The 230,686-nt window shown below is 61.3% G+C and carries 194 protein-coding genes and 2 tRNA genes (1 of these 196 cut by a window edge); 113 read left to right on the top strand and 83 right to left on the bottom strand.

Annotated elements, in window-relative coordinates; genetic code table 11:
• The first annotated feature begins 73 nt into the window (after window positions 1-73).
• A protein-coding gene (locus tag H5P28_RS06485; RefSeq protein WP_185674894.1) for an IS5 family transposase occupies window positions 74-831 on the top strand; the annotation gives its coding sequence in 2 pieces (ribosomal slippage) (window positions 74-401 and window positions 401-831; 759 coding nt in all).
• Between the two features lie 13 nt (window positions 832-844).
• On the opposite strand, the gene H5P28_RS06490 is transcribed toward H5P28_RS06485, so the two are convergent.
• Window positions 845-1,747, bottom strand: a complete 903-nt coding sequence (locus H5P28_RS06490) for a LysR family transcriptional regulator (RefSeq protein ID WP_185674895.1) — start codon at window positions 1,745-1,747, stop codon at window positions 845-847.
• A gap of 71 nt (window positions 1,748-1,818) precedes the next feature.
• Between H5P28_RS06490 and H5P28_RS06495 the strand changes: the two genes are divergently transcribed.
• The 8 genes from H5P28_RS06495 (at window position 1,819) to H5P28_RS06530 (ending at window position 8,071) form a co-directional block, all read left to right on the top strand.
• Entirely contained in the window at window positions 1,819-2,517 is a 699-nt protein-coding gene (locus H5P28_RS06495; RefSeq protein ID WP_185674896.1) for a YggS family pyridoxal phosphate-dependent enzyme, read from the top strand.
• A 174-nt stretch (window positions 2,518-2,691) separates the two neighbouring features.
• Window positions 2,692-3,549, top strand: a complete 858-nt coding sequence (locus H5P28_RS06500; RefSeq protein ID WP_185674897.1) for a SirB1 family protein — start codon at window positions 2,692-2,694, stop codon at window positions 3,547-3,549.
• Window positions 3,527-4,468: a shikimate dehydrogenase family protein gene (locus H5P28_RS06505; protein ID WP_185674898.1), complete on the top strand. Its 942-nt coding sequence runs from the start codon at window positions 3,527-3,529 to the stop codon at window positions 4,466-4,468. The genes H5P28_RS06500 and H5P28_RS06505 overlap by 23 nt, the downstream gene beginning before the upstream one ends.
• Window positions 4,461-5,582, top strand: a complete 1,122-nt coding sequence (locus tag H5P28_RS06510; protein ID WP_185674899.1) for a prepilin peptidase — start codon at window positions 4,461-4,463, stop codon at window positions 5,580-5,582. The genes H5P28_RS06505 and H5P28_RS06510 overlap by 8 nt, the downstream gene beginning before the upstream one ends.
• A gap of 180 nt (window positions 5,583-5,762) precedes the next feature.
• Window positions 5,763-6,449, top strand: coding sequence for a SanA/YdcF family protein (locus H5P28_RS06515; protein ID WP_185674900.1), 687 nt, complete (start codon window positions 5,763-5,765; stop codon window positions 6,447-6,449).
• A 57-nt stretch (window positions 6,450-6,506) separates the two neighbouring features.
• Window positions 6,507-6,857: a DMT family protein gene (locus tag H5P28_RS06520; protein WP_185674901.1), complete on the top strand. Its 351-nt coding sequence runs from the start codon at window positions 6,507-6,509 to the stop codon at window positions 6,855-6,857.
• A 115-nt stretch (window positions 6,858-6,972) separates the two neighbouring features.
• Window positions 6,973-7,674 carry a glycosyltransferase family 2 protein gene (locus H5P28_RS06525; protein ID WP_185674902.1) on the top strand — a complete coding sequence of 234 codons (702 nt, stop codon included), beginning with the start codon at window positions 6,973-6,975 and terminating at the stop codon, window positions 7,672-7,674.
• Between the two features lie 64 nt (window positions 7,675-7,738).
• A complete protein-coding gene (locus H5P28_RS06530) occupies window positions 7,739-8,071 on the top strand; it encodes a lipid-A-disaccharide synthase N-terminal domain-containing protein (RefSeq protein WP_185675253.1) in 333 nt (110 codons plus the stop codon).
• A gap of 84 nt (window positions 8,072-8,155) precedes the next feature.
• Here the strand turns inward: H5P28_RS06530 and H5P28_RS06535 are convergent, their stop codons facing one another.
• The 3 genes from H5P28_RS06535 to H5P28_RS06545 form a co-directional block, all read right to left on the bottom strand.
• Complete coding sequence (locus H5P28_RS06535; protein WP_185674903.1) at window positions 8,156-9,103, bottom strand: AEC family transporter; 948 nt, start codon at window positions 9,101-9,103, stop codon at window positions 8,156-8,158.
• Window positions 9,104-9,348: 245 nt separating this feature from the next.
• Window positions 9,349-10,449, bottom strand: coding sequence for an ATP-binding protein (locus tag H5P28_RS06540; RefSeq protein WP_185674904.1), 1,101 nt, complete (start codon window positions 10,447-10,449; stop codon window positions 9,349-9,351).
• A gap of 179 nt (window positions 10,450-10,628) precedes the next feature.
• Complete coding sequence (locus H5P28_RS06545; RefSeq protein WP_185674905.1) at window positions 10,629-12,044, bottom strand: CCA tRNA nucleotidyltransferase; 1,416 nt, start codon at window positions 12,042-12,044, stop codon at window positions 10,629-10,631.
• 77 nt (window positions 12,045-12,121) lie between these two features.
• Here H5P28_RS06545 and H5P28_RS06550 point away from each other — a divergent pair, with 77 nt between their 5' ends.
• The gene (locus tag H5P28_RS06550; RefSeq protein WP_246455909.1) at window positions 12,122-12,850 is read left to right on the top strand and encodes a phosphoadenylyl-sulfate reductase; all 729 of its coding nucleotides are present in this window, start codon (window positions 12,122-12,124) and stop codon (window positions 12,848-12,850) included.
• A gap of 249 nt (window positions 12,851-13,099) precedes the next feature.
• Here H5P28_RS06550 and H5P28_RS06555 read toward each other — a convergent pair whose 3' ends face one another.
• From H5P28_RS06555 to H5P28_RS06570, 4 genes are all read right to left on the bottom strand, one after another.
• On the bottom strand, window positions 13,100-14,134 hold the full coding sequence (locus tag H5P28_RS06555; protein ID WP_185674906.1) for a 3-deoxy-D-arabino-heptulosonate 7-phosphate synthase: 1,035 nt from the start codon (window positions 14,132-14,134) through the stop codon (window positions 13,100-13,102).
• A gap of 84 nt (window positions 14,135-14,218) precedes the next feature.
• On the bottom strand, window positions 14,219-15,064 hold the full coding sequence (locus tag H5P28_RS06560; protein ID WP_185674907.1) for an RluA family pseudouridine synthase: 846 nt from the start codon (window positions 15,062-15,064) through the stop codon (window positions 14,219-14,221).
• A 67-nt stretch (window positions 15,065-15,131) separates the two neighbouring features.
• Complete coding sequence (locus tag H5P28_RS06565) at window positions 15,132-16,361, bottom strand: hypothetical protein (protein ID WP_185674908.1); 1,230 nt, start codon at window positions 16,359-16,361, stop codon at window positions 15,132-15,134.
• Complete coding sequence (locus tag H5P28_RS06570) at window positions 16,358-16,942, bottom strand: Maf family protein (RefSeq protein ID WP_185674909.1); 585 nt, start codon at window positions 16,940-16,942, stop codon at window positions 16,358-16,360. The genes H5P28_RS06565 and H5P28_RS06570 overlap by 4 nt, the downstream gene beginning before the upstream one ends.
• A 153-nt stretch (window positions 16,943-17,095) precedes the next feature.
• Between H5P28_RS06570 and H5P28_RS06575 the strand changes: the two genes are divergently transcribed.
• Entirely contained in the window at window positions 17,096-18,736 is a 1,641-nt protein-coding gene (locus tag H5P28_RS06575) for an NAD+ synthase (RefSeq protein WP_185674910.1), read from the top strand.
• A complete protein-coding gene (hemL, locus tag H5P28_RS06580) occupies window positions 18,726-20,039 on the top strand; it encodes a glutamate-1-semialdehyde 2,1-aminomutase (protein ID WP_185674911.1) in 1,314 nt (437 codons plus the stop codon). The genes H5P28_RS06575 and hemL overlap by 11 nt, the downstream gene beginning before the upstream one ends.
• An 18-nt stretch (window positions 20,040-20,057) precedes the next feature.
• Here hemL and H5P28_RS19870 read toward each other — a convergent pair whose 3' ends face one another.
• Window positions 20,058-20,180: a hypothetical protein gene (locus tag H5P28_RS19870; protein WP_281398129.1), complete on the bottom strand. Its 123-nt coding sequence runs from the start codon at window positions 20,178-20,180 to the stop codon at window positions 20,058-20,060.
• 280 nt (window positions 20,181-20,460) lie between these two features.
• Here H5P28_RS19870 and H5P28_RS06585 point away from each other — a divergent pair, with 280 nt between their 5' ends.
• Window positions 20,461-20,841, top strand: a complete 381-nt coding sequence (locus tag H5P28_RS06585) for a thiol-disulfide oxidoreductase DCC family protein (protein ID WP_185674912.1) — start codon at window positions 20,461-20,463, stop codon at window positions 20,839-20,841.
• Between the two features lie 191 nt (window positions 20,842-21,032).
• Window positions 21,033-21,494: an MgtC/SapB family protein gene (locus H5P28_RS06590; RefSeq protein ID WP_185674913.1), complete on the top strand. Its 462-nt coding sequence runs from the start codon at window positions 21,033-21,035 to the stop codon at window positions 21,492-21,494.
• Window positions 21,495-21,530: 36 nt separating this feature from the next.
• Here H5P28_RS06590 and H5P28_RS06595 read toward each other — a convergent pair whose 3' ends face one another.
• On the bottom strand, window positions 21,531-23,321 hold the full coding sequence (locus H5P28_RS06595) for an ATP-binding cassette domain-containing protein (protein WP_246455910.1): 1,791 nt from the start codon (window positions 23,319-23,321) through the stop codon (window positions 21,531-21,533).
• Window positions 23,322-23,551: 230 nt separating this feature from the next.
• On the opposite strand from H5P28_RS06595, the gene H5P28_RS06600 reads away from it, so the two are divergent.
• A complete protein-coding gene (locus H5P28_RS06600) occupies window positions 23,552-24,097 on the top strand; it encodes a hypothetical protein (RefSeq protein WP_185674915.1) in 546 nt (181 codons plus the stop codon).
• A 76-nt stretch (window positions 24,098-24,173) separates the two neighbouring features.
• Window positions 24,174-24,644 (top strand): transcription elongation factor GreAB, encoded by a 471-nt coding sequence (locus tag H5P28_RS06605; protein ID WP_185674916.1) that lies wholly within the window; start codon window positions 24,174-24,176, stop codon window positions 24,642-24,644.
• Window positions 24,645-24,757: 113 nt separating this feature from the next.
• On the opposite strand, the gene H5P28_RS06610 is transcribed toward H5P28_RS06605, so the two are convergent.
• The 4 genes from H5P28_RS06610 to H5P28_RS06625 all read right to left on the bottom strand — a co-directional run bounded on the left by H5P28_RS06610 (window position 24,758) and on the right by H5P28_RS06625 (window position 29,758).
• The gene (locus H5P28_RS06610; protein WP_185674917.1) at window positions 24,758-27,292 is read right to left on the bottom strand and encodes a TolC family protein; all 2,535 of its coding nucleotides are present in this window, start codon (window positions 27,290-27,292) and stop codon (window positions 24,758-24,760) included.
• Window positions 27,293-27,295: 3 nt separating this feature from the next.
• Window positions 27,296-28,402, bottom strand: coding sequence for an efflux RND transporter periplasmic adaptor subunit (locus H5P28_RS06615; RefSeq protein ID WP_185674918.1), 1,107 nt, complete (start codon window positions 28,400-28,402; stop codon window positions 27,296-27,298).
• The gene (locus H5P28_RS06620) at window positions 28,402-28,602 is read right to left on the bottom strand and encodes a YtcA family lipoprotein (protein ID WP_185674919.1); all 201 of its coding nucleotides are present in this window, start codon (window positions 28,600-28,602) and stop codon (window positions 28,402-28,404) included. Before H5P28_RS06620 ends, H5P28_RS06615 begins: the two co-directional genes overlap by 1 nt.
• A 73-nt stretch (window positions 28,603-28,675) precedes the next feature.
• Window positions 28,676-29,758, bottom strand: a complete 1,083-nt coding sequence (locus H5P28_RS06625) for a linear amide C-N hydrolase (protein WP_185674920.1) — start codon at window positions 29,756-29,758, stop codon at window positions 28,676-28,678.
• A gap of 196 nt (window positions 29,759-29,954) precedes the next feature.
• Between H5P28_RS06625 and H5P28_RS06630 the strand changes: the two genes are divergently transcribed.
• The 4 genes from H5P28_RS06630 to H5P28_RS06645 all read left to right on the top strand — a co-directional run bounded on the left by H5P28_RS06630 (window position 29,955) and on the right by H5P28_RS06645 (window position 35,168).
• Window positions 29,955-31,292 carry a vWA domain-containing protein gene (locus H5P28_RS06630; RefSeq protein ID WP_185674921.1) on the top strand — a complete coding sequence of 446 codons (1,338 nt, stop codon included), beginning with the start codon at window positions 29,955-29,957 and terminating at the stop codon, window positions 31,290-31,292.
• Window positions 31,293-31,339: 47 nt separating this feature from the next.
• Window positions 31,340-32,119 (top strand): SIMPL domain-containing protein, encoded by a 780-nt coding sequence (locus tag H5P28_RS06635; RefSeq protein ID WP_185674922.1) that lies wholly within the window; start codon window positions 31,340-31,342, stop codon window positions 32,117-32,119.
• Between the two features lie 104 nt (window positions 32,120-32,223).
• Entirely contained in the window at window positions 32,224-34,470 is a 2,247-nt protein-coding gene (locus H5P28_RS06640) for a sensor histidine kinase (RefSeq protein WP_185674923.1), read from the top strand.
• Window positions 34,467-35,168 carry a response regulator transcription factor gene (locus H5P28_RS06645; RefSeq protein WP_185674924.1) on the top strand — a complete coding sequence of 234 codons (702 nt, stop codon included), beginning with the start codon at window positions 34,467-34,469 and terminating at the stop codon, window positions 35,166-35,168. The genes H5P28_RS06640 and H5P28_RS06645 overlap by 4 nt, the downstream gene beginning before the upstream one ends.
• Window positions 35,169-35,225: 57 nt before the next feature.
• On the opposite strand, the gene H5P28_RS06650 is transcribed toward H5P28_RS06645, so the two are convergent.
• From H5P28_RS06650 to H5P28_RS06695, 10 genes are all read right to left on the bottom strand, one after another.
• On the bottom strand, window positions 35,226-36,815 hold the full coding sequence (locus tag H5P28_RS06650; protein ID WP_185674925.1) for a hypothetical protein: 1,590 nt from the start codon (window positions 36,813-36,815) through the stop codon (window positions 35,226-35,228).
• A gap of 219 nt (window positions 36,816-37,034) precedes the next feature.
• The gene (locus H5P28_RS06655) at window positions 37,035-37,874 is read right to left on the bottom strand and encodes a helix-turn-helix transcriptional regulator (RefSeq protein ID WP_185674926.1); all 840 of its coding nucleotides are present in this window, start codon (window positions 37,872-37,874) and stop codon (window positions 37,035-37,037) included.
• A 76-nt stretch (window positions 37,875-37,950) separates the two neighbouring features.
• The gene (locus H5P28_RS06660) at window positions 37,951-38,730 is read right to left on the bottom strand and encodes a thioredoxin family protein (RefSeq protein ID WP_185674927.1); all 780 of its coding nucleotides are present in this window, start codon (window positions 38,728-38,730) and stop codon (window positions 37,951-37,953) included.
• A complete protein-coding gene (locus H5P28_RS06665) occupies window positions 38,727-40,133 on the bottom strand; it encodes a multiheme c-type cytochrome (RefSeq protein ID WP_185674928.1) in 1,407 nt (468 codons plus the stop codon). The genes H5P28_RS06660 and H5P28_RS06665 overlap by 4 nt, the downstream gene beginning before the upstream one ends.
• Window positions 40,134-40,140: 7 nt before the next feature.
• The gene (locus H5P28_RS06670) at window positions 40,141-40,806 is read right to left on the bottom strand and encodes a DUF4159 domain-containing protein (RefSeq protein ID WP_185674929.1); all 666 of its coding nucleotides are present in this window, start codon (window positions 40,804-40,806) and stop codon (window positions 40,141-40,143) included.
• Window positions 40,799-43,678, bottom strand: coding sequence for a hypothetical protein (locus tag H5P28_RS06675; RefSeq protein ID WP_185674930.1), 2,880 nt, complete (start codon window positions 43,676-43,678; stop codon window positions 40,799-40,801). The genes H5P28_RS06670 and H5P28_RS06675 overlap by 8 nt, the downstream gene beginning before the upstream one ends.
• A 189-nt stretch (window positions 43,679-43,867) precedes the next feature.
• Window positions 43,868-46,051 (bottom strand): VWA domain-containing protein, encoded by a 2,184-nt coding sequence (locus tag H5P28_RS06680; RefSeq protein WP_185674931.1) that lies wholly within the window; start codon window positions 46,049-46,051, stop codon window positions 43,868-43,870.
• The gene (locus tag H5P28_RS06685) at window positions 46,048-48,126 is read right to left on the bottom strand and encodes a vWA domain-containing protein (protein ID WP_185674932.1); all 2,079 of its coding nucleotides are present in this window, start codon (window positions 48,124-48,126) and stop codon (window positions 46,048-46,050) included. Before H5P28_RS06685 ends, H5P28_RS06680 begins: the two co-directional genes overlap by 4 nt.
• A 3-nt stretch (window positions 48,127-48,129) precedes the next feature.
• The gene (locus H5P28_RS06690; protein ID WP_185674933.1) at window positions 48,130-49,155 is read right to left on the bottom strand and encodes a DUF58 domain-containing protein; all 1,026 of its coding nucleotides are present in this window, start codon (window positions 49,153-49,155) and stop codon (window positions 48,130-48,132) included.
• A 37-nt stretch (window positions 49,156-49,192) separates the two neighbouring features.
• Complete coding sequence (locus tag H5P28_RS06695) at window positions 49,193-50,197, bottom strand: AAA family ATPase (RefSeq protein ID WP_185674934.1); 1,005 nt, start codon at window positions 50,195-50,197, stop codon at window positions 49,193-49,195.
• A 505-nt stretch (window positions 50,198-50,702) separates the two neighbouring features.
• Between H5P28_RS06695 and H5P28_RS06700 the strand changes: the two genes are divergently transcribed.
• The 5 genes from H5P28_RS06700 (at window position 50,703) to H5P28_RS06720 (ending at window position 57,470) form a co-directional block, all read left to right on the top strand.
• Window positions 50,703-51,107, top strand: a complete 405-nt coding sequence (locus tag H5P28_RS06700; RefSeq protein ID WP_185674935.1) for a hypothetical protein — start codon at window positions 50,703-50,705, stop codon at window positions 51,105-51,107.
• A gap of 313 nt (window positions 51,108-51,420) precedes the next feature.
• Entirely contained in the window at window positions 51,421-52,692 is a 1,272-nt protein-coding gene (locus H5P28_RS06705) for a TolC family protein (protein WP_185674936.1), read from the top strand.
• A gap of 35 nt (window positions 52,693-52,727) precedes the next feature.
• Window positions 52,728-53,141 carry a hypothetical protein gene (locus H5P28_RS06710; protein ID WP_185674937.1) on the top strand — a complete coding sequence of 138 codons (414 nt, stop codon included), beginning with the start codon at window positions 52,728-52,730 and terminating at the stop codon, window positions 53,139-53,141.
• A gap of 114 nt (window positions 53,142-53,255) precedes the next feature.
• A complete protein-coding gene (locus H5P28_RS06715; protein ID WP_185674938.1) occupies window positions 53,256-54,329 on the top strand; it encodes an efflux RND transporter periplasmic adaptor subunit in 1,074 nt (357 codons plus the stop codon).
• Between the two features lie 18 nt (window positions 54,330-54,347).
• Window positions 54,348-57,470, top strand: a complete 3,123-nt coding sequence (locus tag H5P28_RS06720) for an efflux RND transporter permease subunit (RefSeq protein ID WP_221773374.1) — start codon at window positions 54,348-54,350, stop codon at window positions 57,468-57,470.
• A 134-nt stretch (window positions 57,471-57,604) separates the two neighbouring features.
• On the opposite strand, the gene H5P28_RS06725 is transcribed toward H5P28_RS06720, so the two are convergent.
• Window positions 57,605-58,678: an alkene reductase gene (locus H5P28_RS06725; RefSeq protein WP_185674939.1), complete on the bottom strand. Its 1,074-nt coding sequence runs from the start codon at window positions 58,676-58,678 to the stop codon at window positions 57,605-57,607.
• Between the two features lie 99 nt (window positions 58,679-58,777).
• Here H5P28_RS06725 and H5P28_RS06730 point away from each other — a divergent pair, with 99 nt between their 5' ends.
• Together H5P28_RS06730 and H5P28_RS06735 are read left to right on the top strand one after the other, a co-directional pair.
• Window positions 58,778-59,086 carry an ArsR/SmtB family transcription factor gene (locus H5P28_RS06730; protein WP_185674940.1) on the top strand — a complete coding sequence of 103 codons (309 nt, stop codon included), beginning with the start codon at window positions 58,778-58,780 and terminating at the stop codon, window positions 59,084-59,086.
• Between the two features lie 75 nt (window positions 59,087-59,161).
• Complete coding sequence (locus H5P28_RS06735; RefSeq protein WP_185674941.1) at window positions 59,162-60,244, top strand: alpha/beta fold hydrolase; 1,083 nt, start codon at window positions 59,162-59,164, stop codon at window positions 60,242-60,244.
• Between the two features lie 131 nt (window positions 60,245-60,375).
• On the opposite strand, the gene H5P28_RS06740 is transcribed toward H5P28_RS06735, so the two are convergent.
• Window positions 60,376-62,244 (bottom strand): sulfatase family protein, encoded by a 1,869-nt coding sequence (locus tag H5P28_RS06740; protein ID WP_185674942.1) that lies wholly within the window; start codon window positions 62,242-62,244, stop codon window positions 60,376-60,378.
• Between the two features lie 238 nt (window positions 62,245-62,482).
• On the opposite strand from H5P28_RS06740, the gene H5P28_RS06745 reads away from it, so the two are divergent.
• From H5P28_RS06745 to H5P28_RS06765, 5 genes are all read left to right on the top strand, one after another.
• A tRNA-Leu gene (locus H5P28_RS06745) sits at window positions 62,483-62,568 on the top strand.
• A 214-nt stretch (window positions 62,569-62,782) separates the two neighbouring features.
• Window positions 62,783-64,846 (top strand): ABC transporter substrate-binding protein, encoded by a 2,064-nt coding sequence (locus H5P28_RS06750; RefSeq protein WP_185674943.1) that lies wholly within the window; start codon window positions 62,783-62,785, stop codon window positions 64,844-64,846.
• A 143-nt stretch (window positions 64,847-64,989) separates the two neighbouring features.
• Complete coding sequence (locus tag H5P28_RS06755) at window positions 64,990-66,762, top strand: ATP-binding protein (RefSeq protein WP_185674944.1); 1,773 nt, start codon at window positions 64,990-64,992, stop codon at window positions 66,760-66,762.
• 168 nt (window positions 66,763-66,930) lie between these two features.
• Entirely contained in the window at window positions 66,931-67,752 is an 822-nt protein-coding gene (locus H5P28_RS06760; protein ID WP_185674945.1) for a hypothetical protein, read from the top strand.
• A gap of 240 nt (window positions 67,753-67,992) precedes the next feature.
• Window positions 67,993-70,854 carry an alpha-L-rhamnosidase gene (locus H5P28_RS06765; RefSeq protein WP_185674946.1) on the top strand — a complete coding sequence of 954 codons (2,862 nt, stop codon included), beginning with the start codon at window positions 67,993-67,995 and terminating at the stop codon, window positions 70,852-70,854.
• A 108-nt stretch (window positions 70,855-70,962) separates the two neighbouring features.
• Here H5P28_RS06765 and H5P28_RS06770 read toward each other — a convergent pair whose 3' ends face one another.
• The 3 genes from H5P28_RS06770 to H5P28_RS06780 all read right to left on the bottom strand — a co-directional run bounded on the left by H5P28_RS06770 (window position 70,963) and on the right by H5P28_RS06780 (window position 74,676).
• Window positions 70,963-72,561 (bottom strand): sialate O-acetylesterase, encoded by a 1,599-nt coding sequence (locus H5P28_RS06770; RefSeq protein WP_185674947.1) that lies wholly within the window; start codon window positions 72,559-72,561, stop codon window positions 70,963-70,965.
• A gap of 76 nt (window positions 72,562-72,637) precedes the next feature.
• Complete coding sequence (locus tag H5P28_RS06775) at window positions 72,638-73,549, bottom strand: alpha/beta hydrolase (RefSeq protein WP_185674948.1); 912 nt, start codon at window positions 73,547-73,549, stop codon at window positions 72,638-72,640.
• 116 nt (window positions 73,550-73,665) lie between these two features.
• The gene (locus H5P28_RS06780; protein ID WP_185674949.1) at window positions 73,666-74,676 is read right to left on the bottom strand and encodes a LacI family DNA-binding transcriptional regulator; all 1,011 of its coding nucleotides are present in this window, start codon (window positions 74,674-74,676) and stop codon (window positions 73,666-73,668) included.
• A gap of 285 nt (window positions 74,677-74,961) precedes the next feature.
• Here H5P28_RS06780 and H5P28_RS06785 point away from each other — a divergent pair, with 285 nt between their 5' ends.
• Together H5P28_RS06785 and H5P28_RS06790 are read left to right on the top strand one after the other, a co-directional pair.
• Entirely contained in the window at window positions 74,962-77,436 is a 2,475-nt protein-coding gene (locus H5P28_RS06785; RefSeq protein WP_185674950.1) for an alpha-L-rhamnosidase-related protein, read from the top strand.
• A gap of 85 nt (window positions 77,437-77,521) precedes the next feature.
• Window positions 77,522-79,225 carry a sodium:solute symporter family protein gene (locus tag H5P28_RS06790; protein ID WP_185674951.1) on the top strand — a complete coding sequence of 568 codons (1,704 nt, stop codon included), beginning with the start codon at window positions 77,522-77,524 and terminating at the stop codon, window positions 79,223-79,225.
• A gap of 60 nt (window positions 79,226-79,285) precedes the next feature.
• Here H5P28_RS06790 and H5P28_RS19875 read toward each other — a convergent pair whose 3' ends face one another.
• Window positions 79,286-79,807: a DUF192 domain-containing protein gene (locus H5P28_RS19875; RefSeq protein WP_185674952.1), complete on the bottom strand. Its 522-nt coding sequence runs from the start codon at window positions 79,805-79,807 to the stop codon at window positions 79,286-79,288.
• Between the two features lie 264 nt (window positions 79,808-80,071).
• Between H5P28_RS19875 and H5P28_RS06800 the strand changes: the two genes are divergently transcribed.
• Together H5P28_RS06800 and H5P28_RS06805 are read left to right on the top strand one after the other, a co-directional pair.
• Window positions 80,072-81,205 carry a M24 family metallopeptidase gene (locus H5P28_RS06800; RefSeq protein WP_185674953.1) on the top strand — a complete coding sequence of 378 codons (1,134 nt, stop codon included), beginning with the start codon at window positions 80,072-80,074 and terminating at the stop codon, window positions 81,203-81,205.
• Window positions 81,206-81,456: 251 nt separating this feature from the next.
• Window positions 81,457-81,993 carry a D-glycero-alpha-D-manno-heptose-1,7-bisphosphate 7-phosphatase gene (locus H5P28_RS06805; protein ID WP_185674954.1) on the top strand — a complete coding sequence of 179 codons (537 nt, stop codon included), beginning with the start codon at window positions 81,457-81,459 and terminating at the stop codon, window positions 81,991-81,993.
• A gap of 32 nt (window positions 81,994-82,025) precedes the next feature.
• On the opposite strand, the gene argS is transcribed toward H5P28_RS06805, so the two are convergent.
• Window positions 82,026-83,801, bottom strand: coding sequence for an arginine--tRNA ligase (gene argS, locus H5P28_RS06810; protein ID WP_185674955.1), 1,776 nt, complete (start codon window positions 83,799-83,801; stop codon window positions 82,026-82,028).
• A 175-nt stretch (window positions 83,802-83,976) separates the two neighbouring features.
• Here argS and H5P28_RS06815 point away from each other — a divergent pair, with 175 nt between their 5' ends.
• On the top strand, window positions 83,977-85,320 hold the full coding sequence (locus tag H5P28_RS06815) for a thymidine phosphorylase (RefSeq protein ID WP_185674956.1): 1,344 nt from the start codon (window positions 83,977-83,979) through the stop codon (window positions 85,318-85,320).
• A gap of 512 nt (window positions 85,321-85,832) precedes the next feature.
• Here the strand turns inward: H5P28_RS06815 and lexA are convergent.
• Complete coding sequence (gene lexA / locus H5P28_RS06820; RefSeq protein WP_185674957.1) at window positions 85,833-86,465, bottom strand: transcriptional repressor LexA; 633 nt, start codon at window positions 86,463-86,465, stop codon at window positions 85,833-85,835.
• 313 nt (window positions 86,466-86,778) lie between these two features.
• Between lexA and H5P28_RS06825 the strand changes: the two genes are divergently transcribed.
• From H5P28_RS06825 to H5P28_RS06840, 4 genes are all read left to right on the top strand, one after another.
• Window positions 86,779-88,947, top strand: coding sequence for a ribonucleoside triphosphate reductase (locus H5P28_RS06825; protein WP_185675256.1), 2,169 nt, complete (start codon window positions 86,779-86,781; stop codon window positions 88,945-88,947).
• Window positions 88,948-89,054: 107 nt separating this feature from the next.
• Window positions 89,055-89,426, top strand: a complete 372-nt coding sequence (locus H5P28_RS06830) for a hypothetical protein (RefSeq protein WP_185674958.1) — start codon at window positions 89,055-89,057, stop codon at window positions 89,424-89,426.
• 87 nt (window positions 89,427-89,513) lie between these two features.
• Window positions 89,514-90,197 carry an anaerobic ribonucleoside-triphosphate reductase activating protein gene (locus tag H5P28_RS06835; protein ID WP_185674959.1) on the top strand — a complete coding sequence of 228 codons (684 nt, stop codon included), beginning with the start codon at window positions 89,514-89,516 and terminating at the stop codon, window positions 90,195-90,197.
• 203 nt (window positions 90,198-90,400) lie between these two features.
• Entirely contained in the window at window positions 90,401-91,264 is an 864-nt protein-coding gene (locus H5P28_RS06840) for a glycosyltransferase family protein (RefSeq protein WP_185674960.1), read from the top strand.
• 266 nt (window positions 91,265-91,530) lie between these two features.
• On the opposite strand, the gene H5P28_RS06845 is transcribed toward H5P28_RS06840, so the two are convergent.
• Window positions 91,531-92,982 carry a hypothetical protein gene (locus H5P28_RS06845; protein WP_185674961.1) on the bottom strand — a complete coding sequence of 484 codons (1,452 nt, stop codon included), beginning with the start codon at window positions 92,980-92,982 and terminating at the stop codon, window positions 91,531-91,533.
• Between the two features lie 257 nt (window positions 92,983-93,239).
• On the opposite strand from H5P28_RS06845, the gene H5P28_RS06850 reads away from it, so the two are divergent.
• Together H5P28_RS06850 and H5P28_RS06855 are read left to right on the top strand one after the other, a co-directional pair.
• On the top strand, window positions 93,240-93,542 hold the full coding sequence (locus H5P28_RS06850) for a phasin family protein (RefSeq protein WP_185674962.1): 303 nt from the start codon (window positions 93,240-93,242) through the stop codon (window positions 93,540-93,542).
• 12 nt (window positions 93,543-93,554) lie between these two features.
• Window positions 93,555-95,234 (top strand): AarF/UbiB family protein, encoded by a 1,680-nt coding sequence (locus H5P28_RS06855; protein WP_185674963.1) that lies wholly within the window; start codon window positions 93,555-93,557, stop codon window positions 95,232-95,234.
• A gap of 70 nt (window positions 95,235-95,304) precedes the next feature.
• On the opposite strand, the gene hemA is transcribed toward H5P28_RS06855, so the two are convergent.
• From hemA to H5P28_RS06875, 4 genes are all read right to left on the bottom strand, one after another.
• Window positions 95,305-96,336, bottom strand: a complete 1,032-nt coding sequence (gene hemA, locus H5P28_RS06860; RefSeq protein ID WP_185674964.1) for a glutamyl-tRNA reductase — start codon at window positions 96,334-96,336, stop codon at window positions 95,305-95,307.
• Complete coding sequence (locus H5P28_RS06865; RefSeq protein WP_185674965.1) at window positions 96,323-97,186, bottom strand: cytochrome C assembly family protein; 864 nt, start codon at window positions 97,184-97,186, stop codon at window positions 96,323-96,325. Before H5P28_RS06865 ends, hemA begins: the two co-directional genes overlap by 14 nt.
• Window positions 97,187-97,386: 200 nt before the next feature.
• A complete protein-coding gene (hemH, locus tag H5P28_RS06870) occupies window positions 97,387-98,418 on the bottom strand; it encodes a ferrochelatase (RefSeq protein WP_185674966.1) in 1,032 nt (343 codons plus the stop codon).
• Between the two features lie 195 nt (window positions 98,419-98,613).
• Window positions 98,614-99,135, bottom strand: coding sequence for a thioredoxin family protein (locus H5P28_RS06875; RefSeq protein ID WP_185674967.1), 522 nt, complete (start codon window positions 99,133-99,135; stop codon window positions 98,614-98,616).
• A gap of 201 nt (window positions 99,136-99,336) precedes the next feature.
• On the opposite strand from H5P28_RS06875, the gene H5P28_RS06880 reads away from it, so the two are divergent.
• From H5P28_RS06880 to H5P28_RS06890, 3 genes are all read left to right on the top strand, one after another.
• Complete coding sequence (locus tag H5P28_RS06880; RefSeq protein WP_185674968.1) at window positions 99,337-101,793, top strand: O-antigen ligase family protein; 2,457 nt, start codon at window positions 99,337-99,339, stop codon at window positions 101,791-101,793.
• Window positions 101,794-101,986: 193 nt separating this feature from the next.
• Window positions 101,987-102,754 (top strand): aspartyl/asparaginyl beta-hydroxylase domain-containing protein, encoded by a 768-nt coding sequence (locus H5P28_RS06885; RefSeq protein WP_185674969.1) that lies wholly within the window; start codon window positions 101,987-101,989, stop codon window positions 102,752-102,754.
• Between the two features lie 36 nt (window positions 102,755-102,790).
• A complete protein-coding gene (locus tag H5P28_RS06890) occupies window positions 102,791-103,261 on the top strand; it encodes an EVE domain-containing protein (RefSeq protein WP_185674970.1) in 471 nt (156 codons plus the stop codon).
• Between the two features lie 44 nt (window positions 103,262-103,305).
• Here H5P28_RS06890 and mnmM read toward each other — a convergent pair whose 3' ends face one another.
• The 6 genes from mnmM to H5P28_RS06920 all read right to left on the bottom strand — a co-directional run bounded on the left by mnmM (window position 103,306) and on the right by H5P28_RS06920 (window position 111,389).
• Window positions 103,306-103,896, bottom strand: a complete 591-nt coding sequence (gene mnmM, locus H5P28_RS06895; protein ID WP_185674971.1) for a tRNA 5-(aminomethyl)-2-thiouridylate-methyltransferase MnmM — start codon at window positions 103,894-103,896, stop codon at window positions 103,306-103,308.
• Window positions 103,893-104,945 (bottom strand): NAD(P)/FAD-dependent oxidoreductase, encoded by a 1,053-nt coding sequence (locus tag H5P28_RS06900; protein WP_185674972.1) that lies wholly within the window; start codon window positions 104,943-104,945, stop codon window positions 103,893-103,895. Before H5P28_RS06900 ends, mnmM begins: the two co-directional genes overlap by 4 nt.
• 59 nt (window positions 104,946-105,004) lie before the next feature.
• Complete coding sequence (locus H5P28_RS06905) at window positions 105,005-106,585, bottom strand: exosortase/archaeosortase family protein (protein ID WP_185674973.1); 1,581 nt, start codon at window positions 106,583-106,585, stop codon at window positions 105,005-105,007.
• Between the two features lie 349 nt (window positions 106,586-106,934).
• A complete protein-coding gene (locus H5P28_RS06910) occupies window positions 106,935-108,014 on the bottom strand; it encodes an ADP-ribosylglycohydrolase family protein (RefSeq protein ID WP_185674974.1) in 1,080 nt (359 codons plus the stop codon).
• 227 nt (window positions 108,015-108,241) lie between these two features.
• Complete coding sequence (locus H5P28_RS06915; protein ID WP_185674975.1) at window positions 108,242-109,981, bottom strand: alpha-amylase family glycosyl hydrolase; 1,740 nt, start codon at window positions 109,979-109,981, stop codon at window positions 108,242-108,244.
• 139 nt (window positions 109,982-110,120) lie between these two features.
• Window positions 110,121-111,389 carry a glycosyltransferase family 4 protein gene (locus tag H5P28_RS06920; RefSeq protein ID WP_185674976.1) on the bottom strand — a complete coding sequence of 423 codons (1,269 nt, stop codon included), beginning with the start codon at window positions 111,387-111,389 and terminating at the stop codon, window positions 110,121-110,123.
• 153 nt (window positions 111,390-111,542) lie between these two features.
• On the opposite strand from H5P28_RS06920, the gene H5P28_RS06925 reads away from it, so the two are divergent.
• From H5P28_RS06925 to H5P28_RS06945, 5 genes are all read left to right on the top strand, one after another.
• A complete protein-coding gene (locus tag H5P28_RS06925) occupies window positions 111,543-112,721 on the top strand; it encodes a zinc-binding metallopeptidase family protein (protein ID WP_185674977.1) in 1,179 nt (392 codons plus the stop codon).
• Window positions 112,708-113,688, top strand: a complete 981-nt coding sequence (locus H5P28_RS06930) for a glucosyl-3-phosphoglycerate synthase (protein WP_185674978.1) — start codon at window positions 112,708-112,710, stop codon at window positions 113,686-113,688. Before H5P28_RS06925 ends, H5P28_RS06930 begins: the two co-directional genes overlap by 14 nt.
• Before the next feature lie 153 nt (window positions 113,689-113,841).
• Window positions 113,842-114,510 (top strand): hypothetical protein, encoded by a 669-nt coding sequence (locus H5P28_RS06935; RefSeq protein WP_185674979.1) that lies wholly within the window; start codon window positions 113,842-113,844, stop codon window positions 114,508-114,510.
• Between the two features lie 82 nt (window positions 114,511-114,592).
• On the top strand, window positions 114,593-116,047 hold the full coding sequence (locus tag H5P28_RS06940; protein WP_185674980.1) for a glycosyltransferase family 4 protein: 1,455 nt from the start codon (window positions 114,593-114,595) through the stop codon (window positions 116,045-116,047).
• Between the two features lie 165 nt (window positions 116,048-116,212).
• Window positions 116,213-117,115: an HAD family hydrolase gene (locus H5P28_RS06945; RefSeq protein WP_185674981.1), complete on the top strand. Its 903-nt coding sequence runs from the start codon at window positions 116,213-116,215 to the stop codon at window positions 117,113-117,115.
• 487 nt (window positions 117,116-117,602) lie between these two features.
• On the opposite strand, the gene H5P28_RS06950 is transcribed toward H5P28_RS06945, so the two are convergent.
• Window positions 117,603-118,928: a sulfatase family protein gene (locus H5P28_RS06950; RefSeq protein ID WP_185674982.1), complete on the bottom strand. Its 1,326-nt coding sequence runs from the start codon at window positions 118,926-118,928 to the stop codon at window positions 117,603-117,605.
• Window positions 118,929-119,187: 259 nt separating this feature from the next.
• On the opposite strand from H5P28_RS06950, the gene H5P28_RS06955 reads away from it, so the two are divergent.
• The 6 genes from H5P28_RS06955 to H5P28_RS06980 all read left to right on the top strand — a co-directional run bounded on the left by H5P28_RS06955 (window position 119,188) and on the right by H5P28_RS06980 (window position 130,745).
• The gene (locus H5P28_RS06955) at window positions 119,188-121,146 is read left to right on the top strand and encodes an ABC-F family ATP-binding cassette domain-containing protein (protein WP_185674983.1); all 1,959 of its coding nucleotides are present in this window, start codon (window positions 119,188-119,190) and stop codon (window positions 121,144-121,146) included.
• A gap of 209 nt (window positions 121,147-121,355) precedes the next feature.
• A tRNA-Pro gene (locus tag H5P28_RS06960) sits at window positions 121,356-121,429 on the top strand.
• Window positions 121,430-121,752: 323 nt separating this feature from the next.
• Complete coding sequence (locus H5P28_RS06965; protein ID WP_185674984.1) at window positions 121,753-125,070, top strand: hypothetical protein; 3,318 nt, start codon at window positions 121,753-121,755, stop codon at window positions 125,068-125,070.
• A gap of 26 nt (window positions 125,071-125,096) precedes the next feature.
• Window positions 125,097-125,864 (top strand): hypothetical protein, encoded by a 768-nt coding sequence (locus H5P28_RS06970; protein ID WP_185674985.1) that lies wholly within the window; start codon window positions 125,097-125,099, stop codon window positions 125,862-125,864.
• 382 nt (window positions 125,865-126,246) lie between these two features.
• Window positions 126,247-128,172 (top strand): hypothetical protein, encoded by a 1,926-nt coding sequence (locus H5P28_RS06975; RefSeq protein WP_185674986.1) that lies wholly within the window; start codon window positions 126,247-126,249, stop codon window positions 128,170-128,172.
• Between the two features lie 167 nt (window positions 128,173-128,339).
• Window positions 128,340-130,745, top strand: coding sequence for a glycoside hydrolase family 78 protein (locus tag H5P28_RS06980; RefSeq protein WP_185674987.1), 2,406 nt, complete (start codon window positions 128,340-128,342; stop codon window positions 130,743-130,745).
• Window positions 130,746-130,890: 145 nt separating this feature from the next.
• On the opposite strand, the gene H5P28_RS06985 is transcribed toward H5P28_RS06980, so the two are convergent.
• Window positions 130,891-132,432 carry a PEP-CTERM sorting domain-containing protein gene (locus H5P28_RS06985; RefSeq protein WP_185674988.1) on the bottom strand — a complete coding sequence of 514 codons (1,542 nt, stop codon included), beginning with the start codon at window positions 132,430-132,432 and terminating at the stop codon, window positions 130,891-130,893.
• A 370-nt stretch (window positions 132,433-132,802) separates the two neighbouring features.
• Here H5P28_RS06985 and H5P28_RS06990 point away from each other — a divergent pair, with 370 nt between their 5' ends.
• From H5P28_RS06990 to H5P28_RS07005, 4 genes are all read left to right on the top strand, one after another.
• Window positions 132,803-133,222, top strand: coding sequence for a Minf_1886 family protein (locus H5P28_RS06990; protein ID WP_185674989.1), 420 nt, complete (start codon window positions 132,803-132,805; stop codon window positions 133,220-133,222).
• 399 nt (window positions 133,223-133,621) lie between these two features.
• Window positions 133,622-134,077: a peptide-methionine (R)-S-oxide reductase MsrB gene (gene msrB / locus H5P28_RS06995; RefSeq protein WP_185675257.1), complete on the top strand. Its 456-nt coding sequence runs from the start codon at window positions 133,622-133,624 to the stop codon at window positions 134,075-134,077.
• Between the two features lie 322 nt (window positions 134,078-134,399).
• Window positions 134,400-136,970, top strand: a complete 2,571-nt coding sequence (locus tag H5P28_RS07000; RefSeq protein ID WP_185674990.1) for a M16 family metallopeptidase — start codon at window positions 134,400-134,402, stop codon at window positions 136,968-136,970.
• Window positions 136,971-137,125: 155 nt separating this feature from the next.
• Window positions 137,126-140,077: a hypothetical protein gene (locus H5P28_RS07005; protein WP_185674991.1), complete on the top strand. Its 2,952-nt coding sequence runs from the start codon at window positions 137,126-137,128 to the stop codon at window positions 140,075-140,077.
• A 52-nt stretch (window positions 140,078-140,129) separates the two neighbouring features.
• Here H5P28_RS07005 and H5P28_RS07010 read toward each other — a convergent pair whose 3' ends face one another.
• Window positions 140,130-140,780 (bottom strand): HAD hydrolase-like protein, encoded by a 651-nt coding sequence (locus H5P28_RS07010; protein ID WP_185674992.1) that lies wholly within the window; start codon window positions 140,778-140,780, stop codon window positions 140,130-140,132.
• Between the two features lie 97 nt (window positions 140,781-140,877).
• Here H5P28_RS07010 and H5P28_RS07015 point away from each other — a divergent pair, with 97 nt between their 5' ends.
• The 5 genes from H5P28_RS07015 to lepB all read left to right on the top strand — a co-directional run bounded on the left by H5P28_RS07015 (window position 140,878) and on the right by lepB (window position 147,009).
• Window positions 140,878-141,804 carry a tyrosine-type recombinase/integrase gene (locus H5P28_RS07015; RefSeq protein ID WP_246455913.1) on the top strand — a complete coding sequence of 309 codons (927 nt, stop codon included), beginning with the start codon at window positions 140,878-140,880 and terminating at the stop codon, window positions 141,802-141,804.
• 67 nt (window positions 141,805-141,871) lie between these two features.
• Window positions 141,872-142,786 (top strand): tellurite resistance TerB family protein, encoded by a 915-nt coding sequence (locus H5P28_RS07020; RefSeq protein ID WP_185674993.1) that lies wholly within the window; start codon window positions 141,872-141,874, stop codon window positions 142,784-142,786.
• Window positions 142,787-142,840: 54 nt separating this feature from the next.
• A complete protein-coding gene (fabD, locus tag H5P28_RS07025) occupies window positions 142,841-143,752 on the top strand; it encodes an ACP S-malonyltransferase (RefSeq protein WP_185674994.1) in 912 nt (303 codons plus the stop codon).
• Window positions 143,753-143,791: 39 nt separating this feature from the next.
• Window positions 143,792-145,588, top strand: a complete 1,797-nt coding sequence (gene lepA, locus H5P28_RS07030; protein ID WP_185674995.1) for a translation elongation factor 4 — start codon at window positions 143,792-143,794, stop codon at window positions 145,586-145,588.
• Between the two features lie 77 nt (window positions 145,589-145,665).
• On the top strand, window positions 145,666-147,009 hold the full coding sequence (lepB, locus tag H5P28_RS07035) for a signal peptidase I (protein WP_185674996.1): 1,344 nt from the start codon (window positions 145,666-145,668) through the stop codon (window positions 147,007-147,009).
• 255 nt (window positions 147,010-147,264) lie between these two features.
• On the opposite strand, the gene H5P28_RS07040 is transcribed toward lepB, so the two are convergent.
• From H5P28_RS07040 to H5P28_RS07075, 8 genes are all read right to left on the bottom strand, one after another.
• Window positions 147,265-147,534: a hypothetical protein gene (locus H5P28_RS07040; protein WP_185674997.1), complete on the bottom strand. Its 270-nt coding sequence runs from the start codon at window positions 147,532-147,534 to the stop codon at window positions 147,265-147,267.
• 2 nt (window positions 147,535-147,536) lie between these two features.
• Window positions 147,537-148,733, bottom strand: coding sequence for a zonular occludens toxin domain-containing protein (locus H5P28_RS07045; protein WP_185674998.1), 1,197 nt, complete (start codon window positions 148,731-148,733; stop codon window positions 147,537-147,539).
• A complete protein-coding gene (locus tag H5P28_RS07050) occupies window positions 148,733-148,879 on the bottom strand; it encodes a hypothetical protein (RefSeq protein ID WP_185674999.1) in 147 nt (48 codons plus the stop codon). Before H5P28_RS07050 ends, H5P28_RS07045 begins: the two co-directional genes overlap by 1 nt.
• Before the next feature lies 1 nt (window position 148,880).
• On the bottom strand, window positions 148,881-150,602 hold the full coding sequence (locus tag H5P28_RS07055) for a hypothetical protein (RefSeq protein WP_185675000.1): 1,722 nt from the start codon (window positions 150,600-150,602) through the stop codon (window positions 148,881-148,883).
• Window positions 150,603-150,729: 127 nt separating this feature from the next.
• Complete coding sequence (locus H5P28_RS07060) at window positions 150,730-150,945, bottom strand: hypothetical protein (RefSeq protein ID WP_185675001.1); 216 nt, start codon at window positions 150,943-150,945, stop codon at window positions 150,730-150,732.
• A gap of 110 nt (window positions 150,946-151,055) precedes the next feature.
• On the bottom strand, window positions 151,056-151,574 hold the full coding sequence (locus tag H5P28_RS07065; RefSeq protein ID WP_185675002.1) for a hypothetical protein: 519 nt from the start codon (window positions 151,572-151,574) through the stop codon (window positions 151,056-151,058).
• The gene (locus H5P28_RS07070) at window positions 151,525-152,592 is read right to left on the bottom strand and encodes a hypothetical protein (RefSeq protein WP_185675003.1); all 1,068 of its coding nucleotides are present in this window, start codon (window positions 152,590-152,592) and stop codon (window positions 151,525-151,527) included. The genes H5P28_RS07065 and H5P28_RS07070 overlap by 50 nt, the downstream gene beginning before the upstream one ends.
• A gap of 860 nt (window positions 152,593-153,452) precedes the next feature.
• Window positions 153,453-153,725, bottom strand: coding sequence for a hypothetical protein (locus tag H5P28_RS07075; RefSeq protein ID WP_185675004.1), 273 nt, complete (start codon window positions 153,723-153,725; stop codon window positions 153,453-153,455).
• Window positions 153,726-153,794: 69 nt separating this feature from the next.
• Between H5P28_RS07075 and H5P28_RS07080 the strand changes: the two genes are divergently transcribed.
• The 13 genes from H5P28_RS07080 (at window position 153,795) to H5P28_RS07140 (ending at window position 163,312) form a co-directional block, all read left to right on the top strand.
• Entirely contained in the window at window positions 153,795-154,001 is a 207-nt protein-coding gene (locus H5P28_RS07080; protein WP_185675005.1) for a hypothetical protein, read from the top strand.
• A 132-nt stretch (window positions 154,002-154,133) separates the two neighbouring features.
• Window positions 154,134-154,298, top strand: a complete 165-nt coding sequence (locus tag H5P28_RS07085; protein ID WP_185675006.1) for a hypothetical protein — start codon at window positions 154,134-154,136, stop codon at window positions 154,296-154,298.
• Between the two features lie 439 nt (window positions 154,299-154,737).
• Window positions 154,738-154,944 (top strand): hypothetical protein, encoded by a 207-nt coding sequence (locus H5P28_RS07090; RefSeq protein WP_185675007.1) that lies wholly within the window; start codon window positions 154,738-154,740, stop codon window positions 154,942-154,944.
• Between the two features lie 187 nt (window positions 154,945-155,131).
• On the top strand, window positions 155,132-155,365 hold the full coding sequence (locus tag H5P28_RS07095) for a hypothetical protein (RefSeq protein WP_185675008.1): 234 nt from the start codon (window positions 155,132-155,134) through the stop codon (window positions 155,363-155,365).
• 325 nt (window positions 155,366-155,690) lie between these two features.
• On the top strand, window positions 155,691-155,828 hold the full coding sequence (locus H5P28_RS07100) for a hypothetical protein (protein ID WP_185675009.1): 138 nt from the start codon (window positions 155,691-155,693) through the stop codon (window positions 155,826-155,828).
• Between the two features lie 18 nt (window positions 155,829-155,846).
• A complete protein-coding gene (locus tag H5P28_RS07105) occupies window positions 155,847-156,071 on the top strand; it encodes a hypothetical protein (RefSeq protein ID WP_185675010.1) in 225 nt (74 codons plus the stop codon).
• 197 nt (window positions 156,072-156,268) lie between these two features.
• On the top strand, window positions 156,269-157,534 hold the full coding sequence (locus tag H5P28_RS07110; RefSeq protein ID WP_185675011.1) for a hypothetical protein: 1,266 nt from the start codon (window positions 156,269-156,271) through the stop codon (window positions 157,532-157,534).
• Window positions 157,531-157,884, top strand: a complete 354-nt coding sequence (locus tag H5P28_RS07115) for a hypothetical protein (RefSeq protein ID WP_185675012.1) — start codon at window positions 157,531-157,533, stop codon at window positions 157,882-157,884. Before H5P28_RS07110 ends, H5P28_RS07115 begins: the two co-directional genes overlap by 4 nt.
• Complete coding sequence (locus H5P28_RS07120) at window positions 157,884-159,065, top strand: zonular occludens toxin domain-containing protein (RefSeq protein ID WP_185675013.1); 1,182 nt, start codon at window positions 157,884-157,886, stop codon at window positions 159,063-159,065. Before H5P28_RS07115 ends, H5P28_RS07120 begins: the two co-directional genes overlap by 1 nt.
• Window positions 159,043-159,375 carry a hypothetical protein gene (locus H5P28_RS07125; protein WP_185675014.1) on the top strand — a complete coding sequence of 111 codons (333 nt, stop codon included), beginning with the start codon at window positions 159,043-159,045 and terminating at the stop codon, window positions 159,373-159,375. The genes H5P28_RS07120 and H5P28_RS07125 overlap by 23 nt, the downstream gene beginning before the upstream one ends.
• Before the next feature lie 507 nt (window positions 159,376-159,882).
• The gene (locus tag H5P28_RS07130; protein ID WP_185675015.1) at window positions 159,883-160,869 is read left to right on the top strand and encodes a hypothetical protein; all 987 of its coding nucleotides are present in this window, start codon (window positions 159,883-159,885) and stop codon (window positions 160,867-160,869) included.
• A gap of 435 nt (window positions 160,870-161,304) precedes the next feature.
• Complete coding sequence (gene malQ / locus H5P28_RS07135; RefSeq protein WP_185675016.1) at window positions 161,305-162,852, top strand: 4-alpha-glucanotransferase; 1,548 nt, start codon at window positions 161,305-161,307, stop codon at window positions 162,850-162,852.
• A gap of 109 nt (window positions 162,853-162,961) precedes the next feature.
• On the top strand, window positions 162,962-163,312 hold the full coding sequence (locus tag H5P28_RS07140; protein ID WP_185675017.1) for a hypothetical protein: 351 nt from the start codon (window positions 162,962-162,964) through the stop codon (window positions 163,310-163,312).
• Window positions 163,313-163,331: 19 nt separating this feature from the next.
• Here the strand turns inward: H5P28_RS07140 and orn are convergent, their stop codons facing one another.
• Window positions 163,332-163,862: an oligoribonuclease gene (gene orn / locus H5P28_RS07145; RefSeq protein WP_185675018.1), complete on the bottom strand. Its 531-nt coding sequence runs from the start codon at window positions 163,860-163,862 to the stop codon at window positions 163,332-163,334.
• A 9-nt stretch (window positions 163,863-163,871) separates the two neighbouring features.
• Window positions 163,872-164,411 carry an adenine phosphoribosyltransferase gene (locus H5P28_RS07150; RefSeq protein ID WP_221773376.1) on the bottom strand — a complete coding sequence of 180 codons (540 nt, stop codon included), beginning with the start codon at window positions 164,409-164,411 and terminating at the stop codon, window positions 163,872-163,874.
• 48 nt (window positions 164,412-164,459) lie between these two features.
• Between H5P28_RS07150 and H5P28_RS07155 the strand changes: the two genes are divergently transcribed.
• Both H5P28_RS07155 and H5P28_RS07160 read left to right on the top strand, forming a co-directional pair.
• A complete protein-coding gene (locus H5P28_RS07155; RefSeq protein WP_185675020.1) occupies window positions 164,460-165,050 on the top strand; it encodes a 5-formyltetrahydrofolate cyclo-ligase in 591 nt (196 codons plus the stop codon).
• A gap of 86 nt (window positions 165,051-165,136) precedes the next feature.
• Complete coding sequence (locus H5P28_RS07160) at window positions 165,137-165,511, top strand: RidA family protein (protein WP_343075471.1); 375 nt, start codon at window positions 165,137-165,139, stop codon at window positions 165,509-165,511.
• Window positions 165,512-165,558: 47 nt separating this feature from the next.
• Here the strand turns inward: H5P28_RS07160 and ovoA are convergent, their stop codons facing one another.
• The 3 genes from ovoA to acs all read right to left on the bottom strand — a co-directional run bounded on the left by ovoA (window position 165,559) and on the right by acs (window position 170,927).
• A complete protein-coding gene (gene ovoA / locus H5P28_RS07165; protein WP_185675022.1) occupies window positions 165,559-167,700 on the bottom strand; it encodes a 5-histidylcysteine sulfoxide synthase in 2,142 nt (713 codons plus the stop codon).
• 233 nt (window positions 167,701-167,933) lie between these two features.
• Window positions 167,934-168,848 (bottom strand): substrate-binding periplasmic protein, encoded by a 915-nt coding sequence (locus H5P28_RS07170; protein ID WP_185675023.1) that lies wholly within the window; start codon window positions 168,846-168,848, stop codon window positions 167,934-167,936.
• A gap of 120 nt (window positions 168,849-168,968) precedes the next feature.
• Window positions 168,969-170,927, bottom strand: a complete 1,959-nt coding sequence (gene acs, locus H5P28_RS07175; protein ID WP_185675024.1) for an acetate--CoA ligase — start codon at window positions 170,925-170,927, stop codon at window positions 168,969-168,971.
• A 164-nt stretch (window positions 170,928-171,091) separates the two neighbouring features.
• Here acs and H5P28_RS07180 point away from each other — a divergent pair, with 164 nt between their 5' ends.
• Complete coding sequence (locus H5P28_RS07180; RefSeq protein WP_185675025.1) at window positions 171,092-172,195, top strand: glycosyltransferase family 4 protein; 1,104 nt, start codon at window positions 171,092-171,094, stop codon at window positions 172,193-172,195.
• Window positions 172,196-172,423: 228 nt separating this feature from the next.
• On the opposite strand, the gene H5P28_RS07185 is transcribed toward H5P28_RS07180, so the two are convergent.
• Window positions 172,424-172,915: a 6-pyruvoyl trahydropterin synthase family protein gene (locus H5P28_RS07185; RefSeq protein WP_185675026.1), complete on the bottom strand. Its 492-nt coding sequence runs from the start codon at window positions 172,913-172,915 to the stop codon at window positions 172,424-172,426.
• 196 nt (window positions 172,916-173,111) lie between these two features.
• Here H5P28_RS07185 and H5P28_RS07190 point away from each other — a divergent pair, with 196 nt between their 5' ends.
• The 5 genes from H5P28_RS07190 to H5P28_RS07210 all read left to right on the top strand — a co-directional run bounded on the left by H5P28_RS07190 (window position 173,112) and on the right by H5P28_RS07210 (window position 177,513).
• On the top strand, window positions 173,112-174,257 hold the full coding sequence (locus tag H5P28_RS07190; protein ID WP_185675027.1) for a glycosyltransferase: 1,146 nt from the start codon (window positions 173,112-173,114) through the stop codon (window positions 174,255-174,257).
• Between the two features lie 84 nt (window positions 174,258-174,341).
• Complete coding sequence (gene queA, locus H5P28_RS07195; RefSeq protein ID WP_185675028.1) at window positions 174,342-175,433, top strand: tRNA preQ1(34) S-adenosylmethionine ribosyltransferase-isomerase QueA; 1,092 nt, start codon at window positions 174,342-174,344, stop codon at window positions 175,431-175,433.
• A 97-nt stretch (window positions 175,434-175,530) separates the two neighbouring features.
• Window positions 175,531-176,037, top strand: coding sequence for an RNA polymerase sigma factor (locus tag H5P28_RS07200; protein ID WP_185675029.1), 507 nt, complete (start codon window positions 175,531-175,533; stop codon window positions 176,035-176,037).
• 14 nt (window positions 176,038-176,051) lie between these two features.
• Window positions 176,052-176,861, top strand: a complete 810-nt coding sequence (locus H5P28_RS07205) for a hypothetical protein (RefSeq protein ID WP_185675030.1) — start codon at window positions 176,052-176,054, stop codon at window positions 176,859-176,861.
• Between the two features lie 31 nt (window positions 176,862-176,892).
• Window positions 176,893-177,513, top strand: a complete 621-nt coding sequence (locus H5P28_RS07210) for a YceI family protein (protein ID WP_185675031.1) — start codon at window positions 176,893-176,895, stop codon at window positions 177,511-177,513.
• Between the two features lie 206 nt (window positions 177,514-177,719).
• Here the strand turns inward: H5P28_RS07210 and H5P28_RS07215 are convergent, their stop codons facing one another.
• The 6 genes from H5P28_RS07215 to H5P28_RS07240 all read right to left on the bottom strand — a co-directional run bounded on the left by H5P28_RS07215 (window position 177,720) and on the right by H5P28_RS07240 (window position 183,304).
• Window positions 177,720-178,301, bottom strand: coding sequence for a crossover junction endodeoxyribonuclease RuvC (locus H5P28_RS07215; protein ID WP_185675032.1), 582 nt, complete (start codon window positions 178,299-178,301; stop codon window positions 177,720-177,722).
• Window positions 178,302-178,489: 188 nt separating this feature from the next.
• Entirely contained in the window at window positions 178,490-178,819 is a 330-nt protein-coding gene (gene trxA / locus H5P28_RS07220) for a thioredoxin (protein ID WP_185675033.1), read from the bottom strand.
• Between the two features lie 41 nt (window positions 178,820-178,860).
• Window positions 178,861-179,316, bottom strand: a complete 456-nt coding sequence (locus tag H5P28_RS07225) for a hypothetical protein (RefSeq protein WP_185675034.1) — start codon at window positions 179,314-179,316, stop codon at window positions 178,861-178,863.
• A 199-nt stretch (window positions 179,317-179,515) separates the two neighbouring features.
• The gene (locus H5P28_RS07230; protein WP_185675035.1) at window positions 179,516-179,755 is read right to left on the bottom strand and encodes a hypothetical protein; all 240 of its coding nucleotides are present in this window, start codon (window positions 179,753-179,755) and stop codon (window positions 179,516-179,518) included.
• Between the two features lie 177 nt (window positions 179,756-179,932).
• The gene (locus H5P28_RS07235; protein WP_221773377.1) at window positions 179,933-181,054 is read right to left on the bottom strand and encodes a segregation and condensation protein A; all 1,122 of its coding nucleotides are present in this window, start codon (window positions 181,052-181,054) and stop codon (window positions 179,933-179,935) included.
• 90 nt (window positions 181,055-181,144) lie between these two features.
• Window positions 181,145-183,304, bottom strand: a complete 2,160-nt coding sequence (locus H5P28_RS07240) for an LPS assembly protein LptD (RefSeq protein ID WP_185675036.1) — start codon at window positions 183,302-183,304, stop codon at window positions 181,145-181,147.
• A gap of 219 nt (window positions 183,305-183,523) precedes the next feature.
• Between H5P28_RS07240 and H5P28_RS07245 the strand changes: the two genes are divergently transcribed.
• Window positions 183,524-185,137, top strand: coding sequence for a putative Na+/H+ antiporter (locus H5P28_RS07245; RefSeq protein ID WP_185675037.1), 1,614 nt, complete (start codon window positions 183,524-183,526; stop codon window positions 185,135-185,137).
• Window positions 185,138-185,281: 144 nt separating this feature from the next.
• Here H5P28_RS07245 and H5P28_RS07250 read toward each other — a convergent pair whose 3' ends face one another.
• Window positions 185,282-185,773 (bottom strand): hypothetical protein, encoded by a 492-nt coding sequence (locus H5P28_RS07250; RefSeq protein ID WP_185675038.1) that lies wholly within the window; start codon window positions 185,771-185,773, stop codon window positions 185,282-185,284.
• Window positions 185,774-185,846: 73 nt separating this feature from the next.
• Here H5P28_RS07250 and H5P28_RS07255 point away from each other — a divergent pair, with 73 nt between their 5' ends.
• The 3 genes from H5P28_RS07255 to mgtE are packed head-to-tail and all read left to right on the top strand — an operon-like array spanning window position 185,847 to window position 188,472.
• Entirely contained in the window at window positions 185,847-186,521 is a 675-nt protein-coding gene (locus tag H5P28_RS07255) for a metallophosphoesterase (protein ID WP_185675039.1), read from the top strand.
• 15 nt (window positions 186,522-186,536) lie between these two features.
• A complete protein-coding gene (locus tag H5P28_RS07260) occupies window positions 186,537-187,100 on the top strand; it encodes an isochorismatase family protein (protein WP_185675040.1) in 564 nt (187 codons plus the stop codon).
• Window positions 187,093-188,472 (top strand): magnesium transporter, encoded by a 1,380-nt coding sequence (gene mgtE / locus H5P28_RS07265; protein WP_185675041.1) that lies wholly within the window; start codon window positions 187,093-187,095, stop codon window positions 188,470-188,472. The genes H5P28_RS07260 and mgtE overlap by 8 nt, the downstream gene beginning before the upstream one ends.
• Before the next feature lie 243 nt (window positions 188,473-188,715).
• Here the strand turns inward: mgtE and H5P28_RS07270 are convergent, their stop codons facing one another.
• Window positions 188,716-189,264, bottom strand: a complete 549-nt coding sequence (locus H5P28_RS07270; protein ID WP_185675042.1) for a hypothetical protein — start codon at window positions 189,262-189,264, stop codon at window positions 188,716-188,718.
• A 93-nt stretch (window positions 189,265-189,357) separates the two neighbouring features.
• Between H5P28_RS07270 and H5P28_RS07275 the strand changes: the two genes are divergently transcribed.
• The 6 genes from H5P28_RS07275 to H5P28_RS07300 all read left to right on the top strand — a co-directional run bounded on the left by H5P28_RS07275 (window position 189,358) and on the right by H5P28_RS07300 (window position 196,173).
• On the top strand, window positions 189,358-189,855 hold the full coding sequence (locus tag H5P28_RS07275) for a DUF456 domain-containing protein (protein ID WP_185675043.1): 498 nt from the start codon (window positions 189,358-189,360) through the stop codon (window positions 189,853-189,855).
• 140 nt (window positions 189,856-189,995) lie between these two features.
• A complete protein-coding gene (lipB, locus tag H5P28_RS07280; protein ID WP_185675044.1) occupies window positions 189,996-190,652 on the top strand; it encodes a lipoyl(octanoyl) transferase LipB in 657 nt (218 codons plus the stop codon).
• A gap of 46 nt (window positions 190,653-190,698) precedes the next feature.
• Complete coding sequence (gene lipA / locus H5P28_RS07285; RefSeq protein ID WP_185675045.1) at window positions 190,699-191,604, top strand: lipoyl synthase; 906 nt, start codon at window positions 190,699-190,701, stop codon at window positions 191,602-191,604.
• 295 nt (window positions 191,605-191,899) lie between these two features.
• Complete coding sequence (locus H5P28_RS07290) at window positions 191,900-192,637, top strand: PP2C family protein-serine/threonine phosphatase (RefSeq protein ID WP_185675046.1); 738 nt, start codon at window positions 191,900-191,902, stop codon at window positions 192,635-192,637.
• A 13-nt stretch (window positions 192,638-192,650) separates the two neighbouring features.
• Window positions 192,651-192,962, top strand: coding sequence for a molecular chaperone DnaJ (locus H5P28_RS07295; protein ID WP_185675047.1), 312 nt, complete (start codon window positions 192,651-192,653; stop codon window positions 192,960-192,962).
• 385 nt (window positions 192,963-193,347) lie between these two features.
• Complete coding sequence (locus tag H5P28_RS07300) at window positions 193,348-196,173, top strand: PAS domain S-box protein (protein ID WP_185675048.1); 2,826 nt, start codon at window positions 193,348-193,350, stop codon at window positions 196,171-196,173.
• Window positions 196,174-196,238: 65 nt separating this feature from the next.
• On the opposite strand, the gene H5P28_RS07305 is transcribed toward H5P28_RS07300, so the two are convergent.
• From H5P28_RS07305 to eda, 4 genes are all read right to left on the bottom strand, one after another.
• Window positions 196,239-197,510, bottom strand: coding sequence for an Nramp family divalent metal transporter (locus H5P28_RS07305; protein WP_185675049.1), 1,272 nt, complete (start codon window positions 197,508-197,510; stop codon window positions 196,239-196,241).
• 39 nt (window positions 197,511-197,549) lie between these two features.
• The gene (locus tag H5P28_RS07310; protein WP_185675050.1) at window positions 197,550-199,124 is read right to left on the bottom strand and encodes a sialidase family protein; all 1,575 of its coding nucleotides are present in this window, start codon (window positions 199,122-199,124) and stop codon (window positions 197,550-197,552) included.
• A gap of 262 nt (window positions 199,125-199,386) precedes the next feature.
• Window positions 199,387-200,478, bottom strand: a complete 1,092-nt coding sequence (locus H5P28_RS07315) for a sugar kinase (RefSeq protein ID WP_185675051.1) — start codon at window positions 200,476-200,478, stop codon at window positions 199,387-199,389.
• Window positions 200,478-201,140, bottom strand: a complete 663-nt coding sequence (gene eda, locus H5P28_RS07320; protein WP_185675052.1) for a bifunctional 4-hydroxy-2-oxoglutarate aldolase/2-dehydro-3-deoxy-phosphogluconate aldolase — start codon at window positions 201,138-201,140, stop codon at window positions 200,478-200,480. Before eda ends, H5P28_RS07315 begins: the two co-directional genes overlap by 1 nt.
• Window positions 201,141-201,243: 103 nt before the next feature.
• On the opposite strand from eda, the gene H5P28_RS07325 reads away from it, so the two are divergent.
• Window positions 201,244-202,278, top strand: a complete 1,035-nt coding sequence (locus tag H5P28_RS07325; RefSeq protein WP_185675053.1) for a LacI family DNA-binding transcriptional regulator — start codon at window positions 201,244-201,246, stop codon at window positions 202,276-202,278.
• Between the two features lie 124 nt (window positions 202,279-202,402).
• On the opposite strand, the gene H5P28_RS07330 is transcribed toward H5P28_RS07325, so the two are convergent.
• The 3 genes from H5P28_RS07330 to H5P28_RS07340 form a co-directional block, all read right to left on the bottom strand.
• A complete protein-coding gene (locus H5P28_RS07330) occupies window positions 202,403-204,679 on the bottom strand; it encodes a GumC family protein (RefSeq protein ID WP_185675054.1) in 2,277 nt (758 codons plus the stop codon).
• 53 nt (window positions 204,680-204,732) lie between these two features.
• Window positions 204,733-205,647, bottom strand: a complete 915-nt coding sequence (locus tag H5P28_RS07335; RefSeq protein WP_185675055.1) for an SLBB domain-containing protein — start codon at window positions 205,645-205,647, stop codon at window positions 204,733-204,735.
• 66 nt (window positions 205,648-205,713) lie between these two features.
• Window positions 205,714-206,988 (bottom strand): porin family protein, encoded by a 1,275-nt coding sequence (locus H5P28_RS07340; RefSeq protein WP_185675056.1) that lies wholly within the window; start codon window positions 206,986-206,988, stop codon window positions 205,714-205,716.
• 208 nt (window positions 206,989-207,196) lie between these two features.
• On the opposite strand from H5P28_RS07340, the gene H5P28_RS07345 reads away from it, so the two are divergent.
• The gene (locus tag H5P28_RS07345) at window positions 207,197-208,906 is read left to right on the top strand and encodes a hypothetical protein (RefSeq protein ID WP_185675057.1); all 1,710 of its coding nucleotides are present in this window, start codon (window positions 207,197-207,199) and stop codon (window positions 208,904-208,906) included.
• Between the two features lie 184 nt (window positions 208,907-209,090).
• On the opposite strand, the gene H5P28_RS07350 is transcribed toward H5P28_RS07345, so the two are convergent.
• Complete coding sequence (locus tag H5P28_RS07350; protein ID WP_185675058.1) at window positions 209,091-210,587, bottom strand: sigma-54-dependent transcriptional regulator; 1,497 nt, start codon at window positions 210,585-210,587, stop codon at window positions 209,091-209,093.
• 150 nt (window positions 210,588-210,737) lie between these two features.
• Here H5P28_RS07350 and H5P28_RS07355 point away from each other — a divergent pair, with 150 nt between their 5' ends.
• The 6 genes from H5P28_RS07355 (at window position 210,738) to H5P28_RS07380 (ending at window position 215,870) form a co-directional block, all read left to right on the top strand.
• Window positions 210,738-210,893 carry a hypothetical protein gene (locus H5P28_RS07355; protein ID WP_185675059.1) on the top strand — a complete coding sequence of 52 codons (156 nt, stop codon included), beginning with the start codon at window positions 210,738-210,740 and terminating at the stop codon, window positions 210,891-210,893.
• A gap of 44 nt (window positions 210,894-210,937) precedes the next feature.
• The gene (locus H5P28_RS07360) at window positions 210,938-211,249 is read left to right on the top strand and encodes a hypothetical protein (RefSeq protein WP_185675060.1); all 312 of its coding nucleotides are present in this window, start codon (window positions 210,938-210,940) and stop codon (window positions 211,247-211,249) included.
• Window positions 211,250-211,422: 173 nt separating this feature from the next.
• Complete coding sequence (locus tag H5P28_RS07365) at window positions 211,423-212,430, top strand: rod shape-determining protein (RefSeq protein ID WP_185675061.1); 1,008 nt, start codon at window positions 211,423-211,425, stop codon at window positions 212,428-212,430.
• A 26-nt stretch (window positions 212,431-212,456) separates the two neighbouring features.
• Window positions 212,457-213,344 (top strand): rod shape-determining protein MreC, encoded by an 888-nt coding sequence (gene mreC, locus H5P28_RS07370; protein WP_185675062.1) that lies wholly within the window; start codon window positions 212,457-212,459, stop codon window positions 213,342-213,344.
• Window positions 213,334-213,858, top strand: coding sequence for a hypothetical protein (locus H5P28_RS07375; protein ID WP_185675063.1), 525 nt, complete (start codon window positions 213,334-213,336; stop codon window positions 213,856-213,858). The genes mreC and H5P28_RS07375 overlap by 11 nt, the downstream gene beginning before the upstream one ends.
• Before the next feature lie 83 nt (window positions 213,859-213,941).
• On the top strand, window positions 213,942-215,870 hold the full coding sequence (locus H5P28_RS07380) for a peptidoglycan D,D-transpeptidase FtsI family protein (RefSeq protein WP_185675064.1): 1,929 nt from the start codon (window positions 213,942-213,944) through the stop codon (window positions 215,868-215,870).
• Window positions 215,871-216,098: 228 nt separating this feature from the next.
• Here H5P28_RS07380 and H5P28_RS07385 read toward each other — a convergent pair whose 3' ends face one another.
• Window positions 216,099-216,983: a rhomboid family intramembrane serine protease gene (locus tag H5P28_RS07385; protein WP_185675065.1), complete on the bottom strand. Its 885-nt coding sequence runs from the start codon at window positions 216,981-216,983 to the stop codon at window positions 216,099-216,101.
• Window positions 216,984-217,146: 163 nt separating this feature from the next.
• Here H5P28_RS07385 and H5P28_RS07390 point away from each other — a divergent pair, with 163 nt between their 5' ends.
• Both H5P28_RS07390 and H5P28_RS07395 read left to right on the top strand, forming a co-directional pair.
• The gene (locus H5P28_RS07390; protein ID WP_185675066.1) at window positions 217,147-217,386 is read left to right on the top strand and encodes a ferredoxin; all 240 of its coding nucleotides are present in this window, start codon (window positions 217,147-217,149) and stop codon (window positions 217,384-217,386) included.
• Window positions 217,387-217,449: 63 nt separating this feature from the next.
• On the top strand, window positions 217,450-217,608 hold the full coding sequence (locus H5P28_RS07395; RefSeq protein WP_185675067.1) for a hypothetical protein: 159 nt from the start codon (window positions 217,450-217,452) through the stop codon (window positions 217,606-217,608).
• Window positions 217,609-217,999: 391 nt separating this feature from the next.
• On the opposite strand, the gene H5P28_RS07400 is transcribed toward H5P28_RS07395, so the two are convergent.
• Both H5P28_RS07400 and trkA read right to left on the bottom strand, forming a co-directional pair.
• Window positions 218,000-219,475, bottom strand: a complete 1,476-nt coding sequence (locus H5P28_RS07400) for a TrkH family potassium uptake protein (protein WP_185675068.1) — start codon at window positions 219,473-219,475, stop codon at window positions 218,000-218,002.
• Window positions 219,476-219,481: 6 nt separating this feature from the next.
• Entirely contained in the window at window positions 219,482-220,831 is a 1,350-nt protein-coding gene (gene trkA, locus H5P28_RS07405) for a Trk system potassium transporter TrkA (protein ID WP_185675069.1), read from the bottom strand.
• A gap of 200 nt (window positions 220,832-221,031) precedes the next feature.
• On the opposite strand from trkA, the gene H5P28_RS07410 reads away from it, so the two are divergent.
• From H5P28_RS07410 to H5P28_RS07435, 6 genes are all read left to right on the top strand, one after another.
• On the top strand, window positions 221,032-222,003 hold the full coding sequence (locus H5P28_RS07410; protein ID WP_185675070.1) for a purine-nucleoside phosphorylase: 972 nt from the start codon (window positions 221,032-221,034) through the stop codon (window positions 222,001-222,003).
• A gap of 102 nt (window positions 222,004-222,105) precedes the next feature.
• Entirely contained in the window at window positions 222,106-222,621 is a 516-nt protein-coding gene (gene purE, locus H5P28_RS07415; protein WP_185675071.1) for a 5-(carboxyamino)imidazole ribonucleotide mutase, read from the top strand.
• Complete coding sequence (locus tag H5P28_RS07420) at window positions 222,618-223,757, top strand: 5-(carboxyamino)imidazole ribonucleotide synthase (RefSeq protein ID WP_185675072.1); 1,140 nt, start codon at window positions 222,618-222,620, stop codon at window positions 223,755-223,757. Before purE ends, H5P28_RS07420 begins: the two co-directional genes overlap by 4 nt.
• Before the next feature lie 139 nt (window positions 223,758-223,896).
• Window positions 223,897-225,057 (top strand): cysteine desulfurase family protein, encoded by a 1,161-nt coding sequence (locus H5P28_RS07425; RefSeq protein WP_185675073.1) that lies wholly within the window; start codon window positions 223,897-223,899, stop codon window positions 225,055-225,057.
• Window positions 225,058-225,161: 104 nt separating this feature from the next.
• Window positions 225,162-226,397 (top strand): DNA replication/repair protein RecF, encoded by a 1,236-nt coding sequence (recF, locus tag H5P28_RS07430; RefSeq protein WP_185675074.1) that lies wholly within the window; start codon window positions 225,162-225,164, stop codon window positions 226,395-226,397.
• On the top strand, window positions 226,394-227,158 hold the full coding sequence (locus H5P28_RS07435) for a sulfite exporter TauE/SafE family protein (protein ID WP_185675075.1): 765 nt from the start codon (window positions 226,394-226,396) through the stop codon (window positions 227,156-227,158). The genes recF and H5P28_RS07435 overlap by 4 nt, the downstream gene beginning before the upstream one ends.
• An 82-nt stretch (window positions 227,159-227,240) precedes the next feature.
• Here the strand turns inward: H5P28_RS07435 and H5P28_RS07440 are convergent, their stop codons facing one another.
• The 4 genes from H5P28_RS07440 to pheA all read right to left on the bottom strand — a co-directional run.
• On the bottom strand, window positions 227,241-227,693 hold the full coding sequence (locus H5P28_RS07440) for a hypothetical protein (protein ID WP_185675076.1): 453 nt from the start codon (window positions 227,691-227,693) through the stop codon (window positions 227,241-227,243).
• A gap of 185 nt (window positions 227,694-227,878) precedes the next feature.
• Window positions 227,879-228,922 carry a Gfo/Idh/MocA family protein gene (locus H5P28_RS07445; RefSeq protein WP_185675077.1) on the bottom strand — a complete coding sequence of 348 codons (1,044 nt, stop codon included), beginning with the start codon at window positions 228,920-228,922 and terminating at the stop codon, window positions 227,879-227,881.
• Between the two features lie 245 nt (window positions 228,923-229,167).
• Window positions 229,168-229,635, bottom strand: coding sequence for a hypothetical protein (locus tag H5P28_RS07450; RefSeq protein ID WP_185675078.1), 468 nt, complete (start codon window positions 229,633-229,635; stop codon window positions 229,168-229,170).
• 39 nt (window positions 229,636-229,674) lie between these two features.
• On the bottom strand, window positions 229,675-230,686 hold the 3' portion of the coding sequence (pheA, locus tag H5P28_RS07455) for a prephenate dehydratase (protein WP_185675079.1). The gene runs 56 nt beyond the window's last position; only the last 1,012 of its 1,068 coding nucleotides appear in the window; its start codon lies beyond the right edge, outside the window — the gene reads right to left on this strand; its stop codon occupies window positions 229,675-229,677.

Consider the following 230,686-nt stretch of genomic DNA (forward strand, 5'->3'; position numbering starts at 1 on the left):
CCTAGGGCTAACGGACATTCAAGTAGTTCTAAAGTATCTGTACATTTTGCGTCAGTGATGTTGTAAGGCATTGATGGCTAAGCGATATGAGCTAACAGATGAGCAATATGAGCAGATCAAGGATCTGCTTCCTGGCAAGGTTGGCGATCCCGGGCGCACCGCTGAGGATAACCACCGCTTCATCAACGGGGTCATGTGGGTGCTGCGTAGCAGCGCGTTTTGGCGAGACATGCCGGAGCGTTACGGCAATTATGAAACGACCTATAAACGCTTCAGCCGCTGGGCCAAGAAGGGTATCTGGGAACAGGTTTTTAAGCGATTATTGAAGGACCCCAAAAACGCATATGTGATGATCGACTCGACTCTCGTTAAGGCCCACCAGAACGCCACAACGGGAAAAAGGGGGCGATGTGTCAGGCTCTGGGGCGATCCCGTGGAGGACTGACCACGAAGCTGCACATGCTTTGCGATGCGCTCGGAAGGCCACTTAAAATGCACCTCACCGGTGGTCATTGCAATGACTGCACGCAGGCCGAAACGCTGCTTGAAGGTCAGCGTGCCCAAGCCGTCATCGCAGACAAAGGCTATGACTCAAACGCCATTCGGGCCTTCATCGCTAAGGCCAAGATGAAGGCTGTTATTCCCAGTAGATGCCACCGAAAACAGCAAATCCCCCACGACAAAAAACTCTACAAGCAAAGAAACAGGATCGAACGCCTATTCGGTACGCTCAAACAAAACCGCCGCATCGCCACAAGGTTCGACCGAAACGACTCTCACTATATGGCATTCGTCTTCCTCGCATGCGCCCTCATTTGGTTGACATCCTGAATGTCCGTTAGCCCTAGGCAGCGGCGGATTTGACCAGGTTCTTGCCGGTAAGGAGGCTGATCAGCTTTTTCATCGCGGGGGTGAGCACGCGGCCCTTGCGGTGGACGATGGCCAGCGGGCGCGAGAGCTTTTTACCCTTGATGTTGAGCGAGCAGATCAGGCCCTGCTTGACCTCCTGTATGACGGTGGTCGAGGGGACGATGGAGATACCCGCGTCAATTTCGACGGCGCGCTTGACGGTCTCGATGTTGTCGAACTCCATGACCGGCTCGATGTCGAGCTTGACCTCCTTGAAGAACTGGTCGGTGGCCTTGCGGGTCGGGATGTCCTGCTCGAATCCGATGAAGCGGTGCTCGGACAAATCCTTGACCTCGACCTGCTTCTGGCGGGCCAGCGGGTGGTTCGGGCTGCAGATGACCACGAGGTGGTCCTCCTGAAAGGGGATGACTTCGAGCTGGCGGATTTTGTTGGGGTAGGCGACCAGGCCGAGATCCACGGCGTTGTGCAGCACGTCTTCGTAGACGAGATTCGAGCGGCGATACTCCACGCGGACGTTGACCGAGGGGAACTCCTGCAGGAACTCCTTCACGTACGGCGGCAACTCGTGCAGGCCGATACTGTAAATGGTGGAGATATGAATAGTCCCGCTAATAACCTTTTTCATCTCCTGCAGCTCGCTGGTGAGCTTTTCGTACATGTGCAGGAGCTCCTTTGCTGACTCGTACAGCTTCGAGCCTTCGCGGGTAAGTCGAAATTGTTTTTGACTACGGTCAACAATCAGGACATTGAAGTGTTTCTCCATCGCCCGAAGTTGTTGACTGACGGCGGACTGGGTAATGCCATTCAGCTTGGCGGCACGAGAAAAGCTCTGGCTTTCGACCAGATCGCTGAAAATCTTGAAATTTTCTATGTGCATGGACTATTGCATAATGGAATCTAATTGCAAATCAATAATAATTTTAGCGAATCTTATCTTTATTTCGCAACATGATTAAATACGCTGAATTTGCTGCCCGCTGCGAAGAAATCCAGAACCGGATTCACAAGGCTTGCGAAAACTCGGGGCGCCGACCGGAAGAGGTGACCATTCTTCCCGTGACGAAAAACCATCCCGCCGACGCCGCCCGGTACGCCGCGCAGGCCGGCTTTGCCGCCGTAGGGGAGAACCGTGTGCAGGAGGCGATGGAGAAGCAACCGCTCGCGCCAGAGGGGCTGCGCTGGGAACTGATCGGCCACCTCCAGTCAAACAAGGCCCGTCAGGCGGCCACTCATTTTGACCGCGTGCAGTCGGTGGACTCGGCAAAGCTCCTGCAGCGTCTCGACATCGCCGCCGCGGAGGCCGGGCGAACACTCGCCATCCTCCTGCAAATCAACGCCGGGGACGATCCGGCCAAGTTCGGGGTCCACTGCGACGAGGCCGAGCCCTTGCTGGCCGCCGCGTTGGCCTGCTCGCACCTGCGGGTTGACGGGCTGATGACGATTGCCCCGCTGGACGACGACAAAGCCGTGGCCGCCCGCGCCTTTGAGCGATTGCGCCTGACCCGCGACCGACTCAGTGAAAAACTCGGCACGCCTTTGCCGGTGCTCTCGATGGGGATGACCGACGACCTGGAGGAAGCCGTCAAGGCGGGCAGCACACTCGTCCGCATCGGCACCGCGCTCTTCGGGACGCGTCCGGGGTATTGAGGGAAATTAAAACCGGTTCGGGACTTATTCGGAAAGAATGGGCCTCCCGCACGATGGAGCCTTGCTGGCTCCGCAGGGGCGAAGGCCCCCTGCATGCTGTTCCAGCCGGAGTGCACCCCGGCGTCGGAGTTTGGGGTTGCCGGGGGGCGGGGAATCTTTACCGTGACGCGCTGAATGAACCCCCACGCCACTCCCGAACGCAAGGCCGCTTTGCTGGCTTTGCTGGACGACCCTTCCAAGGCCGTGCGGACCGCCGTGCTCGAAGCCTACCGGGAACTGGGCGAGACGGGAGTCTCGTGGCTGCGCGAAGCCGTGCGCGCCGATGGAGATCGGGCCGATGACGCCCGCCGCGTGCTTCACGAACTGCGCGAGGACGACCCGAAGGCGGCCTTTATCGAGTTCATCCACTCGTACCGTTACGAGCTGGAAACCGGCGCGCTCATGCTCAACCGCACCTGGTATCCGGATCTTGATCTGGCCGAGTGCTGCCTGTTCCTTGACGCCATCGCCGACCGCTGCGAACAGCTTTTCTGCGAGCCTTCGACAGACTTTGAAAAATGCCGCGTGCTCAACCGGGTGATTTTTCACGAGTACGGCTTCAGTGGAGACCAGGAGGATTTTTACCACCCCGATAACAGCTTCCTCAACCGCGTGCTTGAGCGCCGGCGCGGGCTGCCCATCACGCTCTCCATCGTGTACTTGCTCGTGGCCTACCGCTGCGGGCTGCCGCTGGAGCCGGTCGGCTTTCCCGGGCGGTTCATGGTCGGCTGCTACACCGAGGGCGAGCCGTTCTTTATCGACGTGTTCGAGAGCGGGGTTTTTCGCACCGCCGAGGAGCTGGAGGCCATGCTCGAATCCCACCGGCTGGAAAGTGACCCGGGCATTCTCGCCCCGATTTCAGTCGGCGAAGTGCTCGTGCGCTGCTGTCGCAATCTCGTCAACCAGTTTACCCGGGCGCGTGACCCCGAATCGGCTCGCCTCTACGCCGATTTCGTTCATGAATTCGAAAATGCTTACAAGCGCAAAGCTTGATCAGGACACGGTCTATAGCCTCGACGATTTGAACGACTGGCCCCGCGACGGCGTGTCGCTCGCTGTGCTCGGAGACCCGGTGGCGCACTCGCTGAGCCCGCGCATGTACCACGCCGCGCTCGCCTGCATGGCGCAGACCCAGCCGATGTTCGCGCACTGGCACTACGTGAAGATGTACGTGCCCGAAGGCCAGCTCGGCTCCGCACTGGAGCGACTCTGGGAGGCCGGTTTTCTCGGAATGAACCTCGTGCTCCCGCACAAGGTGGCGGCCATCCCGCTGGCGGCCGAACTGGACGACAACGCCCGCGAAGTTGGCGCGGTCAACACCCTGCTGCGGCTGCCGACCGGCGGCTATCGCGGTTACAACACCGACACCTACGGGTTGGAGGAAGCTGTCCGCCGTGACCTCGACGCGCAACTGGCGGGCGAGGATGTGATCCTGCTCGGGGCCGGAGGCGCGGCCCAGGCCGTGGCCCACCACATTTTACGCAGCGGCTGCAAGTCTCTCTGGATCGGCAACCGCAGCCAGGACCGGCTGGCCCGGGTGCTGGACGGCCTGCAAGCGGTGGCCGGGGAGGGGAGGCTGCACGGTTTTGACCTGACAAACCCACCCGCCGCGCTTCCGAAGACGGGCTTGATGGTCAACGGCACCTCGCTCGGGCTGCACCGGGGAGATCCCGCGCCGGTTGATGTGAGCGGTTTTTCGCCGGAGCTGAAAATTTACGATATGACCTACGGGCACGAGAACGCCCTTTGTCTGGCGGCCCGCGAACGCGGCATCCGCTACGCCGACGGGGCCTCGATGCTCGTGTGGCAAGGGGTGCGGGCGATGGAGATTTACAGCGAAACCGCCGTGCCCGCCCAACCGATGATGAACGCCGTATGCGCCGGTTCCGGCTGCCCTGTGCGCCATGTTTGAGTACATTGAAGAAATTGACACGCTCGTGCCGTGGTTCTTTCCGCTGGCGGTGTTCCTGTTCGGGGCCTGCTGGGGGAGCTTTTTAAACGTGGTCATCTACCGGGTCCCGGCGGGGAAGTCCGTCATCCGGCCCGGCTCCCATTGCGCCTGCGGCCAGCCCATCGCCTGGTATGACAATATCCCGATCCTGTCGTGGTGCCTGCTGCGCGGGAAAGCCCGCTGCTGCGGACGGTATTTCAGCTTCCGTTACCCCTTTGTCGAGTTGCTGACCGGGGTGCTCTTTGTGACGGCGTGGCTGCTGCTGCCGCCGCAGGTGGCCTTGGCCGGGTTTGTCTTTATCGCCCTGCTGATCGCGGGGACTTTTATCGATCTGGACACGATGACCCTGCCCGACCAGATCACGGTGGGCGGGTGTATCGCCGGGGTTGCGCTATCGTTTCTGTTGCCGGAACTGCACGGCTTTGGCGGGGGGGAGCCGTGGCTCTTGCGCGCCATTCGCTCAGCCGTCATCGGGATGACGGGCGCAGCGGTCGGCTCGGGCGTCATTCTGTGGATCGCGCTCAGCGCTGAGGCCGTCCTGCGCCGGGAGGCGATGGGCTTCGGCGACGTGATCCTGATGGGCTGCATCGGGGCCTTCTGCGGCTGGCAGGGAGCGCTGTTCGCGATTTTTGGCGGGGCGCTGCTGGGGACGCTGGTCGTGATCCCGATGATGATTTTGCAAAAGCTTTTCGGTCTTGCCCTGCCGGGGCCGGGCAAGGTGGTCAAGGCCGGGGCCGAAGGTGTCTCCGCTGCGCTCGACAAGGAAGAGGCCGCGGCCCGCGCCAAGGCCGAAGCCACCAGCAAGGCCGCCGCCCGTTCAGCGGGTTCCGAATGCTCCAAGGGCGATGCTGGCTCAGAGGACATCGCTGCCTCGTCCGAGTCTGCCAAGGCGGGTGCCGCCGCGCAGGAAGCCGCCGCCGACCAGCAACTGGGCATGGGCGTGGCCATTCCGTTCGGGCCGTGGCTGGCGCTGGGCGGGCTGGTTTATTTCCTGTTCATGCGCGGCCCGACCGACGCTTACCTGGAGGCGCTCAAGGCCGCTGTCTTCGCCCCCCTCGGCGGTGGTGGTGCGTGACCGCACTGGACATTGAGGGGCTACGCCCCTACGCCGCCAGAAAGGCGGCTACCCCGGTGAGTGCCCGCACGGGGTTGGCGTGGCGGGGCGCGGCGTATGGTCGGTGGAGCGGGGAGTTTGTTTACGCGGTCTCGTCGCCGGTCTTGATCTTTTCCGGATTCCAGCCTTTATTCAACCGACATGAAAGCCCGTCGCAAGCCCGTGAAAAAACGCCTGAAAATATTGGGTGTCGGCTTGGCTGTGCTGGTGTTTTTTCCGCTTTCGGTACTGGTGCTGATTCTTTACGCCCGGCGTGAAGTCGAGACTTCGGCGCAGGGACGGGTGGCGAGCGAGGCTGGAGGCGTTCCGAAAACGCGGGTTGCGCTGGTGCTGGGGTGCTCGCGGTATTTGGACAGCGGAGAGGAGAATCTGTTTTTCTCCGCGCGGATGGATGCGGCCCGCGAACTTTACGAGGCCGGGGCGGTCGAGTACCTGCTGGTCAGCGGTGACAACTCTCGGCCTGACTACGACGAAAGCTCGGACATGAAGGAGGCGCTGATGGAGCAGGGCGTGCCGGAGGAACGAATCGCGTGCGATTATGCCGGATTCAGCACGCTGGATTCGGTCCTGCGGGCGCGTGAGGTATTCGGACTGGAGCAGTTTGTTATCGTTTCGCAGGGGTTCCATGTGCGCCGCGCGCTCTACATCGCTCGCGCCAACGGCCTCGACGCCACCGGCTACGCGGCTCGCGACGTGGGCGGGACCGGAGGAAAGTTTATCCGGCTGCGCGAGGCGCTGGCCAGGGTAAAAGTCCTCCTCGATGTGCGCGTGTTCGGGCGCGCGCCGAAGTTCCTTGGAGAGCCTGTTGTGATTGGCCAGCATCCTTGACCGTTGGGGCGTTATTGCCGTGTTTTTCCACGATTCCCGTAAAACCTTTCGGTTCCTATGCATCCCATTCTGAAACTCGTCCTGCTGCTTTGTTGCAGTAATGTCTTCATGACCTTCGCCTGGTACGCTCATCTGAAGGAGATGAACAACCGGCCTTGGATCATCGCGGCGCTGGTGAGCTGGGGCATTGCGCTGCTGGAGTACCTCTTTCAGGTGCCCGCCAACCGGATCGGCTACACCGTGCTCAGCGTCGGGCAACTCAAAATCATTCAGGAGGTGATCACGCTTTCGGTCTTTGTCCCGTTCTCGGTCTTCTACATGCGCGAGCCCCTCAAGTGGGACTACCTCTGGGCCGGGCTGTGTCTGGTGGGTGCGGTCTATTTTATGTTCCGCGATAAAATTGCCTGAGGATCGCGGGCGGCGGGTTCGGCCTCGCTTTCGCGGGAGGGGGAGGGTGCGCCCATAATCGGCTTGCCTGAGGGCGGGGCGAGGGCTTTGATTGCGGGTTTCGCACCGAACCGACATGAGGCCCGAGTTTTCCATCATCATCCCTTTCTACAACGAAGAAGAAAGCGTCGTCGCGGTGCTCGAAGAAGTCCGCCGCTGCCAGCCGGAGGCCGAAATCATCGCGGTGGACGATGGCAGCTCCGACGCCACTTGGGAGAAAATCTGCTCCGTACAAGGCATCCGTGGGCTTCGCCCCTCGGCCAACCGGGGGCAGAGCGCGGCCATGTACGCCGGGCTCCAGCGGGCGACGGCTCCCGTGGTCGGCCTGATGGACGGCGACGGCCAGAACGACCCGGCTGATTTCGCCAAGCTCCTGTCCGCGATGAACGAAGGCGTGGACGTGGTGGTCGGCTACCGGGCCAAGCGCAAGGACACCTTTAGCCGCCGGGCCGCCTCCAAGATCGCCAACCGCATCCGGCGGATGTTTCTGGACGACGGGGTGCGCGACACCGGCTGCTCGCTCAAGGTCTTCCGGCGAGAGGCGGTCCAGTACCTGGTGCCTTTCAACGGCCTGCATCGCTACCTGCCCGCGATTTTCAAAAAGGCCGGACTGCGCATCGCCGAGGTCCCGGTCAACCACCGTCCGCGCGAGCTGGGCGTCTCCAAGTACACGAACTGGGACCGCGCCCTGCGCGGCATTTACGACCTCATCGGGGTGAGCTGGCTGCTCAAGCGCAAGGTCCATTATCCCTCTATCGAAGAGAATTTGCATGATTGATTGCCTGACTTTCCTGGCTACCGCCACCACGACGGCAGCCGATACCGCCGCGCAAGCCGGTTTTATGGACCGCACCTTGTTCGAGGTGCCAGGGCTTGGCCTGACCGTGACGCTGTGGAAGGTGATCGGCTACTTCGGGGTGGCCGTCTTTGGCTCGCGCTGGCTGGTGCAGGTCTTCGCCACTCATAAGGCGAAAAAAGTGACCATGCCCCGCCTCTTCTGGTACATGAGCCTGACCGGCAGCCTCTGCCTGATCTCGTACTTCATCTGGGGCAAGAACGACTCGGTCGGCATCCTCTCGAACCTTTTCCCGGCGACCATCGCGTTTTACAACCTCATCACCGACATTCGCCATGCCAAGGTGCAAAAGGCCGAGGCGCAGGAGATCGGCGAATGATTTTTTCAACGGAAGTCCGGGAAGATTGGTGAGCAATTATTGCAGGCCTTTCATTCCGACCTTCCTTTTAAAATCCTTTGGAACCTAATTACCGAAGAGCCAGAACCCGGCCTTGATCCACAGCGGGATGGTGAGCATCCCGGCGAGGCAACTGGCGGCCACGGCCTGGAAGGCGAGGTTACCGGAGCCGCCGTAGTGCTTGGCCAATACAACCGGGAAAATCCCGCAGGGCATGGCGGCGTGGACGATGACGACGTCCCGCACGGCGGGTGAAAAGGGAATGACGCAGGTCGCCCCGAGCATGAGCGCGGGCAGCACGAGGTGTCGCATGCAGACGCCCCCGGCCACGACGCCGGGGCGCAACCGGGCGCCACTTTCGCGGGCCAGTTCGCAGAAGGCCACCCCGATGATAAAAATCCCGACCGGGATGGCGCAGGCCGCCAGCATGTCGATCAGGCCGAGGGCGGCGGAGGGAAAAAGGTCGTGCCCGCCCAGGTAATTCAGGGGCAGGCCAATGAGCACGGCCACCGCCGGGGGCGAGAAGGCTTTTTTCAGATTGCGGCGGTTAAAGCTCCCCGAGACGACGCTAACCCCGACCGTCCAGATGGCCAGGTCCACCCCGACGTTGACCACGAGCATGACCCCGATGGCCGCGTCGGAGAAAAACAGCGAGGCCACCGGGATGGCCACGTAACCGTAGTTGTAGGTCGCCGCGACAAAGGCAAACGTCCCCCGGTCACGCGCCTCGCGGATGCCGAACAGCGGCGCGCACAAGGCCGAAACCAGCACCCCGCCCGCCACGAACAAGTAACCCGTAGCGACGGATTCGACTACGACCGAGCTTTCGCGCAGCAGTTCGTTGCCCAGCACGAAGCGGAAAATCAGGCACGGGTACAGCAGGTACACGACCAGACGCATGACTTCGCGCTCGCCCTGCGCGGAAAACCACCCTCGCGCCCGGGCTGCCCAGCCCAGCCCCACCAACAGGAAAACCGGCAGCACCGCCGAAAAAATTGTGCCGTAATCGACCATAAACAGCCGGGTATTATCCTCTGCCCGTCCGCGCCTGTCTAGGTCGTTTTAGAAGCGAATTCGGTCACGAAGCACACAAAATAATTCCGTTTCCCAACAGAAATGAGACCAGCCTTTTCAATCGCCTTGATCAAGTCAGGGATTTAACAGGAAGAGCGGAAAGAGCGCCAAGCGGGACAGGAGGCATCTTCTTCCTTACTTTCCGGCCTTCCTGTTAAATCTTTTAGGCCCTGGCGCAGCGAACCTCATGCTTCCTGGGCCTTGGGCAGGGTGATGGTAAAGGTGGTGCCGCCGTTGGTCATGGTCTCGAAGTCGATGCTGCCGCCGTGGGCGTCCACGATGGATTTGACAATCGCTGTGCCCAGGCCGGTGCCGCGGCTCTTGCCGTAGGTGATGAAGGGGCTGAAAAGGTTGTGACGGATGGACTCGGGGATGCCCTTGCCGTTGTCGCTGACGATGATTTCGGCCGTCGATTCGAGGTTGTGGACAAAGATCTGCACCTGGCCGCGCCGATCCTCATCGAAGGCTTCGATGGCGTTGCCGACGAGGTTTTGCAGCACGCGGATGAGCTTGCTCTCCTCGCCCATGACGGTGACGGGGGTGGCCCGCATCTCGATCACCACGCGGTCGTGGCGGAAAAACGGTTCGTTCATCTGCCGGAACTTCTCGCACAGTTCGGCCAGGTCGATCCGCGTCAGGTGGAGCCGCTGCTCGCCCTTGGAGAACTCGCTCAGCTCGTTGGCCATCTCGACCATGCGCTGCACCTGAGCCTCGATGTTTTCGCAGATGCGGAGGGTCTTGGGGTCGGGATGCTGGCTGCGCAGGAGCTGCGCGCCAAGGCTGATCAGGGTGAAGGGGTTTTTAAAGTCGTGGATGATGGTGTTCATCATCGTGCCGACCATGGCCATCTTTTCCTTCTGGAGCATGTCGTCCACGTAGTGTCGGGTGGTGGCGTGGAGGTGGTTGACAATGCTGCCGAGGATTTGCTCGATGGGGCCGGGAGTGTTTTTGATGAACTCGACCAGACTGTCGCGCCCGATCTGGGCGATCTTTACCGGGGTGGTCTGAGCCACGGCATTGAGCGCGCGCGGCGCACCGGTGAAAATCCCGATCTCGCCAAAGAAGTTCCCCGCTTCGCTGTAACTGATGATGCGGTCTTCCTCGCCGGGGATGCTCTTGGTGAAGGCGACGGTGCCCTCCAGCACGAGGCAGAGCGTATCCGAGGGGCTGCCTTCGGTAAAAACCACGTCACCCTTCTTATATTCGCTGACGGCAGTCCGTTCCGCCAACGGGCGGACATCCTCCACATCGGAAGCGTGGAAAAAGGGATGGTCCTCGATCTGCATTGCTGGGGCGTCTGTTTTCTCTGCCGAATAAGCTTTCTATGAAAAGTAAAAGCCTTTTACGTTTGCGGGTCTAGCCCGAATATCAACGGTTTAGGTAGTGGATATGCCTTAGAAAAGGCCATCGTCCGACGTTTTCATGACCCAAGTCCCGACTCTTGGAGAGCCGCTGCCTAGCGTTATCAACCCGATGTCGCAGGCGAATCCGGTTCCCGGGGGAGTAACGCTTTCAGGTGGGCGAGGCCGCCGTTGAGGTCATTAAATTCGCCGTCGAGCTGGGCCTCGTAGCAGGCGTCGATCAGGGGGCGGAAGCGCGGGCCGGGCTTGAGCCCGAACGCGATCAGGTGGCGGCCCTGGATGAGCGGCTCGGGGGCGGCGTCCTTGATCGAGAGGGCCTCGGCCCGCTCCAGCAGCCACTGCCCGGCGGGGAAGTCGGCGCTCAGCGGCGGGCGGCCGCCCATGTCGGCTTCGGCCACGCGGATCAGCCGGTCAATACGTCCGACCTTGCGGGCCAGCCTGCGCACGGCGTTGTCGCCGGCCTGGGCGGCGTGGAGGAGGGCGGGGCGCATGTGGGTCTCGACCAGGATGAGCACGTCCTCGATCAGTTGCTGGTGCGCGGTCAGGTGGCGCAGGAACAACTCCGCCGGAATGACGCCCTCGGTGTCGTGCCGGGGGGAGCGGATGCGCCCGTCCTCGTCGGTGTAGGTCGTTTGTGGCTTGCCCATGTCGTGGCAGAGCACGGCCAGGCCGACGACGAGATCTTCCCAGTCGTTGCCGATGCGTTGCCGGGCGAAGGCGTCCATGCAGTGCAGGGTGTGGGTCCACACGTCGCCCTCGGGGTGCCACTGCGGGTCTTGCTCGCAGCCGACGAGCGCGGCCAGTTCGGGCGTGTAGCGTATCCAGCCACAGTCTTTTAAAAAGGTCAGCCCGAGCGAGGGGCGAACGCCCTTGAGCACGAGCTTTTCCCACTCGCTGAAGATGCGTTCACGGGGGAGGTTTTCCGGGGTGATCTGACGGCAAAGCTCCAGCGTCTCCGGGGCGATGGTTAACTCGAAACGCGCCAGAAACTGCATGGCCCGCAGCACGCGCAAGGGGTCTTCGCTGAACTTGTCCGAGGTGTGGCGCAGGATGCGGTTTTCCAGGTCGGCGCGTCCGTTGAAGGGATCGACCAGCTCGCCGCTGAGCGGGTCCCAGGAGAGGGCGTTGAGTGTGAAGTCGCGCCGCGAAGCCGCCTCGACCTGGCTCATGTGTGGGTCACCCGTGACGGCGAAGCCCCGGTGGCCAGTGCCCTGTTTGGACTCGCGACGGGGCAGGCTCACGTCCAGCTCCAGGCCCCTCAGCTTGAATACCCCGAAGGCGCGGCCCACGGCGTTGACCTCGAAGTCACGGCGCAGCAGCCTCAGAAGGAGCTTTTCCTCCAGTCCGAAGACCTCCATGTCGGCGTCCTTGGAGGCGCGCCCGAGCAGGGCGTCGCGCACGCAGCCCCCGACGAAGAAGGCCCGCCCTCCGGTCTGGCGCACGGCCTCGGCGATGCGCACCCCGGCGTCGAATTCGGTGGGGCGGAGGGAGCTTTGAATGGATATTAACCTGCTGGACATCAAGCTAATGAGTTAGATTAATCTTTTTACTTTACTATTTTACCTAATTAAGTAAGTTTTCATCTATCATGACACCCATGACGATGCCCACCCTGGAACCGGATCTCAAGCGGGAAAACGAGGAACTGATCGCCCTGCCGGCGGCAGAGCGCATCCGTCGCGCCCACGAGCGATGGGGGGATTCGCTGGTCATGAGCACGAGCTTCGGCGTGCAGTCGGCGGTGCTGCTGCACATGGCCAATACCGTCGTGCCCGGCATCCCGGTTATTTTTGTCGATACCGGCTATCTGTTTCCCGAGACCTATCGTTTCGCGCAGGAGTTGACCGACCGGTTGGAGTTGAACCTGAAAATCTACACCCCCCGCCGTACTTCAGCCATGCAGGAGGCGCTGGAGGGTAAGCGTTGGGAAAAGGACATCGCCGCGCTCGAATCCTACAACCACGAAAACAAGGTCGAACCGATGAACCGCGCCCTGCGCGAACTCGACGCCCAGGCGTGGATTTCCGGACTACGCCGGGTGCAGTCCTCGACTCGCGGACATCTGCGCCCGCTGGAGCGCCAGAACAAGACTTTCAAGGCTTACCCGATCATCGACTGGACGGACCGCGACATCTATAATTACCTGAGCGAAAACAGCCTGCCGTACCATCCCCTTTGGGACGAGGGCTATGTCTCTGTCGGCGACTGGCACAGCACTTCGAAGCTTGAGGCCGGGATGAACGCCGAAGACACCCGCTTCGGCGGGCGCAAGCGTGAGTGCGGCCTGCACGAGATGTCAGATCGCGGCGGCGACTACCAGATCTGATCGAACTGATTTAAGAAAGGTGACTCGCACAGAGCCACGGAGATTTTTAATTTAAAATTTCCCGTGATATTCGTGCTTATACCCAGAAGCTAAGTCGTGTCTTCAAAAATACTGTAGCCACAAAATTTGAATGGCTAAATGGCTAATTGTTAATTGTTGGATGCGGAACGTAGAAAACAACAATTAGCCATTTTAACCATTTAGCCATTCGGCCTTTGAGCAGGCGGCTACGATTCTATTTAAAACGCGCTAATACTTCTGCCGGAGCTTCCAGATCACGCGGGCGTCGGTGATGAGGGTTGCGAGCACAGCGGGGGAGATGGACTGCTTGGGGTCGTCGCCGATGCCGGATTTCGGGTCGATGTGGGTCTCGACAACAAAGCCGTCGGCCCCGTAGGCCATAGCGGCGAGGGCGGCTCCCGGGACGTAGGCGGCGCGGCCCACCGAGTGCGAGGGGTCCACGATAACGGGCGCCCAACTCTTGGCCTTTAAAAGTTGCGTGATCGACTCGTCCGGGTGGTTGCGGTAGCCGTCCATGGAGGGGAGGGTGCCTCGCGGGCATAGCAGTACCTTGGGATTACCCGCCGAGACGATGTACTCGGCGGCGGCCAGAAACTCATCTACCGGGGCCATCGGGCGTCCGCGCTTGAGCAGGACGGCGGTCTTTGAGCCCGCAGTTTGCGCCCCGATCTGACGCAGGAGGGGGTAGTTGAGCGCGTTGCGCGCGCCGATCTGAATCACGTCGATCCCGGCCTCCAGCACGAGCCGCAGGTGGTCTGTGTCCATGACCTCGGTGTTGATGGCCAGGCCGGTACGGGCGCGGGCTTCCAGCAGGATGTCGAGCGCGGCGTTGTCGCCCTGATAGGAGTAGGGCATGGTGCGGGGCTTCCAGACGCCGCCGCGCAGGATGTGCCCGCCGGCCTCTTTGACCGCCTGGGCGGTTTCATAGAAAAGGTTCGGGTTCTTCGGGTCGATGGTGCAGGGGCCAGCGATGAAAAGCGGTTCCTTGCCGATCTCGACTCCGGCCAACTGGCGCTTACCCTCGGCCAGCGAGGACTTGATGTCCATCAGCTTGTAGGGCGAGTCAATCGCGTCCACGCGCGCCACGTAATCAAGCCCGAGCAAGCGGTTCATCATGGTCTCGTGGCGTTCGTCCCCGAGGATGGCGTAGATGCAGCGCTCGGCCCCGACGATGGTCTGAATGCGGCAGCCGAATTCGCCGACGATTTTTTCGACTTCTTCGAGTTGGGCGGGGGTGAGACGTGGGTTGCGCGGGATGATCATGGCTGGAAAATATCAGGGGTGGAAAATGACGGCAGGCCAGACCCTCTTGGGCGTGCGCCGGGTGGTGCGCCCAGATGAGATAACTTAACCGCGGGGCGAGGCTGGTCCCTGGTTGCGGCGGCGCGATTGCGGGACGCCGTGCCGTGAGGGTGGGAGGTTGTAGTTCACGCGGTTGAGAGCGGGGTTCTGGTCGATGACGAGCCGGAAGGAATTAGGCATGGGCGACTCGGCCCGGAATTTCTCCAGCTTGCCCGCGTGCATGAAGTCGAAAGCCAGTTCGGAGGCGTGCAGGAACAGCCGCTCAAAGCCGAGCAGGCGGGCCAGCGAGCGGTTGACGCGAAAGTCGCCGTAGGTGCGGTCTCCGAGGATGGGAAGACCGTGGTTTGCGCACTGAATGCGCAACTGGTGGGTGCGTCCGGTAGCGGGAATGAGCTGGATGAGGGAGAGGCCGAGCCGGTTGGCGTCCAGCTTGACCAGTTGCTGGCGGCAACGCATCTGCACCGGGCGTCCGCTGCGGGAGCCGCCGTAGGGCATGTCGGCGGGGGAGATGTGGTCGATCCACACGTCCTGCGGACGGGGTCGCCCGCGCACGACGGCGAGGTAGTGCTTCTCCATTCGGTGCGAGCTGAAAAGCTCCCGCACGGTCTTGGCCATTTCGAGGCTTTGGGCGAGCAGGATCACGCCGGAGGTGGCGGAGTCGAGCCGGTGGCACAGGAAGAGTTCGTCGCCCTGATCGTTGAGATTGTAGTAGCGCTCGTGGTCGTGGCTGTAGTTGGCCTTCAGGAGCGAGCGCTCCTTGTCCTGACGGCTATTGGGGTGGGAGAGGATGCCGACGGGCTTTTCCAGCGCGATCAGGCCGGCCGGATGCACGGTCAGCACCCGGACTTTATCTCCGAGCGGATAACGTTGTTCCCATTGTTCAAAGGACATGACGCATGTGGTATGAAAAAACAAGGGCGGTTGGCCAGCGGCAAATGACGAGCGAGCGGCGCCGGACCTAGCGGTAGAAGAAGGTGATGCGGATGGTCTGGTCCTCGCCGAGCATGGCGACCATTTCCTTGGTCCATGCGCCGAAGGGGGCGCGGGACAGGATGGCGTCCTGGACAAGCAGGGTGGCGGGCCGGCTGGCGCTGGAGAAGATAACCTTCAGGTCGGAGACCTGGCCGTCGCGGTTGAGCTTGTATTCAGTCACGACCTTGGTGCCGTAGTCGGCCGAGGCGTAGTTGAACTGCCGTCCGAGCAGGTTCCACTGGGCGGAAATAGCCTCCATCATGCGCTGCTGGTAAGCGCCGAATTCGCTAAAATTGGCGTCGATGGCGAGCGCGCCCATGCGGCTGGCCGAGACGGGGTTCTGCATCAGCGGGCCGGGCGGGACTTTGAAGTTGATGCGCGGGCGCGGCCTGGGGGTAAGCTCGCCCTGCTGCGCCTGCTGGCTGGGGGCGACCTCCTCCATCATGACGGAAATCTCGCGCTGCGGGCGCGGGGACGGGGCGGGCTCGACGGTTTTCTCCTCGGGCTTTTCGGCCACCTTTTCGGCCTCTCCGGCCTTTTCAATGCTGGGGGTACCCTCGTCTTCGACCGCTTCCTGCTCCGGCATTTTTGGAGCTTCCTGCTGCGGTGTCTCGGTGGCTTCGGATTCGGCCGGCTGCTCAACCGGCTGCGCCTGTTCCTGCGGTTCCGGCGTAGGCGTCTCGACCTGTTCCTGCGCCTGCTCGGTGGGCTGGGCCTGCTGGTCGGGTTGTTGCTGCGCGGGTTGGGCATCGGGCAACCCGACGGGGACCGGGGGCGGGGAGCTTTCCTCGGAAAGATCGCCCGTCACGATTTTCTGGGAGTCGGGTATTTCGCCGTCGATCTTCGGAATTTCCGAATCCTGGGTTGTGTCGGGCTGCTCCTGGGCAGCCACCTGATCCTGGGCGGCGTAATTCTGCGTGTCCTTGGGCTTTTCCTCGATAACGTTCGGGTTGGTCTCGACGAAGCGCTCCGGTTCCGGCGGGGCCTCGACCAGCTCGACTTCCATCGGCGGGTTGGGTGGCTCGGGTTGGGCCTCCTCAAAGTTCACATCGGGCCAGGGCACGACGTAGATCAGCATGAGGTGGAAAATCACCGTCACGGCCAGCCCGACGGTGACGGAGGTCCGGTACGCGCGGCGGTCAAAGTCCGATTCTCGGTCCCAGCGCGGCCATTCGGAGGGCTTCCGGCGGGGCGGCGGCAGAGGTGCGGTCGTCATGTCAGGCGTAGCGTGTCGAGGAGGTGGAGCCGGTCGAGCAGAGCGAGCAGAAACTCGGTCGGAAGCCCCATGACGTTGTTCAGGGAGCCCTCAAGCCCGGCGATGATCATTTCTTTCCCCTCCTGAATACCATAGGCTCCGGCTTTGTCCAGCGGATTGACGAGCGAGAAATAGCGCCCGATGGCCGCCTCGTCGAGCGGCTTGAAGGTGACGGCACTGGTGACGGCGTGGCACTCGTCGATACCGGGGCCGAGCAGGCATACGCTGGTGAAGACCGTGTGCGTGCGCCCCGAGAGGCGGCGGAGCATAGCGCGGGCTTCGTCCATGTCGGCGGGCTTGTGCAAGACCTCGTCGTCGAGCGCGACCACCGTGTCCGAGCCCAGAACGAGCGCGTCGGGCAGGCGGGCACTGACTTCGGCGGCCTTGATGCGGGCGTTGTGCAGGACGGTTTCGCGCGGGTCGGAGGCCGGGTCTTCGTGTTCCTCGACCTGCGCCGGTTCCACGGCGAAGCGCAGCCGCGCCTGCTCCAGCAGGTGACGGCGGCGGGGGGAGGCCGAGGCCAGTATCAAGGTGTCGGGCATGGTGAGTAGCCTTGTGCGCACGTCCGTCAATGGAGACGCGCACTTGGAAGGATTACCAATTCCGACGCCATCGCCACCCTAATTTTCGATTTCCTTGCCGCTTTTGCAAAAATGACTGGAACAGCCGTGCGCGATCGCGGATAGTGGCCCGCAATGAAGATCGGCCTGGCGCAGATTAACACCATCGTGGGCGACCTCCGGGGGAACGCCGAAAAGATTTTGCACGGCTATCGTGAGCTTGTCGCTGCCGGGGCCGAGCTGGTTCTCACCCCCGAACTGGCCGTGGCCGGTTATCCGCCGCGCGACTTGCTGTTCAAGAGCCGTTTCGTGGCCGACAACGAGGCCAGCCTGCGCCGTCTCGCCGCCGAAATCGGCGAAGTCCCCGCCCTGATCGGCTTCGTGGAAAAGAACTCCGCCGAGCGCGGTCGGCACTTCTACAACGCCGCCGCCTGGTGCGAGCAGGGCGAGGTCCGCCACATCGTGCGCAAGTGCCTGCTGCCGACTTATGACGTGTTCGACGAGGATCGCTACTTTGAACCGGCCCGTGAGACCGGGCTTGTGACCTGGAAGGGCGTGCGCATCGGCATCACCATCTGCGAGGATGTCTGGAACCACCCCTCCGTGCCCACCCGCCGCCACTACGAGGTGGACCCGGTCGGCCAACTCGCCGCTGCCGGGGTGGATCTCGTGCTCAACCTTTCCGCCAGCCCCTGGCACAGCGGTAAAAAACACCTGCGCGAGCATCTCTTGGCTGAGGTGGCCACCCGCTGCGGCTGCCCGCTGGTCTATTGCAATCTGGTCGGCGGCAACGACGAGCTTATTTTCGACGGGCACAGCAAGGTAATGGCTGCCGACGGCACGCTGCTGGCCGGGCTGAAAGGCTTTTCCGAGGAGCTGCGCGTGGTCGATACCGCCGCGTCCGCCGCCGACATCGACCCCCGCTACGATCAGGACGACCTCGCCGACATCCACGACGCGCTTGTTCTTGGGCTGCGCGATTACGCGCACAAGAGCGGGTTCCGTTCGGCGCTGATCGGGCTTTCCGGCGGGATCGATTCCGCCGTGGTCGCCGCTCTGGCCAAGGAAGCTTTTGGCCCGGAAAACGTCATCGGGGTGAGCCTGCCCTCGGCCATATCCAGCCAGCACAGCCGCGACGACGCCCGCATACTGGCGGAAAACCTAGGCATCCGCTTCGAGACACTCCCCATCGCCGGGATCGTCGAAGCCGCCGGGGGCGCGCTCAAGGACATTTTCGCCGGGACCGCGCTCGGCGTGGCTGAGGAGAACATCCAGGCCCGCGCCCGCGGACTGCTCCTGATGGCAGTCTCGAACAAGTTCGGCGCACTCCTGCTGACGACCGGCAACAAGAGCGAAGTCGCCGTCGGCTACTGCACGCTCTACGGTGACATGGCGGGCGGCTTGGCCGTGATTTCCGATCTGCCCAAGATGCAGGTTTACGCCCTGGCCCGGTACATCAACCGCGCGGGCGAAGTCATCCCCGAAAACACCATCACCAAGCCCCCCTCGGCCGAACTTCGCCCCGACCAGAAAGACGAGGATTCGCTCCCACCGTACCCGGTGCTGGACGATATCCTGCGCCTCTACGTGGAGGAGGGCAAGGTCTCGGACGAGATCATTGCCGCCGGTTTTGATGAACAAACCGTGCGCGACATTGTCCGCAAAGTCGATTTGAACGAATACAAACGCAAGCAGGCCGCCCCCGGCCTGAAAATCACGCCGCTGGCCTTCGGGGTCGGGCGGCGCATCCCGATTGTGCAGAAATATGTCAGCTAGCGACTCTCCCGTTTCCAACGACCTTTTCAACCGCGCCCTCAAGCTCATTCCGGGTGGGGTTAACTCGCCCGTGCGGGCCTTCCGTTCGGTGGGAGGCACGCCGTTTTTCACGCAAAGCGCCAAGGGCGCCCGCCTGACCACCGCCGACGGACGCGAGCTCATCGACTACGTCTGCACCTGGGGCCCGGCCATTCACGGGCACAACCATCCCGCCATCCGCGAGGCCGTGGCCGAGGCGCTGGAGCGCGGAACGAGCTTTGGCACGCCCAACCCCTACGAGGTCGAGATGGCCGAACTGATTGTGGACATGGTTCCCTCGGTCGAAAAAGTCCGCATGGTCAACAGCGGGACCGAGGCCACCATGTCGGCCATTCGCCTGGCACGTGGGGCCACCGGGCGCGACAAGATTATCAAGTTCGCCGGTTGCTACCACGGCCACGTGGATTCCCTGCTGGTCAAGGCCGGTTCCGGGGCGCTGACCCTGGGCAACCCGGACAGCGCGGGCATCCCGGCCTCCTTTGCCGGGGAAACCATCGTGCTGCCCTACAACGATCTCGGGGCGCTCCAGCTCGCCTTTTCCGAGCACCCGGAGAAAATCGCCGGGGTTATCATCGAACCGTACCCGGCCAACTGCGGGCTCATCCTGCCCCAGACGGGCTACCTGGAGGCGCTGCGCGAGCTGTGCACCCGTCACGGCACGGTGCTGATTTTTGACGAGGTGATGACGGGCTTCCGTATCGCTCCCGGCGGCGTGCAGGAGAAAACCGGGGTCACCCCGGACCTCACCTGCCTGGGGAAAATCATCGGCGGCGGGCTCCCGGTGGGGGCCTTCGGGGGCCGGGCCGACCTGATGGACCATCTGGCGCCGCTGGGGCCGGTCTACCAGGCCGGGACGCTCAGCGGGAATCCGCTGGCCATGGCAGCGGGAATTACGGCGCTCAAGCTCCTGCGCGAAGGCGATCCGTACAAGCGCCTGGAATCCTCCGCCAAGCAACTCGCCATCGCCCTTAAATTGGCCGCCGCCAACCTTGGCGTAGCGCTTCAGGTGCCGCAGGCCGGGTCGATGTTCGGCTTGTATTTCGCGGACAAGCCGGTGACGAATTTCGACGAGGCACTGGCCAGCCGCACAGAGCTGTTCAAGCCGCTCTTCCAGTGCGCGCTCGACCTGGGCGTGTATCTGCCTCCGTCGGCCTACGAGGCCTGCTTTGTCAGCACGGCCCATACCGTGAACGACATCGCCCGCACGGCGGAAGTCCTCACCTCGGCCATCAAGCAGATCAGCGAATCCGGTCCCGGCCAGTAGCGCAGGAGCGGTTCGCGCTCATTGCTTCTTCGGCTTGCAGAGCTTCTTTTCCTTGTTCGCCCGGGCGCCGCATTTCTTGCAGACGTATTTGGCGTCTTTGGGCGATTGGTAGTCTTTGATATCGCAGGCGGTTTTGCTCATGGGTTTTTTCTGATTTAACCGCAAAGACGCAAAGACGCAAAGGCACAAAGTGAAATTTCGATTATCAATTGGAATAGCTGGTTGTGACACCACTTCCGGTAAGGAATCGTAAAGCGAAGAAGTTGTCCGCGAAGTCACGCGAATGGATGAAAAATAAAAATCTTCGCGCCTCTTCGCGTGACTTCGCGGGCAACCCACTTTGTTTCATCGTGCTTGCTGCTGAATCTCTGCTTTTTTAACTTTGTGGCTTTGCGTCTTTGCGTTTTAAAAAAAAAAGCCAATGACGACCCGGCTCCAGCTTTCGCAGCCTCCGGCCCGCCCGCTGATTATCTGGGACGGAGATTGCCGTTTTTGCGGGCGGTGGGTGCGGCGGCTGCGCAGGCTGACGGGAGAGGAGGTTGACTTCGCCGCGTATCAGGAATTGGATACACGTTTCCCGGAAGTGGAGAAAAAAGCCTTTGCCGAGGCCTTGCACCTGATCGAGCCAGATGGGCGCGTGACGCGGGGGGCCGAGGCGGTCTTCCGCTCGCTGCGGGGGGTGCGTCCGTGGTCGCTGGGGTGGAGTTGCTACCGGCGGAGCCGCTGCTTCCGCCGCTTCAGCGAAGCTCTTTACCGCTGGGTGGCGCGCAACCGTGGCTGGCTTTCCCGCCTTACGCCCTGAGCCATATAAACACTGGGCGGCGGCGACGGAAAAGACCGTTTTCGTTTTCGGCAGGAGCTGCCGTTTCTTCGCGCCCCGCTTGAATTGGCGGCAAGGCTGGGCATATTATTAGTTGAATCGACGAAAGCGCGAGGGGTGGCTATGTGCCATCTGCGCATAAAAAAGACGACTGAAATCCAGAATCCCTGATAATGCCTGAAATCCCGACAGACCAATGGGCGATCATGTGGCGTGTGGCGCTGGCCGCGGTACTTGCAGGGTTGCCGGGGTTGGAGCGCGAATTCAGAAAAAAGCCGGCTGGCTTTCGCACCCACATGATTATCGGGGCTTCTTGCGCGCTGCTGGTGCTGTTGGGCAGTGTATTGCTCCAGCACTACAGCCAGACGGTGCCTGCGTCCGAGCAGATCCGAACGGACCCGCTCAGGCTGTTCGAGGCCATCGTGGTTGGGGTGAGCTTTATCGGCGCCGGGACAATTCTTAAGGTCGAGGGCTCGATGCGTATCCGTTTTTTAACGACGGCGGCGAGTCTTCTTTTTGCCGCGGCCATCGGGATCAGTGTGGCGCTGAGTCTTTTTTACCTGGCCGTATTCGAGTGCGTCCTGATCCTGGTGATTAACCAGGTGCTCGGGCGTCTGGAGAAGGAAATGAGTTAGAGCCTGTTCATCGACGATGGTTAAGCACGGCCGGAGCTAGCCCTCCAACTCCTGCCGGAGCGCTTCGAGTTCCTCCCAGCGGGAGAATTTCCTGGCCGTCTCGTCTTCGATCTCGTGCAGACGCTGCTTGAGTCGGGGCACCTCGTCGGTTGCAGTGACGTAGGTTTGCGGGTCGCTCAGCTTCTCGGAGATGGCGGCGGATTCGCTTTCGAGCTTTTCGATTTCACCCGGGATGGCTTCCAGTTCCCAGCGTTCACGGTTGAGGAATTTACGGGGCTTGTCAGGCTTGTTGCCGGGTCTGGCCTTGGCGGCGGCAGTTTTGCGGGCGGTTTCGGCCACTACGGTGGCGGCGGATTTTTCCCGCAGATAGTCCTGGTAGCCGCCCACGTAGGTCTGGATGCGTCCGTCGCCCTCCAGCACGTAGAGGTCGGTCACGACGTTGTCGAGAAAGGCGCGGTCGTGGCTGACGAGCAGGAGCGTACCCTTGAAATCGACCAGCAGGCTTTCGAGCAGCTCGAGGGTTTCCAGGTCGAGATCGTTGGTCGGCTCGTCCATCACAAGCACATTGAAAGGCTTGGTAAAAAGCCGGGCCAGGAGCAGGCGGTTGCGCTCGCCCCCGGAGAGCATTGAGACCGGGCTGCGGGCGCGGTCCGGCGGAAAGAGAAAGTCCTGCAGATAACTGAGCACGTGCTTGCGCCCGCCGTTGATCTCGACCACGTCGTGACCCTGTCCGACGGCCTCCTGCACGGTCTCGGTCTCCACCAGCGCGTCGCGGGTCTGGTCAAAGTAGGCGATCTGGAGCCCCGTTCCCTGCTGGACGCTGCCTGTAGCCGGGGGCAAGACGCCGAGCAGGAGCTTGAGCAGGGTCGACTTGCCCGCGCCGTTGGGGCCGACGATGCCGATTTTTTCGCCCCGTTCGATGACGTCGGTAAAGTCCTCGATAATGGCGCGGTCCTCGTAGCGGAAGCTGGCATTTTTCGCCTCGATGACCTTGGCCCCGGTGGCCCCGGCCTGCTCAAACTGGAGGCGGACAGCCCCGGAACGCTCGCGACGGGCACGGCGCTCGTCGCGCATGCGCTTGAGGGCGCGCACGCGGCCCTCGTTGCGGGTACGACGGGCCTTGATGCCCTGGCGGATCCAGGTTTCCTCCTGCGAGAGTTTTTTGTCAAAGACGGCCCAGTTCTGCTCTTCGGCGGCGAGCCATTCCTCCTTGCGTTGGAGGTAGGTTTTGTAGTCGCAGTCCCAGTTGGTCAACTGGCCCCGGTCGAGGTCGAGGATGCGTGTGGCAATCCCTTGCAGGAAGGCCCGGTCGTGGGTGACGAAGAGCACCGCACCCCGGAAGGCCTTTAAAAACGCCTCAAGCCAGGCGATGGCCTCGATGTCGAGGTGGTTGGTTGGTTCATCGAGCAGGAGCAGTTCGGGTTCGAGGACCAGTTCGCGGGCCAGCAGGACGCGGCGGCGCATTCCGGCCGAGAGGCTGTCGAAGGCGGGCTCGGCCTGAAGTTCCATCCGTTCCAGCGTGCGCTCGACCTGGTGGGTGATTTCCCACTCGGCCAGGCCGTGGGAGTGGAGCGGCCCGGCCACGATCTCGCCGATGGTGCCGTGGAGACCGTCGGGGATTTCCTGCGGCAAAAAGGCGACACGCGTCCCGGCGGCCAGGTTGACCTCGCCGCTGTCGGGATGGATGCGCCCGGCCACCACGCGCATGAGCGTGGACTTACCCGTGCCGTTGCGCCCGACGATGCAGGCGCGCTCGCCGGCGTCGAGCACGAGCGAAACGTCGTCAAGGAGAGGGGCCCCGCCAAAGGCGAGGTGCAGCTTTCTCAAAGTCAGAACCACGGGGGAGATGTCACTGGTTCCGGGCCTCGGGCGCGAGTCTTGATTTTGGCATTTTTTTTAGGGTAAGGACGATATTGCCGCGACAGCCGCGTCAAGGAGTGCAGCCTGGGGAGAGATTTATCGATGGGAGGGATGACAAGTCGGGCTTGAATCCCGGCTGGGATGGACCTATTCTTGCCACCGTGAATCCCATCCCGTCCCGACTGTCGCGATGCCCCTTGTTTATCCTGATCCTGCTGGTGCTGGCGTTCTCAGGCTGTGCCAGTGAGGAAGGGGCCTCCGAGGATTACCCGGACCCGATTCCCGGCGGCAGACCGATCAGGACGAGCACCGGAGAACAGGGAACATTTTACCCCGCGCGTGAATTGGGGGCGCTGTCGAACCGCAGCGTGGTCGATGATGGGATTTTCGCCATCGTTCCTCCGGCCCAAGTGAACCCGCGCAACGTCGAAGTCGCCCCCGATCCGCAGATTATCACCATTGACTTCCAGAAGGGGTTTCAACGCCTCCCGGCTGTGGTCACGGTGGACGGCGAGAAGATTTTCAGCGGGCTGCTGCGCTCGAATGCGGACGGCTTCGCGGACACGACCAGCTTTCGCTATAAAGAACCGCCCGTGAAGTTCACGTTGGAGTTTCCGACTATGAACGTCCGCGAGACGTTCTCCGTCGATCCGGACAAGGGGCGTTTTGTCGGGATTTCAATTGTCGGCGGGAGACTTCGGATCGAGTTGAAAGAAACGGGTGAATTTGTCTATGGCGACTGAACCAGCCGACGCATTTGGGCGTAGCGACGTCTGCTTTTAGGCTTTCGTCCGGGGCGTTTTCCGGTTGTTCTAAGGTATGGAGAAAAGCCAGGTTTTCGACGCTTTGCGGGATAAGCTCCGTGCCGAGTTGAACGTCGCTGTCGGCGCTTCCAAAGATGCCGCCGAGTATGCGACCAACGACGAATCCCGCGCCGAATCCAAATACGACACGCAGGGGCTCGAAGCCTCCTATCTCGCAGCCGGGCAGGCTGCGGTGGCGCGTGCGCTGGCCGAGGCGGTCAACACGCTCGAAGGACTCCGGGCCGAGCTGACTGTGCCACGTGAGAGTGCGCTTCGCGGGGCGCTGGTGCGCTGCCGCCTGGGACGGTTTCGGGAGTGGTTTTACCTCTCACCGGTCGGGGGTGGCGAGACGCTCGATATTGACGGCACCGAAGTGACGGTCATCACCGCGCAGTCGCCGGTCGGTTCGGCGCTCATGGGCAAAACTGAGGGCGCGACCTTCAAGCTCCCCAACGGCGCGGACGGCAGCATCGAAAAGGTCGTTTAGTCGCAGGCGGCCTCCGAAGTATACCGGAAAATACGGCGCGCACGGAGTTACTCTTCCTATGTGCCTTTGCGTCTTTGTGGTTAATAAAAAAGACGTGAGCTTCTCCCGTGTCGCTATCGCTGCCGGTCGATTTCGGGTTCGACGGTTCCGGCGGTAAGCTGGCCAGTGGCGAACTGTAAAAGCGAGGCGCTCAGAAAAATATCGGTGCGGGCCTGATTGTAGCTTTCGCGGGCCTTGATCAAAAGCGCCTGCTGTGTCTGCACGTCGGTCACGCTGGCAAAGCCTTGCTCGAAGGAGGCCAGGGTGGCTTGCTGCGAAGCCTCGGAGGCGGCCACGAGGGCTTCGGCGGAGCGTAGCTGGCGGCGGGCGTTTTCGTAGTCGGTGTAAGCTTCCCAGACCTCGCTCACGGCGTTGTTGCGGGCGTCGGCGATGACGGCTTCGACCTCGCGCTTTTCGGCTTGCGCGGCGATTTTCAAGTGCTGGCGTCGGCCTCCGTCGAAGACCGGAAGGCTGAGAACCACGGCCCCGCCGTACTCGGCCTCGAAGGTATCGACCCAGCCGGTATTGTCGGCGTTGAAGGCGCTGTAAACAGGTCCGGCGTTGCCGCTGATGGCGAGGGTGGGGCCGTACTGCGCCTCGACCTGCTCGACGTTGGCCTCGGCGGCGCGGAGCTGGGCGACGTGGGCGCTCAGGTCGGGGCGGTTGGCCAGGGCGCTGTCCACCAGCGCATTGACGGAGGAGTCGAGGTTGTCCGGCAACGGAAGTTCGGTGATGTCCTGCACGCGCAGGGGCTGTCCGGGGTCGAGTCCGACGATTTCGCACAGGTTGACCTGGGCCTTGCGCAGGTCGGCCTGCAGGGCGGATACGTCGAAGTCGAACTGCGCGACCTGCTGCTTGGTCTGGAGCAGCTCGGCCCGGGTGGCGAAGCCCTGGTCGAGCGCCGACTGGGTCGCCTTTTCGATCAGGCGGGCGTCGGCCTGCGCGGCGGTGACGACGGCCAGCGCGGAGCGCAGGCTGATTAGCTTGTAGTAGGATTGGCAGACATCGAAAAGCAGTTGCTGGTGCAGCGCGTTGAAGGCGAAGTTTTGCGCCACCGACTGCTCGCGGGCACCTTTTTCAATGGCTTCGCGCCGTCCGAAGTCCCACAGCAGCCAGGAGACTTGAACTTCGGGGCGGACGATGGCCATGTCCGAGTAAAAGAAGCCGGCTGAGAAGATGTTCTGCGGCAGGGGGAAGGGCACGTGCTCGTAACCGGCGGCCGCGATCAGGTTCAGCTCGGGAAAGTACGCGCTCTGCGCCACGCCGACTCCGGCGGCGGCGGCGCGGGCCTGTTCCCAGGCGATACGGGTCTTCGGGTTGTTGCGCTGCGCCAGGTCCGCCAGTTCGGAGAGCGTGTACTCGTGGTCCGCCTCGTAGCTCTGCACGGTGGGGTGCGCGTACTGCTGGGGCAGACGGTATTTCTCGGCCTCGGGGCTGCGCCAGGGGCGGCTCGGGCTCTGGGGGGCGAGTTCGGCGGTGTTCTGGCAGCCGGTGAACAACATCGCCAGCGCGCCCACGCAGAGCAGCGGCAGGGCCTTGCCCAGCGTGCTGCCGGAGGGTTTTTCCGGCCAGAGATATTTGAATGTCATTCCCATCATGATATTTCCAAGAAGGATGCCCAGCAGGCGGTCGCGCAGGACGGTGAGGTCGGTGGAAGGGCCAAAAGCGGTGGAGATCATCATAAACTGCGCCAGTGCCATCTGCCAACCGGCATAGGACAAGCGCGGAGAGCTGAGCGCGACCCAGGCGGCCAGCGTGCTGCCGACGCCGATGGCCAGCAGGAGGACGGCGATAGAGTTGGACAGCGGGATGATCCAGATGGCGCAAAACAGTGCGATCCCCGCCCCGACGGTAGCCCCGCCGATGCGCAGCCAGGTCTTGTGGATGATCTGCTCCGTGGTGGGGAGGGCCAGGATCAGGCAGGTCATCATCGCGGTCTGGATCTCTTGAAAGTTGAGCAGCGTGTAGATGAAGTACGTCCCCATCGCGGCGAAGGTACACTTGAGCGCATAGACGAGGTGGGCCGGGTTGCTTCGCCAGTCGGGGACGATGCCGAGCTTGGGTGGCGGAGGGCGGTGCTCGGGGGGCCAGTTGCGCTCGGGGCGAATGAGGAGCGTCGTCAGCATGACCGGGATGACGCCCGCCAGCGCAATGGGCATGAGCCACATGGTGCCCTGAACCCAGAGGTGGGGGTAGGGGTAAACATCGGGCAGGGTCAGCGCGGTGGCGAAGATGATGGTCAGGTTGCGGACGATGTCGCCCTCGGTCATGATATTGGCGAGGAAGAACGCCCCGTAAAGCACGGCGGCAAGCGCGGTCAGCCGCAGCCAGGTGTACTCGGCGGTGTACTTGAGCAGGACCAGCGCCAGCAGCACGACGGGCACGACCACGATGACGACAGCGGTAGTGATCAGAAAAGTTTGCCTGGTGGTGGGCTTGGCGAAGACGAAACTGAAGTAAATACTCAGCCAGCCGTTGGGGATGCGCAGGGCCATGATGATGACCGTGGCGAGCAGGACGGACAGCACGATGCGGGCCGTCATCCAGTCACGCCCGGGGTAGGGACGCAGTTCCCGGGCAATCTCCTCCACTGTCAACCGCTGGGCCATGCCTTATTCGATGGTCACGATGGCCGAGGCGCCGATGCGGAACGCCTCCTGCGGCTCGGGCTGGTCGATACGGATGCGGACGGGAAAACGCTGCGCCAGGCGCACCCAATCAAGTTGGCTGCGGACAAAGGGCAGCGGTCCGAAGTCAAACGCGTCCTGTGTCTGCACGCCGTGGCCGATGCTGACGACCGTCCCGGTAAAGACCTTATCCTGCATGGTGAGCAGGCGCACGCGGGCGGTGGCCCCGAGGCGGATTCGTTTCAGGTCGCCCTCGCGGTAGTTGGCCATGACGAACCATTCGCTGGTATCGACAAGGGTGAAAAGCGGTTCGCCGGGCATGGTCATCATGCCGGGGGCGATGTCACAGTTGACGACCCGGCCCGGGAAGGGAGCCTTGATCTGCGTGCGCTCCAACTCCAGCTCGGCCATAGCCAGCCGGATGCGGGCTGCCTTGATTTCGGCCCGCAGCGCATCCAGCGAGGGCACGGCCAGCTCGGCAGCCAGCTCGTTACTCCGGGCCATGAGGACTCCGGCATTGGCCTGCTCCCAGGCGGTGGTGGCGGTGTCGTAGCGTTCGCGGGTGACGAAGCCCTGTTCGGCCAATGGCGTCATGCGCTCGTAGGTGGACTGCGCCAGCGTCTGTTGCGCAATGGCGGCGAGCGTGGCGGCGCGGGCCGTTTCGACCAGTTCCTCCGAGGCGCCGCGCTGGCGTTCGGCCTCGCCGAGCTGGGCTTCCAGCGCAGCGATCTGGGCGAGGGCCTCGTCCACGGCCAGTTGGTACGATGAAGGATCGATCTGCACGAGCAGTTCACCGGGGGAGACAGCCAAGCCATCGCGGGCGGGCAGTTCCACGATCCTCCCCGGCACCTGAGGCGCGACTGTGATGTAGCGGGCCTGCACGTAGGCGTCGTCGGTGCGCGGGTAGTGCTCGCTATGCTCCAGCAGGTAAAAGGCAAGTACGAGTGCTCCGACCACGATGACCGCGCTCAGCAGGCGGCCCAGCGCCTTTTGGGGCTTCGATGCTTTGGGCGCGGGTTGGTCGGAGGGTGGCGTGGTGTCGGCGGGCTCGGTCATGGCGGTTTGCGATACGGTCGGCGAAGGCGTTTTCACTAGTCGAAAAATATCATCCAGCACAACGCGGCCCAGAGGAAGGCCAGGCAAAGGTAAACCAGCACGGGCATGACGAGTTGCTTGTGCAGGCCCAGCTTGGCGAGTACCATTTTGGTGCAGGCGGCGAGAATTATACCCGCGATGGCGGACAGCAACCAGCCCGGAAAATACGCTCCGAATATTTCGACTTCAGATGACACGACGCATTGTTAGCTCAGGGCGGCTATGCGTTCAAGCGCCTAGTGCGCAGGAAAACAAAGGCCCGATGCGAAACTAGATACCTAGAAACTGGAACGGCTGGGTGTCCTTGAATTTGGCGCTGACTTCGCCGGAGAAGATGTTTCGCTGATCGGGGCCCAGATCGAGCTTCTTGACCGTCCCGGTCTCGGGGGAGAAATCGAGCTTGTCCAGGTCCACCCAAAAAATGCTCGGGGTCAGCGCGGACTCGAAGAAGTAGCGCATGCGCTTCTGGTCGGCGACGGTGCGCCAGCGCGTGGAGGAGATGTTCGGCTGGCCCGGCGTGGTCAGCCCGTAGGGGACGGAGACGTTGCGGATGACGCTGAAAACGCTCGCGATGGTTTCGACCTCGTCCCCGGTCTTGGGCACGGCGTTGATGTAAAAAGCCGCGCGGGTGAAACGGTCCGCCGCCCGGTTGGTCCCCGGCAGCATGACGGTGCCGCCAATCTGCTTCCAGTAGGAGTGCAGGGCAAGTTGCTCATCGAAGGTGGGCGAATTCGTCATCACCTGATACTGACTGCTGTGGTGGATTACCTGCTGGCCTTCGATGTATTCGACGATGGCGCTGTCCCCGCTGGCGTCGGAGATGCCGAGGTGAAGCGCGGCCAGGCGGTCTTCGCCGGGCACCTTGTCGGTGACTATGATGAAGGGCTCCTTCTCAAGTACGCGGACGGCTTCCTCGACCGTGGCGAAGTTGTCGAGCACGTACTGGGCCCAGGCCGCGACAGTCAGTCCGGGCTTCTCGTCGGTGTAGGCCGGGTACTCCGACTCCACCAGCCAGAGTACGCTTGCGCTCAGGCCGGCCTCGTTAAGTCCGTCCGTAGTCGAAATATCATACCCCGAGGCGATCACGCTGCCATACTTCGAGGTCCATTGCAGGGAGTTGGGGCCAGCCTCGCCCGAACGCTCCATCCCGCGCGGGAACACCCACAGATTCGTTCCAACGTCGACCCTCCAGTCCATCGAGCGGGCGGTGACGATCTGCCCCTCCGTCCCGTGGTAAACTACCCGCGTACAGGCACGGGCTACCGGGGCAAGGCTGAGAGTGGCAATGGGCAGGAGAGCAGCGCCCAGAATGGCGGTACGCGAGCGGCACAGGCGGAAGAAGGTTATAAGCATATCAAAAACCCTGCAGATGTCTGCGCTAATGGCAAGCCACCTCGGCTTTTCCGGGCTGAAGTCCTCAGGCGTACGAAGTCATGACATTTTCCTGACAAAACCCTGACCGCCCCATGACGACATTTACGGCCGTTTCGGGCACAATGGGGCCAATGCCGGGCACGCCGTCCGGTGCCGAACGTCAACCCAAGCCGATATGAAACTGAAAACCTTCCTTCCCTGCGCGGCCCTGCTGGTCGCCCCTGGAGCCGCCGGTATCGCCGCTGCGGCGTCTGCCCCGGTCGCTGTGCGCGCCGAACTCGACCGCCCCTTCGTCATGGCCGGGCAGGGCGAGCGCGTGGTGATCAAAGTCAGCCTCCTGCCGGCCGAGACCGAATCAGCCCGCGCCCGCCCGCCGGTCAATCTCGCCCTGGCGCTGGACCGCTCCGGCTCGATGAGCGGGCAAAAGATCGAGCAGGCCCGCGAGGCGGCACTGGAAGCGCTCAGCCTGTTGGGACCACGTGACCGGATCGCGCTCGTGGTCTATGACGACGAAGCTTTCACCCTGATCGAGAGCCAGCACCCGCTGGAGCGTGAACGCCTGGCCGCCGCCATCCGGGGGATTCGCCCCGGCGGTTCGACCGCGCTTTACAGCGGCGTTCGTCAAGCCGCCGCGCAGGTCCGTGAAGGCAGTCGCGAGGGGTCCATCGACCGCGTGGTCCTGCTCTCGGACGGGCAGGCCAATGTCGGCCCATCTTCACCCGAGGCGCTACGCGACTTGGGCCTCAAGCTTGCCGCTGAGGATATTTCTGTCAGCACGGTTGGGCTCGGCGCGGGCTTTAACGAAGACCTCATGACCGGTCTGGCCGAGACCGGGCAAGGCAACAGCTATTTCGTCGAAAACGCTCGCGACCTGACGCGCATCTTTGCCGCCGAACTGGAGGATGTGCTTAACGTCGCCGCGACCGGCGTCGAGGTGGTCGTGACCTTCGAGCCCGGCGTTCGCCCGGTGAGGATCATTGGCCGCGAAGGCCGGATCGGTGACGGGGATGCCCGCTTCAGTGTCAACCAATTGATCGGGGGCCGGGAAAAGTTCGCGCTGATCGAAGTGGAGCTTCCCGCCGGGGAAGCCGGTGTGGACCGTGAAATCGCCCGCGTTCGCGCCGACTACACCGACGCCCTCAGCGGTGAAAAGGCCCATGCCGACGCTTCTGCACAAGTCGCCTACACGGAGAGACCCGCCGAAGTCGAGTCCGCCGCGAATGTCATCGTGGGCCGCGAGGTTGTTGCCAACCGCGTCGCCGAGGCCCGCCGCGAAGCCGTCAAGCTGAGCGACGCCGGCCAGCACCGCGAAGCCGCCGCGCTTTTCCGCGACCTACGCGGGGAGATCGACGTGATGAACGCTCCTTACGCAGACAGCGAGATCACCCAGATGTCCGAGGTGTTGGATCGGGACGCCGCGCAGTTGGACCAGTCGAAGCTCTCCAATACCGACCGCAAGCGGTACTCGAACGACAGCTACAAGACCGTCAACCAGCAGCGCGACATTGACTGAGCGTTTATTCGCACGGGCATTAACAAGAATCTTTAACGAAAATACACATGATGAAAAAGACCCTCGCAACCCTGGTCCTGTGTCTGCCGCTCGCTACGCTGGCGCAGGACTACACCTACTCAACCAACCCAGCGACCGGAAATATCTCGGTCAGTGGGGAGGCCACGGTTTATGTCGTGCCGGACACGATCAAGGTCAACTTCGGGATAGAAACCCGCGACATGGACCTGGCGGCTTCGCAGGCCGCGAACCGCGCCATACTCAAGCGCGCGCTGGAGTCCTTCCGCCACCTTGGGGTGGAGGACAAGGACATCAAGACTGACTACCTCAGCGTCGAGCCGCGCTACGAGTGGCGCAACAGCGAGAACGTCTTCACCGGCTATTTCTCGCGCAACGGCTTCGTCGTCACCCTCAAGGACAAGGCCCAGCTGGAGCGGGTGGTGGACGCGGCGCTGGCGGCAGGTGTCAACTACGTGCATGGCGTCGAGTTTGAGACGAGCGAGCTGCGCAAGTACCGTGACCAGGCCCGGCAGGAGGCGATCACCGCGGCCCGAGAAAAAGCAGAGGCCCTGACAGCCGCGCTTGGCTCTCGCCTCGGCCCGCCGACTCGCATCAATGCCAACGACGGCAACCGCTGGTGGTTTTACTGCGATGCCGACTGGGGCCGCAGTGGCGGGCGTAACCTTGCCATGACTCAGAACAGTATCCAGTCCGTAACCGCTTCGGGCGCGGGTGTTCCCGGCGACATCCAGCTTGGCAAAATCGCCGTCCGAGCCAGCGTCGATGTGTCTTTCTCCCTCGTCACCGTGCCGGAAGACGGGCGCTGAACCCCGCCGGGGCTGGGCCGTCGAGTGTCTCTTTCGGACCGGCTTCCCCGCGCGGGCGTGAAGAAAGATTGCCCGCGCGGCCATTCTCACCAATACCAGATACGATGAAAGCGCGCCGACATGTGCTGGCCTGGCTGGGCCTTGTGCTTCCGACCCTGGCGGTCGGCGCGCTCGCGTTCTGGCTGCTGGGCCGCGAGCAATCGCGGCTCGACACGCTGGCCCGCGAGTCGGAGCAGGCCCGCGCCCGTACCGTGGCCGACAATCTCGACCTCATCATGGCCGAGATCAAGACCGGCGTCATGCAAGCGCTCGAAGCCGCTTCCGGCCCCGGCGACGAGCAGGCCCGCTTACGCGAGTTGGTAGAGAGCAATCCTTTTGTAGGTGCCTTCGCGGTCTGGGAGTCAGACGGATCTCTCATGGTGGAAGGCGGTGCTTTCGGGGAAACCTCCGGCGGCGAGAGCGGCACGGGTGACCGCTCGCCGCGTTCGCTGGATGGGAGAAAAATCGCCGTCGAGCCGACCGACGAAGTATTTGCCTACCACTACCTGTCGGGCCGGAAAGAACTCCCGTGGAACCAGCCAGCTCCCGAGTCGGAAAACGTCAGCACGGCTACCGCCGCTGGTGATCTTGCCAAGGCTTCCGCAGACGGGGCACCAGAGTTTGCGCCAGTGGCGACAGCCTTCGCTCCGGACGAGCTGGAGCGGGATGCCGACGCGAGCGTTGGAGAAGCGTCCAGCGGCTCTTACGCCAACGTGAAAGCCAGCCGCCAGAGCATCCGCGAGATTTCACAGCAGAACGTGCTGGCGCTCAACCTGCAACGCGCGCAGGAAGTGCAGGAGGCTCAAGCGGTCTCGGAAAACCAGCAGATGCAATCGCGGGCCTTGTCGGCCAAGACGGAACTGGCTCCGTCGGATACGGTTGGCACCGAGGTCGCGGTGGCCAGTGACGCCGACGCTATCTCAGCGCGGCGCGGAGTGAGTGCCGGGAGTGTGCAAGCCACGACCGCGATACTTGCGGATACGAGCCAGCCGGTCCCTGGACGTAACACTGATTCTCCGCCCGGTGCCGCTTCCCCCGTCCTGGATGTGGGCGGCGATACCGACTCGATGCTGGCCGCGGGCGGGCAACTGGAGTGGATGCCCGAAGCCTCACCCGTGTCGCTCTCGGTGCCGGAGCAACGACCGGCTTTGCTTTTACCTCAAAATGATCTCCTTGATGGAATTTTCGTAGACCGGACGCAGGCGCGTTCCGGCTGGGTCGAGCGGACCGACGGCCAGCCCGGCTGGCTGGCCTGGTATCAACTCGTACCGGACGGACGTGTGACGGCGGTGCTGTTGGAAAGGGACGCCGTGCTCGTCCAGCTTCGGGGCGCGATTCCCGAGGGGTGGAACAGCGCGAGCCTGCTCAGCCCCGACGGCGTTGCGGTTTTCGATGCCTATTCCCGCTACGGTTCGGGCGGGGAGTCGGTGTATCGAAAAATGGATACAATCGCGGTCGGCACCGAGCTTCCCGGCTGGCGGCTCGGCGTCCCTCCTGGCCCCGTCGGGGGAGGACGCGGGTTCTTTTTGCTGGGCGGCTTGCTGGTGGCGGTGCTGTGCGCGGCCACGCTCGGGGCGGGGACGTTACTGTTATTGCAGGCCCGCCGGGACGCACGCGAAGCCGCCCGCAAGACGACCTTTGTTTCTAATGTCTCCCATGAGCTGCGCACCCCTCTGACCACCATCCGCATGTACGCCGAGATGCTGGAGGAGGGCCGCGTGACGGACGAGGAACGCCGCACGCGCTATCTCGGGACAATTACCGCCGAGACGCAGCGCCTGAGCCGCTTGGTGGACAATGTGCTCGATTTCAGCCGTCTGGAGCAGGGCCGCAAGAAGTACCGGCTTGAGCCGGTCGATGTCGCCGCCGTGGTGGCGTCGGTGCTGGAGACACTCGGCCCACGCTTGCGCGAGGCCGGGATGGAAATTTTCCGGGAAACTCCCGCCGTGCCGTTACTCGCCCACAGCGACCGCGACGCGCTTGGACAGGTCTTGCTCAATCTCGTGGACAATGCCCTCAAGTACGCCGCCGGAGGGAAGCTCCTGCGCATCGCGTTGGAGTCTGCGTCCGGGGGGCGGCTACGCCTGCTGGTTGAGGATCGCGGCCCGGGCATCCCGACGCGTGACCGGGAGCGGGCCTTCGGGGCTTTTCAACGCCTGGACGAGAGCCTGACCGCCGCCACGCCCGGCTCCGGGCTGGGGTTGTCGATCTGCCGGGGGCTGTTGCGGGATTTGGGCGGCGACATCGAACTACTCTCCGCCGAAAAAAACGGCTGCCGCTTTGTTATCACTTTACCCCTTGCAAACTCATGAAACGCCGCCGCCTCCTCATCGCCGAAGACGACGCCAACATCCGCACCGGGCTCGTCGATGTTCTCGAAAGCGAGGGCTATGAAGTCCTCGCCGCCAACGACGGGCAGTCCGCCCTGGCGTTGGCGAAGCAGGGCGGGTTCGACCTGATCCTGCTTGATGTGATGATGCCCGCGCTCAGCGGCTATGAGGTGTGCCGCGAGGTGCGCCGCCGCGACAGCCGGGTGCCGGTTATTATGCTCACGGCCAAGGGCGAGGAGATCGACAAAGTGGTCGGCCTCGAACTGGGAGCGGACGATTACATCACCAAACCCTTCGGGGTGCGCGAACTGCTGGCGCGGATCGCGGCGGTCCTGCGCCGTAGCGGTCCGCAGGAGGAAGCGGAGCCGGAAAGCGAACCCTTTGATTTCGGCACGGCACGGATCGACCCGAAGCGGATGGAGGCCGTGGTCGGCGGTGAGGCCGTGGCGCTGACCCCGCGCGAGATGAAGCTTGTCCAGTACTTCCACCGGCATCCGGGCGAAGCTCTCAGCCGCGACGCCTTACTCAACGCCGCCTGGGGCATTGACTACCTGGGAACCACCCGCACGCTGGATCAGCATATGGCCCAGTTGCGCAAAAAGCTGGAGTCAGATCCGGCGCGCCCCGGTACGCTTCTGACCGTGCACGGGCATGGCTACCGCTATGAGCCGGGGGCGTAAGTGCGCCCCCCGGCTCCTGCGATGGTTTATACACTTACACTAAGAGGAAAGGTCGGCTCAGGCCGTGCGGCGGGAACGCCGGCGCAGCCACACCGAGCAAGCCAGCCCGAGCAAGCCCGCGCCCAGGGCGATGTCCGCCGGTTCGGGCACGAGCACTTCGGTGACGGCGTAGGTGCCGTTTCCACTGACCAGCAGGTTGTAATAGCCCTCCTCGTAGCTGTCAAAAACCTGGTCGGGAGTTTCGATCCACGCTTCGCCGTCGTAGGTCCAGAAGGTCAGTTCTGACTCTTCGTTTACTGAGACTGTACGGAAAGACAGCAGCACGGTTTCCTCACCGGTGGAGCTGAGAGAAACGATATAGGCGGCGGAGTAATCGAAGTCTCCGGCAGGGCCACTGGTGGCAGTCACGCTGAGATCGCCGGTGCCGGCGTCGTCGGCGAGGGCAACGACCAATGCGCCATCGTCCACAACATAGCGCATGCCCGAGAGCGCAGTCGAGGTCAGCGCGGTGAGGTAGGCGGTTGGTGCGCTGACGTTCAACGCCGAGCCGTTCCAGGTGCCGCCATAGGCACGGATCGTGCCGGTGTTGTCAATCGGTTCGTCGAGACTGAGCGGCAGGTACACGCCCGCGCCCAGGTTGCCGAGGGAGAAGAGATTGATCGTGCCCGCGTTGTCGATCCCTTCCGCCGTCACAAGCGTGTGGCCTTGGGAAACGCCCAGGTTGAGCGTGCCGTTGGCGGATATAATGACATCGCCCCCGGTGTTGACCGAACCGCCATTCGTCACGACGAGGGTTCCTTCACCCTCATTTCCAAGGTAAATATCATCTGTGCTTGTCCAGGTTGATCCACTGTCTTTGACCAATATGACTCCTGTGCTGCCACTGGAATAACCGAGGACGCCGATGTTAGTGGTCAGGCTGGCACCGCTTGTCACGGTAAGGATACCTGCGCCTTCCGAGCCGACGTACAGGCTGTTCCAGGCCTTGAATTCAGCGCCGAGACCATCCACGGAAACGAAGCCTTCGCTGCCATTGTTAACGCCGATGGTTACGTTGCTGGCAGATGCACCGGCCCCGGCCTCGACAAAGAGTATGCCATCCTCGTACTCGCCAACGGTGAGATTCCCGGTCGTGGCCCAGACCGAGTCGGCGTCCTTGATCGTGACTGTACCGGTGCCGACGTAACCGATGTTGCTCGTGCTGGTGCTGACGGTGGCGCCGCCGGAAATATTAAGCACACCGACCCCGTCATAGCCGATGCTGGTAAAGCCTGCGCCGGTCCAACTGGAGTCCTCGCCTTGCACGTTGAGCTTGCCGATAGCGGCAGATTGGTAGCCGAGGTACGTATGGTTACTGGCCAGGCTGGAGCCGCCGTCGATGGTGACTTCTCCCAGATCATCATAGCCGATATACATATCGGTTCCGCTGTCGCCGCCGCTATTCCAGAAGGCCTCACCCGTTGTCGGGTAAGTGCTGCCGGTGGGTGTGACTGAGGCACTGGCCAGCGAGCTTCCGAGCAGGCAGAAAATAACCCGTAGCGCGGACTGCTTGTCGCGGGCGAATTTCAGGCTCAGCAGGCCAAGGGCGGACGATGAGGCGCGGCGCGGCGCGTTTTCCTTTATGGAGGGTCGGCAGGTATCAAACATAGCGATAGATCAGGTGAATTCTGGTTAGTCGGACCGGACTTTATCTCCATTGCGGGATGCGGACGGCTGGTGCGGTCACAACGCCCGAAACGAAGCAATCGCAACGGGCCCCTGACCAATTTATTATGGGCAGGCGTGAGAGGGTGCGACCGGTAGTTCCGAGCCGTCACTTTATCAAAACCGGGCTGAGGCGTCTATCCCCCTTTGGAGGGGGGGCGATCAGGCGAAGCCGGGCAGCTCGCCGCGCACGCGCACCTTGATAGCGTGCGAACAAGCCTCGTCGCCGCGGCTCAGTACCGCATGAGTCGTGCGCAGGGCCCATAGGGTGGCGCAATGCCGGTTGGGCGTGCCGGTTTTATGGAAAATCCGCTTGATGTGATCCTTAACCGTGTACAGCTCGATCCCGAGAATGACGGCGACTTCCTCGTTGCCCTTGCCGTCAGCGACGAGGGTAAGCACTTCGGCCTCGCGGGGAGTGAGCCCGGCAGTGGTCAGGGCCTGCGGGCACGGGGTTTCGCAGAGCATGTGCTCACGTTCGCGAGCCAGTCGGCGGGCACTTCCCAGAAGCGATTGACCGAGAATGAGCAGGTCACGTTCGTCCTCGGAATAGTCCGGTCCGCTCCTGCGCTCGATTCCGAAAAAGGAAATCTCGCCCGGTCCGGCGGGAACGTGGACGGCGCAGTGGTTGTCCAGCCCGAGGGGCTTCATCACCTCGGCGTAAACGTCGGTCTGACGAAAGGCCCGGGCGCTGTAAAAGTCGCGCCGCATGAAGGGGCGGCCTTCGTTTGTGTCGGGGTTCCAGTGAAAAAGTTCGTGTCCGGCCATCAGGTGGCCGAGGCGCTCGATCGCGGGGCGGAAGTCCGGTGTTTCCTCGTCCGCGCAAATCTCCAGTTGGCGACTGTGGCAGTAGAGGGTGCCGAAGGCGATCAGTTCGCAGGGGATAAGGGCGCGCAGAAAGGCAAAGGCACGTTCGGCAAAATTGCCCAGACCGAGATTTGGCCTGAGCAGCAATTCGGACTCCTGGCAAAGCGTCCTGGCCTGGTCATGCGTGAGTGCCATCGAACGCCAGCCATGCTGATTAGTTTTTTAGACAGGGTAAATGAAAAACAGTAATGAGATGGCTGCATGAAAAGCCTTACTTCACCTGCTGGGGGACGGGTTGTGAAGGCGGGAGCCAGGGATCGAAGCCGAGGCTGGGGGCGGTTCGCTCCAGTACCTGGGCGGCGACGACACGGACTTGCAAATCCTCGCTGTAGCGCGCCGGGGAGAGCAGGGCGGGGTCGCGCCGGGCGGCCTCGGTCAGCAGTTCCAGTCCCAGCCGGACCTGGAGCGGGTCGCGGGAGGCTGTGAGGGCGAATACCCGCGTCATCGTGTCGGCGGGGAGCGCTGTCTGCCGCTGGCGCAGCACGGCGCGAAGTTCGGCGGAGCTTTCGATCTGCTGGCGGGCGAGCGCCCATTGCTGGTCGGCGGCGGTGCGGCTCTTGCTCAGCCATTGCGCGAACTCCGGGGCTTCGCGGTAGCCGGTCAGCCTGCTGACAACCTGACCGCCTGGCGTGATGGTTTGGAAGTTGGGTACGCCGGAGACGCCGAAGGCTTCGGCCACCTGCGGCTGCGCGTCGATGTCGATCAGGACCGTGACGTAATCGCCGAGTGCGGTGACGACCTCCGGGGTTTTCAGGGTGACGGCCTTCATCATCTGGCAGGGCTGACACCACGAGGCGGTGAAATAAACCAGCATCGGCAACTCCTCTCCCCGGGCGATTTGCCGGGCGGCGGAGTAGTCCGTCATCCAGGTCGGGCCGCTGGCGGATTCATTTGTGGCGGCTGGGTTGACTGTGGCTGTGCCCGTTTCCGCGGCCCGCGCCGGGCTAAGCGCGAAAATAGCAAAGGCGGTGGCGGTTAAAAAACGTCTCATGGCAGGCGGTTTCCGGTGCCGTGCTCGACGAGCGGCCACCAGGTTTCAAAATCGAAGGGACGGCTGAACGAGCCGTAATGGCACTTCGTGCAGTCGCCAGGGCCGAGCGGACGGAAGGTGAAGCTGACCGGGCCGCCCTTGAGCCGCTGCTCGACGTGAAGACTGCCGGGGCCGTGGCAGCTCTCGCAGCCGACATTGACGAGCTTGCGCCCCTCGAACTCACGCCGGTAGCCGCTGGGCGTGCGGAAGCCGACCGAGTGGCAGCCGATACAGTTCGGGTCGGCATCGGAGCCGCTGGCGACAAGCGCTTCCCAGGCATGGGCGTGCCGGGAGTTCTCCCAGATACGGGCGGCTTCCTGGTGGCAGCCGAGACAGGCCGGGGTGCCGACGTATTCGGCCACGCGCTTGACGCCGGGGATCAGGTCGTCCTGGGCGCGTTCGGGGTGGTCAATGTCGAGGTCGGTGGCGCGGACTTCGGCGCGGAAGGTTTTGACCAGTTCCAGCACGGACTTGGCCTGCGGGACGTTCGGCTCCAGCAGCACAATTTCGTGCGCGGTGTTGCTGACGTGTCCGCCGGGCTCCACCGACACGTCTAGAATCCCCAGCGCCCGCGACTGGTTGGTCACGTAGGAAATCAGGCTCTGGTTCGCCCGCAGGAGTTTTTGCGCGGACTGGGAAACGTCGCCGCCGAGGATCACGTCGGCTTCGAAGAACTGGTTGGCCAGCGCGCTGAGCTTGTTCTCGTCCGCGAAGGCCAGCAGCACGAGCATGTCGGTTTCGGCGGCGAGCGGACCGACCACGCGGCTGAGCGCCAGTTCCATCGGTTCGACGAGGACGCCCTCGCCGGGGCCGTCGGGGAGGCTTTGCGGATCGACCACGCCGACCAGTCCGATTCTCAGCCCGGCGCGTTCGACCACCAGGTAGGGCGCGGCCAGCGGGCGGCGCGTGTCCGCGTCGAGGACGTTTGCGCTCAGCAGCGGCACGGGCGAGGAGGAGGCGAGCAGGGCGAGGTCTTCCCGGCTCAGCGCGGCCTCTCGCGCCCCGAGGTTGGCTGCGGAGTAGTCCATCTGCGCGTAGGCTTCGAGGATGTAGCGGTACTCGATCAGGTTGTAGTCCTGCGGGCCGCGCAAAGCATCGCCGATGTCCACCTTGAGCGAGTGGTCGGCATCGGTCAGCATGTACATGGTGGAGAGCCGGGTCAGCCCCCCGAGCTGCCCGCTGAAGCAGTTGCACGGCGTGAGCATACCGCTGGTGTCACAGGTGAAAAAGAGCCGAAGCGGGACGGGTTCCTGAGGCGCGGACACTTCCGGGGACTGGCGCAGCGCGGAGCCCGCCCACAGGGCCGCCCCGACGAGACCGACGGCCACGAGGGAAAATAGAGCGACTGTTTTTTTACGGCTCATGGCAGGTTCAATAGAGCAGGGCGTAGGTGAGGATGTTGACGTTGACCTTGACCGGCTCGCGGATTTCGTTGCCCCCGCAGCAGCAGCAACCGTCGGCGTTGGCCACGTCGTTGAGGCCCTCGCGGGAGTAGATCATGACGATGCGACCATTGATCTCCAGCCCTTCCAGCATGACGGTCTTGCCGTGCTTTTCGACCAGCCGCGTGATGTCATAGACGGTCGAGAAAAGCGGGTCAGACATTGGGATCTGCTTGAGCTTGTACTCGGGGAAAATGAGCTTGAGTTCGCGGCGCAGGGAGCGGTCCCAGTCGGCATTCGAGCAACTCGGGCTGGAGAGAATGAAGCCGCCGCCCATGAGGTACTGGCGCAGGTTCCGGCGCTCCTGCTCGGTGAGTTGAAAGACATCCTCGCCGGAGAAAACGCAAAAGGGGTGGTCAAAGACCCGGTCTTCCCCGAGCTTGACCGGGTGAAAGGCCGGATCGACAGTAAGGTTTGTCTCCTGGTTAACGGTTTCCAGAAAGCGGTCAGAGAAGCAAACCGAGGACTGGTCGCCGGCGTACACGAGGTTGCCGACGCGGATCGGGATGATGTTGTCCGGTGTGGCGGTGGTGGCCCGTAGCAGACCGGCGGCAAGGGTGAAAAGGACGGTGATGAGCGTGCGTGTTTTATTCATTCGGTTGTCCCCGGGTGATGGTTTCAAAGTACTCGTTAACGATCTCGCGGTACTCCTCGTGCAGGTAGTCAACGCGGATAGCCTCGGACTCGCGGGTGGAGGCACGGACGCGGTCGAGGACATCGACCTGGTCCAGCGCCGCCTCGATGCCGTCCTCACCTGAAAGCAGATCGCTGGCCGCCTGCGCGTCCCGCCCCTGCCCTTGAGGCCCGGCAAACTGGCTGGCCTCGCCGCCATAGACATTCATCGGCTGGGAAGCCATGGCGAAGCCGCTCTGCCCGCCCATCCCGAACTCGGCCGCGAGCGAGGAGCCGAGCCGGAAACGCCGGGACTGCATCATCTGACGAAGCGTCTCCCCGGCGCGACGGCTGGGGCCGAGGTAGCCGTCGAGCTCGCCCGCCATCTGGCCGAAACTCTGCGCGGACTGTTCCTCGCCGATGAGCGATTCCATCGTGCGGCGCAGTTGCTCGGAGCGCCCGGCGGAAAGCCCGCCCTGGCCCTCAAGCATGGCGGTGGCCGCCGACTCCGCCAGCGCGGGCAGGCGTTCGCGGCGAATGGCATCGGCCAGGCCGTCAGCGCAGGCGGCGGCCTTGGGGAAGTTCTCGCGGGCCGACTCGGCGTCCTGCCGGAGTTTCTGGTCGAGTCCCTGCAAATGGGCGGCGACGGCGCGCTGGCGTTCGGCCATCTCGCGCAGGGCGAGTTGGTCCTCGCGGGTGAGGTTGTAGCGGTTCTGGTAAGCCTGCATCTGCTCGGTGATAGTCTCCTGCTCCTGATACAGAAGCTGGAAAAGCTCCATGTCCTTGATGATTTCGTGCAGGTCGGCCAAGTCGCCCATGGTTTCGCCCATTTCGGCTAACGCGTCGGGCTTGTCGCTGGCGGAGGGGTCGAGCGTCTCGGCCTGCATGCGGGCGGCTTCGCGCATGGTCCGCATTTGCGCGGGCAGCGGCTGGTTACGGGCGGCGGCCATCGCGAGGGCATTCTCACGGGCTGAGGCGCGCAGTTCGTCCGCCCGGCGTTGCAGGTTTTCGCGGAAGGAGTCCTCGACATCGTAGAGCGGTGTCTCACGGACAAAGTGTTCCATCTTGTCTGCCAGGGCGTTGACCGAGGCGTTGAGCGCCTGCTGCCGCTTTTTAAGTTCTTCCAACTGAGCGGCGATTTCCTCGCGGGTGGCTTCGTCGGGAGCGGCGGCCAGCGCTTCCTCCAACTGGGCGATCTGCTCGGCCAGGGTGCGCTGGTCATTGGCCAATTGGTAAACCTCGTCGCGCAGGGCTAGGTACTTGGCCTCCATGTCCTTCATGTCGCGTTCGCGGCGCAGGTAGTCGTTGTAGTCCTGCTCGCTGATGATGTGCAGTTGCAGCGTGCCGCTGCGGGCGGTTTGTGGGACGGGGGCCGTGTCGATGGCCTCGACAAAAACCGACACCGTGTCGCCCGGCTGCGCCCCGAGCGCGGTGAAATCGAAGGCCAACGCCTCACTGACATGAGTCTGCGCCCCGGCATACTCGCGGCTGAGGGGCGCGGCGAAAAGCCCGTTGATCCCGCGGTGGATGCGCAAGCGCGAGATGCCGTAATCGTCGTCCGCGAAGCACCGGACCGCGAGCGGGTGGTTGATGACGCAGAACATCTCCTTTGACGGGTCCGTGCCCGCGCTGGGCGGGAGGTCTTCGAGCAGGGTGAGCCCGGCCTTCCACTCGGCGGCGGACTCGATCTCCATGATGTCGGTCAGCGAAAAGACCATGATCCCGCCCCGCGTTGGCGTCCACTCGGCGGCGACGGTGTTTTCGGCAATTGGGTCCAGCTTCACCGTCTCCACGACTTGTCCGGCCTCGACCAGTTGGAGGCGTCCGCCGGAGAGGGGACGGTTGGAGGTGAGTTCAAAGCGCAGGCTGGAACCGTCAAGCACGCGCAGGTCGCTGAGCGAGTAAGCCTGCGTGCGCGGCTGATGACCGGTGTAGGCGGGCGGGGTGACGGTCAACCGGGTCTCGCGAAGCTCGGGCGTGAGCAGCACACTGACCAGTCGCCGGGGGGAGACGGCGCGGCCCGAATCGTTCTCGGCGGTGAGCACGAGGTTGTCCGTCACACGGTCGATCCGCTGGACATAGCCCCGGTCGCCCCCCTGGTCGAACATGTCGAGCATGGTCGTTTCTTCGGGGCGGCCCTCGGGGTGATAGCTGAGCCTGACCGTGTGCGGGCGGTGCCCGGAATGAACGACACGCACCATCAGCGGCTCGCCGTAAACGACCGAATAACCGTCCACATCCGGCTCGGCGATTTTCAGGCGGGTAAAGGCAAAAGCCGGGTGATCCCCGTAGGGCAGCAGGTAGCGCCACACTCCGGCCCGTGTGACGGGCCAGGCGCAGGCGAGCACGACCAGCACGAGGGCGCATTGCCAGAGGGCGCGGCGGGCGGCCTTGGCGGGGGCTTGGCTGCGCACGAGCGCGGCAAGGTCAGCGGGGCCGATCTCCTCCAGTCCGCGGGCAACGGCGCGGTCAGCCAGCCGCCGGGTCAGCTCAGAACGCCCTTCGCGGGCGGCATCGCCGTGGAGTTGGATCAGGTTGATCAGGCGCGAGCCCAGCTCGGGATGGTTGCTCTCCAGTCGCCGGGCAATCCGCTCGGGCGGGGTGACGCGGCCGTAGATACTCCACAGCGCGAAGCCCGCGAGTCCCGCCGCCGTCCCGAGCCAGAGCAGGTCGAGCACGAGCCGCCAGGAGTCCGGCAGGTGAAAGAAAGCATCCAGGACGAAATACACCGGCCAGGCCGCCAACAGCCACACGAGCGAGCGCAGCACAAGACAGATCGCCCGCTCACGACGCCAGACCTGCGCGGCTTGGTCGAGCCGCGCACGGAAGCGCCGGTATGTTTCCGATGTATCCATAGAGCGTTTGAAGAAATACTATCGCCGCGAAGATTGAATGGCCAAATGGCTGATTGTTAATGGTTGGATGTTGAAGGTAGAAAAGAACAATTAGCCATTTAACCATTTCGCCATATAGCGATTCCACCTTTCGGTCGCGGTTACTGTTTTTTTAAGAACTTCCATAAATAACTACGTATCCATAAATAACTACGCCAGCCCCCACCTTCGCCGCAGGAGCCATTCTCCGCCGAGCAGGAGGCCGATCAGGTAAAAGAGCCAGGGGCGGTTCCAGATTTCCTTCAGTTTGACGGTCGGCTCGACCGAGGTGTCTTCGCTGCGTTTTTGCTGGATGAAGGCCGCCAATTCGTCCGGTTGGAGCATGCGTCCGCCGCTGGTTTCCGCCAGTTTTTCCAGGTAGGGGAGGTCCACGGCGACATCGGTGTCTTCGAGGTTCTCGTCCATCACGATGAAGCGCGAGGTCTGCACCGTGCCGTCGGGTAAACGGGCTTCGGCGGTGTAAATGCCCGGTTGTTCCGGCGTGAAGGTCGCTGTCGGGTGAGACTGGCCGGGGCCGGTCGCCAGTTGGAGGCGGGCGGTTTCCTCGTCTTCGCGACGGAGAGTGACGCCGGTGTTGGGCATATTCTCGGGCAGTGCTCCGCTGAGCCGGAAGTGCACGCTCTCGCCCAGCATGAGCGTCGAAGTGCTCAGGCGCAGGGTGAGTTGGTCGCCAGTGGCCGCCTCTGAGCCTGAGAGCAGCCAGAGCAGGGTCTGGTCCCAGAAGCGTTCGTAAAGCGGGTTTTGCAGGTCGGCCCCGGCGTTGAAGGCCCAGCGCCAGAAGCCGTCCACCCCGACACTGAGCACCTGCCCCTGTCCACTGCGGCGGTAAAGAATGGCGGGCAGGCGGTCGCCCTGCGGGCGTACGGCGCTGGCCAGCACGGCGGTCAGGGGCTTGAGTTGCTGGCTCGGGCGGGCGGCGGCCATGGCGGGAAATCTGACCCCGGCGGCGGCTTCGCTGGCGACCAGCCGGAAGGGCGTGAGCGATTGGCCGTCGCGCTCGATTTCGACCTGGAAGTTTTTCTTTTCCAGCGTCTGCCAGTCAGTCGGTTGCAGTCCGCTGTCGTCGCCGCTGCTGCCAAAGGCCGGCCCGCGCAGGAAAACGACGACCCCGCCTTTTTCCAGATACTGGTCGAGTGCGGCGCGTCCGTCCTCGCCCAGCATGGGGCCGAGATCCTGGCCGAGGATGACGGCGTGATAATGAAGCAGGTCCTCCACGGTCCGGGGGACGGTCAACTCGTTCTCAGATTCGCTCTGGCGCAAGCGGCGAATTTTGTTCGGGGCGTACTGCACGAGCGCGTCAAGGTCCATCTTGTCGTTGCGCAGGAGTGCGCGCTGGAAAAACGTCGTGTCCCAGTTCGGGTGCCCCTCCAGCAGCAGGAGCTGGATCTTGCGGTTGACGACGTTGAGAAAGGTCGTGGCCGAGTTGTTCTCGCGCTGGCGTTCGTAGGGCAGGGGGGCGACCCGGATTTCGTACTTGTACTGGCCGATCTCGGGTTCGCGTACCTCGAAGTGGACGTTGAGTTGCTGGAGCTCCTCGGCGTTGAGGCGGCGGGTTTCGACCACCTTGTCCTCGCGCAGCAGGCTGACGGTGAGCGGCTCGTACTCCGCGCCGACCAGCCGGATCGAGGCCGAGACGAGCGCTTTTTGCCCGAAGTAGGTAAACGGCTGGTAGCTGGTGATGCGCACGGAAACATCCTGCGGGCGCCCCTCGGTGCCGAGCGCCAGCGGGTAAATCGGGGCGCGGCGCAGGCGGGCGTCCGTGCCGGTTTTGGCCGGGTTGATCAGTTCGAAATCGTGCCCGTCGGTGAGCAGGATCAGCCCGTAGGCTCCCTGCCCGGCGCGGAGCGAGTCGAGCATGTCCGAGATGGAGGTGTTAAAGGCGGTGGTCCGGCCCTCGGGGGCAGTGGGAAGCTCGTCCGCGCTGAGGGGACGGGCGTGCGCGTCGAAGGCGTAGAGGCTGATGTCGGACGTGCCCTCCGCCGGGGCGGCGAGCAACCCGGCCCCGTCGAGCAGGGCGAGCGCCTGGGCGTAGCGGGTGCCTTCCTCGGCCTCGTGCGCCATACTGGACGAGGTGTCCACCGCGACGATAAATTTCTGCTCAAGCGTCTGCGGAGACTCGGTGACGGCAATCGACGGGCGCAGCAGGAGTGCGGTCACGAGCAGCAGTCCGGCCAGCCGGAGCACGGCCAACAGGGTGTACCGCTTCGGACCGACCAACTCGCAGGCACGGCGTCGTCCGGGCCACAGAACGAGCACACCCACCGCCGCCGCGATCAGTATAATCAGCTCCAGCGGAAATACCGGGTCGATGACGAGCGTGCCGCCGGTGCTCATGAGCGGACCTTTCGGATGAGCAGGAACTGGATCAGCCGTTCAAGTACGGCCAGCGCGAGTGCCCCGAGCAGGAAATACTGGAAAAGCGGCACACCGCTGGCCACCTCGCGCAAGCCCGCCTGCCCCTGCACCTCGACGGTCGGCTTTTGCTCGAAGGCGGGCAGGGTGGAGGGCTCGACCAGGCGCAGGTCGGATTCGTCGGAGCTGACGTTGACCGCGAAGTAGCGCTTCGAGCCGTCGGCCAGCTTCAGTTGGTAAAAGCCGCTGCGCGGAGTCTCCCAGGCGATGGCGATGCGTCCGCCCAGCGCCTCCCGCCGGAAGCTGACGCGCTCGCCCTGCGGGTCTTTTAACTCGCCCTGTTGGAGGTCGACGGGCCAGACCTCGGCGGTGAGTGTCGTGTCCACGCGGCTGGCCGGGGGCGGGCCTTCTCCTTGGTCGAGCTGGCGCAGGATGTCCTGCAACCAGGCCGGAAAAATCCGCTGCCGGGCGAAATTGCTGGAGAGCGCGTCGGGCGAGAAATTAAACACGATACCCGTGCCCAGCCCGTGCCCGAACTCCGCCATGGCGGGCGTCTCGTCGGCGAAGCTGAGCAGGACCTTGCCCTCGCCGGAACGCGAGGCCTGGTAGTAATCGTAAATCTCCAGCAGGGCCAGATTCTGACGGGCCGAGCCACGAAAAAGCCGCAGAAAGGGCGAGCGAAACTCCCCGCGAATAATCTGCTGGGTGCCGGTGTTGAGCGCGTCCGCCTCGCGCCGGGGGCCGAGCAGGAGCGGGAATTTCCCGCCACCCATCGCCTTGTCCACGGCGCGAGCATTTTCCGCCTCGGCCGGGCCGTCGAGGAACCAGATGAGTGCGCCCCCGCTGAAAACAAAATCCGCCAGTGCTGCCGCCTGGGCCTCGGTCAAGGGGCCGGAGTCGGTCAGGATAAGCTTGGCGGTGGCGGAGAGGGCCACGGCGTCGAGCTGCGCGGTTGGGATGACGCGGGGGGCGAAGCTCCCGGCCTCGCCCCGGAAGGGGTTGACGGCGGTCCGCACGAAATAGGGGCCGCCCGCGGTGGCGTCGCCGCTTTGTGAGGCGACAAGCACTTCCTCCTGCCTGCTCACGGGTACGGTGAGGAAGTAAAAATTATCCGCTTCGAGCGCGTCGTCGGGCAGTTCCACCGTGAGCCGGTGCTCGCCCTCGCCACTAATGGCCAACGGCAGGCTGACCTCGGCCGTGGACCAGGGAGCGAGCGTGGTCTCCTGTTCGAAGCTGGCCTGGTCATCGAGCCGAAAAGTGAGTCGCCCCTCGAAGGGCTGCTCGGAGAAGTTGCCTACTGTGGCCTTCAGCGTGGCCAGATCGCCTTCGCGCAGGTTGGATTGATCGAACCCGGCCTTGAGGATGGCGCGATTGGGGATGGACGGCTCGCCCACATTGACAAAGTAGGTACGGGCCGAGACCGGCAGCGGGCGGAAATCGACCTTGGCCCAGTTCGTGCGCTGGAAGTCAGACAGGTAATAAATCTCCGCCCCGGTGATGCCTTCGAGCGTGCGGGTGACGGCGAGGTTCGCCCGCCCGAAATCGGCCTCACCGTAGCCGGGGCCGAGAGCATTGAGCGCGCGCCGGGCTTCGGCGTGGTTCTGTGATTGCGAGAGAAAGGCCGTGTCGGCGTCGGCCCCGGCAAGCACGAGGTTTACCGTATCCCCCGAGTCGAGCGAGGCGATGATTTTTTCCGCCTCCAGCACGGCCCGGCTGCGGGCGGTGTTGCCGCCGCTCTGGGCCTCCATACTCAGCGAGCGGTCGAAGACGAGGACGACGTTGCGGGCGGCGTCGGTCTGCACGGCCGGGCCGTACTTTAGCCAGACCGGGCGCAGGAACGCCCCCAGCAGCAACAGCACGAAAGCCGTCCGGACCAGCAGCAGGAGCAGGTGCCGCCAACGGTGCAGGCGCGATTGCTGGGCGGAGCTTTGGCGTAAAAGTTCGAGCGAGGAAAACGGCACCGTGCGCCGTGCCCGGCGGCTGAGCAGGTGAATCAGCAGCGGCACCGCCACCAGGGGCAGCAGCAGGCCGAAGATTCCTGGGTTGAGAAACTGCATGGCTCAGCGAATGGGGCGACCGTTGCGGAAGCCGAGGTAGGCTTCAATGGCCTGGGTGTAGGGAAAACTGCTGTCGATCAGGCAGTGGTCGATCCGGCGGTTGACGGCGTCGCGTTCCAGCCGCCGGATAAAGCCCGCCATCTGCTCGCGGTAAGCGGCGCGCAGCTCCAGCGGATCGACCCGCATACGAGCCCCTGTCTCCATATCGACGTACTGGGCGGCGGCGTGGGCGGGCAGTTCGCGCTCGTCGGGGTCGAGCACCTGCATGAGCAGGATTTCAAAACGCCGGTGCAGGAACCGGCCCAGCGTGTCAAAAATCTCCTGCGGCTGGTCGAGGAAATCGGAAATGATAACCAGCCGCCCGCGCTGGCGAAAAACGGCCTCGGCCTGGCGTAGCGCGTTGGCCAGCCCGGTGCGGCTGGAGGGCTCGATCTCCTCCAGCGTGCGCACGATCTCGTGCAGCTTGCGCTGGGAACTGCCCGGCGGGATAAAGGACTTCAGCGTCTCGTCGAAGAGGCCTAGCCCGGTCTGGTCGCCCTGCCGGATCATCAGGTAGGAGAGGGCGGCGGCGATTTTCGCGGCCAGAAAGGACTTCGGCTGGCGGCGCTCGCCCCGGTAGGCCATCGACGCGCTCACGTCCACCAGCACATAGACGGTCATGTCCGTCTCCTCGGTGTATCGGCGCAGGTAGAGCCGTCGCGTGCGGCCATAGACCTTCCAGTCGATGTTGCCGATGTCGTCTCCGGGAACGTATTGCTTGTAGTCGGTGAACTCGCCCGCGCCGCCGCGCTTGGTGGATTTGTGCTTGCCGGAGAAATAACCCTCCACCCGCGAGCGGGCGAAGACCAGCAGGTTATGGTAGCGGCTCAGTTCCTTCAGGGTGAGGACAGAGGCGCGTTTGCGCGGACGCTCAAGCTTGGCTGGGGCCAACCGTGAAGGCCCGCGCTCGTCCGGCAGTGGGGGCGGCTTGTTCATGGCCAGCGGAGGCGGCGGGCCGGAGGCGGGAAGTTTCGGGGGCCGTGAGTCCATGAGCGGGCGTGAGCTTGCCGTGGTTAACGGGGCATTTTCAATAGACAGGCTCAGGGACGATTTTCAGGATTTCCCGCAAAATATCGGAGCTGCTCTTGCCCTCGCCGGTGGCGCGGTAGTTACCGATCACGCGGTGGCGAAGGACGGGGAGCGCAACTTCGCGCACATCAGAAATTTCCGGCGTGGGCCTGCCGTTGAACAAGGCCATAGCCTTCGCACCGAGGATCAGGTACTGCGAGGCGCGGGGACCGGCCCCCCACTCGACAAAGTCGTTTGTCACGCTGGGGGCGTTGACGCTGCCGGGGCGGGTGGCTTTGACCAGATCGACGGCGTATCCAAGCACATGTTCACTCACAGGCAGGGCGCGCAGGAGTTCGTCGGCCTGAAGAATCTGGGCCGCACCGATGGTTTTACCGGCCTGCGGTTCGGATTCGTAAGTGGTACGACGGACGATCTCGATCTCCTCCTCGCGCGAGGGGTAGTCGAGGTGGAGCGAGAACATGAAGCGGTCGAGCTGGGCTTCCGGTAATGGGTAGGTGCCCTCCTGTTCGATGGGATTTTGGGTGGCTACGACGAGGAAAGGGTTGGGCAGGGGGCGGGATTTGCCCGCCGTGGTGACGGAGCGCTCCTGCATGGCCTCCAGCAGCGCGGCCTGGGTCTTCGGCGGGGTGCGGTTGATCTCGTCGGCCAGCAGGAGGTTGGTAAAGACCGGGCCAGGCTTGAACTCGAACTGGAGCCGCTGCTCGTGCTCGTGAAGCAGTTCCGAGCCAAGGATATCCGAGGGCATCAGGTCGGGCGTGAACTGGATGCGCCCAAAGGACAAATCGAGCGTCTGGGCCAAGGTTCGCACGAGCAGGGTTTTGGCCAGGCCCGGGACGCCGACCAGCAGGCAGTGCCCGCGCGCGAAAAGGCTCAACAGTAGCAGGCGGACGATCTCATCCTGGCCGACGATGACCTTTCCGACCTCCGCGCGGACCGTTTCGAAAAGCTGATGGACGACCTCGGGGTCGCCGGTTTGATCGGCGGGAGCGGATGTTGGCATGGCGGGAGGGTAAGAGATTAAAAACGCTGCGCCGACGGCTCGCCCGCGCATGCTCGATACTCAGGCTTTGCGCCGTCCTTGCAAGCGCAAGTTTTTAATCCTTAAATCTCCGTTCTCCGATGGCTTTATAAAATCATCTGATACACCATAAGGGATTTGTTGAAAAGGCTCTCAAGGTGCCAGGCTATCTGGACGCTCTCGCTGGGAGCGGAACTCCCGGCCCCGGTGAAGATCCGCTGCTGTCCGGCCTCGATCACCTGCGGGTCTTCGGAAGCAGCCTTCAGAGCAATTGGAAAACCGGTGAAACTGTGCTACGGGTTTAACCGGTGTTTGATACCAAAGTCGAAAAAATCCCTACGAAACCGTTCCGTGTCGATGGCGGACTCCATTTATAGCCGGAAAGTGCAAGCCTGTTGCCATAACGCCTGCCCCGTGATGCCTTGTTGGGAGAAACGAAGTTAATGGCTTGACTCGGGCGGTGATCTGCATGCGCTTGCTGCATCCGATGCCTGTTTCGACAAAGCATATTCTCAGCATAATGCTCGCCTGCCTGATCGTTCTCAACGGACTGGTAGCCGCACTGGGAAACTTGCTGGTCTGTCTGCACGAGGAGGGCGAAGCACACCTGGCGGGCAGTGAGATCGCGCAAGCCTGTTGCCATACTGCAGGGGCGTCCGCCGAGGAATGTCGCGACTGTGAAGATGTCGCGCTCAGCGGTATGGATTTTCTGGCCACGCGTCAGTATGATGTGACGGCTTCGGCGGTAGCCGATGTTTCCCCGACTGTGGTGGAAGCCGTCCCCCCGGCTTGGCGTACCCAGTGGCAGGCCGGGCCAAACCCGGCGCGGGGCCCTCCCGAAAGCACGGATACGTGCCTGATGGTGGCGCAGACTGTAGTGCTGCGACTCTGATTTGGTGAGCCCGGAGCTGTCTTCGATACTGGAAGGCCCGGGCCCGGTTGTTTTCTCCTGAAAGCGGGAGCGATGTGTCCGGCTGCATAGCTGGCGTCGTTGTCTTTCCGGAAAAAAACCGGCATTCGAAGCTTCCGTCCGGCCCGTGCAAAAGACCGGAGCCGGAACGCTCTTCGAGAAGGGAATTCTGCGCGGCTTGCGAGCCGCGGGTTGAAGATAAGCTCATATTTTGTGTGCCGTTTGTCGTGAGCGGCGCAGCAAGGCCGGTCGGTGTGGGCCGGATAGTTTTTCTTCAACCGAATCAGGATTTACCATGACTATTTTTCGATGTTTATACACCTGCCTGTGTCTGTGGGCCGTCTCGCCGGGGGTGCTTCCGGCGCAGACAGAACCTCCGGCTGAGCCCGAGGTCATCGCGCTGCCGCTGGCCCTGCGCCGGGCGGTGGAAAACGACCCCCGGATGGGGCTCAACGCGGCGCTGGCTGACGCGGCCCAGGGCCAGGTCGAGCAGGCTGATCTCCCTCCCAATCCCGTCATCGGCGGCGAGGCGGAGAACTTCCTTGGAACTGGGCCGATCACGGGCGTGCAGGGCCTCGAACTGACCCTCGGCATTAGCCAGGTCATCGAAACGGCTGACAAGCGTGCCCGGCGCACCACGCTCGCCAGGCGCGAACGTGACTTGGTTGACTGGCAGCGGGAGCTGCTTGTGGCCGAGGTCGAGGCCGAAGTGCGCGCGGCCTTTGTCGATGTGCTGCTGGCGCAGGAGCTTGTCACCCTCCGGGCGAGGCAGCTCGACCTGGCCCGACAGAGCGAGACAGAGACGGCGCGGCTCGTCGAGGCGGCGCGCTCCCCGCAGCTCGATCTGACACGGGCCACGCTCGCTGCCCGTCGCCAGACCTATGCTCTGGAGCAGGCGCAGCGCGAGCTCGCCACCGCCAAGGCAAACCTGGCCGTGCTCTGGGGCGAGGGAAGTTTTTCGGACTTCGAAGTCGAGGGCAGCGTCGTGCTGGAGCCGGAGGTTCCCAGCTTCGGCGAACTGGCGGCCATGCTCCCGAATACCGCCGAGCTGGCGCGCTACGAGGCCCTGCGGAAAACCCGCGAGGCTGCGCTCGATCTGGAAAAAGCCCGTGCAGTGCCAGACTTCGAGATCTACGCCGGTGGCCGGTATTACAACGAGGATAACGGCAACTTCGGCTTTGTGGCCGGATTCGAAATCCCGTGGCCGCTCTTCGACCGCAATCAGGGAAACATCCGCACCGCCCGCGCCCAGGTCCGCGCTGTCGAGTACGAGCGTGAAGCCCTGCGGCGCGAGTTGCTCACGAGCCTGCACCGCGCCTATCAGGTGCTGGTCAGTGCGCACGCCGAGGCCATCTCCGTGCAGGCGGATTTACTGCCGGGGGCCGAGCAGGCGCTGGCGGACACATCCGCCGGTTACGAGCGCGGGCAGTACACGCAACTGGCCGTGCTGGAGAGTCGTCAGACGTTTTTCGAAATCCGCGAGGCGAGTCTTGTAGCCCTGCAGCGCTATGCCGCCGCGCAGGCTCAGATACAGGCGCTCACGCGTCCCGCTGGGCTTTCGTATTAAACTGAATGTATCCAAAATTAAATACACGAAATAAAATGAACTTTATTGATCTGACATCCGCCCTTTCGAAGCAAACCTGCGCCGCCGTCCGGGCTGCCGTGCTCATGGTGCTGGCCGGCTCGGCGTCCGTGCTTGCCACGGACTCTGACGCGGCCAGCACGAATCCCACCTGCTGCTCAGGTTCGCCCGCAACTGTGGCTGACGCCGCACCGCAACCGGCTCAGGAAACGGCCTCTGGCGAGCACGGCCAATATCAAGCAGGTGGCAAGAAGGCCCGCCCACATGGCGCGGACACGAGTGCTGGCGCCGACGCCGGAAAAGCTGCCACTGCGAAGCCTACCTGCACCGCGCATAAACGTCACTACGCCGGAGGCAAGAAGGCGCGCCGTCACGGTGTTCCCGCCTTTGGCACCCACGGCTGTCCCTCAACCTGCACGCGGGAAAACTGAGACCGAGAAACTGGAAGACCTCCGCCGGGGGCGCGTTTCCCGGCATGGGCGAGCATCGCCCGGCGCACGGCAGTACTCCCCGAGTCGGTATTAATCCATAAAACATTTACTTCTATGAAGACATTTGAACTAAGGCATATTTTTCAGCGTTCGGCTCGTTTGCTGGCGTACCTGGCGAGCATCCTTGCGCTCGGTCAGCCGGGCGTTCTACGCGCGGAAGCGGACCACAACGGTCATGACCACGACCACGGAAGCCATTCGCATGAGGGGCACGATCATTCCGAGGGCGATGGCCACGACCATGATGCCGCCGCCAGTGCGGGCGGGCACGATACCCATGACGATCACGATGGCCACGACCACGAGGAAGGAGTGGTCGTGCTCAGTGCCGAGGTGATGAAGGAGTTCGGCATTACGATCGGGCAGGCCGGGCCGGGCGTGCTCCACGAGGAGGTCGTCTTGCCGGGCAGCATTCAGTTTAACCGGGAGCGGGTGGCCTACGTCACGCCGCGCTTCGCTGGCACGGTGATGGAAATTAAAGCCCGGCTGGCGGACAAGGTCGAGGCGGGCCAAGTGCTGGCCACGCTTGAGAGCACGGATACGCTGCGCCCCTTTGAGGTCAAGGCCCCCTTCGACGGTGTCATTACCGCGTACGAGGTCTCGCTCGGGCAGACGGTTGAGGCGGGCGAGCCAATCTTTACTGTGGCTGACCTCTCGACCGTCTGGGCCGATTTGCGCATCTACCAGCGGGACATGGGAAAACTTACCCAAGGCCAGCCAGTGCTTGTTTCCGGCGGGCAGGGGAGCGGTGTTTTCCGGGGGACGGTGGCCTACATCGCCCCGGTTGTGGACGAGCACACGCGCACGGGCCTGGCCCGTGTTGTAGTGAAAAACCATGACGGAACCTGGAGGCCGGGCCAGTTTGTCAAAGGTGCGGTCGGCATTGCCAGCCACGAGGAACCGGTGGTGGTCCCCCGCGCGGCGATCGTCGAGTACGAGGGGCAGCCGGTCGTTTTTGTCCAGACGGATGAGGGTTTCGAGCCGCGCCCCCTCGTGCTCGGGCACGCCGACTCCGAATCGTTCGAGGTGGAGGACGGGCTGCTGCCGGGCGAGACCTACGTCACGGCGAACCCGATCTCCCTCAAGGCCGAACTGGGCAAAGGCTCGTTCGGCGGCCACCAGCACTAACGCAAGGAGGAACCAACGATGTTGCATAAACTCATCGACACCGCCCTGCGGAACAAGCTGGTCGTGGTGCTTTTCACGCTGGCCGTGATGGCTGGCGGTTACTGGAGCTACCAGAAGCTCCCCGTGGACGCATTTCCGGATGTCTCGCCCGCGCTGGTGCAGGTCTTTACCGTTACCTCGGGGCTGGGGCCGGAGGAAGTGGAGAAATTTGTCACCTTCCCGGTGGAGGCTGCCATGAGCGGCCTGCCCGATGTGGAGGAGATCCGCTCGATTTCTAACTTCGGTCTGTCCGTGGTCAGCATCTACTTCAAGGACGGGACAGATATCTACTTCGCGCGGCAACTGGTGGGAGAGCGACTCTCCGAGGCCCGCGAATCGATCCACGACGGCTTTGGCGAGCCGAAGATGGGCCCCATCTCGACGGGGCAGGGCCTCGTCCTTTACTACAACCTGATTGACACCACCGGCACTTACACGCTGGAGGAGTTGCGGGGCATTCAGGACTGGGTGGTCAAGTATAACCTCCAGACCGTGCCCGGTGTGACCGAGGTGCTCGGCATCGGCGGGCAGGTGAAGCAGTTCCAGGTCAATATAGATCCGGACGCTCTCCTGCGCTACAACCTGAGCCTGAGCGAGGTCATCGCAAGCGTCGAGGCCAACAACCAGAATGTCGGGGGGCAGTTTATCGAACGTAACGGCGAGATGTTCATCGTCCGCTCGGAGGGGTTGGCCGGGGGCATTCGCGACTTGGAGCGGATCGTCGTCGCGCACGAGGACGGCACGCCGGTTTACCTGGAGGATGTCGCCAAGGTCGAGATCGGGGGCGAAATCCGCCAGGGCATGCAGACCCGTAACGGCGAGGGCGAAGTCGTCTCCGGTATGGTCATCAAGCTCTACGGCACGAACTCCTCCACCGTGATTGACGCGGTGGAGAAAAAGCTGGCCGAGATCGAAAAGGCGCTGCCGGAGGGCGTCATCATCGATGCCTACTACCAGCAGAAAACCCTCGTCCAGTCGGCCGTGAACACCGTGACGAGCGCTTTGGTCCAGGGCGTCGGGCTGGTTGTCTTGATCCTTCTCGTCTTCATCGGTGGTTTTCGGGCCAGCCTTGTAGTGGCGATTTCGATACCATTTTCGGTCCTGTTCGCGGCGGTGGCGATGTATTACTTTGGCATCTCTGCCAACCTCATGTCGCTCGGGGGACTGGCTATCGCCATCGGCATGATGGTGGACGGCACAATCGTCATGGTGGAGAACTCGGACCGTCTCTTGCGCCGCTCCGGTCCGGATGAGTCGAGGATTCACGTCATTTCCCGCGCCTGTGCAGAGGTGGCGCAGCCGATCACGTTCGCCATCCTCATCGTGGTGCTCGTGTTTATCCCGCTGTTTACGCTGCAAGGAGTGGAAGGGAAAATGTTCCGTCCGCTGGCCTACACGGTGGCACTGGCGATGTTCGGTTCGCTGGTCTATGCGCTGGTCGCCGCGCCAGTTTACTCGGTGCTCTTCATGCGCAAGCCCCGTGAGAAAAAGTCCGCGGGAAATGCGGACAAGGCTTCGCAAGCAGACGCGGAAATCTGGGTCGTGCGCCTGCTGGTGGCGGTTTACCGCCCGGTGGTATCGTTGTTCGTAAAAGTCCGCGCGCTGGCGGTGCTGCTGTCGCTGGTGTTGCTGGCGGCGGGGGTGTGGATATTCCCGAAGCTCGGCTCGGAATTCACACCGCGCCTGATGGAGGGCGACATCATTGCCAACCTCACGATGGCCCCATCGGTCTCTCTCAATGAGACCATGCGTAATACCCTGATTGCGGAAAAACGCCTGCTGAAAATCCCCGAGATCGAGCAAGCCATCTCGCGCATCGGTCGCGGCGAAGTCGGTGCCCACGCCGACCCGATCAACACCGTTCACATGATGGTCGTACTCCGGCCCAAGAACGAATGGCGAGCGGGCTTCACGCAGACGGATATTGAAAACGCCATGCGCGAGGCGCTGGATGGTATGCCCGGCGTACAGGTCAATATCACGCAGCCGATCCAGCTTTCAGTTGATGAACTGATCGGCGGCTCCAAGGCGCAACTCGCGATCAAGCTCTTCGGCCCGGATCTCGGCGTGCTCAAGGAAAAAGGCGATGAAATCGCCGCCGTCGTCAGCGGTGTTAATGGCGCGGTCGATGTGCAGGCCGGACAGGTCATCGGCGCGCCGCAGATCGTCATCCGCCCGGACCGTGAGGCCATCGCCCGGCACGGCCTGAATCTCTCCGAAGTGCAGGAGCTGATCGAGGCCGCTGTCGGCGGTGTCGGAGCGGGGCAGATCTACGAAGGCGTGCGGCGTTTTGACATTATGGTGCGCTACCGTGAGGATGCCCGCGACACGGTGGAGGATTTGTCGCACCTGATTGTGCAGACCTCCGACGGCGCGCTCATCCCGCTCGAAGAGGTGGCGACGATTGAGGAAATCGTCGGCCCGCGCCAGATCATCCGCGAGAACAACCAGCGCTATCAGGAAATCCAGGCCAACGTCGTCGGACGGGACATCGGCGGCTTTGTCGAGGAGGCGCAGGCGGCCATCGAGGCGCAGGTCGAGCTGCCCTCGGGCTACCTGGTATCATGGGGCGGCCAATACGAACTCCAGCAGGAGGCGAACCGTCGGCTGTCCGTGGTTGTGCCGGTCACGCTGGCGCTGATCGCGCTGTTGATCTACATGTCCTTCGGTTCGATTAAAAACACTGTGCTGATCCTGCTCAACATCCCGCTGGCACTGGTCGGCGGTGTGGCCGGACTCTGGCTGGCGGGGGAAAATCTCTCCGTGCCGTCGAGCATCGGTTTTATCGCGCTGTTCGGGATCGCGCTGGGCAACGGGATGGTGCTCGTGACCTACCTGAACCAACTCGTGCGCGAGGGCAGGGGGATCGACGCGGCCAGTGTGGAAGGCGCGTGCCTGCGCGTGCGTCCGGTCCTGATGACGGCGGGCACGACGCTGCTGGGTCTGCTGCCGCTGCTGCTGGCTACGGGCACCGGGAGCGAGGTTCAGCGGCCCCTGGCACTGGTCGTGATCGGCGGCTTGCTCTCTTCGACCGTGCTGACGCTGCTCGTCATCCCGGCGCTCTACAAGTGGTTTGCGCCTAGCCCGCGACAGGTGATTTAACATCAATGTTATGCCGGTTAACGGCGCACCTGAGATGGTAAAAAAATGACGGCCGGGAAATTCCCGGCCGTCATGAAATATGGATACAGCGTTGTTCGCCAGCGGATAGGCGTGCGAGCTGGAATCGTTGGCCCTCAGCTCTCGGTCAATGCGGGGTAGTCGGTGTAGCCGACCGGCCCCTTGGCGTAGAAGGTATCGGGCTTGGGCTCGTTGAGGGCGGCTCCGGCGGCGAGGCGGGCGGGCAGGTCCGGGTTGGCGATAAAGAGCTTGCCCCAGGCAACTGCGTCGGCGTCGCCCTTGGCGATGAGATCTTCTGCAGTGGCCAGATCAAGCTCCTGATTGGCAACCATCGGGCCGCCGAAAAGCTTTTTCATCAACGGGCTCAGGCGCGGCTCGGCCTGAGATTCGCGGGTGAAGAGGAAGGCGAGGCCGCGCTTCCCGGTCTCGCGCGCGACGTAGCTGAAGGTTGCCTTCAGGTCAGAGTCGCCCATGTCGTGCGTGTCGCCACGAGGAGCCAGATGCAGGCCCACGCGGTCCGCGCCCCAGACGGAAACCACGGCGTCCACGACCTCCAGCATAAGACGGGCGCGGTTCTCGATTGGGCCGCCATACTCGTCCGTGCGCTGATTGGTGCTATCTTGCAGGAACTGGTCAAGCAGGTAGCCGTTGGCCCCGTGGATTTCTACCCCATCGAATCCAGCCTGCCGGGCGTTCTCGGCTCCACGGCGGTAGGCTTCGACGATGGCGGGGATTTCGCTGGTTTCGAGCGCGCGCGGCGTCTCGAAGCCCTTCATTGGTCGGACCAGGCTGACATGGCCCTTGGGCTTGATCGCGCTCGGAGCGACGGGCAGTTGGCCGTTCAGGTAGATCGGATCGGAGATGCGCCCCACGTGCCACAACTGCATAAAAATCCGTCCGCCCGCATCGTGTACGGCTTGAGTGATTTTTTTCCAAGCTTCGGTCTGCTCAGGGCTCCAGATACCGGGTGTGTCCGGGTAGCCGACACCCATCGGATCGACCGATGTGGCCTCGGTAATGATCAGGCCCGCCCCGGCACGCTGGCGGTAGTACTCGACCATGAGGTCGTTCGGGATGCGGCCTTCGCTGGCACGGCAGCGGGTGAGGGGCGCCATGATGACGCGATTGGGGAGCGTGATCGCTCCGAGTTGAAGAGGCTGGAAAAGCGCGGTTGGGTGAGACGTTTTCATTGTTCGATTGAATTCGAACATAACCGCATTTAGCCCTCCGTCAAATGAAAAGTTTGATCTTTGTCGAACAATGTGCTGATAATAGTATCCGTGAGCGCGATGAAAGCCTATAACCACCCCGACCTCGAAGAGGTGAGCCTGACCACGGCCATGCAGGCGCTGGCCGACCCGGCGCGGATGGCCATCCTGCGGGCTGTGGTGGAATCGGAGTCGGGTGAGATCGCATGTAATGAGATTTCACTACAGTTGAGCAAAGCCACGGTCTCGCACCACTTCGAAACACTGCGGGAGGCCGGACTTATCCGCACCCGCGTGGCCGGGACCAAGTGCCTGTCTTCGCTGCGAGGGGAAGAGTTTGACGAACGTTTTCCCGGCCTGCTCGAACTGGTCCTGAACGAGTCGGACTGAGTCGATGCGATCAGAGCCGGACCCGTGAATACGTTTGCCGGGTTGAAATTTTCCCGCGTCCTGGCATATTGACGCATGCGTTATCTTATCCTGTTTTCGCTTTTGTTCGCCCTTTGCCAGGCCGGAGCTGCCGCGCCGGGCATCCGCCTGGAGGGCGTGAAACCTCCGTTTACGACCGGGACCTACTCCTTTACCAGTCAGGGACAGGAGCTGGAAATGGTTTACATGGACGTGAAGCCCGAGGGCGTGCCGCTGGGCACGGTCGTACTCCTGCACGGCAAGAATTTTTCCGGTTCGTACTTCGCGCAGACCGCGAAGGAACTGGTCAAGGCAGGCTACCGGGTGGTGATGCCGGACCAGATCGGCTTCGGCCGCTCCAGCAAGCCGGGGCATTACCAGTTCAGTTTTCAGCAACTGGCTCAAAACACGCACGGACTGCTCGAATCCATCGGTGTGGACTCGGCCAACATGCTCGGGCACTCAATGGGCGGCATGCTCGCCGTGCGTTACGCGCTGATGTACCCGCAGCAGACGCAGAGCCTGACCTTGCTCAACCCGATTGGCCTCGAAGACTGGAAGGCCAAAGGGGTACCGTACCGGAGTATCGACGAGTGGTACCAGTCTGAGTTGAACAAGACGCCGGATAAAATCCGCGCCTACCAACTGGACTCCTATTATGATGGTCAATGGAAGACCGCGTATGACCCGTGGGTGGAGGAACTGGCCGAGTTTATCAAAAGCCCAGGCTATGCCACCATGGCGTGGGATCAGGCCCTGACCTACGATATGATTTTTACGCAGCCGGTTATCTACGAGTTGGAAGAGCTTGAGGTGCCGGTGCTGCTGATTATCGGTCAGCGCGACACGACCGCGCTCGGCAAGGATCGAGCGTCACCGGAACTGCGCAAGCAACTCGGTAACTACCCAAGGCTCGGACGCGAGGCCGCGGAAGCCATTCCCGAGTCCGTGCTGGTCGAGTTGGACGGGGTCGGTCATCTGCCTCACATCGAGGCTTTCGACCGCTTCATGCCGCCGTACCTCGCCTTCCTGAAAGCCGCCGTTGGGAAAACATCCGCAGACCGGTTCAAGCTCTACCAGTCCTCTTCGGAAAAGCTGATGGACCAGTTTATTTTTCTGCAAAGTATGGGCGGTATGTAGGCCGGCTCAAGGTTGAGGCGGATTGTATTTATGACAAAGAAAGAGGCTTTGCCGCGTGGGCAAAGCCTCTGAAATTTTCGTTTTGACCTTGCTGGTCGAAGCTTGTCCTCAACCCGTGGCCAGGAAAGCACCTACGGCATTCTGAGACGGAAGAACATGGTGTCGTTTGTGCGGTAAGTATCGAAGAGCCAGGTCACATTGACCGTCAGGGTGTCTGCGGTCGGGGTGCTTAGAAGCTCGCCGACATCCTCCCAGGTTTCCAGATCTTCCGAGGCTTGTACCTGGTAGTTGACCGAGGCCTCTGCCTCCCAACTGAGGGTGAGCGAGCCGGAGTTGTCGTTGATGACGACCATGGGCGTTTCCGTCGGCAGCGGGGCGAGCTTGATCTGCTCGGCCAGAGCCAGCTTATCGCTCATGACCGTGCGCTCCGCGCTATAGAGCTCGTAGCGCGGGTGGTCCGGGTCAGCCAGATTCTCCATCTCGAAGGGGTCGGCTTGCAGGTCGTACATCTCGTACTGCTCGGGCTCGACACCGTCGCCGTCGAAATAACGGCAGTACTTGTAGCGGTCGGTGAAGAGCGCGCGCAGACGGTTCGGGGGAGGGATGACCTGCGTGAGGCACTGTCCGCAGCGGATGTCGTCGTAGGTGAAAAGCAGCTCGGTCTGCGGCGGAGTTGCCTCCGGATTCTGAATGACCGGCGACATGTCGGTGCCCCGGAACTTGAACTGGCTGAGGTTGGGCACACCGGCCAGCGTGGCCAGGGTCGGCACCATGTCGATGAGCGAGAAGAGGCTGTCGGTTTCGAACGCGCCCTGATAGAGCTGCGGGTTGGAGATGATGAGCGGCACGCGCAGCGCTTCCTCGTACATCGTGAACGATTTCTGGCGCAGGCCACCGTGGGCGATACCATGCTCGCCGTGGTCGGCCAGCCGGAGGACGAGGCTGTTGTCCGTGAAGCCACGGGCATCCATGGCCGAGAGGATTTCGCCGAACTGGCTGTCAACCAGCTTGATGAGGTTGGCGTAGAAGTTGATGTAGTTGTACTGCTTTTCCTCGGTATTGAGGGGGCCAAGGCCGATGGAGGAGTACTTGAAGCTGATGTGGGCGGAGGGCTTGCTACTGGGCAAAAGCGTGGCTGGCAGGCTGACACCGTTTACCGTCACCTGGTAGTTGATTTGCTCGTTGGCCAGGTTTTCCTCACTGTTGACGGGCGGGGGGATGTCACCGGACAAATAATCCACCGAATAGTCAAAGGCTTCAAAGTTGCTCGGGTAGCCGAGCACGTCGTGCGGGTTAACCAGTGAGACGACCAGCAGAAACGGCGCGGGGTCGTTGTAGGTGTTGATAAAGTCGAGAGCGTCGCTGACGTAGCGGGCGTCGTTCTGGTTTGGCCCGCGAGCGGCGTTCTCCGGGGCGGTGTCGCCCCCTGCGTCCGGCGGGTCCCAGTCCTCAAAGCCATAGGGCAGCAGAGAATCCTCTGTCGCCGGATCAGGTTTGGTCAGGTGCCATTTGCCCTTGAAAAAGCAGCGGTAGCCCGCCGTTCGCAGTACGGTGGCGAGGGTGGGGATGTTCGGGCTCAGTTCGACTTCCGCCTGGGAGAGTTCGCAGCAGGGAGTGCCGCTGGGATCAGTCGAGCCGTCGCAGGTGAAAAAGCTCAGGGTCTGTTCGACGCCGTTTTGCGCCGGGTACAGCCCGGTGAACAAGGCGCTGCGGCTGGGCGAACACATGGCCGTGGCGCAGTAGGCGCGGTTGAAATTCAGCCCGTTGTTTTTCAACCGGGTCATGGTGGGAAGGTTCTCTTCCTCCCAGCCTTCAGGGAAGTGCATGGTCGGCCGTTGCTGGTCGCTGATGAAAAGAACGATGTTAGGCTGGGAAGGGAGCGTCCCCAGGGTGGAGGCCGACTGCGTACCGGGAGTGGTCGAAGCCGGGGATTTATTTGAGCCCAGTAGCGTGGCACCGAAAGCGGTCGCGCTGGTTTGGATGAATGAACGGCGGTCCATGGTTGGGGACAATAGAATCTAATAGTGGTTATTCGTAAAACTATTTCAGTGTCCCTATACATTTTTTTTACTAAGCCCGGGCGCTTCCTTGTGATGCATTGGATTTTATCCGTGCCGCCCTTATCTAGTGGAGTGTCGAAGTCTATTTTCGCGCCAGTCCCTTGGCTTTTTTCGATACAGGACGTTTTGCGCTCTTGCGTTCATCTCAAAAATTCCCTGAGCTTCCTTGCTCTATCCAGCCCGGGTGGTGGAATGGTAGACACTGGGGACTTAAAATCCCTTGCCCGTAAGGGCGTGCGGGTTCGAGTCCCGCCCCGGGCACCATCGTTGTTTTGGTGTTAAAAGTATAGGAAAGGTACTGTGATGGCAGGCTGGTTTGGGCTGAGCTAAGATTCGTTATTGGCAAGCACAGCTGATTTGTTGTAATCTATGGGCTTATATGGGGGTTCGCCAATGGATCGGGCTATTATTGATTATCGGTTCCATTGGGACGGGGATGCCAGGGTTGGGGGCTCAGACGGATGGATCGTTATCGCCTGTGCCGATACGCGTTCAGTTGAAGTGGCTTCATCAGTTCCAGTTCGCGGGCTACTACGCGGCGGTGGAAAAGGGATTTTATGCTCGGCGGGGGCTGGAAGTTGAACTCATCGAGGGGCAGCCGGAACTGGACCCGGCCAAGCGTGTGCTGGGGGGTGGGGCTGAATATGGCGTAGGTACCCCCGAAATTTTATTGGATTATGCCAACGGTGAGCCGTTGGTCGCGCTCGGGGTGGTGTTTCAGCACTCGCCCTATGTCTTTCTGGCTACACTGGACTCGGGGATTTCGGATGTGAGCCAGTTGGCTGGGAAACGTATCATGATGGAGCCCCAGGCGGCGGAGCTATATGCCTATCTGGCGCGTGAGCAGGTGCCGATGGAGAGCCTTGTTGTGCTGCCTCACTCATTCAGTGCACATGACTTACTCGACGGCACTGTGGACGCGATGTCAGCCTATGCCACCGACGAGGAGTTTACCCTGACGCGTGAAAATGTCCCCTATTCGACCTTTTCACCGCGTTCAGGAGGAGTCGATTTTTACGGCGACCTGTTTTTTACCACTCAGTCCGAATTACGGCAGCATCCGGAACGGGTTCGGGCTTTTTACGAGGCGACGATTGAAGGCTGGCAATACGCGCTCGATCACCCGGAAGAGATGGTGGATCTCATCCTCGAAAAATACCAGAGCCGTAAAAGCCGGGAAGCGCTGCTGTTCGAGGCGGACAAGATGCGCCAGCTCATGCACCCGGAGATCATTCCGGTGGGTTACATGTACGCGGGGCGCTGGCAACATATTGCCGAGACCTATCAGGAATTGGGCATGCTGAAGGATCTCCCCAGGCTGGAACCGTTTCTCTATGACCCGAATCCGCCAACCGATTACACCTGGGCCTTGTGGACTTCCGGGGTCATGCTGGCGGTGGCCCTGATCGCCTTTGGGATTCTCCTGCCAGTGTGGCGGCTGAACGGACGACTCCGCCGCGAAGTCGAGATTCGACGACGGACCGAGGCGGAGTTGTACGAGGCCAAGGTGGCGGCCGAACGCGCGAATCAGGTCAAGGCACAGTTTCTGGCCAGCGTGACGCACGACTTACGTACGCCTTTGAATGCGATTCTGGGCCTGTCTGAAGTCATGCTGGACAGTGAGAAGGACGAAGAAAAGCGCGAGCATCTGGAGCACATCAACAACGCCGGGGATTCGCTGCTGCTGCTCATTGACGACCTGCTCGACCTCAACCGTATTGAGTCGGGTCGCATGGAGTTGCGAGATAATGTATTCGTGTTGGACGATGTTTTCGACCAGGTGGCCAACCTGCTGTTTATTCCTGCGCACCGTAAGGGGCTGGCCTTGACCGCCAGCCTGGAATCCTCGGATTGCGCTTCTTTGCGCGGGGACCCTGAGAGGCTGCGTCAGATTCTCTTCAACCTCGGTGGGAACGCCATTAAGTTCACCGATGAAGGGTTTGTGAATCTTCGAGCGGGCAAGGATGCCAAGGGCTGGCTTTGCCTGAGCGTGGAGGACAGCGGGCCGGGGATTTCGGAAGATATTCGGGAGCGTTTGTTCGAGCCGTTTGTGCGCTCGCCGCAGGCCAAGCTCAGAGAGGGCTCCGGACTCGGGTTGAGCATTGTTAAAAAAGTGACCGAGGCGATGGGGGGCTCTGTGGAGGTCGATACGGGCGCGTCAGGGAAGGGGACGTGCTTTCGCATCCATTTACCGATCATCAATGATACGCCCTGTGGGGCCGCGCAAGCGTTGGGGGAGAGTCTGCGCGGACTACGTATCGGTGTCTCGCTGGAGGGCGGGCAACGGGAGGCGGCGGTCATACGCAATCTTCAAAGTCTCGGGGCTGAGGCCGGGGATGTGGGGCATCCTCCGCCCGAGGGTTGGGATCTGATGCTGCTCGATCCGAGCAGAGAGGCGTCAGTGGGGGCTACCGAAGGCCTCCTGGCGGCGACGCCGTGTCTGGTCCTGAAGCCCTCGCGCTCGCTGATAACCCGCCGAACGCTTGTCCGGCTGGTGCGGATACGGCTCTCGCTGGCATCGCCGGATGAAGCTGACCGATGAGTGGCGGAATAGCCCGATCGCCTGCGTTGCGGGTGGGGGAAGACGAGGCCTCGGCGCTTCTTATACGCTGCTTTCGGCGTTTTTAGCGGGAAATCGTAGATGCGCATTGAAATTTTGCGGGGTTTCCTCCATGTGAAAGGGTTGTGAATCGGATCGCACGCTACCGTCTGGTGTGGATTGTCTGCCTGATGCTCCTGGCCGGATTCCTCGCGAACAGCATCAGCAGCTTTTATGTGTCTCGCGCAAATGTCCGTGAGACGATTACCGAAAGTTCCCTGCCGCTGACTTCGGATAATATTTACTCCGTCATCCAGCGGGACCTGCTGCGCCCTATTTTCATTTCCTCGATGATGGCCAACGATGCCTTTTTGCGGGACTGGACGCTCGCGGGCGAGAACAACGTGGGCCAGATGCAGCGCTACCTGGAGGAAATCCGCCGCGAATACGGCACAGTCGCGAGTTTCTTTGTTTCCGAGAAAAGCCGTAATTACTACTATTGGGGAGGCGTCCTGAAGCAAGTGGCGGAGGACGAGCCGCGCGACGTGTGGTACTATCGCGTGCGCGAGATGGAGCAGCCTTTCGAGATCAATGTGGACATCGACATGGCGAATCACGACGCGCTGACGGTCTTCGTGAACTACCGTGTGTACGATTATGACAATAACTTCATCGGCTCGGCAGGCACGGGGCTCACTGTCAACCGAGTCAACGCCCTGATCAAAGATTACGAAGCCCGCTTTAACCGGGAGATCTTCTTTGTCAGCGGTGAGGGGGAAATCGTCCTGCGTCCGGCGGCGAGCGATCTCTCATCGTACGGCAATCTTTCTGAAATTCCGGGATTGAGCGGACGGGCGTCGGAGCTGTTGCAGACCCGTGAGGAAACCCGGATGAGCTACGAGCGCGACGGGAAAACCTTCTTTGTCAACAGCCGCTGGGTTCCCGAGCTCAATTGGTACCTCATGGTTGAGCAATCAGAGGATGAGCTGCTTTCCCCGCTGCGCAAGAACCTGCTGCTGAACGTCCTGCTGGCAGTCGTCATTACGGCACTTGTTTCCTGGATGTGCCTGTCAGCTGTCAGTCTCCACCAGAAACGTCTCCGGGCGCGCAACGAAGAGCTTTCTACCAAGAACCGCGAAATCGAGCACCAGAAGCGCGAACTGCAACGAACCGCTAACGAGCTGGAAGAGGCGAACGTCGCACTCTCGGCCCTGAATCGGGAAAAGGACGAGTTTCTGGGGATTGTCGCGCACGATTTGCGCAGCCCGCTTGGCAGTATCCTCGGTCTCTGCGTGCTGCTGGAAGATGATCTGGCCAAGGCGCCTGGGCGTTCGCTGGAGTTTTTGAAGGACATCGAAAAATGCAGCCTGCATATGCAGGAACTCATCGGTGATATTCTCGACATCAGCTCGATTGAGAGTTTTCACGGCCCGGTCGAACTGGAACCCTGCGTCTGGAATCGATTGGCTGAAGAGGTCCGGGATCGTTTCCGGGTCCAGGCCGCCGCCAAGGACATCGACCTGGTTACCCGGCTGGACCCGGCGGCGGAGCAAGAAGTACTCACCCGCGGCAAGTGGTTGGCCATCTGTCTGAATAACCTGGTCAGCAACGCGATCAAATACTCCCCGCGCGGCTCTCAAGTGCGCATCGAAACCGCCGTGCTGCCTGACGGTGCCTGCGAACTGCGGGTGCGAGACGAGGGGATGGGCATCGCCGAGGAAGAGCGCGAGCAGCTTTTCCAGAAGTTCAGTCCGCTTTCCTCGCGCCCCACGGGCGGTGAACAGTCAAGCGGGCTGGGACTGTACATCGTCCGTAAAATGTGCCAGCGCCTCGGTGCGACGGTCGAACTGCTGCCCGATACGACTCAGGGCTGCTGCTTCGTTATCCGGCACCCGCGGTACAGCACCAGACGCGTTTAGTGTCCCGTTAGCTTAGTTCATGCTGATAGGTGAGGCTCACACAGAAGAGCCTTGTAATAAACGTTGACAAGCCGGGAAAATGGCTTACTCGTGTAAATTAACAATCGCAGGCCTCTTAATGCTGGGCTTGCGCTTTGATTGCTTCATTCAACCTCAATCCTTATGCTCATGAATACCCATATCTTGATTCGCCGGGCCTTCCAAGTGGCTGCATGTCTGTTGCTTGGTGGTTCGCTTTCTGCTCAGACGATCCTGTGGAACGAAGATTTCAGCGGTTCGACGCTGAACCCCAACCTGACCGGAATGAAAAGCGGCGACGGTGTTGTGCCCAGCCTGTCGGACGGAAAGATCACGTTCAATTCCGGCAGTATCGGTTTTGCCCAGTCAAAGATTTATACGGCCAAGACGCAGACCGGTGCTGTCAGCCTCAACGGACATGATGTCTATAACTTCTTCGATGAAGGCTTTACGGTGAGCGTCTCGGACATCTCCTTCACCGGTACGGGCGGGGATTTGTTCATCATGATCGGTGCGGGCATTGATGCGTTCCCGCGCGGCGCAATCCCGGGTGTTTTTCTGCGCCTGGAGCGGACCAGTTCCGGCAGTTACACGCTGAGTCTTAATGACAAGGGCGCGGGCGGGCTGGTCAAGGGCTACACCTATTCCCTGAGCTCGCTGCCTACGAGCCTCTCGCTGAGCTTGAACGCTGACGGCTGGGAGATGACGGTCGGCGGGACGACCTTCTCCGCCGGTGGCACCAGCCGCTCCGGGGACGTGTGGACCTATATCAACTCGACGGACTTTGATACCGCGATCCCGTATCTGTCCATTGGCACGGTCAATTACCTCGCCACCGGGAGCAATGACTTTACGGCCTCGATCAGCGGCTTTGAAGTCGTGACCGCTGTTCCCGAGCCGTCGGAATCCGCATTTCTGTTCGGTCTTTCAACGCTGATCGGGCTCTGGCTGCTGCGTCGCCGTTCCCGATAGCTTGCGGGCGATGGGGGCTTGCCCAATCCGGCAGGCTCCCTCCGCTCTGCCTTTCATTCATCCCCGCCGGAAATGCGTCAGGCTGCGCGGCAGCAGGCAGGTCCTGCGGGATTTTTTATGCGAAAATAAATGCGGCGAGACGCCGCATTTATCCACACGCTCGTTTCGTGGTGTCCGCTGTTACCGCTTTTCCGGGGCGAGCGAGAGACCCACAATCAGCCACCCCGCAGAAGTGTTTTCATGAAAAAGAGTTTTCTTACCCTTTCGTTCGTTACCCTTTCGTTCGTTACCCTTACGTTTTTTTACCTGGCGGCAGAAAGCGTTGCCGCGCTGGAGGTCGGTGAGCTGCGTTGTAGCGGCTTGCCGCATGCGTTGATCGACACGCCTGCGCCTTCGCTGTCGTGGGAGCTGAAGTCCGACCGGCGCGGGGTGACGCAGGAGGCGTACCGCGTGGTGGTGGCGAGTTCGCCGGAGCGGTTGGCAAAGGGCGAGGGCGACCTATGGGACTCCGGTTGGGTTTCATCCGACCAGAGCCTTTACGTGCGCTATGAGGGGGCGCCTCTTGCGCCGATGCAGCGCGGGCACTGGAAGGTGCGGGTGAAGGATAACTTTGGTGAGGAAAGCGATTGGTCCGCGCCGGAAAGCTTTGAGCGGGGCCTGCCAGGCGAGGCGGACTGGCAGCGGGCGGCCTGGATCACCTGGGATGAGACGGCACCGGGGGTGGACCGCTCGGCCTATGCCCGCAGCTATCATCCCGAGTCGCAGATCGTTGAGAAAATCGCAAAGGACGGCGGTAATGCCGGTCCTCACCTCAGCTATGTGTCCCCGCTCATGAGGCGCGAGTTTTCCGTGCCGGAGAAAAAGGTTTCCCGGGCGACAGCCTATGTGGCCGGGCTCGGTTACCACGAGTTTTACCTCAACGGGGAACGGCTCGGCGATAACGTCCTGAGTCCGACCGCGACGACTTATGACCGCGAGGCGCACTACGTCGCCTACGACCTCACGGAGCGGCTACGGACCGGGGATAACGTGATAGGCCTCTGGCTGGGCAGCGGCTTCTGGGGACAGAGTCTGGTCTGGTCACGGGGCAAGGGCCTGGCCTACGGGCCGCCGATGGCGCGAGTACTGCTGCGGGTGGAATATACGGACGGCACGAGCGAATCGGTGAGGAGCGACCGGCATTGGCTGGCCGCGCAGAGCCCGGTCGTTTTTGATAACGTGTATTGGGGAGAGACCTACGACGCCCGGTTGGAAAAGCCGGGCTGGAGTCAACCCGGCTACGATGCCGCCGACTGGTCGCCGATTGTATTCCGTAGCGAACAGCTGCCGGAGCGGCTGATTGCCGATGACGTCCCTCCGATCCGCCGTCTGGCGACACTGGAGCCTGTCTCGATCCAGCCGGGTCGGGACGGCACCTGGATTCTGGATTTCGGGAAAAATATCGCCGGTTGGGTGCGCGTGCGCATGCAGGGCGAGGAGGGCCAACGGGTGTCCATCCGGGTGGGGGAAATGCTGATGAAGGAGGGCGACGACATCGACCCCGGCTCGACAGGATTTCATCCGCTGGGCTTTGCGCAGGAGTGCGTATATATTTCCAACGGACAGGAGGAGGTGTGGGAGCCGCGCTTCATGTACCACGGTTTCCGCTACGCCGTGGTGGATGGGTTAAAGGGAAAGCCGGAGCCGGGCATGTTCGAGGCCGTGCAGGTGGCCACGGCGGCCGAACCGGCGGGCACCTTCACCAGCTCCGACGAACTGCTGAACCGGATATACGCCACCTCCGTGCTGACGATTCAGAACAGCCTGCACGGGCTGATCGAGGACTGCCCGACTCGTGAGAAATGTGTCTGGCTGGGTGATGTGCACGCGCTCGGTGAGGCTGCGTTGTACTCGCTGCGGATGGACGAGCTTTTTCGTAAATTCAACCGCGATGTCGTGAGCAACCTCGGGCGCGGCGTACGCACCTATCACGGCACGTCAGCCAGCCCCGGCATCCCGACCAATGTCGCCACGGGCAAGCGCTATATCAGCCAGGCGCGGCCCGACTGGGGAGCCGCGGTCGTGCTGGTCCCGTGGTACCAGTACCTCTATCGGGGAGACATCAGCCTGGCCGAGCGCCACTACCCGGAGATGAAGCGCTGGGTCGAATATGTGGAGGGGCTGAAGCAGGACGGCTTTGTCACGGATGGCTTCGGCGACTGGTGCCCGCCCGGCTCTGCCCGCAACTACGATACGCCGGTGGAGTTTACCTCCAGCGCCTATCACTTTTATACGGCAGAGATCATGGCGTGGCTGGCCGAGGAACTGAACTATGGCGAGGATGCGGCTGACTTCGCCCGCCTGGCCGAGACGATGAAAACGGCCCTGATCGACGAGTACTGGCAAAAGGACACCGGCGGCTACGCCACGCAGACGGCCAACGCGCTTGCGTTGCGCATGGGGCTGTATCCGCAGGGCGGTCGTGAGGCGTGCGCCGCCGCGCTCGCCCGCGAAGTCAACCGGAAGGGCTACTACTATGCCGGGATTCTGGGGGCGCGCTCACTCTTCACGGAGCTGTCCCGGGGAGAAAGTGATGACCTGGCGGTGAAACTGCTACGTCAGACGACCTATCCCAGCTACGGTTATATGCTCGAAAACGGATCGACGACCTGGCCGGAATCCCTGTCCCGGGATCGCCGCAAACCGGGGCAACGGCTGGCGGGCGGTTCCCAGAACCATCCCATGCAGGCCGGGTTTGTCGCATGGTTTTACGAGGCGGCGGGCGGCCTTCAGCCCTTGCCTGACGAGCCGGGGTTTCGCAGCTTTATCCTGAAACCCTATGGCTACGGCTCGCTGGAGTGGGTGCGGGTGACGCACCACAGCCCTTACGGAGAGATTCTCAGCTCGTGGCGGGTCGAGGATGATGTTTTCGACTGGGATGTTGAAGTGCCCGCAAATACGAGCGCGTTCCTTTACGTGCCCTCAGCAGGGTCGGATTCAGTGCGCGAGAGCGGTCACGCTCCTGAGGCGGATGGCGGAGTCCAATGGCTCAGGCGCGAAGGCGACCGCGACGTTTTCCGTGTCGGCTCGGGGCGTTACCATTTCACGGCGACTTTGAAGTGAGTCTTTCCCCGGCCACCGGCGGGTGGCTTGAACAAGACTTCAGCACAGCTCAAGGGGAACTCCCTGGCACCTCAATACAGGCTACGATTTTACTTGAACGGCTGTAAATTAACGCCCGATCTCTATTTGAAACGGCGGGACCGGGAGATCGCCGTCGAAGAGCAGGTCGGCGTTGTCGGCGGGCCAGTTGACCCACAGGTAGCGCACCGCCTTGGGCTTTGCCGAGGCGCTGCCGGAAAGCCGTACCTTATCGCCCTGGACGAGCACTTTTTTTGCCGGAATCCATGAGCCGTTTTGCTGTTGGATCTCGAAGTAGCGCGCGGGGGAATTCGCCGCTCCGAGAGAGCCTGAGACATGTTTGAAAGCTATGACGATGTCGTCCCCGTCGAGGGTTGCGCTGGTGGCTTGAGGGACGGCTGAGGGCGCACCGGGGTACGAGTAAAAACGCCCGAGGGTTAACTCGCCCGCTCGCAGGCCGAGAGCGACCTTACGTGTCGGATGGATATCCGCGGGGTCGCCGAGATCAATGGAGGGAATCAGCAGCACGTCCGGCACCGAATCGGCCACTTCGCTCTGGGCCTCCCGGATGAGCGGCCAGGTGGCTTGGGCATCCTCCTTGCCAAAGCCGGAGAGCTGGATGAGCACAAAGGGCACGGAGGCGTGCCAGCACTGCCGCCATTCAGTGATCATGGAACGCAGCGCGTCGGCGTAGTAAGAGGTGAAGGCGGGAGTGGCTTCGTTCTCACCCTGATAATAGATGATGCCCGCGATGGCGAGCCGGGTGAAGGGGGCGACCCGGGCGTTAAAGAACGCACAGGGGCGGCGCGGGTTCTCAGGGCCGCGGGGGCCGAAGCGCATGGTCAGGCTTTGAGGCGGTGCAGGTTTTCCCTTGGCCGCAGCGGCGGCAGCTTCTTTTTCCCAGGCCGCGCAGACTGCCTCATAGCGTGCCTGTTCGTGCTCGGGGTTGTCGAGGATCGCCTGCCATTGCTTGCGCCAGGGGGCGAAGACCGGGCTATGCTCGAAGGTGTCGTTGGGAACCCAGGACGAGATACTCGTACCGGGGATTGCCGTGTGGATGAGGCCGATGGGAACGCCGGTGTGGACCTGGACGGCGCGGGCGAAGGCGTAGCCGATCGCGCTCCAGAAGGATGTGTTCGAGCCGCGTTCGGTCACCCAGGCACCTTTCACGGGATCGGAGAGTGGGGTGTCGCTGCCGGCCATATCCTGCTGAAAGGCGCGGATGACGCCGTGGCCGGACAGTGAGTCGAGCAGGCTCAGATCGGTGGCACCGCGGAGGGAAAAGCTCATATTGGACTGGCCAGCGAGGACCCAGACATCGCCGATGTAGATGTCCGTCAATTTTTGCGAAGCCTCACCACAGGAAATGTCGAGCGCGTACGGCCCCCCGGCAGGCAGGGCGGGCAGGGTGAGGCTCCAGCTTCCGTCGCGGACCTGGCCCTGGGCGCGATGGCCGTTGAGAGAAGCCGTCACCGTGTCGGCTCCAGTCCCGGCTGCTTCGCCCCAGAGCATGATGGGATGATCACGTTGCAGCACCATTCCGGAAGCAAAGAGGCTGGGCAGGGTCAGTCGGGAGCCGGAGGAAGCGGATTGCCCGGGGGGCGAAGCGGCCAGCGATTGTGTCAGCGCAAGCAGAGCGAATAGAAACGGAAGTCCCAGACGGGGAAATTGGCGGTAAGGGCTTTTCATAAGCAATGAAGGATAATGTTAAAAATGCAGCCGCGGCAGTCCTGTCGCCGGGTGAATGGCGGAGCTGGAGCAATATCTAGTGGCCCGGCGTTTGAAGGTGAATGTCGAGAAACTCCAGCACGACGGGACGAAGGTCAGCCTGACTGGGCTGGAGATGGAAGCTGTGCCCGGCTCCCTTGACCTCCAGGTATTCGACCTCGTGTCCTCCGGCCTGAAGGCGGGCGACCAGGTCACGCGAGACACTGATCGGGACAGTCGGGTCAGCGGTCCCGTGGATGACGAGTACCGGCGGGACATCCGCCGTTTCAAAGTAGCTGACCGGCGAGGCCGCAGTCAGGTTCTGCTCGGTTTCCCCGTCGGTCTTCCCGGCGAAAAGCGCCCGGCCGAACTGCCTCAGGTCGTGAATGCCATAAAGGTCCACGATGCACGCGACCTCGTTACTTTGGTCGGTGTAAAGTCCATGCTGGTTGAGCGCGTCGGCCTCGGCGGTGACGCCTACCAGCAGCGCCAGATGCCCACCGGCGGACCCGCCCATGACCGCGATCCGCGCCGGGTCGATGCCGTAGCGTCCGGCGTTGGCGCGCAGGTAGCGCAGGGCCGACTTGCAGTCGTAGAAATTCTGTGGCCAGGCGATGACGCGTTTACTGGCTCCGGTTTGTGGATCTTTGGTTTTGTGGCCGAGCAGGTAGTTGATGGAAAAAACGGCGTACCCGTGGGCGCTGAGCGTGGCGGCGATGTTGCGTTCGCGTCCATCGGCCTTGTCGCCGATTTCCCAGCCGCCGCCGTGGATTAGCAGCACGGCGGGTATGGGGCGGGCAAAGCTCTCCGGCGGGAGCCAGGCGTCCATCGTTTCCGGACGCTCCGCACCCAGGTAGGGAATGTCGCTGAGGGTGGGGGCTGGCTTCTCCGCGACCGCCGTCAGAACCGGGGACAGTGTCACCAGCGCGAGCAGGGATAACAGTCGTGCAGAACGGAGCTTAGGTGGCATCGTGGACAGACGTGGGTTTTTCTTCTTTGCAGAGACCAAAGGGTCAAATGTCAGCATTTGATTACTCGTGTAAGTGATGGGCCGTGCATTGTCAAATCCCAATCCGCTAAAATGGCTCAGTTGGGGCAGGGGCCGCTGGAGTCGCGCACGACGACGCGGACCGGCAGTGGGGGAATCACCGTGGGGAGTTTGTCTGTCTCGGACCACTCGACCATCTGTCGCACGACGTGCTGGCCGAGTTCTTCTACCGGGAGGTGTACGCTGGTCAGGCTCGGGACGGTGAACTGTCCCAGCGGCAAATCCACAAAACCGGTGACCGAGATGTCTTCGGGCACGCGCACCCCCTGACGTTGGAGGGTGGTCAGCACGGTCAGCGCCGAGGGATCGGTGTCGCAGATAATGGCCGTGGGGCGGGGATCGAGCTTGAGCAGGGCCAGGGTCTCTCGGGAAATCTCGTCCGGGGTGAAATGGCCTTCGAGGATCAGCTCCGGGGGTGGGGCGATGCCCAGCTTTTTCATCTGGTCGAGAAAAGCCTCGAAGCGCATGACCGACGAGGAGTAGGCCCGCGAATTAAGCATGAGCGCGATGCGGCGGTGTCCGAGTTCGTATAAATGCGTGACGACCTCTTCGCAACCCGAGCGGTGGTCGGCCAGGATCGAGACGGGCGTGATCTCCGGAAAGCAGTCACCGACCTGCGCGGTGCGGATGCCGGCGGCCTTGGCGGCCTTGGCCAGCTTGAGCAGTTGCTGCCGGGGGATGTTCAGGCAGATGACGGCGGGGATGAGAAAATCCTGGCAAATGCGGATGCAGTCTTCGACGCCTTTTTTGTCGGCGCGCAGCGGGATGTACTTGACTTGATAACCGAGGTTGAAGGCTTCATTGGCTGCGGCATAGACGATGGCAAAGTTCGAGTCCCAGCGCAGCGGCGGGGTGATGAAGGCCAGTGTGCGGGACTTGCCGGTCTTGATCGCGCGGGCCGCGTCGTTGGAGGAGTACCCCATCTGCTTGGCCAGTTCACGGATGCGTTTGACTGTTTCAGGCTTGAGGTGGCGGACGGCGGCCGTGTCGTTCAGGACATAGGACACCGTGGGGCGGGACACGCCGGCGGCGGTCGCGATTTGCGCCATAGTTACTCGTGTGTTCTTTTGCGAAGGCGGCATCTGTGATTTTGTTGCTGGGAGCGTTTACTGAGGTCTCCAGTCGTCCCCGACCGGAAGAGGACATTTCGCTGGATCGAGTTTTTGGTGATTGTGTGACGGATGAGGTTATTTTGTCAACGCCTAGGCGGTGCTCAATCCTTTGCTTTCCTCTGTCAGCCCGCGAAGAATTTTCGCTATAGGGATTGACTTTCATACTCCATTGCTTACTCGTGTAAATTATCGATGGTTATCTCCCAGAAAAAGGAAGCAGCAGTGAAAGAAGAAGCGAGGCCGGAAGCGTCATTGCGATTTCGGCGCAGTACGGTGTCCGTGTTGCCGGGTGCGCTTCGCGATGCTGAATGGATCGGTCCCGCTGCGTTTGAGCCGGACCGTCCCCTGTTTTTAAAATACTCGCTGACGCTGGTGTGGAAGGGTGGAAGCATCCGCTTTTACGTCACGGCGGATCAGCGCTTCGAGTTGTTTGTCGATGGGGAAATGGTCGGGGCCGGGCCGGATTGCGGGACGCGTTCGCGCTGGTATTTCGCCGGTTACGAGGGGGCTCTGCCTGCTGGGACTTACCGATTGGAGGTGCGTGTGTACTGGCTCGGACAGATCGCGCCCTACGCCCACACCACCTTGCGGCCGGGCTTGCTACTGGCCGCCGAGGGGGAGGCACATCCGCTTTTGACGACCGGGACGGCCCCGTGGAGCGCTGAAGTTATACGGGGCATAGAGACCGTGCCCGAGCGGAAGTTGCCCGGTGCGCACATGATCGGCCCGAGCTACCGGATTGGCAGCGGCGGACATCCATCCGAACAAGGGATGACCCCGGCGTTGGCAGTTGCTGAAAATAGCAATCTGACCTCCCGGTTGGGCGAGGCGTTGCCTCCCGTGATCAACGGACGGCTCCCGACCCAGTGGCAGCTATACGCCACGGAGTTGCCGGAGCAGGAGCGTTCCGACTGGACGCATTGGGTGCCGCGCATGGAGTGTGCGCACTGGTTGGAGGAGGACGAGCCGCTGGCACAAGCCTGGACACTCTCCGGGGCGATGCCCAGGGCGCGGGCTCTCGCCGTGGGCGAGTCGGTGACGTTTGCAGCGGGCGGGGAATGGTCAATGCTGCTGGATGCCGAGGATATTGTAACGGCTTATATCGGTGTAAAATCCCGTGGCGGACGCGGGGCGCTGGTGGATGTGTCCTGGGCTGAATCGCTGGGCCACCGCGCCTGTTTGCACAACAATAATTTCCTCATCGACAAGGGCCATCGCGACGAAGTGATCGGCAAACGTTTTTACGGTTTTGGGGACAGCTTCCTGCCGGGCGCGGACGCTAACAGCAGTGAATACCTACGCGTTCCGTGGTGGCGGGCGGGTCGTTACCTGCTGGTGCGGGTGCGTACGGCGGATGAGCCGTTGACGCTAGAGGGCCTGGTCTGCGAGCGGACGCGTTACCCGCTCCCGGCTCGTTTGCGGGGAGGCTTTGCCGCGCCGGGTGACGCGGAGCTGAACGCCGTTCTTGTGCTGTGCGAGCGTGGTCTGCGCAACAGTTGCCATGAGACCTATTCGGATTGCCCGGCCTTCGAACAACTCATGTACGCCGGGGATACCCGGGTGGAAATCCTCGTGCACCGCGTCGTCGATACCGACGACCGGCTGGCCCGCAAGGCCGTGCAGCTTTTTAACGACTCCCGGCACGGAGGCAAGGGCTGGAGCTGGTCCCGCTATCCGGCACGGCTCGGGCAGGTCATCCCCGGCTTCTGCCTGCTTTGGGTGCTGATGGTGGACGACTTCCGCCTGTGGCGTGACGATCCGGATTTCGTCCGTGACCAACTCGTTGGCGTGCGCGGGGTACTGGATGTTTTCGAGTCCTGCCTGGGCGATGATGGCTGGCTGCAAAACCTGCCCGGATGGCAGTTTATCGATTGGTCTCCGGTGTGGGCAAACGGTGTGCCGTCCGCCGACGCCCAAGGCAGGAGCACGCCGGTGCAACTGCTTTACGTGCTCGCGCTCCAGGCCGGAGCCCGCATCGAGTCAGAGATCGGATCTGAACTGCGCGCCGCGCACCTGCTACGGCTGGCGCAGCGCGCCGGTGAGGCCGTGCGGGCGGATTGCTGGGATGCGCGGAAGGGGCTTTTTCGGGATGCTCCCGGCCGGGAGGCTTTCAGTGAGCACAGCCAGGTCTTGGCGGTCCTCGGGCTGATGGACACCGCCGTTAACAAAGGCCGCCTGCTGGAAAACCTGCGGGCAACTGTCGCGCAGGGAAGGTCTGAATTGGCCCCGGTCTCGTATTACTTTTCACACTACTTCTTTGAAGCCTGCGCAGCAGTCGGCAGCGACTGGCTGCACGAGCGCCTGCAACCCTGGCGCGAACTGCTGGCGCGCGGCCTGCGTACGCCGATCGAGGGGCCGGAGCCGAACCGCTCCGACTGCCACGGCTGGTCGGCGCATCCGCTTTTCCACGCAGCCGCCAGCATCGCGGGCATCCGTCCGGACAGCTCCGGGTTTGCCTCGGTGCGGATCGCTCCGCTGCCCGGCCCCATCCCGCAGTTGAGCTGCCGCTTGCCGTGGCGGGCCAAGTCGAAGGGCGGCGGGGATATCGAGCTGGACCTCACCTTTGCCGATGGAGGTGTCTGTGGGCGGATTTGCCTGCCGGACGGCCTGGACGGCGTCTTCCAGTGGGCGGGCGAGGATACGCCGCTCGTGGGCGGCGTGAACGAGATCCGGCGCGAATCCGTCGTTTTACGCTGAAGTGCGCTGAAACAACCAACCCCAGAATTAACTTTGCCGGGCCGCCCCGGCGGCCTCACACTACCTGAACCCTGTCTTCCCTTCCATGCCTTCCTTTGAGATTGATGCCAGTTTCTGGTGGCCGATGGCCGCCTACGGAGCCCTGCTCGTGGGCGTAAGCCTGTACTTCACCCGGATGATCAAGAGCTCCGACGACTTTTACGGAGCCAACGGGCGAACATCCTTCTGGTTCAGCGGGCTGTCGTTTTTCATGACGGCATTTTCGGCTTCGGTCTTCGTCGCCAACGCGTCCATCGCCTATCGGCACGGTCTGCTCAACGCCCTGCTGATCGTGGCGCAGATACCGGTCTTTATTGCGGGCTATTTTATCTTTGCGGCACGCTGGCGCAGCTGCGGCTGCGCGACGGTGATCGAGTTTTTGCAAAAGCGCTTCAGCCCGGCCACGGCGAAGTTTTTCATGTGGGTGGGCATCCCGGTGCGCGTGATGGAGAGCGGCAACCGCTTTTATGTGACGGCGGTGCTCTTCGAGGCCATGCTGGGGGTGAGCCTGCTCAAGGGCTCCGTGACCACGGCGGTCATTACGCTTTTGTCCACCGTGGGCGGCGGCTTCCTCGCCGTGGTGGTGACGGACGCTGTGCAGGCCATCCTGTTGACGCTGATTGTGACCGTGGTGGCGGGACTCTCGCTGCACGCGGTTGGCGGTTGGGAGGGCTTTGTGGCCAACGCGCCGGAGGGTTACTGGTCGCTGGCCACGGACGAGACGGGCTTTGGGGTGCCGCTCATTGCGGCCTGGGCCATCGTCGCCCTCTTTGCCTGGAACGGCAACTGGGCGCTGGTGCAGCGCTTTGTGGCCGTGCCGGGCGTCAAGGATGCCCGCCGCGTTTCCATCATTAGCGGGGTGTCGTACTACCTGCTTTTCCCGCTGATCGCCATCCCCGCGATGGCGGCGGTGGTGGTGCTGCCGGGGCTGGATACGCCGCAAAAGGCCGAGTACGCCTATATCCTGATGGCTCAGCAGGTGCTGCCCTCGGGGCTGATGGCGATCCTGTGCTTTGGCCTGCTCGGGGCGACCATCACGGCGGTCAACGCCGACCTCAACGTGATGTCGCAGGTGGTGATCCATGACATGCTTAAAAAACGCCTCTCCCTGACCAGTGACCGCATGAAGCTCTTTTTGGGGCGCGTGGTGATGATCGTCATTTGCACGCTATGCCTGGCGCTGGCCATGAAGATCCGCGATTTGGGCGGGGCGTTCCAGTTTCTCGTCATGGTGCTTGGGATGACGACGCTGCCTGCGCTGATGCCGCTGCTTTTTGGTCTGCTCTGGCCGGTGGGCGGGGGGCGCGCTGCGATGGGCGCTTTCTGCGCAGGGATCGCCGTCTCAGTCCTGCTGAAGTTCGGACTGGGGGCGGGCCTGGCCGCGGTCATCATCGGTAACGGCCTGGCCACGGCGCTGGTGTACTTCGGCGTGGGTCTGCTCTTTCCGGCCTCAGAGCAAAAACGCGAAGAGGTGCGGGCCTTGTTTGTGACCATGCGTGAGAAGCGTCGCCACGAGTTGAAGAGAAAGTTCGTCGCCGTTCAAAAGGCCGACAGCGGAGGCCGGGCCGTGGCCCGGGTGGCGGCGGTGACCATGCTGCTGTGCGGCGTCATCACGCTGGGAGCGGAATTCCTGACGCCCGAAGGAGCGGCGGCCCGCGGTATGTCCGCGCTGGTGGCGCTCTTCCTGTTTATCATCGGCGGCACGATCTTTGTGCTCAATCGCGAGCGCAGAGGCGAGACTCCCCGTTGAGCGGTATCCGGTTTCTTCAACCGGGATATTTCTGGCGATAAACAAGCCCCTTGCAAACGGCTACTCCAGGCCGAGTTGCGAAGGGTCGTAGCCACGGTTCTTGAGAGCAGCCTTCACTTGGATCATGTCGAGTCGGGCACCGGGCTTGACGCCGTGGGTGGCGTACCAGCCCTGGTTCATTTCGAGCGCGAATTGCAGGTCCTCGCGCACGGAGGGGACAGATGTCTCGTCGTAGGGTTCCATGGCGTAGATTTCGCGCAGCACACCGTCGGGCGTGAAGTAGCCGATGTCGAGCGCGAGTCGCGTGCGCCGCATCCAGAAGGACATGTGTTGGGGCTCATCGAAAACGAAGAGCATGCCCTGATTTTGACCGAGGCTGTCGCGGTCCATCAGGCCGTGTTGCTGCTCGCGGCGTTCGACCGCGAACTGCGCCTCGACCGCTTTCTCGCCCACGGTGAGCGGGAACCACGTTGTCGCCGGTTCGCGCACGGAGGCGGTTGCGGCGGTGGTTGCCTCGTCCCGGCAGGCGGCGAGGGTGAACAAGGCAAGCAGGAGCGCAAAAACAGGTAAAAAGGTCTTCACGGGGGAGCACTTTGCCTCGGCTCCGGTCCGGAGACAAGCGAGATTACGCCATCTTGGCAGCGGTGGGCTGCCGCATGGGAGATAAGAGGACAGGACCCTCTCGTCAGACCGCATTGACGCAAAGTCTGTTTGTGGCACGGTGGCCTGTTTTTTATTGTCGGAAAAAAGCGTGCTTTCTAGCCTTGGCGTCAAGCGCGTGGCGTGCGATAGGTGGGCGTGCTTCTTGCGGGACAGGCAACGACAGACAATGACAACGAACGAGATATGACTGCCACGAATGCGAAATTGCTCTACGCCTCGACGGAGGAAAGCGCCGACGCGCTCTACTTCGCCGGTTTCTTTGTGCCGGACCCGGTGATTCTCATGCAGGTGGGCCGGACCCGAATGGGGGTGTTTTCCCGCCTCGAATACGGACGGGCCGAGAAACAATCATCCCTCGACGCCATCCTCCCCTACGAGGATCTCATCGCCCGGGCAAAGAAGACCTACAAAGTCGCCCGCCCCGGCCCGGCGGAAATTATTCGCCTGCTGGCGGAAGACCGGGGCCTGAAGGCTTTTCACGTGCCGGAGAATTTCCCCGCCGGGCTCGCCCTGCGGCTGATCAAAGCCGGGCTCGATGTGCAGCCGGTGGAGGGCGCGTTTTTCCCTCAGCGCGAGACGAAGACTGCGGAGGAGGCCGAACATGTGCGCGAGGGTAACCGCGTGGCCGCCGTCGGCATTGCCGCCGTGCAGAAGGCCCTGGCCGCCTCGGAAATCCGTGGCGACGAGCTCTGGCTCAAGGGCAAACGTCTGACCTCCGAGCGCCTGCGCACGCTTATTCAGATCGCGTGCATGGAGGAGGGCGGACTGGCCAACCACGTCATTGCCGCCGGAGGAGACCAGGCCTGCGACCCGCATGCGGTGGGCGAAGGGCCGCTCAAGGCCAACGAGTTGATCATCGTGGACGTTTTCCCGCGCATCATGCGTACCGGCTACCACGGCGACATGACCCGGACCTTTCTGAAAGGTAAGGCGTCTGCGGCGCAGAAGAAACTCGTCAAGACCGTACGGCAGGCCCAGCAGGCCGCGCTGGCCGCGATCAAGTCCGGCGTGAATGGCAAGAGCGTCCACGCCGAGGTGGATCGGGTTTTCAAGCAGGCGGGCTACGTCACTGGCCAGTCGCGAGGCGTCTGGGAGGGCTTCATTCACAGCACCGGACACGGCCTGGGCCTGGAGATCCACGAAGCGCCCCGGCTCAGCCCGGTGGGCGACCGCCTCAAGCGGGGCGTCGTCGTCACAGTCGAACCCGGCCTCTACTATCCGGGCTTGGGCGGCTGCCGCATTGAGGACGTGGTTCACGTACTTGACGACGGCTACGACCTGCTTTCCGAGGCCCCCTATGAGTGGGAAATCGCATAGGCAATCAGCAGTGCCCCCGCATATTGTTAATTTTTTCTTCGGCCTGTAACGAAAAGGGACTGACACTGATAATCAGTCTCCGCTAGTGTCGCGGCATTTCTGTTTGCTGGGCAAAAGACTTGGCGGCCAGGCAGTCAAACCTCGTATTAATTAGAGTAACTGCGTCCAATACGGGGCTGTCTGGCCGCTTTCCTTTTTCGATTCCGGCCTTGCCATTGCCGGGCCGGGCTTTGGGATAACGAACCTCTGCCATGAACAAAGCTCTTTTTCTGGACCGTGACGGGACCATCATTGTTGACAATGGCTACGCCCACAAACCGGAGGATATCCAACTGATCCCCGGCGCTGCGAACGCGCTCCGGCGTGCCCACGAACTGGGCTATCTGCTTTTCCTCTTTACCAACCAGAGCGGGGTGGGGCGCGGGATGTTTACACTGGAAGATGTGCACCGCTGCAATGCCCACATGCTGGAGCTGCTGGGGCTTGGGGATGAACTCTTCGTGGACATCTGCATCGCCCCCGAACACCCCGAGAATGACCCGCCTCGCTACCGCAAACCCTCTCCGCGCTACATTCTGGAAATGATCGACCGGCACGGCCTCGACCCGACCCAGTGCGCGATGGTCGGGGACCGCACCAGCGACTGGGGTGCAGGCGTCAACGCGGGTATCCGCCCGGTGGCATTGCGTACCGGCAAGGATTTAAGCGACAAGGCACAGGCCTTCATCGCCGAACACCAGATCGCCGTCTTCGACGACCTGGCGGCCTTTGTCGCTACGCTGGGCTAGAGGGTACCCTCTGTGCCTGCGGGTGGCGCCCGTCACATGCGCTCCAGCGGGGTGATGCCGAGCAGGCGCAGGCCGGTTTCGAGAGTGGAGACGGTGCGGGCGCAGAGCATGAGGCGGCGGGCGCGGATGTCGGCCTCGTCCACCACGACGCGGTTGGCATTGAAGAATGTGCTAAAATCCCCCGCCAGTTCGTAGAGATAGGTGCACAGGTGGTGTGGGCGCAGGTCGGAGACGGCCAGTGCCACGGCCTCGGGGAAGAGCATCAGCTTGCGGGCCAGGGCCAGTTCCTCGGGCGTCTCCAGGCAGGAGGCTTCGGCCTCGGTCGCCGGGTCGCCGGGGATGGCTCCGGCCTTGCGGAAGAGCGAGTGCACGCGGGCCACGGCCATGAGCAGGTAGGGGGCGGAATTACCCTCAAAGGCGAGCAATTTGTCCCAGGCAAAGACGTAGTCCTGCGTGCGGTTTTGCGAAAGGTCGGCGTAGCGGACCGCCCCCAGTCCGACGGCGCGGGCGATCTGTTGCTTCTCGTCTTCGGACAGGTCGGGGCTCTTTTCGTCAACGATGGCGCGGGCGCGTTCGACGGCCTCGTTGAGAAGGGCTTCCAGGTAAATCGGCTCGCCGGAGCGGGTTTTGATCGCCTTGCCGTCCTCACCCAGAATCGCGCCCCACCACACGTGGGAGGTTCTCGGAAGCTCGTAGCCTTTTTTCACGAACCACTTCTGCGCGGTCAGGAAAAGCTGCTCAAAGTGGTCGCGCTGACGGCCGTCGGTCAGGTAAACGACTTCATCCGCGCCGAAGTGTTCGCGGCGGTAGAGGAGGGTGGCCAGGTCGGTCCCGGCGTAGTTGCTGGCGCCGTCCTTTTTGCGGACGATGAAGGGCTGCTCGTTGAAGCGCGGGTGCTCGGGGTGGAAAACCACCAGCGCACCGTCGCTCTCCTCGGCCAGGCCGGTCTCGGTCAACTCGTCGTAAATGCGCTGCACTTTGTCGCGGTAAAAGCTCTCGCCCAGGGTCACGTCGGGTTTGACGCCGAGCATGGCGTAAATGCGCTCAAAGGCGCGGTTGCTGGTGGCGACGATTTTCTCCCACAAGGCGGTGTTCTCGGAGTCGCCCTCCTGGAGCTTGACCAGCTCGGCGCGGGACTGGTCGCGCACAGTGCCGGTCTCGTCGGCTTTTTCCAACGCGGTACCTTCTTTATAAAGGCGTTCGATCTGGGCCAGGGCGTTGTCCCCGGCGGCATCGAGGTCGTAGCCCTCGCGCTTGATGGCCATGATGAGCGTGCCGAAGTTCGTGCCCCAGTCGCCGATGTGGTTGTCGCGGACGGTCTTCGCGCCGCAAAAGTCGATCAGCCGCGCAACGGCTTCGCCGATCACCATCGGGCGCAGGTGGCCGATGTGCATCTGTTTGGCGGTGTTGGGGGAGGGGTAATCGACCACCACGGTCTTGCCGGAGAGGAGGCTTCCGGCCCCGTCCGCGAAGTTCGACTCGTCGCGGAACTTCTTGATCCACGCGAACTTGTACTCGGACGAAAGCGCGATATTGAGGAAGCCCGGGCCGGCGATTTCGAGGCTGGCCATGCCTTCGGCGAAGAGCGGGGCCTTGGCCAGTTCGTCGGCCAACTGCTGGGCGAGGGCGCGGGGGTTGGTGCGCTTGCTCTTGGCGTAGGGCAGGACGCCGTTGGCCTGGTAGTCACCGAAGCGCGCTTCGGCCGGGCGCACGCCGGGCTCGAAGGTTTCGTCAAAGTCTGCGCAGGCGGCCGCCGCCAGAGAAACAAGGCGGGCCAGCTCGCGGGCCGTATCGAAGGCAATTTCCATTCCTCTAGGGAACAATCCTGCCGCGGGCGCGGGGTCAAGCGAGGAATCCATCCGGAGCGCAGAACGGCCCCAAAAGCGCCCTCTCGTAAAAAAAACTCGACAAAAGACCGCTTTTCTGTCTAGGATAAGCGGTTTATCATACAGTCAACGTATACGCTGACCAAAACATAAGTTCATGGCAGAGAAAACCTTACTTGCGTCGCGGAAATTCATCAAGCCCTCATTTTCGTATCTGATCGAGAAAAAACGTGATGGGGGCGAGTTCAATGAGGATGAAGTCCGCTTCATTGTCGATTCAATTCTGGACAGGGAAATGCCGGAGTTTCAAATGGCCGCTCTCGCGATGGCCATTTACTTCCAAAACATGTCCGCCCAGGAGACGGCCTGCTTCGCCGAGGAGATGATGCTCTCCGGCGAGGTGATCGACCTCTCGAAGATAACCAAACCCAAGATCGCCAAGTACTCTACTGGCGGTGTGGGCGACAAGACCTCCCTCGTGCTGACGCCGCTGGCCGCCGCCTGCGGAGTGGTCATGCCCGCCATGAATGGCGTGGACGAGAACTTCGTCATCAGCACGCTGGACAAGCTCTCGGCGATCCCGAAGTTCCGTTCGGACATCGAGCTGAAAGAATTTGTCAAGCTCCTCAACAACGTCAACTGCGCCATCGTGCAGCAGCACCCGGAGATCGCTCCGGTGGACGGCATTCTTTACGAACTGCGCCAGAACACGGCCACCATCCAGAGCCTGCCGCTCATCACGGGCAGCATTCTGAGCAAGAAGCTGGCCGAAGGGGCCGAAGGGCTCGTCGTCGATGTGAAGTGGGGCAACGGCTCCTTCGTCAAGGACCTGGAGCAGGCCAAGCAGCTCGCCCGCAGCATCACCCGCGTGGGCCGCAGCATGAAGCGCCGTTGCGTCGCGCTCGTGACGGACATGAACCAGCCGCTGGGCGACACCGTCGGTACCGCGCTCGAATTGCGCGAGGCCATCGAACTGCTCAAGGGCGAAGGCCCCGAGGACCTGAAGGAACTCGTGCTCAAGCTCGGCATGGAAATCGTCCGACTGGCCGGTGTGGCTGGCTCGACGCTGTCGGCCAAGCAGACCGTGCAGAAGCATTTGAAGGACGGCTCCGCGCTGGAGAAGTTCAAGGAAATGGTCGCGGCCCAGGGCGGCGACACTTCCGTGATCGACGATCCGGACAAGTTCCCGACCGCCAAGTACATCCGCAAGCTGCCCGCCCCGAAGCGCGGCTACGTGCACACGATCAACGCGGGCATGATCGCCCGTGGCGTGCAGATCCTTGCCGCCAACAGCAAGAAGGGCGGCAAGCTCGACCCGGCTGTAGGCGTCTCCGAGATCAAGAAGGTCGGCACGCAGGTCAAGCAGGGCGAGCCCCTCATGATGATCCACTACAACGACGAAGCCCGGCTCGAAAGCGCCTTGGAATACCTGCGCAGCGCCTACCGCCTCGCGCCCAAGCGCCCGAACCCGCCGGAACTCGTCGTCGAACGCGTGGCCTGAGGGGCGTAAGTCCCTCCCGGCGATTCATCGACCACAGAAATTCACTGACATTTCAAAACCCCGCTCTCCGGAGCGGGGTTTTTTTGTTGGGGACTGGCATGCGCAGGCCGGAGCGAGAGCGACGTTCAGTGACGGGGTGCGGCATCGAATCCCTGCGGGCTAAGGCATGGGATTAACCACAGAGTACACAGAGAGCACAGAGGGGAGTCAGGGGGCGTTGGAGAGAAATTGGACTCCTTCTTCCCGTTAATGATCCCATCGGATGGGAAGGGGGCACTTTTGACCGGGCGTGAAGCGATGAGATAGGATGACTAACCACAAAGGCACAAAGTCGCAAAGGAGACTGTTTCGCGATGGCCGTTGGTATAGTATCCGCTGGCTTTCTGCGGCTGAAAGTAAATGAACTGCAGAACCGCAGAGTTCAGCGTCCGATCTACCTGGAATCTCCGAGGTAGGAGCCTTTTGGGCTCCGTAGGGGCAACGCCTCTCATTGTCCAAGTGCGGTCACGCACCTAGAGGCTGCGGACGACGGCTTTGGCAATGCCCTGGATGACGAGTTCGGCGACGGGGTGGAGTTGGGGGTAGTCGGGGTTTTCCGCCTTGAGGTAGGGCGGGTGGTTGGGCTTTTGCATGAAGCGCTTCAGGGTGGTTTCGCCGTCGATGAGGGCGGCCACGATGTCGCCGTGTTTGGGGAGGCCGGGTTCGACGATCACGATGTCGCCGTCAAAGATACCCGCCCCGATCATGCTTTCACCACGTACTTTCAGGGCGAAAGCGCGGTGGTTACGGCGGACCCCGGCTGTGTCCACGTCGATCTGGAGACGACCAATGGCGCCGCCGGTTTCCACCCCGTCAGGGTAGCCGGCGGTGATGTGGCCGTAGATGGGGATGTCGATCACGTCAGTGGAGTCGGCGGGAGGTGTTTCGCCGTCGTCGTAGGTGACGCGGAAGGCCCGGGCCTGTCCCGGCACGCGGCTGATGTAGCCCTTGCGCTCAAGGGCGCGCAGGTGGCCCATGACGGCGTTGGTGCTGCGGAAGCCGAAGTGGGTCTGGATTTCGCGGATGCTGGGCCAGAAGTTTTCCTGCCGGAAGTGAAGCTGGATGAATCCGAGGATCTCGTGTTGCCGGGTGGTCAGGTCTTTCATGGGAAGTTCTTAGGGATGCACAAATGTATAATGAAATTGTGTTCAGTGTCAAGCGCTCTTTCCGCACGGCAAAAGGGCGGAAAACATTTTTTCTAAAGCCGCTTAGGAATGCTTCTAGATGAGTGAGTGGCACTGTATCTAGTGGAGAAGTTAAAAAAGTACGCTAGTTATAGTGTCGTTGCTGGCGAGCCGTCATGGTCCCACCCAACTACCCTCCGCTAAATCTCAACTGATTGAACGACCTATGGTTAAGGCATTGAACGGTGAACTGCCGCTGGAACACACGGACGAGCGCGGCTCGATCCGGGCGTACATGAGCGCCCACACGCCCCTGATTAAGAAGGTCCGCAAGCGCGACGGGCGGACGGTCAACTTCGATACCGCGCGCATTCTCAACGCCATCGCCAAGGCCGGGAAGGCCACCGGCGAGTACGGTGAGGAGCAGGCCCTCGGGCTGGCCTTCCGTGTGGTGGAGCAGTGTCAGGAGACGGTCGAGACGGACTGCCCCTCCGTCGAGACGATTCAGGACGTGTGCGAGGACGTGCTGCTGCGCTCCCCCTACCGACGGACGGCCAAGGCGTTCATTATCTACCGTGACCAGCAGGCCAGGCGCCGGGAGATCCACAACAGCGCACGCACGGAGATCGTCCGCCAGTACCTGGAGAAGCTCGACTGGGAGGTGCGCGAAAACTCCAACATGGCCTTTTCCCTGCAAGGGCTGAACAACTACATCTCCTCCGGCGTGAGCAAGACCTTCTGGATGAAGGAGGTGTACTCGCCGCAGATCGAGCAGGCGCACGATTCGGGGGATTTCCACATCCACGATACCAACCTGATCAGTGTGTACTGCGTGGGCTGGGACCTGTACCAGCTCTTGCGCGAGGGCTTCCGCGGGGTGCCCGGTAAGGTCGAGTCCTCCCCGGCCCGGCACCTGCGCAGCGCGCTCGGGCAGGTGGTGAACTTTTTCTACACCCTCCAGGGGGAGGCCGCCGGGGCGCAGGCTTTCAGCAACTTCGACACGCTGCTGGCCCCCTTTATCCGCTACGACGGGCTCGGCTACGAGGAGGTCCGCCAGATCGTGCAGGAGTTTGTCTTTAATATCAATGTGCCCACGCGGGTGGGGTTCCAGTCGCCGTTCACGAACATCACGCTCGACCTCAATTGCCCGTCCCACTATCGGGACCAGCCCGTGGTGCGGGGCGGGGAGTTCATGGCGGAGAAGTACGGCGAATTCCAGACCGAGATGGACCTGCTCAACCGCGCCTTTTTCGATGTGATGAGCGCCGGGGACGCCAGCGGGCGGATTTTCACCTTCCCCATCCCGACGATCAACCTGACCCGCGACTTCGACTGGACGAACCCGAACCTCGACGGGCTCTGGGAAATGACCGGCAAATACGGCATCCCGTATTTTTCGAACTTCATCAACTCGGACATGAGCCCTGACGACGCGCGCTCGATGTGCTGCCGCCTGCGCATCGACAACACCCAGCTTGAGAAGCGGGGCGGGGGGCTCTTTGGGGCGCATCCGCTGACCGGCAGCGTCGGCGTGGTCACGATCAACATGCCGCGCCTGGGCCTGCTCGCACGCTCGAAGAAGGACTTCCTGCGCCGCCTGGGCAAGCTGATGGACCTGGCCCGCGACTCGCTTGAAACCAAGCGCAAGTTACTGGAGGAACTGACTTCGGCGGGCCTTTACCCCTACACGAAGCACTACCTGCGCGACATGAAGGAGCGCTTTGGCGTTTTCTGGAAGAACCACTTTAGCACCATCGGGCTCAACGGCATGAACGAAGCCTGCATCAACCTCTTCGGCAAGGACATCGGCTCGGACGACGGGCGGGCCTTCGCGGCCGAGGTGTTGGACTTCATGCGCGAGCGGCTGGTCGAGTACCAGCAGGCTACGGGCAACAACTACAACCTCGAAGCCTCACCCGCCGAGGGCACATCCATGCGCCTGGCGCTGAAGGACCGGGCCCGCTTCCCGGGCGCCGTCGTGGCCAACCCGCAGGAGGTCGAACGCGGGGCGCAACCTTACTACACCAACAGCACCCAGCTCCCGGTCAACTATACCGACGACCCCTTCGAGGTCCTTGACTTACAGGAGGAAACCCAGGCCAAGTACACCGGCGGGACCGTCATTCACCTTTTCCTCGGGGAGCGGGTCAGCGACCTGCGTACGGTACGCGATTTCGTGCGCCGCGTGGCGGAGAACTACTCCATCCCGTACTTCTCGCTCACGCCGACCTTCTCGGTCTGCCCGGTCCACGGCTACCTCCCCGGCGAGCACCACCAGTGCCCTCACTGCGGCGAGGAGACGGAAATCTATTCGCGCATCGTCGGCTACCTGCGCCCCGTTTCCCAGTGGAACGACGGCAAGCAGTCCGAGTTCACCAAGCGCAAGATGCTCCGGCTCGACACCAGTGGCAAAAAGCGCCCGCGTCCCGTGCACACCGAGCAGGTGTTCTTGCCCGTGGAGTAGGCGGCGGGATGGTTTTTACTATCACTGATCGACACAAACGGCTACCGTGCGATGTCCTTGACTGGACGGTCTCGGGAGCGGTAAACTTCTGACCACAGGTGAGCGTCATGAACCGGAAGGTCGTCAAAGTGTGTGTTGCAACGTTGCTGGTGCCGGCGGTGTTTCTGCTTGTGCTCTGGGGAGTTGCTGTGGTCCTGGAGGGGCCTACGCTTTCTCCCAGGGAGTCTGGCATCCAGTCTCTCGGCTACGAGACCGGATTTGTGGTTGGCAAGGGGCAGCGGCTGGATGGTCGCGGCCAGGACTTGCCTGCGGATGCGCTTCATCGCCTCGGGCAAACGGACGCGCACGGATTCGGCTATCGATCGGTTGAGGATATCGAGATGTTTGTCGCGGCTTATGCCCGCGGATATGATGCCGGACTGCATCCCCGGACCGAGTGGTGGCGGTTGTTTAAACCTAATGATATCGAGCATAAATGATGCTGCTTCTGTCCAGACAGGGAATTTTCTTTCAGGTCATCCAGGTATCCGTTTTTCATAATATTCACCTCTGCGAAAGGCTAAGAAATGTTACTCGCCGGTCTCCAACGCTGCTCACTGGTCGATTATCCGGGGCAGACCTGCTGCACGATCTTCACGCAGGGGTGCAACCTGTGCTGCCCCTACTGCCACAACGGCGAACTCATCAGCGCTCGCTGTCGCAATCCGGTGGAGGAGGCCGAGTGCTGGGATTTGCTCTTGCGGCGCAAGGGCAAGGTCGGCGCCATCACGGTGACCGGGGGCGAGCCGACCCAGCACACGGATTTGCCGGAGTTTTTGGCCACAATCAAGTCGCTCGGCTTTCTGGTCAAACTCGATACCAACGGCACGAGGCCGGGTGTCATCCGCAAGCTTTTGCGGGAAAATCTCGTGGACTGCATCGCGATGGACGTAAAATCCCCCCTCGATCGCTACGAGGAGGCCGCTGGGCGGCTCGTCCCGGTGCGACTGCTGCGCGAGTCGATTGAGCTGCTCAAGTCCTGCGGTATCCCGACGGAGTTCCGGACCACGGTCGTACCGGCGATCCATACTGCGGACGATATCTCCGAAATCGCCCGCGAACTGGTCGGTGGGCAGGTTTACTACCTGCAAAGCTTCGAGCCGGGGCACGCTCTTTCGCCCCACCTGCGCGAGACCGCTCCCCCGAGCCCGGACTTTATGCGGACCTGCCGTGACCGTGCCGGGGAGTGGATCGACACGTATGTGCGGTAGAGCATTTCAAAAAATACTGTAACGATTCGGCCTTTTAACGGCGGCTGCGACTTTATTTAAACAGTTCCGGGCCGCGTTTAAACTTGTTGCCGGGCGGGTGCGTGCGGTAATCAAGGCCAGCGTCAACGGGCTTGCTGCCGGTCGGGTTCGGAGGGATTTCCTGAAACCACTACAGTGGCGGGCCATTACGCCGATTCATAACTATGCACGCATCGACCAGCCAGAGAGGTATCCTGTACGCGGCGGGAGGGGAAAGGTATTTGCAGGAGGCGACGCGCTCGGCGCAGTCTGTCCGGGCGGCGATGCCGGATGTGACCATTGCGGTGATGACAGACGACCCCGCGCTCGCACCGGATATTTTCGATCTGAAGCTGCCACTGGAGCCTGTCACCCGCAGCTACGAGGACAAAATTGTGGCCCTGAGCCGTTCGCCCTTCGAGCAGACGCTTTTTCTCGATACGGATACCTTCGTGTTGGAGGATTGCTCGGAACTGTTCGTGCTGCTGGAGCGCTTTGAGCTGGCCGCTGCGCACGATCCCTGGCGTATCGGGCCGGAGGTGGAGGCTTGCCCGCTGTGCTTCCCGGAGTTGAACACCGGGGTCATCCTGACACGTCGAGGTCCGGCGGTGACCGCGTTCATGGAGTCCTGGTTGCGGGCGCACCGTGCCCGTTGCCAGACGGACCCGCGCATCGGCGATCAGGCTTCGTTTCGCGAGCAGCTTTACCTGAGCGGGCTGAATTTTTACTGCCTGGCCTCGGAGTATAATTTCCGCACCTTCGGGCCGAATTTCGCCGGGGCCAACGCGGCGGTTAAGATCATCCACGGACGCCACGACAACTGGGAGGAATTTCGCGACCTGCTCAACCGTAACCTGGATTTTCGTACCTACTACCCGTCGCTGTTCCAGTACTTCAGTGCGAATCACTCTCGGCTCGGCACAGGCAAGGGACGGCAGGTCCAGCGCATGCTCGAAATGCTCGTGCGCGCCGCCTACCGTCTCCGGGGGAAGCGTTACGAATCAGATTGGGCACGCGAACGGGCCAAACTCCTGAACCGCGAGAGGTAGGATTTTTTTATTTAACCACAGAGTACACAGAGGGCACGGAGCGCTGGCGCTGTTTCTTTACGCCACATTATTTAGCCTGAGCTTGCTTGAAATCAGGCTTGTTCATCGTGGTGACAATTTGAAATAAGAGAACATAACCCGTTGTCATTGGGCATACGTCTTCACTAAACACGCACAGACATCGGAACTTCCCGCTACACAGCGTCAGCGCTCCGTGCCCTCTGTGTACTCTGTGGTTAAAATAAAATCAAATACCCGCCGTCGGCTTACTCGGCGAGGGCTGGGCGATTGACCTCGTAGATCCAGGTGGGGTCGTTGAGGTAGAGCTGGCCGTAGCTGGGGTGGGCGTTGTTCTCGATCTGAAAGAGCGAGTCCAGCAGCAGCGGCCCGACCATCGGCTGGTTTAGCTCAAAGCGCACGTAGTTCCAGCCCTGCCAGGTGATGGGCTCGCCCCGGCAGATCACTTTACGTCCCTGGCTGTCCAGAATCACCACCGAAGGGATCAGGCCGGAGCCATCCCCGTAAACCCACATCCCGAGCGCCACCGGCTTGGCCTCGATTATGCGGAAACCGTCCGCCAGCGGATTGACGGCAACCGCACCCCCGGCCTGCTTGAACTGGTAAAGCAGCTTCATGCCGCCCTTACGGACGGTGGGCAGGCCTTCCTCGGGAGCGCCTGCGCTCATTGAGAGGGTCGATCCCGCAGTGGCCTTGGCCTGATATTCGGTCAGGTTGCCGTTGTCGTTGACGGCGTTGAAGTTCCCGGCCGAGAGAAACTGTGTCAATGGCGACTCGGCCAGGACAATCCGGCGCTTCTCCATTCCTTCGCCCAGGGTTTCGAGCAGCACTACCTGCATCGCATACGGGATGTCCTGATCGGAGGCCAGCGGGATCTGGTAGTCCATGGTTTTCTCTCCGCGGCTCATGGCCACGTCAAACTTGAGCGGGTCGGCGGGCGGATCGGACATCAGGCGCAGTTCGGCCTTGGCGCGAAAGGCCTCACCGGAGGGGTTGAGAAAATTCAGCACGAGCGCCCCGCCGACATCCGGCGAGAGCGAAATCCCGATCGGGTTCATCACGTTGACGATAATACGCTGGTCAAAGCCATTGGCCCCGATGACCACGGGGAAGGGCTCGGCTTGGCGGCCCACGTCGAGTTCCTTGTTGATGGTATAGGTCTGCCCCGGCTTGAGTGCTTGCATTTTGGTGCCGCCGTCGAGCGAGAGCAGAAAAGGCTCATCCAGCACGTTGGTGAAGCTCATGGAGAGCGGAACTACCGCCGGGCCCTTGACCTGGATGCTCGGGGGAACCCGTGAAGCCGCCGCCGCGATTTCCAGCAAGGGATTGCGGGCCGTCGGAACGAGGAAGACCGGCGATTTTGTCAGCGGAAGGTAAACGGCATTATTGGCCACCTGGGTCTGCCCCATGGAGTTACCATTGCTGTCGTAGAGGTCAAAAACCATCCGGTTGGCGGGGATGGCGACGGTACCGTTGGGGCCTTCGGTCCACCCGACGATGAGGATGTCCGCGTCTTTCTGAAAAAGGAGCACGTGGTCAAGTTGCTCCCCGATGGCCAGGCGCTTGTTGAACTTGAAGCCGGGGAGAAACTTCTCCATCGCCTCGGCCACCACGATCTCGGGGGATTTTCCGCCGGTACTCTGGGCAGAAACAGGCAGCACGGACAACAGGACGCAGAAGAGAAAAAGGAATCTGGGCATTTTTATGGAGATATCAGTATTCGCGGCATCCTGAACGTGAATAACGCATACAGGGTGCCTTTTTTTCAAAAAACCGAATCAGTGTGGAGCAATTACGGATGTTTGTCCAGCCACGGCATGCTTCCGGGAACAATACCTCATTGATGCGCGGCGGCTGGCAAGGGAACCCGTTGCGCCTCCCTGCGGTCTGACCATAAAAAGGCGCGCAACAAATAGCGTTGTCATCCCCCTGCAAATACGCACACACTACTAACGCCATGATCGATCTTATCAAAAAAGGAATGCTCGCCGCTGTCGGCGCGGCCGTTGTCACCAAGGAACAGGCCGAAGGGCTGCTGAACGAGTTCGTCGATAAAGGCAAAATCACCGCGGGCGAAGCCCAGGAGATGGCCTCCAAGATCGCCGACTCGGGCAAGGCCGAATTTGAAAAGGCCAAAAAGCAAATCAATGCCCGTATCGACGAAATGCTCCAGGGCGGCGTCATCGTCACCCGCGTCGAGATCGAGGCACTGGAGAAACGCGTGGCCGCGCTGGAAAAGGCTGCCAAGAAGGCCGACTAATTCCGCTCGCCTGTGACTCTGCTCAATCCCCTCGATCTCTACAGCAACGCCGTCCGGACCAAGGAGATCGTCACTGTACTCGTTCGGCACGGGTTCGGCGACCTGCTTGAGCAGTTGCCCATTCCCCGTGGCTGGATCAAGCGCTTCATCCCTGCGGATGCACAGCACCTGAACCTGTGGCAACGCATCCGCGTCGTGCTGGAAGACCTTGGGCCAACTTTCGTCAAGTTCGGCCAGATACTCAGTACCCGGCCCGACGTGCTGCCCGAGCCGCTCATTGCTGAGCTCAAGCTCCTGCGTTCGAAGGTCAAGGCCGTCCCCTTTGAGCAGATGCAGCCCATTCTCCTGAGTGAGTTGGGGGAGGAAACCGGGACGCATTTTTCCGAGTTCGACGAAACGCCGGTAGCCTGCGGGTCCATCGGGCAGGTCTACCGCGCCCGCCTGCGCCGGGACGGCTCCGTCGTGGCGGTGAAAGTCCAACGCCCGAACCTGAAAAAACCGATCAAGGCGGACATCGAGATCATTGGCTGGCTGGCCCGTCTGCTCCACGACAAGGTCGAGGAACTGCGTCCTTACGACCTGCCAGACATCGTGGCCGAGACCGGCAAGGGCATCATGCAAGAGCTGGATTTTACCATCGAGTGCCGTAATGCCCAACTCTTTAACGCGCTCAACCCGGACCCGGAGCACGTCTTTGCGCCGCACGTTTACGACGAGTTCACGACGGCCCGTCTGAGCGTTTGTGAATGGGTCGATGGCGTCTCGCCCGGTGACCCCTCCATCACCCCCGAGGAGGGGAAGGAGCTGGCCCGCATCGGCGGCAACAGCATTTTCCAGCAAATCGTCATCACGGGTTTTTTCCACGCCGACCCGCATGGGGGAAATATCCTCATCACGCCGGAGCGGCGGCTGTGCTTCATCGACTGGGGTCTGGCGGGGCAGCTCACCCGGCAGATGCGCTACTTTCTGGCCGATCTTTTCGCGGCCATCGCCTCGTCTGATCCGGAAAAGGTCGTGCGTGTGGTCAATGTCATGGCTGTGGGCAAGGACCGTCTCGACGAGATCAAGCTGGAGAAGGAAACCGGCTTCGTTCTGCGCAAGTACCAGAACAAGTTCGGCAAGAGCGAGCCGGTGGGCGAGATCGTGCTTGAGCTGCTCTACGTTTTCGGGGTCAACGGCATCACGCTGGCCCGCGACTACTCCCTGCTGGCCAAGGCCATTGTCTCCATCGAGGAATCCGGCCTCGACCTGGACCCGTCTTTCGACATCCGCACAATTGCGCGGCCTTACCTGAAAAAACTGGCCTACGAGCGCTGGAACCCGATCAACCTGCTCAAGCAGAACTGGTGGGGGCTTCAGGGGCACTTCGCCCGCCTGCGCGAACTTCCCGGCGAGGTGCAGCGCTTCTTCCGCAAGATGGAGGACGGCGACATCGCGATCAAGCTCAAGCACGAGGGCTTCGAGTCGCTGATCAGCTCGTTTGATTCGGGTATCAACCGCCTGTCCTTTTCTCTCATTATCGCGGCCCTGCTCATCGGCTCGTCCTTCATCATTTCGGGAACAATCCAGGCGGGGCACGCCTCGGGCAGCTTATTAGTCCACATCGCCACGGCCGGGTTTATCAGCGCGGGTGTCCTTGGCGGCTGGTTGATCTTCGATATCCTCCGCCACGGACGGCACAAGAAGAAATAATCCGGCTTTCCAACGTAGTTGAGCGGAAAGGTCTGTTAAAGCCATCTCTTGCCAACGCAGGCGAGCGGCCTTAGCCGCAAAGGTGAGACCAGAGCCGGGTGGCGCGTTCGAGCAGGCCGTGGCGGGCTTTCTCGACTTCGGCCTGGCGGGCTTTGAGGTTTTCGTTGGCGATGGCGGCGAGGTCGTCGAGGTTGTAGAGATAGATGTTACTCAGCTCGGCGATGGCGTCCTCGATATCGCGGGGCAGAGCCAGGTCGATAGCGAAGAGCGGGCGGGTGGGGCGCTGGCGAAGAGCTGGTGCGACGGCATCCTTGCGCAGGATCGGCTCCTCCGAGGCGGTGGAGCAGATCACGATGTCATGGAAAGTCAATACGCGTGGCACGTCGGCCACGCTCATGCACGGCCCCTGAAAAATGTCGGCCAGCTCGCGGGCCTTGATCAGGTTACGCCCGGCCACGGTGACGCGGCACGCGCCCCGGCTGACGAGCGCCTGAACGGTTTTTTCGGCCACTTCACCCGTGCCCACAAGCAGGACGGAAATCTCCCGCAGGTCGCCGCAGACGCGCTGGGCCAATTCGGCGGCGACATTGCCGATGCTCACCTGGCCGCGTCCGATTCCGGTGTGGGTGCGGGCCCATTTGGCGGCCTGGAAGCTTTTCTGGAAAAGGCGGTTAAGGATCGGGCCGGTAGCGGCGGAAGCGGAGGCCCCGGCGTAGGAGTTCTTGATCTGGCCGAGGATCTCGGTTTCGCCGACTATTTGCGAATCAAGCCCGGCAGCGACCTCGAAGGCGTGCCGGACGACCTCCTCGCCCGTCAGCCAGAAGCCGTGTTGCAGGAAAGCCGAGGTATCGAACCCATGCGCCATGCGTAGTGACTCTTCCAGCCGCGAGCGACTTCCGGCGTCGGAACCGACGCCGTAGATCTCGACCCGGTTGCAGGTGTTGAGGATGAGGCACTCGCTGAGCCCGGCCTGCTGCTTGAGGTGCCCATAGAGGGCGTGGGCCGAATCGGTGTTGAGCGCGAAGGTCTCCCGTACCGCCAGTGGTGCTGTGCGGTGCGAGCTGCCAAGCAGAAAGAGCTGGGGCTGGTCAGCGGCTGGCATCGTCGTACATCCCGGTGCCCGTGGCCGGGGTTTCCGGAGCGGTGCGGAGCATAAGCGGCCACAGGGAAACCAGAGCCGCCACAAAGAGGATCACGCAGGCCCGTGCGAAGGGCGAAGCGATCAGCCGGTTGGTGTTTCTGAGAAAGAGCAGGACGAGGTAGGCGGCCCACACGGCAATGGCTACGCTCAGCTTGAGCGCGCCGATGGTGCCGGGCAGGGCGATCCAGTTGAGGCAGCCGATGGCGACCGAGACGGTCAGCACGCTCACCCCGAAGACGATCAGCTTGCTGTTGATGTCCTCAAGCTGGCGGATGGCCGGGAGCAGGGAAAAAAGCGCCCCGGCCCGGCGGCGGTTGAGCCCGTAGTTCTGGATCAGGTACATCAGCGAAGTGATGGCCAGCACGCCGAAGACCCCGTAACTGAAAACCGCCAGCACCGCGTGGAAGCCGACCCACGGGTTCGAGCCGATGTGGGTGGGCACGGCGTTGTAGTCCCAGTGCAGATTGGCCAGCGAGAGCGCCCCCAGCAGCGTGGCCAGCCCGGCACTGAAGAAATTCAGCAGGCTGAGCCGGAACAGCGGCCGCAGAATCAGGTTCACGCAGACGGCGCTCCACGAGAGCACTTGCAGGATTTCAAAGGGGTTGGTCAGCGGAAAGGCCCGCTCCTCGATCCCTCGGAAATACAGCCCCAGGCTCTGGAAAAGGAAGCCCCCCGCCAGCAGCGTCATAAAGACCGAGCGGATGAGCCGCTGCTCGGAACTGATCGAGACCAGCGCGAACAGGAACGACAACGCGTACAGGACGGTGCCGATCCAGAAAAGCGGGTGGCCAGTGTGGAGGTCGGGTGACATGAAACGCGTAATCTATACCGCTTCGCCCGCAGAAATCAATGCTCGGAAACGCCTTTCACGCCGGGAAGAGCGGAGAGAGCGTTTCGGTGCTTTTTAGTTTTTTTAACCGCAAAGCCGCAGAGACACGGAGGCGAAGAGCACAGTATATCTTCAGATTTGAAACAAGCCCTCAGTTGAGCGCGCACTGGCGTGCCTGCCGCTCACGCCCCGAGACTGTCGAGCCAGAGGCCGACGCGATCGTTGAGCACGCGCAGCCAGGCGGGGTGGTTGTTGAGGCAGGGGATTTGCTTGAAATCTTCGCCCCCGGCTTCGAGGAAGGTCTCCTTGCCCTCCATCGCGATCTCCTCCAGCGTCTCCAGGCAGTCCGAGACGAAGGCCGGGCAGATGACCCGCAGGCGCTTGACCCCGCGGCCGGGGAGTTCTTCCAGCATGTGGTCGGTGTAGGGCTTCAGCCACGGATCGCGGCCCAGGCGGGACTGGAAGGAAAAGGCGAATTTGCCCTCGGGGATGCCCGCTTTTTCGACGAAGGCGCGGGTCGTTTCCAGGCACTGGTGGCGGTAGCAGGTGGCGTGAGCCGGGTTGGGGGTGGCGCAGCAGTCGGGCACGCACAGACAGTGGGCGTGCGAGGGGTCGGACTTGCGCAGGTGCCGCTCGGGGATGCCGTGGTAGGAGAAAAGCAGCAGGTCGTAGGGCTCCTCCAGATAGGGGCGGGCGCTCTCGACCAGCGCCGAGATATAGTCATCGTCCCGGTAAAAAGGCTGGAGCGTCTCCGTTTTAACCGCGAAGCCCTGTGCGGCGATTTCCTCGGTCACGCGCACAAGCACGGTCTCGTAGCTGCTCATGGCGTAGTGCGGGTAGAGCGGCACGATAAACAGGTGGGTGACGCCTGCGGCCTTGAGCCGGGCGATAGCCTCGGGGATGGATGGCGTGCCGTAGCGCATGGCCAACTCGACCATGACCTCGGGGTTGCCCGCGTCCACAGCCTGGCGTTGCTGCTGGCTGGAGACGATCAACGGCGAGCCCTCCGGCGTCCAGACCTTGGCATAGGCGGCGGAGGAACGCTTCGGGCGGAAGGGCAGGATCATGCCGCGCACGACGAAGTTGCGGACCGGGGCCGGGGCGTCGATCACACGCTCGTCGAGAAGAAACTCCTTCAGGTAGCGGCGCACATCCGGCACCGACGTGGAATCGGGCGAACCGAGATTGAGCAACAGGACGGCAGGTTTGACCATATCCCACTGAAAACACAAACCCCGCCCAATGCAACGTTAGCCCGCTGCTTTTTCTTTGCCGGCTATAGAAATAGCCAAAAAAAGCCCGCCCGGATTCGTCATCGGGCGGGCTGTTAAGTCGTGTTCGCCTTAAACGGGCAATCACGCCGGGAGTGTATGACTCCCGGCGCGAGACTGTTGGAGAAAAAGAGGCCGTTACTTGCCGGTGGCTTTGTTGATCGCGCTAATGAGGGCGTCGGGGCCCCCGGCGAGGTAGCCACCATTTTGCCAGATCTTTTTACCGTCCGGGGAGAGGAGGACCATGGTGGGAAAGCCGCGCACGCCATACTCCCCCTTGAGCTTAACATTCTGCTGCTTAAGGGCGGCGTCCTGGGGTTTTTCGTTGGGGAAGTCCAGGTAGAGCAGGACGAGGTTGTCTTTGGCGTAGGTCTTGAAGGCTTCCTTGCTGAAGGTTTCGCGGTCGAGCTTAATGCACCAGCCGCACCAGTCCGAGCCGGTGAAGTCGATCAGCACGGGGCGGTTCTCCTTTTTGGCCAGTTCGAGGGCGGCCTTGTAGTCGGTGACCCAGCCGGCGGGCACGCCGGGTTGGTCGGTCATGGAGATCTTGGTCGGGGGGATGATCATGGCTTCGGCCTTGCTGGAGCCGAAGTCCGAGCAGGCCACAAGGGCGGTGAGCAGCCCGGCAAAGAGGCTGGTACGCAGGAGAATGTTTTTCATCGGGAATCCTTGGAGTTGAGTGGTGAGTCGGATTGGTCGTGAGAGTAGCTGAAACCTGACGCGAGGCACTGAAAAAATGCCTCCTGCTCAAGACAGGAGGATGAGCGGGATGTTTCGGGGTTTCTGTCCGGGGGAAAGGAGGGGGCCGAGGGGCGTTTCTCTGTTGCGCAGCCGGGGCAAACGCTTCAGATTTCGCCTTCCATGCCAATCTCTTCTGTCAGGGAACGCCGCCGGCCTTCTCGGGGCCGTATTCGCGAGGAAACGCTGTTCTACCGCCTGGGACGGCTTTACCACACGCGCTTGCGTAATCTTGTGCTGCCCGCGTGGCTGTTTCTGGTCGTCGTCGCCGGGGGCGGGACGTCCCTCTGGGCGCAGGCCCTCGTCTTGATCGTGGGCGGGTTGGCCGTGCTGATCCATCCGCCCTACAGCACACCCGGGCGGGGCTTTGACTGGGCGGTGCTGGCCTGGATATTGACGGCGTGCCTGGCGTTTCTGCCGGGATCGGTACTCGGGCGACCGGACTGGTGGGAGAGCGCCACCGGACTGGGGATTGAGCTGCCCGGGACCTTTGCCCCCGCTCCTTACCTCACACTGGAGGCCCTGCTGCTCCTGCTGGGCGGGGTGATGTGGTTTTACCTTATCTGGCAATGGAAACCGCAGGGGGACGAGGGGCGGCAGGCCCTGAGCTTTTTCTCCACCGTGACGGCACTGCTGGCGCTGGCGGTGGCCATCGGCACCTACAACGGTTGGACTTATCCGCTGGGACGCGGGGCGCGGGTTTTTTCGTTTTTCGACAACCGCAACCAGATGGCCACCGTGCTGGCCATAGGGGGCGTGATCTCGTTTGCGCTGGCCATGCAGGCGATGCGCAAGGGCAAGATCAAGGGCATCTGGCACCTGGTCAACACGCTGGTGGTGTTCGTGGGGCTGGCCTTTTGCCAGTCGCGGGCCGGGTTGCTACTCTTCGGGCTGGGGTGTGTGGTCTGGTTTGCGGTGCGCCTGCGGGTGTCGCGGGTGAACATGATGTTCAAGCTCGGGGCTCCGATTTTCATTCTCTGCCTGGGGTTGCTGGTGATCTTCGGGCGCAGCACGTTGGAGCGTTTTTCGCTCTGGGAGTCGGACAGCACCGGCCAGTTGACCGAGATGCGGCTCGGCGTGTACCAGGACGCGGCCAAAATGGCGCTCGACCACCCGGTGTCCGGAGTCGGGCTGGGGAATTTCGGTGGTGTCTTCCCGCAGTACCGGGACAAGGCCATGATTTTCCAGTCAATCATCCACCCGGAAAGCGACTGGATGTGGGTGTTTAGCGAAATGGGCTTCCCCGGCCTGATCGCGTTGCTGGCGGCATTGATATTCCTGATGGGGCGGCTGTTCCCCTTTGGCGAGGACCGGACGGCCCCCTTCCGGGCGGCGGCGGCGGTCGCGCTGCTTATCTTTATCCTGCACAGTCTGATTGACGTGCCCGGCCATCGCTTCGGGACATTCCTGCTGGCCGCGCTATTATATCGGCTGGCGGCGGCGCCCGCGCATTCACAGCCGCGCCGTCCGCTGGTTGGGCGCTGGGCCTGGCGGCTTGTGGCGCTGATCTGCCTGGGCGGGGGACTGTTCTGGCTGGTTGTTTCCGCGCTGGGGTTGCCGTTGAACTCCCGCCTCGCCCGGGAAAAGGCGGTCGAAGCGATCTCGCAGGAGAGCATACGCAAGACCCGCGACGCAACGGCCCTGCTGGGTACGCTGGACCGGGCGATTGATTTCGAACCGCTGTGGTGGTGGTACTACAGTGTGCGTGGGCAGACGCGGCTCAGTCTCCAACGGGATGAAAAAGGTGCGTTGGAAGACTTTCGCCGGGCGCGCTTCCTCGACAAGACTTCCTCCGAAGTCTCCTTTTACGAGGGCAAGGTCTGGCTCGACTACAACAACCGCAACGCACTGGCGGCCTGGCGCGACGCGCTCAACCGCCAGGACCCCAACCGTCAAGACCTGTTCCGCAAGATGCTGGAAGGCTCCCTGCGTTACCCGCGCTTTCAGCAGGATCTGAGCATGCTCACGCGCTTTGACAGCGATTTCCGGTACAGCTACCTGCTCCAGCTCGATGGGCCCCGCTTCCGCGAAGAGATCAAAACGGACATACTGACCGCGCCGGAACTCGACAATTTCACGCCGGAACAGCGGGGGAAACTGCTGGAAAAATGGGCGCTCAAGGGCGACCAGCAGGCGCTCGTCGCGCACCTGGACCAGTATCCCGGCATCGTGCCGAACGAGGCTTATTACCGCGCGATAGCCTTGGCTGGTGAGGGTAAGTACGACGCGGCTGTGGAAGCGCTTGCCCCCCAACTGACGCCGGCCCGGATCGTCCGCCCGCGCCAATATGTCGGGACAAGCCTGGAGGAGCATCGGCAGGTCTTCAGCAACACGCCGGGCGACCCCGTGCGGGGCCTTGTGCTGCTGGACATGCAGATCAAGGCCGGGGACTACTCTGGTGCCCGCCGCACCGCCGACACGATGTCGGCGCAGAAGCAGGTCCCGCCCGCCCTCTACTACTGGAAGGGTGAAGTCCTGCGCAACCTCGGCCTGTCCAAGGAGGCCTGGGAGGCCTGGTATGAGTACACCAAAAAAGTTCCGCTGGGCTTTCCCGCCGTTGAGAGCGAGCCGACGCCGTAGCGTGGGTAGGCATTGGTGCCGCAGCCCGTGCAGATAAATCCTATGAAATGATCAGTTTTACTTTTATTGCTCCCCGCGGCTTGCTCCCGGGCCCTTTTTGCATTGAACATAAAAACTGATCGTCACTATAACGGTTCATAGAACAGACTGAATTGAATTAGCACCACTGCCGCAGCAGTAAGGAAAGACCGCCATGGAATCGGAAAAGCAACGCCTCAAAAATCCAACTTCGACCTTTGACAAGATGTTCACGGGCTTTCTCTCGTGGGTCGAACGGCGGATCGCCAAGCACTCCGTCCACGGCAACCCCCCGGTTTACGATCCGGCGGAGTTCCCTTGGGTGGCCGAGATCGACAAGGAGTGGAAGCTCGTCCGCGCCGAACTCGACAAGCTTCTCGAACGCCGCGAGGAACTGCCCAATTTCCACGATATTTCACCCGATGTCTCCTCCATCACCAACGACAACAACTGGAAGACCTTTTTCCTGCTCGGCTACGGCGTTAACTGTGAGGAGAACCAGAAGTCCTGCCCCGAGACCACGCGCCTGATCCGCAAGATTCCGGGGATCAAGACCGCGATGTTCAGCATCCTCTCACCGGGCAAGCACATCCCCCACCACACCGGCCCCTACAACGGAGTCCTGCGCTACCACCTCGGGCTGGTCGTGCCCGAGCCCAGGGAACAGTGCCGCATCCGCGTCGATGAGCAGTACATCGTCTGGGAAGAGGGTAAGGGCATCGTCTTTGACGACTGCTTCGACCACGAGGTCTGGAACGATACCGACGGGGTGCGCGTGGTGCTTTTCGTCGATTTCGTGCGCCCGGTGAAGTTCCCCTTCAACCTGCTCAACAAACTGGTGCTCTCGACCGCCGCCTTTACGCCCTACATCCGCGAGGCCAACGAAAACCAGAAAAAGTGGGAGAAGCAGTTTCACCAGAAGGACAAAGCCGCCGCGAACTGATCGCCCCGCCTTTACCTGTTATCCACCTCGTTTGTCATGGCCCGCAACTACTGGCTCTTTAAGTCCGAACCCTCCGAGTTCTCTATCGACGATCTCAAGAACCGTCCCAACCAGACCGAGTCCTGGGACGGTGTCCGCAACTACCAGGCGCGCAACTTCATGCGCGACGACATGAAGTGCGGCGATCTTGGGCTGTTCTATCACTCCAACTGCGACGAGGTAGGCGTCGCCGGTGTGTGCGAGATCACACAGGAGGCGCACCCGGACCACACCGCCTGGGAAAAGGGCAACAAGCACTTCGACGAAAAATCCTCCCCCGAGAACCCGCGCTGGGTGATGGTCGCCGTGACCTGGAAAGAAACCTTTCCGCGCACCGTCACGCTGGACGAGATCAAGGCCCACCCGAAGCTTCAGAACATGCGAGTGGCCCAGCGCGGCAACCGTCTTTCGATCACCCCGGTGACGAAGGCCGAGTTCGAGATCATCTGCAAGGCCGCCCGTAAGTAGCTTTGAGAGTTTACCTGAACAGGACCTAGGGTACGTTCGCTGGGCTATCGGCGGGTAACAACGAGCAGGCGGGGGGAGGTCGCGGTGTGTCTGGGCGCGGCGATCAGCTCAAGGTCGAAGTCCACCCGGCTCAGGGACTGCGCCCATTGCTCGACTGCGCTGGCTTCCTCCGTGCCGCCCTCATGACCGGGGTAGATGAGCACGCTCATGCGTCCCCCGGGGCACAGGCAGCGGGCGGCGGCGTGCAGCGCGGGGATCGTGGTCTGCGGCACAGTGATGACGCTCTTGTCGCCGCGGGGCAGGTAGCCGAGGTTGAACATGATGGCTTTGACCTTGCCGTGACTGGCGGCCGGGAGGTGTTCGGCCAGGTGCTCGTGGCCGGTATGTACCAGTTTCACCCGGCTGAGCAGTCCGGCTTCACCGAGGATGACGCTGGTGCGGAGATGGGCGATTTCCTGGATGTCGAAACCGACCACATTCCCGCCCGGGCCGACCTGGTCGGCGAGAAAAAATGTATCGAGCCCATTGCCGACAGTGGCGTCAATGGCGAGGTCGCCAGGCCGTATGACCTCAGCGATCATTTTCTGGGCCAGCGCGGTCATGGAGACCGGGGCGGGTTGGACGGTCGATTTCATTTCCGGTAAAGGTCAACGGCCCCGGGCAGCTCTCCGGTGCCTTCCAGGAACGCAGTGAAAACGCCCGCCCAGCCGGGTACAAGACTATTTGCCTTCGAGCCGAAACCGTTGAACAGCGCCAGCGCCGGGTGCTCGCGATGGCGGCCCATCAGCGGCTGATTATCGCGGGTACAGACGCGCACGCCTGCCACGTGGTCAGTGACGCGTTCGCCGCGCCCGGCCGGGAAGATGTCGCGAAAGGCGTCCAGCAGGCGTTGACGGCCCTCGGCGGTCGGCGCCATATCGAGGTTGCTGCGGTCATAGGTCGCGCCAAGGCGCAGTTCGCCCTCGGCGGTCGGAAGCAGCCATTTGCCCTTGTTGAGCACTTCGGTGGGCAAGGGGCCGTTCAGGGCGAGGTTGAGGATCTCGCCCTTGACCGGATCAGTCGGGATGTCGCGGAACCACGGGTTGCCGCGCAGGCGCATGCCCTCGCAAAAGACGGCTGTGCGGTAGCTTTTTCCCTGCCAAAGGACACCGTCGGAAAGCGGGTCAAGGTCGTCGTGACGGAACTCAGCCTCGATCAAGGCCCCGGCTCGCCGGAAGCGTTCACGAAGTGTTTCCAGTAACGGGCCGCTGGCCACGTAACCGCCGCCGCAGATGACAAAACTGCCCAGCGGGTTGTCGACATCGGTGAGCGCGCCCGGCGGTGAAATTTCGCCCAGCCACGGCGCGTACTCGGGATCGGCGCGGCGCTTGTCGAGCTGGGTCTGTTCGCGCTCGTTGCGCAGGATGCGCCGGATGGGCAGCGAGTGAAAAATCCGCTCCCCACTCTCGGCCTCCAGGCGGGAAAAATATTCCCCGGCCTCGCGCAGGAGCCAGTCCGTGCCGGGGGCGAGTGCGAAGCGTTTACCCGCCAGCGGGTTAATCATCCCGGCGGCAACACGGGTCGAACTGGTGCGGTGCCCGTCGTCAACGATATGGACCTGCCGCCCGAGCGCGAGCAGCTTGTCGGCGAGCACGCTTCCGGCGATGCCTTGCCCGACGATCAGGTAATCGGCGTCATGGTTCATGGATACACAAGGGAGGAAGCGCTCGACCTTCAAGCCACGTGGCCCTTTGCCTACAGGCGCTAGTTTGGCTCATCTTCGTGGGCTTGGGCAGGGATGACCGCCTCCTCGATGAAGCGGCTCAGGTAGCCCTCGGCCAGCGTTTGCGCGACTTCGGGGCTGTAGGGGGCGAAGACCGACAGGTGCATGACCTGCGCGTTGCTGATGCGGTAGCCCTGCCAGGCCTGCCTCAGTCGTCCGAGCGCGCTCCAGTCGCGTTCGCTGCCGTCCACCAGCAGCGGGCCGGTCGCGGTTTTGTTGAAAAACAGTTGCAGCACGATGTTGTCGCGCTGGTACACCTGGTGCTGCCACGAGAAGCGTTCGCCGTCGATTTCCATGACCAGCGGCGGGCAGTTCTCGACGAGGGAAAAATTCTGCGAGGGCAGGCAGGTCTCGGGCTGGTGGATGTTGTGAGCGAAGGCCGAGTAGGTGCTCCCGTCGAAGCGCAGCCACATCAGTTGCCAGAGCGCGCCGTTGGGATCGAGCCAAGTGTAGAGGCGGGCATCTTCGTAGGCGAGCTGTTCGCGGACCAACAGGGGAATGTCGCGCTCACGGATGTTGGGGTCGGGCAGTTGATCCACAAGTTTCCATCCCGTCGCATAGGCCATGCCGCTGGCGCGCTGCTCGTGCCAGCGGTACCAGTGCTCAGCCGCCAGGTGCGAGCCCACGGCCAGCAGGATAATTGCCGTCAGCAAAAAACAATGCCCGCGTGGGGCCTCCCGCATGGCCTGCCGGATGACGCCGCTCTCGCCCGCGACCTCGCGCCGGGGACGGTCCCATTTGAACATGCTCAGGAAAATGGCCTCGGCGAACATCAGGCCGATGAAAAGCAGTTGCGAACCCCAGCCGATGCGGTCGTGCCAGAGCGTCATCGTGTCCTGCGAATGGCTGTGCAGCATGATCGAGACCAGCGCGATTACGCGGGCCACGTTGATCAGATACGCGGTAGCCGCGCACAGGATCAGCAGCAACACCCGACGCAGGAGCGTGAGGCGCAGGAACGCCCCCAGAAAAAGCCCGCCTACCAGCGCGAGGTGGAAGGAGCGGATGCCACTGCAGGCTTCGGCCAGGTGGGAGATGCCGAACTCGGTCTGGATCTCGTAGCCGCTGGCCTGCACCTGATAGCCGAACCAGCCCAGCAGGGTTTGGGCGGTCTGCCCGACACTGAGCAGGGAGTGCAGGGTGACGGCGTTCTCGACTTTTACGGGCCAAGGCAGGGCCACCAGCAGGAAGAGCAGGGGAAAGGCCAGGGTCCGCGCCCATCCACGGCCAAAGAGCCGGTCGATCAGCAGCAGGGTGACGGCGATGGCGCTGAGCAGAAACAGTGTGTCGAGCACGCGCCAGTCGGGGTTGCCGACCTGGATGGTCCTGAGGGGCACCCACAACAGCAGGAGCAACAGAATTAACGGGGCGAGAAGGCGGTTCGTGTCCGGGCGGTAACGCGGCAGCCGGTCAAGCCGCTGCACGGTGAGCACCCCGGCCAGCACCAGTGCGAACCACCCGAAGCCGTACAGCGGATTGTGGTTCCAGTAGTGGCTCAGGTTGACAAGCGGTCCGCCCACCACGGCGGCAAACGCGGCGAGCAATAGCAGGGTGCGAAACATTGACAGCGTTCTATATCCCTTTTTCCCCCGCCGGGCGACAAGCAAAAACTCCGTCCCGTTAGCGCGGAGGGTAGATTACTATCGCATAGATGGCAGGAGGGCCCGGCTGGACCAGCAATCAGGGGTAGGAGCCTTTTTGGCTCCGCAGGGGCAGCGCCCCTCAATGTCCAGTGCGTTTCAAAAAATACTGTAGCCACAAGCTTTGAATAGCTAAATGGCTAATTGTTAATTGTTGGATTCCGAACGTAGGAAATAACAATTAACCATTTAATCATTTAGCCATTCGGCCCTTTTGTGACGGCTACGACTTTATTGGAAACCCTCTAGTGCAAGAACCAAGCTACGCTCACTAGCAGACCTGGGAGACAAGGCGGTCGGCCAGCACGTCAAGTTCCTCGTAGGCGCTCAGGCCCTGCACCCATTCGCCGGGGATCTGGCCGCAGCCGCCGGTGGCTCCGGCCAGCAGACCGAGGATGGCTCCGCGCGGGCTGTTGTCGCCGCCGAGATTGGCGTTGGCGAGCATGATGGACTCGAAGTCGCCCTCGTATTTGAGGATGAGGAAAAGGATGAGCGGCAGGGCATCGTCGATGGTGGCACCGTTGCGGCAGTGGTGCTCGGCGACTTCCTCGTCCGAGAGCCGATCACGCCAGCGCCGGTAGGTGAAGTTGAGCGCCGGGTGGGCGTGCCAGTTGCGGATGTGCTCGTAGAGCGCCTTGTCCGCCGTGTAGCCGTGCAGCAGGTAGATGAGCAGCTCAACCATAAGCACTGCCGCCCGGCCCTCTGGCTCGCCCTTGTGAGTGAGCGAGAGGGCCTGGGTGACGTGTTTACAGGCTGCCTGCAGGTCGCGGGCGTAGTAGAGGGCCAGCGGGAGGGCAATGGCGATGCCGCCGATGCGGTTGCTCTCTTCGCCGCAGACCCAGGGGTCTTTTCCCCGCCCGTAGTTCTCGAAGAACGTGCGGTGCGAGGCGGGGATGTAGGTGTCGTTGTGTCTGCCCGGGGTGAGGAAAAACGAGGTGTAGGCCTCCACGTAGGCGCTCGGGTCGTAGCGCTCGTGATCAACGGCCGATTTGAGCAGTTCGCGGCCGAGGAGGACGTTGATGGTGTTGTCGCCGGCCTTGAGGTGCTGGTGAAAGTGCGTGCCGGGAATGCGCCACTCGGCTTCGCGCCCGTGCATGATCTCGCCATTGGGGCCGGTGGCGGTATAGTGGGTGCGGAAGAGCGTGCTCTGAGGGTGGGGAAGGACCGGGTCGCGGTAGCCTTCGATACGCCCGTAATCATTACGGATGCGTTTGGGGACAGCGTAGCCGTGGCAGGGCATCGACAGGGCGTCACCAATGAAATAGCCCCAGAACGCTCCGTACAAGCGGGAGCTGAAGCTGATCTCATCGGCACCGCCGCCGACTGGGGTCTCGGAGGAGGATTTTTTCATGGGTAAAGCAACTGTATAACCCCTAATCCGGTTTCGCAGTTACAGCAAGTTCTTTTTTCATTATATACCCCAACTTTCGTCCCTGTCTGACAAGGACTTATCAATAACACGGCCCGTCAGCATCCCGGGGTGAAGAATAGCGTGAACACCCCCCTTGGAAGGCGCGTGAAAGGGAGTCTTGTGGCCGGGCCGAGGAGTGGGCGATGGACTCTTTTTTTGCGGGGCGTTCAGGAGCGTGGGACCAGCCACATGGCCTGGTAGGGCTTCAGGGTGATTCCGCGTTTGCCGCTGCTGAGGGTCTTGGCCGAAATCACGTCGTAGAACTTTTTCGCATCCTGCAGCGGGGCGAAGTCGGCGGGCCGGGCAACCGTCTGCGGTTCGGGCGAAAAGTTGAACACGCAGTAAACGCTCTGGTTGCCGAGGGTGGAGGTGCGGGCGAGCACGAGCACGGACTCGCCGAGCCGGTAAATCTCCTGGGTGCCGTCCGGGTTGAAAGCCGGGTAATTGGCGCGGCGACGCAACACTTGCACATAGCGACGGAAGATGTCCGCCTGCGGTGATTTCTCCTGCGATAAAAGCGTTTCGAGTTCTTCGGCGTCCCACTTGCGGCGGTTGATGGTGCGCGGGGCTCCGGTTTTTTCCACGCCTTCCTCGTAATTCGGGGTGGCCATGAGGCTGTGGAAGTACACCGCGGGGATGCCCTTGAGCGAGAGCGCGAAAAACTGCGAGCACAGGAAACGCTCCGCGCCGAGCGCTTCGTCGCCGGGCTCGCTGAGGGCCGAGGCGTAGGTGATGTTCAACTCGTAGGGGCTCTGGGTGCCGTCGGCATTGGCTTTGCGCGAGACGTGGGCGCCGCGTTTTTCCACCGCTTTGATGAGTTTATCGAACTCCTTGTCGGGCAGAAGCCCCTGGAGCGGGCGCACGCCGATACCGTCGTGCGAGGCGGTGAAGTTCAAATACGTGCACGCGCCCTCGGGATATTCGAGGTTTTGCAGCCACTCGGCGATGTAGTCGCAGTTGCCGGTCAGCAGCGCGTGCAGCAGCAGAGGCGGGAGGCTGAAGTTGTAAACCATGTGCGCCTCGTCGCCTGCCCCGAAGTAGCTGACGTTCTCGGCGTGGGGAACGTTGGTCTCGGTGAGAATGTTGACCCGCGGGTCCACGATCTCGCATACATCGCGCAGGAGTTTCACGATCTCGTGGGTCTGGGGGCGGTGCAGGCAGTCGGTGCCGATCTCCTTCCAGGCGAAGGCCACGGCGTCGAGCCGCAGCGTGCGGACGCCCTTGCTGATGTAAAAGAGCAGGATGTCCAGAAACTCAAACAGCAGGTCCGAGTTCTGCCAGTTAAGGTCCACCTGATCGGCGCTGAAAGTCGTCCACACGTGGCACTCCCCGAAGCGCGTGGCGGTCTTGGTCAGCAAAGGCGAGGTGCGCGGGCGCACGACGGCGGAGAGGTCCGTCTGCGGGTCCATCTCCAGGAAGTAGTGACGCGCGGGAGAAATCCCCAGGATGAAGTCCTGAAACCACGGGCTCTTGGCCGAGCAGTGGTTGAGCACGAGGTCAAAGGCCAGGTTGAAATTCTCGCCGAGCTTTTCCACGTCCTTCCAGGTGCCGTACTCGCGCTTGACCTGGCGGTAGTCGATGACGGAGAACCCGTCGTCGCTCGACCACGGGTAAAAAGGCAAAATGTGCACCGTGCTGACGGCTCCCTTGAGGTGCTCGACGCAGAACTTGTCCAGCGTGGCCAGTGGCGTCTCGCCCCTGGTGTGAACCATGTCCGCGTAGGTGATCAGAAGGACGTCTTTCTGGTCCCAGCGACGGGCGGAGGCGGCAGGCGGAGTCACGCCCACGCCGTAGCGCCCGATCAGGTGATAGAATCGGTCAACCAGCCAGTCGGCGCGGTCATCGTAGAGGAATCTCAACCGTCGGCACACGCGGTCGAGCTGGGCCTGGGAAATCGGTTTAATCATGGGGGACTAAAATGGCTGAATGGTTAATAGGCTAAATGGCTGAAGGTTTCCCGTTTTGTGAGTGGCATTCCCGCCTATGGATGAAAACCTTCGTGCTCTTCGTGTCTTCATTGTGTCCTTCGTGACCCATAAAGTAAACTCAACCGCCGTTACCCCAGCCGGTGAGGCTGGTCATGAGCGTGCGCAGCGAGCGCCGCAGGACGGTGTAGGAATAAAAGCGCCGGGCGACACGGTAGTTGTGTTCGACCATTTCGGCACGGTAGTGCGAGTCCTCCAAAATGCGCTGAACGTGGCTGACGACTTTCTTCGTCACGATGCCGTCCATCTCGGCGAAGTGAAACCCCCGCGGCTCAATGTCCTGAATGTAGATAGAGTAGCGGTTAACCATCATGGGCTTTCGGAAATAAACAGCCTCCAGCAGCGCGTTGCCGAAGCCCTCGTAAGTGCTCGGGTAGGTGACGAAGTCTGCGTGCGGGTACAGGTCCCAGAGCGTGTACATCTTGCGCCCGAGGCTGTCGCGCTGGCGCACTTCGGCCACGCGGTCGGCGATGAAGCGCACATCGACTTTTTCCTCCTTCGCCAGCTCGTCGAGCATGTGCAGGTAGTCGAGCCCCTCGTCCCCGGCGTCGTGCGAGATGACGAGCTTGTAACGCGGGTCCTTGAGCATGCCCACGAGCTTGATGGCGTGTTCGATACCCTTGCGCGGAACGATGCGCGTGGGTTGGAGGATAAAAACATCGTCCGGCGTCAACCCGATCTCCTCGCGCACATCGGCGGAGTACTCGTCCGGTTGCGGCGCGGGCTTGTCGAAATCGAAGACGTTCGGGATGAGCAGGGTGGAGTGGCCCTTGCGCAGGGCGAGCTGTTCCTCGGCCGGACGGTTAATGACGACATTGCGGATGTTGGCCAGGCTGGGCGGAAAGGCGCTGTCGAGGTAGTCGGTCACGCCGTTGACGGCAAAGCGCGTGCGTTCCCAGTAAAAGTCGTGGTGGTGCGCGATGGCTGGCATCCCCGTCTCGGCCAGAAACTCCGTCACCGCCAACCCGAGCGGCAGGTGCATCGGGATGGTGAGCACGTTTTGCGGGATGATGAAGTCGATCTGGAATTTTTTGACGAAGTGGTAAAGGGTGGTCTTTAAATAGTCCGTCATCTCGCGAATGCGGGACGTGACCAGTGGAGTCCGCGTGGTGCGGCCCCAGATTCGTTCGTTGATCCACTCCACTTCGGGGTGGCCGAAATACGCCTCGGGCACGACATAGGAGATGCCGGGTTCGCGGTCGCTGCGGCCACTGTACCAGTAGCTCACATGCCGGTCGTCCCAGAGTACCTCCGCCCACTTGGCGCTTTCCAGAGAGACGCCGTCGGTGCCGGCGAAGCGCGTTGAGATGAAACCGATGTTTTTGGGCATGAGACAGGCTGCTTGAACGAAGAATAGATGCGTTAGCAACTTTCGGTACGCAAGATACATGCCTGTCTGCGCGTGCGCAAGAATTGAACGCCCCTGTCGGGGAAAAAACATTTGGCACAGGTGGAACCGGCATCTAGTTTGCTGTAAACCACTATGCCGCACGAAGCACTTACACCCATCCTTGACGCGCTGCCCGGCCATCGGCGCGGCTTGAAGGAAATGCGAGAAATTATCCTCGCCAACGCGGTCATGTTCGGGGAGATCCCCGCGCCCACCTTTGCCGAGAGCGACTGTGCGCGCTTCCTCATGGACCGGCTGACCGAGGGCGGCTGCCAGACGATCTCTACTGACGAGGTCGGCAACGCCGTGGGCATCGTCCCCGGCAGGAAGAGCGGCGGCAAGGCCATCCTTGTCTCCGCGCACATGGACACGCCCTTCGACAAGAGCGAAGACCACACCGTGACCGTTCTGCGTAACGGCATCAGCGGGGCCGGTGTGCTCGACAACGCGCTCGGCGTGGCCATCGTCGCCTCGTTGCCGATTATTTTTGAAAAGCTCGGGCTCACCTTCGAGCACGACATCCTGCTCATGGGCTCCAGCCGCAGCCTCGGTTCGGGAGACATCGAGGGGATGCGCTTCTTTTTAAACAACAACAAGCTGCCCATCGAGGCGGGCGTCATCGTCGAGGCCGCGACTCTCGGGCGACTCAGCTATACCTCGCTGGGAATGAGCCGGGGCGTGATCGACTGCCGTATCCCGCACGGGTATGACTTCAGCCGCTTCGGGGCGGGCGGAGCCATTGCCATCCTCAACCGCGTCATTTCCGGCATGCTCGCCATCCGTATCCCGCGCGAGCCCTTAACCCAGATCATTCTCGGCTCGGTGCGCGGGGGAACGACCTTTAATACCGTCGCCCGACGCGGCAATCTCCGCTACGAAATCCGCAGTGAAGGCAGCGACATGGTGGTGGACATCAACCGCCAGATCGACAGCCTGCTGGGCGAAATCCGCTCCTCCGCCGGCGTTACGCTCCAACACGACGAGGTGGCACGCCGCGAGCATGGCGGGCTCGCCTACACGCACCCGCTGGTGCAGTCCTGCCGCGAGATTATGGCCGCGCTCGACGTGGACCCCATTGTGGCTCCCTCCACCGGCGAACTGGCCGCGCTCATCGAGCGGGGCATCCCCGGCGTCACCCTGGGCATGACCTACGGCGAGAACCGCCACCTGCAGGACGAACTCGTCGCTATCGACCCGATCTTCACCGGACTGGCCCAGTTGCTGGCCGTCCTCCAAGCCATCGACAAAGGAATTTGCCATGACGAAACTTGAATCCTGGATTCAGCACAACACCTTTCACCACAGCCAGTTTTACGACCAGCTTGAACTGCTCAAGCAGAAGGAAAAAACCGGGCTGACGATTTCGCTGTGCATCCCCACGCTCAACGAGGAAGCCACCATCGGGAAGGAGATCGTGATCTTCCGCTCGGAGCTGATGGAGCGCTACCCGCTGGTGGACGAGATCGCCGTCATCGACTCGGGCTCGACCGACAAGACGCTCGAAGTCGCCGCCTCCTTTGGCGCGGACACGTACTTCGCCGGGGACATCCTGCCCTCGCAGGGCCACAAGCGCGGCAAGGGTGAGAACCTGTGGAAAGCCATTCACCAGCTCAAGGGCGACATCATCGTCTATGTCGATGCGGACATTAAAAACATCCACCCGCGCTTCTGCTACGGGCTGGTGGCCCCGCTGCTGTACCGCGAGGAGATCAAGTACGTCAAGGCCTTCTACGACCGCCCGCTGGCCTTCTCGCAAGGGGTGCGCCCCAGCGGCGGCGGCCGTGTGACGGAGATACTCGTGCGGCCGCTGTTCTCGCTTTTCTTCCCCGAGCTGACCGGGCTGGTGCAGCCGCTCTCGGGCGAATACGCCGTGCGCCGCGAAGTCCTGGAGCGCCTGCCGTTCCCCATCGGCTACGGGGTGGAGACCTCGCACATCCTCGACGTGTACCGCCAGTGGGGCCTGGAAGCCTTTGGCCAGACCGACCTCGACCAGCGCGTGCACCGCAACCAGGAAACGCTCTCGCTGGGAAAAATGTCCTTCGGCATCCTCCAGAGCTTCCTCGGCCGCCTCAAGAACATGGGCATGGAGGGCAACCTCCCCGCCATGACCAACGTGCTGCGCCAGTTCATCGCCAAGGACCAGCAGTACGAGCAAGTCTGCTATGACATTGTCGAGGAGGAACGCCCGCCCATGATCGACATCCCCGAGTACCGCGAAAAAATGGGCTACGACGGGTAGTTTTGTCGTTGTTTTTGAATACGGTCACAAAGAACACAAAGCAGACACGAAGCGCACAAAGAGAATGTTATGAAGGGGAATCTAAGGCTCATGCGGGTTTGCGCGGGATTGATTTTTGCACTGTCAATCAGCGCGTTTACTGCTGGCTCATGCTTGCGTGCCGACAACCTCCCGTTGAGCAGTATTCAAGGTCTTAATCAAAATGAGGTTATCCGGTTTTTAGTCGATTGGTCCGAGCGCTTTCCCGACCGTCAACTTTATTTGGTGGAGAAAATTCAGATTACACCTGGAGCTGTTAAGGCAATCAGTGCCATCTATAATTATCGGTGGGAAAATGGGTTCTACTCGGGGGAGCTATGTACAATCAATCTCGAGAAAACGAAATATGCAGGCGAACTCCTATCGGATCAAAGGCTCTATCATTTTAAAATATATGAATTCGATCTCGTGGGTAAAAGAGTGCGAATTGAAGCAGGAAATGGAACGCCTACTCATGAAGAGCTGGAGTTTATTCGGCAAAGCTTTCTGTCAGATAAGACTGTACGGTTTATTCTGGACAAAGAATCCGACGATACTTTGAGAGTTTCACCTCCATTTGCATTATTTCAGACGGAAAATGATGCGATCGATAATTGGAAGGCATGTGTAGAGACTCCCGTTCCTGTTTATGCTTTGACCGAATATGTTTCTTATATTTGTCGGGTCGATGATGGTTTTTACTTAATATCTTTGTTGGACAAATATTACAGTTGGCAGCTAGCCCTACGGGACAAAAACGGCTCGCCTGAATTTTTAGCACAAAGAAGAACTATATCGCCCTAAATGGTGGCTTGAAGCATCAATTACAACTTCGTGTTCTTCGTGTCTTCTTTGTGCTCTTTGTGACCGTATTCTGATTCCGCCCATGCGTGTAGCGATTATCCACTACCATTTAAAGCCCGGCGGGGTGACGCGCATCGTCGAGAGCGCGGCGGAGGCGCTGGCTGCGTACGGCGTTGATCTGTGCGCCATCTCCGGCGAACCGTACACCGGCGGCGCGGAGTTAAAAACCGGCGTTGTATCCGGTCTTGGATACACGACCGAAGAGTCCGAGTACATCGACCCGAAGTACCTTCTGCATGAGCTCAAGGCCGAGGCAAAAGAGTTGCTCGGAGGCGAACCGGACCTGTGGCACATCCATAACCATTCGCTGGGCAAGAACGCCGTTCTGCCGGATCTCGTCGGCCTGCTGGTGCGGGAAGGGGCGGCGGTGCTTTTGCAGGTCCATGATTTTGCCGAGGACGGGCGTCCGGGGAATTACCAACTGGTAGGGGAGGGTATTGCCGACTGGAAGAATCTTTACCCGTACGGGCCGCGTGTCCACACCGCCGTCCTCAACCGCCGTGACGAGTCCATTTTAAGCGGCGCGGGCATGCCCGCCGAGTGCCTCCACCTGCTTCCCAATCCGGTGTCCGTCCCTCATGGCGCGGTCGCCCGCCCCGGCAGCGAGCCGCCGAAGATCGCCGGGATGGAGCGGCTTTTTCTGTATCCCACCCGGGCCATTCGCCGCAAAAACATGGGCGAGTTCCTGTGCTGGGCCGCGCTGGCGCGGGAGGGCGAGACTTTCGCCACCACGCTGGCCCCGGCCAACCCGACCGCCCGCCCCGTGTACGAGCGTTGGGTGGCCCTTGCCAAGGAACTGGAATTGCCCGCCGTTTTCGAGTTGGCGCAGGCGGTCGATTTGTCGTTTCCCGAGGTGATGGCGGCGGCGGAGACAGTGGTCACGACAAGCGTGGCCGAGGGCTTCGGGATGGCGTTTCTGGAGCCGTTTCTTTTCGGGAAAACGCTTTGCGGGCGCGATCTGCCCGACATTACCGGGGATTTTTTCAAAGCAGGGGTCAGACTGAGCGGACTCTACGACCGGCTCGATGTGCCCCTGGAATGGATCGGCGGGGCAGGGGAACTGCGTGCGAAAATCGCCCCGTCGCTGGCCGCCAGTTACGCCGCCTACGGGCGTGAATGTGGCCCACGTGAAATCGCCGCTGCGCTCGCCGCCGCGGTGGACGGTGAGCGGGTTGATTTCGGGCGACTCGACGAGGATTTGCAGGCCCGCGCCATCCGGCACTTGCGTTCGTTATCCGACCCGGCCAGCGAGATCCTCCCGCCTGCGTTGGTGCGACAGGATGCCACCACTGCCGAGGCCAACCGCGCTGCCATCGCCGAGCATTTCAACCTGAAACAGTACGGCCAGCGCCTCGTTGGGATTTATGGAAAAATCCTGTCCGCCCCGGCTTCCGTCGCCGGGAGCGAATCGCTGGACCCGGCCCGCGTGCTTGACGCGTTTCTCGATCCGGCCCGTTTCTGCCTGCTGCGGACGTAGATGCGGCGTGCGTTTGCGAGTTTGAAGATTGCGAGTGTTACTTAGGGGTAGGAGGGCTAATCCTGGCCGGAATTGTTATCAGTTTCGGGCCTTTCTTCTAGGGAAGCTGCCCTGTTTGGGGATTTTTTACTTCATTCGTAAACACATTCGGCTATAACCGCTCCCATGTCCGTAAAGACCCCATTGCCGGAAATCTTCCGCCAACACTCCCCCGAGGGAATGAAACCCGAGCCGACCGGCGAGAAGCCCGTCCTGAAAAAGCTCCCGGGTATCCGCTCGGTGCTCTTTGATGTCTATGGCACGTTGTTTCAGTCCGGAGTCGGCGATATTTCGCTGGCCGAGGAAGACCGCGGCGCCAAGCGCGAGAAGCTGATCCGCGCCTCGATGAAGGACGCCGGCCTCCAGATGCTCGACCAGAAAACGCCCGTGGCGGAGCTTTTCCACGACACGATCCGCGCCGAGCAGGACATCCGTCGTGAGCAGGGAGTGGACTTCCCCGAAGTGGACATTCTCGGGGTTTGGGAAGATCTCATCGGCCAGCTCGAAGCCTACGAACTGATCCGGGGCCGCGCCAGCCGCGCCGCCCTGCGCACGGTTTCCGTGCTCTATGAGGCCAATGTCAACCCCGCCGCGCCCATGCCGGGCGCGGTTGAGGCCATCGAGGGCCTGCTGGACAAGCAGAAGAGCCTCGGCATCATTTCGAACGCCCAGTTCTACACGCCTCTGCTTTTTGAGGCGTTTCTGGAAGGTAGCCCGCACGATCTCGGCTTCGAGGAAATCCTCTGCATCTGGTCCTTCGAGCACACCGTGGCCAAGCCCTCGCCCAAGCTTTTCGAGGTGGCGGCAGAGCGACTGCAGGCGCTCGACGGCATTGCTCCGGGCGAGACGCTCTTCATCGGCAACGACATGCGCAACGACATCGCCCCGGCGGCCAAGCTCGGTTTCAAGACCGCGCTCTTCGCCGGTGACAAGCGCTCTCTGCGCCTGCGCAAGGACGACGAAAGCTGCAAGGGCGTGAAGCCCGACCTTGTCATCACCGAGCTGGAGCAACTGCTGGAGTGTGTCTGAGCCTCGCCTGTAGTGGCGGAGCATGACAGCTGCGAATGTTTTAGATACTAGCAAAGCCCGGTCGCTGCAAGTCAGCACCGGGCTTGGTCGTGCGGCCTGGGTGTGCCCCAAAGGATTTGGTTAAGGGTACAGTAGTGCGGTGTTAGCCAAGTTCTTAACAAATGTTAATGGCCACAAAAAGGCACAAGAAGCACAAAAAACTTTGTGGATACAGAGATCGCTCTGTGTCTTTGCGCCTCTGCGGTGAAAATATTTTTATCAGGAACTAAGCTAATGTGCGGTTACCGGAGTTTGCTGCATATTTTTTGGGGACTATGCGCCCCCAAGCCCCGCAGCAGGCATAGCCTGCACTTTCGATGCTGCCGCATCGCGTCAGGGATTGTTGCTTTTAGCTTGGCTAAAAGCAACAATCCCTGAGGAACATCCAAACTGGGTTGCACCCCAAAACTTATGCGAGGAACTTAGCTCGCAGCACACTAACGGGATACTAGGTCCGGATAAAGGGGCCGGCGGCGGGATCGACGGACTCGCGGGTGTTGATGACGGCCCCGGTAGGCTGGGCCAGCGGGCCGTTGAGAAGCGGATCGTCGGTGTCGTGCATCCAGTTTTCCAGCCGCTGGTTCATTTCCGTCAGGATGTCGGCACAGGCCGGGTCATGGGCGAGATTGCGGCTCTCGTTGGGGTCGAGGAGCAGGTCGTAGAGCTGGATTTCTTCGCGCGGGGTCTCGCCCCAGCCGGTTTTAAGCAGGAGCGCCTTGGAGGGGCTCTGGTCGATGTTCGAGAGCGGGCGGCGCAGGTCCTGATCGAAGAGGCGGATCAAGTTATAGCGCTGGGTGCGTACGGAGCGCATGGGCTCGCTGGCGGCGTGAAAACTGACTTCGCTGAAAAGGTCTTCGCGGATCTCGGGCGCGGAGCCTTCGAAAAGCGGGCGCATGCTGAAGCCCTCCAGGTGCTCAGGGGCGGGGAGCCCGAGCAGGTCGCAGACGGTCGGGTAAACATCCAAGTGCGAAACCAGCGCGTCCACCGCCTGGCCGGAGGCGGGGTTGCCGGGGTAGTCCATCATCAGGGTGACGCCCGTCCCGTGTGCGGTGAGGTTGCACTTCATACGGGGGAAGGCGATCCCGTGGTCCGTCGTGATGATGACGAGGCTGTTCTTGTCGAGGCCGTGTTGCCGGATCGCGTCGAGGACGCGCCCGATGCAGGTGTCTGAGTGCGCGACGGCGTGGCGGTACTCGGCCATGTCCTTGCGGATTTCCGGCGTGTCCGGTAACGGGTCGGGCGGTTTAACATAGGCCTCGGGCTCCAGTTCCGGGTCCACCGGGTCGAAAGGCCGATGCGGGAAAAACAGCCCGAAGGAAAGGAAAAAGGGTCGCTCGTGCTGCTGGTTTAGGAAATCGAGCGCGTGTTGCGTCCAACCCCGGTCGGTGGCGGCAAGGGTGTCGAGATTTTCCTCGTGGACAATTTCGTAGGGCATCTGCTCGGGGGCGCTGTGGAACTCGTGCTGGATGCCGCAGAGCGCGGTGAGGAAGCCCTGTCCCCGGAGGTAGGCGGCCAGGTGGTGTTCGGGGTGGGTGAACTTGAATCCCCGGTGTGCCAGGCCGAGCATGCCGGACTCGTGCGGGGTGACGCCGGTCAGCAACCCGGCGCGGCTGGGGGAGCAGGTCGGGCCACAGCAGTGGGCCTGCCGGAAAAGCGTCCCGTGGCGGGCGAAGGCCTGCAGGTTTGGCGTGGACACCTGATGCCCATAGGGCGAGATGTAGCGCCCCATGTCGTGGGTGTGGATGTAGATGACGTTGCGGATCGGGTGGGACATGACAGGGTCGAGTCTGAAGTCAAAAATAGCTCCTAGCCGCTAGCTGCGCGGGATCGGTGAAGTATGCGCGTTCTCGCCCGGTGGTGTCGAGTCATCTGTCGGTTAAAATGAACCGCGTTGTCGGGAAACTGATTTGCGCGGAAGCTTGGCAAGCGCGAGGGAGAGGGCAGCGAAGCACGCGCGGACGGGGAAGGAATCCACCCGCAGGGCGAGTTTAGGCTTTTCGCGGCGGGGTTTTCGGCATGGACTGTCGGGCTCCATGCTTCAGGTCTCACAGCTCAGCAAAGCCTTCGGTAGCCAGGTCCTGTTCGAGGACGTGACGTTCCGCATCAACCGCGAGCACCGCGTGGCCCTCGTGGGCCCCAACGGCGCGGGCAAGACCACGCTCTTTTCCATCCTTTTGGGCGGGACCGATCCGGACGGCGGGCTCGTCGATATCGAGCGCGGTGCCCGTATCGGCTACCTGCCTCAGGAGACCGCGCCCGAGGGCGAGGAAACGGTGATCGAGATTGCCGCCGGGGTCACCCCCGAGCACGCCCGTGTGCGCAAGATCATCGGCGACTGCGAGCGGGCGGGGGACACGACTTCCAGCCTCTACGCCGACGCCGTCGCCCGCTACACCGAGCTGGGCGGCTACCAGACCGAGCCCAAGGCCAAACGCATCCTGGCAGGCCTGTCCTTTCGCGATAGCGACTATGACCGCCCGGCCCGGTCCTTGAGCGGCGGGTGGGTCATGCGTGCGCACCTTGCCCGTTTGCTCGCCGCCGAGCCGGACCTGCTCATGCTCGACGAGCCGACCAACCACCTCGACCTGGAGTCGCTGGGCTGGTTTCAGAATTATTTAAAGAGCTATCCGGGGGCGATTTTCCTCATCTCGCACGACCGCGCCTTTCTCAACGCGCTGGTCGATCACGTGCTGGAAATCCGCCATCACCGCATCCACAGCTACCGCGGCAACTACGACGACTACGTCGAGGAAGCTGCCGCCCGCGACGCACAGCAACTGGCCGCCTACCGCAGCCAGCAAAACAAGATCGCGCAACTGGAACGCTTCATCGACCGCTTCGGGGCCAAGAACACGAAGGCCACGCAGGCCAAGTCGAAGCAGAAGCAGATCGACCGGATGGACCGGATCGAGGCTCCGCAGGAAAAGGCCCGCACGCTCAAGGTGAAATTCCCGCAACCCCCGGCCAGCGGTCAGCGCCTGATCAAGCTGGAGGACGTGCATTTCTCCTACGGGGAGCATCGGGTGTACCAAGGGATCGACTTTCAGGCCGAGCGCGGCGAGCGGATCGTGCTGGTCGGCCCCAATGGCGCGGGCAAGTCAACCCTGCTCAAACTTCTGGCCGGAGCGCTGATCCCGACCGCGGGCGAGCGCACGCTCGGCCACAACGCCAAGCCCGGCTATTTTTCCCAGAGCCGCCTCGACGTGCTCAACGCCGATAACACCGTGCTGGAGGAAGTCCAGAGCATCAACCGCGCGATCAACGAGACCGAGGCACGCACCGTGCTGGGTTCGTTCCTGTTTACGGGGGACTCGGTTTTCAAAAAAGTGGCTGTACTCTCCGGTGGTGAGAAATCCCGCCTCGCCCTGATCAAGCTCCTGCTCGACCCGCCGAATCTGCTGCTGATGGACGAGCCGACGACGCACCTCGACATCGCCAGTATCGACGCGCTCATTGCCGCGTTGGAGAACTATAACGGAACGCTCGTCTTCATCAGCCACGACGTTTACTTCATCCGTAAAATCGCCCGCAGCGTGCTCCACATCAGCGCGGGCGCGCTGACCGCCTACGCGGGCGACTACGATTATTACCTGTTCAAGTCCCGCAGCGAGGACGAGCGCGCCGCCCTCACCGCTGGGGAAAAGCTCAGCAACCAGCGCCCGGGCGAAGTCGTGAGAACTTCCGGGGAAAATGCCCCGGCGGAGAACTCGTCTTTCAAATCCCGCGAGCAGAAGCGGGCGGAGGCCCAGGCCCGCCAGCAACGGGCGAAAATCCGGGCTGAAGTCGATGGCCTCGAAGAGCGTATCTGTGGCCTGGAGGACCGCCAACGCGCCCTGACCGAACAGTTGGAAGATCCCGCCCTGTACGAGCGTGACAGTGCCAAGGTGATGCAGCTCAATCGCGACCTGCTCGCGCTCAACGACGAGTTGGAGCGCCTGAACGAGGAGTGGATGGAGGCTACAGAGCGGCTGGAGGCAATTTCGGAGTCCTAACCGTTGGATGCTTTATGGTATAGCCTCCGGTGCATGAAAAGTGGCCTTATGTATGAAATATAATCGTCGTGGCGTTCGTTTATGCACCTGTTCCTTCGCTCGCTAAGTCTGCGTGAGAAAGGGATTTGCTATATAAATTGACAAACTTGATAAAAAAACTTGCTTGTGGCTCAAGCATCGTCATTTTCAGTTCTTTCCCGATTTTTTGACGGGCTGTAGCGCAGTCTGGTAGCGCGCTTCGTTCGGGACGAAGAGGTCCAGGGTTCGAATCCCTGCAGCCCGATTTATTTTCAGGCCCGGTGGAATGCTGGGTCTTTATTCCTGCGAGGGGCTTAATCGTATTCCTTGCGGGCCGTTCACCGGGATATTCTCTCGCTTTTCAAGCCGTCGTTTCATCCGTTAATTCGCTTTCATGTTGACATGGATTCTGAGTTTATTTACAGGAGTAAATAAAGACGGGCATTAGGCCTGACTTCCACCCCTCATTGAGCTTATTTACAAACTGTATCCCCTGACATGCCCCATGTATCCCATCACGCCGAATGGCGAGACATGCCTCGCAGAAACACGCGCTGTGGTTTTGCGCTTATCATCTCGCTCACGTTGATGGCCTTCATTTTTCTGCTGCTTGTCAGTGTGGCCACGCTGACGAAAGTCGAAACGTCATCTGTCGCCATTACGCAAGTTCAGACGCAAGCCCGCCAGAATGCTCTTTTTGCGATGGAAATGGCTATGGCGGAGCTTCAACGCGCGGCGGGCCCCGACCAGCGTAGCACCGCCAGCGCGGCACTCGGTGAGGCCGACACGCAAAACGGTGGCAGCACGGCTCACCGGACCGTCCAGAACGGATTAACCGAGGCTCGCAACGGTGCTCGCCACTGGACCGGTGTTTGGGGGAACAAGGATGTCGGCGAACGCATTTATACGGCGACACCGGCTCCCATTTTACTCAACTGGCTGGTCAGCGGGAACGAAGGGGCGGCCTTTTCCGTTGCCGCACAAGGAAACGTCGTTTCGTCCGCCATCACCGCCGGCGACGGCTCGATTTTTGCTCCCGATAACGGCTCCATTCCGGCATCCCTCGATCTCGGCGCGCTTTCGGTTGACGAGGAGTGGGCGCTGCTGGTGGGGCCGGGCAGTGTCAGCGACGAACAGGACTATGTGGTCGCCCCTCAGGTTCATCTGGACGAGACCAACAGCTATGCCTGGTGGGTCGGAGACGAAGGTATCAAGGCTGATTTTGGCGCGTACAAGCCCTATGCCGGAACTGCGGTGGACAATACGACGCTGGATGGCCGGTATTGGCTCAGCCTCGCCCAGCGCAATGGAGTGGAGTTGATGACTGGCTTCGAAAATTACCCGCTCCTGCTGGATGAGGATAATATCGCGCAGGTGGAGAATGTCTTGCAGCGCGATCAGGTGCGCCTGTCCGTCCCCACTGTCAGTGAGCAGCAAATGAAAGCGCGTTTTCACGATCTGACGGCGTCCGCCTGGGGCGTTCTGGCAGACAACCGCAATGGCGGACTGCGGCGAGACCTCACCGGGCATCTTCATGGGGGCACCCTTACCGGCAAAGTGATTCCCACGCTCACCTACAGCGAGGACGCCGCCTTGCGCAACGAGATCAACTCCTTGAGCAACCCGCGCTGGGAGCAGTTGAAGTCTTTTTGGGACCAGGTTGCGTCGGTCGCCGAAACGGGCTATGTCGATGTGGGCTCGACCGTCGGTGATGCCAATGTTCACCATGTCACGCCCGTTCTGGTGCAGCTTCGCGTCCTGGTGCGCCTGAGGGTAGCTCCGGCAGCGAATGATACCGAACCCAGGCAGGTCTTTATGGGCGTGGCCCCCATTGTTGTATTGGGGAATCCCTACAATGTCCCGTTGCGTTCCGATGGGGTGGATTTCCGCTACCACCCGCGAGGTGGACGCAGTGAAATCTCCGAGGAGACTCAGATCGAGATGAGCCTGATCGGCCCGGGCGGTGTCATCGGAGCCCCCATGCGTTACCTCAAGCGCTATAACGATTCTCCCGCTGATCGGTCGCTGCTGGGCAATATCACCATGCGAACCGGTGCCTTTACAATCCAACCCGGAGAGCTTGCTGTATTTTCCCTGGGCGCGAACACCATTGCGGGCGGAAACGGCGTGGTTGTCGTGGGAATGCAGGAGGGAGTGGCCGGGCTGGACCCGGACTGCGCCATCGAACTGCCGATCGGCTATATCCAGCCCGGAGATTTTAACGACGAGACCGTTTCCACCAAGACCTGGGAAATAAAGACCGATCTGCCGAGCGGCAACTGGGGACGCTTCGCGTTCTCCATGTACCCGACTGGGCACGGTGATGCGGATGATCCGCTTGACGAACGGCCGCTTCAGAGAATTGAGCAGGTGGATTTGGAAGGCACGGCGACAGACCTGGTCTTTACCGCTCCAAAACTGGCCGATACCAGCGTGGCCGCGGCCACCGAAGAGGAGGCGTTCGCGAACTCTTATTTCCGTCCGTACTTCGCCCGGACGCACCATCTGGTCATGCCGGGTGCGCAGCAGGGGCGGCAGCGCATTTATGCCAACTACAATCTGCGGGCCCAACTGTGGCGACGCCCGTTGCGTGATGACCGGGCCAATGCCATCCAGTCCAATCCCTTGATTAATATCCAGTATCCCGCTGCACTGGGTGACGCCGCCATCGCGTTTTTCGGGGCGGACCTCCCGCCGCGCTGGGGCCGGGATATCGACAGCTCCGGGACTGACAAGGTCGTGTTGTTTGACATGATTCAGGCCGACGACAGCGACTCGCCTCTACTCTCCATGGCCGATTTCAGCCATGCCAACCTGACCTTTATCCTGAATGCCTCACTGCCCTTGCTGGGACAGAGTGCCGCCAATATTCGTAACATGTCAGTCGGGGAACAGGGCGGTTACAGTGTCGGCAACTCATGGGCAAATCCCTACCTCTCACCGCAGTACACGGCCGCGGGCTCTTCCTATACGATGTCGGATGGGACGAGGCTTTGGGAGAGTTCGCAGGATACCTCATATTTGCTGAATTGCGCGCTGTTTGACGGGTACTTCTTCTCGACTGTCCCCCAGTCAGAGGGGGCTGTCCTGCCGGACTATCTTCCCAACGGGCGGCTCCAGCCCTTGACGGAGGACATGAGCCTCCTGCAGGACCCCGACGAAGTCGCGGCCCATATGATGATCCGCGGAGCTTTTAACGTAAACTCCGTTTCTGTGCAGGCCTGGAAAGCTGTACTGGCTGCGACACGACTGGGCCTGGACGAAAGCCCGTACGCACGCTCGCTTTATCAGCCCGGCGGAACGAATGGCAATGACGGGGATCTGGAGGATATTTACTCGGGCTATCGCAGCCTGAGTGACGAGCAGATTGCGGCCCTGGCCGAGGTCATGGTCAGCGAAGTCCGTCAACGCGGCCCTTTTACCTCGTTGGCCCATTTCCTCAACCGCTCGCTGCAGGGGAACGGTGCGCTTATTCAAAAAGGCGCAATCCAAAGTGCGCTCGACCGCGCCACTGTCGATGGGGTTGCCCTCAACGATCCCGCGCGCTTTGACGAAAACAACACCCCGACCACCGCCGACTCGGCCGCCTATCCGAATGTGAACGCGGCGCTGGGCGCGCAGGCGGCCGGGGCGCCAGGCTGGTTAACGCAGGCCGACCTGCTAAAAGTGCTCGGCCCGATCCTCAGCGCCCGTTCCGACACCTTCACGATCCGGGCCTACGGTGAAGTCCGAAATCCTCTTACGGGCGCTGTTGAGGCCGCCCAATGGTGCGAAGCGCTTGTGCAGCGCACCCCGGTTCCGGTCAATCCATCGACTGCCAACGCCAACGAGCCGGCTGATAAAAACGATCTCGGACGGCGTTTCAAGATTGTTGCCTTCCGATGGCTGGATGCTGATTCCGTCTGAGCCGCTTACCCTGATTCTGACCCTCCATGCGATCAATCTTCTCTATGCTTTTTACTCACCCTTCGGCACGTTTGGTCAGCGCGCTCACGCTTGTTGCCATGATGTCGTTGACATATTCCTGCCTTGGGGAGGGGACACCACCGCAAGGCCAGGTGAGTGTAAAATACTCCGTGCTCTTTTTTGGCCCGGACGCGGTTCGACTGGCCTGCCAGTCCTCCGATGGAGATTGGTCAATTATCGAAGCCCCTCCATTCGAGAGGTCCACGTTTTACACCTACAAGGGGCCTCCGCAGATCGCGTTTTACTCCCCCGCGATCATGGACGGAGCTGGCACCCAAACTCCAGAGCCGCCGTTGGCTAATGTCCGGCTGCCTGATGGGATTCGGCAGGTCCTGTTACTCCTTTTTCCGGCGGCTAACGGTGGCTATCACGCCCTTGCCATTAACGATGATGAGGCCGGCTTTCCTGCCGGACAAGCCCGTGTCTTCAACGCCACATCAAGACCGTTGGCGGTTCGTGCCGCGGGCAAGCCCGTATTGTTGGCACCGGGGCAGCAGACGTTTCTCAGCGGTAACGGCACAAACATTATCCTCCAGGTAGCCGAAGAGGAGGGCGGGGAGTGGAGATTGAGCAAAAGCTCTCTTTTCGGGCTGAAGGCCAGAACCCGGCGCAGCATCTTTCTTGTCGATAGTTCCGCCTCCAGGTTTCAGATCAATACGCTCGGCGGCGCTGCCACCGAAAGCCGCACTCTGCAGTTGCTTTCGTTCGTTAATGACAGGGCATCCGGCAGCTAGGAGTATTCACGCCACTTCGCCTATTTCTGGAAATATTATTTGACAACCAGACACCTTCAATTACTCGTGTAAATTAAATAAGCCATAGAATCGGCGTACAGGTCGAACATGTTGCAAAGATGGACGGTATTTGTGTATCAGTCTGTTGTGTCGCTCTACGCGGCTTGATGTGAGCAGATGCGCCCCCTATAAGTCACCCTCAACAATATACCCACCGATGTTATCCATTGTCCGTTATCAGCCCGACTGAAGTCTAAAATGGCGGCAACAGGATGAATTGCTGCCTCCAGCGGAATACGGCGAGTACCCCGCCGATGTATAGAGATGTGCTCAACACCTGCAGCCAATCAATCTGGCATGCTTCTACCAAACTATTATCATTATGCGTATTCGATTTTCACTACAGATTGTTTTGTGCGCGGTCTTCGCTGCCGCGTGTGACTCCTCGACACGGGGTTCTTCCGCGCCGGTCCCGACTGAACCTGCGACGGTTCAGGCTTCAGCCGCCGACGGCATGAGCGTCCCATACACCGGGGTTGACACGGCGGGCACCTACTTCCTGCGTGCCCGTGAATTCCGCCAGGCTGGGTGGAATTTCAATGCCTTCCGCGATGCGATTGACGAGCTCGGGGTGGACTTCCTGGTAGACCACCACCTGGCCGTGCCTTCCGGAGCCGGGTCTAAAGCCGCCAACCTGGCCCGATTCGAGGCGGAGGTGCGTAGTCTTTCGGAGTATATCAATGCGACAGGCTTGCAGTATATCTGGAACGTGGAGGAGGCAAACTTCATCGCCCGCAAGGAGTATGAACCCGGAAAGAACTTCTACGAGCCCGAGCCGGGTACGCATTACGTCCGGCTCCCGTCCGAGTTGATTGCGCCGCTGCGTAAAGACGTGGACATGCGCTATGTCTGCTATGACGAGCAGGAGCACATGATCATGACCCGTAACTTTCTTATCCGCCTGCCCGGACGCGACGACACGCCCCCCTCGATGGTGGAAACGGCGGACATGACGCTGGAGCAGAGCTACGCCGCGCTTTATGAGAAGCTGTCCGAACTGCGCGCGTACTATGACGAGCAGGGACTGACCCCGACGGTGGAAATGGTCTGGCCTGACCTGCACCATCTTTTCGCGCGCGCCGGCTGGACAGTTACCCCCAAGCTGATGAAGGAAAGCTGGAACTCGATTGTCATCCCGATGGGGTTGGGCGCGGCAGTCCAGTACGCCGGGAGGGGCGCGGACCTGTGGTTCAACCCTGACCTGTGGTTTACGGGCAACTACCCCGGTCACAGCGTGGCCGAGCTGCAAAGCTCGCTGTGGACGGCGCACTGGATGGGCGCAACGCGCGTCTACGTCGAAAATCTCGACTACGTGCACTTGCAGAAGACTGAGCACAACGCGGAGAAGGCGATGAAGCAGGGGCTTTCAACGGAACGTGTGCAGGGCCGTCACCACCCGGACGCCGATGGTGTCTTCGGCTCGCTGGTCACCTATAACGATGGAGAAAAGTATGAGCTGACTGCCTACGGGCAAACACTCAGCGACTATGCCTGCGACTACCGCTACGAGCATCCGCGACCTTTCACCTGGCGGGATGCCCGCTGCGATGTGGCTATCGTCCGCTTCCCGGACTCGTGCTGGGGGCAGACGCGCACCCGGAATTTCCCGGACACGCTGCTGGGCAGCAAGATCAGCCACTCCTCGCCTGAGACGGAGGCCTGGTTCGGCATCTGGAACGTCCTCAGCAACGGTGTCATCCCGACGACCGGCATGTCCTTTTTTATCCGGGAATCCGCGCTTCAGGGGCCGCGCTTTTTCAGCCCGATGGCGTCGGTGTTGGTATTCGACCACCGGGTGGGCGACGAACATCCGGGTTTTGATTTCCGCGGGGCCAAGGCGGTGTTCCTGACCGGCGTCACCGTCACCGAAGCCACTTCCCGTGAGCTCGCCCGCTTCGTCGAAAAGGGTGGCATCTGCATTGCCCTGCCCGGCCTGGTGGATGAGGGGCTGCGGGCGAAGTTTGAGGCGGCGGGAAAAGCCGTTTACGACCAGCGATCCGGAAAGGGGCGCTGGCTGGTTACGCGCGATTTTACGGTGCCTGAAGTGCGTGAGGCGGTGAAGCCCTGGCTGCCCGCCGATGATGAGATGCGCTACCAGTTTGGCGAGCACCGCGTGATCGTACGCGGCCTGAACAAGGAACAGGTTCAAGTCGAGGTGGATGGTCAGGTTGTGGCCGCACCGGAACGGATTTTGACCAGAAAGATTGTCTGGAAGGACAGAACTCTCTCAGAGGTGGAAGGCTCGTGACCGTTTCCACTGTAGCCTCAGCAAGGCAAAAGCGATGGGCGATTTTGTAGACAACAGGGGTGAGATCAAAGATGGCGGTTTCGAGGCGGCCTTCTTTTTATTGCCCGTAGCGGTTGCCGAATAACCAATAAAGCCCAGTCAACCAACTCCGTCTGTTGACGTTATTGATGAAAAAGAACTTTGCCTGTTCCTCCTCAGTGTTTGCTGTCTGCGTTTTCCTGTTGGGCTTTGCGTGGGTCATCCCGTACGCCCAAGCTGAACGAACGTCGCCGGACGGCGTGTTCACGGTGGGTGATGCTTCGCTCTGGATCGGCCACCCCGAGCGCGGAGCAGCCGAGATGGTGTCTCTTCCAGCGGTTTATCTGCGCAAGCCCTTCGAAGTCACCGGGGAGGTGAAAAAGGCCACCCTGCACATCACGGCGCGGGGCCTGTTTGAAGCTTATCTCAACGGTGAGCGTACTGATGAGGACTGGCTCGTGCCGGGGTGGACGGACTTCAGCCAGCGGCAGCAGGTGCTCAGTTACGAGGTGACGGATTTACTGCGCGAGGGGCAGAACGTGCTCGGCGTGATCCTTGCGGATGGCTGGTATGCGGGCATCGGTTTCTTTTTCCGCGAAGAGCGCATCTACCAGGAAGAGCCCGCGCTGCGCCTGCGCCTGGAGATAGAGCTGGCCGACGGATCGACACAGCTTGTGAACAGTGACGAGAGCTGGCAGGCTGCCACCGGCCCGGTGCTTTCCGCCGATCTCTTTGACGGCGAGCGTTACGACGCGCGCCTGGAAATGCCTGGTTGGGCGGCTCCCGGTTTCGAGGCCGGGGGCTGGGGAAGTGTCGCCGTGCGCGATGATTACCCGGAGGCGCAGATCGTTTACGAGAGCAAGCGCATGCCGCCGGTGCGTCCGACCGCTCAGGTGGCGGCGAAGTCCGTCACTCGAGGTCCCGGCGGGGAGTGGATTTTCGACCTTGGACAAAACATGGTCGGCGTGGCCGAGTTAAAGGCGACAGGCCGCTCCGGGCAGGCAGTGACCCTGCGTTTCGCGGAGATGCTCAATTCCGACGGTTCGCTTTACACAGAGAACCTTCGCAAGGCCGCCGCGACCGACACCTACATCTTCGGCCAGGAGGGGGAGTCCCGATGGGCTCCGCGCTTCACCTACCACGGCTTTCGCTACGTGGCGGTGGAGGGGCTGGAGTCCGACGAACCTCCCGCACTGGACACGGTGACAGGCATTGTGCTGGGTAACGCCCTGCGCCCGACCGGACACTTCCGCACATCGGACGAGCGGCTGAACCGGCTTCAGGAGAACATCGTCTGGAGCCAGCGGGGCAACTTCCTGGAAGTCCCCACCGACTGCCCGCAGCGCGACGAGCGGCTGGGCTGGACCGGTGATGCCCAGGTCTTTGCCCGCACGGCGACCTTCAACTACGACGTGAGCGCGTTTTTCAATAAGTGGATGGCCGACATGCGCGATGCGCGCAATCCCGAGGGGGCCTTTATTGATGTCGTGCCGGGCGACCCGCGTGTGCAGACCGGCAGCTCGCCGGGGTGGGCGGACGCCGGTGTGATCGTTCCGTGGGTCATGTATGAGCGCTACGGCGACAAGCAGATACTTGCGGATAACTACCGGGCGATGAAAGAATGGGTGGACTGGCTGGAAGCCCAGTGTGCTCCACGCGGTCTCCTCTGGAACGAGACCGGCTACGGCGACTGGCTGGCGCTGGACAAGGAAAACCCGAAGCGGGCCAGCGATACCAACACCCCCCGCTCGCTTGTCGGTACGGCCTATTTCGCACACTCGGCGGATTTGCTCTCGCAGGTGGCCGACGTGCTCGGACATCCGACGGATGCCGCACATTACCGTGACCTGTTCGAGCGTGTCCGGGCTGCCTTTCAAAAGGCCTATATCAGCAGCGACGGGCGCATCCGTGGCGACACGCAGACGGTTTATCTGCTGGCGCTCGGTTTTGGTCTCGTGCCGGATTCCTTGCGAGCAAAGGCGGTCGATCATCTGGTGGAAGACCTGGAAAAACGGGGCTGGCGGCTTTCAACCGGATTTATCGGCACGGCTCTGCTTATGCCGGTGCTGGACCAGGTGGGGCGCAACGATGTCGCTTTCAAACTCCTGCAACAGGACGCCTATCCGGGCTGGCTCTACCCGGTCAGCCTCGGAGCCACCACCATGTGGGAGCGCTGGAACAGTTGGACGCCCGAGGCGGGCTTCGGGCCGCCGCACATGAACTCTTTTAACCACTACGCCTACGGGGCGGTAGGCGAGTGGATGTACGCCGTGCTTGGTGGCATCCGTCCCCTGAGCCCCGGCTTTGGCCGCGTAATGATCGCGCCCACCCCCGGCGGCGGTGTCACCTGGGTCGAGTGCTCGCTGGAGAGTCCGCACGGTCTCATTTCCTCTGACTGGAAAATCGACGACGGGTATTTTTCCCTGAAAGCGATACTTCCGCCCGGCGTAGGCGGCGAGGTTGTGCTGCCCAACGGCGAAAAGCATTCGGTGGGCGAGGGGGCGCACCGGTACCGGATCGCGTGGCCAGCGGCTGCAGAGGACTTAGCGCGCTAGCATTAGGGCCTGTTTTCAGGGAGTGGTGGCAAACGCTGTTCCCGGGCTGGTTCCTTTTGGTAGTAAAAAAATGCCGATTGCCCTCTAGAGGCAATCGGCACGTCATGCGTATAGCTCCGAATCGCAGTCTGGCCGCGAAGCGTGCTCAGCTTTGGCGGCGACGGCGGATGACCGCGAGGCCGAGCGCACCGATGGCGGCGATCAAGGCGTAGGTGGCGGGCTCGGGAACGTTGAGCAGTTCGGCCTGGAGGACGTTGTAGATGTTCCCGTCGAAGGTATCGGTCCCAACGCTCAAGCCGAAGGTGTAGCCTGCGTAGGCCCCCGTGCCCTGGACAGTCACGTTTTCTCCGACGGTGATGCTGCCTTCGGCGTAGATCAGATTGAGGATTTCACCGACTTCGGTAAAGGCGAACCCGGCATAAGGGGCGATTTCAACGGTGGCTCCGTCCTGGATGTCAACGTCACCCGAGTAAAAGAGCTGGTCGTACTGGCCGACGGTGGGATTTTCAAACGTCCCGGTTGCTTCGGCCAGCCCCTCGACTTCAAATTCCACCGTAGCGCCGTCCTGAACGGTGAGGTTGCCGTCGTTGTAGGTAGCGCCCGGCGAAAAGCCCGGCGCGAAGATGGAACCAGCACCCAGCGTGGTGTTGCCGATGATGGAGATGGAACCGCGCAAGATGCCGCCGTTGCTGACGGTGAGGTCGCCCGCGAGTGAGCCTTCGCCGGTCATGGTCGCGCCTTCACCGACTTCGGCTGAGCCGCTGCCGCCGTCCATCGTCAGCAGAGCGTTGTTCATGAACTGGAAAACCGTGCTGCCACTGCCGCCGGTGACGGTGAGCGAGGTCATGCTCGAGTCCTTGCTGGCCACGGCGGTGACTTTCTCGCCGGGGGTGCTGGCGCTGTAGCTTTCATTGCCGCCGGTTTCGGGGATGACTTCCACCGTGTCGTTACCGGTTTTGTTAAAGCTGGATGCCTCCCCGTTGACCATGATGTCGCTGAGCTGGATCATCGGCGACTGGCCGTACCAGATGCTCTGGCCGATGGTGATGATGAGGCCGTCATCGGCCGCGCCAGCGGCTCCGTAAGCGGATGCCCAGTCACTCCAGTTCGAGTCCTGATAGACGGGGTCTCCCTGGTATTGAGCCGCACCGGTCAGGGTGTCAGGGGCGTCGGCGAAGCCGCCGCTGGCGATGACGAGATCTTGGATATCGGCCCAATCAACCGTACCGGTCGGTCCGGCCCAGTTGGCAGTGGCTTCATTGACGCGATACTGGTAGCTGGCATTGCCGGGCTTGTAGCCGGTATCGGTGCGGCTGTAGGTGCGCGGGGAGAGAATGGCGTAGCCGCCCTGACCGTCGGTGACGACGATGTTGAAGTACAGGTTGTCGTCGCTGGCGCCGGTATTCAGCATCGTCCAGTCGAGGGAGGTGAGGGCAGTGCCGACGGTCGTGCCGTTGAACTCCGCGGTCGAGAGGAAGGCCTTCATCCCGGTGCGGTTGTCCCAGGCGGCGGAACCGCTGCCGCCCTTGTCCCAGTGGTAGTTATCGTTGGCGCCGATAATCGCGGTGACGGTGCCGGAGTCATCGACGTCGATGATGGCGTCGTGAACACCCCAGAGATTAAAGGTTGCTGCGTAACTGGAGAGAGTCGCACACGCAGCCAGTGATAGGAGGATTATTTTTTTCATAGGCTATAGCAGCTTGAGCAGGTTTCTGTTGGGTAAAGCATGCCGGAGTCTTTATCCGGTGCTGGAGGTGGGTAATAATTCTTCAATCTATACAGATTTATTCCAGTATCGGAGTGGGGATTTTATCCCTATTAAAAATAGAGAAGCAATCGTTTACTTAGAGGTAAAGAACCTATTTATTGGGCGTTTTTAGCCTATTTTTCGGAACATTCACTCAAGCACACTTGGTTTTAGTGGTAAATACGAACCCGTGATCATAAATATATCGTGCGAGAGCGATTCGGGAGTTCATCAACTGCACTTGATTCCGGGCCGGGATTTGCTACATTGAGAGGATGTGTTCTTGAACGAACGCAGTGTTTTAACGTTTATGAGTGAACATAAAGATTTCGGCGAAGTGGTGGAGCTAATCATCAAAGAAGATGGCCGGTTCGACAAGGGGGCGTATTATTTCGTGCGCCAGGGGCTCGACCACACCCTGCGCAACCTCGACAACGAACCCGGCGGTCACCCCCGGCATGTTTCCGGCCAGGAGCTGCTGGAAGGTATTCGCGACTACGCCCACAACCAATACGGCCCCATGGCGTACAGCCTGCTTGACCACTGGGGTATCCGTCGGTGCGACGACTTCGGCGAGATCGTCTTCAATCTCGTGGAGTACGGCGTGCTCGGCAAAACCGAGAACGACAAGAAAGAGGATTTTTCAGGCGGCTACGATTTTCGAGAGGCATTCCTCAAGCCCTACCTGCCCAAAAACTCCAAGGGCGAACTCCACCCCGAGCAGAGTTAACCGGGCTTGGGTGGACAGCTCCGGCGTCAGCCAGAGAGCTTGCCCGCCCCTATATTTCCTCTCCGTGATCGGGGAGGAAATTGGCCTAACGACTGCGTTTCCGGCCACGCCCGCGTTGGGAACAAAACCGCATCCAGGCGGGACGTAAGGTTTCCGCCCCTGAGGCGACAGACTTTTATCATTATGCGAAAATTCATTTGGCCCCTGATTGTTTTGGCGGTGGCGGCCTGGCTGACCTACGGGAAGGTCAGCGGCACCGGCGGTGGTTGCTTCTTTGGCAGTTGCCCGACGAGTATTTATCCCTCTTCAGCCAGCGAGCCCGCGGCAAACACCGCGACGACCGCATCCGCCAAGGTTCCCTCCTCGGGCACACTCTCACCCTCAACCGATACTTCTTCCATGAGCCATACATCCGACCTGCGCGAAAAACTGACTCCGACCCAGTACGCCGTGGCCTGCGAAGGCGGCACCGAGCCGCCGTTCCGCAACGCCTATTGGGACAACAAGAAGCCGGGCCTCTACGTCGATGTCATTTCGGGCAAGCCGCTCTTTGCCTCGACGGACAAATTCGACTCAGGCACGGGCTGGCCGAGCTTTACCCGCCCGGTGGACGGGTCTGAAATCGTCGAGGTGAGCGATACGTCTCATGGGATGGTTCGCACTGAGGTCCGCTCGAAGACGGGCGATGCCCACCTCGGGCATGTCTTCCCGGATGGACCGGGGCCTGACGGCCTGCGCTACTGCATCAACAGCGCCTCCCTGCGCTTCATCCCCGTGGCCGACCTCGAAAAAGAGGGCTACGGCGAATACGCCAAGCTTTTCCAGGGCGCAGTGTCCGTCCCGGAAAAGAAGTAAGCGGTTACCCGTGCATTTTTGCCTCGCCGGCGTCGGCGGGACATCCCGTGTGTCGAACAGGTTAATCTCGGATAAATGAGATTTGTCTTGTTTGCCTGTGGCGAAAATATCCGTGTAGTGATACATATTGACTGACGGAAGGCGGGCATCACTGCCACTTGCCGATGCCAGCCTGCCGTCAGGTAAGTTACCACTCTAGGACCGCCGGGTTTAAAGGAACCCGGCGGTTTTTGTTTGATTGGCGGCAGCGGCTGGCAGAAGGTTGCCGATTGCCGCGAAGACGGTCTCTTTTTCTTTGCCCGATTTTTTACCACTGATAGCCATGAGCGCACCCGCCCGAACGATTTCCTCCGACCAGACCTTGCTGAACGATTTGTTCCGCGACCCTGTGCACCGCCGCACTCTGCCCAACGGCCTGACCGTGGTTTCACGGCAGGATTTCTCGGCGGAACTGGTTTCGGTCCAGCTCTGGGTAAAGACTGGCAGCATCCACGAGGGCGACTGGACCGGGGCGGGGCTTTCGCACTTTCTGGAGCATATGCTTTTCAAGGGCACGCCGACGCGCGGCCCGCTCGACATCAGCCGCGAGGTTCACGCCATCGGCGGCGGCATCAACGCCTACACCTCGTTCGACCGCACGGTTTACTATATCGACGCCCCCTCCGAGCAGGCCGAAGTCGCTTTTGACATCCTGGCGGACATGGGGCTGCGCGCGACCATCCCCGACGCGGAGTTTACCTCCGAGCGCGACGTCATCCTGCGCGAGATCGACATGGGCCTCGACGATCCCGACCGCGAGCTCTTTCAAGCCTTCGCGCAGACCGCCTTCCGGCAGCACCCGTATCGCTTCCCGGTCATCGGGCTGCGGCCGCTCTTCGAGCAGGTGACCCGCGAGGGGCTTTACGGCTATTATAAAAGCCGCTACCAGCCCGGCAACATGGTGCTCGTGGTGGTCGGCGCGCTCGAAGATGCCCAGGTGGACGAGTTGGCCGAAAAGTACTTCGGCGATGCGCTGCCCGGTCTGAGCCCCTGCCCGGTGGTGGCCGCAGAGTCGCCCCAACTGGCCAGCCGCACGGAGCGCCTGAGCGGAGACTACAATATCGTGCGCGGCATGGCCGGGTACAAAATCCCCGGACTGGCGGACCCGGCGGCCCCGGCGTTGGACATGCTGGCCTCGCTCCTGGGTAACGGCAAAAGCTCGCTGCTGTGGCAAGTGCTGCGCGAAGACAAGCGCCTCGTCCAGCACATCGACGCCAGTTGCTGGAATCCCGGCGGGCAAGGGCTGCTCTGGATATCCTACCTGTGCGATCCCGGACGGCGTGAGCAGGTCGAGTCCGAGATCCGGCGGGTGATGGCCCGCGATGTTTTCAGTGCCATCACAAAGGAGAATCTCGCCAAGGCCGTGCGCCAGGCGCTGGTGGGTGAGGTCAATGGGCGCAAAACCATGTCCGGGCAGGCTTCCCGGCTCGGGGTGGCCGAGACCGTGCTGGGTGAACTCGACTACCCGCGCCTGTACTTCACGCGTCTGGCGGCCCTGACCCCGGACGACCTGAAAGCCGCTGCCCGTCGCTACCTGAACGAGTCCGGCCTGACCGAAGTCACCCTGGAGCCGAAAGCCACTTCCTCCGCCGCCGGAAAGGAAACCGCCCGTACCCGCGAGGTGCCGGACTTTTCCGAAACGACGTTGCCCAACGGCGCGCGCCTGCTCGTGCAGGCCGATCCATCTTTCCCCAAGGTCCACCTGCGCCTGGCCCTGCTGGGCGGTCCCGCGCTCGACCCGGCGGAAGCGCCCGGTGCGGGTGGCGTGCTGGCCTCGCTCCTGACCCGTGACACCGAGCGCCGGGGTGCGGGCGAGATTGCCGCCGAGGTGGATCGCGTGGGCGGCGTTTTCAGCGAGTTTATCGGCAATAACACCTTCGGGCTCTCGGTTGAGGTGCTGCCGGCGGATTTCCCGCTGGCGGTCTCCTTGCTGGGAGACGCCCTGCTGTCTCTGCGCCCAACGGGCGAGTCGTTCGAAATCGAGCGCGAGGGGCAGCTCTCTTCACTGCTGGAGGATGAGGATGAAATCCTCGACTACGGACGCCGTCGCCTGCGCCGCCGCTTCTACGGGAAGCACGGCTTTGCCAACGACTATCTGGGCACTCGCGAAGGTTTGGAAAAGCTCACGCTGGCCCAGGTCGAAACCCTGCGCGGACAACTCGTGCGCGGTCCGAATGTCGTCCTCGCCGTCTCGGGGGCAGTGGACGAGTCCGCCGTCAAGGCCGCACTGGAGCCGGTTCTCTCGCGTCTGAGTGCCGAGCCCGCACCCGTCCCGGCAGCGCTTCCGTCCGACCCCGTCGAGACGGGAACCTTTGTCGAACGGCTGCCCCGCGAGCAGGCGGTCGTGCTGGAGGCCTACCCGGACGCGGGGGTGAGGGACGAGGATTTCCGCACCGGCGAGGTGCTCGATGAGCTGCTCAGCGGCATGTCCAGCCGACTCTTTGAAACCGTCCGCGAAAAGGCTGGTCTGGCCTATTACGTTGGGGCCTGCCGTACGCCGGGGCTGGATGGCGGGATGTTCACGCTCTACGCCGGGACCCATCCGGGCGCGGTTTCGGCCGTTTTGGCCGAGTACGATCGCGAAATCGAGCGCCTGCGCTCAGGCGGTGTGACCGAGGAGGAACTCTCTGCCTGCCGCACCCGCCTGAAGGTACAGAAGCGCCAGGGCTTGCAGGCCATCGGCGCCCGCGCCATGCAGGCCGCGCTCAATGCCCTCTACGGCCAGCCCATCAATAATACCCGCGAGTATCCGGCACGCATCGACGCGGTCACGGCGGAGGCGGTCACCGACTTTGCCCGACGCTACCTGGCTCCGGAACGGCGGTTGCGGCTGACGGTTGAACCCCGGAAATAGCCTTTCCGTCGTAACCCGCTTTGTGGACGGATGCGGGGTATGTTTTACTCTTATTTCATGATGGAATAATTCCATCTATTTTGCGGATGCGGGATTTTCAAACTCGACCGGATTGAGGGAAAGGGCCTAATTTTCTCCCGTGAATGACGGGGGCGATGTTATCTGCAACAAGGCATAGCGGTGTTCCCCGGCAGGGGACATCTGCCGGAGCCGGAGGCTTCGCTCTGATCACCGCTTTGGTGCTGATGGGCTTCGTCCTGCTGCTGTGCGTGACGCTGGCGGCCTTCAGTCGGGTCGAGATGGCCGCGCTCACCCCGCGCAAGAGCGCCCTGGCCGCGCGCGAGAATGCCCGGCTGGCCCTGATGCAGGCGCTGGCCGAGCTCCAGCGAAACGCTGGTCCAGACCGACGGGTGACGGCGCGGGCGGACATCCTCGGAGACGATCAGGTGGCGGGCGGCAACGCCTACTGGACCGGGGTGTGGGACGCCTCGCAGCCGGGACAGGCCCCGCACTGGCTGGTTTCGGGCAGTACTTCCAACCCCTCGGCCAGTCCCGCTGACGCGGTGATAATGGTACCTGCAGATACGGCGGCGGGGGTGCCTGCCGTAGAGGTGGAAAAGATCTACTTCGAGCGTGGCGACGGCACCCGCAACGCCTTCGCCTGGTGGGTGGGCGACGAGGGCGTAAAGGCTTCGCTCAGCGCCGGGCGGGAACGTCCGGATAACCTCGATGCGGAAGAGACCCTTGCGCTCGCGGCGCAGACCCCGACCGGGCTCGACCTGCGGCGGCTTTTGGTCGCGGACGCCGAACTGGACGAGCAACTGCTGGCCGGTTTGCGGCGATTACCGGGGCGGGGGGCGCTCGAGCTTTTGCAGGACGGCCTGGGGCAGGCGGTGTCGCCGGAGCAGGCCCGCGCCGGGTTCCACGACTATACGCCCTGCGCCTACGGGGTCTTGGAGAACGCGGTCTCCGGCGGTCTCCGGGCGAACCTCTCGGACGACGCCTTTCGCGACGGCTTTGTCAACGACGCCTTGCAGGCGTTTCTCACCCCGGTGACGCAGGGCGAGGTCCCGGCTGACCTTTCCGAGACGCACCTCGAGAATGGAAAGCCGGTCCACGCACTGCGCCCCGTGCCGACCGAGGTTGTCCTTTACATGCGGGTCTTTCATGCCCGCAGCGATGCCGAGGTCAAGGTACGCTACCACGTCGAGGTCGAGTTCTGGAACCCGTACTCGGTCCCGGTGACGTTCCCGGTCGATGACTCGGACCCGACGTGGAAAAACCGGGCCCTGGTCGTCTATTTCGACAACATGCCGACAGTCAAGGTGCGTGATGTCAGCGGGACGGGTGACCCGGTGGAGGACGACCTGAACGACCTCCTGCCGCGGGCGGGAGAGCCGGACACGGCCTATCTGTGCTCGTGGCTTGAACTGGCCCGGTCTGACACGGAAGGCGAGAGCCCACCGGTGCTGCAACCGGGCGAGGTGTACCGCGTCCTGTCCCCGGCGACGGTGCAGCAACCGGAGGGACTCAAACGGACCCTGCGTTTCAAGAACCGGAAACTGAGCGCGGACGGCACCGCGACCTGGGCTGTGGGGAAGCACACGCGCCCCGAGGACAAGGCGGAAATCCGCGTCGAACTCGACCAGCCCAAAGGCGGTGTGACGATCGGCTTTACCGCTTTTCCGGGGCCGAAGCAGGACTATCGCGCACTGCCGCCATTCTTTAAAATTACCCACCTCGACTACGACGACCTCGACGGCAAGCACAAGTTCTATCAGGGGGACGTGCCGTTCTCGCTGGATGTGGGTGGCGACTACACAGTGGACCAGTACACCATCGCCTATCACTTCAAGTTGACCGATGACGAGGAGGACCTGACCGAGCTGCTGGGTTCACTCGACCCGCGCAACCCGGTGCTCGACTATGACGGGACATTCACCGACCGCGACGGAGTTGAGCGGCGGGTGAAGAACTTCGTCGAGCTGGAAAATGTTTACCGCAAAAAGTTAAACAAGGACCTGGACGCCTTTGACGAGGATGAGTTGTTTCACGACCCGGTGGTGAACGCGCACCGTGACGAGGACGGGGGCGGCTTGCGACAGGTGGTCATGTTCGACGTGCCGCGCAGCGAGCCGGTATCGGTCGGTACGCTGCGCTTCGCGCAGATCCCCGGCGTGCCGGTACTGGGAATCGGAGAACCGGCGGGCGGCACTTACAACGGCGTGTTCGACTACTACTTCATGAGCCCGCTGGCGCAGCCCGGCTCCTCCCGGCGGTTGCTCAACCCGTGGCTGGAGCCGGTGGACCGGCACGACTGGCGGGGAGAGTTGGAGACCGTCGGCAGGCCACGCGCGGACGATGCCTCGCGGCTGTGCCTGGCAGGGGCGTTTAACCTGAACTCGACTTCGACCGAAGCCTGGCAGGCTGTGTTGGGGGCCTCGCGACTGAGTATTCCCGTCGATGGCGAAGGCGGGCTTGGTGGCGAGGCCGCCGGTGTAAACGAAGCGCTACCGGTGTTTTACCGTTTGCCGTTTTACGCCGCCAGCGTGAGTGAACCGGCGGCCGGGAGCGAGGAGGCGTCCGACCCGGAGCTGGCCTGCTCACTCGCCGGGCGAACCCTCGACGCGGGGATTTCAGAAAGCCAGCTTGATTACCTCAGCCAGGGCATCGTGGCCCGAATCAAGGCCCGCGGGCCGTTTTTGTCGATGAAAGATTTTATCAACTCGGGCATTGTGCAGGAGGCGATCGAGGAGGTCGGTGTCATGCGTGGGGAAGAACTAAAGCCGATCAACGACGGCGTGCCGGAACTCTCCAACCTGTACCTGCGCCAGGGGGACATTATCAGCGGGCTGGCCCCGTTCGCGGCGGTGCGCTCGGATACGTTTATCATCCGCGCTTGCGGCGAGGCTTCCGACCTCACCGGAGGCGAGCCCGCCCGCGCTTGGTGCGAAGCAGTCGTCCGTCGCTTACCGGAACAAATGGACGGCTCCGATGCGATGTCTGCCACCGTGGCCGGGGGGCTGGGACGACGCTTCGAACTGGTGTCATTCCGCTGGCTGACGCCATCCGAGCTTGGCGTAACATCCCCCGCGCCGAGCCTTTAGGGCGTGTGAAAAGCCTTGAGATGATCTGAGCCTCGCCGTTTATGGCTCTGATTTACATGCCGTCTGGAGCGAGTTGGAGCAGCTCTGCCGGACTTTCCAGTATCCAACGCGGCGCGTAAAGGGCTAGTGGGGCGGAGGAGTTCGTGCCCCAGAGCACGCCCGCGCCGTGCACCCCGGCTTTTTGCGCGGCCTTCATGTCGCGCGACTCGTCCCCGGCGAAGATGACGTTTTCGGGCGCGAGCCCGTGGGCTTTTATCAACGTGCGCAGGCGGCGGGCCTTGCCGGTGAGTTTCGGCACCGTGCTAACGAAATCGAAACAATCCAGCCCGTACTTTTCCAGAAAGCGCCGCACGTTGGCCTCGCTGTTCGAGGTCAGGATACCCAGCAAAGTGAATTTCCGGCTAAGCTCGGGCAGTACCTCCACGATTCCCTCGCAGGGGAGGATTTCGTCCATACGGGCGGCCAGGAGCTGGCGGGCCTCGATGAGGATGGCGGGCAGCTTCAACCTGGGGACGCGGCAATGGCGCAGGCACTGGGAGGTCGTCATGCCGCGCAGGATCTTAATCTCCTCTGCCGCGACCGGGCGGAAGCCGTATTTTTCCGCCAACTGGTTAAAAACCTCCTGCCCGACCGCGGCAGAATCGGCAATCGTGCCGTCGAAGTCAAAAATCAGGCAAGTGCGGTCGGGGGCAGGGAGGCTCACGGTGGAACTTAGCGTAGCGCCCCGGCCCGCTGCTGCGACAAAAAAGCGTCCGTCCGCGCTTGCCGGGGCGGGGTGGGGCGTTAGGCTGGACGGTATCTTGAGCGACGAACCGGACTCTCCACCCCTGCCGCCGGAGGCGGAAGCCTTCCTGCGCCACCTGGCCGAGCAGAAACGCTATTCGGCACGCACGGTCCGGAACTACCGGCAGGCGCTGGAGCGTTTCACAGCCTGGCTGCGGGGCCAGCCCGGTTCGCTCCACCCGCTCATGGTCAGCAGCCGCCATGTGCGCCGCTACCTGATGGAGCTGCAAACCGTTTACGAGCGGCGCACCTCCAACCTGCACCTCTCGGCCCTGCGCTCGTTTTACCGCTACCAACTGCGACTGGGCAAAATCGAAGCCAGCCCGCTGGCGGGGATTTCCGGCCCCAAGCTGGAAAAAAAGCTGCCCAAGTTTTTAACCGAAAAGCAGATCGCGCTCCTGTTGGCCGGGCCGAAGCGCCTGCTGGAAAATGAGGCCATCGAGCCCTTCACCGCGCTGCGAGACCGGCTGGTGATGGAACTGCTCTACGGGGGCGGGTTTCGCGTGAGCGAGTTGTCGGACCTCAATTACGGGACCTTCGACGAGCAAAGCGGCGTGGCCCGCATCCGGGGTAAGGGCGGCAAGGAGCGGCTGTGCCCGGTCGGCGAAGTCGCCCTCGAGTGTCTGAAGATGTTTCGCGCGCAGTTTGCCCGGCACAGCGGGCCGCAGGACCCGGTTTTAATTACGGAGCAGGGGCGACGGCTGTCTGTGCGGCGCATCCAGTTGATGCTCAAGCGCTATCTGGATCTGGCCGACCTGCCACACGATCTCACCCCGCACAAGATCCGCCACAGCTATGCGACCCACCTGCTTGACAACGGCGCGGATCTGCGTCTGGTACAAGAATTACTGGGCCACGCCAGCCTCTCCACCACGCAGATCTATACCCACGTCAGCGTGGCCCGCCTCAAGGACATGCACCGCCGCGCCCACCCCCGCGCCTGAGGAACCTCGGGCTTCCTTCGCTGTCTGTGTTCGCTGAACCCACCGGTTTATCTTCAACTCTCACCTGATGCTGCGAGAAACATCCATTGCCAAGGCGCTTGCCCGCGTCTTCATCGCTGCCGCCTGGACCCGCGGCACGCTCCCGGAAGCCGAGACCGACGCCCTCAAGGATCTTCTCTACCAACTCCCCGCGCTCCATAAGAGCGACTGGGAGGAACTTCAGGAACTGCTGGAAAATCCGGTTTCGCCTCGGCAGGCAGAGTATTTCCAGCGCGAGCTCAGCGCTTTGCTGGGCGATGAGGATCAGGCAATTTTCGCCGCTTACGCCATTGAGCGCGTCACCGGCACCGGCAACGGGGCGGGCACGCCGCCTTCCCCGGCGGTATTGGCCCAACTGAACCATTGTCTGGGCAAGTGCGGACAGGATTCGCTCCTGTGCATGTACCGATTGATCGAGGATTCCCTGCTCAAGCGCCGCCAGACCGACATCACCGAAGACCTGCGCCGCCTGAGCCAGACGCAGGCCTGGCTGGAGGGGCGGGTAGGGGGCCTGATGGCCGGAAAATGGGAGCAACCGCCCGCGCCGGAGGAGTTGTGCCGCCTGAGCCTGGCCGGGATTCTGCTCTCGCAGATCATTTACGCTGATGGCCGGGTGGACGAGCGCGAAGTCCTCACCGTGGAACAATACCTCTGCGAAGAATGGGGGCTGAGCGAGGAAAAGGCCCAGTTTGTCGTCCAGATCTCGCTCTCGGACCGGGTCGAGAACATCGATCTGATGCGCGTCTGCCGCTGGTTTTACGAGGCCACGGAAAAGGCCGAGCGCATCGGATTTCTCAACGTGCTTTTCGACGTGGCCATGGCCGACGGTGTGCTTGATGAGACCGAAATCGACATAATCATGCGTCTGGCAGCGGATTTACGCTTCGAACAGTACCACTTTCAGGCCGCGCTGGAGCGTGTTTCCGGGCGCGGAGCGGCCTGAGGCGGCATTTTTTCCTTCCCATTCGCGGTGGTTTCGATGCAATGCCTGTCCTTTATGGCATTCGGTTTCATATTTTCCGGACAGGGCGCCCAGCAGGTTGGCATGGGCAGTAGCCTTTATGAGAACTCCGCCGCCGCCCGCGCGTGCTTCGACCAGGCGAAGGAGATCCTGCCTTTCGACCTGAAGCAGATCTGCTTCGAGGGCCCGGAAGAGGAGCTCACCCAGACCAAGGTCTGCCAGCCCGCGCTCTATGTGCACGGCTACAGCATCGTGGCCGCCCTGCGCGAAGCCGGCAAGCTGCCCGAAATCGCCGGCGCCGCCGGACTGAGCCTGGGCGAATTGACCGCCTACGCCGTCGCCGGGGTCTATGATTTTGAAACCGGCCTGCGCATCGTGGCCGAACGCGGACGCCTCATGCAGGAGTGCTGCGAGGCCACTGTGGGCACTATGGCCAGCCTCATCGGGGGCGATGTGGAAAAGGCCGAAGCGCTCGCCGCCGAGTTCGACGTGGACCTGGGCAACCTCAACTGCCCCGGCCAGAGCGTGCTCTCCGGAGAGGTGGACAAGGTCAAGGCCGCCGTCGCCAAGGCCAAGGAAGCCGGGTTCAAAATGGCCGTGCCGCTCAAGGTCGCCGGGGCCTACCACAGCCGCCTGATGAAGCCTGCCGCCGAGAAGTTCCACGCCTTCCTCAAGTCGCTGCCTCCCTTTAGCACACCCGCCGTTCCGGTTTTCTCCAACGCCCTCGGTGCCCGCATCGAAGACCCCGAGCAGATCAAGCAGGCCCTCGTCGACCAGGTGACTTCCACCGTCCGCTGGACCGAGTGCGTGCAGGCCATGATGGCCCTCGGCATCAAGGACTACTACGAGTGCGGCCCCGGCGGCACCCTTGCGGGCCTGGCCAAGCGCATCGACCGCGAACTCAACGTCACCTCGCTCAGCACCTACGACGAGCTTCCGCTCGGATAACATTTTTCCGTCCGGACAACCCATCCCCAGCCAACTATCTTGAAAACCGACCACATCCGCAATTTCTGCATTATCGCGCACGTCGATCACGGCAAGACGACCTTGTCGGACCGACTACTGGAGAGCACCCAGACCGTCCAGAAGCGCGAAATGCAGGAGCAGCTCCTGGACTCGATGGACCTGGAGCGCGAACGCGGCATCACCATCAAATCGCACCCGGTCTCCATGCTCTATAAGCACGATGGCCAGGAGTACCTGCTCAACCTCATCGATACGCCCGGACACGTGGACTTCTCCTACGAGGTCTCGCGTTCACTGGCCGCGTGCGAGGGGGCGCTGTTGCTGGTGGACGCCGCGCAGGGGGTCGAGGCGCAGACCGTGGCCAACGCCAACCTCGCCATGGAGCAGGGGCTGGAGATCATTCCCGTCATCAACAAAATCGACCTGCCCGGCGCGCACCCGGAGATGGTCGAGCAGCAGTTCGAGGACATCCTCGCCATCCCGCGCGAGGACTGCATCCGCGCCAGCGGCAAGTCCGGCATCGGCATCGACGACATTCTGGAGGCCGTCGTTACCCGCTTGCCTTCGCCGCGCTGGACCGACTGCGACCAGACCCGCGTGCTCGTCTTTGACAACGTTTACGACACCTACAAGGGCGTCATCTGCTACGTGCGGGTCTTTTCCGGCTCAGTCAAGCCCGGCGACGAAATTGTCATGATGGGCACCGGCCAGAAGGCAGTAGTCAAGGAAGTGGGCCGTTTCTCCCCGAAAATGCTCCCGGAAAAGGATCTGGGCGCCGGCCGCACCGGCTACATCGTGACCAGCATCAAGGACCTGGCCGAGATCAAGATCGGGGATACCATCACCCTGTCCGCCGACCCGGCCGCCGAGATGCTCCCCGGCTACAAGGAGGTCCGTCCGATGGTGTTCAGCGGCCTGTATCCGCTCGACACCAACGACTACGACAAGCTCAAGGCCAGCATGGCCAAGCTCCAGATCAACGACGCTGCGCTCGTGTACACATCAGAGAGTTCTGTCGCGCTCGGCTTCGGCTTCCGTTGCGGCTTCCTTGGCCTGCTCCACATGGAGATCGTGCAGGAGCGCCTGCGTCGCGAGTACGACCTGGACATCATTTCCACCTACCCGAGCGTCGTTTACAACGTCACCAAGACCAGCGGCGAAGTCGTCGAGGTGGACAACCCACTCTTCCTGCCGGACCCCTCCGAGATCGACTTTATCGAGGAGCCGATGATCCGCGCCACCATTCACACACCGACCGAATCCATCGGCGACATGCTCGCGCTCATCTCGGAGAAGCGCGGTGTGTGCGACCACACCGAGACGGTGGACGAGACCCGTGTCATGCTCAGTTGCGACCTGCCGCTGAACGAGATTCTGGTCGATTTCAACGACCGGCTGAAAAGCATCACCCGCGGCTATGGCTCGATGGACTACGAGCTCAACGGCTATGCTGTCTCCGACCTGGTCAAGCTTGACATCCTCGTCAACGCCGAGCCCGTGGACGCCTTTTCCAGCATCGTGCACCGCGACAAAGCCGTGGGCAAGGGCAGGGCGCTTTGCGACCGGCTCAAGGACATCCTCCCGCGCCAGATGTTCAAGGTAGCCATCCAGGCCGCCGTCTATGGCCGTGTGGTGGCGCGTGAGACCATCAGCGCCATGCGCAAGGATGTGACCGCCAAGTGCTACGGTGGGGACATCACCCGTAAGCGCAAACTGCTCGAAAAACAGAAAGAGGGCAAGAAGCGCATGAAGCAGATCGGCAAGGTCTCCATCCCGCAGGACGCCTTTGTCAAAATCCTCAAAACCACAAATTGATGGGATGATGGTGAAAATGGTTAATCTTAACGGACTTAGCCATTTAACCCCTTAGCCATTTTAACCATTTAAGCTGTATGGGACTTTTCGCGAAATCAGGTAAAAAACTGCACAAAGAGGGACGCCATCTGGTGCACCTGGCCGAGAAGGTCATCAACTACCGCTCGGACGTGATCGGCGACAAGGCCGTCGAGGCCATTCGCAAGGACCAACAGGCGCTGATTGAGGCGCTCACCGCCAAGCCCGCCGAGGACGAGAAGGTCAAGCGGTGCATGCAAAATCTGGATACCTGCCTGAAGCCGCACGGCGGCACCCTTTACCCGGTCACGTTTTTGTCCGAAAACATCGAGATGATCCTGGTGGCGGCCATCCTCGCCATCGGCGTGCGCAGCTTTTTCCTGCAACCGTTCAAGATCCCGACCAACTCGATGTACCCGACCTACGCGGGCATGATCGGCGAAGCTTATCCTCTGGGCGAAGATGCCCCCTCGAAGCCCGCCCAGCTTTTCCGGTTGCTGGCCTTCGGCGCGTCCCACTACCAGGCCGAGGCCCCCGCCTCGGGCCACGTCGAGATTCCGCTGTTCAACGGCGGCAACCCCTACGGCATGTCCGGCCAGGTCGCCTTCGAGCTGGTCAAGGGACGTAAATTCCTGCTCGTGCCGACGCAATTGCGCCGCTACACCTTCGGCGTGGACGGGCAGCGCTTCCAGGTCGAGGTGCCACTTGACTTCAATCTCGACGATGTGGTGGCCGAAGCCTTTTTCCCCGGCTCCAAAACCCTATCCGACGTAGCGAAAAAGCTCGGGCCGGAAAACATCCGCCGCCGTCAAAATGGCTACCAGACACTGCTCTCAGCTAACATGGTGGAGCAGGGCGAACCGGCGCTCGACTTCGACATCCTGACCGGGGACATGCTCTTTGTGGACCGCTTCAGTTACAATTTTTTCAGTCCCGAAGTTGGTGATCCTTTCGTTTTTCGCACGGCAAAAATTCCGGGCCTGAGCGCCGCCGACGGCACCCCGAACGACCAGTACTACATTAAACGCCTTGTCGGCCTCCCCGGCGACAAACTTCAGGTGCGTGCCCCTATACTCTACCGCAACGACGTCCCCATCGAGGGTGCGGAGGCGTTTGGGAAAAACTTCCGCCAGGAAGACGGCTACCCGGGCTACAGCTACATGGGCTGGCTGACTGAGGGCACCTCCGAAACCGTGCCTCCGGGGTATTTTTACGCCATGGGTGATAACTCCCCCAATAGCTATGACAGCCGTGGCTGGGGCAGCAACGCCGCCTCCACACCCTACGCCTACGAGGATAAAAAACAGGGCAAGCCCATTAATTTTGTCCCCGAGAAAGAAGTCGTCGGCAAGGCGATCTTCATCTTCTATCCGTTCACACACCGTTGGGGCTTGGCCGAATAATTCGTTATTCCTGAAGAAGTAGTTCGCCTCAAAACTACTGATTTGGGCGTCGCAGGGCTGGTGTATTATCCAGGCAATCCAGACACTCCTCGATGCCCGATAGACGGAACAGATACTACCATATAAAAAACACCCTCCATATTTCGCACAATAAACAAGATTGCTTGTATCCAAAAATGGATACACACCGCCGCCAGAACCTTATATTCTAATCCGTAAGACTGGGCATGTCCATGCATCACGGCATTAGATTTATTAATCCTGCGCGGACTTCTTGACCTTTCGATTCTCTACCAATTTCCGCCCTTTGAAGACAAGAACGAAACCTTTACCGGGCAAAGCAGAATAGAGGCGAGCCATTGATCGTGCCTGGACTCTCGACGCAACATAGAATGCTGGAAGATCCGCCAAGTGATCCGGCACGATCTTGTAAACCTCATCAACGCGCAGACGGCCGCGAACGCCCCACACGACAGGCCGCAGGTCGTGCGAACACTCCCGCGCAAAACCAAACTCCTCTTGCATCCTTACTTCTTTGTTGGCCGGGGCGGATAAACCCCGGCAGAGGTGAGCACAGAGAGCGGAACGACGTCGGTCCCGACGAGAGCGCCCTTGCTGCCCCATGTGACCTTACGCCAGCCCTCGAACCACGATCCCGAGACGAGGGTTTCCCCATCAAGCACGATACAGCCACGAACAATCTTCTCCGGCTTGGCCGCTTCGACCGCCCCCGGCTCCGCTCCCTGAGACTGTCCTGCCCCAGCCAACGGGCCACGCATGTAGGCGAGCGACTGCTCAGTCTGGCTGGCCGTCTTGTCCTGGACTGTCTGCGTTAACGGCTGGCCAGCGTCCGAAATCGATTTTCCCAACCCGGCGATAGCCCACTGCGGGACCATGAAGCACAGGAAAATTGCGGCCAAAATCCCGCCCCCGGCGATAGCCCACAGCGACCACCACGGCAGCTTGCCCTTGTTCTGGATTTTCTCGGCTTTGACGTGGACTCCGAAGGCCCCCACGGTCTTGTAACACGAGGCAATCCCCGCCGCATCCAGTTGCATTTCCTCGACGCTGAACGGCGTTACACTTGGGTTAGGCATCCCGTAATAATGCCGCACCTTGAAGACCCCGCGCAGCTTAAACGGCCCCACATTGCGCCGCAGGTTGTTTCGCGTGATCCGTGTTTCACTGACGAGGTTCCGCAACGTTTTATCGAGGAAGTCCGGCGACTGCGTCAGGAGCCACACCTCATCATGCAAGTGACGATGCTTTGATGCGTGATAAGTCGTGATTCGACCGATATTTTGCCACTCACGCGCCGGAAACTTTTCATGTGCCTCATCGATGACATAGAACACACCGCGCTGATACTCGGACTTTTCCCCGATGCGTTCAAACTGCGACCGCGCCCACAAGTCAAATTCCATCTTCGGCAAGCGCCTTGTCCCGTCGTCCTTACCCTTGGCATCCGGACTTTCGTCCAGCAAAAGCCCGCCCGAGCGATAGCGCCAATAATTGTGCGCGTCCTCAGGCGTCAACACCTTCAAACGCTCGTCCAGATCAACGACGTCGCCTTTCCAGTCGTTCACGTATTCATGCAAGCGGCCCATAACAAAAGGAACATCTGTTACGACATAATAATCCGTATTCCTCAGAATGCGGATTATCTCCCGGCACGCATAGAGCGTCTTGCCGTCGCCGGGCTTGCCTGTGATCAGCGTAATCATCAGTCGTCAACGTCATTCCAGATCGACCGAACCCAGCCGAAGAAGGCCGGAAAGACCCCGAGGACGAACCCGGCCACGAACCCACGCCAGACCCATGTCATCCCGATGTATTCATTCAGCACTACACGCAGTTCTTCCGCTGTCATACTATACCCCCAAGAATTTTTGCGCAGCCACCGCCGTCAGATAGACCGGCGCCGCAACGAAGTCAAAACCAGCACGACCGACATAGATAGTCAGTAAGCCGGAAAAAGGTATCCATTCTGCCAACACACCTAACGTTGACGGCAAATCGGCTCCTCCGCCCAAGATGTCCATGATACCCCCACCAACAGACTGGACTACAATTGCTAGCGCGACCCATGCCGCCGAAATAATCAGCGTGGCCGCAATCGCCAGTCCGACCGCCTTTGCTTGCGGGACTCCCGGCACCATTGACTCTAAACCCACCTGAGCCCCAGCACTAGCTGAGCTAACCGACCCGAGGCCGATAATATACTGCCGCATGGCATCCATACAGGATCGCATTAGCCAGACTCCCGCAGCAACCATAAGTAAGCCGCGCCCCCAGCTTGCCGCCCAGCCCAAATCAAACAAACTCGACGCCGACCATGACAGTGTGATTGCTTCGCCGGTCGGGCCGGGAATGCTAAATCCACCCGGCAAGGACGGATCAGACGAACTCAGACTGGGCCCTGTCCATCCGCTGGGAGTGTTGATACCGGGGTTTTGCGAGCGCACGGTTGCAAGTTCCGAAGTGGGATTGAAATCCTTCCGCGCATCATAATTTTCCTTCATTTGCTTATCCCAATCCGACCCCTCAGCTATGGCCGTTTTCAGATCTTCAGTCTGACCTTCAATGGCCCCGGTAATGGCCCCCGTTTGCGCGTTAATCGCATCAACTGTCCTGTCCGCCCCCTCGTCAACAGCATCGGTAATCGCGTCGGTCTGCCCTTCGATAGCATTTTCAAGGTCACCGGTCTGTTCATCGATCGCCGCGGCTATAGCTCTGGCCGTCTTTTCCTCAGCCCCGACGATAGCGTCAGCAGCCGCTTTGATTCCGGCATCCGAGGCATCCCCTTTGCCGTCGCCTTCCTCAGCGCCGGGATAGGCGTCAGGATCGCGCCCGTCCGCATAGCTTTTCGTCGACGTGGCCGTGGCATCATTCGGGACGACACCCGACCAGTAAGACCACTCATGCCATTCTCCGTTTTCGTCCTGGTAGCTTCCGCTCTCCAGGACCGGAAAGCCGCCGTATTTGGCTTGCGAGGCCGCATAATCCCATTCGGCGACATAGTACTGGGAGCCGTCGTCCGTGGCATCGACTGAGAGCTGCCCCTTTTCGCCCGGCTCCAGCGTCACCGAGTCATAAGCAATATCGTCAATCTCGCCGGTCTCAGGATCGACCCGAAACACCCCGTAAGTCTTCGGCTCCTCCGAATCATTCTCGACTTCCCACTCGATAATGCGTGTCTCAGGCTCCGGTTCCGGTTCAGGATCTACCGGCGTAGCCGAACCCGTAAAAGTGATGACATATTTCTTGTCTGTCACCTGATTGGTTGACCAAGCAACCGTTAACCCGTCCGCAGCTACAAAGCTGCCGCTGGTGCCGCCCGTAGCTAACAACTCAATCTTGCCGCTGTCTGCGTAGACATAGACCGTGTGCAGTTCGAGCACGAAAGACGAATTGGCTGTATAGCTCCATTCTCCGCCGTCACCAACCGAGAAGCTTGCGCCACCGGTCTTGTGATCTGTCGTGGCACCAGAGCTACCCGTCTTGTAGTTCGCCCGACCTTCAAAATAAAAGGCCTGAACGCTCGCAGCCATCAGCACCGAGAACAGCAGCCCGAACACAACAAAGCGTTTCATCGGCTCATCCCCCGAATCACGCAATAGGCCACTACGACCCCAACCCCGAATCCTATGATTGCTCCCAACATGATGTTTTTAAAGTGATGGGGGAGGGGCCACCAACGGCAGCCACTCCCCCGATTGCTCAGCCAGCCTTGCCGAAGTACTTGCGGACCTTGCCCCAGATCATGACCGAGGCCGCAATCGCGGCCAGCGTCCCGGCGACACCGGCAATGGTCGTCCCGGCCCCTTCAAGGGTCGTGATGGCCGTATCAATGGCCGAGACTTCCTGCGCCTGCGCAGCACCGAAGCACAGCGCGAAGGCGAACAGGAACATGAGGAATGCTTTAATCTTATTCATCGTATTTTCAGTTTTGATGGTTTGTTTTTCCCGGCCACCGATGGCCGAAAGTTTCTTTTGCTTCACCTTGCGTAAGCTGGCTTGCGTCAGTTACGAAAGGTGAATCAAGCCTAGGCGGCAGCGGCCTTCGGGCGCGCGCCGGCTCCGCCGGCATCACGCCCGCCGACCGCCCCCGCTGCGGGCTTCGCCCGAATTTCGAGATCGACCACTTCCAGAAAACGCACCTGGACAAGCTCCGCGACACGGTTGGGGCGCTCTTTGCCGTCGTTGCCGGTATAGGTACCGTCATTGACCACAAAGGTCTTGAGGCCACCCACGGAAAAGACATAGCGCTCTTTCTCGCGCAGCTTTTCCGCCAGCGGAGTCTGGCCTTCCGTCAGGTTCGCCCAGTCCTGATGCTGGTACCTGCGCCCGTTGGCCTCGATTTCGACCGAGGTCTGCACCGAATAGACCGTTTGGCCGTTCTGCTCCTTGACAAAGGACTTGTGGTTGAGGCTAACCACTTCCCCGGCGAGTAAAAGGCCCTCGACGGGCTTCTCTTTGCCCATCTGGCCGGTTGCGGGCTCGATAAAATACTTATCAAGCAACTCTTTGCTGATCTTCTGCGAACTCTGTTTTTCGTCTGACATAAGGCGTTAGGATTTTAGTGTTTCTTACGATTGCGTGATAGGGCGCGACAAGGTGGCGGTACACGGTAGCCGCCACCCAGATGCGCCCGAAGAGTGTTTGCGCGGTGCAGTCCAGTTCATAGGCCCGCATTTGCACGCCGTGAGAATTGCGCTTGATGACCGTGACCTTGCGTTTCCACTGGTCAAGGCGTTCACCGATGGTGATGCTTTCGGTCTGTTCGCGCTCGGAGGTGTCGCCGTCGTCGTCGGATGGGTCGTTGTCCTCTGGCTCAAAAATGCCGCGAGTCTGCACGAAGCGGATACGCTTGTATTTCTTCATCCACTCGGGAATCTCGGTGCCCGGCTTGAAGACGTATTTAAATTCATACTCGCCAACGTAGACCCCGCGACCGCGACGCTCTACGCGCTCAATATCGGTACCTCCGAGGCCCCAAGCGCGTTGCAGCAATTGCCAGGGCAAAAAGCGCCGGGTATCAATCAGTAGATGCCAGTGCGTCCACTCGGGGGAGTCGGGGTGACATTCGAGTTTCCACAGCCAGCGATCGAAAACAAACCCGTGACGCTTGAGGTATTCAAACATGCGCCGGATGCGGTCTTTGCCCGCGAGGTAGCCTGATTCGGGATCCCAGTCAAAAAGCTCGCGGTCCAGTGTCAGCGTGACAAATAACCAGTTGGTAAAATCTACCGGCAGGCCGCGCCGTTTCATGTCATCATGGACGAGACGTCCGCCACCTTCGCAGAGGTAGCTCTTTGCCCGGTACGGAACGACTTCAACCTCTGTATTGTGGACCGGCTCTGTATCCGCCAGAGCATGACAAAGTTCCTCACGCACGTACTCACCGCGAATGCGGGCAGTATCAAAAGGATCGTAGGTGTCTTTGGGTTGCTCGGGAGGAAAACGCCATTTGAGCACGCGAGCACGGCGGGCCGCTTTCTCCTGATCGGCTTCCAGCTTCGCCACCGGGTTTGACCGTTGCGAAGGGTGGAGCAGGGGGCTTTGACGGAGCTTCTTGCTCATGCGGAGGCATCCTTTTTGGCTTTGGGAAAACCCGCCGAAAAGCGGTAAGCAACACAGTCAGCTATGAAACGGGGCTCTCCAAATAACTGCCGTGACGTGAAGAGGGGCAGCGATGTTGAGCCAGCAATGCAGAAGCGCTGCACGAGAGCAGAAGAAACGGAAAGCAGGCGGGAGGTTCCGCCGTGCAAGTGGGTGGATGGCGGGAGGCTGCCGGGGAGGTTCCCGGTTTCACCTCGGAAATCCAAAACAGTAGAGGGTGAGCACGCCTGCGGCATGCTCAGGGTGGGGACTGGCTGAATACAGCCAGTCAAGCCGGGGATGGCGGGAAATTGGCTTGGGGAACAAGCAGAAGCTTGTTCAAGAGGGCCGGGAAAGGTGAGGGTGGCAAAGCGGAAATCGCCGCCACGACAACGGCGCGAGGGTTGAGGGGTGAGGCAAGGCGTGCTCATGCCTCACCCCCGTTACCACTTGCAGGAGGGACCGAACCCCGCCCGCTGAAATCCTCAATGGGAAGTAACAAAATTTCGGTTTCGATGGCCGAGAGTAATTCGTCCCGCATGGCGTCAAGCGCGAGTTCGCCCGCGACACCAAAAGAACAGCGCAAACCGCCGTGGATCAATTGCACCTGGGCACGTAGAGCGCACAAGGCCGATAGGGCACAAGGCGTGCTCATAACTGTTCCTCCGCAGCCCGCAGAATAAAGCCGTTAAGGATGTCCATTGCGTGTTCGACACCCGTAGAAACGCCGTGCCAGTAATCAGAATCACAAGGGTGCGAATTCGCACGCTCGCGGAAATCATCACGGCTCTCGACTAACGATTTTAGTAGCGCGTCAAGCGGAAGCGTTAACGTCGGAGTCTTCACGCTGTGGCCTTTCCCTTGAGGATGCGCCTGACGATGAGACGACGACCGCTGCGCACGACCTTGTAGCGCTCACCGCAGGCATTGCGCAATTGGCGTGCGTAATGATCCAAAAACTGAGGCTCGCAAGTGAAACTAGCACGGAACACTAAGCCGCCATCACTTACGATGAGACGCCAGCCATGTAGAATTTGAGCTGTAGGAGTCGGCATATAAAAGCCATGCGCAAGAAGTGCTTTCTGCAAAGCTTTGGTTTCATCGGTGGTGTTCATTTTCGGTCCCTTCGGTTTGTGTGGTTTTCGTTGCCTTAGTGGCCAAGTGTGATACTTGGCATCAAAGTTATGACTGCCCTTGAAGAAATAGCCCTGCGCTGGCGGATTATCCTAATTGGAATGTCTGTTGCCATCGTCCTGCTTAACGTGGCTTTCTGGATGTGGTTCATCCCCGCATTGCGTGAATGGCTGAAACGGCTCATCAAGGAGGCCATCCGGGAGGCATTGGACGCCAGAGACAGAGGCGAACCAACAGAGAGGAAGCCCTGGTATTGAGGCTTTTCTATGGAATCCAGTTTTCTTGCTATGGCTTGCATCGGCTTTATACGCCTTTAAGATTTAATGGCTTTTAAAGCCGAGTAAAGGCATTTGACTTTTTCCAAGGCATCTATAAGCCTTGCTGAAACTATGTCAGGACAGATGGGTAAGGACTCCGCCTTGCTGGGCGTGGTTGTCTCGAAAGAAATGAAAGCGAAGATACAAAAGGTAGCCAAAAAGGAAGGTCGTTCGGCCTCCAATTGGATTCGCTTTCACATCGAGAAACTACTTGAGCAGCACGGCGCTAAGGGCTGACCGCTAAAGGGACTCAGGTCCATAGCGGATTTTTAAATACCCCCGACATTTCGCACAATAAACATTACGTCTAGTTTTTGATGGGCGATTTCTTATGCCTGCGGCATCCTTCCCCGCGAGCCTTAAGCCGTTTTCTTTGAACGGTTTGCGGACTCGTTAGCTACAAGTTCTTCAAGCTTGAGTGACACCCAGTTTGAAATCGTGCGCTTGTCCTCCTTAGAGAATTGCACGATCTGAGCCTTCACTTCGCGAGGCAGAACGATAGACATACGGTCCGAATTTGGGCTGAGCTGATTCGGCATGATAATGAAGGTATCTTATACCCTTTCACGGTGGAGTCAATTTCGTTTACAGGTGTATTCACCTTCCTATAGGTTCCGAATGCACAAGGGTTAATAAACCTGCTCAAGACATAACCACTCAAACCAAAGGCTCCAAAATGGACGAAGCAGCAATCATCAAGTACCGCCTTGAAAATACGCTACGCAGGCTAGCACGTGAAATTGAAGCTTGGACTGAGCTTTCCCAAAGGCCGGAAAACAAAGACGTCAAGTTATGGTGTGAAGGTCACGCTGATGCGTACAGGGATATGCTTGCTGATTTTCAGCGTACCTATGGTGAATTCAAGGGAAAGGTCTCAGCGTGAAGGCTCGGACGCTAACGCTTCCGCTTGACGCGCTACTAAAATCGTTAGTCGAGAGCCGCGATGATTTCCGGGAGCGTGCCAATTCGCACCCTTGTGATTCTGAGTACTGGCACGGCGTTTCTACGGGTGTTGAACACGCAATCGACATACTTAACGGCTTCATTTTGCGAGCTGCGGAGGAACAGTCATGAAGCGCCGCCTCAAATTCCCCAAGGGGGCCAAGGGCCGACGTTCACTAGCTCGCCTTCGGCAGCGTCGTTTTGAATGTAACTTCTCAGCCGAATTCCGCGAATTTACGGCGCTCTTGATGCCTTTAGCTATGGCTTTCACTGCATTCAGTGCAGCGCGTAGAGTCATTGCCAGCCTAGACAAAGACTTTCCTGTACAGGAACCGGAGCGAATGGAAGGGAGCGGGAAATGAGTGGTATCAATCCCGCTCCCACTCGCCGTTTGCCGCGCATGTTCATGCGTTCAGAACCTCGGGACTGCACGGTCTGTTTTGTCGTGACATCCCGCGAGCGCCAGCGGCTAAAGGCCCTAGCCTCCTCTCAAGGGACCACCGTTTCCGCGCTCTGCGCTGAAATCATCACAGCAAGGCTTTTCGATGAGTAGCGTTGCTCCCCATCGGCTCAGAGGTCGGGGGCGGGCGTGCACGCCGTCCGCTCCTGCCTCCCATCGTAAGTACCAGCGCGGCCCTAGGTTCGTCGCTGTAGTTCGTCCACGTATCCGAAAAATCACTACACGTTATGTTGCCCTTTGAAATCTCGGACTTCTTGCAAGGCGTCAGCGTCTGGCTGGCCTTCTATGGTGCGGCGTGGTGGTCGCAAGTGATTGTTCGCTTTTTCTGGCGGGTGTTTGACGCAGCGTCGGACATTCCGTCCTAACCCAAACCAAGAGCAGACATGAAGAACTGGAAAAACAAGATCATCGCCGGTGGCCTCGTCATGGGGAGCACCGTTGCCGCACGCGCCGAAATTGACTTTTCGGCTTTGCAGACCGGTATCACCAGCGAAATCCCTGGCATCATCGCCGCCGGTATGGCGATTGCCGGTGCGGCTGTGCTCCTCATGGCGGCCCCCAAGGGCGTCCGCTTCATCAAGAAGATGTGGGCGGCCATTGCCGGCTAATCAATCGAGGCTGGGGGTCGGGCGAGAGTCCGGCCCCTACCCTTACCCCTGTTCCACATGGACGAAATCCAACTCCTACAGGAAATCCTAGGCCAGATGCAGGCGCTTAACGCTCAAATGCGCGTCGCGTTAGAGTCACAGGTTGCAGCTGTCGTAATCCTGATTTGGGCCTTGTTCTGGTCACAACAGCGCTAGTAATGAAACGCCTAATCCTCATAGCTTTGCTTCCGCTTTTCGCTTCGGCTTCTCAAGCCTTTTACTATGAGGGCCGGGCTAACTACAAGACGGGTAGCTCTGGTGCCACGACAGACCACAAGACCGGAGGTGCAAGCTTCTCGGTCGGTGACGGTGGGGAATGGAGCTACACCGCGAATTCGTCTTTCGTGCTCCAGTTGCACACGGTGTATGTCTATGCCGACAGCAGTAAGGCGACTCTTTTGTCCTCAGGTGGCACAAGTGGCAGCTTTGTTGCTGCGGACGGCCTGACAGTCTCTTGGACTACGGATCAAGTCACGGATAAGAAGTACGTAATCACCTTCAGAGGAACGGCTACGGGCGATCCAGACCCCGATCCTGACCCTGATCCGGAGCCATCAGAAGCCCTGTATTTTCACAACGCCGAAACGGGGGAAATCTATAATGGCACGGATGAGCCGCAGACCTATATTTACAGTATCGTCCACGAAGACGGCACGGTAGAGACCGGAGAGGTTACCTTGCAGCCGGGCGAGAGTAAGACGATCCACGGCGGCAGTCGTCTTGACCCGTATTCAATGAGCGTTTGGAAAAAGAACTCTGACGGGACTTTGACAAAGGTGGGTGATTACGCCTCTAGTACGAGCGAGTCAGACGGCGAAACGCCTATCAACTCTTCCCCCACAGTCAAAGGTAGTGACGGCTCATCAACATCCACGCTTTCCCCGGGCGATAAGGGCCGGGCTGATGCCTCGGGGGCGAGCACTGATACGACGATTCAGGAGACGAATTCCGAAGCTCGACACCAAGAACAGCTAGAGCAAGAGCGCAAGATTGCCCAGGCTGAGAAGGCGGAACTTGAACGCATCCGGCAGGCGGTTCGCGAGAGCGCAGAAGCGGCTAAGGACGTGGCTAAATCTATCGGTAAGTCTGGTGATGGATCGGGCGTCTCAGCTGACGGCGACAACTACCCCGAGGGGCCAGAATGGGGCGAAGGTGACACCGAAGAACTAGACGGCATCGGCGGCATGGTGGACCGCATCATTAATTCATTGCCGTCCCTAGAGGCTCTGCCCGTCGTCAGTGGGCGCAACTACACGTATGAGATAAACGGCGGTGATTTCCACGGTATGGACCTGAATTTCACCTTTGACCTAACGGCCCATCGTCAAGTCATCGAATTAGTGCGCATACTGGAGGAAGCTATCGTATTAGTGATGTTCGTCATAGCGTGCGTGAATCTCATCCGTGGAGGGTTCGCATCATGAGCATTCTTGGGCTTCTTGAAGACTTGCTAGGATGGGTGCAAAAGCTCTCAAAGCCGATGCAGCTACTCTTTGCGCCGATCATTGGTTTCCTGACCGCCTCTTACGCCATCATTGCGTATACTATGGCGATGCTGAATAAGCTCATCCTGTGGATTGACGAGCGTGTAGCCGGTATGGATTTGACGGTTGGCAATCACCATCTGGATTCGGTTGCGTCTGATTTCTGGGTGTCGGTCAACACCTTTGTTCCGCTCGATCTGATGTTCGCATTAGGAACGATCCTGTTAGCACTTCGCGGCGTTATGGCTGTCGTTCGCATCGTTAAATCCTTCATTCCGACTATCGCCTGATGAAAGACGCAATCTTTAGAGTCTTTGCCGGTACGCTCGGTAGTTATAAGTCCTATCACGGCGTTGTAGAGGCTATGGAAACCCTTGAGCGCGGCGGCATCGTCATGACGAATATCGAGCTCCGTTGGCAGCGTCTCAAGTACTGGTTCGAGGACGAAAAAGACCTGTTGCTCGATGATCGCCAGTATGTGCACATTGACCCCGAAAGGGCTTCGTCGTTCGTTGATCTGCTCGTGAAAGGTGAGCGAGACAAGCCCAATAAGCTCATCATTGACGAGGCGGGCCTGCACCATAACACGATGGACAAGCGCCAGATGGACCGCGCGGTTCTGGAAATGATCGTCCACGCTCGAAAGCTCCACATTGATACGGTTTTCATCGCTCACCACTTCACGGAGATTTTGGCGCAGATCCGCAACAAAGCGCAAAGTGTCTTATGGTTCCGAGATCTCCAGAAGATGAAATGGCTAGGCATAGGTTTGCCGATTCCGGCTTACATCTTCGCGGAAGTAGACGCCCGTAATCCGAAGCTGAAATATGATTCAGCGTTCCGCTGGAAACGTAAATTCATCTACAAGCTTTATGTCTCCCATGACATACAGTCGAAAGCCTTAGAGGTTATCCGCTCCGCGCCTCAAATCGAGGTCAAGAAGGTCGAACACGCGGTGACGAAAGCTGACACCGTGCGCCGCTCTGCCCGTCGTTGGGTGCGCCGTTTAGCCTTTGGCGGTTTGATGGCCGGGGCCGGAGCGCTCTTTGCCGGTCAGGGCGAGAGCGAGCCGGTAGCGGCCCCCGTCTCTCCTGTCGCAATTAGCCAGGCAGAAACCGCCGCGGCGGTCGATCAATCCGTGACTCTAGAGCCTGTACCCGAAAAACCGGATCGCACGATAAAGGCTTTCACGATCCAAGGTCGCGCACGCATGTTAGATCCGCAGAGAGCGGATCAGGTCGGTTATTGCACGTTTGATTTCGTGTCTTTGCGCCTCGGTGACGGTCGAGTTATCCGCGAGACGCATCCTGACTTTGGCGGCTTCCGCAGAGCGGACAATACCGCGCTGATAGCGGGCGAGGTCTTTACCTATGTGCCCGTCGTTGAAAATTTCCCGGCTGATGAGCAGCAGGGCCAAAAACAACCAAACAATAAAATACTAAAATATAATGAAGCACTTAGTAATCCGTGAAGAGAACATCGAGGTCCAGCACTCCGGCGAATCCGTGAAGGATGGCCGCAAATACGCGGCCTCTATTATGGTCACCATCGCCGCTAGCGGCTTTGACTCGCAGTTGTCCTTTATGGCTCCGGCCACGCTCGAAGCGCTGAAGCTTATGGGGATCGAAACGCCCGGCTCCAAGGCCCGCCATAAGGTCAAGGAGGCCATTTGGGTGATCGCGCCGGGATTCGGCCAGAAGAACTTCGCGAAGATCCGCGCCGAAAGCCTTCAGAAGTTCGACGCGAAGCCCTACGCCGAGAATCCGCTGGCCGCTGCCTGATGGCCCGCGTACATCGCAGTTTTTGCGGAGAGGTCGGGCCGTCTGGTCCGGCCTCTCTGTCTTCCGGCTCTGCCGTTGCCCCATCCAATAGAGGCCACCAGCCGAAGGCGGGTCTCCCGTCATCACCGACTGACCTAGCTTCAGCTAGGTCCCCTGGCTATCTACTGTTTTATCCCCCACTGAAAAAGCTGTACTCAGCTTTTGCTCACCCTTGGCGGCATCGCCGCCAAGACCATAGAGGGTTTTGTCCCGCTGGCGGGGCCGCATCGCGGCCCCTCATGAGGCAAAGCCTCATCATCGTGTTTGCAAGGTGCAGCCGGTGGCTAAGTCGCCCCGGAGAAGCTGCGTTGGCGGGCTCAACTAGCCCGCGCAGCTTCGCAGGATTAGGCGACGAAATAGCGAACTATCCAAGGGCGCTCCCTGCCCTTGCACTCTTCGCCCTGCCCTATGCCCCGAAGACGCGCCAGAGGAGCCGTAGAATGCCTGATTTCGGCCTCGCTGTCCCGCATGCCAACGAAAAAACCCGATCTGCGCTCACAGACCGGGTTTCAACAAATAGAAAATCTAGGAGAATTTTCGATGCAAAGCCCTGTACATTCTCGAACGAATGTCAAGTCTCGAACGAAAACGAGCGGCGCAGATTTTGCCGCAAGTGCGCCTCCGGCGCACGCGGCAAAATCGCCCGCCGCTCTTCCTTGTCTAGAAACAAACAACTCAATCCAAAGCTACAGGCCGACAGCGCAAAAAGCCTCCAAATTGATCATTGCTGAAGCTGTCCTGGAGCTAATCCAAATCGAAGGAATAGAGACAATCCTGTTCGGTACCCTGACGTTTCCTAAACCTGTCACCTTGAAGGAAGCTCAAAAGGCGTGGAATAGTGCTGCCAGCAACGCTATTCGGCCAGCTATCCTTAAGGGATGCCGGATATTGGAGCCTCACAAGTCTAGACAGCCGCATTACCATCTGGTCATTGCAACGGGTCAAGACGTGCGCCGGGGCTTCGATTTTGACGCTTACCAAGAGGCCAGAGCGCATCATTGGGCCTCGGCCGAGGGGCGCAAAGCGACTCGTATCTATGGGGCAAGTGCCAACGATGAGTTGCGGGAATGGTGGACATTCTTCCGGCGTCTGGAACGGTTCGGCTTTGGTCGTAGTGAAGCCGTACCGATTTACAAGGCAGGCGAAGCGGCAGCAGAATACGCAAGCAAGTACGTATCCGACCTAGATAGGCCGATTGAGTTTCGGGGCGCTCGTCTATATGCTCCTATCAACTGGAAGCCGTCAACTAAGCGCGGGTTTGGTTTCGTTGAGTCAGGCCGGGCTTGGCGGCTTGCGGTCGCAAAGATCGCACAAGATCTAGGTTTTACCTCAGAGGCGGACTTTCGCCGGGAGTTCGGCTCTAACTGGGCTTGGGGATTGCGGGGTACTATTTTCAGCATTGCCCAAGACATCAAGGCAGAGCATAGCCAACGTGCCCAAAATGAGGCAACTTGAGTTTGAGTTTGTGCAGCGACCCAAGGTCCTGTTTTTGGTGCGACGCCGTACCCGCATGGGCGAAGTCATAAAGGTTTCCGTTCTAGCGGATAAGCCGGAGCATTTCTTTGTGACGCGGTACAAGTCAGAGGCTCGTTTGATAGCGCGTTGGCTTGCTTCCTGCATCAAAACCGGGCATATTTTGGTCTGGATCGGTAAAGATTGGGGAATTTCTCCCCGGCTTCCGGTGTGCATAAGATAAGCTTCGCTTATGGGCAAAGCCTACGGATTCAAAAAGCCGTTGACCGTAGGGGCACTACCCCAGCCCGACTAGGCCAGACAGACTAAACATTATGCCTATATTGTTGGGCGGGATCTGCGGACCCATGAAGTGCGTCCTCTCCCCTTTGTTTTTGACGGTTGGGGCTTGGGGTTCCAAGCTCTGATGAAACATTTATGGATTCACCACTCTTTCCCTGGCTCGAAAAACGTCATGCCGGTGTCCTGTTGCACCCGACTTCCCTGCCTGGAGACCTTGGCATCGGGCAACTCGGGCGTGAAGCGCGAAGACTCGTCGATTTTCTGGCGGCGGCCGGAATACGTTACTGGCAGCTTTGTCCAATGGGGCCAACCGGGTATGGTGACTCGCCCTACCAGTGTTTTTCCTCCCATGCCGGAAATCCCTATCTAATCGACCTGCAAGCTCTGGTCGGTTTCGGGTTGCTCAAGGACAGCGAACTGAAGCCTCTGCGGCAACTCCCCCACGAGTATGTGGACTATGGTAGTCTTTATCAGCGTTTTTGGCCTATTCTCGAACTCGCCTGTCAGCGTTATGGTGCCAAACCTGAGGGACTGTCCGGCTACGGGTCTTATGTCGAGTTTTGCGAAAAAGAGGCTGATTGGCTTACCCCTTATGCCGCTTTCACGGCTTGCAAGGCTCATTTTAAGGGAAAGCCGTGGTTTGAATGGCCGAAAAAGCTCTGCACCTACCGGGGGTTCCAAAAAAGCGATCTGGCTCAAGCGCTTGATTCCCAGATGGATGCCGTTCGCTTCACTCAGTATCTGTTTTTTGCCCAGTGGCGACAACTGCGGGCTTACGCTGCCGAGAAGGGCGTCGGCATTATCGGAGATGTACCGATTTTTGTCGCATTGGACAGCGCTGATGTCTGGACCCGACCCGAGCTTTTCCAGCTCGGTAAGGACGGGCAACCGACCGCTGTGGCGGGAGTCCCGCCGGATTATTTTTCGCCGCTGGGACAGCTTTGGGGAAATCCCCTCTTTGACTGGGAGCAGCATAAAAAGGACGGCTACGCCTGGTGGATTCAACGATTGGAGGCGAATTTCAGGCTCTACGACGTCGTCCGGCTCGACCATTTCCGGGGCTTTGAGTCCTACTGGTCCATTCCCGCCGGGGCCAAGGATGCCCGGGGCGGAAAATGGGAAGCGGGTCCGGGGCTGGACTTTTTCCGGGCGGTGCAGAAAGCCATCCCCGAGGCAAAGCTGATCGCGGAGGACCTGGGTGACATCACCCCCGAGGTGCGTGCCATGCACACGGCCACCGGCCTGCCGGGCATGGCGATTTTGCAATTCGCGTTCGGCTCGGGGCCGGAAAACCTTTACCTGCCCCATAACCTCTCCCGCAACAGCGCGACCTACCCCGGGGTCCACGACAACGACACGACGCTGGGCTGGTATCGCTCGGCCGACGGGGCGACCCAGGACCACTTCCGGCGTTACTTCGGCGTGGACGGTTCGGTGCCGCAGTGGGACTGCGTGCGGGCCGCCTACCGCTCGGTCTCGCGGCTGGCGGTGATCCCGATGCAAGACCTGATGAACCTCGGCTCGGAGGCCCGGCTGAACCGCCCCGGCGAAGCCGCCGGCAACTGGCAATGGCGCTACCATGCCGAGCAACTCGACACGCTCTGGCGCGGGAGCGCAACTTACCTGCGCGGGCTGGCGGAGCTCTACGGACGGCTGGAACCCGAGGATACCAGCTCCAAGTAGATTTTAGGGTGAAGCTTCGTCCCCTTCACGAGAACGGCAACCTTCAAACCGGAAGATTATCAAAGGCGCGAACAATGCCTGCCGGCTTTATGCCACCCTGCTCCTGCTGATGATCGTCGGCGGTTGCCGCGGCGATTCCCAAGTGAGGCTTTCGGCGGAGCAGCAGGCGGCCATTGTCCGGGAAGCTGAGGCGATTTTTACGCGTGAGCATGTAGCGAAACTCGAATACACGAAGCGGCTCATGCCCGACGCCAATATCTCGCCCACGCTTACCGCCCTCGGCGCTGAGCGTGTCTGGCTAAAGCCGACGGGGCTGTATGTCCGCATGGAAGACGGCTTTGTCAGCGAACGGGGGTACTATATTCCTGCACCGACTGTAGATCAAGGGAGTCTCAGCCCGCACACCGACCCCTCGTATATCAAAGTCGCTGAAAATCTTTATCAGTACGAGTACCGGTAGCGGGCCGGGGCGCACTCGTTCAGCCCTGCATAAAGCTGAGATAGTAGCGCAGTTCGCCGATGGACTCGCGGATGTCGTCGAGGGCGCGGTGGGTGCCCTTTTTGGAAAAGCTTTTGCCGTAGCAGGTCTGGAAGACGACCTTAAAGCTGCTCACATCGAGCATGCGGTAGTGCAGCTTTTGGGAAAACTTCGGCAGGTAGCGGTCCACGAATTTACGGTCCTGGCCGATGGAGTTACCCGCCAGCAGGACGGGGTCCGGCCCGAAGTGCGCGGCGAGCGTGTCGAGGAGTTTTTCCTCCAGCTCGTCCTCGCCGATGCCGCTGGCCACGCGGTCCACGAGGCCGCTTTCGGTGTGCGTTTTTTTACACCAGTCGTTCATGGCGGCCAGGGTCTCCGGCTCCTGATAGATGGCGGTGTCGTAGGTCGCCAGTTCGTTAAAATCCTTGTCGGTCACGATCCAGGCCGCCTCCAGGATGCGGTCGGTTTGCGGGTCGAGTCCGGTCATCTCCAGATCGAGCCAGAAGAAAACGCCGTTGGTGTCGTTTGGCATGGCCGAGGGTTACTCGCTTTCGTTGAAGTTACACAGGGCAAAGGTGTGGATACCGTCCTCGTGCAGCAGTTGCTGCCCGGGAAGCTCGCTCAGGTTGATGATGGCGGCAAAGTCCACGCGTTCGGCGCCGAGGCGCCGCATGAGCCGGATTGCTGCCAGGGCGGTGCCGCCAGTGGCCAGCAGGTCGTCAATCACAAGCACCCGTTGGCCGCGGATGGTGTCGGTGTTGTGGACTTCAATCGTAGCCTGGCCATATTCGAGCGTGTAGTTTTCGCTCAAGGTCTCGGCGGGGAGCTTACCCTTCTTGCGGACGAGCACGAGCGGCAGGCCCAGTTCATAGGCCAGCGCCCCGGCCAGGACGAAGCCCCGGGCATCAATACCGGCCAGGCAGTTCAGGTCGCGTTCACGTGCCCAGCCAACGAGGCTCTTGATGACGGCGCGGAAGCAGTCGGCGTTTTCAAAAAGCGTGGTGACGTCGCGAAAATTAATGCCCGGCTTGGGCCAGTCACGAATGGTCCGGATATTTGACTTTATTGCCTCTTCGGTCATGGATGCTTCCAGAAAAAAGCTTCCCACCCGCATGACAACCCAAATCCCATGCCTTCGTCAATGAACTCCCATTCGCAAAAAAGCTTCCTGCGCACAGAAGTCCGCGCCCGTCGCCGGGGAATGCTCTGGCAGGAGGTCGAAGCTGCCAGTGGCGATATCTGTGCGCGGGTCAACGGACTGGCCGCCTGGCGCGAGGCGCGCACCGTCTGCGCCTACCTCTCGCTGGGTAACGAAGTCTGCACGCACGCGCTGGTCGGTGGCGCGGTTTCGGATAAAGTGATTCTCGCGCCCAAGTCGCACGACGGCGGCCGTATGAGCTGGCACCGTTTGCGTGATTGGGAGTCGCTCGCGCCGGGGATGTTTGGCATCCTGGAGCCGCCCGAGTCCGAACCGGCGGTCGAGCCGCCGTGCCCCGATCTTGTGCTGGTACCGGGACTGGCCTTTGACCGGCTGGGGCACCGTCTCGGGCACGGAGGGGGTTACTACGATCGCTTCCTCGCCGGTGTCTCTGGGGTAAAGGTCGCCCTCGCCTACTCCTGGCAGATCCGGGGCGACATCCCCTATGAACGCCACGACATCTGCATGGATGCCATCGTCACCGAGCGGGAAGTCATTTCTGTGCGCACTTCGCGTCTGTAGCTTTTGGCCGGAGGACAGGGCTTGCCATCGCGGCTGGAGCGGTCAAGGGTTTGCGCCTTACCCACCCTTTTACTTCCTCCGTCATGATGAAAAAAATCCACACAGACAATGCCCCCAAAGCCATCGGCCCTTACAGCCAGGGAATCGCCATCGAGGGGTGGTTTTACAGCTCCGGGCAGATTCCGCTCGGGTTGGACGGTCAGGTCGTCGGCGACGACATCGAGACACAGTCCGAACAGGTATTCGCCAACCTGCGGGCTGTGCTGGAGGCCGCAGGTTCCTCGCTCGGACAGGTGGTCAAGACGACCGTTTTCCTTAAAAATCTGGAAGACTTCGCCAAGCTCAACGCTATTTATGAAAAAGCCTTCGGCGACCACAAGCCGGCCCGCTCCTGCGTGCAGGTAGCGCGCCTGCCGCGCGACGTGCTGGTCGAGATCGAAGTCATCGCCCGCCAGGGATGAAGCTTTTTGCTTAAAGTGGTTAAGTATTAAAGTCCGAAGGGCTCCCTTTACCCAAGTTCCCAGAAGGTAACCTCGGAAACGGCGTAGTCCCAGGAGCGGCCGCTGCGGCGCAGGGCGAGCGGCAGGTTGACCGGTTCGCGGGCTTCGCGGAATTTCGTCAGGGCGGCGGCGAGGCCGTCGCGGGTGCTGACGTTTTCGCCGGTCGCGTCCTTGTAGCCGCCGATCCAGTTCTCCTTTTTTGTCTGGTCCGTGCGCCACTCGTTTGTGCAGGCGATGACGAGCAGCCCACCGGGATTGAGCCGTTCATGGACGGCAGAAAGGAACTTCGCCGGGTCGTAAGAGCGCTCCAGCAGGTTCGTTACGAGGATCAGGTCAAAGCCCCGGTAAAGGTCTTTCATGTTGGCCAGATCGGCCTGCATGAACTCGACCTTGCCGCGCGAGCCGTCGAGCCCGAGGTCTTTCAGGTTCGCCTGCCGGAAATCGAGCAACTCGCCCTCACGGGGAATTTCCCACTGGGTGTAGCCCTTGTCGGTCATCTCCACGCCGATGCGGATGGTGCGGGCGGTCGGGTCGAGCGCGAGGACGGAGTCGAACTCCACCGCCAACTCGAAGGCCGTGCGCCCGACCTTGCAGCCGATTTCCATGGCCTTGCCACGGGGGCGACCCTGCACAGCGGCGAGGCATACCTGAGCGAGCTTTTCGGGGAAATTCTCCAGCCCGAGCGCGTCGGGGCCGTAGTGTTGCTCGCAGTACGGGACCACGTCGGGGTCGGTCTCGTAGCGGTCGTCGGGGATGACTACCTCGGCCTCGGCCTCGACGTAACGGAAGCCCGCGTGCTGGTAAAAGTGCCGCCGGAAGGCGTAGCGCGACTGGCGGGTGGCCTCGTTGCCGGTGGATATCCACGAACCACCCTTGATCAGGTTGTGCTTGGTGTCAAAGGTCGGGGTGGAAAAGTCGTCATAGAGCGGGTGGACCTCGAAGCCGGGCAAGCCCGCGATGGGCGTCTCGGTATGTTGCCAGACATTGCCGAGGATGTCGTAAAAGCCGTGCCCGAAGCCGTGCCGATCCACCGGGACGGAGGAGGCGGCCTCCTCCAGATTGAGGTTGCCGGGGGTCTTTTGCCAGGCGTCCATGTCGGGCGTTCCGGTGTGGTCGAGCAGGCGGACCCACTCCTCCTCCGTCGGCAGGCGCACGGGCTGGCCAGTGCGGGCGGCTTTCCAGTTGCAGAAGGCTTTTGCCTCCAGGTAATTCGTCTCCACCGGCCAGGACCAGGGCATGTCAATCTCCTCCAACATGCAGCGCAGGCGGTAGGAACCATCGTCGCCGTGCCGCCAGAAGCGCGGCATCCCGCGCCCCTCGTAGGTGGCCCAGTGCCAGCCCTCGTCGGTCCAGAGGTCGCGGTTCGTGTAGCCGCCGTCCTCGATAAACTCCAGAAACTCGCGGTTGCTGACGAGGTACTTCGACGCCTTGAAAGCAGTCACTTCCGTTTCGCGGTGGCCGTACTCGTTGTCCCAGCCGTAGAATTTTCCGTGCTCGCGGGATTTGCCCAAAACGACTTCGCCGCCGGGCACGTCAAGCAGTTCGTTGGCGGGCGGCGCGGTGTCGAGCCGGGCCGGTTCCCAGGCCGGGTGCTTCTGGACTAGGTCGAGCGGGAGCTGGCGGATGAGCACGGACGAGGTTTCCAGGTGGATGCGCTCGTGCTCGATCCCCATGAGGATGATCCAGAACGGGCTGCCCCAACCGATGGGTAGCGTGAGCGGCAGCGACGTGATCAAGCCGTCAATGGCGGCGCGGGCCTTGTCGCGGTACGCCTTGACCGCCTCGGGCGTCGGCCACTCGTAGTGGGCCTCGTTGAGGTCGTCCCAGCTCATTTCGTCCACGCCGATGGCGCAGAGCGATTCGAGTTTGGGGTCGAGCCGGTGGTCGAGGATTTTGCCCAGCACGAGCTTGTTGATAAAAAAGACCGCCGTGTGGCCGTAGTAGAAAATCAGCGGATGGCGCAGCGGGTCGGCCCGGGTGGTGTAGGCTTCGGGGCTGGCCAGCGTCTCAAAGAGCGCCTCGTAGGCATCGTAGGTGGCGTGGAAATAGCTGCGAATTTCCTCGCGTTTGGCTTCGGGGTCGCCGGTGTCGAGGCGGGGTGAATACGGACGGGCGAAGTCGAGCGTCTCGGCGGAATAGAGAGTAGGCATGGTCGCTGAGGGATTAAAATGATACGATGACCTACTACCCTACCCAATCCTCCGGCCCTGACAACCCGGAGATTTATTTTCTTTGCGTCGGCTGAAACAACCGAACCTCACTGCGGGATTGATAAAATCCTTAACAGAAAGGCCGGAAAGAAGGGAATATGCGTTTTCCACTCCTTTACGTCCTTCCCGATCTTCCTGTTAAATCTTTTCTTTTATCAAAATGGCATAAGAGATCAGAGATCGGTGGCGTAGGGCAGCCACTTTTTGATGACTTTGCCCAAGTCGCCCGAGCTGCGAAACTCCATCAAAAAGGCGTTGGCCTGGTCGAGCAGTTCGGAGTCGTCCTTGCGGACGGCCCAGGCCAGGTACTCCTCGCTCAGCGAGACCACCATCGGGCTCAGGCCGTTGCTTTCGTTTTCCGAGGCCATCCACCAGATGATGGGCGAGTCGTCGATAAACATGTCGATCTTGCCCGCCACGAGGTCGGGAAGCGCGTCTTCGGCGTTTTTATACGGCACGCGTTCGGCGTAGATGAAATTCTCCTGCACGAAGAGGTCGCCGGTCGTCCCGGACTCGACCCCCACCTTGCCCTTGGCGTTGAGCAGGGCGAGCGTGTTGGTGTACTTGTTGAGGTCGGCGCGGCGCACGAGCGGCATCTGGCCGACCTTCATGTACGGCTGGGTGAAGTTGATCCGGATGGCCCGCATCTCGGTAAAAGACATGCCCGACATGATGATGTCGATCTGGTTGTCCAGCAGCGCGGGGATGAGCTGGTTGAAGGGCATCTGTACGAACACGACTTCACGCCCGAGCTTCGCGCCGAGGGCGCGGGCGGCGTCGGCGTCGATACCGGACACCTTGTCCCCTTGGAGGAAGATGATGGGCGGGCCGCTCGGGTTGACCCCGACCCGCAGCGTTTTCACTGACTTGGGCTTGGGCTGCTCACCGGCGAAGTCCGGGGCGAGCGGGCCGTTGCCGCCGTCTTTCTGGGTGGCGGCAGCGACAGTTTCCCCGGAGAAGTTCGGCGCGGTCGGGCCGTTGCCGTCCGTCGGCTTAAAGGCAAAGGCCGTCAGCAGGCCGAGAAACAGCAGGGAGAGAAGGCAGGTTTTGAGATGGCCCGTCAGCGGGCGCTTGTTGGAAAATAGCATAGCGGACAATTAGAGGATTGGCGCAGCAATAGCGCAGGGCTTGCGCCGCCGCAATCCTAAAAGCGGCGGCGCAACTCATTGCCCGGCACTGGCTTGGCAAAAAGCCGGGGGCGGATGAAATCAGCTCCCGCTCTGGTACTTGACCTTGATCTGCTCGACGATGGAGGGGTCCGCCAGCGTGGTGATGTTGCCCAGTGGGCGGTCCTCGGCGATGTCGCGCAGGAGGCGGCGCATGATTTTGCCCGAGCGGGTTTTCGGCAGGTCGGCCGAGAAGACGATCTTCTCGGGACGGGCGAATTTACCGATTTTCTCGTCCACCATGGCCATCAGTTCGGTGCGCCAGGCGGCTTCCTCGCCACTGGCCCCGCTGCGGATGATGACAAAGGCGACAAGCCCCTGCCCCTTGATCTCGTGCGGCACGCCGATGACAGCGCTCTCGGCCACCGCCGGGTGCGCCACACAGACGCTTTCCAGCTCGGCCGTGCCGATGCGGTGCCCGGAGACGTTAACCACATCGTCCACGCGCCCGGTGACCCAGATGTACCCGTCTTCGTCGCGGATCGCGCCGTCACCGGGGAAATAATACTTGCCGCCCCACTTGCACCAGTAGGTGTTGACGAAGCGCTCTTCGTCGCCCCAGATGCCGCGCAGCATGCCCGGCCAAGGCTTGCGGATGGCGAGCAGGCCGCGCTCGACCTCGTCGCCATTCTCGTCGATGACGGCGGCGTCGATCCCCGGGAACGGCAGCGTGGCCGAACCGGGCTTGGTCGGGATGGCACCGGGCAGCGGCGTAATCATGTGGCCGCCGGTTTCGGTCTGCCACCAGGTATCGACGATCGGGCAACGCTCGCCGCCGATGACGCGGTGGTACCACATCCAGGCTTCCGGGTTGATCGGCTCGCCCACCGTGCCGAGCAGGCGCAGGCTGGAGAGGTCGTGTTTGGTGACAAAGTCGTCGCCCCACTTCATGAAGGCGCGGATGGCGGTCGGGGCGGTGTAGAAAACGCTGACGCGGTACTTCTCCACGATTTGCCAGAAGCGCGATTCGTCCGGGTGGTTGGGCGCGCCCTCGTACATGACCTGGGTGACGGCGTTGGCCATCGGCCCGTAAACAATATAGCTGTGCCCGGTGATCCAGCCCACGTCCGCCGTGCACCAGTAAACGTCGGCAGGCTTGAGGTCGAAAGTCAGCTTCGAGGTCAGGTAGGTATAGACCATGTAGCCGCCGACGGTGTGCATGATGCCCTTGGGCTTGCCGGTGGAGCCGCTGGTGTAGAGCAGGAAAAGCATGTCCTCGGCGTCCATATCCTCGGCCGGGCACTCGTCCGAAACGCCGTCCACCTGGTCGTGGAACCAGTGGTCGCGGCCCGCCGTCCAGTTGTGCTTAAAGGGCTCACGGTCGCCGTGGCGCTGGATGACGAGCACCTGCTCGACGCAGTCGCACCCGGCGATGCCCTCGTCCACGATGTTTTTGAGCAACAGCTCCTTGCCGCGCCGCCAGGAGCCGTCGGCGGTGATGACGCACTTCGAGCTGGCGTCGAGTACGCGGTCCTTGACCGACTCCGAGGAGAACCCGGCGAAAATGACCGAATGCACGGCCCCGATGCGGGCACAGGCCAGCAGCGCGATGGCCAGCTCGGGGATCATGGGCAGGTAAATGGCAACCGAGTCGCCCTTGCCCACGCCGAGGCCCTTGAGCACGTTGGCGAAGCGGCAGACATCCTTGAGCAGTTGCTCGTAGGTCAGCTCACGGGTGTCGCCCGGCTCGCCTTCCCAGAGGATGGCGGTCTTGCCGCCCTGCCCCGCCTCGACATGGCGGTCCAGGCAGTTGAGGGTGATGTTGGTGCGTCCGCCCTCGAACCACTTGTAAAAGGGCGCATTATCGGCGTTGAGCACGCGGTTCCAGGGCTTCGTCCAGGTCAACTCGCTGGCGATCTCCGCCCAGAAGCCTTCGGGGTCTTCCAGGCTGCGGGCATGGAGCTGGCGATAGGCATCCAGACTGCCAACATGGGCCTGGGACGCGAAGTCCGCCGGCGGGTTAAAGAGACGTTCCTCGGTGGGGGTAAGAGAGTCACTCATAACTAAAATAACTAATGGGGATCAGCCTGTTTAATATTCCTCAAAAGTGCTAGCGGTCAAATGAAAAGTATCTTTCCGCCCTGCTCGACGAACCAGAAGAGTTCACGGGATCGGGACAGAGCTTTCGGTTTGCCATCGGGAGGGCGGCCGCCAGTCTCGGCTCCATGCAGATCAACCGGCTCGCCGTTTCGGAGGTTTCTGGAGACAACCAGACCGGGCGTTTTCACGGGTTGATCCGCGAACTGGCGCGTCACATCCCGCACATCGAGCACATTGTCGGCGGCAAGGGCATGTCCGGCTGGCAGGCGCGGCTGATTAACGGCCTGCCCCACCGCCGCGACAGTACTCAGGAGTGGTGGCGGCGGCAACGCAGCATCTTCGCGTACCGGGCCAAATCCAGGTACGTCGAGGACAAGATCCTCGCCATGAATCCGCGCCCGGACCTGTGCCTGCAAATGCTCCAGCACTTTTGCCCGTTTATGACGTCGCGGCGGCTGCCCTACGTCATCTACCTCGACTACACGATGGCGCAGGCGGCGGAGAACTTTCCCGGCTGGACCCGCGGCCGCAACCGCCTCCAGCTCGCCTGCCACATCCACGACGAAGGCGTGGCCCTGCGCAACGCGCTTCACCTCTTCAGCTTTACGGAAAACACCCGCCGCTACATCATGCGACGTTTTGGCGTGCCGGGCGAGAGAATCACCGCCGTCGGCGTGGGCGGCCCCCACGTGAACAGCGAACCGCGCGCACACCTCGACCCGCTCAAGCTGCTCTACGTCGGGCACGAGTTCGAGCGCAAGGGCGGACGGACGCTTTACGAAGCCTTCACTCGCCTGCGGACCAAGCATCCCGGCCTGAGCCTGACTGTCGTCGGTGACGATGCCGAAGCCCCGCCCGAGGGTGTCATCTGTTTGGGTAAAGTCTCCGACCCGGCGCAGATGAACCGCCTCTACCGCGAGGCTGGAGCCTTTGTCCTGCCCTCGCTCTGCGACCCCTCGCCGCTGGTTATTGTCGAGGCTATGCACCACGGGCTGCCCGTCGTCTCGACGCGCGTGGACGGCATTCCGGAAATGGTGCTGGACGGAAAAACCGGCCTGCTCGTCCCCCCGCGCGACAGCGCCGCGCTGGCCGACGCGCTCGATGCGCTCATCCGCCGCCCCGAGGCCGAGCGCCTCGCCATGAGTCGGGCCGGGCGCGCCCACGCGCAAACGCATTTCAACTGGCAGCGCACCGGCGAGAAAACCTGGGAGGTGCTTCAGCGCCTCTGAACGCACGCTTTCGCGAGAGATTCCGATGGTTTGTTTTTCGAGATAGAGTAATTGTTTAACCTCCTCTAAACAACGCTATGCCTGCGGACTCCACGCTCATTCTCGGCAGTGCCACCGGCTATCGCTTTTCACAGATAGCACACTTTGTCCGCAGCCTGCGCGGCCGCTGGGCCGAGGGAAACCCTTGAGTTTATTGGCGGTTGTCCTCAGGCGAAGGCTGACCGCGCCCTAGGGCCGCTGCCAGCAACTGGTGGCGCACTGGCCGGGACCGGAATAGACTTTTACCGTGATGGCGTGGATGGCCAGTTCGGTGCGGGCGGCGAGATCTTCGCAAAAGCGCCCCAGCAGCCACCCGGAAAGTTCCTCTACGGTGACATTGCGCAGCGGCAACACCAGCACGTCGCGCCGCAGGAAGGGCAGTCGCTCGTCCCCGAAAATGGCCGTTATCCCGGTCTCGGTTTCCTCTATCCGCAGGTACGGAGAACGCCCCGGCAGGAGGAAACGCTCGTTCAGCCCGGCACAATAGGCTTCGGCCTGCCGCTTGGCCACCGCGTAGTCGAAGGTCAGGCCGTTGTCGCCGACCTCGGCCGTGATTTCCACGCCGACTTGCCAGTTGTGCCCGTGGAGATTTTCGCGATCCGTGGCGGAGAAAATCGTAAAATGCCCGGCGGAAAACTTAAAATGCTCCTTGGCCAGTTCGAGGGTGGTCAGTTGCGGCATGGTTTTAGGAAAGTAGCCGCTCCCCTCCCCGACGGAAAGGGGAAAATTTCCCGCTCGCCCTATTCGCTGGATTTCTTTGGCGTCCGCGTTTTTGTTCCGGTTGCGAGATTGGGGAAAATCGCGCATTGCCAGCGGCGGGGCTGCACTGGCATGAATAACGGCTTCCGAAAACCGACCTTTTTTACCCAAGCGAAGCATGATTTTTCTCCTCATCCTCAGTTGCCTCTCACTGCTCATCTGGCTGGTGCTGACGCTGGGCAAGGGCCGCTTCTGGCGGGTGAGACTCCCGGCCAAGGCTGAGACCGCCCCTGCGATGTGGCCGGAGGTGGTCGCCGTCGTGCCTGCCCGCAACGAGGAAAACGGCATCGGCCAATGCGTGACGGGGCTGCTCTTGCAGGACTATCCCGGCGGGCTACGCGTGGTGGTGGTCAACGACCACAGCGAAGACGGCACCGTGGCCGAGGCACGGCAGGCGGCCAAGGCGCTCAAAAAACAGGACCGCCTCAACATCATCAACGCCGAGCCCCTCCCCTCCGGCTGGGCGGGCAAGGTCTGGGCCATGCACCAGGGGATCACGCGCGGCATCCCCGCCGAAGACCCCGCCGCCTTCGTCTGGCTGACCGACGCGGATATCTTTCACGGGCCGCAGGTCTTGCGCAGTCTTGTCGCGCAGGCACAGGAGCAGCGGCTGGCGCTAAATTCCCGCATGGTCATGCTCCGCGCGCTGGCGGCCTGGGAAAAGTTCCTCATCCCGGCCTTTGTTCATTTTTTCCGCCTGCTGTACCCCTTTGCCCGTGTCAACAACCCCGCTGACCGTCTGGCCGGAGGGGCGGGCGGGTGCATGCTCGTGCGGCGCGAAAGCCTCCGGCAAGCCGGGGGCCTGGAACCGATGCGCGGCGCGATCATCGACGACTGCACGCTGGCCGCCCGGCTCAAGCGCACCGGCCCCATCCGACTGGAGCTGACCCGCGACTCGCACAGCTTGCGCGGTTACGACGGGCTGGACGGCATCCTGCGCATGATCCGCCGCACCGCCTACACCCAGCTTAATTATTCGCCCGCCGTCCTCGTCGGCTGTCTGTTGGGAATGGCGCTTGTTTTCCTCGTACCGGTGGTTGGGACGTTTTTTGTCCCCGGCCCCTGGCGGGTCGTTCCGCTGGCGGCTTGGGCACTGATGAGCGCGACCTACGTACCGATGCTGCGCTTTTACTCCGGCAACCTCCTGACCGCCCCACTCCTGCCGGTCGTGGCGCTGTTTTACCTGAAAGCCACCATCGACTCCGCCCGCGCCCACCACGCCGGACGCGGCGGCGAATGGAAAGGCCGGTCGGGGAACGTTTGAGCGTTTGAAAGTGCGACTTCAATCGTCCCCGCCCAGTGCCGCATGCCCACTGGCCAATGAGAATTGAGCAATGACAAATGATAAATGAACACCGCCGACTTTGATTACCCGTTACCGCCTGAGCTGATCGCGCAGGTCCCGGCCCAGCGCCGCGACGAGTCCCGGCTCATGGTGGTGGACCGCCGGACTGGGCAGATCGAGCACACCGTGTTCCGCGAACTCCCGGCCCATGTCCCGGCAGAGGCGCGCTTTTTCCGCAACTCGGCCGCCGTCTTCAAGGCGCGGCTGCGCGGCCAGCGGGCCACTGGCGGCGCGGTCGAGTGCCTGCTTTTGCACCCCGACGCGGACAAGCACAGCTTCTGGTGCCTGCTCAAGCCGGGGAAGAAGCTCCCCGTCGGCGGCACCTTTTCCGGCCCCGGCTACCGGGCCGAAGTTCTCGCCCTCAAACCGACCGGTGAACGGCTCGTGCGCTTTGCGCTGGAGAGCGCAGACAACGTGATCGCGCTGACCGACCGCATCGGAGAGGTTCCCCTGCCCCCTTACATTGAGCGTACCCGCGAGGCCGACCCATCCCTGCGTCGCCTCGACGAGGAACGTTACCAGACCGTTTACGCGGACGAGCGACACAAGGTCGCCGCTGCGGCCCCCACCGCCGGGCTGCACTTCACGCCGGAGCTTCTGGCCCGGCTGGAAGCCGACGGGGCGACCTTTTACGACGTGCGCCTCCACGTCGGGCTGGACACCTTTCAGCCCATCAAAACCGACCGGATCGAGGACCACCTCATCCACCACGAGCTTTACGAAATCCCCGCTGACGCCCGCCGCGCCCTGGCCGGAAGCGACAGCACCACGCAGCCCGGGCCGCGTATCTGCGTGGGCACGACCAGCCTGCGCGCCTGCGAGGACTTTATCCGCAAGGCACCTGCAACCGGAGAGGATGAGACTTTTATCGGCGAGGCCGGGCTTTTTATCTATCCACCCGACACCTGCCACAGCGCCGAGGGGCTCATCACAAACTTCCACCTTCCGCGTTCGACCCTGCTGTGCCTGGTCTCGGCATTTCTCACGCCCGGCAGCACTGACGGGATTAAATGGTTGAAAGAGCTCTACGCCGAAGCTATTGACAGACAATACCGTTTCTACAGCTACGGTGACGCTATGTTTATTCGGGGTTAAGTTTCGGCGGCTCAGGCTTTACATAGTTTTCACACTCTGCCAAATACTGCTAAAATCTTGCCAAACTCAGGAATATACCTGAGCTGTTTTGCCTCTCATGTCTGATCACGCCAACTTGAACTTCAGCGATCTGGTGGAGACCTATTACACTCCGCTCTACCGTTTCGCTTACAGTCTGGCGAAAAATGAACATGAAGCGTCCGATCTCACCCAGCAGACTTTCGTCATTTACGCGGAAAAAGGAGACAGCCTGCGCGACTCCTCAAAGGTCAAGTCCTGGCTCTTCACCACGCTGTACCGGGAGTTTCTGCGCCTGCGCCGGCGAGCGGCTCATGTTACTCCTCAGGAAAACGACATTCTCGAACTTGAAGCCCCGTCCGTCGAGCCCGGCATCGCCCGCACCCTCGACAGCCAGAGCGCCCTCGACGCCCTTGAGCAAGTCGATGAAGCCTACCGCGCCCCGCTCACCCTCTTCTATCTCAAGAGCCTCAGCTACAAGGAAATCGCCGAAACCCTGGACATCCCTATCGGCACGGTCATGTCCCGGCTCTCGCGGGGAAAAGCCCAACTGAAAAACATTCTCCTGAGCAGCACCGCCTCCTGATTCACCTTCGCCACATGGACACTTCACAAGCCAAAGCCATCCTCAGCGCCTACCGGGCAGATATGCCCGATGCGGACGATGCTGCCTTTAGCGAAGCCCTCGCCTTGGCCGCGAGCGACCCTGAGTTGAGCCGGTGGTTCGAGGATGAGCAGAACTTCGATGAAATTTTTTCCGGCAAGCTCAACTCCATCGAGCCCCCCGCCGACCTCAAGGCCAAGCTTCTCGCCCTCGACCCTGCTGCCAAGACGATCCCCTTTCCCGCGCCCGGCCAGCCCTCCCCTGAGCAACCGTCCTCCGGAGGTATTCTTCCTGGCCAGCGTCCCTGGTGGAAGCGCTCCTCCATCCTCTCCGCCGCCGCCACTGTCGTCATTTTTCTCGGCTTCGGGCTCGTCCTGCTCGACCCCAACCCGGTGGACGCCGAGCCCGAGTTGGACCAGATCTACGATCGTATCGGAGAGCACTTTGAGCAGGACCCCAAGCCCGCCCAGAACTCTACCGATCTGGACCAGATTCGAGGCCTGCTGGATGCCTCCGGGCTGCGCTCCCCCGGCCCGTTGCCGCCCAAGGTGGACGCCTTGGCCGAGGTCGGCTTTGGCAGCTTCACCTTCCGCGACACCACGATCAGCTTTATCGAGATGAAGGGCGACCAGACCTTCTGCCTCTACCTGCTCGATCCCACCCTGGCCGGAAACCACGTCCCCGCCGACGGAACCCCGGTCGTGATCCAGCGCAATGACCTGGCCATGCTCGTGTGGCGGGGCAGCAAAAATCTTTGCGTTTTAATTGTGCGCGGACCAGTTGAAGAAATGAAGGACCTGCTTTAAGTTCGCCGATCATCTAACTAAACTGAACCACATGACACAAAAAACCATCCTCTCACTCCTCGCACTTGGCATTGGCTCGCTGGTGGCCGTCCCGGCCCAGGCCGCCAACACGATCTTCCAGATCGATCCGAATCACTCGGAGGTCAGCTTCAAGGTCCGGCACTTTCTGAACCAGGTTCCGGGCAAGTTCACCGAGTTTACCGGCGAAATCAGTGTCAATGACGCTGACATGACCAAGAGCACGGTCAACGCCACCATCCAGGCCAAGAGCATCGACACGAGTAACACCAAGCGCGACGATCACCTGGAGTCGGCGGATTACTTCGATATCGCCAAGTACGCGACGATCACTTTCCAGAGCACGAAGTGGGTGCAGACCGGTGCCGACACCTATGACGTGACCGGCGACCTGACCATGCTTGGTGTGACCAAGCCCGTCGTGCTCAAGGTCAAGTACCTCGGCCAGCAGGAAGGCGTCGGCCATTATCAGGGCCTGCTTATCAACGGTTGGGAAGCCACCACCGAGATCAAGCGCTCCGACTGGGGCCTGACCGCTGGCGGACCCGTCGTGGGTGACGATGTCTCCATCTCGCTGAGCATTCAGGGCCACCACAATATCGTGGATTCCAAGGGACCGAACCCCACCAAGTAAAGCCTCGGCATACTCCGAGCGGACAATCCCGCTCTTTCCCGTTTTTTCACAGAGCCCGGACACTGGTCCGGGCTCTGTTTGTTTATGAGATTACCCGCGAAGCGACGCGAAGGGGCACGAAGAAATTCCCTTTCATATTCTCTTGGCGACTCTTCGCGTGGCTTCGCGGGCGACCGTTATTCTATCGTTCTATTTTCAAAGTAAAATCAGCCGTGCCAGGTCCAGGCGTGGCAGCAGGCGGTGGCGGCGGCGTCGGATTCGTCCGAGGGCAACTCGGCCAGCAGTTGCAGGTGGTGGCGCATCATGCTTGCGACCTGTTCCTTGCTGGCGCGTCCGGCCCCGACCACCGCCTGCTTGATCCGTAACGGCGCGTATTCAAAAACCGGGAGGGATCGCATGGCAGCGGGGGCGATGGCTGCCCCGCGTGCCGCGCCGAGGATTTGCGCAGTCTGGAAGTTCTGCACGTAGATGGTCTGCTCCAGCGCCACGCAGACCGGTGGCCTGTCATGCTCCAGCATGACACTTACCCGGTGTGCTATCACCCCGAGACACTCCGCGAATCCAAGCTTCGGACGGTTGCGCACGGTCTCGCTGGCCAAGAGGCGCGGCTGCTTGCCGGGGGCGAATTCCACCAGGGCCAGCCCCGTCCCGCGCAAACTCGGGTCAATCCCAAGGACCACGCCCGCGAAAACGCGCCGAACGTCCGTCACAGGGGCGGAAGATGCCCCGGGAACAGGTTTGCCGGTCAGTTTGGCCGTCCACAGGTTGCGGCTGGATTTGCGTGCCATGATTAGAAATTAAGCTCTGCTTTTACCCGACAAAGACCGCTGGGAGCAAAGCCCAAAACCGCCCCGCGGCCAAAACAAAAACGGCGCATGGACTTTTCCATGCGCCGTTGAAAAATAGACCGAAGCTCAAGTCGGGATCACACCCAAACGGAAATGCCTAAAAACGTTCCGTTCTTCGTGCGCAGGCTTTAGAGCTGGGCCTGAAGCTTGCTCGAAAGATCAGCCTTGCTGGTCATGCCCACGACCTGATCGACGACTTCGCCGCCCTTGAAAATCAGGATGGTCGGGATGGCCCGGATGTTAAACTTGCCAGCCAGCTCGCTGTTGCTGTCCACATCCACCTTGCAGATGCTGACCTTGCCGTCCAGCTCCCCGGCGAGTTCTTCCAGGATCGGGGCGATGGCCTTGCAGGGGCCGCACCACGGGGCCCAGAAGTCCACCAGAACGGGCGTGGACGCCTCAGTGACCGTGGCGTCGAAGCTATCGTTATCGAGGTTTTGAATCTTTTCGGATGCCATAAGATGAGAATATTAACAGGGGCTTAGTCGGGCGATGAGGGCTAACCTTTCATGCTGACAAAAATCAGCGCGGCAAAAACCACAGCCACGACCGCGCAAACGGCGTCAACGGCCAGTCCCAGCGCGCTGACGGAAGATCCTTCCGCGACGACGGGGTCGGCGGCGCGTGCCTTCGGCACGGGCTTTGAAGGCTTAGGACGCGAAACGGGCGCTGCAGGCTTGGCAGCTGTATTGGCCGCGACCGGTGACGGTGAAGGCGGCTTCGGGGCCCCGGCAACCGGCGACGGAGGCTTGGGAGCTCCAGTGACCGGCTTGGGCGGGGTCGGCAGCTTAACGGCACCCTCGGCACCGGGAGCCTTGGCGGTAAAGGGCGAGCGAGTCACCTTAAACTGAGGCTTTTCGGCGGGGGCGGCCGGTTTATCGTTATCGGCGGGGGGCGGTGTATGCGCCGCTTCCTGAGCCGGGGGCGGGGTATCCTTTTTTTCTTCGTCGCTCATGCGTAAACACGGATTGTTCGCGTTCGCCGGGTAAAGTCAAGCGCCTGACTGAGAATAGTCACCGGCAGGAACTTGCGGAAACTTAAGATACGCGGACAAAAAGCGCCAAGAGATGCAATGCGAGTATTTTGTCCAAGTAACCTAAACAGCCCCACCCGCGCCGGACATTTCCTCCGCCCGGCAAGCCCGGACGCCTCCCTTACTGGGAGTGCTTCTGGATCAGGTCGGCGACTTCGCGGTGGTCGGCCTCCTCCAGCTCCTTGCCCCGGCGCTTGAGGTCTTCAAAGGTCTTCATCACGGTTTCGGTCATGCGCTCGTGCGTCTCGGCTGAGCCGCCAACGATGGCGAACTTATCGGCCTGGGTCACGCGCTTGTGCCCGTCCTTATTATCCAGCCCGATGCCAAGCAGGCCCGTGATCTTCTGTTCCTTGCGTTCCATAATAAAAGTCAGGATGGCTAATGAGTTAAATGGCTAAATGGCTGATTTTTAATGGTTAGATACTGAAGATAGAAGACAACAATTAGCCAGTGCGACTGTGGATTTCCTGAAATCCTCTGACAGTCTGAAACGTGCCGCTTAATCGTAAAAAGGCAAGCGCCGGGTTACATTCGCGGATCAGCGGCGCGGGTTCTCCCCTTCGTCACCCGCATGCGCGTCGTCATCATCCAGCGCCTCATCGGCTTCGAACGGGTCTTCCCCGTCGCCAAATTCGTCTGCCCCGGCGTCGGTTTCTACGTCTGCTGATTCGGAAAGACTTTCTGACGCCTCGGGTGTTTCCGCCTCCGGTAAATCGGCGGCGAAGGCATCCTTGTCCCAGGGCTCGCCGTCGTCATCCTCTTCGTACTCGTCCCCCTCATCAGCCGACTCCACTGCCGCGCTGACAGCGGCCGCCCCGGTGCTCACGGAGGCTGTGTCGGGCTCGTCTTCCTCGTCGGGGAGCGGAGGTGGCTCGTCCTCCTCCGGGCGGGCGAAGCAACGGATGTCCCCGAAAAGCTCCTCCTGCTCGACGGTGAGTTTTTTCAGGCGGGTCAGCTCCAGCACGGCCAGCAGCGAGGCCACAATGAGCGGGACGGTGATCTTTTGCCCCGGCTCAAACAGCTCGGTAAAGAGAAACTCCGGCGTGTCAGACAGCTTGTTGAGGATGTACTCCATCCGATCGGAGACGGTGACCTGCTCGTCCCGGATTTCGCCCTGGACGATTTTCTCGGCCAGGCGGCGCAGCACGAGGTTGAAGACGTTCCACAGCTCGATGCGGTCGCTGTTCTTGACCGGGCGCGGGGCGACTTCCTCCTCCTTGGCCGAAAACAGCCGGGGCAGGAAGTCCTGCTGCTGCTCAACCAGTTGGCGGATCTGTTCGGCGGCGTCCTTGAAGCGCTTGTATTCGAGCAACTGCTCGACCAGTTCCCAACGCGGGTCGGCCTCCTCGGCTTCTTCCTCGGGCTGAGCCTCCTGATCGTTGACCGGCAGAAGCATGCGGCTCTTGATGTACATCAGGGTGGCGGCCATGACAAAGAATTCGCCCGCGACTTCCAGGTTAAGCTCGTCCATCTCCCGCAGCACGCCCATGTACTGGTGGGTGACTTCCTCGATGGGGATGTCGTAAATATCCAGCTCGTTCTTGCGGATGAGAAAGAGCAGCAGGTCCAGTGGCCCCTCGAACACAGGCAGGCGGATGGCCATCTCCCGGCTGGGCAGCAGGGCGTCCTGTTCTTCGGCGTGCTCGGCGGGCGTCGTCATGGCTGGTGGGCGGGCGTGCTCAGGAAGGGATTCCCCGGCGCCGCCCTACTCTTTTCAGGAAATACAATGAGGCGGCACCGGCGGCGCTTGTCAAATCCTCACGAGGCTGAAGCTGACCTGGAAGCGGAAACCGTTCTGACGGGTGGAACCGGAGGTGTGGATGATGGCGAAGGTGGCTTCCCAGGAGCGGCCCAGCATGGTTTCCCACAGGTAAGCCTGCTCGGTCAGCTCGCCCAGGTCGGCATCGACGGTCCAGTAGGCCCCGAGCAGGTTGCGGCTGTCGAGCCGGTAGCGCACATCAAGCAGGAACTGGTTGATGTCGTTCCCAACCACGTCGGTGACGTAGTTGTTCCCGAAAAAGGCCGTCCACTCCTCGCCGTCGGTGAAGCGCACCCCGGAGGTGATTTCATCGAGGTTGAGCTTGTTCGGGTTCACGCGCAGCAGGGTGCTGAACTGGACCCAGTAGGCGGGCATGAACTGGATAATGGCGTAGGTATCCGAGTAATCCTGCTCGGCGGGCTCGGCGGGCTGACCGTAACGGGCCGGCTGGGCCGGGGCGGTGGAGAAGCGGAACTCCTGGTACAGATCGACCGCAAAAAGGTCGCGCGAGCCGTATTCGGGGTCGCGGGTTTGGAAAAGATTCTGCACGCCGACGCGGATCGTATTCTCCTCGTAAAGGTCGTCGATGTTGCGCTTGTTGGCCAGGCCGAGCGGCTCCAAGTAGGTTTCAAACGAAGCCAGGCGGTCGATGGGCGGAATAAGGGTGTCGCCGGACTGCGCGGCGGGAACGTAGCGGTACTGGACGGTCGGCTGGAGATAGTGGCGCAGGCCATCGATCTCCCAGAACTCGTTCTGGTAGTCCCAGACGCCGACGGCGTTCAGGTCCACATCCACCCCGAACTCGCCCAGCACGCGGGTGTAGCTGCCGGAGTTGCCGAGAGTGACGGCGTAGTGCGTAGCCATGACCCCGGCCACCGGTGTGATGACGAGCCAGTCGCTCGCGGCGATGGGGTAATGCACGCCGTAGTAGCCGTTGATTCGGTTACTGTTCAGGGTGTTGAAGGAGCCAGTGGGCGAATTTTCCTGCAACGTGGCGTAGCTGACATCAAGCCGCTGGTACAGGCCGGTGTCGAAGATCTCCGTCGGCACGAGGTCGAAGCGGACTTCCGGCAGGCGCTGGGCCACGGTCTGGAAGTCGTTGGGCTGGAGGCGGGCGATGGCGTTGAGGAACCAGTTTTCGCCCTTGTAGGTAGCCTCGAAGAAATTGTCCGGCTGCTGGTTGTCCTCGAACAGGCCCTCGCGGAAGTCGCGCTCGACCGCGGAATCGCTCCACCAACTGATGGAGGCGGTCAGTTCCAGGTTGTCGTCGAGCGAGAACTGCTTGTGCCGCCACTCGATGAAGTAGCGGTCTGGCTCGATGGGGCGGCCGAGCACGTCCGTGCCCAGTTCGCTGGCGCTGCCCTCGTCATGGATGTAGCCGGTATCGACCCAGCCGGTCATGGTGCCGAAGTCCGGGTCGGTCCAGTTGTAGTCGAGAATCGGGCCGACGAGGACGCCGCGCTGGGTGTAGCCGTCGAGGTTCAGGCCCGCCGCCAACTCGGGGATGAAGCGGAAGGCAAAGGCGTTTTGCCAGTAAAAGCCGAGGTCGTTCTGTTGGCCAATATTGCCCGTGTACTGGACCGGGGTGCCGTTATCGACGCGGTACTCGACGTAGGGCAGATAGAAGAAAGGCACCTCGCCGATCTGGAAGACCACATCCTCCATCGCCACCGTGTCCTGGTTTTCAACGGTGAGTTTTTTTGAGTTAAGATTGAGCGCGAAGGGGTCGGGCTCCTGCACGTACATCTTGGCGTCGGCCACCTCGATCAGGTCCTTGTCGCCCTTGGCTTCGGTGCCCAGTACGTAGATGGAGTCGTTGCCCAGGCGGAAATCGCCCGTGTAGAAGGTGCGGTTGAAATAGTCGTAGTCGGCGTTGTCGGTGAGCAGGCGGAAGCTCCCGCTGGTCAGCGTGACCGTATCACGCGCCTGCACCGTGGACTGGTCCTGCTCGAAGATGATCCGGTCGGCCTTCACGCGGGTATTCTCATTGTCGAGAATGGCATTTCCGCGCGCGGTCATGCGGTTATTCTCCGCGTCAAACTCAATCGGCTCGTCGGAGGATAATTCGGGAGGGACCATCTGCGCGTGGGCCAGCAGGGAGCCACCCATCAGCGCGAGTCCTGTCAAGAGGTAGCAATGCACTCGCAGCACGGGACGAACATTGGGCGGCCTCCCGGCAACGGGCAAGGACTATTTTGCCAACCCGGGGCAGAAAATCCCGGTGGGGCGGCGCCCCTGGCATTGTCACGCGTTTTTTACAAAATCGGATGAATCCGGCTTGCCAAGCCGGGGGATACTTATGTCATAACCGTAAGATGACTGGGCCATAAGCCCGGCGTATATTTTTCACGCTCTCACTCAATCACCACGATGCCGAGATTTTTCCCGACGATACTGGCTTGCCTGTGCCTGTGTCTCCCGTTTTTCGCCCACGCCGCCGGTGACAGCCACGCCGATCTGCCACCCTTCCCTCTCCCGCTGGAGGACTACCGCCAGGCTGAGGAACAGAAAGCCGCCCAGGAAGGAGTCGAGGAGCTGGGCCTGTGGGAAACCCTGGTGCTCCGGGCCGAGGCCGAGCCGATCAACCTCGTGGTCACCGCGCTGTTTCTGGGCGCGATCATCCACACCTTTCTGGCCGGGAAATTCATGAGCATCGCCCACCGGCTGGAGGAGGAACACGCCGCCGCATCGGACGAGGACAGCGAGCACTACGTGGACGGCAAGTCGTCCGTCAGCTTCAAGGCGACCGTCTTTCACTTTCTCGGGGAGGTCGAGGCCATCTTCGGTATCTGGGTGCTGCCGCTGTTCGCGGTCATCAGCTTCTGGCCGGGACTGGGCTTTCCCAGTGCCGTGCGCTACATCGACTCGCAGGACTACACTGAGCCGGTCTTTGTCGTGGTCATCATGGCCATCGCCTCTTCGCGCCCGATCCTGCAACTGGCCCGCGACGCGCTTAGCATCGTGGCCGGGCTGGGCAAGCGCAGCCCGGCGGCCTGGTGGCTGTCGATCCTGACCATTGCCCCGGTGCTGGGCTCGTTCATCACCGAACCGGCGGCCATGACTATCGCCGCCCTCCTGCTCGGGCAGCAGTTCTATAAATACAAGCCCGCTCCGCTCTTTGCCTACGCCACGCTGGGCCTGCTCTTTGTCAACGTCTCGGTCGGCGGCACGTTGACGCATTTCGCCGCTCCCCCGGTGCTGATGGTAGCGACGCCCTGGGAGTGGAACCTGCCGCATATGCTGCTGACTTTCGGTTGGCGCGCGGTGGCCGGCATCCTGATTTCCAACACGATCTACTTCCTGATCTTCCGCAAGCACTTTGCCACTCTGGTATCCAACGCCTCTGTTCCGGTGCCGGATGCCGAAGCCGAACCGGAGGAAGCTCCCGTGCCGGGCTGGATTGTCGCGGTGCATGTGGGCTTCGTGGCCTGGACCGTCATGACCCTGCACCACCCCCCGCTTTTCGTAGGCGGCTTCCTGGTCTTTATCGCCTTCACGGTGGGCACGGCCCACTTCCAGTACCAGATCAAGCTGCGCGGCCCGATGCTGGTCGGCTTCTTTCTGGCGGCGCTGAAAATCCACGGTGGCTTGCAAGGTTGGTGGATTTCGCCCGTGCTGGGCAGCCTTGACCAACTCCCGCTGTTTATCGGCTCAACCATGCTGACCGCGGTCAACGACAACGCAGCCATCACCTACCTGGCCTCGCAGGTGCCGGTCTTCGACATCCATACCGCGACCGGCGCGATCAAGGAAGGGGCTGACTTCATCCGCGCCGAGGCGCTCCAGTACGCGGTGGTAGCCGGAGCTGTCACGGGTGGTGGGTTGACCGTTATCGCGAACGCCCCCAACCCTGCCGGTCAGAGTATCCTGAACAAGTTCTTCAAGGACGGGATTTCACCGCTGGGGCTGTTCCTCGGGGCGCTCGTGCCGACCATCGTCATGGCCATTTGCTTCATGGTATTCCCCCATATCAGCCTCAAGTAGAAAGTATGCCCCGGAGGGGGCAAAATGGTTAATTGTTAAAAGGCTGATTGTTGGGGCAGCCATTTAACAATCAGGTATCCTTATCCGCGTTTCTTCGCGTGGCTTCGCGGGCCATCTCTTTATCCAGTTGCTTCGCAGGCTTGCTCAGACCAGCAACTGAAGTTGTTCCTGAATCCGGATCAGTTTGGCCGGATCGATGTCGTCCATCGGAACGTCGTATTCGCGGTCCTGCTTGGGATGACGGTAACGCTGGACGCCCTTGACGGCGGGGCCGACGCGGCGCAGCACGCGCTTGCGCTCCAGCATGAGGGCCAGCAACTGCTTGAGCACGGCCCGGTCCTGCTCCCCTTCTGGGTCGGACTCCTCGAAAAGCGACACAAACAGCTCCTCCGTCGTCGCCATGAGCTGACGACGGGCCTCGCGGGCCTCCTCGTTGGGTGTTTTGACCTCGCGCCGCCAGCGCCCGAGGACGCCGCCGGGCGCGCTGAAGGCGTCCGCCTCCTCTTCGCGCAGGTCCACCCGCTGGAGCTGGCCTTCGGCGTCGAGGTGAAGGATGCAGACGACGATTTCGCCCTCAGAGAAGGTTTCGCCCGAGACCGAAGACTCGCGGGCCGGAGGTTTAAACTGCCATTCCATGGTTTTTTTGTTCCAGTCGAAAGGAATTGTTTGCAAGGTAGGGCCTTCTACAAGGAAAAAGCCTGGATTAATCATGGGGGACGCGAAGGGAAGATTGATCGCCATCGGCGATGTGCACGGCTGTGCGGACGAGCTGGAGGAAATGCTCGGGAAGATCTCGCCGTCTGCGGACGACACGCTGGTCTTCCTCGGCGATCTCGTCAACCGTGGTCCCTTCACCACCCGCGTGCTCAAGATCGTCCAGGCCCTCCCCAACGCCCGCTGCCTGCTCGGCAACCACGAGCTGCGCCTCCTGCGCTACCGGCACGAGGGCAACCCCTCCATCCTCAAGGACTACGACTGGGATACGCTCAAGCAGATCGACCCCGAGGACTGGTCCTTTCTCGAAAGCCTGGAGCTGACCATCTCCTACCCCGAGGATGAAACCGTCTTCGTCCACGGGGGCTTTCTGCCGGACCGTGCCTGGACCGAGCAGGGAGCCGACATCGTGACCTCCATCCAGGTCATCGACCCGGCCTCGCCCGGTACCTACGGCAAGCGCGGCAAGATGACCAACGGCATCAGCTGGGCCGAACGCTGGAAAGGCCCGCCCTTTGTCGTCTGCGGACACACCCCGCGCCCCGAGATTTTCCGCCGCCCCTGGTCGCTGTGCATTGACACCGGCTGCGTCTATGGCGGCAAGCTGACCGCCTACGACGTGCGGGAGGAGAAATACCTCCAGATCGCCGCCCGCAAAGCCTACATCTGACAAGACTTTACTGCCATGAACGAAGAATCCGGCCAACCCACCCGTAAAATCGTCCTGCTCGTCCTCGACATGCAGGAAACCTTCCTCAAGGTCATGCCTGAACGGGAACAGGTGGTCGGACGATGTTCGTTCGCCATCAGTGCCGCCCGCCTGCTGGGCATCGACGTGGCATTCACCGAGCAGATGCCGGACAAACTCGGCCCCACCCTGCCCGAACTTCGCGCGCTGGCCCCCGAGGCTCCCGTTTTCCCCAAGCACGCCTTTTCCGGCCTCGACGCAGACGGCATGGAGGCCTACCTCTCCGAGGGCGAGACCGAGGGCCTCCTCATCGCCGGGCTGGAAACTCCGGTCTGCGTTTACCAGACGGCCCTCGCCGCCCACAACCAGAACCTCGTCGTGACGCTGCTTTCGGACGCGCTCACCTGCCGCCGCGCCGGGGACGGGGGCACTGTCCTGAAGGCCCTGCGACATTCCGGTTGCCATGTGTTGCCAACGGAGACGATTTTCTACAGCCTGCTCGCCGACGCCCGTCATCCGGCCTTCCGCGCCTACACCCAACTGGTAAAGAAGTATGGCTGAAGTCAACGACACCCCGGCTCCCGCTGCCGACGCCGAAGCCTACACCCTCGACGAACTGCGCGAAATCTACACCGAGAAAGGCGTGGAGGCCCTCGACGCAGGCCGCCTGGAGGCGACTTCTCCCTACACGGTGGGCAGCTTCCTCTCCCGCCTTGACGTGGACGGGCGGCGCGAGGTCCTGCGCCTGATCCCGCTGGAGCACACCACGAGCATTCTGTCCGAAATGGACGCCGAGGACGCCGCTGACGTGGTTGAGGCCATGCGCGAGCCGCGCGCCGTCCAGATCCTGGAGGAACTCGACCCCGACGACAGCGCCGACATTTTCAACGAAATGGAGGCCGCCGACCGCGAACGCCTCCTGGGCAAGGTGGACGACGAGACCGCCGCCACCATGCGCGAACTGATCTCCTACGGCCCCGACACGGCCGGGGGGATCATGACGACCGAGATCGCCACCGCCCGCCCCTCGATGACCGTCATCCAGACCGTGCGGCACATCCAGCGTCTCAACGACGAGCTGGAGCACATTTTCTACGTCTATGTGGTCGATGAGGAAAACCGCCTGCTGGGCGTCGTCTCCATGCGCGACCTGGTCATGCACGGCCCACTGGACTACCTGCGCGACTTCATGACCCGCGATCTCAAGGGGGTGTGCCGCGTCGATATGGACCAGGAGCAGGTGGCCCGGCTTATGGCCGAGCTGAACCTTAATGCCGTACCCGTGGTGGACGCCGACAACCGCCTCGTCGGGATGGTCACGCACGACGACGTGCTCGACATCGTGCAGTCCGAGGCCACGGAAGACATCCAGAAGCTCATGGGTGCCGGCGGTGACGAAGCGGTCAACGACCCGGTTTTCCAGAGTATCCGCCGCCGCACGCCGTGGCTTTTAATCAATCTGGTCACAGCGATGATCGCGGGCAGCGTCGTCTATGCCTTTGAGGACCAGATCAGCAAAATGGCCATCCTGGCCGCGTGCATGCCCGTCGTGGCGGGGCTCAGCGGCAACACAGGCGCCCAGACCCTGGCGATCCTTATTCGCAGTATCGCCCTTGGGGACATTCATAGCGGGGAAGATCGCCGCGTGTGCATAAGGGAAATGTTCAAGGGCCTGATGAACGGCCTGCTCATCGGCCTGACTGCCGCCGTCACGGTAGGAGCGCTCACCGGCAACCCAATGATCTCGGTCGTGATTTTCACCGCCATGGTCATGGCGATGTGTTTCGCGGGCATGGCCGGGGCGTTCATCCCGCTTATGCTGAACAAGCTCGGCTTCGACCCCGCCCAGTCCAGCAATATCTTCCTCACCGCCTCGACCGACATTTTCAGCTTCGCCGTCTTCCTCGGCCTCGGCAGTTGGATCCTCCTCTAGGCAGGGCATGCCCTGCACCCTCGGTGCTTCGCACCGTGATGGGGCGCTGCCCCATCGGAGCCAGAAAGGCTCCTGCCCCGTATGCGGAGGGGATGATGTTGGACTGTTCGGAAATCCGTCCGGGAGGGTGCGTGACATACGGGGCGTCAGCTCAAAGACCGAACGCTCCCGCCCCGCTCCGGGGTAGCCGCCTTTTTGGCGGCGTAGGGGCAGCGCCCCTTAATGTCCTGTGCGGCCACGCACTTATTTTTTGCCGACGGCTTTGAAGATGGCCTTGAGGCGGTTGCCCCAGTTGGCTTTTTCGGCTTCGGTGGGCTTGGGGGCGTCGAGGGAGACCTCGTCCCACCATTGCGGGCTTTCGGTTTTGAAGCCGGTTGCCTTGCGCAGGCTGAAAAGAAGCATGGGGACGACTTCGCGCAGGTCGAGGTCCTTGTCCTTGGGGAAAATCAGGTCCATCTGGTGGACGTAGTTCTCGGAGTGGCGCATGCTGGCCGGAACCGAAGTCAGCGACTGGAGGCTGGGCAATTGTTCGCGCAGCGCCTTGAGGTCGAACTTGGCCAGCAGGCGTTCAATCTGCTTTTCGGCCTCGTCATTGGGCGTGTCCACCACGAAGGTCAGACAGAGGTAGTTGACGGAGTGGCCGTCGGCCGGGCGTGCGACCTTACAGAGGCCGTTGAGCATCTTGCCACCGGAGCCTGGCAAGTAGAAATCAAAGAAGGCGATAAACTCCTCCTGAGAGAAGAAAGCGTTGAGTTCCTGTTGGATGTCGGGATTGGGGAATGAGTCGCTCACGATATTTTTATTAGGGTACGGAAGAACAACTTAGCGCTCCGAGGCGTTTTGACTAGCAAAAACGCCCCCGTCGGCCAAACTCGCCCTGATTTTATGGAGCACGAAGGCATTCATTGGCTGCCCTTTCTGGTCACGGCGCTGATTATTTTCATCGGCGTGGTCGGGTCGATCATCCCTATCCTGCCTGGTTGCGTAATCATCTGGAGCGGCATCGTTATTTATAAAATCTGGGTGCCGGGCGATATTTCGTGGAAGGTCGTCATCATCACCGGAGCGCTGGCCGCGCTGGCGCAGGTGCTGGACTTCATCGCCGGATACTGGGGGGCGAAAAAGTTCGGTGGCACCACCCGGGGGGCTGTCGGAGCCGTGCTTGGGGGCATTATCGGGCCATTTGTGTTCTCGCCGTTCATCGGGCTGGTCGTGGGGCCGGTACTGGGCGCGATCATTGGCGAACTCACCGCCCGGCGCACGATCAAGGAGTCCGGCAAGGCCGGGGTCGGCACCCTTGTCGGCGGCATTGCCTCGTTCATCATCAAGATCGGCATCTCCTTCTTCATGACCGCGCTGTTCTACTACGCGATGTTCACCTAGGAGACATTCGTAGATTGGTAGATTTTTAAATTCGTAAATTCAATAACGCTATGCGGCGTACAAAACGGCGAACCTGCGATTTTACCAACCTGCGAATCTATGAATTTTTATAAATTTATAAATTTACGAACCCATTTCCCATGCCATTGACAATCGAAGACTGGGGCCGAACGGCTTACGAGGACGCCTTTGCGCGGCAACTGGAGCGCGTCGAGCAGCGCCTCGACGGCGAAATCGGCGACACCCTCATCCTGACCGAGCACGAATCCGTTTACACCATCGGGGCGCGCCACGGGGCGGAAAAACACCTGCTGCTCGCTCCAGACGCCCTCGCCTCGCGCGGCATCCAGCTCGCCAAAACCAACCGTGGCGGCGATATCACCTGGCACGGGCCCGGACAGATCGTGGGCTACCCCGTCATTTCGCTGGCGCGGACCCGCGACCTGCACGCATACCTGCGAAAGATCGAGCAGCTCATCATCAATGTCCTCGGCTCGCTCGGCCTGGCCGCCAGCCGCCGCGACGGGCTGACGGGCATCTGGCTGGACAGGCGCAAAATCGCCGCCATCGGCGTCGCCGTGAAGCGCTGGGTCACTTACCACGGCTTCGCGCTCAACGTGAACTGCGACCTGGGTAACTTCGGCGGTATCGTTCCCTGCGGGATCACGCCCGCCGAGGGCACGGTGACCTCGATTTCCGCCGAACTGGGCTGCGAGGCCGACCTGGCCGAGGTCAAGCAACTGCTGGCCGCCGAGGCGCAGGAGCTGTTCCGGGCGAACGACCAGAGCGAAGACTGAGCCGCAGAAATCCCCTTCCACCTTTGACAAACGGCGGGACCCCCGCATGATTGTCCGACAATCCATGAGCGATATCCAACGCAAACCCTCCTGGCTGCGGGCCAAACTCCCGAATGGTCCCGGCTACATGGAAACCCGCCGCAACGTTGACAGCCATCAGCTTCACACCGTCTGCCAGAGCGCCCAGTGCCCGAACATGGGCGAATGCTGGAGCCGGGGCACCGCCACGGTCATGATCCTGGGCAACACCTGCACCCGCTCCTGCACCTTTTGCGCGATCCAGACCGGACGCCCGACCGAGCTCGATCTGGGCGAACCGGCCCGCGTGGCCGACAGCGTGGCTCGCATGGGGCTCAAGCACGTCGTGGTCACCTCCGTGGCCCGCGACGACCTCAAGGACGGTGGCGCCAGCGTCTGGGCCGCCACCATCCGCGCCATCCGCTACCGCTGCCCGCAGACCGCGATCGAGGTGCTTCCGGCCGACTTCCGCGGCCAGCAGGAGCATCTCGACACTCTGCTCGACGCCAAGCCCGACATTCTCAACCACAACATGGAGACCGTCAAACGCCTCCAGCGCCCCATCCGCAAGACCGCCAACTACGAGCGTTCGCTGTGGGTGCTCACCCACGCCAAGAGCCGGGGCTTTGTCACCAAGAGCGGCATCATGCTCGGCATCGGTGAGAAGGAACACGAGATGGTTGAGCTGCTGAAGGACTTGCGTGCCATCGGGGTCAACATCCTGACCATCGGCCAGTATCTCCAGCCGACCAAGAACCACGAGCCGATTGACCGCTGGGTCACGCCCGAGGAGTTCGCGCACTGGAAAAGCTTCGGCCTGGGTATGGGCTTCGACGTGATCGAAAGTGGTCCGCTCGTGCGCTCCTCCTACCACGCCGACGAGCAGAGCGACGGCTTCAAGCTGGTCGAGCGCCGCAACGCCGCCACCGCCTAGATTGATTTTTCGCGTTTTGGGGACGGGGATTCTCTCCCCCATGCCTGCCCTCCTCAGTGCCCGTGCAAAGTTAATGACGGGGATGCGTCTATGCCGTTCCTCTCTCCGGGGTGAAGGTTCGCGTCCAATCGAATCAGAGCGATAAAATTCCGGCTAAGCCCCTAGAAACAAACCATTTAACAATCGCAAAGCATCGTTGTCCGAGCGTTTCCGCCTGAGGGAATAGCTTTACAATCAGGACAGCCGGGGTATATTTACCCGAATGCCCGGAAAGTCCGACAGATCACCGGCCACTATGACAGCTCCCGCCCGCCTGACACTGCAAACCTACGGCCAGACCGACCGCGGGCTCATGCGCAGCGACAACGAAGACGGCCTCCTCGTTGATCCTGCCAAGGGCGTTTTCGCGGTGGCCGACGGGCTGGGCGGACTCCCCGAAGGAGCCATGGCCAGCGAAGTCGCCATCGAAGTACTCGGCGAATGGGCCGCGCAGCTTAATCCCGGCACGGTGGTGGATTTCGCCCCGGTCTTTGCCCGCATCAATGAAGAGGTTTGCAAGCGGGGGCGAGAGATCAGTTCCGACCTCGGGATCGGCACGACCCTGACCGCCGTCCACGTTGTCGGTGACCGGCTCGATGTCGGGCACATCGGCGATACCGCGCTCGTTGTCTTCAAGCCTGGGCAATGGCACCAGCTCACCAGCGACCACACCATGGCGCAGGAGATGCTCAACCAGCTAAACCCCGGCGAGAACGCCTACATCCCGGACTATTTCAACCACACCCTGACCCGCTGCCTCGGCCAACTCGGTAAGGTCAAGACGGACACCTTCACCGCCCGGATCGAACCGGGGGACCGCCTGCTTATTTGCAGCGATGGCGTTTCCAAAACGATGACGATGGACGAAGTTCACACGCTGATCCTCGCCGCCAACTCCCCCAAGAGCTTCGTCCGACGCCTGATCGCCCTCGCCAATGAGCGCGGAGGCCCCGACAACACCACCGCCATCGCAATTTTTGCCGAATCCGCCTGAACTCGCTTCTCTCATGAAAACCGACCTTTTGCGCCAGCGCCTGGCCGCCGACCCGCATAACCCGCTCTTCCACTTCAGCCTGGCTCAGGCTCTTTCTCAGGATGCCCAGTGGCAGGAAGCCGTCGAGCATCTGCAATTTTGCAGCGAGAGCCGCGACGACTGGATGCTGCCACGCATCATGCTGGGCAAGGCCCTGATGGAGTCCGGCCGCCACGAGGAGGCTCTCCCCTGGCTGCGAGAAGGCTTGCGTCTGGCCATTGAACAACACCATGACGACCCGGCCGAGGAAGCCCGTCGCCTGCTGGCCGAATTAGGCAAGGACTGAGTCCTTGACCTGTGATCCTGCGGATCACTGATGCCTCCGCCAACGCGGAGTCATGGGCAACGGCGTTTGTCGCCGACTCTTACGAACTCCGTGCGTTCATACGAACCTCGATTGGCTTCACTTGCACAGGGCCGGGCAGGCGAATTGCCGACTGCGGCGAGGTTAACCAAAGTCACCTCGCGCTTACTGCGTGTGGGGAAAAGATACCTTTTAGAAATGAGGAGGCCTGGCGGAACCCCAACCGCCAGGCCTCTCTAGCTTATCCCATGAGCCCAACTTGTAACACTCATTAAAATTATTAGCACCAACCATGCCAGAGCTTGCCAACGGCGCAAGAAAGCCCATATTTTTACGCACCTGTTCGAAAGCGCACCCATTTGAAGTAATGCCTAAAAAATATACGGAAAATGTCCGCATCCTGGCCGTCGGCTTGCGGGAGAGCGAATACCAGTCGATCGCCCGAAGCCTGAAAGACTTTTCCACCGATGCTGAATTCGTGGTCGCTTCCGATTGGACCGAGGCAAAAGCAGTCCTGAACGCCAGGAGCGCGCGATTCGATGTCGTCCTCGTCGATGCGGACAGAGACCGTGGCGCAGGCTGGGAGGAGTGCCGTACACTTCTCCATCGCGAGCACACCACCCCCACTATCCTGCTTGACCGTACTCCCTCCCGCGAGCGTGCCCAGGACGCCTTCAAGTCTGGCATTCAGGACTATATCGAGATCGACTCCGATGGCCGCTACCTGGTTTACCTGCCGCACACAATTGTCCGGATCGTGGATCACTATCAGGCCAAGTGGGCGCGTAAATCTGCCGAACGGGCGATGGAGCGGATTGCTGTTTCCATTACTGCTCTCTCCGGTTCGGCCTTTTTTCGGGAGTTGACCCGTTACATTACCGAAACGCTCAATCTCGACTACGCGCTTGTCGGTGAGTTCACCAGCCCGGATAAGACGCGCGTCCGTACCCTCTCCTTTTCCAGTACCCAGCCCGGTGCAGTAGCGGAGTATCCCGTCGCGGGCGCTCCCTGCGAACGCCTGCTCAATGGCGAACCCTTTATCCAGGAAAGCGGGATCTGCCAGGCGTTCCCCGAGGACAAACAACTGACCGAACTGGAGGCCGAATCCTACATCGGCCTGCCGCTGCTCAATCAGGACAAGCAGGTCAGCGGCCTGCTCTGCGTGCTCCACCGCGAGCGCATCGACAATCTTGACTTTGTCCTGCTGGCACTACGGGCCTTCGCCACCCGCGCGGAGATGGAGCTCGAACGCGAACGCACTCAGGACGCGCTCCAGCGTCAGGCCCGCATCCTGGAACAGCTGGGCGAGGCCATTATCGGGGCCGACATCAACGGCAATATCAAGTTCTGGAACCTTCAGGCCGAATCACTGTTTGGTCTCAAGGCCGGGGATGTCCTGGGCAGCAAGCTGTATCGCCTCCTGCCCGAGCCCGACGAGCAGTTCGTCAGCCGCCATTTTCTGGAGCCGCTCCTGATCCACGGCAACCATGTCGTCGAAACCCGACTCCGGCACAATGACGGCCACGTTTTCCACGGGCACCTGTCCCTTAGCCAGGAGAAAAACCAGCGCGGAGAAGTCGTCGGCGTCATCGCCTGTTGCCGGGATATCAGCGTGCGCATGCAGGCCGAAAAGCAGCGACAGGAAGCACAGCAACGGCTGGAATTTCACGTTCAGCGCACCCCGCTGGCGTTCATTGAGTGGGACTTGAAATGCCGCATCACCTCCTGGAATCCAGCAGCAGAGCGCATCTTTGGCTACCACTCCGAGGAGATCGTCGGACAGTCTTTCGCCTGGCTTGTGCATGAGAATTTCCTCCCCGCCGGCAGCGAGATTTTCACCAACCTGCTTTCCAATACCGGAGGCTTCAGCAGCACAAACGAAAACGTCACCCGCGACGGGCGAATCATCACCTGCGAATGGTACAACACTCCGCTCATGAACGAGGCGGGCAAGATCGTCGGTATCGCCTCACTGGTCAACGACATCACCGACCGCATCCGCTACGAGCAGGAACTGAAAAAGTCCAAAGAGGCCGCCGACTCTGCCAACCGCAGCAAGGACGAGTTTCTCGCTGTCATGAGCCACGAAATCCGCACCCCGATGAACTCCATCATCGGCTTCGCCGACCTCCTGCGCGAACAGACGCAGGACGAGGATCAACTGGAGTCCATCGATATCATCAAGGCCAACGCTTACACCCTGCTCGAACTCATTAACAACGTCCTCAACTACAGCCGCCTTGACTCCGGGCGAATTGTATTGGAAAACCGCGACACGGAACTTCCGCTGCTCCTTAACGAGATCGAGGAAGCGATGGGGGCCGAGGCCAGCCAGAAGAACCTGGAGCTGACTTGCGAGATCGAGGAGCACACGCCGCACCTGGTTAAGACCGATTACCTGGAACTGCGCCAGATACTGCTCAACGTTGTCGGCAACGCGATCAAGTTCACCCACCAAGGGTCCATTCGCATCACCGTGTCCGCCCGCCCCACCGCCGACAAGCCCGGCTACTGGACCTACATTTTTGCCGTGCGTGACACCGGCGTCGGTATTCCTAAAGACAAGCTCAGCACACTTTTCAAAAGCTTCAGTCAGGTCGATTCCTCCTCTACGCGCAAGTTCGGGGGGACGGGGCTGGGCTTGGCCATCTGCCGGAAAATCTGCCACCTGCTCGGGGGCGATATCTGGGCCGAGAGTCACGAAAACCGCGGGACGACTTTTTACTTCACCATTTCGGGCGAAGTCATTGCGCATAGCTCGGAGCACCCTTCGCTCGACAGTCATATGCAGCCGGACGAGCCCTTACGGATACTGCTTGTCGAGGACGAGGCCCAGACCCGCCAGCTTCTGCACGAGATCATCAGGCAAATGGGGCATGAATGCACGACCGCTTCGTGCGGCGAGGAAGCCATCGACATACTCCGCCAGCGCAGGTTCGACCTTATTTTTATGGATGTGGAAATGTCAGGCATGAGCGGGCTCGAAACCACCCACTCGATCCGCCAGGGCGACGCTGGACCGGAGAATCAGGGCGTTTTTATCTGCGCCCTCACAGCTTACACCCACGGCGACGACAAGCAGGATTGTCTCGATGCGGGCATGAATGAGCACTTGGGCAAGCCCATCCTGACCAAAAGCCTGAAATCCATTCTGTCAAAAGCCAACCAACACAAGGCGCAGGCCCGAGCGTGACAAGCAACCGGCACGACGTATCCGATTTTGGATACATGCCTGGCTGCCCCCATTGAACGGTCCCGCTACTGCGCGGACGAACCAACCAGGTCCAGCAAGCTGATAGCCGCGATGTAGGAAATGATCAGAGCGAAGGCGAAAGCCACCGCCAGCCCGGTATTAAGCAACCATCCGGCCCGGTGACGTCCCATGAGGGATTGTTTATTCACGAGCGCCGCGAAGATGACGATGACCAGTGGCAGTATGAAGACCTGCGCGATCTGGGTGAGTATTTGGGCAACAATCGGGTTCGCACCGAGAATCGGTACTGTCAATCCCAGCAGGCAAGCCACCGCGCACAGCGTGCGAAACATCGGACTGCGGCTGTCGAAGCTTCCGTTCCGGTAATCGCTGATTAGCAGCGGAGCGACCATGCAGATCGGAAAAATCGAGGAGAGCCCGGCGCTCAACGTACCCAGCAAAAAGAGCGCCACGGCAAAGCGTCCGGCAATCGGCTCCAGCGTGCGTACCATGTCGAGCACGTTGTTTATCTCCAGCCCACGACTGTGCAGCGCGCCCGCCGCGCAGGCCATGATCGAGCCGCTGAGCACGAACATCAGAGTCACCCCGGTAATGGCGTCCAGCCGCTGATGCGAGAGGTCTTTTTGCGTCCACCCCTTCGCCTTGACCAACAACGGGCGCACGACGAAAGTCGGTGCCGCCATGGTCGTACCGACGAAGGCGGCAATCATCAGCGTGGCCCCCGGCACCTGCGGCACGCTCGGAATCAGCCCGCCAACGAACTCCTCCGCCGGCGGCAGCACCACAAACATTGACAGCAGGAAAGACAGCCCAAGCAGCGCGACGAAGAGTACCAGGATTTTTTCAAAAAAACCATACCCGCCATGCCAGAGCAGGCCGTACATCACGAGCATGACCGCAGCTGCTATTCCCAGCACCGGCCAGTAAAACTCATCCCCCAGCCCCGGCATGAACAGGCGCGCGCCCTCATACACGGCACTCGATGAGAGCCCAACCAGTCCCGAGAGGCAGAACCACTGCCCGGTCACCACACCGATAACCATCAGGATGGCCAGCCACTTGCCGCCGGGTAGGTGTTTTTTGCACCCGTAGGCGGCAGTCTCTCCCGTCACAAGGGCATAGCGACCGGCAGCCTCCATCAATATTCCGGAAAAGATGCAGCTCAACGCGAGCACCCAGAGCAGTTCCATGCCGAACTGGCTACCCGCTTTGGCCATCGAGGTTACGCTACCGGTCCCGAGCGTATAACCGATGGCGAAGATGCCGGGGCCGACAGACAGGAGGATTTTACCGAGACGGCTGAATACGCTTGGCATAATGGGATAGTTCAGGGGTTGGGGTAATATCCGGCAGACTTATTCGGCCAGAAAGAGCGGGACGGCCCACGCGCCGATGTTGATTTTTTCTCCTGCCTCGCAGTGTTTCTGGTAGAGCGTGCAGTAGTTCTGGGCCAACTTCGGACCAAAAAGCTGGAACTCCGGCAAGGCGACGGCCTTAAAGCCCTGCGCCTCCAGCGTGGCACTCTGGCTGTCTTTGTTTCGGTTCGGCCGCGGAGTCAGAAAGTAAAGCATGCCGGCCTGCTCGCAGACGAGCTCCTTGCGTCCCCCCAGTGGCACGCGAACAAGCTGAAACCCCCGAAGCGCGTCGGGTGTATCCATCATTGGATACGCGCGGTCGGTAAATATCTTTATCCCCGGGGCACATTCCGCCGTTTCAAGGCCGCCCAGTGCAAACGTACCCGCCGGAGCTTTTATCAAGGCCGCGCCTCCGGCGTTGGAGGAAGGCTGTTCGCCAGGAGCAGGTTTCTTCGGCTGGCCACCGCTGCCCTTGCTGATGAGCTGGCGCAGCTTGACCTCACCGCTGACATTTTCACCAGCCATCGCGTCTTCTTCACGGAATGAGGCTAAGAGAATTTCACGCTCCCCGGTGCGGCTGAAGTCGTAGGTGATGGTGATCGTGCCGTCCGGCCCCTGCTGTCCGTCCGGATAAGAAATGGTCTCGCGCTCGTCGAGCAGGAGCCCGTCTGACCAGGTGCGGCCGTCATCGGTGGAGATGAAGGCCATGAGGTGCGAGCGACCGGTCTTTTCACTGATCGGGCCGTGTTTGACCAGCAGGAGATTTCCGGAGTCAAGCCGGTGGATAAAGAAGCGCGAAGAGGTGTGAGCGATGGCGGAGGGGGTCAGCTCCGGCCAGGTCTCACCGCGATCCGTCGAGATGCTTTCGCCCATCCCGTACTTTGTCCGGGCGAGCAGCCAGAGGCTGCCATCCTCGCGCTCGACAAACATGTGCTCATCAAATGAGCGAACATCCTTGGGCACGTTGCACGCACCGCGTACAGACCAGGTCTTGCCCCCGTCGGTCGAGACAACCATGCGCGCGCTGTCGTCCTGCGTGCGCCAGGTGGAAACTGGCAGCACCCACTCGCCGGTCGAAAGCACGAGCGGCTTACACATCATGACCCCGTCTGTCCAGCGGACGGGCTGTTCGTACGAGGGCTCGGGATCTTCGGGGTTGGTGATTTTCAGCGCCCACACGCCGCTGATCGCACCATTGTGCCCGAGGGTCTGCGCCCATATCCAGTAAAGGTTGCCGTCGGGGGCGAGCCAGATCTCCGGATCAAAGGCGCGCACCGGGCCTTCGGCGTCCGGATCAGCCACAAGGACTTCCTTCCAGGTGGCACCGTCATCACCGCTGGTCGCAAGCACGACATAATTATTATCATCCTCAGCCGGAGTCACTCCCGCGTACCAGGTGGCCCAGAGCCGCCCGCCCGGCGTGACAGCCAAACTGGAAACCATTGTCACGGCCCGGTTGTTTACCGCCCGCGAGGCATCCGGTGCTCCGAGAAATTGTGGCGGATCATCCTGCTGACCTGAAGAAATATGGGTGGCAACGAGCATTAGGGCAATGGGAACAAGAGTACGGATCATAGGTGGGATTTATCTCGGAGGGTTAGGACTTGGTTATTAGTCTCCAGCTCTGTTCAGCGGGATGATGGAGGAAGTTTTCAGGGATGGCAAATACACGAAATGAAAGGAGCTGCTGGTGTCCCGTTAGCTTAGTTCCTGATAAAAATATTTTCACCGCAGAGGCGCAAAGACGCAGAGTGACCTCTGTATCCACGAAGTTTTTTGTGCTTCATGTGCCTTTTTGTGGCCATTAACATTTGTTAAGAACTTGGCTAACACGACACTAGCGGACGACACGGCCCGATCCATTGCCTTTCATCAGAGCTTCAACTTCGGACCGAGTGGTGTAATTAAAATCTCCCTTGATTGAATGGGCCAGGCAAGACGCGGCTACGGCAAAGGCGATGGCATCGGCGTCCTCGGGGAAGTCACCCGAATGCAAGGCATAGACCAGACCGGCGGCGAAAGAGTCTCCCCCACCCACGCGGTCCACGATGTCGCGGATCTCGTAAGGACGGTAAGCTCCATCCCTGACAGGGGAAAAACTGGCCCGCTGGCTCGCGGTATCGTAGAGCATCGCGCCCCAGTTGTTATGGCTGGCGGAGATGCTTTCGCGGAGGGTGATGGCGATTTTCTTGATATTCGTGAATTCGGCGGCTATGGCGGCGGCGACTTGCGGGTACTTGTCGGCGGCGACTTCGCCAGACTCGACATCTGTATCCGCGGCATGGATACAAAGCACATTGGCAGCGTCTTCCTCGTTGCCGATGAGCACGTCCACATAAGGCAGGATCGAGCGCATGGTTTTCTCTGCCAACTCACGGGCCGGGCAACCCGGCTCCCACTGCCAGAGCTTCTTACGGAAGTTCAAATCACACGACACGGTAAGTCCGGCGGAGCTGGCCTGCTGCGCGGCAAAGCGGGCCGCCTCCGCCGCCTGGGCCGAGAGTGCCGGGGTGATGCCGGAAATGTGCAGCCAGCCCGCGCCCGTTAAAATATCTTCCCACGCATAGCTCGAACCGGGTGTGAGCGAGACCGATGAATACCCCCGATCGTAAATGACGTTGCTTGGACGCTGGTTCGCCCCGGTCTCGACGAAGTACAGCCCCAGCCGCCCCTCGTCGGTGCGCAAGACATGTTCCACGCCCACTCCGAGTCCGCGCAAGGTGCGCAGGCAGGCATCGGCGATCGCGTGCCTCGGCAGGGCCGACACAAAGGCGCTCCTGCCGCCCAGCAGGCTGATGGACGCCGCCACATTGGCCTCGGCTCCGGCGAAGGTCAGGTCCAGCTTACCCGGACAGGCCTGGCTGAAACGGTAAAACTGCTCCGGGGCCAGACGCCCCATGATTTCTCCAAAACAAACAACGGTCTTCATTATGATTGGCGATTCTGTTTAACGGTATCTACGGCTACCCGGGCACGAGCGGTGATTTCGGTCCAGTCTTCCGCCTCGATCAGGACCTTCGGCGCTATCCACGAGCCCCCGATGGCGAGCACATTCGGGTCGGCAGCGTAGGGGGAAATATTGTCCGCCGCCAAGCCTCCGAGCGGTATGTATCGCAGCCCCAAATGCTGGTACGGTGCAATCATGTTGCGCAGGTACTTCAGGCCACCCGAAGGCTCGGCGGGGAAAAACTTCAGCACGTTGCAGCCAAACTCCAGCGCCGCCTCGATGTCGCTCGGCGTGACAATGCCCGGCCCGAAAGGTAAATCAACCCCGGCGGCGGCTTCTAGCACACGGCGGTTTGTCCCCGGAGCAACGGCAAAGTCCGCTCCGGCTTCGCGCACCCGGGCGACCTGTTCGGGGAGCAGGACAGTTCCGGCACCGACCAGCATCTCGGGCGCGTGACGGCGAAGCACCCGAAGCGCTTCCAGGGATCGGGGCGTACGCAGGGCCAGTTCCACCGCATTCACTCCGCCTTCACGCAAGGCATCAGCCAGCGGGGCGACGTGATTTTCGCTTTCGAGCACGATCACGGCGACAATGCCGGTGCGGGTTATTTTAGCCGACAGTTCAGGGCTGAATACGGAACTCATAAATTTTCAGAGGTAAGGCAAAGCCAACATTGTGAAAACACTGACAGATAACGACTCCGACGTTGACGGGACAAAGCCTATTGCATGTTATGATAACAGAAGCATGCCGGAATCTCCCCCAATCAGCCTGAAGCAAATCGCCGACGAAGCCGGTGTTTCCGCCATGACGGTATCGCGTGTATTGCGAAAATCACCACAGGTTAGCCCCGACACACGGCAACGTGTCCTCCAGGCAGCCGAACGCCTGGGCTACAGACCCGATCCGCATGTGACGCAGTTGATGGAGCATGTGCGACGCAGACGACTGACCGGCCAACGTGCCACGCTCGCCCATGTCTATGACCATCCGGCGGCGGCCACCGACATCCACAACTACGTCTCACTGGAGCACATCCGCGCACGCGCCGACGGGCACGGCTATCGGGTGGATTCTTTTCGGCTCGGGCCGGGCGGAGTCAGCGCCCGGCGGCTGAGGGATATCCTGCGCACGCGGGGCATCCGTGGCGTGCTGCTCTCCGTCAACGCCTTGGCTCGCACGAGCACGGAGCTTGACTACTCGGAACTGGCCACGGTGACATTTGGCTTTGGGCTGGACGGGCCTTCCCTGCACCGCGCGAGCACGAATGTCACACAAGGCATGCTCGATATTTTCGTCCAACTGGAAAGCCGCGGTTATCGCCGGATTGGTATGGCGATAACGCCCTGGGCGGACCAACGTGCCGGTCACACTTATTCAGGTGCCCTGCTCCACCACCAGCAATCCCTGCCCGTCTCTCGCCGCCTGCCCATGCTGCTGCTGTCCTCTCCCGAGCAGGAACAGAACCGCTTGAGCTTCGAAGCTTGGATGCGCAAGCACCGACCGGACGTACTCATCAGCGTGCATGAACCGGTCGTGCACTGGCTGCAAAACCTCGGGCTAAACCTGCCCAAAGACATCGGACTGCTCGTGCATGACTGGCTGCCGGCCATGCAGGGGCTGGCAGGGATGGATCACCGTCGCCCGGAAGTCGCCGCCGCAGCCGTGGATTTATTGGCCGCGCATCTCCAGCACCACGAATATGGCCTGCCCGAAGTCCCGCGGCAGATTTTGATTCCGCCCGCCTTTATTGAGGGCGCCAGCCTGCGCCCGGTCACTTGATGCTCGGTCGTCTTTTACAGGTGAAGTGATTGCCTTGGGGCTGGAGGCCTGCATCTTCTCGCGCTCTTTACTGGCCTCGGGATCGATGTCGCAATGAACACGCATTCGCTCCACTGACACGGATTCAGACGGTTTTATCTGTCTTGTCTGTATCCGTGTTGTCGTCAGGCTTCTGCTCCGGGTTGGCCGGGGCTGATTTGTCCACCAACTCGGCCACGACGGTTTCTTTTTTGCCGCTGACCGGAGTCTTGTGCTCCTCACCTGAGGGGATCTTTTCCGCGTGTTTGGGATGGCCCTTCTTATCCTTCTCATGGTTCCCGGCCTTGGGGGCGTAGGAGCGGTAGGAGTAGTAATCGTAGTACTTGTAGTAGTAGTGATTGGGCTCGCGGTTATCGACGAAGTTCAGGACAAAGCCCCGGATCTTGGTGCCGCGCAGCTCCAGCGTGTCCACGGCGGACTTGATCTGGCGCGTGCGGGTGTAGGTCGAGCGGATGATGAACAACACGGCATCGGCCTTGGTGGCGAGCGAGGGCGTGTCGTCCGTGGCAAGCACGGGCGGGCAGTCCAGGATGATGTAGTCGTAGCGCTTTTTCAGTTCGTCCATGATCTGGTCGAAGCGCGTGCTCATGAGCAGTTCGCCCGGGCGCTCGGGGTACTCCCCGGTGGCAATCAGGTCGAGCCCTTCATAGGAGGTCTGCTGGATAACGTCCTCGGGCTTGAGCTCCGTGTCGTTGAGCAGTTCCGAGAGGCCGACATTGGCGTTCAGGCCAAAGGCGCGGTGGGCCTTGCCGCGGCGCAGGTCGGCGTCGATGATGAGTGTCTTGGACGAGGCAAAGGCGAGCGTGATGGCGAGATTTGACGAGAGCGTGGACTTGCCCTCGGCCGGGATCGAGCTGGTGACCAGAATCGTCTGCGGGCGCGGTCCCTGGCGGTCCATGAACAGGAGCGAGGAGCGGATGTTACGGCAGGACTCCGCGAACATGAGCCGGTCGTCATTGGGCTGGAGCAGCGTGACTTCACCCTGACGCTGTTTTTGCAGTGGGATAATCCCAAGGACCGGAGCGTGGAAACGCTGGGTCACGTCCTCAACCGAGGTCAGACGGTTATCCGTCATGGCGAAGGCGAAAAGGATACCGACGCCCAGGGCCAGGCCGACCAGACCGCCCGAGGTCACCTGCTTGAACATGTTAACCGGGATCGTGGTCGGGGTCGTCGCGGGCTCAAGGATGGTGACAGGTTCCTGATGGATGTTCTCGCTCTGGTGGAGCGACTCCATCATTTTCAGGTACGAGTCGTGCCGGGCGCTGTAGCTGGCCAGCCGCGATTTGATGCGGTCAAACTCGGCGTTGAGCGTGCTGTACTTGAGGGCCTTCTGCTCGGACTCCTGAATGACGACGTTGAGGTTCGCCAGTTCGCCAGCGAGGATCTTCTTCTTGTTAACCACCTGATTAAGAGTCTGGCGGCGGATGATTTTTAAAAGGTTTTCCTGACGCTCGATTTCCCGCTTGAGGTCGATGATCTTCGGGTGCTTCGGCTTCATGTAGATGGAGAACTCATCCATCTCGGCCCGGAGGCGCTCAAGGTTGCGGCGGGCCTGCCCGTACTCGGTATCGGTCTCGGTCAGGACGGACTCGACCAGCGCCTGCTCGTCACCAGGGGGCAACCCCTGATCGACGAAACGGTCCAGGTCGATCTCTTCGAGCAGGCGGAGCTGGGTCTTGAGTTGGGCCTGCTGGTCCTTCAGGGAGGCAAGTTGCGCGCCGGCGGTATTGCCCTGTTCCTGCACGAAAATGATGTTGTTCTTTTTCTGGAAATCAAGCTTCTGCTGTTCGAGTTCCTCGATCTGGCGCTGGTACTCAAGCAGGTTCTCCTGAAGCGAGTAAACCGTGTCCTTGGCCTTGCTCTCGCGGCGGTCGCGCTTGAAGTTGAGGTATTCCTCCATGACCGCGTCGAGGTAGGCCTGGGTGTAGTTCTGCTCCGCGCCCCAGGCGGAGAGATTAAAGATGTTGGCGTCCTTGGATTGGGTGACGTTGAGGGTGACCTGACAGGGAAGGTATTCCGGGTGCAGCGCGCGCACGCGGTCGGCGGCCTTCTGGCGCACGAGGCTGCTCGTCATCAACTGCACCTGGGTGCCGTAAAAGTTCGCGTAAACCTCGCTGTACTGGGCGGCGGACTTGTCGGTGAGCACGATCTGGCCGTCCACGATCATCTTGGCCCGGGACTGATAGACGGGTTTCTGCTGCCAGCCCTTGTAAGCCTGGAACGAGACCCCGAGGCCGACGGTCAGGAGAAACACCCACCACATGCGCTGAAATGCGATCCGCCCCTTGAAAAACCAGGAGTGGAGCATTTCCGACCAGTCAAAGTCGCCCTCAGATTGCTGTGTGCCAAATTCCGCCATGTCGTTGTCGCTGGATAGTCAGACCGTATTCGTTCGTTTTTATTCCCTGCCGCCTAGAACTTGACCCAAGCCTCGGGCACGATCACGCGGTCATCCGGCTGAAGCAGGATGTCGTTGTCGCGCAGACCGTCTTCGAGAATCTCGCCCACATCAACCTGAAATTCCTTGCGCTCGCCGTTCTCGTCGTAACGGATGATCTTGACCGAACTTTCGGAGGCGAACTCGGTGAAACCGCCGGCCTTGAGAATCGCCTGGCTGAGCGTGATCTGGGTGCCCATCGGCAGCGGGTAGATGCCGGGGCCGCGCACCGCGCCGGTGACGGTGTATTCGCCGCTGGAGTCCCCGGCCTGCGCCACAAAGATGAAGTCGTCAGGCTGCACGATCAGGTCGTCTTCCAGGCGGCCGGTTTCGAGGATACGGGCCACGTTGATCTCGGTTTTGACCTCCTTGTCGCCGGGGCCGCTCTGGCGGATCAGGCTGACACGGGTCGGGTCGGCCTGTTGGGTAAAGCCGCCCGCACGCAAAATGGCCTTGCTGACGGTAAGCACTTCGCCGGGGGGGATGGTCATCGCACCCTGCCGGGCCACCTGGCCGAGCAGGAATATCTGCCCGCGGTTACTCAGGTCCTTGTACTCGGAGACGTGTACGGTCGCCTGATAATAGTAATCGACCTCCAGCGCGTCGCTGATCTTTTGGGCCAGCTCGCGCGGGGTGAGCCCGGAGGCCTCGATCTTGCCGATCAGGGGTACGTCGATCTTGCCGGATTCGTCCACCAGCACGATATTGGCCGCTTCGCGATCCTCAGCCACCATGTAGCTGAGCTTGTCGCCGACCTTGATCGGCGTGGTGTCGTCAAGCAGCTCCATCGTGTTGACGCTCGCACCCGTGTCGAACGGGGCGGCTCCGGAAAAACCGAAAGCTGCCTGACTGATCAGGAGGGCGCATATGAACAGGAAAAGTTGTGGCATGGTCAGACTCGACGGGAAATCATTATACCTAATCTTCGGGTAAAAAGGACGTAAATTAAGCAAAAATTAGAAATCGTAGCGCAGATCGAGGATGACCTGGTTACGATTAAAGGTACGTTCGGGCAGGTTTGAAGTCCGGTGCGTCCGCACATAGGCGAAGGTGCTGCTGAGCTGGCGGGAGAAACGGTAATCGAAGCCGAAGCTGATCAGGTACCCGCTAAAAACTTCCGGAGCCGGGCCGCCGGAGTCTTCGCCCCAGTCATAGACGATGGAAAAGTTTGGTACCAGCCGCTGCGAAAGCTGATAGGAGGCGGCGTAGCCGATGGTGTCCGTGGTGGTGGCGTTGCTCAGGTAGCCGTTCTGGATCACGCGGGTGTAACTGAGGGAATGCTGGTAGCGCTCGCTCAGGCGGTGCGTGAAGACGATATTGGCCTGAATGCCCGAGGGCTCGGACAGGTCCCCCGTCGTCCCGGTCTGCTGCACATTGTAAAAGGTATAGTTCATGCTGGCCTGGACGTTGACCAGCGGGCTCATCTGCCAGACGACCATCGGCCCGAGAAAGTAAGTCCATTCGTCGTTGTTGACGTTTTCGGCATAGTCGATGTACGAGAATCCCCCCGTGAAGCCCGCCGTCAACTGCGGCGAAATGAGAAAACGCGGCCCGGCGGAAAAGGTGTAGGTCGTGCTTTGGGTAAAATTGAAGTCCTGCTGCGTGGGCAAGATGTCCGTGCGCGAGAAACTGCCGAAAACGACCACATCGTTGTAGTCAGCCTCCACATTGATCCCGGCGATGTTGGTAAAGCGGCCGTAGCGCATGGAGTTGGGGACGAGCTGGCCGTTGGCGTCCAGACGGAGCGCGTCAGTCGGATCAATCGAGTACGAGATCCGGTCGAACAACTCGATCTCCCAGTTTTCGATGAAAAAGGAAAAAGCCAGCTTGGTATCCGGCGAAATCGAGACGAAGTTGTTGATCGAGCTCAGTTCCGGGTTGTTCGTGTACCACTCATAAAAGAGGCCGAGATTGATGCTGATGGTGTTATAGTCGCTCACCCGCCAGCGGCTGCCCAGCGTCACCCCGGGGCTGATGATAAAGTCCGAAACCGGGAAATTGGTCGAGCCGGTGATGTTGTCGTTGTACTCGAAGCCCAACTGAGCCGACAGGTCGAAATACACCGGTCCGGCCCGCAGGTTCTCCCCTTGCCCGTAGGCCCGGCCCACCATCGCCGCCAGCCCAAGCAAGCACAGCGACAGCCAAATCGCGGACACACGACCACCCCGGAGGCTTTTTGAGAAAGGTATCCGGCCCATTGACAGCAGACTGGCGCGCAGAAAGTGTGGCATCCCCCGGGAGTTCCTAATAACTAAGGGTTTTCCCCATCAGAGGGCATGCGCGGGCATGCTGGCGACTGTAAAATTGATCAACCATTTCACAATTTTCGGCGCACCGGGAATTTTCTTAATTGTTTTGCTTATAAGCCGAAAGAATATTATAGAGGAAACCCTCACCAATCACATGCAGTTTTCCACCAGAAGTTCCCTGTTTCGATGCATGAGCGCCCTGGCCATCATGCTCGCGCCGGCTCTTAGCCTGGCCCAGACCTCCGCCCTTCCGGATGTCTCCACGGCCCCCGTCCTCGCGGCGGACAGCACCGCCCCGGCCACCGGCATGCCCTCCGTGATGGACCTTCCCGCCATGATCGGCCCCAAGGAAGAGTACGAAGAGGATTCCTACGCCATGATCGAGGTGGAGGAAATCGACCGCGAAGAACTGCTCGACAAGCCCATGAACCTGGCCCGCTGGATCATGGGCGCGCGCCTCTACACCTACGAAACCGGCCACCTCGAACCCGTCAAGGAGGACTACTCCGACAATACCAGCCCGGCCTCGCTCCTGACCAAGGATGCCGACGCCCGCTACCCGATGTACCTGGATTCGTACAAATTCGTCATCGACCTGGGCGACTACTGGATGATCAACATGTTCGAGTTCATGAACTACGGTGCCCGTGGACGAGCCCAGGTCTTTTACTCGGACGTGCTTCAGGACCCCAACTCGGGCCAGTGGAAAGCCGCTTCGCCCATCGTGCCTTTTTCCTCTGACGGCAAGGTCTCGCTCTACCTCGGGGCGCTCGACACACGCTTTGTCATGCTCGTGATCGACAACATGGCCCACGGCGACATCGGGCCGTTCTCGGTCTACGGCGACTTGAAAATCTCCCAGATGCGCCTCGCCGGCGGCAGCCTTTCCCAGAAGGAACTCGACGCCCTCCCCCTCAAGGAGCGCGAGAAGTACCGCCCCATGCGCTACGACTGGGCCACCCTGCACAGCGGCTGCCGCGTGAGCTACGTCAGCTCCGGCGACCCACGCTACAGCAACGCCATGATCGACGACGACATGGAGACGATTTGCCAATTCAAGCAGGAGCCCGAAACCGTCGTCATCATGGACCTGATGGAAGAGCGCAACATCAACCGCATGTCCATGCTCTTCAGTTCCGATCCGGGGCTGTTCGAAATCTATTTTGTCCACAAGCTCCCGGAGGGCCTCAAAACCGAAAGCGACAGCGGTGCGCCCCCGGCGCAGATTATTGGCGAGTCTCCGGAGACCATTATCGACGGCGAAAGCGCCTATTATTCACCCGGCACCGGGCCCAGTCCCGAAATTTATCTGCCGTCAGCCCCCGGCTCCTTCGGGCAATGGCTGGCGCTGGCCCAGCTCGGACAGGTTTCGGACAACACCACGGACGAAATCCCGATCAAGATCACCCGACTGCCCAAAGAATTTTTCCGCGACACCAAGCCCAACCTGACCTACGTCTCCGATGGCGGCATGAACTCCTTCCGCATCGAGTTTCAGGAAATAACGGGGCGCTGGTGCATTATCCGCTTCCGTCGCAACTTCAACAGCCCCGAACAGGGCGTCAAAATTGACAAGCCCGCCGCTGGCACCCAGAGCATGCTCATGCCGATCAAGGTCGGTCCGCACGCCTACGCTCCCGCCCCCCTGAGCCTTCTCGGCCAGACCAGTGACGACGACAGCGGAATCCCCAGCGGCCTGCGCATTTACGAGGTCAGCATTTTCGGGGACATCTACGTCATCGGCAACGCCCTCGAACCGGTCAGCGGGGTACAATTCGGCAGCAACAGCCAGACCTCAAATCCCGGCGGCGTGCCGGGCGGCGGGGGCACCCCCGGCGGCCCAACCGTGCCGCCCGTGGACCCACCCCCGCCCTACGTCCCCGACCCGGTCAGCCCGTAGAGACGTGTTAGCCAAGCTCTTGCGCTAACGGTACCCTAGTGTCGTGTTAGCTAAGCTCTTAATAAATGTTAATGGCCACAAAAAGGCACAAGAAGCACAAAAACTTCGTGGATACAGAGTTCGCTCTGCGTCTTTGCGCCTCTGCGGTGAAAATATTTTTATCAGAAACTAAGCTAACGGTACCCTAGCTCCCTGTTTTCAGTTGCAGGTACTTTTTAACCGTGCGGCGGTCGAGTTTGAGGCGGCGGCCCAGTTCCTCATAGTTGGGGATGCGGGCGTACTGCTCGGCCACGTAACGGGCCAGCAGTTCCTCGGCAGTGAATTCGCCACGGCTCCACGGACCAGCGATCCCCTCTCCGACGGCCGGCTTTTCGAGGTTTTCGGGCTGGTAGTCGCCGTGCACGGTGATGTTGCGCACGCATTGTTCCAGTTCGCGGAAGTTGCCCGGCCAGGCGTAATCGACGGGCAGCTTTTTCCCGATCCAGTCGCAGACTTCGGCCGTTACTTTTTCGCCTTCCTCCGGTCCGGCCATTTTCCGGGCGATGAAGGCGACCAGCGTTTCGAGTTCGCCGGGGGAGCCGTTGAGAATCTCCCGTAACGAGGGAGTCTGCACCCGATCGGCATTGAGCCGGAAGTAAAAGTCCTCGCGGAAGCGGCCCGCCTGGATTTCCGCCACCAGGTCTCGGTTGGTGGCGGCCATGAGCTTGCCGGTAAAAGCTTTGGGCTCGGTCTCGCCGATGGGCACGAATTGTCGCGTCTGGAGCACGCGCAGGAGTTTGATCTGAATGGCCACGTCGGTTTCCCCGATTTCATCCAGAAAGACCGTCCCGTGCGGCCCGCAGGTCTCGAAATACCCCTGACGGTTCTGAAGAGCGCCGGTAAAGGCCCCGCGCCGGTGCCCGAAAAGCTCGGACTCGATCAGCGTGGGTGAAAGGGCCGAGAGGTTGATCGGGTAAAAGGCTTTGACGAAGTCCTCGGTAAAGGCGCGTGCGTTCGGGTCGAAGGGGATGTAACGCGACAGCCCGATACCGCGGGCGACCAACTCCTTACCCGAACCGGAGGGGCCGGTAATCAGCGTGATGATGTCGCCCATGCGGTCGGCCAGCACACGCTGGTAGCGGTCCATGTCGCGGGTAAAAATCGACTGCCAGATGCGCGCCCGCAGGCGGTTGGCGGCGGGAGACTGGCCGATGATGTAGCGATGGATATGTAAAAAAGCCCGCCGAATCTGGTCCATGACCGCGAACAGCCGCTCCAGCCCCATCCCGGCGTAACGCCCGATGAGCCCGCCTGGCAGGCCCTCCTCCACTTCGCGGACAAAGCGGTCGTAAAACCCGACCCGCTGCCCGGCGTGCCCGCGCTCGTGGGCCTGCTCGATCAAACGGTCGAACTCCGGCATGAACCGGTGGTAAATCCGCACGAAGACCATTTCCTGAAAAATCTCACGTTCGGCCTGCGTCCCCTTGCCCGAGGCGAAGCCCGGACGCGTCTGGCCGAGCAGTCGCTCCAGGTCTTCCCAAAGCGCCGACAGGCGCTCCCGCTCGCTGAGCCGCCCGTAGGCTTCGCCCAGCAGTAATTTTTCGATCTCCTCGCGCTCGGGTTCGAAGGGGTTTTGCCAGGCCAGTTGCGCGTAGCCCCGCGCGCGTTCAGCCTGTTTACCGGGGAAAAGCGTGCCTGCCATACATTTTTTGTCTATGAATCAGGCATCAAACGTCAATCCAGAATCAAATGGCTGAATTCTTTAATTTCACAATAAAACGCATAACCCTTATATACAGCAAGTTAAGGAACAATGAGCACAAGTTGGCATGACTCCAGTTAAGAAGAGGGCATGAAAACAAAAAACACATCCTCCAAGTCCATCGACAAAAACAAGACGACTCACCACCCTGAGCGCACCCTGCGTCTGCCCGACCTGAGTATCCCGCTTTGCCTCGGAGTTTTCACCCTGGTTTACTTTCTGCTGGAATGGGGTATGAAATTCTAAAGCCGCCTATCCAAATCAGACAACTTTCCTACTTTCCGCGAATCATGCAACATCCCGCCACCTCCTACCCTGCCCCGCGTCCGCCCGTCTGCTCACTCCTGTCGCTGATTATGCTGGGGCTGGCACCGCTGATCGCCCACGGGCTCTCGTATCTGCTCAAGGAACAGCGCATGCACACGCTCGAAATCGCGATATACATGATCTTCGCATTCGGCATCTTCAATCTGGCCAGCCTCGTTTTCGCGATTGTTTCCTGCGTGCGCCGCGAACGCTGGGCGCCGTTCTCATGGACCGTACTGGTCCTGAATTTCCTCCCCGGCCTCTGGTTGTTCGGAGTTCTTGCCACTAATTTATAAGCCCACGGCCCAAGTTCCTCCGTTTTTCCACCAACCCGCTCCCCTGCCCAATCACTGGCCCGCAACACTCCGCCGACCGATCCGATGCGCAAACCGCCTCATTAATCCCTCATAACGTTGCCAACCAATAAAATGCCTTTGACAAGACGGCCCGGGCTGGTGTGTATATCGACGTGCTAGGATTCCTATCCAACGACATTGGTATCGACTTGGGCACGGCGAACTGCCTCGTCTTCGTCCGTGACAAGGGCATCGTCCTGCGCGAGCCCAGCGTGGTCGCCGTCTACAACAACACGAAAAAAGTCCGTGCCGTTGGCATTGAGGCCAAGCGCATGCTGGGCCGGACTCCGGGCAACATCACCGCCCTGCGCCCGATGAAGGACGGGGTCATCGCCGACTTCGAGATCACTGAGGCGATGCTGCGGCACTTCATCCAGAAGGTCGCCCACAACACGAAATTTGTCCCGCCACGCGTCGTGGTGGCCGTTCCCTCGGGCATCACCGAGGTCGAGCGCCGCGCGGTCAAGGAATCCGCCATCCACGCCGGAGCCCGCGAAGTGCTCCTGCTGGAAGAGCCGATGGCCGCCGCCATCGGCGTGGGCCTGCCCATCGAGGAGCCTTCCGCGAACATGATCGTGGACATCGGCGGGGGCACGACCGAAGTCGCCATTATTTCTCTGGCCGGTGTCGTCTTTACCCGCAGCCTGCGCGTGGGCGGCGACGAGATGGACAACTCCATCATGGCCTACATGAAGCGCGCCTACAACCTGATGATCGGCGAACGCTCGGCCGAAGACATCAAGATGCGCATCGGCTCGGCCTACCCGCTCGAAGAGGAGCTGACCATGGAGGTCAAGGGGCGCGACTCCGTCGCCGGGCTGCCGAAAACCCTCCACATCACCTCGCAGGAGATCCGCGAGGCCCTGGCCGACGTCTTTAACTCGATCATCGAGGTCGTGCGCTCGGCCCTGGAACGCTGCCCGCCGGAACTTTCCGCCGACCTGGTGGACCGGGGCATCGTCATGGCCGGAGGCGGCTCCATGATCCGCAACCTGGACAAGCTTCTGAGCGAAGCCACCGGCCTGCCCGTCATCATCGCCGAAGACCCGCTGAGCGCGGTGGCCAACGGCACGGGCATTGTCCTGCAGGACCTCTCCTGGTGGCTCAAGGACGCCAGTTGAGCCGTCCGCCGTACCGGGAAGTGTAAATGGCCCTCAAACGCCTGAGCCAGTTCAAGCCGCTCGTGGTGCTGCTGGTTTTTCTGGTGGCCTGGTGGGTCATGCCGGTCATGCTCAAGCGCTGGATCCAGACCGGTTTTTATGAGTTTCAGGCTCCGATGATGTTCGCCGAGTCGCAGGTGGAGGATTTGCAGAGCTACTGGACCCTGCGCGGCCAGTCCAAGCGCGAAATGATCGAGGCCGGGCGTGACCTGGCCCGTGAAAACGCCCGGCTGACCGTGCAGCTTCAGGAGAATCGCACGCTCTCGGACGAAGCCTCGCGGCTCGAAGCCCTGCTTGAACTGCCCTCGCACCCGGATTTCCGCTACGAGGTGGCCCGCGTGGCCCGTCGCGAACTCTCCGCCTGGTGGCAGCAGATCGTCATCCGCAAAGGGGCCAACTACGGCATTCCCGTCGGGGCAGCCGTCATCTACAAGGGCGGCGTGGTGGGCCGTGTGCGCGAGGTCCACGCCTACACCGCCGTGGTGGAGCTGATCTCCAGCAGCGGGTTTCGCATGGCGGCCAATGTGGCCGGTGAGGACCGCCCCGTCACTTATCAAGGACTGCTCAATCCCCCCTTCAGCAACCCGATGGGCGAAGTGCTCAACGTCCCGGCCTCTGTCAAGGTTTCCCCGTCGCAGCCGCTGCGGCTGGTTTCCTCGCGGCTGGGCGGTATTTTTCCCGAAGGGCTGACCATCGGCCAGGTGGTCGAGCTGACGCCGGGCTCGGATGGTTTTTTTCAACAAGGGCGCGTGCAGCTTAACCCCGATCTGGGGGCCTTGCGCGAAGTCGCGATCATCGTCCCCATCGAGCAGGAGGGAACGGCCCTCGCCGTCGAGCCTTCCGCCGCCAGCCGGGAGGGCCAAGGTGGAAATTGACCTGCGCGGCTGGCTCCTGATGGGCAGCAACGCGCTGCTGTACTGGCTGCTGCAAATGCTCAACGACGTGTCCGGCGCGAGCGGGATCACCCTGAGCCTGAACGCACTCTATCTGGTCATTCCGGCGGCGTGCATGCGCCAGCGCTGGGCGCTGCTGCTGGTCTTTGCCACCGGATGGCTGATCGATGCGCCGCTGCCGGTCGCCTTTGGCTTTCATTCGATCATCTTCGCCATCGTAGTGACGCTCCTGCACGCCTTTCAGCGGGGACTCTCGCGCGCGGGACTGGGACAACTGGTTCTGGTCGCGCTCGGGGTCAATACCGTGCTCATCCTCGTGCAAAGCCTGCTCCTGGCCGGACCCCTGCTGGGCAACGGTGCCTATTGGGTCCGCATTGCCAGCGACCTGGCGTTTTCCTCGCTGGCACTGCCGCTGATCGGCTGGTGGTTTTTCAGTTGGGAGCGCTGGCTGCTCATGATCTGCGGTTCCGGCTCGGAAGCCCCTGAAACTACCTAAGCCCGGAGTTTTTTTTCGAACTTTCGCTTCCCTGTCGTAGTCAGTAGTCGTAGGTTTACTATTTTCGGGAATCCGCCAAGCACATGAAGTTCGACCATTTCAAACTGTGGAATTCGCGACTGAATATCTTCTTTCTGGTGTTCGGGCTGATGTTCATGGTGTTGGCGGGCGGACTGGCCTGGCGGCAACTCATTCTCCAGGGCGAGTGGAAGGCCAAGGAGGAGCGGCAAAATATGCGACGTGTCATCCAGCCAGGGCCGCGCGGTGACATCCTCGACCGCCACGGCAACATCCTAGTCGGCAACCGGCCGCGCTTCTCCGCCGTGGTGTACCTGCGCGAGCTGCGCGAAGAGTTCGACAAGGAGTACTCGAAGCTCATCAACACCCTACGCGAGAAACACCGCGAGGAGAACCCCGACACGCCCTTTAGCTTCGACTGGCAGGAACTACGTTGGGAATCACGCCGGATCGTCCTCCAGCGCTACCTGGACCAGATCAACGCCATCCTTGGCACCGATGACACCGTGACCCTGCGCGACCTCCAGCGCCACTACTGGAGCAAGCTGCTCATGCCCTTCCCGCTCATGGGCGATCTCGAACCCGAGGAGTACGCCCGTCTCATCGAGCAGCTCCCGCTCGGTTCCCCCATTGACATCTACACCGACACCGCGCGGGACTATCCCTTCGGCCCCACCGCCTGCCACACGCTCGGCTACGTCGTGGCCAACCCCGAGGGCATCAAGGAAGACGCTATCCCCGGTGAGGACCTGAAAACCTTTCACTACAAAAGCGAGGTGGGCAAAAACGGTCTCGAAAAAGCCTTCGATGACCAGCTCCAGGGCACCAGCGGGGGCGAAATCTGGGTCGTTGACCGCTTCCAGTTCCAGTACGACAAGCCGCTGGTTGAAATCCCCGCCAAGCAGGGCGCGAACGTCATCACCAGCCTCGACATCGACCTGCAACTGGCGGCCGAGGAAGCCATGAGTGACAAGACCGGGGCCGCTGTCGCCATCGACATCAAAACCGGCGAAGTCCTTGTCCTCGCCAGCAAGCCCGGTTACAATCTGAACGACTTCTCCCCCTTCATCCGGCAGGAGGCATGGAATCAGGCCGTCGAGCAGGGCGCGCTCTACAACCGCGCCACCCAGGGGCTTTATGCGCCCGGCTCGACCTTCAAGATGATCACCGCTATCGCCGCCTTGCGCAACGGCATGGTCGGTGCCAACGAGTACCTCGAATGCGGCACCCACTTCCGCGTGGGCAACCGCCTTTTCCCCGAGCACAGCCACGCCAGTTTCGGCCAAGTGGACCTGCGCAAGGCCCTGCAAAAGAGCAGCAACGTGTACTTTTACCAAGTCGGCCTGCGGGCCGGGATCGAAAACATCGCCGCCGAAGCCAAGCGCCTCGGTCTGGGCGAGCCGACCGGCATTGAAATTCCCTACGAGGCCACCCGCATGATCGTTCCCACCCCCGCCTGGCGCAAGGAGCGCGACGGACGCCCCTGGACTCAGGGCGACACGGCCAATGTCTCCATCGGCCAGGGCGACCTCTTCGTCACGCCGCTCCAGATGGCAGCCTTCGCGGCTTCGCTGGCCCGCCGCGAGACCCACACGCGCGTGACACTCCTGCACGACCCCGAGCAAAAGCCCGTCAACCACGGCGGCGAACCGCTCGGGCTCGACGACGCTCAGTACCGGGCCATCGTCGAGGGCATGGAAGCCGCCGCCGGCCCCGAGGGCACGGCCCGTTTTGCCATGGTGGACGGCGTGCAGATCGCCGGAAAAACCGGCACCGCCCAGGTCAAGCGCCCCAGTGGCAAGATTACCCTGGCCTGGTTCCTGGGCTTCGCCCCGGCGGAAAATCCGCAAATCGCCGTCGCGGTGGTCATGGAGGGCCTCGTCCCCGGCGACCACTACGCCGGTGGTAAAACCGCCGCCCCTGTCGCCCGCGCGATTTTCGAGACCTACTTCGCCGACAAGGATCTCTCCGATCTCCTCGCCCAGGGCGACTAACGCGCAATGCGGTTTCGTCTTAAATAATACTGTGGCCACAGCGCACACAGAGAAAGCACGGTACACACAACGTTTTTATCTTTTGAAAGCCCTTTGCGGTTAAAAACAAAAACCGTCCAGCTACAACAACGAAGGGAGGCCGACAGTATACCTGAACAGGCTTCTCCGTCTCATCCGGCGTTATGCCATTTCCCAGTCGAATGGTATAAGCTATTGGCGGAAAGGGTCTTACTTGCTTAAGAGATCCTTGGCCTGATCGAGAATTTCCCGTTCCTCAGCGGTCAGGGAAGCGAAGCCTTCGTGGTTGATCTTGTCGAGGATGCGGTCCACTTCCTTGCGCAAGGCGGCGCGATTGCTCAGGTTGAGCTTGAATGGGCGGTGGCTTCCGGCAGCGGCCTTTTTTTTGCGGACCCAGGCGGGCGGTTCGATGCTGATCTTGCGCCGGGGCATCCAGGGCGCGCTCAGGGCGTTGAGGCCGTAGCGGAAGTACAGCCAGCCCACCAGCATGCCGCCCAGGTGGGCGGACCAGCCGACCGGCCCCATGTCCAGAATTGGGGCCAGCCCGAACAACTGCGGGATCTCATAAAACAGGAAGCCCCCGCCGTTAATCCCAACGGCGATCCACAGCAGCCACTTCGGCTGAAACGTCACCGGCAGAATAAAAAACAGCAACAGCGTGATGGGCTGGTTCGGGTGCATCAGGCAGAACAGTATCAGCAGCCCGAAGGAGGCCGCCGAAGCGCCGATCAGGAGGCTGGCTGGCGAGGTCAGGTGCACCAGCGCCCAGAGGACTCCCCCGGCCACGATCATGGCCACGCAGAGCTGGGTCAGCCGCTTGTGGCCGACATCCGGCAGCAGTGCCCGCCCGAGGAAGAAAATCCCCAGCCCGTTGCCCAGGATGTGCCAGAACCCGCCGTGAAGCAGCGCGTAGCTTGCCAGCGTCCAGACCTTGAACGAGAGGACGTTACCGACGCTGAGGGCCACCCAACCAGTCAGCAGTGGCCCCATCCCGAACCACACCCCGAGCAGGTGTTGCAGGACAAAGCCGCCCGCCAGCACCCCCAGGAACCAGTACAGATACGGAACGGCCTTTCCTGCCGGTTCCGCGCGCATGTAAGGTCTATCGTAAAGCATTTATTCCTTCCAGACGGCCCCGCCAACTGGGCGGATGGCTCCGTAAAAGCCGAAACAGTGCCCAAAACCTTCCGTCTGGCAAATATATATTCAAATCATAACTTGACGCCCCCCTGTCCAAAGAATTATTGGATGCTCCCTTATGGCTGATAAAGGTGACAAATGGCCCGAGAACATTTCCGGTAAATTCTATGTCGATGAGCAATGCATCGACTGCGATCTGTGCCGCGAGACGGCGCCGGATTTCTTCGCTCGTAATGATGACGGCGGTTATTCCTACGTCTATAAGCAACCCGAGTCCCAGGAGGACATCGACATGTGCATGGAAGCCCTCGAAGGCTGCCCGGTCGAGGCCATCGGTGACGACGGCGAGGAAGACTAGGCTCTCTCTTTTATAACGCATTACTCTATTTGCCTTGCGGCCACCGGCCGCAGTTCATGTAGCATGCCCAGGCCGAGACGTACCCGTACCAAAGTCGTCAAGACCAACGTTCGACGCGTCGTCAAATGGAAGCGGCGGCATAACTATGCCCCCTATATCATTTTATTCCTGCTGCTGCTGATAGGCATTCTCGCGGTCATTTTTCAGGATTACCTGCGTTGAGCGGCTTCCGAGGGCCACCCCTCGGCAGATCACATATTTTCAACGATACGGAGCAGGCAGTTTGCCGCTCCGTATTTTTTTGCCTGAGCAAAAAGAGGCTTGGGCGAAATCTAGCTATGAATTTTGGGGTTCTGCCCCAAGGCTTATGCCAGAAACTAGTGTCCCGTTAGCTTAGTTCCTGATAAAAACATTTTCACCGCAGAGGCGCAAAGACGCAGAGCGAACTCTGTATCCACGAAGTTTTCTGTGCTTCTTGTGCCTTTTTGTGGCCATTAACATTTGTTAAGAACTTAGCTAACACGACACTAGCGCGATTTAAATAGAGTCGTAGCCGGCTGCTCAAAGACCGAATGCCTACAGTATTTTTTGAAACGCTCTAAGCTGACAGGCCCTAGCTGAACCGCTTCCAGAGCGAAGGGGTAAAGAGCACCAGAACGGCATACAGCTCCAAGCGTCCCATAATCATGAGCAGCGCCAGGAATATCTTGGCCGCCTCGCTGAAATACGAGTAGTTCAGGGTTGGGCCGACCTCGTTGAAGCCCGGCCCGACGTTGAACAGGCAGGCCAGCATGGCCGAAAAGCAGCCCTCGAAACTGAGTTCGTGCTGGAGCAAGGCGAGCACCGGCAACGAGAGCAGACAGACGATGGCTAACAGTACGATGTAGTTGATAACGTTTTCCTGGTCGTCCTTGTCGAGGATGCGGCCATTCATGTGCATCGGGCGGACAACCCGCGTCCGGAATGCCCGCTCGATCTGTTGGCGGGCCACCTTCAGGGCCACGACCACACGTACGACCTTGGTGCCGCCACCGGTCGAGCCCGAGCAACCGCCGACGATCATCGCCATCATCAGGAGCGTATGGACGACATTGGGCCACATCTGGAAGTCCGCCGTGGAAAAGCCCGTGCTCGTCATCAGCGAAACCGCCTGAAAGGTGCTCACGCGCAGGGCCTCATTGAAATCGCCCACCACACCTTCGCCCAGCAGGATGAGCGTGATCAGGATGCTGAAGGTCCCCATGATGATCAGGTAGGCAATAAACTCCGTGTTGCGCCAGACATGACGGAAGTCGCATTTGACCATGCGCAACATGACAAAAAAGCTCGTGCCGCCCAGGGCCATAAAAAGCGTCACCATCCACTCGATCGTCGGACTCTGAAAGGCCCCTACGCTGCTGTTGTAGGTGCTGAACCCTCCCGTCGAAACCGTGGCGAACATGTGGCAGAGCGCGTCAAACCAGTTCATCCCGCACAGGTGAAAAACCACCGCGCAGAGTGCCGACAGCCCGAGGTACACGTACATGATCTGAAGCACGCCGTGCTGCACACGCCCCGAGTCGATGTCGGTCGAGTGGCCCGAGGATTCGTTGGAAAAGAGGATTTTCGCCCCCGCGCCGAGCGAGGACAGCAGTGCCACGAAGAACACCACCACCCCGAGGCCGCCGATCCACTGGCTCAGGCAACGCCAGAATAGCAGGCTGGTCGGGATGCTCTCCAGATTGCTGAAGACCGAGGCACCCGTGGTGGTCAGGCCCGAGGCGGTTTCAAAGATCGAGTCCGCAACGGAGGCCTCCTCCAGAATGAGATAGTACGGGAGCGCGCCGATCACGCTGGCCAGGATCCACCCCAGCCCGATCACGGCGAGGGCTTCCTTGCGCAGGAGCTTGTTACCCGCGCCACGGCCCAGCAGCATGCAGATCAGGGCCAGCGCCACCGCCACCGCGCTGCAAATCAGCCATTCGTCAAGGACGCCGTCCTCGCGCACCGAGGTGTCAAAGGTCTGCCCCATCCCCAAGCAGATGAGGAAGGCGACGGCCAGCGTCGTCACGATGACGCTGAGCAGTTTACTAATGATCCGGTAGTTCATCCGCGCTCAGGTCAGCATATTCAGAAGGGGCTTCAGGCTGTCCTCACGGACAATCGCCACCAGTCGGTCACCGGGCAGGATCACGTCTTCGGGGCCGGGCATCTTGGCCTGAAACTTGTGCAGCAGCACGACGATGATAGCCCCGCGCGGCCAGGAAATATCGCGGATTTTCCGGCTCACGCACGGGCTGTCCGAGGAGACACGCAGCTCGATAATCTTGCCGCTGCGGTCCGGCAGGTTGGACAGTTCGGTGAATCGGTCCAGTGTCAGGTAGCGTAAAAGCTCCTCCATCGTGGCCTTGCGGGGGGCGACCGCCAGTTCGACGCCAAGGGTTTCCTTCAACTGGTCGAGCACGTCTTCGTAGTCGGGCTTATTGATGACGAGCTGGACGTGCCGGGCCCCGAGTTTGTTGGCCTGCAGGCACGTCATGATGTTGTCCTCGTCGTCCTTGGTGCAGGCCACGAAGTAGTCCACGCTGCCGACCTGCTCCTCTTCCATCAGGCGCAGGGAGGTGGCCGAACCGTTGATCACGGTCACGTGCGGGAAGCGCTCGGCCAGCGAGCGGCACAGCCGGGCGTCGTTCTCAATGATGCGGATCTTGAAACGCGGGTTTTTGAGCAGGCGCACCAGGGCGATGGCCGTCTCGGACCCGCCGAAAAGTACCACACGGATATTATCGCCGAATTTTTCCGGCTCAAAATAGGGGCGCACCTTCATGAGCACATCAGTGAGGCCGAAAAGGGTCAGCAGGTCGCCCGGCTCCAGCACGGAGTCCGCGTCCGGCACCTCGGTGTGCCCCTCGCGTTGGACCATGCCGATACGCATGCCCGCGGGCAGGTGCAGCTCCTTGAGCGCTTTGCCGGTGAAGCGCGACTTGCGGGCGATGCGGAGTTGGTGCACCTCGATCTCGCCGCGGGCGAAGTTCTCCACCGCCACCCGGCCCGGATGGCGGATCGACTTGGCCAGCTCGACCGCACTGAGGGCCTCCGGATTGAGCAAAAAGTCGATCCCGAAGTGCAGTTGGTAGTTGACCAGAGAGTTGTCGCTGTAGGTCTGGTCGTGAATGCGGGCAATGGTTGAGCCCGCGCCGAGCGCCTTGGCCAGCGAGCAGGCAATGAGGTTCGTGCGGTCGTCACTGGTCATGGCCAGGAAAAAGTCGCAATCGCCCGCGCCCGCTTTTTGCAGCACGTGGGCCGAAGCGCCGTTGCCCTCGACGACCTTGACGTTGGCCGATTCGTCAACGTCCTGCGCGGTTGTCTCCGAAGTCTCGATCACCGTGACGTTGTGCCCGACATCACTCAGCGTTTGACTGAGAAAACGGCCCACATCGCCAGCCCCTACCACCAATATCTTCATAATCGTGTCCTGACGGCTCCCCCGGTACGCATGAGCGTGGCGAGGTCATCCCTCTGCCTGGGGGCGCAGCCGCGTTGTAGCATATCCGGTTATCTTCGCCCATCCCCGGCCCTAATGAAAGCCTTTTTTACGCTCACGCCGGTGGGTTTCGGCCAGCGGATTCCATCGACAAGCGCCCCGTTTTTTACCTAAATAGGGCCATGCCTGTTTCTCCCAAAGTCGTCCTTGTCACCATGTTTGAACCCCTTGGCCGCCCCGGCGAGATGTCGCTGTTCAAGGAGCGGCTGGACCTGTCCCCGGTCGAGCTGGCCGGGACCGGCCTGCGCGATGTCCACCTCGGGCACGACGGCCAAGTCCTCGCGCTGAGCACCGGTGTGGGCACGGCCAACACCGCCATCTCACTCATGGCCCTGGGGCTGTGCCCGGAAATCGACACCTCGGAGAGTTTTTTCCTCATCGCGGGCATCGCCGGGGCCGACCCCACGGCGGCCACGCTCGGCACCCCGGTATGGGCCGACTGGTGTGTGGACGGCGACATCGCCTTCGAGATCGACGCCCGCGAAATCCCCGCCGGGTGGTCAACGGGCATCCTTCCGCTGGGGGCGCGTGAGCCCTTCGGCGCATCAAACTTCGCCCAGGCCGACATGGGGCGGCCCTACCAGGTTTTCGAGTTCAACCACGCGCTCGTACAGGCCGCCTTCGACCTGACCGCCGGGCTCGCGCTCGACACCTCCCCCGCCCACGCCGCCTACCTGGAAAAATTCCCCGAAAACTCCGCCGCCCGCCAAGCCCCCGGCGTCCTGCGGGGCGATTGCCTGAGCGCCGCCCGCTACTTCCACGGGGAGCGCGCCACCGCCTGGGCCCGCCAATGGGTTTCCCACTGGACCGGCGGCCAGGGGCGTTTCGTCACCTGCGGGATGGAGGATTCGGGCACGCTCCACGCCCTCGCCGTGCTCGACGAACTCGGCCAGGCCAGCCGCAACCGTGCCCTGCTCCTGCGCACGGCCAGCAACTTTACCCAGCCCCCGCCCGGCGAACCGGCCAGCGAACATTTTTCTGACGAAAACACCTTCCCGGCCTTCGATCTGGCCCTCGAAAACGGCACCCGTACCGCCTGCACTGTCATAGACGCCATCCTGGCCGACTGGCCCGAGTGGAACAGCCGGTTTTGAAGTTACTATCCCGGCCCATGTCTCACAAAAAAGCCCAGCCCTCCCCTCTGGAGCGCAAGCCGGGCTTGATAACTGCGCACAAGTGTCCACACTGACCAGCTTATGGCGAAAAGTAAGCAAAGCGCGACGGCCCGGCCCGCCGTCGGAATCATCATGGGGAGCACCTCGGATTGGGAAACCATGCAGCACGCAGCCGAGACGCTGACCACGCTCGGCGTGCCCTTTGAGAAGGAAGTCGTCAGCGCCCACCGCACCCCGGAAAAACTTTACGATTACGCCAAAACCGCCGAGAAGCGCGGGCTCAATGTCATCATCGCCGGGGCCGGCGGCGCCGCCCACCTGCCCGGCATGACAGCCGCCATGACCACCCTGCCCGTCTTTGGCGTGCCCGTGCAGTCAAAGGCGCTCAGCGGTATGGACTCCCTGCTTTCCATCGTGCAGATGCCCGCCGGGATCCCGGTGCCGACGCTGGCTATCGGCCGGGCCGGGGCGATTAATGCCGCCCTCAGCGCCGCCGCCGTCATCGCCCTTGGCGACGCCAAGGTCCGGCGCAAGCTCAAGGCCTTTCGCGACAAACAGACGGCCACCGTCATGGAAGCCGAACTGCCCGAGTCATGATCGAGCCCGGAGCGACCATCGGAATCATGGGCGGCGGGCAACTCGGCCGCATGTCCATCCTGGCTGGACGGCAGCTTGGCTACCGTTTCCGCGTCTTCGAGCCTAACCCCGGCTGCGCTGCCGGGATGGTGGCCGACGCCGAGATCAACGCCCCCTATACCGATGAGGACGCACTCCTGCGCTTCACCGAGGGGCTGGAGGCGGTGACTTTCGAGTTCGAGAACGTCCCGGCCGAGCCGCTGGCTGTGCTCGCCGCCGCCGCCCCCGTACGCCCGAAGCCCGAGGTGCTCTACGTTTGCCAGAACCGCCGCCGCGAAAAGGAGTTCCTCTCCGGGCACGGCTTCCCCTGCGCCCCGTTCCGCGTGGTGGACGGACCTGAATCGCTGGCCGAAGCCGTCGGCACGATCGGCTTTCCCTGCGTGCTCAAGACCGCTGACTTCGGCTACGACGGCAAGGGCCAGGTCAAGCTGACCGCCGAGAAAGACTGGACGCAGGTCTGGCAGGATTTTGACGCTCCGCTGGGGGTGCTGGAAAGCTGGATCCCTTTTACCGCCGAGTGCTCGATCATCGCGGCCCGGACGCCGGAAGGGCGCATCCGGTGCTTCCCGCTGGCCGAGAATATCCACCGCAACCACATCCTGCACATGACCATCGCCCCGGCCCGCCTGAGCGAACAGGTCCACGAGCGGGCGGAGGAACTGGCCCGCGACATCGCCGAAGCCCTCGGCGTGGAGGGGCTGGTCGCGGTCGAGCTTTTTGTGACCGACAAGGACGAACTGCTCGTCAACGAGCTGGCCCCCCGCCCCCACAACAGCGGTCACCACACCATCGATGCCTGCGTGACGAGTCAGTTCGAGCAGCACATCCGCGCCGTCTGCGGGCTGCCGCTGGGGGCCACCACCCTTCACACGCCCGCTGTCATGGTTAACCTCCTTGGCGATGTCTGGCCCGAAGGCCGCTCCCCCGACTGGGATCGCCTGCTGCGCAACCCGCGCCTCAAGCTCCACCTCTACGACAAGGGCGAGCCCCGGCCCGGCCGCAAGATGGGCCACTTCACCCTCCTGGGCCAGGACGGCGAGCCCCCCGTTGACGAGGCCGAAGCCATCTTTCAGGATCTCTCGCGGGCCGGAGTATAAACCACAGAACGCTTTCGCCTTTGCCAGCCCATGTGGGACCAGCAACGCTCCCGGATTCCTACATGTCAGAAAGGCTGGCTAGCGCGAGAAATTGCTTTGCGTGGCGGAGATTTTTGCGGCAAGATAGTTAACTGCGACGATGACCTATTTTGACAACAACGCGACGACTCCGCTGGACCCTGTGGCCGAAAAGGCCTGGCTGGAAGCCAGCCGCGAGTCCTGGCAAAACCCGTCCAGCCCCTACAGCTCGGCCGCCCGCGCCCACAACAGGCTGGAAGACGCCCGCGAACGGCTGGCCCGGCTGATGGACGCCGACCCGAAGCAGATCGTCTTCAACTCGGGCGCGACCGAGGGCAACAACGCACTTTTCCAGTTTTTCCAGCGCTTCGACCCACAGGGCCGGGTCGTGGTTTCCGCCGTCGAGCACCCCTGCGTGCTGGCGAGCGCCCGCTACTGCTTCCCCAATCAGTGCGAGATCCTCCCGGTCAACGCGCAGGGCGTGGTGGATATTTCCGGGCTGGAAAACCTGCTCAAAAATGGCGGCATCGCCCTGGTCTCCATCATGGCGGCCAACAACGAGACGGGCGTCCTCCAGCCTTGGCCGGAAGTGGTCAAACTCTGCCGCAAGTGGAGTGTCCCCTGCCACCTCGACGCCGCCCAGTGGATCGGCAAGCGCACCTGCGCGGGCATGGGCCGGGCGGACTTCGTGACCGGCTGCGCGCACAAGTTCGGCGGCCCCAAGGGGGTCGGATTCATTAAAATTTCCGAGACTTACAACGATTTTCAGTGCTTCCACGGGGGCGGTCAGGAGGACGGCCACCGTGCCGGGACCGAGAACGTGCCCGGCATCCTCGCCATGGTCGCACAGCTTGAGGAGCGCGAACGCCGCATGGAGGAAACCGCCACCGCCTGGGTGGTGGGCCGACAGGTCTTCGAGCACCGGATCAAGGAACTGGTGCCCGGAACGCGCGTCGTCGGCGAAAAAGCCGATCGCCTCGGCAACACCGCCTGCCTGATCATGCCGCGCTTCCCCAACGCCCGCTGGGTTGCTCAACTCGACCGCCTCGGCTTCGCCGTCGGACGCGGTTCGGCCTGCGGCACCGGCAAGGCCGCTCCCTCGTACGTGCTGGCCGCGCTTGGGCTCAGCGGCGAAGAGGCCAAGCGTGCCGTGCGCGTCAGCGCCGGCTGGGACACCACGCCGGACGACTGGCGCGGCCTGGCCGATGCCTTTGCCACCGCCTGGAAAAAGCTCCGCGCCGAGCAGCAAACGCCCACCACCGCCACGGTGATTTCGATCTAGCGCTGGTTACTCCGCTTTGAGGCACTTATGATGTTGCTCCCGCGAAGCCACGCGAAGGAACGCGAAGGCGCTTCAGAGTTCCGGCTGTTACTCCTTCCTCCGGCATGAAGCTGCTTCGGCTCAACGCGGAGAATTTCCGCAACATCGAACTGGCGTCCCTGCGCTTCGAGAAGGCGAGCACGTTCCTGCTCGGGCGCAACGGGCAAGGCAAAACGAATCTGCTGGAAGCCGCCGGTATGGTCACGGCGTTGCGCTCATTCCGCACCAGCGAGGCGCGTTCGCTGATCCGTCACGGGCAGCGGCAGGCACGGCTCTTTCTGGAGTGTGAACGCGAGGGCGAAGGAGCCGCCGAGATCACGCTCAGCTTCGCCAGCGCGGGCAAGCAGATCACCTGCGACGGCGAAAACGTCACCCGTCTGGCCGACTTCATCGGGCGCTTCCCCACCGTGACGCTTTCCTCGGAGGACATCCAGCTCATCCGGGGTGGCCCCGCCCTGCGCCGCCGCTTTCTGGACCTGACGCTTTCAGCCATGCGGCCCGATTACTTTGAGGCGCTGCGCCGCTACCACCGGGCACTGAAGGAACGCAACAGCCTGCTCAAAAGCGGGCAGGGGCCGCGCGCCGAGGCCGAGCTGTCCGCCTTTGACAAGGCCCTCGCCCCCGCTGCCGTCACCGTCTGTCACCTGCGCCGCGAGGGCGTAGAAGTCTTGACCAAACACCTGTGCGCGGCATATGCGATCATCAGCGAAGGAGCCGAGGAGCCGGAGCTGCGCTACCGCCCGGAATCCGGCATGGACTCCCCGGAAACCGCCCTGAAAACGCTTCGCGAGAGCCGGGCGGCGGACTTCGCGCTCAAATCCACTCAACGCGGTCCCCACCGCGACGACCTCGGGCTTTACGTGGCCGGCAAGCGTGCGCGCGACTACGCCTCCGAGGGGCAGCAACGCTCGTACGTGGTCAGCCTGCGGCTGGCGCAGATGACCTGCTTTGAGGAAAGCTCGGGCGTGGCCCCGGTCATCCTGGCCGACGACGTGCTGGGCGAACTCGACCCCGTCCGCCGCCAGCGCTTCTGGGGCGCGGTCGGGGCGGACCGGCAGATCATCGCCACCGGAACCGAGCCGCCCCCGCCGGGTGAGCGAGAATGGGACATCCTGCGGGTGGACGCGGGCACTTTTTCACGGGAGTCAGAGATGGCCCCGGACGCGGTTCAGGACGAAACTGCTGCCGCTTCACCCACCCGCGCAGAGCAGGCTCCTGCCCGCCAGGAAGCACCGGCCTCACAACCGCCAAGCACACCCGGCGCGGACGGCCCTGAAGCCGAGGCGAGACCCGACCGATGAGCCTGGCCGACCTGACACTTCAGCAGTGGATTTGCGGGCTGCTCGGGGCGCTGTGCATCGGCTTTGGCAAGGGTGGCCTGCCCGGCCTGGGTAATCTCGCCATCTGGTTTTTCGCGATGGCTTTTGAGCCGAAGCAATCGGTCGGGATTCTCCTCCCGGCCCTGATCTGCGGCGATATCGTGGCCGTGCTGGTTTACCGTAAGCACGCGGACTTTCGCTATGTACGGCGGTTGCTGCCCTGGAGCATGCTCGGAGTGGTGATCGGATTTTTCCTTTTCAACCGGATTCCAGGCGATGTTTTTTCCGTCGTCATCGGCGGGATGCTGCTGGCCATGACCGGGGTGCACTTCCTGCGGCAATGGCTGCTGCGCAAACGGGCCGAAGGCGCCGAAGACCCGATCCCGCACAAGCCGTGGTTCATCGGCGGGACGGGTATCGCGGGCGGGGTGGCGACCATGCTCGCCAATGCCGCCGGGCCGATCGCCTCCTTTTACTTCATGGCTATCCGGCTCCCGAAAATGGCCTTCATCGGGACATCGGCCTGGTTCTTTTTCCTCATCAATATTTTCAAGCTTCCGTTCCAGTCCGCTGCCGGGAACCTCACACTGCTCTCGCTCCAGATCAGCCTGGTCTTCGGCGCAGCGGCCATCGTCTGCGGGCTGATCGCCCCGAAAGTGGTGCGCTACATCCCGCAACGCTATTACAGCGCCTGCATCTGGACGGTCATCATCTTCGCCGCCATCTCGCTGATTGTTGGGTAGTGTGGTGTCAGTTTAGTCTTTTCCATCAGTATTGGGGGACATAGCCCCCAATACTTTTAGCAAGAACCAGGCGAACGGGACGCTAGAACTTACCGCTCGCGTCCATCGGCAGCTTGTTGTCTGTGGTGACGAGCAGAATCGGCTCCTTGGTCTTGATCCAGACGTTGTTCTCCTTGGTGAACTTCGCGGTGACGACTTCGCAGATTTCACCAATGGACTGCACCGGGATACGGCGGCCCTTGGGCGAGGCGTTGTAGGCGTAGCCAGATTTGATCAGCCGCTCGTTGGCCACGTAGGGGCTGTCCTCCTCGGGGATTTGCAGCACCCAGCCAGTCATGTTTTGCCCGGCCAGCTTGCCCTCGGGGTCGGAGACCATCATCACGAACTGCTTCTTGAGGGGCGGCGGCTTCTCCTCGTCCTCGACCATGGCGGCCATTTCCACGTTGATATCATCAATAATCTGCGAGACCTGGCGCACGTCCAGTTCGTTGCGCTGCAGGACCAGCTTGACAAGTTCGAGATCGACTTTGGGCATAGCCGCCAATCCAAAGACCAAACTCCCGCCCCTGGCAAAGGTTTTTTGCGGAGTGCCTCCGCTGGCAGTGAGGGGGTGCCCCCTGCGCGGCCAGAAAGGCCGCTCCCCCCGGACATGGTCAGTCAGGATTTTATCTATAAGCCCAAAATCCAGACGGAGAATAACCGTTGGCCGCCCGAGCGGCTTTACCAGGCCACGCGGCGACCTTCGTTCGTCCAGGACTCCCAAACACGCTCGGTGAAACGCATGTAGCGCAGGCCGTCCGCGAAGCTGGTGCGCGTCACCGGGGCGCCTTCGCGGATGGAGGCCACAAAGTCCGCCTCGACCTGCCATTTACCTTCGTTGAGCGGCGCAACGGGCGAAGTCTCCTCGCCGCCCTGCCCCACCCGGCTGCGGAAAAGGCTCTGGGTGGAAAGGTCGTAGCGCAGGCTGGCGCGGTCGCCGTCCAGGCGCATGCCCCAGTAGTTCGCGCCGGTGGCGACGGAGCTGAACGTCATGACGAGTTGAAAGCCCTCGGCGTAACCGGCCACGACATTGAGCGTGTCGGGGATATCGACCGTCTGGAGTTGGCCGGTCTCGACATTGAGGCGTTCCGAGGTGTAAATCGCGCCCGTGGCCTGCACCCAGACCGGGTCGAGGCCGCCGAGCCAGCGCTGAACCGTCTCGTAGTGGATGCCCATCGTCATGATATTTTTACCGCTGAGCTCCCCGTCCTGACGCCAGGTGATGGCTGCCGCCGGATCGGAAGCGCCCGCTGTCAGGTGGGCGACACGGATCTCGCGCAGGCTGCCGAGTTCTCCGCTGCCGAGCAGGTCAGTCACGGTGGCGTCGTACTTGAAGGAAAAGGGCGCGGGCACGATCTGGGCCACCAGTTCCGGGTGCTTGTGCGCGGCGCGAAACATCGCGGTCGCCTCCTCCAGGTCGCAGGCCATGCGGGCCTCGGTCAGGACGTGCTTGCCCGCCTCCAGCGCGGCAACCGTCACCTCGGCGTGCATATACGGCCAGGTGCCGATGCAGATGGCGTCCACTTCGGGGTCGGCCACCACGTCGCGCCAGTCAGCAGCGGTACGGGCAATGCCAAACTCCTTGGCCACCTTTTGCGAGGAGGCCGCGCTGCGGTTGCAGACGACGGCGAGTTCGACGCCTTCGATGGCCTGAAAGCCGGGAATGTGCATGGAGCGGGTGTTGCCACCCGCACCGATAAAGCCGATGCGCAGAGATTGGGTCATGGGGATGGGAATAAAGGGTTAAAGTGCTGGATGGTCAAATGGTTGAGGCCAATCAGAAGAAGATTAACCACAAAGACGCAAAGGCACAAAGATTTTTCAAGAGGAACGTCCGCGCACAACGCACGCAGGGTGCTTACGCCCTTCGTGCCTTTGTGGTTAAATGGTCAATTGCTAATAGTTGGATGCTGAACGTAATAAACAACAATTAGCCATTAACCATTTAGCCATTCGCTCTTTAAGGGGCTCTAAAAAGAAATAATCTCCGCCCGCGCCAAGTGCCCCTCATCATCGAAATAAACCTCCAGCCAATCTGGATGGGTGCGGTTTCCGGACCACATGCCCAGGTAGTAACGCAAAGTGCCGCCCGCCGGAAGCGTCCCGGATGCGTCCCCCGAGACTGCCCCCTCGCCAAAGCCGCCCACGCCCGTCGGGTCCGGCGGGCCGAGCAGCGCGAGCACCTCATCGCGGGCCATGCCGGGGCGTAGAACATCGGAGGTGACGGCCTCGGCCATTTTTCCGCGCGGGCTGTCGGGGACATCGCTCCCGGCGTACATGCGCCAGGTTTCGCCGTCGAAGGGGCGATCGTTAAAGGGGTTGGCCTGCTCCAAGAGCGCGTAGCCGTACGTCAGCACCAGCGCGGCGAAAAGCACCCCCAGCACCCAGCGGGACCGCTTGCCTGAAAAAAGGCCGATGCTCGGGGCTTCGTCTGTCATGAAGTGGGCGTTGGCAGAGCGTTTTTTCCTCCGGCGGCGTTACTTGGTGTTCGGGTAGCTGCCCAGCCACTTGACCAGGCGGCAGGCATCCTTCAGGTCGGCCACGGCGGCCTGGACTTCCGCGTCCTCCCAGTGGCCGATCACGTCCACGAAAAATAGGTAATCCCAGGCCTTGCGGCGGCTGGGGCGGGACTCGATCTTGGTCATGTTGATCCCACGCGAGCTGAAAGCCTTGACCGCGCGTTCGAGCGCGCCGACTTCGTCGTTGATGGAAAAGACCAGGCTGGTCTTGTCGCCGCCGTCCCCGGTGCGCCCGCAGGGGCGGGCCCCGATGACGAGGAAGCGCGTGACATTGTCCGAGCGGTCTTGGATGCCCTTGGCCAGCACGGGCACCCCATAACGGGTGGCCGCGAGTTCTCCGGCAATGGCGGCCATGCCCTCGTGCTCGCCGGAGAGGCGCACCGCCTGAGCCGTGCTGTCGCACTCGACCTGGCGGGCGCCGGGCAGGTGGCGGGCCAGCCAGTCGCGGCATTGGATCAGGGCCTGATCCTTGGAGTGAACTTCGGTAATGGCCTCCAGGGGCCATCGCGAGACCAGGCAATGCTCGATCGGCAGGTAAACCTGGGAAACGATTTTCAGTTCGGTCTCGGCCAGCATGTCGAGCGAGTGCAGGACGGCCCCGCCGGTCGAGTTCTCAATCGGGATGACGCCGTAGTCGGCCTCGCCCTTTTCCACCGCTGTGAAGACATCCGGAATCATCCGCTGGGGCATGGTCTCGATCTGTTGCCCGAACTGCTTGACGGCGGCCTGCTCGGTGTAGGTCGCCTCCGGCCCGAGGTAGGCGATGCGCAGCTTGCGCTGGCGGGCGCGGGTCACGGAGATGATTTCCCCGTAAATGCGGCGCAGCGTGGCCTCCTCCAGCGGGCCGGTGTTGAGCCGGGCCAGCTTCATAAATATCTGTTCCTCCCGCTCGGGCATAAAGATCGGCAACCCGGCCTCGGCCTTGGCGGCGGCGACGTCACCGGCGAGGGTGAGCCGCTCGTTCAGCTTG

The sequence above is a fragment of the Ruficoccus amylovorans genome (assembly GCF_014230085.1).
Taxonomy (GTDB): domain Bacteria; phylum Verrucomicrobiota; class Verrucomicrobiia; order Opitutales; family Cerasicoccaceae; genus Ruficoccus; species Ruficoccus amylovorans.

Excerpts from the sequence above, each read along its gene's own strand:
- H5P28_RS06490 (WP_185674895.1), bottom strand. The coding sequence starts at position 1,747 with ATGCACATAGAAAATTTCAAGATTTTCAGCGATCTGGTCGAAAGCCAG.
- H5P28_RS06495 (WP_185674896.1), top strand. The coding sequence starts at position 1,819 with ATGATTAAATACGCTGAATTTGCTGCCCGCTGCGAAGAAATCCAGAAC.
- H5P28_RS06500 (WP_185674897.1), top strand. The coding sequence starts at position 2,692 with ATGAACCCCCACGCCACTCCCGAACGCAAGGCCGCTTTGCTGGCTTTG.
- H5P28_RS06505 (WP_185674898.1), top strand. The coding sequence starts at position 3,527 with ATGCTTACAAGCGCAAAGCTTGATCAGGACACGGTCTATAGCCTCGAC.
- H5P28_RS06510 (WP_185674899.1), top strand. The coding sequence starts at position 4,461 with ATGTTTGAGTACATTGAAGAAATTGACACGCTCGTGCCGTGGTTCTTT.
- H5P28_RS06515 (WP_185674900.1), top strand. The coding sequence starts at position 5,763 with ATGAAAGCCCGTCGCAAGCCCGTGAAAAAACGCCTGAAAATATTGGGT.
- H5P28_RS06520 (WP_185674901.1), top strand. The coding sequence starts at position 6,507 with ATGCATCCCATTCTGAAACTCGTCCTGCTGCTTTGTTGCAGTAATGTC.
- H5P28_RS06525 (WP_185674902.1), top strand. The coding sequence starts at position 6,973 with ATGAGGCCCGAGTTTTCCATCATCATCCCTTTCTACAACGAAGAAGAA.
- H5P28_RS06530 (WP_185675253.1), top strand. The coding sequence starts at position 7,739 with ATGGACCGCACCTTGTTCGAGGTGCCAGGGCTTGGCCTGACCGTGACG.
- H5P28_RS06535 (WP_185674903.1), bottom strand. The coding sequence starts at position 9,103 with ATGGTCGATTACGGCACAATTTTTTCGGCGGTGCTGCCGGTTTTCCTG.
- H5P28_RS06540 (WP_185674904.1), bottom strand. The coding sequence starts at position 10,449 with ATGCAGATCGAGGACCATCCCTTTTTCCACGCTTCCGATGTGGAGGAT.
- H5P28_RS06545 (WP_185674905.1), bottom strand. The coding sequence starts at position 12,044 with ATGTCCAGCAGGTTAATATCCATTCAAAGCTCCCTCCGCCCCACCGAA.
- H5P28_RS06550 (WP_246455909.1), top strand. The coding sequence starts at position 12,122 with ATGACGATGCCCACCCTGGAACCGGATCTCAAGCGGGAAAACGAGGAA.
- H5P28_RS06555 (WP_185674906.1), bottom strand. The coding sequence starts at position 14,134 with ATGATCATCCCGCGCAACCCACGTCTCACCCCCGCCCAACTCGAAGAA.
- H5P28_RS06560 (WP_185674907.1), bottom strand. The coding sequence starts at position 15,064 with ATGTCCTTTGAACAATGGGAACAACGTTATCCGCTCGGAGATAAAGTC.
- H5P28_RS06565 (WP_185674908.1), bottom strand. The coding sequence starts at position 16,361 with ATGACGACCGCACCTCTGCCGCCGCCCCGCCGGAAGCCCTCCGAATGG.
- H5P28_RS06570 (WP_185674909.1), bottom strand. The coding sequence starts at position 16,942 with ATGCCCGACACCTTGATACTGGCCTCGGCCTCCCCCCGCCGCCGTCAC.
- H5P28_RS06575 (WP_185674910.1), top strand. The coding sequence starts at position 17,096 with ATGAAGATCGGCCTGGCGCAGATTAACACCATCGTGGGCGACCTCCGG.
- hemL (WP_185674911.1), top strand. The coding sequence starts at position 18,726 with ATGTCAGCTAGCGACTCTCCCGTTTCCAACGACCTTTTCAACCGCGCC.
- H5P28_RS19870 (WP_281398129.1), bottom strand. The coding sequence starts at position 20,180 with ATGAGCAAAACCGCCTGCGATATCAAAGACTACCAATCGCCCAAAGAC.
- H5P28_RS06585 (WP_185674912.1), top strand. The coding sequence starts at position 20,461 with ATGACGACCCGGCTCCAGCTTTCGCAGCCTCCGGCCCGCCCGCTGATT.
- H5P28_RS06590 (WP_185674913.1), top strand. The coding sequence starts at position 21,033 with ATGCCTGAAATCCCGACAGACCAATGGGCGATCATGTGGCGTGTGGCG.
- H5P28_RS06605 (WP_185674916.1), top strand. The coding sequence starts at position 24,174 with ATGGAGAAAAGCCAGGTTTTCGACGCTTTGCGGGATAAGCTCCGTGCC.
- H5P28_RS06610 (WP_185674917.1), bottom strand. The coding sequence starts at position 27,292 with ATGGCCCAGCGGTTGACAGTGGAGGAGATTGCCCGGGAACTGCGTCCC.
- H5P28_RS06625 (WP_185674920.1), bottom strand. The coding sequence starts at position 29,758 with ATGCTTATAACCTTCTTCCGCCTGTGCCGCTCGCGTACCGCCATTCTG.
- H5P28_RS06630 (WP_185674921.1), top strand. The coding sequence starts at position 29,955 with ATGAAACTGAAAACCTTCCTTCCCTGCGCGGCCCTGCTGGTCGCCCCT.
- H5P28_RS06635 (WP_185674922.1), top strand. The coding sequence starts at position 31,340 with ATGATGAAAAAGACCCTCGCAACCCTGGTCCTGTGTCTGCCGCTCGCT.
- H5P28_RS06640 (WP_185674923.1), top strand. The coding sequence starts at position 32,224 with ATGAAAGCGCGCCGACATGTGCTGGCCTGGCTGGGCCTTGTGCTTCCG.
- H5P28_RS06645 (WP_185674924.1), top strand. The coding sequence starts at position 34,467 with ATGAAACGCCGCCGCCTCCTCATCGCCGAAGACGACGCCAACATCCGC.
- H5P28_RS06650 (WP_185674925.1), bottom strand. The coding sequence starts at position 36,815 with ATGTTTGATACCTGCCGACCCTCCATAAAGGAAAACGCGCCGCGCCGC.
- H5P28_RS06655 (WP_185674926.1), bottom strand. The coding sequence starts at position 37,874 with ATGGCACTCACGCATGACCAGGCCAGGACGCTTTGCCAGGAGTCCGAA.
- H5P28_RS06660 (WP_185674927.1), bottom strand. The coding sequence starts at position 38,730 with ATGAGACGTTTTTTAACCGCCACCGCCTTTGCTATTTTCGCGCTTAGC.
- H5P28_RS06665 (WP_185674928.1), bottom strand. The coding sequence starts at position 40,133 with ATGAGCCGTAAAAAAACAGTCGCTCTATTTTCCCTCGTGGCCGTCGGT.
- H5P28_RS06670 (WP_185674929.1), bottom strand. The coding sequence starts at position 40,806 with ATGAATAAAACACGCACGCTCATCACCGTCCTTTTCACCCTTGCCGCC.
- H5P28_RS06675 (WP_185674930.1), bottom strand. The coding sequence starts at position 43,678 with ATGGATACATCGGAAACATACCGGCGCTTCCGTGCGCGGCTCGACCAA.
- H5P28_RS06680 (WP_185674931.1), bottom strand. The coding sequence starts at position 46,051 with ATGAGCACCGGCGGCACGCTCGTCATCGACCCGGTATTTCCGCTGGAG.
- H5P28_RS06685 (WP_185674932.1), bottom strand. The coding sequence starts at position 48,126 with ATGCAGTTTCTCAACCCAGGAATCTTCGGCCTGCTGCTGCCCCTGGTG.
- H5P28_RS06690 (WP_185674933.1), bottom strand. The coding sequence starts at position 49,155 with ATGGACTCACGGCCCCCGAAACTTCCCGCCTCCGGCCCGCCGCCTCCG.
- H5P28_RS06695 (WP_185674934.1), bottom strand. The coding sequence starts at position 50,197 with ATGCCAACATCCGCTCCCGCCGATCAAACCGGCGACCCCGAGGTCGTC.
- H5P28_RS06700 (WP_185674935.1), top strand. The coding sequence starts at position 50,703 with ATGCCTGTTTCGACAAAGCATATTCTCAGCATAATGCTCGCCTGCCTG.
- H5P28_RS06705 (WP_185674936.1), top strand. The coding sequence starts at position 51,421 with ATGACTATTTTTCGATGTTTATACACCTGCCTGTGTCTGTGGGCCGTC.
- H5P28_RS06710 (WP_185674937.1), top strand. The coding sequence starts at position 52,728 with ATGAACTTTATTGATCTGACATCCGCCCTTTCGAAGCAAACCTGCGCC.
- H5P28_RS06715 (WP_185674938.1), top strand. The coding sequence starts at position 53,256 with ATGAAGACATTTGAACTAAGGCATATTTTTCAGCGTTCGGCTCGTTTG.
- H5P28_RS06720 (WP_221773374.1), top strand. The coding sequence starts at position 54,348 with ATGTTGCATAAACTCATCGACACCGCCCTGCGGAACAAGCTGGTCGTG.
- H5P28_RS06725 (WP_185674939.1), bottom strand. The coding sequence starts at position 58,678 with ATGAAAACGTCTCACCCAACCGCGCTTTTCCAGCCTCTTCAACTCGGA.
- H5P28_RS06730 (WP_185674940.1), top strand. The coding sequence starts at position 58,778 with ATGAAAGCCTATAACCACCCCGACCTCGAAGAGGTGAGCCTGACCACG.
- H5P28_RS06735 (WP_185674941.1), top strand. The coding sequence starts at position 59,162 with ATGCGTTATCTTATCCTGTTTTCGCTTTTGTTCGCCCTTTGCCAGGCC.
- H5P28_RS06740 (WP_185674942.1), bottom strand. The coding sequence starts at position 62,244 with ATGGACCGCCGTTCATTCATCCAAACCAGCGCGACCGCTTTCGGTGCC.
- H5P28_RS06760 (WP_185674945.1), top strand. The coding sequence starts at position 66,931 with ATGAATACCCATATCTTGATTCGCCGGGCCTTCCAAGTGGCTGCATGT.
- H5P28_RS06765 (WP_185674946.1), top strand. The coding sequence starts at position 67,993 with ATGAAAAAGAGTTTTCTTACCCTTTCGTTCGTTACCCTTTCGTTCGTT.
- H5P28_RS06770 (WP_185674947.1), bottom strand. The coding sequence starts at position 72,561 with ATGAAAAGCCCTTACCGCCAATTTCCCCGTCTGGGACTTCCGTTTCTA.
- H5P28_RS06775 (WP_185674948.1), bottom strand. The coding sequence starts at position 73,549 with ATGCCACCTAAGCTCCGTTCTGCACGACTGTTATCCCTGCTCGCGCTG.
- H5P28_RS06780 (WP_185674949.1), bottom strand. The coding sequence starts at position 74,676 with ATGGCGCAAATCGCGACCGCCGCCGGCGTGTCCCGCCCCACGGTGTCC.
- H5P28_RS06790 (WP_185674951.1), top strand. The coding sequence starts at position 77,522 with ATGCCTTCCTTTGAGATTGATGCCAGTTTCTGGTGGCCGATGGCCGCC.
- H5P28_RS06800 (WP_185674953.1), top strand. The coding sequence starts at position 80,072 with ATGACTGCCACGAATGCGAAATTGCTCTACGCCTCGACGGAGGAAAGC.
- H5P28_RS06805 (WP_185674954.1), top strand. The coding sequence starts at position 81,457 with ATGAACAAAGCTCTTTTTCTGGACCGTGACGGGACCATCATTGTTGAC.
- argS (WP_185674955.1), bottom strand. The coding sequence starts at position 83,801 with ATGGAAATTGCCTTCGATACGGCCCGCGAGCTGGCCCGCCTTGTTTCT.
- H5P28_RS06815 (WP_185674956.1), top strand. The coding sequence starts at position 83,977 with ATGGCAGAGAAAACCTTACTTGCGTCGCGGAAATTCATCAAGCCCTCA.
- lexA (WP_185674957.1), bottom strand. The coding sequence starts at position 86,465 with ATGAAAGACCTGACCACCCGGCAACACGAGATCCTCGGATTCATCCAG.
- H5P28_RS06825 (WP_185675256.1), top strand. The coding sequence starts at position 86,779 with ATGAGCGCCCACACGCCCCTGATTAAGAAGGTCCGCAAGCGCGACGGG.
- H5P28_RS06830 (WP_185674958.1), top strand. The coding sequence starts at position 89,055 with ATGAACCGGAAGGTCGTCAAAGTGTGTGTTGCAACGTTGCTGGTGCCG.
- H5P28_RS06835 (WP_185674959.1), top strand. The coding sequence starts at position 89,514 with ATGTTACTCGCCGGTCTCCAACGCTGCTCACTGGTCGATTATCCGGGG.
- H5P28_RS06840 (WP_185674960.1), top strand. The coding sequence starts at position 90,401 with ATGCACGCATCGACCAGCCAGAGAGGTATCCTGTACGCGGCGGGAGGG.
- H5P28_RS06845 (WP_185674961.1), bottom strand. The coding sequence starts at position 92,982 with ATGCCCAGATTCCTTTTTCTCTTCTGCGTCCTGTTGTCCGTGCTGCCT.
- H5P28_RS06850 (WP_185674962.1), top strand. The coding sequence starts at position 93,240 with ATGATCGATCTTATCAAAAAAGGAATGCTCGCCGCTGTCGGCGCGGCC.
- hemA (WP_185674964.1), bottom strand. The coding sequence starts at position 96,336 with ATGCCAGCCGCTGACCAGCCCCAGCTCTTTCTGCTTGGCAGCTCGCAC.
- H5P28_RS06865 (WP_185674965.1), bottom strand. The coding sequence starts at position 97,186 with ATGTCACCCGACCTCCACACTGGCCACCCGCTTTTCTGGATCGGCACC.
- hemH (WP_185674966.1), bottom strand. The coding sequence starts at position 98,418 with ATGGTCAAACCTGCCGTCCTGTTGCTCAATCTCGGTTCGCCCGATTCC.
- H5P28_RS06875 (WP_185674967.1), bottom strand. The coding sequence starts at position 99,135 with ATGAAAAACATTCTCCTGCGTACCAGCCTCTTTGCCGGGCTGCTCACC.
- H5P28_RS06880 (WP_185674968.1), top strand. The coding sequence starts at position 99,337 with ATGCCAATCTCTTCTGTCAGGGAACGCCGCCGGCCTTCTCGGGGCCGT.
- H5P28_RS06885 (WP_185674969.1), top strand. The coding sequence starts at position 101,987 with ATGGAATCGGAAAAGCAACGCCTCAAAAATCCAACTTCGACCTTTGAC.
- H5P28_RS06890 (WP_185674970.1), top strand. The coding sequence starts at position 102,791 with ATGGCCCGCAACTACTGGCTCTTTAAGTCCGAACCCTCCGAGTTCTCT.
- mnmM (WP_185674971.1), bottom strand. The coding sequence starts at position 103,896 with ATGAAATCGACCGTCCAACCCGCCCCGGTCTCCATGACCGCGCTGGCC.
- H5P28_RS06900 (WP_185674972.1), bottom strand. The coding sequence starts at position 104,945 with ATGAACCATGACGCCGATTACCTGATCGTCGGGCAAGGCATCGCCGGA.
- H5P28_RS06905 (WP_185674973.1), bottom strand. The coding sequence starts at position 106,585 with ATGTTTCGCACCCTGCTATTGCTCGCCGCGTTTGCCGCCGTGGTGGGC.
- H5P28_RS06910 (WP_185674974.1), bottom strand. The coding sequence starts at position 108,014 with ATGAAAAAATCCTCCTCCGAGACCCCAGTCGGCGGCGGTGCCGATGAG.
- H5P28_RS06915 (WP_185674975.1), bottom strand. The coding sequence starts at position 109,981 with ATGATTAAACCGATTTCCCAGGCCCAGCTCGACCGCGTGTGCCGACGG.
- H5P28_RS06920 (WP_185674976.1), bottom strand. The coding sequence starts at position 111,389 with ATGCCCAAAAACATCGGTTTCATCTCAACGCGCTTCGCCGGCACCGAC.
- H5P28_RS06925 (WP_185674977.1), top strand. The coding sequence starts at position 111,543 with ATGCCGCACGAAGCACTTACACCCATCCTTGACGCGCTGCCCGGCCAT.
- H5P28_RS06930 (WP_185674978.1), top strand. The coding sequence starts at position 112,708 with ATGACGAAACTTGAATCCTGGATTCAGCACAACACCTTTCACCACAGC.
- H5P28_RS06940 (WP_185674980.1), top strand. The coding sequence starts at position 114,593 with ATGCGTGTAGCGATTATCCACTACCATTTAAAGCCCGGCGGGGTGACG.
- H5P28_RS06945 (WP_185674981.1), top strand. The coding sequence starts at position 116,213 with ATGTCCGTAAAGACCCCATTGCCGGAAATCTTCCGCCAACACTCCCCC.
- H5P28_RS06950 (WP_185674982.1), bottom strand. The coding sequence starts at position 118,928 with ATGTCCCACCCGATCCGCAACGTCATCTACATCCACACCCACGACATG.
- H5P28_RS06955 (WP_185674983.1), top strand. The coding sequence starts at position 119,188 with ATGCTTCAGGTCTCACAGCTCAGCAAAGCCTTCGGTAGCCAGGTCCTG.
- H5P28_RS06965 (WP_185674984.1), top strand. The coding sequence starts at position 121,753 with ATGGCCTTCATTTTTCTGCTGCTTGTCAGTGTGGCCACGCTGACGAAA.
- H5P28_RS06970 (WP_185674985.1), top strand. The coding sequence starts at position 125,097 with ATGCGATCAATCTTCTCTATGCTTTTTACTCACCCTTCGGCACGTTTG.
- H5P28_RS06975 (WP_185674986.1), top strand. The coding sequence starts at position 126,247 with ATGCGTATTCGATTTTCACTACAGATTGTTTTGTGCGCGGTCTTCGCT.
- H5P28_RS06980 (WP_185674987.1), top strand. The coding sequence starts at position 128,340 with ATGAAAAAGAACTTTGCCTGTTCCTCCTCAGTGTTTGCTGTCTGCGTT.
- H5P28_RS06985 (WP_185674988.1), bottom strand. The coding sequence starts at position 132,432 with ATGAAAAAAATAATCCTCCTATCACTGGCTGCGTGTGCGACTCTCTCC.
- H5P28_RS06990 (WP_185674989.1), top strand. The coding sequence starts at position 132,803 with ATGAGTGAACATAAAGATTTCGGCGAAGTGGTGGAGCTAATCATCAAA.
- msrB (WP_185675257.1), top strand. The coding sequence starts at position 133,622 with ATGAGCCATACATCCGACCTGCGCGAAAAACTGACTCCGACCCAGTAC.
- H5P28_RS07000 (WP_185674990.1), top strand. The coding sequence starts at position 134,400 with ATGAGCGCACCCGCCCGAACGATTTCCTCCGACCAGACCTTGCTGAAC.
- H5P28_RS07005 (WP_185674991.1), top strand. The coding sequence starts at position 137,126 with ATGTTATCTGCAACAAGGCATAGCGGTGTTCCCCGGCAGGGGACATCT.
- H5P28_RS07020 (WP_185674993.1), top strand. The coding sequence starts at position 141,872 with ATGCTGCGAGAAACATCCATTGCCAAGGCGCTTGCCCGCGTCTTCATC.
- fabD (WP_185674994.1), top strand. The coding sequence starts at position 142,841 with ATGGCATTCGGTTTCATATTTTCCGGACAGGGCGCCCAGCAGGTTGGC.
- lepB (WP_185674996.1), top strand. The coding sequence starts at position 145,666 with ATGGGACTTTTCGCGAAATCAGGTAAAAAACTGCACAAAGAGGGACGC.
- H5P28_RS07040 (WP_185674997.1), bottom strand. The coding sequence starts at position 147,534 with ATGCAAGAGGAGTTTGGTTTTGCGCGGGAGTGTTCGCACGACCTGCGG.
- H5P28_RS07045 (WP_185674998.1), bottom strand. The coding sequence starts at position 148,733 with ATGATTACGCTGATCACAGGCAAGCCCGGCGACGGCAAGACGCTCTAT.
- H5P28_RS07050 (WP_185674999.1), bottom strand. The coding sequence starts at position 148,879 with ATGACAGCGGAAGAACTGCGTGTAGTGCTGAATGAATACATCGGGATG.
- H5P28_RS07055 (WP_185675000.1), bottom strand. The coding sequence starts at position 150,602 with ATGAAACGCTTTGTTGTGTTCGGGCTGCTGTTCTCGGTGCTGATGGCT.
- H5P28_RS07060 (WP_185675001.1), bottom strand. The coding sequence starts at position 150,945 with ATGAATAAGATTAAAGCATTCCTCATGTTCCTGTTCGCCTTCGCGCTG.
- H5P28_RS07065 (WP_185675002.1), bottom strand. The coding sequence starts at position 151,574 with ATGTCAGACGAAAAACAGAGTTCGCAGAAGATCAGCAAAGAGTTGCTT.
- H5P28_RS07070 (WP_185675003.1), bottom strand. The coding sequence starts at position 152,592 with ATGAGCAAGAAGCTCCGTCAAAGCCCCCTGCTCCACCCTTCGCAACGG.
- H5P28_RS07075 (WP_185675004.1), bottom strand. The coding sequence starts at position 153,725 with ATGAACACCACCGATGAAACCAAAGCTTTGCAGAAAGCACTTCTTGCG.
- H5P28_RS07080 (WP_185675005.1), top strand. The coding sequence starts at position 153,795 with ATGACTGCCCTTGAAGAAATAGCCCTGCGCTGGCGGATTATCCTAATT.
- H5P28_RS07085 (WP_185675006.1), top strand. The coding sequence starts at position 154,134 with ATGTCAGGACAGATGGGTAAGGACTCCGCCTTGCTGGGCGTGGTTGTC.
- H5P28_RS07090 (WP_185675007.1), top strand. The coding sequence starts at position 154,738 with ATGGACGAAGCAGCAATCATCAAGTACCGCCTTGAAAATACGCTACGC.
- H5P28_RS07095 (WP_185675008.1), top strand. The coding sequence starts at position 155,132 with ATGAAGCGCCGCCTCAAATTCCCCAAGGGGGCCAAGGGCCGACGTTCA.
- H5P28_RS07100 (WP_185675009.1), top strand. The coding sequence starts at position 155,691 with ATGTTGCCCTTTGAAATCTCGGACTTCTTGCAAGGCGTCAGCGTCTGG.
- H5P28_RS07105 (WP_185675010.1), top strand. The coding sequence starts at position 155,847 with ATGAAGAACTGGAAAAACAAGATCATCGCCGGTGGCCTCGTCATGGGG.
- H5P28_RS07110 (WP_185675011.1), top strand. The coding sequence starts at position 156,269 with ATGAAACGCCTAATCCTCATAGCTTTGCTTCCGCTTTTCGCTTCGGCT.
- H5P28_RS07115 (WP_185675012.1), top strand. The coding sequence starts at position 157,531 with ATGAGCATTCTTGGGCTTCTTGAAGACTTGCTAGGATGGGTGCAAAAG.
- H5P28_RS07120 (WP_185675013.1), top strand. The coding sequence starts at position 157,884 with ATGAAAGACGCAATCTTTAGAGTCTTTGCCGGTACGCTCGGTAGTTAT.
- H5P28_RS07125 (WP_185675014.1), top strand. The coding sequence starts at position 159,043 with ATGAAGCACTTAGTAATCCGTGAAGAGAACATCGAGGTCCAGCACTCC.
- H5P28_RS07130 (WP_185675015.1), top strand. The coding sequence starts at position 159,883 with ATGCCAACGAAAAAACCCGATCTGCGCTCACAGACCGGGTTTCAACAA.
- malQ (WP_185675016.1), top strand. The coding sequence starts at position 161,305 with ATGGATTCACCACTCTTTCCCTGGCTCGAAAAACGTCATGCCGGTGTC.
- H5P28_RS07140 (WP_185675017.1), top strand. The coding sequence starts at position 162,962 with ATGATCGTCGGCGGTTGCCGCGGCGATTCCCAAGTGAGGCTTTCGGCG.
- orn (WP_185675018.1), bottom strand. The coding sequence starts at position 163,862 with ATGCCAAACGACACCAACGGCGTTTTCTTCTGGCTCGATCTGGAGATG.
- H5P28_RS07150 (WP_221773376.1), bottom strand. The coding sequence starts at position 164,411 with ATGACCGAAGAGGCAATAAAGTCAAATATCCGGACCATTCGTGACTGG.
- H5P28_RS07155 (WP_185675020.1), top strand. The coding sequence starts at position 164,460 with ATGCCTTCGTCAATGAACTCCCATTCGCAAAAAAGCTTCCTGCGCACA.
- H5P28_RS07160 (WP_343075471.1), top strand. The coding sequence starts at position 165,137 with ATGAAAAAAATCCACACAGACAATGCCCCCAAAGCCATCGGCCCTTAC.
- ovoA (WP_185675022.1), bottom strand. The coding sequence starts at position 167,700 with ATGCCTACTCTCTATTCCGCCGAGACGCTCGACTTCGCCCGTCCGTAT.
- H5P28_RS07170 (WP_185675023.1), bottom strand. The coding sequence starts at position 168,848 with ATGCTATTTTCCAACAAGCGCCCGCTGACGGGCCATCTCAAAACCTGC.
- acs (WP_185675024.1), bottom strand. The coding sequence starts at position 170,927 with ATGAGTGACTCTCTTACCCCCACCGAGGAACGTCTCTTTAACCCGCCG.
- H5P28_RS07180 (WP_185675025.1), top strand. The coding sequence starts at position 171,092 with ATGCAGATCAACCGGCTCGCCGTTTCGGAGGTTTCTGGAGACAACCAG.
- H5P28_RS07185 (WP_185675026.1), bottom strand. The coding sequence starts at position 172,915 with ATGCCGCAACTGACCACCCTCGAACTGGCCAAGGAGCATTTTAAGTTT.
- H5P28_RS07190 (WP_185675027.1), top strand. The coding sequence starts at position 173,112 with ATGATTTTTCTCCTCATCCTCAGTTGCCTCTCACTGCTCATCTGGCTG.
- queA (WP_185675028.1), top strand. The coding sequence starts at position 174,342 with ATGAACACCGCCGACTTTGATTACCCGTTACCGCCTGAGCTGATCGCG.
- H5P28_RS07200 (WP_185675029.1), top strand. The coding sequence starts at position 175,531 with ATGTCTGATCACGCCAACTTGAACTTCAGCGATCTGGTGGAGACCTAT.
- H5P28_RS07205 (WP_185675030.1), top strand. The coding sequence starts at position 176,052 with ATGGACACTTCACAAGCCAAAGCCATCCTCAGCGCCTACCGGGCAGAT.
- H5P28_RS07210 (WP_185675031.1), top strand. The coding sequence starts at position 176,893 with ATGACACAAAAAACCATCCTCTCACTCCTCGCACTTGGCATTGGCTCG.
- H5P28_RS07215 (WP_185675032.1), bottom strand. The coding sequence starts at position 178,301 with ATGGCACGCAAATCCAGCCGCAACCTGTGGACGGCCAAACTGACCGGC.
- trxA (WP_185675033.1), bottom strand. The coding sequence starts at position 178,819 with ATGGCATCCGAAAAGATTCAAAACCTCGATAACGATAGCTTCGACGCC.
- H5P28_RS07225 (WP_185675034.1), bottom strand. The coding sequence starts at position 179,316 with ATGAGCGACGAAGAAAAAAAGGATACCCCGCCCCCGGCTCAGGAAGCG.
- H5P28_RS07230 (WP_185675035.1), bottom strand. The coding sequence starts at position 179,755 with ATGGAACGCAAGGAACAGAAGATCACGGGCCTGCTTGGCATCGGGCTG.
- H5P28_RS07235 (WP_221773377.1), bottom strand. The coding sequence starts at position 181,054 with ATGACGACGCCCGCCGAGCACGCCGAAGAACAGGACGCCCTGCTGCCC.
- H5P28_RS07245 (WP_185675037.1), top strand. The coding sequence starts at position 183,524 with ATGCCGAGATTTTTCCCGACGATACTGGCTTGCCTGTGCCTGTGTCTC.
- H5P28_RS07250 (WP_185675038.1), bottom strand. The coding sequence starts at position 185,773 with ATGGAATGGCAGTTTAAACCTCCGGCCCGCGAGTCTTCGGTCTCGGGC.
- H5P28_RS07255 (WP_185675039.1), top strand. The coding sequence starts at position 185,847 with ATGGGGGACGCGAAGGGAAGATTGATCGCCATCGGCGATGTGCACGGC.
- H5P28_RS07260 (WP_185675040.1), top strand. The coding sequence starts at position 186,537 with ATGAACGAAGAATCCGGCCAACCCACCCGTAAAATCGTCCTGCTCGTC.
- mgtE (WP_185675041.1), top strand. The coding sequence starts at position 187,093 with ATGGCTGAAGTCAACGACACCCCGGCTCCCGCTGCCGACGCCGAAGCC.
- H5P28_RS07275 (WP_185675043.1), top strand. The coding sequence starts at position 189,358 with ATGGAGCACGAAGGCATTCATTGGCTGCCCTTTCTGGTCACGGCGCTG.
- lipB (WP_185675044.1), top strand. The coding sequence starts at position 189,996 with ATGCCATTGACAATCGAAGACTGGGGCCGAACGGCTTACGAGGACGCC.
- lipA (WP_185675045.1), top strand. The coding sequence starts at position 190,699 with ATGATTGTCCGACAATCCATGAGCGATATCCAACGCAAACCCTCCTGG.
- H5P28_RS07290 (WP_185675046.1), top strand. The coding sequence starts at position 191,900 with ATGACAGCTCCCGCCCGCCTGACACTGCAAACCTACGGCCAGACCGAC.
- H5P28_RS07295 (WP_185675047.1), top strand. The coding sequence starts at position 192,651 with ATGAAAACCGACCTTTTGCGCCAGCGCCTGGCCGCCGACCCGCATAAC.
- H5P28_RS07300 (WP_185675048.1), top strand. The coding sequence starts at position 193,348 with ATGCCTAAAAAATATACGGAAAATGTCCGCATCCTGGCCGTCGGCTTG.
- H5P28_RS07305 (WP_185675049.1), bottom strand. The coding sequence starts at position 197,510 with ATGCCAAGCGTATTCAGCCGTCTCGGTAAAATCCTCCTGTCTGTCGGC.
- H5P28_RS07310 (WP_185675050.1), bottom strand. The coding sequence starts at position 199,124 with ATGATCCGTACTCTTGTTCCCATTGCCCTAATGCTCGTTGCCACCCAT.
- H5P28_RS07315 (WP_185675051.1), bottom strand. The coding sequence starts at position 200,478 with ATGAAGACCGTTGTTTGTTTTGGAGAAATCATGGGGCGTCTGGCCCCG.
- eda (WP_185675052.1), bottom strand. The coding sequence starts at position 201,140 with ATGAGTTCCGTATTCAGCCCTGAACTGTCGGCTAAAATAACCCGCACC.
- H5P28_RS07325 (WP_185675053.1), top strand. The coding sequence starts at position 201,244 with ATGCCGGAATCTCCCCCAATCAGCCTGAAGCAAATCGCCGACGAAGCC.
- H5P28_RS07330 (WP_185675054.1), bottom strand. The coding sequence starts at position 204,679 with ATGGCGGAATTTGGCACACAGCAATCTGAGGGCGACTTTGACTGGTCG.
- H5P28_RS07335 (WP_185675055.1), bottom strand. The coding sequence starts at position 205,647 with ATGCCACAACTTTTCCTGTTCATATGCGCCCTCCTGATCAGTCAGGCA.
- H5P28_RS07340 (WP_185675056.1), bottom strand. The coding sequence starts at position 206,988 with ATGCCACACTTTCTGCGCGCCAGTCTGCTGTCAATGGGCCGGATACCT.
- H5P28_RS07345 (WP_185675057.1), top strand. The coding sequence starts at position 207,197 with ATGAGCGCCCTGGCCATCATGCTCGCGCCGGCTCTTAGCCTGGCCCAG.
- H5P28_RS07350 (WP_185675058.1), bottom strand. The coding sequence starts at position 210,587 with ATGGCAGGCACGCTTTTCCCCGGTAAACAGGCTGAACGCGCGCGGGGC.
- H5P28_RS07355 (WP_185675059.1), top strand. The coding sequence starts at position 210,738 with ATGAAAACAAAAAACACATCCTCCAAGTCCATCGACAAAAACAAGACG.
- H5P28_RS07360 (WP_185675060.1), top strand. The coding sequence starts at position 210,938 with ATGCAACATCCCGCCACCTCCTACCCTGCCCCGCGTCCGCCCGTCTGC.
- mreC (WP_185675062.1), top strand. The coding sequence starts at position 212,457 with ATGGCCCTCAAACGCCTGAGCCAGTTCAAGCCGCTCGTGGTGCTGCTG.
- H5P28_RS07380 (WP_185675064.1), top strand. The coding sequence starts at position 213,942 with ATGAAGTTCGACCATTTCAAACTGTGGAATTCGCGACTGAATATCTTC.
- H5P28_RS07385 (WP_185675065.1), bottom strand. The coding sequence starts at position 216,983 with ATGCGCGCGGAACCGGCAGGAAAGGCCGTTCCGTATCTGTACTGGTTC.
- H5P28_RS07390 (WP_185675066.1), top strand. The coding sequence starts at position 217,147 with ATGGCTGATAAAGGTGACAAATGGCCCGAGAACATTTCCGGTAAATTC.
- H5P28_RS07395 (WP_185675067.1), top strand. The coding sequence starts at position 217,450 with ATGCCCAGGCCGAGACGTACCCGTACCAAAGTCGTCAAGACCAACGTT.
- H5P28_RS07400 (WP_185675068.1), bottom strand. The coding sequence starts at position 219,475 with ATGAACTACCGGATCATTAGTAAACTGCTCAGCGTCATCGTGACGACG.
- trkA (WP_185675069.1), bottom strand. The coding sequence starts at position 220,831 with ATGAAGATATTGGTGGTAGGGGCTGGCGATGTGGGCCGTTTTCTCAGT.
- H5P28_RS07410 (WP_185675070.1), top strand. The coding sequence starts at position 221,032 with ATGCCTGTTTCTCCCAAAGTCGTCCTTGTCACCATGTTTGAACCCCTT.
- purE (WP_185675071.1), top strand. The coding sequence starts at position 222,106 with ATGGCGAAAAGTAAGCAAAGCGCGACGGCCCGGCCCGCCGTCGGAATC.
- H5P28_RS07420 (WP_185675072.1), top strand. The coding sequence starts at position 222,618 with ATGATCGAGCCCGGAGCGACCATCGGAATCATGGGCGGCGGGCAACTC.
- H5P28_RS07425 (WP_185675073.1), top strand. The coding sequence starts at position 223,897 with ATGACCTATTTTGACAACAACGCGACGACTCCGCTGGACCCTGTGGCC.
- recF (WP_185675074.1), top strand. The coding sequence starts at position 225,162 with ATGAAGCTGCTTCGGCTCAACGCGGAGAATTTCCGCAACATCGAACTG.
- H5P28_RS07435 (WP_185675075.1), top strand. The coding sequence starts at position 226,394 with ATGAGCCTGGCCGACCTGACACTTCAGCAGTGGATTTGCGGGCTGCTC.
- H5P28_RS07440 (WP_185675076.1), bottom strand. The coding sequence starts at position 227,693 with ATGCCCAAAGTCGATCTCGAACTTGTCAAGCTGGTCCTGCAGCGCAAC.
- H5P28_RS07445 (WP_185675077.1), bottom strand. The coding sequence starts at position 228,922 with ATGACCCAATCTCTGCGCATCGGCTTTATCGGTGCGGGTGGCAACACC.
- H5P28_RS07450 (WP_185675078.1), bottom strand. The coding sequence starts at position 229,635 with ATGACAGACGAAGCCCCGAGCATCGGCCTTTTTTCAGGCAAGCGGTCC.